Source organism: Rhizobium sp. K102 (genome assembly GCF_022385315.1).
In the GTDB taxonomy this organism is placed as follows: Bacteria; Pseudomonadota; Alphaproteobacteria; order Rhizobiales; family Rhizobiaceae; genus Rhizobium; species Rhizobium croatiense.
Genome location: NZ_CP092436.1, coordinates 3,015,280 through 3,241,105, shown reverse-complemented (window position 1 = coordinate 3,241,105; position 225,826 = coordinate 3,015,280). Strand labels below are relative to the sequence as shown.

At 62.1% G+C, this 225,826-nt stretch carries 213 protein-coding genes, 4 tRNA genes, 9 pseudogenes and 1 riboswitch (1 of these 227 cut by a window edge); of the genes and pseudogenes, 115 read left to right on the top strand and 111 right to left on the bottom strand.

The window, feature by feature from the left end:
* Together MHI61_RS21995 and MHI61_RS21990 are read right to left on the bottom strand one after the other, a co-directional pair.
* A protein-coding gene (locus MHI61_RS21995) for an MFS transporter (protein ID WP_239790514.1) crosses the window boundary here: on the bottom strand, nt 1-710 show its 5' portion. It extends 583 nt beyond the left edge of the window; only the first 710 of its 1,293 coding nucleotides appear in the window; the start codon lies at nt 708-710; the stop codon falls past the left edge of the window.
* Nucleotides 707-1,384, bottom strand: a complete 678-nt coding sequence (locus tag MHI61_RS21990) for a FadR/GntR family transcriptional regulator (protein WP_239790513.1) — start codon at nt 1,382-1,384, stop codon at nt 707-709. The genes MHI61_RS21995 and MHI61_RS21990 overlap by 4 nt, the downstream gene beginning before the upstream one ends.
* Nucleotides 1,385-1,888: 504 nt before the next feature.
* Here MHI61_RS21990 and MHI61_RS21985 point away from each other — a divergent pair.
* Nucleotides 1,889-2,701 (top strand): class II glutamine amidotransferase, encoded by an 813-nt coding sequence (locus tag MHI61_RS21985; protein ID WP_097606819.1) that lies wholly within the window; start codon nt 1,889-1,891, stop codon nt 2,699-2,701.
* 135 nt (nt 2,702-2,836) lie between these two features.
* Here the strand turns inward: MHI61_RS21985 and coaBC are convergent, their stop codons facing one another.
* Both coaBC and MHI61_RS21975 read right to left on the bottom strand, forming a co-directional pair.
* Nucleotides 2,837-4,045, bottom strand: a complete 1,209-nt coding sequence (coaBC, locus tag MHI61_RS21980) for a bifunctional phosphopantothenoylcysteine decarboxylase/phosphopantothenate--cysteine ligase CoaBC (protein ID WP_239790511.1) — start codon at nt 4,043-4,045, stop codon at nt 2,837-2,839.
* 99 nt (nt 4,046-4,144) lie between these two features.
* Nucleotides 4,145-5,026: a LysR family transcriptional regulator gene (locus MHI61_RS21975; protein WP_097667039.1), complete on the bottom strand. Its 882-nt coding sequence runs from the start codon at nt 5,024-5,026 to the stop codon at nt 4,145-4,147.
* A gap of 91 nt (nt 5,027-5,117) precedes the next feature.
* Here MHI61_RS21975 and MHI61_RS21970 point away from each other — a divergent pair, with 91 nt between their 5' ends.
* Nucleotides 5,118-6,368: an MFS transporter gene (locus MHI61_RS21970; RefSeq protein WP_239790510.1), complete on the top strand. Its 1,251-nt coding sequence runs from the start codon at nt 5,118-5,120 to the stop codon at nt 6,366-6,368.
* Entirely contained in the window at nt 6,365-6,751 is a 387-nt protein-coding gene (locus tag MHI61_RS21965; protein WP_239790509.1) for a VOC family protein, read from the top strand. The genes MHI61_RS21970 and MHI61_RS21965 overlap by 4 nt, the downstream gene beginning before the upstream one ends.
* Before the next feature lie 30 nt (nt 6,752-6,781).
* Here MHI61_RS21965 and MHI61_RS21960 read toward each other — a convergent pair whose 3' ends face one another.
* From MHI61_RS21960 to ubiE, 8 genes and pseudogenes are all read right to left on the bottom strand, one after another.
* The gene (locus MHI61_RS21960) at nt 6,782-8,443 is read right to left on the bottom strand and encodes a urocanate hydratase (RefSeq protein ID WP_239790508.1); all 1,662 of its coding nucleotides are present in this window, start codon (nt 8,441-8,443) and stop codon (nt 6,782-6,784) included.
* Nucleotides 8,444-8,677: 234 nt separating this feature from the next.
* Nucleotides 8,678-9,007 (bottom strand): TfoX/Sxy family protein, encoded by a 330-nt coding sequence (locus MHI61_RS21955; RefSeq protein ID WP_239790507.1) that lies wholly within the window; start codon nt 9,005-9,007, stop codon nt 8,678-8,680.
* 3 nt (nt 9,008-9,010) lie between these two features.
* Nucleotides 9,011-10,105, bottom strand: coding sequence for a DUF917 domain-containing protein (locus MHI61_RS21950; protein WP_239790506.1), 1,095 nt, complete (start codon nt 10,103-10,105; stop codon nt 9,011-9,013).
* Nucleotides 10,086-11,366 (bottom strand): Zn-dependent hydrolase, encoded by a 1,281-nt coding sequence (locus tag MHI61_RS21945; RefSeq protein ID WP_239790505.1) that lies wholly within the window; start codon nt 11,364-11,366, stop codon nt 10,086-10,088. The genes MHI61_RS21950 and MHI61_RS21945 overlap by 20 nt, the downstream gene beginning before the upstream one ends.
* The gene (locus tag MHI61_RS21940) at nt 11,363-12,742 is read right to left on the bottom strand and encodes an amidohydrolase family protein (protein ID WP_239790504.1); all 1,380 of its coding nucleotides are present in this window, start codon (nt 12,740-12,742) and stop codon (nt 11,363-11,365) included. The genes MHI61_RS21945 and MHI61_RS21940 overlap by 4 nt, the downstream gene beginning before the upstream one ends.
* A 145-nt stretch (nt 12,743-12,887) precedes the next feature.
* Entirely contained in the window at nt 12,888-14,456 is a 1,569-nt protein-coding gene (locus tag MHI61_RS21935; RefSeq protein WP_097667057.1) for an aromatic amino acid lyase, read from the bottom strand.
* Between the two features lie 203 nt (nt 14,457-14,659).
* A pseudogene (ubiB, locus tag MHI61_RS21930) lies at nt 14,660-16,235 on the bottom strand (2-polyprenylphenol 6-hydroxylase).
* 48 nt (nt 16,236-16,283) lie between these two features.
* Entirely contained in the window at nt 16,284-17,060 is a 777-nt protein-coding gene (gene ubiE / locus MHI61_RS21925) for a bifunctional demethylmenaquinone methyltransferase/2-methoxy-6-polyprenyl-1,4-benzoquinol methylase UbiE (RefSeq protein ID WP_239790503.1), read from the bottom strand.
* Nucleotides 17,061-17,210: 150 nt separating this feature from the next.
* On the opposite strand from ubiE, the gene mutM reads away from it, so the two are divergent.
* The 5 genes from mutM (at nt 17,211) to MHI61_RS21900 (ending at nt 23,031) form a co-directional block, all read left to right on the top strand.
* A complete protein-coding gene (gene mutM, locus MHI61_RS21920) occupies nt 17,211-18,101 on the top strand; it encodes a bifunctional DNA-formamidopyrimidine glycosylase/DNA-(apurinic or apyrimidinic site) lyase (protein ID WP_097606833.1) in 891 nt (296 codons plus the stop codon).
* Nucleotides 18,102-18,121: 20 nt separating this feature from the next.
* A complete protein-coding gene (locus MHI61_RS21915; protein ID WP_239790502.1) occupies nt 18,122-18,895 on the top strand; it encodes an enoyl-CoA hydratase in 774 nt (257 codons plus the stop codon).
* A gap of 191 nt (nt 18,896-19,086) precedes the next feature.
* Nucleotides 19,087-19,365: a 30S ribosomal protein S20 gene (gene rpsT / locus MHI61_RS21910; protein ID WP_064693542.1), complete on the top strand. Its 279-nt coding sequence runs from the start codon at nt 19,087-19,089 to the stop codon at nt 19,363-19,365.
* A gap of 839 nt (nt 19,366-20,204) precedes the next feature.
* On the top strand, nt 20,205-21,755 hold the full coding sequence (gene dnaA, locus MHI61_RS21905) for a chromosomal replication initiator protein DnaA (RefSeq protein WP_064681689.1): 1,551 nt from the start codon (nt 20,205-20,207) through the stop codon (nt 21,753-21,755).
* 163 nt (nt 21,756-21,918) lie between these two features.
* Entirely contained in the window at nt 21,919-23,031 is a 1,113-nt protein-coding gene (locus MHI61_RS21900) for a saccharopine dehydrogenase C-terminal domain-containing protein (RefSeq protein WP_239790501.1), read from the top strand.
* 134 nt (nt 23,032-23,165) lie between these two features.
* Here the strand turns inward: MHI61_RS21900 and hemW are convergent, their stop codons facing one another.
* From hemW to rph, 4 genes are read right to left on the bottom strand one after another with little or no spacing between them, the layout of a single operon-like run.
* Nucleotides 23,166-24,368: a radical SAM family heme chaperone HemW gene (gene hemW, locus MHI61_RS21895; protein WP_239790500.1), complete on the bottom strand. Its 1,203-nt coding sequence runs from the start codon at nt 24,366-24,368 to the stop codon at nt 23,166-23,168.
* Nucleotides 24,369-24,377: 9 nt separating this feature from the next.
* Nucleotides 24,378-25,022 (bottom strand): RdgB/HAM1 family non-canonical purine NTP pyrophosphatase, encoded by a 645-nt coding sequence (gene rdgB, locus MHI61_RS21890; RefSeq protein ID WP_239790499.1) that lies wholly within the window; start codon nt 25,020-25,022, stop codon nt 24,378-24,380.
* Nucleotides 25,023-25,448 carry a VOC family protein gene (locus MHI61_RS21885; RefSeq protein ID WP_239790498.1) on the bottom strand — a complete coding sequence of 142 codons (426 nt, stop codon included), beginning with the start codon at nt 25,446-25,448 and terminating at the stop codon, nt 25,023-25,025. It abuts the gene before it with no gap.
* Entirely contained in the window at nt 25,445-26,164 is a 720-nt protein-coding gene (gene rph, locus MHI61_RS21880) for a ribonuclease PH (RefSeq protein ID WP_010024267.1), read from the bottom strand. Before rph ends, MHI61_RS21885 begins: the two co-directional genes overlap by 4 nt.
* Before the next feature lie 126 nt (nt 26,165-26,290).
* Between rph and hrcA the strand changes: the two genes are divergently transcribed.
* Together hrcA and grpE are read left to right on the top strand one after the other, a co-directional pair.
* Nucleotides 26,291-27,379 carry a heat-inducible transcriptional repressor HrcA gene (hrcA, locus tag MHI61_RS21875; protein ID WP_222141321.1) on the top strand — a complete coding sequence of 363 codons (1,089 nt, stop codon included), beginning with the start codon at nt 26,291-26,293 and terminating at the stop codon, nt 27,377-27,379.
* Between the two features lie 110 nt (nt 27,380-27,489).
* On the top strand, nt 27,490-28,122 hold the full coding sequence (gene grpE / locus MHI61_RS21870; RefSeq protein ID WP_222141320.1) for a nucleotide exchange factor GrpE: 633 nt from the start codon (nt 27,490-27,492) through the stop codon (nt 28,120-28,122).
* A gap of 44 nt (nt 28,123-28,166) precedes the next feature.
* On the opposite strand, the gene MHI61_RS21865 is transcribed toward grpE, so the two are convergent.
* The gene (locus MHI61_RS21865) at nt 28,167-29,111 is read right to left on the bottom strand and encodes a nucleoside hydrolase (protein WP_239790497.1); all 945 of its coding nucleotides are present in this window, start codon (nt 29,109-29,111) and stop codon (nt 28,167-28,169) included.
* Between the two features lie 293 nt (nt 29,112-29,404).
* Between MHI61_RS21865 and MHI61_RS21860 the strand changes: the two genes are divergently transcribed.
* Together MHI61_RS21860 and MHI61_RS21855 are read left to right on the top strand one after the other, a co-directional pair.
* Nucleotides 29,405-29,830 carry an Hsp20 family protein gene (locus tag MHI61_RS21860; RefSeq protein ID WP_010032703.1) on the top strand — a complete coding sequence of 142 codons (426 nt, stop codon included), beginning with the start codon at nt 29,405-29,407 and terminating at the stop codon, nt 29,828-29,830.
* 47 nt (nt 29,831-29,877) lie between these two features.
* Nucleotides 29,878-30,135, top strand: coding sequence for a DUF1150 family protein (locus MHI61_RS21855; RefSeq protein WP_008524631.1), 258 nt, complete (start codon nt 29,878-29,880; stop codon nt 30,133-30,135).
* Nucleotides 30,136-30,286: 151 nt separating this feature from the next.
* On the opposite strand, the gene MHI61_RS21850 is transcribed toward MHI61_RS21855, so the two are convergent.
* The 16 genes and pseudogenes from MHI61_RS21850 to MHI61_RS21775 all read right to left on the bottom strand — a co-directional run bounded on the left by MHI61_RS21850 (nt 30,287) and on the right by MHI61_RS21775 (nt 44,506).
* The gene (locus tag MHI61_RS21850) at nt 30,287-30,988 is read right to left on the bottom strand and encodes a tRNA (guanosine(46)-N(7))-methyltransferase TrmB (RefSeq protein WP_239790496.1); all 702 of its coding nucleotides are present in this window, start codon (nt 30,986-30,988) and stop codon (nt 30,287-30,289) included.
* A pseudogene (gene metK, locus MHI61_RS21845) lies at nt 30,985-32,240 on the bottom strand (methionine adenosyltransferase). Before metK ends, MHI61_RS21850 begins: the two are co-directional and overlap by 4 nt.
* A 177-nt stretch (nt 32,241-32,417) precedes the next feature.
* Nucleotides 32,418-32,837, bottom strand: a complete 420-nt coding sequence (locus MHI61_RS21840) for a helix-turn-helix domain-containing protein (protein WP_038686469.1) — start codon at nt 32,835-32,837, stop codon at nt 32,418-32,420.
* Nucleotides 32,838-32,988: 151 nt separating this feature from the next.
* Nucleotides 32,989-34,593 carry an apolipoprotein N-acyltransferase gene (gene lnt / locus MHI61_RS21835; RefSeq protein WP_239790495.1) on the bottom strand — a complete coding sequence of 535 codons (1,605 nt, stop codon included), beginning with the start codon at nt 34,591-34,593 and terminating at the stop codon, nt 32,989-32,991.
* A gap of 232 nt (nt 34,594-34,825) precedes the next feature.
* Nucleotides 34,826-35,971 carry a hemolysin family protein gene (locus MHI61_RS21830; RefSeq protein ID WP_239790494.1) on the bottom strand — a complete coding sequence of 382 codons (1,146 nt, stop codon included), beginning with the start codon at nt 35,969-35,971 and terminating at the stop codon, nt 34,826-34,828.
* Entirely contained in the window at nt 35,968-36,483 is a 516-nt protein-coding gene (gene ybeY, locus MHI61_RS21825) for an rRNA maturation RNase YbeY (protein WP_239790492.1), read from the bottom strand. Before ybeY ends, MHI61_RS21830 begins: the two co-directional genes overlap by 4 nt.
* Nucleotides 36,483-37,535, bottom strand: coding sequence for a PhoH family protein (locus MHI61_RS21820; RefSeq protein WP_239790491.1), 1,053 nt, complete (start codon nt 37,533-37,535; stop codon nt 36,483-36,485). Before MHI61_RS21820 ends, ybeY begins: the two co-directional genes overlap by 1 nt.
* Nucleotides 37,536-37,553: 18 nt before the next feature.
* Entirely contained in the window at nt 37,554-38,963 is a 1,410-nt protein-coding gene (miaB, locus tag MHI61_RS21815) for a tRNA (N6-isopentenyl adenosine(37)-C2)-methylthiotransferase MiaB (protein ID WP_239790490.1), read from the bottom strand.
* 150 nt (nt 38,964-39,113) lie between these two features.
* The gene (locus MHI61_RS21810) at nt 39,114-39,911 is read right to left on the bottom strand and encodes a lysophospholipid acyltransferase family protein (protein WP_239790489.1); all 798 of its coding nucleotides are present in this window, start codon (nt 39,909-39,911) and stop codon (nt 39,114-39,116) included.
* Between the two features lie 27 nt (nt 39,912-39,938).
* Nucleotides 39,939-40,367 carry a Fur family transcriptional regulator gene (locus MHI61_RS21805; RefSeq protein ID WP_010028198.1) on the bottom strand — a complete coding sequence of 143 codons (429 nt, stop codon included), beginning with the start codon at nt 40,365-40,367 and terminating at the stop codon, nt 39,939-39,941.
* Nucleotides 40,368-40,449: 82 nt separating this feature from the next.
* Entirely contained in the window at nt 40,450-40,944 is a 495-nt protein-coding gene (locus MHI61_RS21800; protein WP_010028199.1) for an N-acetyltransferase, read from the bottom strand.
* A 1-nt stretch (nt 40,945) separates the two neighbouring features.
* Complete coding sequence (gene tsaB, locus MHI61_RS21795; protein ID WP_239790488.1) at nt 40,946-41,605, bottom strand: tRNA (adenosine(37)-N6)-threonylcarbamoyltransferase complex dimerization subunit type 1 TsaB; 660 nt, start codon at nt 41,603-41,605, stop codon at nt 40,946-40,948.
* 88 nt (nt 41,606-41,693) lie between these two features.
* Complete coding sequence (locus tag MHI61_RS21790) at nt 41,694-42,260, bottom strand: NifU family protein (RefSeq protein WP_064707761.1); 567 nt, start codon at nt 42,258-42,260, stop codon at nt 41,694-41,696.
* Between the two features lie 110 nt (nt 42,261-42,370).
* Nucleotides 42,371-42,862, bottom strand: a complete 492-nt coding sequence (locus MHI61_RS21785; protein ID WP_010027937.1) for a universal stress protein — start codon at nt 42,860-42,862, stop codon at nt 42,371-42,373.
* 84 nt (nt 42,863-42,946) lie between these two features.
* On the bottom strand, nt 42,947-44,011 hold the full coding sequence (trpS, locus tag MHI61_RS21780; protein ID WP_239790487.1) for a tryptophan--tRNA ligase: 1,065 nt from the start codon (nt 44,009-44,011) through the stop codon (nt 42,947-42,949).
* Between the two features lie 96 nt (nt 44,012-44,107).
* Nucleotides 44,108-44,506 carry a VOC family protein gene (locus tag MHI61_RS21775; RefSeq protein WP_239790486.1) on the bottom strand — a complete coding sequence of 133 codons (399 nt, stop codon included), beginning with the start codon at nt 44,504-44,506 and terminating at the stop codon, nt 44,108-44,110.
* Between the two features lie 187 nt (nt 44,507-44,693).
* Here MHI61_RS21775 and MHI61_RS21770 point away from each other — a divergent pair, with 187 nt between their 5' ends.
* Nucleotides 44,694-45,122, top strand: coding sequence for a D-Ala-D-Ala carboxypeptidase family metallohydrolase (locus MHI61_RS21770; RefSeq protein WP_239790485.1), 429 nt, complete (start codon nt 44,694-44,696; stop codon nt 45,120-45,122).
* A gap of 3 nt (nt 45,123-45,125) precedes the next feature.
* Here the strand turns inward: MHI61_RS21770 and murJ are convergent, their stop codons facing one another.
* The 4 genes from murJ to mutS form a co-directional block, all read right to left on the bottom strand.
* On the bottom strand, nt 45,126-46,706 hold the full coding sequence (gene murJ / locus MHI61_RS21765) for a murein biosynthesis integral membrane protein MurJ (protein ID WP_239790484.1): 1,581 nt from the start codon (nt 46,704-46,706) through the stop codon (nt 45,126-45,128).
* Nucleotides 46,703-49,609, bottom strand: coding sequence for a [protein-PII] uridylyltransferase (locus MHI61_RS21760; RefSeq protein WP_239790483.1), 2,907 nt, complete (start codon nt 49,607-49,609; stop codon nt 46,703-46,705). Before MHI61_RS21760 ends, murJ begins: the two co-directional genes overlap by 4 nt.
* Nucleotides 49,610-49,741: 132 nt before the next feature.
* On the bottom strand, nt 49,742-50,017 hold the full coding sequence (locus MHI61_RS21755; RefSeq protein WP_010031717.1) for a hypothetical protein: 276 nt from the start codon (nt 50,015-50,017) through the stop codon (nt 49,742-49,744).
* Nucleotides 50,018-50,028: 11 nt separating this feature from the next.
* The gene (mutS, locus tag MHI61_RS21750; RefSeq protein ID WP_239790482.1) at nt 50,029-52,755 is read right to left on the bottom strand and encodes a DNA mismatch repair protein MutS; all 2,727 of its coding nucleotides are present in this window, start codon (nt 52,753-52,755) and stop codon (nt 50,029-50,031) included.
* Nucleotides 52,756-52,868: 113 nt separating this feature from the next.
* On the opposite strand from mutS, the gene MHI61_RS21745 reads away from it, so the two are divergent.
* Nucleotides 52,869-55,154, top strand: a complete 2,286-nt coding sequence (locus tag MHI61_RS21745) for an NADP-dependent malic enzyme (protein WP_239790481.1) — start codon at nt 52,869-52,871, stop codon at nt 55,152-55,154.
* A gap of 245 nt (nt 55,155-55,399) precedes the next feature.
* Here the strand turns inward: MHI61_RS21745 and MHI61_RS21740 are convergent, their stop codons facing one another.
* The 5 genes from MHI61_RS21740 to MHI61_RS21720 form a co-directional block, all read right to left on the bottom strand.
* A complete protein-coding gene (locus MHI61_RS21740) occupies nt 55,400-56,278 on the bottom strand; it encodes a GNAT family N-acetyltransferase (RefSeq protein WP_183914148.1) in 879 nt (292 codons plus the stop codon).
* Between the two features lie 108 nt (nt 56,279-56,386).
* Nucleotides 56,387-58,663: a PAS domain-containing sensor histidine kinase gene (locus MHI61_RS21735; RefSeq protein ID WP_239790480.1), complete on the bottom strand. Its 2,277-nt coding sequence runs from the start codon at nt 58,661-58,663 to the stop codon at nt 56,387-56,389.
* A gap of 55 nt (nt 58,664-58,718) precedes the next feature.
* On the bottom strand, nt 58,719-59,222 hold the full coding sequence (lspA, locus tag MHI61_RS21730; protein WP_239790479.1) for a signal peptidase II: 504 nt from the start codon (nt 59,220-59,222) through the stop codon (nt 58,719-58,721).
* Complete coding sequence (locus MHI61_RS21725; RefSeq protein ID WP_239790478.1) at nt 59,219-60,079, bottom strand: RNA methyltransferase; 861 nt, start codon at nt 60,077-60,079, stop codon at nt 59,219-59,221. Before MHI61_RS21725 ends, lspA begins: the two co-directional genes overlap by 4 nt.
* Nucleotides 60,076-61,173 carry a class I SAM-dependent methyltransferase gene (locus MHI61_RS21720; protein WP_239790477.1) on the bottom strand — a complete coding sequence of 366 codons (1,098 nt, stop codon included), beginning with the start codon at nt 61,171-61,173 and terminating at the stop codon, nt 60,076-60,078. The genes MHI61_RS21725 and MHI61_RS21720 overlap by 4 nt, the downstream gene beginning before the upstream one ends.
* 227 nt (nt 61,174-61,400) lie before the next feature.
* On the opposite strand from MHI61_RS21720, the gene MHI61_RS21715 reads away from it, so the two are divergent.
* On the top strand, nt 61,401-61,856 hold the full coding sequence (locus MHI61_RS21715) for a carbon monoxide dehydrogenase subunit G (protein WP_239790476.1): 456 nt from the start codon (nt 61,401-61,403) through the stop codon (nt 61,854-61,856).
* A gap of 55 nt (nt 61,857-61,911) precedes the next feature.
* Complete coding sequence (locus MHI61_RS21710; protein ID WP_239790474.1) at nt 61,912-62,346, top strand: GNAT family N-acetyltransferase; 435 nt, start codon at nt 61,912-61,914, stop codon at nt 62,344-62,346.
* Nucleotides 62,347-62,362: 16 nt separating this feature from the next.
* Here the strand turns inward: MHI61_RS21710 and MHI61_RS21705 are convergent, their stop codons facing one another.
* The 3 genes from MHI61_RS21705 to sppA form a co-directional block, all read right to left on the bottom strand.
* A complete protein-coding gene (locus MHI61_RS21705; protein WP_097666393.1) occupies nt 62,363-62,695 on the bottom strand; it encodes a LapA family protein in 333 nt (110 codons plus the stop codon).
* A gap of 161 nt (nt 62,696-62,856) precedes the next feature.
* A complete protein-coding gene (locus MHI61_RS21700; protein WP_003544934.1) occupies nt 62,857-63,156 on the bottom strand; it encodes an integration host factor subunit beta in 300 nt (99 codons plus the stop codon).
* A gap of 29 nt (nt 63,157-63,185) precedes the next feature.
* The gene (gene sppA, locus MHI61_RS21695) at nt 63,186-64,136 is read right to left on the bottom strand and encodes a signal peptide peptidase SppA (protein WP_239792891.1); all 951 of its coding nucleotides are present in this window, start codon (nt 64,134-64,136) and stop codon (nt 63,186-63,188) included.
* A 224-nt stretch (nt 64,137-64,360) separates the two neighbouring features.
* On the opposite strand from sppA, the gene lptC reads away from it, so the two are divergent.
* From lptC to ptsN, 6 genes and pseudogenes are all read left to right on the top strand, one after another.
* The gene (lptC, locus tag MHI61_RS21690) at nt 64,361-65,026 is read left to right on the top strand and encodes an LPS export ABC transporter periplasmic protein LptC (protein WP_239790473.1); all 666 of its coding nucleotides are present in this window, start codon (nt 64,361-64,363) and stop codon (nt 65,024-65,026) included.
* A 15-nt stretch (nt 65,027-65,041) separates the two neighbouring features.
* Entirely contained in the window at nt 65,042-65,683 is a 642-nt protein-coding gene (locus MHI61_RS21685; protein WP_097606864.1) for an LptA/OstA family protein, read from the top strand.
* A gap of 85 nt (nt 65,684-65,768) precedes the next feature.
* Nucleotides 65,769-66,500: pseudogene (gene lptB, locus MHI61_RS21680) on the top strand (LPS export ABC transporter ATP-binding protein); the annotation flags it as partial.
* Between the two features lie 193 nt (nt 66,501-66,693).
* Nucleotides 66,694-68,253 (top strand): RNA polymerase factor sigma-54, encoded by a 1,560-nt coding sequence (gene rpoN, locus MHI61_RS21675; RefSeq protein WP_239790472.1) that lies wholly within the window; start codon nt 66,694-66,696, stop codon nt 68,251-68,253.
* 358 nt (nt 68,254-68,611) lie between these two features.
* Entirely contained in the window at nt 68,612-69,187 is a 576-nt protein-coding gene (raiA, locus tag MHI61_RS21670; protein WP_003570772.1) for a ribosome-associated translation inhibitor RaiA, read from the top strand.
* Between the two features lie 74 nt (nt 69,188-69,261).
* Nucleotides 69,262-69,726, top strand: a complete 465-nt coding sequence (gene ptsN, locus MHI61_RS21665; RefSeq protein WP_239790471.1) for a PTS IIA-like nitrogen regulatory protein PtsN — start codon at nt 69,262-69,264, stop codon at nt 69,724-69,726.
* Between the two features lie 75 nt (nt 69,727-69,801).
* On the opposite strand, the gene MHI61_RS21660 is transcribed toward ptsN, so the two are convergent.
* A complete protein-coding gene (locus MHI61_RS21660; RefSeq protein WP_239790470.1) occupies nt 69,802-72,141 on the bottom strand; it encodes a methyl-accepting chemotaxis protein in 2,340 nt (779 codons plus the stop codon).
* A gap of 413 nt (nt 72,142-72,554) precedes the next feature.
* Nucleotides 72,555-73,448: an AraC family transcriptional regulator gene (locus MHI61_RS21655; protein WP_239790469.1), complete on the bottom strand. Its 894-nt coding sequence runs from the start codon at nt 73,446-73,448 to the stop codon at nt 72,555-72,557.
* Nucleotides 73,449-73,576: 128 nt separating this feature from the next.
* Between MHI61_RS21655 and MHI61_RS21650 the strand changes: the two genes are divergently transcribed.
* Nucleotides 73,577-74,500 carry a hypothetical protein gene (locus MHI61_RS21650; RefSeq protein WP_239790468.1) on the top strand — a complete coding sequence of 308 codons (924 nt, stop codon included), beginning with the start codon at nt 73,577-73,579 and terminating at the stop codon, nt 74,498-74,500.
* A 166-nt stretch (nt 74,501-74,666) separates the two neighbouring features.
* On the opposite strand, the gene MHI61_RS21645 is transcribed toward MHI61_RS21650, so the two are convergent.
* Both MHI61_RS21645 and MHI61_RS21640 read right to left on the bottom strand, forming a co-directional pair.
* Nucleotides 74,667-75,566 carry a ribokinase gene (locus tag MHI61_RS21645; protein WP_239790467.1) on the bottom strand — a complete coding sequence of 300 codons (900 nt, stop codon included), beginning with the start codon at nt 75,564-75,566 and terminating at the stop codon, nt 74,667-74,669.
* Nucleotides 75,567-75,651: 85 nt separating this feature from the next.
* Nucleotides 75,652-76,869 carry a DNA recombination protein RmuC gene (locus tag MHI61_RS21640; protein WP_239790466.1) on the bottom strand — a complete coding sequence of 406 codons (1,218 nt, stop codon included), beginning with the start codon at nt 76,867-76,869 and terminating at the stop codon, nt 75,652-75,654.
* Between the two features lie 203 nt (nt 76,870-77,072).
* On the opposite strand from MHI61_RS21640, the gene MHI61_RS21635 reads away from it, so the two are divergent.
* From MHI61_RS21635 to truA, 6 genes are all read left to right on the top strand, one after another.
* The gene (locus tag MHI61_RS21635) at nt 77,073-78,569 is read left to right on the top strand and encodes a globin-coupled sensor protein (protein ID WP_239790465.1); all 1,497 of its coding nucleotides are present in this window, start codon (nt 77,073-77,075) and stop codon (nt 78,567-78,569) included.
* A gap of 98 nt (nt 78,570-78,667) precedes the next feature.
* Nucleotides 78,668-79,183 (top strand): peptide deformylase, encoded by a 516-nt coding sequence (def, locus tag MHI61_RS21630; RefSeq protein ID WP_097606966.1) that lies wholly within the window; start codon nt 78,668-78,670, stop codon nt 79,181-79,183.
* Between the two features lie 66 nt (nt 79,184-79,249).
* Entirely contained in the window at nt 79,250-79,534 is a 285-nt protein-coding gene (locus MHI61_RS21625) for a plasmid stabilization protein (protein ID WP_239790464.1), read from the top strand.
* The gene (locus MHI61_RS21620; protein ID WP_239790463.1) at nt 79,531-79,953 is read left to right on the top strand and encodes a type II toxin-antitoxin system VapC family toxin; all 423 of its coding nucleotides are present in this window, start codon (nt 79,531-79,533) and stop codon (nt 79,951-79,953) included. Before MHI61_RS21625 ends, MHI61_RS21620 begins: the two co-directional genes overlap by 4 nt.
* A 20-nt stretch (nt 79,954-79,973) precedes the next feature.
* A complete protein-coding gene (gene fmt / locus MHI61_RS21615) occupies nt 79,974-80,909 on the top strand; it encodes a methionyl-tRNA formyltransferase (protein WP_239790462.1) in 936 nt (311 codons plus the stop codon).
* Nucleotides 80,909-81,715 carry a tRNA pseudouridine(38-40) synthase TruA gene (truA, locus tag MHI61_RS21610; protein ID WP_239790461.1) on the top strand — a complete coding sequence of 269 codons (807 nt, stop codon included), beginning with the start codon at nt 80,909-80,911 and terminating at the stop codon, nt 81,713-81,715. Before fmt ends, truA begins: the two co-directional genes overlap by 1 nt.
* Before the next feature lie 17 nt (nt 81,716-81,732).
* Here truA and MHI61_RS21605 read toward each other — a convergent pair whose 3' ends face one another.
* The 3 genes from MHI61_RS21605 to dapD all read right to left on the bottom strand — a co-directional run bounded on the left by MHI61_RS21605 (nt 81,733) and on the right by dapD (nt 84,470).
* A complete protein-coding gene (locus MHI61_RS21605; RefSeq protein WP_097579544.1) occupies nt 81,733-82,329 on the bottom strand; it encodes a hypothetical protein in 597 nt (198 codons plus the stop codon).
* Complete coding sequence (dapE, locus tag MHI61_RS21600; protein WP_239790460.1) at nt 82,316-83,509, bottom strand: succinyl-diaminopimelate desuccinylase; 1,194 nt, start codon at nt 83,507-83,509, stop codon at nt 82,316-82,318. Before dapE ends, MHI61_RS21605 begins: the two co-directional genes overlap by 14 nt.
* Before the next feature lie 100 nt (nt 83,510-83,609).
* The gene (dapD, locus tag MHI61_RS21595; protein ID WP_239790459.1) at nt 83,610-84,470 is read right to left on the bottom strand and encodes a 2,3,4,5-tetrahydropyridine-2,6-dicarboxylate N-succinyltransferase; all 861 of its coding nucleotides are present in this window, start codon (nt 84,468-84,470) and stop codon (nt 83,610-83,612) included.
* Nucleotides 84,471-84,667: 197 nt separating this feature from the next.
* Between dapD and MHI61_RS21590 the strand changes: the two genes are divergently transcribed.
* The gene (locus MHI61_RS21590) at nt 84,668-85,528 is read left to right on the top strand and encodes an LOG family protein (protein ID WP_010031366.1); all 861 of its coding nucleotides are present in this window, start codon (nt 84,668-84,670) and stop codon (nt 85,526-85,528) included.
* A 158-nt stretch (nt 85,529-85,686) separates the two neighbouring features.
* Here MHI61_RS21590 and MHI61_RS21585 read toward each other — a convergent pair whose 3' ends face one another.
* Nucleotides 85,687-86,304 carry an EF-hand domain-containing protein gene (locus MHI61_RS21585; RefSeq protein ID WP_239790458.1) on the bottom strand — a complete coding sequence of 206 codons (618 nt, stop codon included), beginning with the start codon at nt 86,302-86,304 and terminating at the stop codon, nt 85,687-85,689.
* A 112-nt stretch (nt 86,305-86,416) separates the two neighbouring features.
* Entirely contained in the window at nt 86,417-87,133 is a 717-nt protein-coding gene (locus tag MHI61_RS21580) for a pyrimidine 5'-nucleotidase (protein WP_239790457.1), read from the bottom strand.
* A 189-nt stretch (nt 87,134-87,322) separates the two neighbouring features.
* Between MHI61_RS21580 and bchE the strand changes: the two genes are divergently transcribed.
* The 3 genes and pseudogenes from bchE to MHI61_RS21565 all read left to right on the top strand — a co-directional run bounded on the left by bchE (nt 87,323) and on the right by MHI61_RS21565 (nt 90,749).
* Nucleotides 87,323-88,852: a magnesium-protoporphyrin IX monomethyl ester anaerobic oxidative cyclase gene (gene bchE / locus MHI61_RS21575; RefSeq protein ID WP_239790456.1), complete on the top strand. Its 1,530-nt coding sequence runs from the start codon at nt 87,323-87,325 to the stop codon at nt 88,850-88,852.
* Nucleotides 88,853-88,907: 55 nt separating this feature from the next.
* Nucleotides 88,908-89,982: pseudogene (locus MHI61_RS21570) on the top strand (trifunctional transcriptional activator/DNA repair protein Ada/methylated-DNA--[protein]-cysteine S-methyltransferase).
* Nucleotides 89,979-90,749, top strand: a complete 771-nt coding sequence (locus MHI61_RS21565; protein WP_239790455.1) for an isocitrate lyase/phosphoenolpyruvate mutase family protein — start codon at nt 89,979-89,981, stop codon at nt 90,747-90,749. Before MHI61_RS21570 ends, MHI61_RS21565 begins: the two are co-directional and overlap by 4 nt.
* Nucleotides 90,750-90,808: 59 nt before the next feature.
* On the opposite strand, the gene MHI61_RS21560 is transcribed toward MHI61_RS21565, so the two are convergent.
* Both MHI61_RS21560 and MHI61_RS21555 read right to left on the bottom strand, forming a co-directional pair.
* Nucleotides 90,809-91,957: an alpha-hydroxy acid oxidase gene (locus MHI61_RS21560; RefSeq protein WP_239790454.1), complete on the bottom strand. Its 1,149-nt coding sequence runs from the start codon at nt 91,955-91,957 to the stop codon at nt 90,809-90,811.
* A gap of 386 nt (nt 91,958-92,343) precedes the next feature.
* Complete coding sequence (locus MHI61_RS21555; protein ID WP_239790453.1) at nt 92,344-93,282, bottom strand: acyl-CoA desaturase; 939 nt, start codon at nt 93,280-93,282, stop codon at nt 92,344-92,346.
* Between the two features lie 163 nt (nt 93,283-93,445).
* Here MHI61_RS21555 and MHI61_RS21550 point away from each other — a divergent pair, with 163 nt between their 5' ends.
* Nucleotides 93,446-93,811, top strand: a complete 366-nt coding sequence (locus MHI61_RS21550; RefSeq protein ID WP_239790452.1) for a metalloregulator ArsR/SmtB family transcription factor — start codon at nt 93,446-93,448, stop codon at nt 93,809-93,811.
* Nucleotides 93,812-93,903: 92 nt separating this feature from the next.
* Here the strand turns inward: MHI61_RS21550 and argB are convergent, their stop codons facing one another.
* Entirely contained in the window at nt 93,904-94,734 is an 831-nt protein-coding gene (gene argB / locus MHI61_RS21545) for an acetylglutamate kinase (RefSeq protein WP_239790451.1), read from the bottom strand.
* A 204-nt stretch (nt 94,735-94,938) separates the two neighbouring features.
* Here argB and MHI61_RS21540 point away from each other — a divergent pair, with 204 nt between their 5' ends.
* From MHI61_RS21540 to MHI61_RS21530, 3 genes are all read left to right on the top strand, one after another.
* A complete protein-coding gene (locus MHI61_RS21540) occupies nt 94,939-95,478 on the top strand; it encodes a sigma-70 family RNA polymerase sigma factor (protein ID WP_239792890.1) in 540 nt (179 codons plus the stop codon).
* Nucleotides 95,475-96,194, top strand: coding sequence for an anti-sigma factor (locus MHI61_RS21535; protein WP_239790450.1), 720 nt, complete (start codon nt 95,475-95,477; stop codon nt 96,192-96,194). Before MHI61_RS21540 ends, MHI61_RS21535 begins: the two co-directional genes overlap by 4 nt.
* A gap of 126 nt (nt 96,195-96,320) precedes the next feature.
* Nucleotides 96,321-96,875, top strand: a complete 555-nt coding sequence (locus MHI61_RS21530) for a fasciclin domain-containing protein (RefSeq protein ID WP_239790449.1) — start codon at nt 96,321-96,323, stop codon at nt 96,873-96,875.
* Between the two features lie 105 nt (nt 96,876-96,980).
* Here MHI61_RS21530 and MHI61_RS21525 read toward each other — a convergent pair whose 3' ends face one another.
* The 8 genes from MHI61_RS21525 to rpmH all read right to left on the bottom strand — a co-directional run bounded on the left by MHI61_RS21525 (nt 96,981) and on the right by rpmH (nt 102,710).
* Complete coding sequence (locus MHI61_RS21525) at nt 96,981-98,057, bottom strand: sensor histidine kinase (protein ID WP_239790448.1); 1,077 nt, start codon at nt 98,055-98,057, stop codon at nt 96,981-96,983.
* Between the two features lie 222 nt (nt 98,058-98,279).
* Nucleotides 98,280-98,555 carry a hypothetical protein gene (locus MHI61_RS21520; RefSeq protein ID WP_239792889.1) on the bottom strand — a complete coding sequence of 92 codons (276 nt, stop codon included), beginning with the start codon at nt 98,553-98,555 and terminating at the stop codon, nt 98,280-98,282.
* 209 nt (nt 98,556-98,764) lie between these two features.
* Complete coding sequence (locus MHI61_RS21515; RefSeq protein ID WP_239792888.1) at nt 98,765-98,989, bottom strand: hypothetical protein; 225 nt, start codon at nt 98,987-98,989, stop codon at nt 98,765-98,767.
* 129 nt (nt 98,990-99,118) lie between these two features.
* The gene (locus MHI61_RS21510; RefSeq protein WP_010026241.1) at nt 99,119-99,328 is read right to left on the bottom strand and encodes a cold-shock protein; all 210 of its coding nucleotides are present in this window, start codon (nt 99,326-99,328) and stop codon (nt 99,119-99,121) included.
* Nucleotides 99,329-99,568: 240 nt separating this feature from the next.
* On the bottom strand, nt 99,569-100,222 hold the full coding sequence (gene yihA / locus MHI61_RS21505; RefSeq protein ID WP_009991862.1) for a ribosome biogenesis GTP-binding protein YihA/YsxC: 654 nt from the start codon (nt 100,220-100,222) through the stop codon (nt 99,569-99,571).
* A gap of 140 nt (nt 100,223-100,362) precedes the next feature.
* A complete protein-coding gene (yidC, locus tag MHI61_RS21500) occupies nt 100,363-102,153 on the bottom strand; it encodes a membrane protein insertase YidC (RefSeq protein ID WP_239790447.1) in 1,791 nt (596 codons plus the stop codon).
* The gene (gene rnpA, locus MHI61_RS21495; RefSeq protein ID WP_183914228.1) at nt 102,153-102,554 is read right to left on the bottom strand and encodes a ribonuclease P protein component; all 402 of its coding nucleotides are present in this window, start codon (nt 102,552-102,554) and stop codon (nt 102,153-102,155) included. The genes yidC and rnpA overlap by 1 nt, the downstream gene beginning before the upstream one ends.
* Nucleotides 102,555-102,575: 21 nt before the next feature.
* Complete coding sequence (rpmH, locus tag MHI61_RS21490) at nt 102,576-102,710, bottom strand: 50S ribosomal protein L34 (protein WP_239790446.1); 135 nt, start codon at nt 102,708-102,710, stop codon at nt 102,576-102,578.
* Between the two features lie 420 nt (nt 102,711-103,130).
* Between rpmH and MHI61_RS21485 the strand changes: the two genes are divergently transcribed.
* From MHI61_RS21485 to MHI61_RS21470, 4 genes are all read left to right on the top strand, one after another.
* Nucleotides 103,131-105,131, top strand: a complete 2,001-nt coding sequence (locus MHI61_RS21485) for a methyl-accepting chemotaxis protein (RefSeq protein ID WP_239790445.1) — start codon at nt 103,131-103,133, stop codon at nt 105,129-105,131.
* Between the two features lie 211 nt (nt 105,132-105,342).
* Nucleotides 105,343-106,863, top strand: a complete 1,521-nt coding sequence (locus MHI61_RS21480; protein ID WP_239790444.1) for a HAMP domain-containing sensor histidine kinase — start codon at nt 105,343-105,345, stop codon at nt 106,861-106,863.
* A gap of 123 nt (nt 106,864-106,986) precedes the next feature.
* A tRNA-Arg gene (locus MHI61_RS21475) sits at nt 106,987-107,063 on the top strand.
* A 238-nt stretch (nt 107,064-107,301) separates the two neighbouring features.
* Nucleotides 107,302-107,916: a hypothetical protein gene (locus MHI61_RS21470; RefSeq protein WP_239790443.1), complete on the top strand. Its 615-nt coding sequence runs from the start codon at nt 107,302-107,304 to the stop codon at nt 107,914-107,916.
* A gap of 556 nt (nt 107,917-108,472) precedes the next feature.
* On the opposite strand, the gene MHI61_RS21465 is transcribed toward MHI61_RS21470, so the two are convergent.
* Nucleotides 108,473-108,994, bottom strand: coding sequence for a hypothetical protein (locus tag MHI61_RS21465; protein ID WP_239790442.1), 522 nt, complete (start codon nt 108,992-108,994; stop codon nt 108,473-108,475).
* Between the two features lie 203 nt (nt 108,995-109,197).
* Between MHI61_RS21465 and MHI61_RS21460 the strand changes: the two genes are divergently transcribed.
* A complete protein-coding gene (locus MHI61_RS21460; RefSeq protein ID WP_239790441.1) occupies nt 109,198-109,380 on the top strand; it encodes a hypothetical protein in 183 nt (60 codons plus the stop codon).
* A 28-nt stretch (nt 109,381-109,408) separates the two neighbouring features.
* Nucleotides 109,409-109,705: a hypothetical protein gene (locus MHI61_RS21455; RefSeq protein ID WP_239790440.1), complete on the top strand. Its 297-nt coding sequence runs from the start codon at nt 109,409-109,411 to the stop codon at nt 109,703-109,705.
* Nucleotides 109,706-109,827: 122 nt separating this feature from the next.
* Here the strand turns inward: MHI61_RS21455 and MHI61_RS21450 are convergent, their stop codons facing one another.
* Both MHI61_RS21450 and MHI61_RS21445 read right to left on the bottom strand, forming a co-directional pair.
* Complete coding sequence (locus tag MHI61_RS21450; protein WP_239790439.1) at nt 109,828-111,306, bottom strand: hypothetical protein; 1,479 nt, start codon at nt 111,304-111,306, stop codon at nt 109,828-109,830.
* 528 nt (nt 111,307-111,834) lie between these two features.
* A pseudogene (locus tag MHI61_RS21445) lies at nt 111,835-112,035 on the bottom strand (class I SAM-dependent methyltransferase); the annotation flags it as partial.
* A gap of 107 nt (nt 112,036-112,142) precedes the next feature.
* Between MHI61_RS21445 and MHI61_RS21440 the strand changes: the two are divergent.
* From MHI61_RS21440 to MHI61_RS21405, 8 genes are all read left to right on the top strand, one after another.
* On the top strand, nt 112,143-112,463 hold the full coding sequence (locus MHI61_RS21440; RefSeq protein ID WP_239790438.1) for a hypothetical protein: 321 nt from the start codon (nt 112,143-112,145) through the stop codon (nt 112,461-112,463).
* Between the two features lie 189 nt (nt 112,464-112,652).
* Complete coding sequence (locus tag MHI61_RS21435) at nt 112,653-113,024, top strand: cell surface protein (RefSeq protein ID WP_239790437.1); 372 nt, start codon at nt 112,653-112,655, stop codon at nt 113,022-113,024.
* A 153-nt stretch (nt 113,025-113,177) separates the two neighbouring features.
* Nucleotides 113,178-113,477, top strand: coding sequence for a hypothetical protein (locus tag MHI61_RS21430; protein ID WP_239790436.1), 300 nt, complete (start codon nt 113,178-113,180; stop codon nt 113,475-113,477).
* Nucleotides 113,478-113,743: 266 nt separating this feature from the next.
* Nucleotides 113,744-114,412: a methyltransferase domain-containing protein gene (locus MHI61_RS21425; protein WP_239790435.1), complete on the top strand. Its 669-nt coding sequence runs from the start codon at nt 113,744-113,746 to the stop codon at nt 114,410-114,412.
* A 277-nt stretch (nt 114,413-114,689) separates the two neighbouring features.
* Nucleotides 114,690-115,571 carry an aldo/keto reductase gene (locus MHI61_RS21420; RefSeq protein ID WP_239790434.1) on the top strand — a complete coding sequence of 294 codons (882 nt, stop codon included), beginning with the start codon at nt 114,690-114,692 and terminating at the stop codon, nt 115,569-115,571.
* Between the two features lie 597 nt (nt 115,572-116,168).
* Entirely contained in the window at nt 116,169-117,443 is a 1,275-nt protein-coding gene (locus tag MHI61_RS21415) for an alpha/beta hydrolase (RefSeq protein WP_239790433.1), read from the top strand.
* 84 nt (nt 117,444-117,527) lie between these two features.
* Complete coding sequence (locus MHI61_RS21410; protein ID WP_239790432.1) at nt 117,528-118,778, top strand: FAD-dependent oxidoreductase; 1,251 nt, start codon at nt 117,528-117,530, stop codon at nt 118,776-118,778.
* Nucleotides 118,779-118,823: 45 nt separating this feature from the next.
* Nucleotides 118,824-119,861, top strand: a complete 1,038-nt coding sequence (locus MHI61_RS21405) for a 4-hydroxyproline epimerase (protein WP_239790431.1) — start codon at nt 118,824-118,826, stop codon at nt 119,859-119,861.
* A gap of 91 nt (nt 119,862-119,952) precedes the next feature.
* Here MHI61_RS21405 and MHI61_RS21400 read toward each other — a convergent pair whose 3' ends face one another.
* Both MHI61_RS21400 and MHI61_RS21395 read right to left on the bottom strand, forming a co-directional pair.
* Nucleotides 119,953-121,011, bottom strand: a complete 1,059-nt coding sequence (locus MHI61_RS21400; RefSeq protein ID WP_239790430.1) for an LLM class flavin-dependent oxidoreductase — start codon at nt 121,009-121,011, stop codon at nt 119,953-119,955.
* Nucleotides 121,012-121,197: 186 nt separating this feature from the next.
* Complete coding sequence (locus MHI61_RS21395; RefSeq protein ID WP_239790429.1) at nt 121,198-122,244, bottom strand: LacI family DNA-binding transcriptional regulator; 1,047 nt, start codon at nt 122,242-122,244, stop codon at nt 121,198-121,200.
* 267 nt (nt 122,245-122,511) lie between these two features.
* Here MHI61_RS21395 and ugpC point away from each other — a divergent pair, with 267 nt between their 5' ends.
* From ugpC to MHI61_RS21340, 11 genes are all read left to right on the top strand, one after another.
* Nucleotides 122,512-123,576 (top strand): sn-glycerol-3-phosphate ABC transporter ATP-binding protein UgpC, encoded by a 1,065-nt coding sequence (ugpC, locus tag MHI61_RS21390; protein ID WP_239790428.1) that lies wholly within the window; start codon nt 122,512-122,514, stop codon nt 123,574-123,576.
* Nucleotides 123,577-123,636: 60 nt separating this feature from the next.
* A complete protein-coding gene (locus MHI61_RS21385; protein WP_239790427.1) occupies nt 123,637-124,872 on the top strand; it encodes an ABC transporter substrate-binding protein in 1,236 nt (411 codons plus the stop codon).
* 141 nt (nt 124,873-125,013) lie between these two features.
* Nucleotides 125,014-125,949, top strand: coding sequence for a sugar ABC transporter permease (locus tag MHI61_RS21380; protein ID WP_239790426.1), 936 nt, complete (start codon nt 125,014-125,016; stop codon nt 125,947-125,949).
* Between the two features lie 5 nt (nt 125,950-125,954).
* Nucleotides 125,955-126,809, top strand: coding sequence for a carbohydrate ABC transporter permease (locus MHI61_RS21375; RefSeq protein WP_239790425.1), 855 nt, complete (start codon nt 125,955-125,957; stop codon nt 126,807-126,809).
* Nucleotides 126,806-128,551, top strand: a complete 1,746-nt coding sequence (gene araD / locus MHI61_RS21370; protein ID WP_239790424.1) for an L-arabinonate dehydratase — start codon at nt 126,806-126,808, stop codon at nt 128,549-128,551. Before MHI61_RS21375 ends, araD begins: the two co-directional genes overlap by 4 nt.
* Nucleotides 128,552-128,561: 10 nt before the next feature.
* Complete coding sequence (locus MHI61_RS21365) at nt 128,562-129,365, top strand: aldolase/citrate lyase family protein (protein WP_239790423.1); 804 nt, start codon at nt 128,562-128,564, stop codon at nt 129,363-129,365.
* Between the two features lie 10 nt (nt 129,366-129,375).
* The gene (locus MHI61_RS21360) at nt 129,376-130,260 is read left to right on the top strand and encodes an SMP-30/gluconolactonase/LRE family protein (RefSeq protein WP_239790422.1); all 885 of its coding nucleotides are present in this window, start codon (nt 129,376-129,378) and stop codon (nt 130,258-130,260) included.
* 3 nt (nt 130,261-130,263) lie between these two features.
* A complete protein-coding gene (locus tag MHI61_RS21355; RefSeq protein WP_239790421.1) occupies nt 130,264-131,028 on the top strand; it encodes an SDR family oxidoreductase in 765 nt (254 codons plus the stop codon).
* A gap of 19 nt (nt 131,029-131,047) precedes the next feature.
* Nucleotides 131,048-133,063: an alpha-glucosidase gene (locus MHI61_RS21350; protein WP_275593077.1), complete on the top strand. Its 2,016-nt coding sequence runs from the start codon at nt 131,048-131,050 to the stop codon at nt 133,061-133,063.
* Nucleotides 133,064-133,065: 2 nt separating this feature from the next.
* Complete coding sequence (locus MHI61_RS21345) at nt 133,066-133,839, top strand: sulfite exporter TauE/SafE family protein (RefSeq protein WP_239790420.1); 774 nt, start codon at nt 133,066-133,068, stop codon at nt 133,837-133,839.
* The gene (locus MHI61_RS21340; RefSeq protein WP_239790419.1) at nt 133,836-135,305 is read left to right on the top strand and encodes an NAD-dependent succinate-semialdehyde dehydrogenase; all 1,470 of its coding nucleotides are present in this window, start codon (nt 133,836-133,838) and stop codon (nt 135,303-135,305) included. Before MHI61_RS21345 ends, MHI61_RS21340 begins: the two co-directional genes overlap by 4 nt.
* A 113-nt stretch (nt 135,306-135,418) precedes the next feature.
* Here MHI61_RS21340 and MHI61_RS21335 read toward each other — a convergent pair whose 3' ends face one another.
* Entirely contained in the window at nt 135,419-136,972 is a 1,554-nt protein-coding gene (locus MHI61_RS21335) for a winged helix-turn-helix domain-containing protein (protein ID WP_239790418.1), read from the bottom strand.
* A 119-nt stretch (nt 136,973-137,091) separates the two neighbouring features.
* On the opposite strand from MHI61_RS21335, the gene MHI61_RS21330 reads away from it, so the two are divergent.
* Nucleotides 137,092-137,526 carry a cupin domain-containing protein gene (locus tag MHI61_RS21330; protein ID WP_239790417.1) on the top strand — a complete coding sequence of 145 codons (435 nt, stop codon included), beginning with the start codon at nt 137,092-137,094 and terminating at the stop codon, nt 137,524-137,526.
* 114 nt (nt 137,527-137,640) lie between these two features.
* Complete coding sequence (locus tag MHI61_RS21325; RefSeq protein WP_239790416.1) at nt 137,641-138,123, top strand: RidA family protein; 483 nt, start codon at nt 137,641-137,643, stop codon at nt 138,121-138,123.
* Between the two features lie 237 nt (nt 138,124-138,360).
* Here MHI61_RS21325 and MHI61_RS21320 read toward each other — a convergent pair whose 3' ends face one another.
* Nucleotides 138,361-139,908, bottom strand: coding sequence for an EAL domain-containing protein (locus tag MHI61_RS21320; RefSeq protein ID WP_239790415.1), 1,548 nt, complete (start codon nt 139,906-139,908; stop codon nt 138,361-138,363).
* A 482-nt stretch (nt 139,909-140,390) separates the two neighbouring features.
* Between MHI61_RS21320 and MHI61_RS21315 the strand changes: the two genes are divergently transcribed.
* Both MHI61_RS21315 and MHI61_RS21310 read left to right on the top strand, forming a co-directional pair.
* Nucleotides 140,391-141,254: an alpha/beta hydrolase gene (locus MHI61_RS21315; RefSeq protein WP_239790414.1), complete on the top strand. Its 864-nt coding sequence runs from the start codon at nt 140,391-140,393 to the stop codon at nt 141,252-141,254.
* A 30-nt stretch (nt 141,255-141,284) separates the two neighbouring features.
* Complete coding sequence (locus tag MHI61_RS21310; protein WP_239790413.1) at nt 141,285-142,289, top strand: NADP-dependent oxidoreductase; 1,005 nt, start codon at nt 141,285-141,287, stop codon at nt 142,287-142,289.
* Nucleotides 142,290-142,317: 28 nt separating this feature from the next.
* On the opposite strand, the gene MHI61_RS21305 is transcribed toward MHI61_RS21310, so the two are convergent.
* From MHI61_RS21305 to MHI61_RS21290, 4 genes are all read right to left on the bottom strand, one after another.
* Nucleotides 142,318-142,899 (bottom strand): TetR/AcrR family transcriptional regulator, encoded by a 582-nt coding sequence (locus tag MHI61_RS21305; RefSeq protein ID WP_239790412.1) that lies wholly within the window; start codon nt 142,897-142,899, stop codon nt 142,318-142,320.
* Between the two features lie 264 nt (nt 142,900-143,163).
* Nucleotides 143,164-144,441 carry a DUF892 family protein gene (locus tag MHI61_RS21300; RefSeq protein ID WP_183844364.1) on the bottom strand — a complete coding sequence of 426 codons (1,278 nt, stop codon included), beginning with the start codon at nt 144,439-144,441 and terminating at the stop codon, nt 143,164-143,166.
* A gap of 365 nt (nt 144,442-144,806) precedes the next feature.
* Nucleotides 144,807-145,280, bottom strand: coding sequence for an RbsD/FucU domain-containing protein (locus tag MHI61_RS21295; RefSeq protein WP_239790411.1), 474 nt, complete (start codon nt 145,278-145,280; stop codon nt 144,807-144,809).
* Nucleotides 145,264-146,511, bottom strand: a complete 1,248-nt coding sequence (locus MHI61_RS21290) for an ROK family transcriptional regulator (RefSeq protein ID WP_239790410.1) — start codon at nt 146,509-146,511, stop codon at nt 145,264-145,266. The genes MHI61_RS21295 and MHI61_RS21290 overlap by 17 nt, the downstream gene beginning before the upstream one ends.
* A 324-nt stretch (nt 146,512-146,835) precedes the next feature.
* On the opposite strand from MHI61_RS21290, the gene MHI61_RS21285 reads away from it, so the two are divergent.
* The 7 genes from MHI61_RS21285 (at nt 146,836) to MHI61_RS21255 (ending at nt 153,699) form a co-directional block, all read left to right on the top strand.
* A complete protein-coding gene (locus tag MHI61_RS21285) occupies nt 146,836-147,855 on the top strand; it encodes a sugar ABC transporter substrate-binding protein (RefSeq protein WP_239790409.1) in 1,020 nt (339 codons plus the stop codon).
* A 152-nt stretch (nt 147,856-148,007) separates the two neighbouring features.
* Nucleotides 148,008-149,072, top strand: coding sequence for an ABC transporter permease (locus tag MHI61_RS21280; RefSeq protein WP_239790408.1), 1,065 nt, complete (start codon nt 148,008-148,010; stop codon nt 149,070-149,072).
* Nucleotides 149,073-149,074: 2 nt separating this feature from the next.
* On the top strand, nt 149,075-149,857 hold the full coding sequence (locus MHI61_RS21275) for an ATP-binding cassette domain-containing protein (protein ID WP_010030521.1): 783 nt from the start codon (nt 149,075-149,077) through the stop codon (nt 149,855-149,857).
* On the top strand, nt 149,854-150,486 hold the full coding sequence (locus MHI61_RS21270) for a nucleoside triphosphate hydrolase (protein ID WP_239790407.1): 633 nt from the start codon (nt 149,854-149,856) through the stop codon (nt 150,484-150,486). Before MHI61_RS21275 ends, MHI61_RS21270 begins: the two co-directional genes overlap by 4 nt.
* A gap of 81 nt (nt 150,487-150,567) precedes the next feature.
* Nucleotides 150,568-151,614, top strand: coding sequence for a dihydroorotase (gene pyrC / locus MHI61_RS21265; protein ID WP_239790406.1), 1,047 nt, complete (start codon nt 150,568-150,570; stop codon nt 151,612-151,614).
* 179 nt (nt 151,615-151,793) lie between these two features.
* Nucleotides 151,794-152,972, top strand: a complete 1,179-nt coding sequence (locus tag MHI61_RS21260) for a GGDEF domain-containing protein (protein WP_239790405.1) — start codon at nt 151,794-151,796, stop codon at nt 152,970-152,972.
* Nucleotides 152,973-153,162: 190 nt separating this feature from the next.
* On the top strand, nt 153,163-153,699 hold the full coding sequence (locus MHI61_RS21255) for a glyoxalase superfamily protein (RefSeq protein ID WP_239790404.1): 537 nt from the start codon (nt 153,163-153,165) through the stop codon (nt 153,697-153,699).
* Nucleotides 153,700-154,494: 795 nt separating this feature from the next.
* Here the strand turns inward: MHI61_RS21255 and MHI61_RS21250 are convergent.
* Nucleotides 154,495-154,992 carry an anthrone oxygenase family protein gene (locus MHI61_RS21250; protein ID WP_239790403.1) on the bottom strand — a complete coding sequence of 166 codons (498 nt, stop codon included), beginning with the start codon at nt 154,990-154,992 and terminating at the stop codon, nt 154,495-154,497.
* Nucleotides 154,980-155,804 (bottom strand): NmrA family NAD(P)-binding protein, encoded by an 825-nt coding sequence (locus MHI61_RS21245; RefSeq protein WP_239790402.1) that lies wholly within the window; start codon nt 155,802-155,804, stop codon nt 154,980-154,982. Before MHI61_RS21245 ends, MHI61_RS21250 begins: the two co-directional genes overlap by 13 nt.
* Nucleotides 155,805-155,905: 101 nt before the next feature.
* Between MHI61_RS21245 and MHI61_RS21240 the strand changes: the two genes are divergently transcribed.
* The 3 genes from MHI61_RS21240 to MHI61_RS21230 all read left to right on the top strand — a co-directional run bounded on the left by MHI61_RS21240 (nt 155,906) and on the right by MHI61_RS21230 (nt 158,312).
* Complete coding sequence (locus MHI61_RS21240) at nt 155,906-156,562, top strand: TetR/AcrR family transcriptional regulator (protein WP_239790401.1); 657 nt, start codon at nt 155,906-155,908, stop codon at nt 156,560-156,562.
* Between the two features lie 71 nt (nt 156,563-156,633).
* Complete coding sequence (locus MHI61_RS21235) at nt 156,634-157,323, top strand: orotate phosphoribosyltransferase (protein ID WP_239790400.1); 690 nt, start codon at nt 156,634-156,636, stop codon at nt 157,321-157,323.
* Between the two features lie 62 nt (nt 157,324-157,385).
* Nucleotides 157,386-158,312 (top strand): carbohydrate kinase, encoded by a 927-nt coding sequence (locus MHI61_RS21230; RefSeq protein ID WP_239790399.1) that lies wholly within the window; start codon nt 157,386-157,388, stop codon nt 158,310-158,312.
* 105 nt (nt 158,313-158,417) lie between these two features.
* On the opposite strand, the gene otsA is transcribed toward MHI61_RS21230, so the two are convergent.
* The 3 genes from otsA to MHI61_RS21215 form a co-directional block, all read right to left on the bottom strand.
* Complete coding sequence (gene otsA, locus MHI61_RS21225; RefSeq protein ID WP_222141733.1) at nt 158,418-159,842, bottom strand: alpha,alpha-trehalose-phosphate synthase (UDP-forming); 1,425 nt, start codon at nt 159,840-159,842, stop codon at nt 158,418-158,420.
* A 506-nt stretch (nt 159,843-160,348) separates the two neighbouring features.
* A complete protein-coding gene (gene pgi / locus MHI61_RS21220; protein ID WP_239790398.1) occupies nt 160,349-161,974 on the bottom strand; it encodes a glucose-6-phosphate isomerase in 1,626 nt (541 codons plus the stop codon).
* Nucleotides 161,975-162,112: 138 nt separating this feature from the next.
* A complete protein-coding gene (locus MHI61_RS21215) occupies nt 162,113-163,813 on the bottom strand; it encodes a long-chain fatty acid--CoA ligase (RefSeq protein ID WP_239790397.1) in 1,701 nt (566 codons plus the stop codon).
* 251 nt (nt 163,814-164,064) lie between these two features.
* Between MHI61_RS21215 and MHI61_RS21210 the strand changes: the two genes are divergently transcribed.
* Nucleotides 164,065-164,457: a PRC-barrel domain-containing protein gene (locus MHI61_RS21210; protein ID WP_038686634.1), complete on the top strand. Its 393-nt coding sequence runs from the start codon at nt 164,065-164,067 to the stop codon at nt 164,455-164,457.
* Between the two features lie 77 nt (nt 164,458-164,534).
* Here the strand turns inward: MHI61_RS21210 and MHI61_RS21205 are convergent, their stop codons facing one another.
* The 6 genes from MHI61_RS21205 to MHI61_RS21180 all read right to left on the bottom strand — a co-directional run bounded on the left by MHI61_RS21205 (nt 164,535) and on the right by MHI61_RS21180 (nt 169,248).
* Complete coding sequence (locus MHI61_RS21205) at nt 164,535-164,930, bottom strand: VOC family protein (protein ID WP_097606929.1); 396 nt, start codon at nt 164,928-164,930, stop codon at nt 164,535-164,537.
* Nucleotides 164,931-164,974: 44 nt separating this feature from the next.
* A complete protein-coding gene (locus tag MHI61_RS21200; RefSeq protein WP_097606930.1) occupies nt 164,975-165,724 on the bottom strand; it encodes an ABC transporter permease in 750 nt (249 codons plus the stop codon).
* Complete coding sequence (locus MHI61_RS21195) at nt 165,721-166,665, bottom strand: ABC transporter ATP-binding protein (protein ID WP_239790396.1); 945 nt, start codon at nt 166,663-166,665, stop codon at nt 165,721-165,723. The genes MHI61_RS21200 and MHI61_RS21195 overlap by 4 nt, the downstream gene beginning before the upstream one ends.
* Nucleotides 166,662-167,828 carry an ABC transporter permease subunit gene (locus MHI61_RS21190; RefSeq protein ID WP_239790395.1) on the bottom strand — a complete coding sequence of 389 codons (1,167 nt, stop codon included), beginning with the start codon at nt 167,826-167,828 and terminating at the stop codon, nt 166,662-166,664. Before MHI61_RS21190 ends, MHI61_RS21195 begins: the two co-directional genes overlap by 4 nt.
* Before the next feature lie 58 nt (nt 167,829-167,886).
* On the bottom strand, nt 167,887-168,795 hold the full coding sequence (locus tag MHI61_RS21185) for an ABC transporter substrate-binding protein (RefSeq protein ID WP_010027117.1): 909 nt from the start codon (nt 168,793-168,795) through the stop codon (nt 167,887-167,889).
* Between the two features lie 186 nt (nt 168,796-168,981).
* On the bottom strand, nt 168,982-169,248 hold the full coding sequence (locus MHI61_RS21180) for an acetyltransferase (RefSeq protein WP_239790394.1): 267 nt from the start codon (nt 169,246-169,248) through the stop codon (nt 168,982-168,984).
* On the opposite strand from MHI61_RS21180, the gene MHI61_RS21175 reads away from it, so the two are divergent.
* Nucleotides 169,216-170,445, top strand: a complete 1,230-nt coding sequence (locus MHI61_RS21175; RefSeq protein ID WP_239790393.1) for a LysR family transcriptional regulator — start codon at nt 169,216-169,218, stop codon at nt 170,443-170,445. The two genes, MHI61_RS21180 and MHI61_RS21175, sit on opposite strands and share 33 nt — an antisense overlap.
* A complete protein-coding gene (locus MHI61_RS21170; RefSeq protein WP_239790392.1) occupies nt 170,442-171,167 on the top strand; it encodes a copper homeostasis protein CutC in 726 nt (241 codons plus the stop codon). The genes MHI61_RS21175 and MHI61_RS21170 overlap by 4 nt, the downstream gene beginning before the upstream one ends.
* 316 nt (nt 171,168-171,483) lie before the next feature.
* Here MHI61_RS21170 and MHI61_RS21165 read toward each other — a convergent pair whose 3' ends face one another.
* The 7 genes from MHI61_RS21165 to MHI61_RS21135 all read right to left on the bottom strand — a co-directional run bounded on the left by MHI61_RS21165 (nt 171,484) and on the right by MHI61_RS21135 (nt 179,616).
* Nucleotides 171,484-172,503, bottom strand: coding sequence for a zinc-binding alcohol dehydrogenase family protein (locus MHI61_RS21165; protein WP_239790391.1), 1,020 nt, complete (start codon nt 172,501-172,503; stop codon nt 171,484-171,486).
* A 222-nt stretch (nt 172,504-172,725) separates the two neighbouring features.
* Entirely contained in the window at nt 172,726-173,700 is a 975-nt protein-coding gene (locus tag MHI61_RS21160) for an ABC transporter permease (protein WP_239790390.1), read from the bottom strand.
* 27 nt (nt 173,701-173,727) lie between these two features.
* Nucleotides 173,728-175,281: a sugar ABC transporter ATP-binding protein gene (locus tag MHI61_RS21155; RefSeq protein ID WP_239790389.1), complete on the bottom strand. Its 1,554-nt coding sequence runs from the start codon at nt 175,279-175,281 to the stop codon at nt 173,728-173,730.
* 117 nt (nt 175,282-175,398) lie between these two features.
* Entirely contained in the window at nt 175,399-176,388 is a 990-nt protein-coding gene (locus tag MHI61_RS21150) for an ABC transporter substrate-binding protein (protein WP_239790388.1), read from the bottom strand.
* Between the two features lie 208 nt (nt 176,389-176,596).
* Nucleotides 176,597-177,043, bottom strand: a complete 447-nt coding sequence (locus MHI61_RS21145; RefSeq protein ID WP_239790387.1) for an RbsD/FucU domain-containing protein — start codon at nt 177,041-177,043, stop codon at nt 176,597-176,599.
* 10 nt (nt 177,044-177,053) lie between these two features.
* The gene (locus MHI61_RS21140) at nt 177,054-178,073 is read right to left on the bottom strand and encodes an aldo/keto reductase (RefSeq protein WP_239790386.1); all 1,020 of its coding nucleotides are present in this window, start codon (nt 178,071-178,073) and stop codon (nt 177,054-177,056) included.
* 40 nt (nt 178,074-178,113) lie between these two features.
* Complete coding sequence (locus MHI61_RS21135; protein WP_239790385.1) at nt 178,114-179,616, bottom strand: altronate dehydratase family protein; 1,503 nt, start codon at nt 179,614-179,616, stop codon at nt 178,114-178,116.
* 265 nt (nt 179,617-179,881) lie between these two features.
* Between MHI61_RS21135 and MHI61_RS21130 the strand changes: the two are divergent.
* Both MHI61_RS21130 and MHI61_RS21125 read left to right on the top strand, forming a co-directional pair.
* A pseudogene (locus MHI61_RS21130) lies at nt 179,882-180,782 on the top strand (GntR family transcriptional regulator).
* 483 nt (nt 180,783-181,265) lie between these two features.
* A pseudogene (locus tag MHI61_RS21125) lies at nt 181,266-183,226 on the top strand (ABC transporter ATP-binding protein/permease).
* A 12-nt stretch (nt 183,227-183,238) separates the two neighbouring features.
* On the opposite strand, the gene MHI61_RS21120 reads toward MHI61_RS21125, so the two are convergent.
* From MHI61_RS21120 to MHI61_RS21105, 4 genes are all read right to left on the bottom strand, one after another.
* Nucleotides 183,239-184,729 (bottom strand): MDR family MFS transporter, encoded by a 1,491-nt coding sequence (locus tag MHI61_RS21120; RefSeq protein ID WP_239790384.1) that lies wholly within the window; start codon nt 184,727-184,729, stop codon nt 183,239-183,241.
* Nucleotides 184,730-184,957: 228 nt separating this feature from the next.
* Nucleotides 184,958-185,320, bottom strand: a complete 363-nt coding sequence (locus MHI61_RS21115) for a hypothetical protein (RefSeq protein ID WP_239790383.1) — start codon at nt 185,318-185,320, stop codon at nt 184,958-184,960.
* 227 nt (nt 185,321-185,547) lie between these two features.
* Nucleotides 185,548-186,360, bottom strand: a complete 813-nt coding sequence (locus MHI61_RS21110; RefSeq protein WP_222144788.1) for a hypothetical protein — start codon at nt 186,358-186,360, stop codon at nt 185,548-185,550.
* 141 nt (nt 186,361-186,501) lie between these two features.
* A tRNA-Ser gene (locus MHI61_RS21105) sits at nt 186,502-186,570 on the bottom strand.
* 176 nt (nt 186,571-186,746) lie between these two features.
* On the opposite strand from MHI61_RS21105, the gene MHI61_RS21100 reads away from it, so the two are divergent.
* From MHI61_RS21100 to MHI61_RS21030, 15 genes are all read left to right on the top strand, one after another.
* Nucleotides 186,747-188,030 carry a site-specific integrase gene (locus tag MHI61_RS21100; RefSeq protein ID WP_239790382.1) on the top strand — a complete coding sequence of 428 codons (1,284 nt, stop codon included), beginning with the start codon at nt 186,747-186,749 and terminating at the stop codon, nt 188,028-188,030.
* 251 nt (nt 188,031-188,281) lie between these two features.
* Nucleotides 188,282-188,530 carry a DNA-binding protein gene (locus MHI61_RS21095; protein WP_239790381.1) on the top strand — a complete coding sequence of 83 codons (249 nt, stop codon included), beginning with the start codon at nt 188,282-188,284 and terminating at the stop codon, nt 188,528-188,530.
* 310 nt (nt 188,531-188,840) lie between these two features.
* On the top strand, nt 188,841-189,464 hold the full coding sequence (locus MHI61_RS21090) for a hypothetical protein (RefSeq protein ID WP_239790380.1): 624 nt from the start codon (nt 188,841-188,843) through the stop codon (nt 189,462-189,464).
* Nucleotides 189,454-190,773 carry a hypothetical protein gene (locus MHI61_RS21085; RefSeq protein WP_239790379.1) on the top strand — a complete coding sequence of 440 codons (1,320 nt, stop codon included), beginning with the start codon at nt 189,454-189,456 and terminating at the stop codon, nt 190,771-190,773. Before MHI61_RS21090 ends, MHI61_RS21085 begins: the two co-directional genes overlap by 11 nt.
* Nucleotides 190,770-191,669 (top strand): toprim domain-containing protein, encoded by a 900-nt coding sequence (locus MHI61_RS21080; protein ID WP_239790378.1) that lies wholly within the window; start codon nt 190,770-190,772, stop codon nt 191,667-191,669. The genes MHI61_RS21085 and MHI61_RS21080 overlap by 4 nt, the downstream gene beginning before the upstream one ends.
* Complete coding sequence (locus MHI61_RS21075) at nt 191,666-192,817, top strand: AAA family ATPase (protein ID WP_239790377.1); 1,152 nt, start codon at nt 191,666-191,668, stop codon at nt 192,815-192,817. Before MHI61_RS21080 ends, MHI61_RS21075 begins: the two co-directional genes overlap by 4 nt.
* Nucleotides 192,818-193,073: 256 nt before the next feature.
* Nucleotides 193,074-193,268 carry a hypothetical protein gene (locus MHI61_RS21070; protein ID WP_239790376.1) on the top strand — a complete coding sequence of 65 codons (195 nt, stop codon included), beginning with the start codon at nt 193,074-193,076 and terminating at the stop codon, nt 193,266-193,268.
* A 113-nt stretch (nt 193,269-193,381) separates the two neighbouring features.
* Entirely contained in the window at nt 193,382-193,762 is a 381-nt protein-coding gene (locus MHI61_RS21065) for a hypothetical protein (protein WP_239790375.1), read from the top strand.
* A complete protein-coding gene (locus MHI61_RS21060; RefSeq protein ID WP_239790374.1) occupies nt 193,759-194,169 on the top strand; it encodes a transposase in 411 nt (136 codons plus the stop codon). Before MHI61_RS21065 ends, MHI61_RS21060 begins: the two co-directional genes overlap by 4 nt.
* Entirely contained in the window at nt 194,166-194,336 is a 171-nt protein-coding gene (locus tag MHI61_RS21055) for a hypothetical protein (protein ID WP_239790373.1), read from the top strand. Before MHI61_RS21060 ends, MHI61_RS21055 begins: the two co-directional genes overlap by 4 nt.
* Complete coding sequence (locus MHI61_RS21050; RefSeq protein WP_239790372.1) at nt 194,333-194,512, top strand: hypothetical protein; 180 nt, start codon at nt 194,333-194,335, stop codon at nt 194,510-194,512. Before MHI61_RS21055 ends, MHI61_RS21050 begins: the two co-directional genes overlap by 4 nt.
* 22 nt (nt 194,513-194,534) lie before the next feature.
* A complete protein-coding gene (locus MHI61_RS21045) occupies nt 194,535-195,047 on the top strand; it encodes a hypothetical protein (protein WP_239790371.1) in 513 nt (170 codons plus the stop codon).
* A gap of 683 nt (nt 195,048-195,730) precedes the next feature.
* Nucleotides 195,731-196,042, top strand: coding sequence for a hypothetical protein (locus MHI61_RS21040; protein WP_239790370.1), 312 nt, complete (start codon nt 195,731-195,733; stop codon nt 196,040-196,042).
* 102 nt (nt 196,043-196,144) lie between these two features.
* On the top strand, nt 196,145-196,552 hold the full coding sequence (locus MHI61_RS21035) for a hypothetical protein (RefSeq protein ID WP_239790369.1): 408 nt from the start codon (nt 196,145-196,147) through the stop codon (nt 196,550-196,552).
* A gap of 215 nt (nt 196,553-196,767) precedes the next feature.
* The gene (locus MHI61_RS21030; protein ID WP_239790368.1) at nt 196,768-196,974 is read left to right on the top strand and encodes a hypothetical protein; all 207 of its coding nucleotides are present in this window, start codon (nt 196,768-196,770) and stop codon (nt 196,972-196,974) included.
* A gap of 253 nt (nt 196,975-197,227) precedes the next feature.
* Here the strand turns inward: MHI61_RS21030 and MHI61_RS21025 are convergent, their stop codons facing one another.
* Nucleotides 197,228-197,581 (bottom strand): hypothetical protein, encoded by a 354-nt coding sequence (locus tag MHI61_RS21025; RefSeq protein WP_239790367.1) that lies wholly within the window; start codon nt 197,579-197,581, stop codon nt 197,228-197,230.
* A 311-nt stretch (nt 197,582-197,892) separates the two neighbouring features.
* On the opposite strand from MHI61_RS21025, the gene MHI61_RS21020 reads away from it, so the two are divergent.
* Nucleotides 197,893-198,177, top strand: a complete 285-nt coding sequence (locus tag MHI61_RS21020) for a CopG family transcriptional regulator (RefSeq protein ID WP_239790366.1) — start codon at nt 197,893-197,895, stop codon at nt 198,175-198,177.
* A gap of 559 nt (nt 198,178-198,736) precedes the next feature.
* Here the strand turns inward: MHI61_RS21020 and ligD are convergent.
* Nucleotides 198,737-199,789, bottom strand: a complete 1,053-nt coding sequence (ligD, locus tag MHI61_RS21015) for a non-homologous end-joining DNA ligase (RefSeq protein WP_239790365.1) — start codon at nt 199,787-199,789, stop codon at nt 198,737-198,739.
* On the bottom strand, nt 199,746-200,039 hold the full coding sequence (locus MHI61_RS21010; RefSeq protein ID WP_239792923.1) for a hypothetical protein: 294 nt from the start codon (nt 200,037-200,039) through the stop codon (nt 199,746-199,748). The genes ligD and MHI61_RS21010 overlap by 44 nt, the downstream gene beginning before the upstream one ends.
* 85 nt (nt 200,040-200,124) lie before the next feature.
* Here MHI61_RS21010 and MHI61_RS21005 point away from each other — a divergent pair, with 85 nt between their 5' ends.
* From MHI61_RS21005 to MHI61_RS20995, 3 genes are read left to right on the top strand one after another with little or no spacing between them, the layout of a single operon-like run.
* Entirely contained in the window at nt 200,125-200,439 is a 315-nt protein-coding gene (locus MHI61_RS21005) for a hypothetical protein (protein ID WP_239790364.1), read from the top strand.
* Complete coding sequence (locus MHI61_RS21000; RefSeq protein ID WP_239790363.1) at nt 200,436-200,660, top strand: hypothetical protein; 225 nt, start codon at nt 200,436-200,438, stop codon at nt 200,658-200,660. The genes MHI61_RS21005 and MHI61_RS21000 overlap by 4 nt, the downstream gene beginning before the upstream one ends.
* Nucleotides 200,657-201,034: a thermonuclease family protein gene (locus MHI61_RS20995; protein ID WP_239790362.1), complete on the top strand. Its 378-nt coding sequence runs from the start codon at nt 200,657-200,659 to the stop codon at nt 201,032-201,034. Before MHI61_RS21000 ends, MHI61_RS20995 begins: the two co-directional genes overlap by 4 nt.
* A gap of 55 nt (nt 201,035-201,089) precedes the next feature.
* On the opposite strand, the gene MHI61_RS20990 is transcribed toward MHI61_RS20995, so the two are convergent.
* From MHI61_RS20990 to MHI61_RS20980, 3 genes are all read right to left on the bottom strand, one after another.
* Nucleotides 201,090-201,644 carry a hypothetical protein gene (locus MHI61_RS20990; RefSeq protein ID WP_239790361.1) on the bottom strand — a complete coding sequence of 185 codons (555 nt, stop codon included), beginning with the start codon at nt 201,642-201,644 and terminating at the stop codon, nt 201,090-201,092.
* A 387-nt stretch (nt 201,645-202,031) separates the two neighbouring features.
* Nucleotides 202,032-202,931 carry a hypothetical protein gene (locus tag MHI61_RS20985; protein WP_239790360.1) on the bottom strand — a complete coding sequence of 300 codons (900 nt, stop codon included), beginning with the start codon at nt 202,929-202,931 and terminating at the stop codon, nt 202,032-202,034.
* Between the two features lie 283 nt (nt 202,932-203,214).
* Nucleotides 203,215-203,700, bottom strand: coding sequence for a hypothetical protein (locus MHI61_RS20980; protein ID WP_239790359.1), 486 nt, complete (start codon nt 203,698-203,700; stop codon nt 203,215-203,217).
* 162 nt (nt 203,701-203,862) lie between these two features.
* On the opposite strand from MHI61_RS20980, the gene MHI61_RS20975 reads away from it, so the two are divergent.
* The gene (locus tag MHI61_RS20975; RefSeq protein ID WP_239790358.1) at nt 203,863-204,180 is read left to right on the top strand and encodes a succinoglycan biosynthesis protein exoi; all 318 of its coding nucleotides are present in this window, start codon (nt 203,863-203,865) and stop codon (nt 204,178-204,180) included.
* A 170-nt stretch (nt 204,181-204,350) separates the two neighbouring features.
* On the opposite strand, the gene MHI61_RS20970 is transcribed toward MHI61_RS20975, so the two are convergent.
* Nucleotides 204,351-204,426: transfer RNA gene (locus MHI61_RS20970), tRNA-Thr, on the bottom strand.
* A gap of 121 nt (nt 204,427-204,547) precedes the next feature.
* Nucleotides 204,548-205,507, bottom strand: a complete 960-nt coding sequence (locus MHI61_RS20965) for a nitronate monooxygenase family protein (protein WP_239790357.1) — start codon at nt 205,505-205,507, stop codon at nt 204,548-204,550.
* Nucleotides 205,508-205,793: 286 nt separating this feature from the next.
* Here MHI61_RS20965 and MHI61_RS20960 point away from each other — a divergent pair, with 286 nt between their 5' ends.
* The gene (locus MHI61_RS20960; RefSeq protein ID WP_239790356.1) at nt 205,794-206,993 is read left to right on the top strand and encodes a regulator; all 1,200 of its coding nucleotides are present in this window, start codon (nt 205,794-205,796) and stop codon (nt 206,991-206,993) included.
* A 71-nt stretch (nt 206,994-207,064) separates the two neighbouring features.
* Here MHI61_RS20960 and ppk2 read toward each other — a convergent pair whose 3' ends face one another.
* Nucleotides 207,065-207,946 (bottom strand): polyphosphate kinase 2, encoded by an 882-nt coding sequence (gene ppk2, locus MHI61_RS20955; protein WP_239790355.1) that lies wholly within the window; start codon nt 207,944-207,946, stop codon nt 207,065-207,067.
* A 245-nt stretch (nt 207,947-208,191) separates the two neighbouring features.
* On the opposite strand from ppk2, the pseudogene phoR reads away from it, so the two are divergent.
* The 7 genes and pseudogenes from phoR (at nt 208,192) to phoB (ending at nt 216,156) form a co-directional block, all read left to right on the top strand.
* Nucleotides 208,192-209,413, top strand: a pseudogene (phoR, locus tag MHI61_RS20950) (phosphate regulon sensor histidine kinase PhoR).
* Between the two features lie 335 nt (nt 209,414-209,748).
* Nucleotides 209,749-210,784: pseudogene (locus tag MHI61_RS20945) on the top strand (substrate-binding domain-containing protein).
* Between the two features lie 166 nt (nt 210,785-210,950).
* Entirely contained in the window at nt 210,951-212,432 is a 1,482-nt protein-coding gene (gene pstC, locus MHI61_RS20940) for a phosphate ABC transporter permease subunit PstC (protein ID WP_239790354.1), read from the top strand.
* Nucleotides 212,429-213,748, top strand: coding sequence for a phosphate ABC transporter permease PstA (gene pstA, locus MHI61_RS20935; RefSeq protein WP_239790353.1), 1,320 nt, complete (start codon nt 212,429-212,431; stop codon nt 213,746-213,748). Before pstC ends, pstA begins: the two co-directional genes overlap by 4 nt.
* Before the next feature lie 15 nt (nt 213,749-213,763).
* Entirely contained in the window at nt 213,764-214,579 is an 816-nt protein-coding gene (gene pstB / locus MHI61_RS20930; RefSeq protein ID WP_239790352.1) for a phosphate ABC transporter ATP-binding protein PstB, read from the top strand.
* Between the two features lie 44 nt (nt 214,580-214,623).
* A complete protein-coding gene (gene phoU, locus MHI61_RS20925; RefSeq protein WP_096764942.1) occupies nt 214,624-215,337 on the top strand; it encodes a phosphate signaling complex protein PhoU in 714 nt (237 codons plus the stop codon).
* Nucleotides 215,338-215,472: 135 nt separating this feature from the next.
* A complete protein-coding gene (gene phoB, locus MHI61_RS20920; protein ID WP_004672768.1) occupies nt 215,473-216,156 on the top strand; it encodes a phosphate regulon transcriptional regulator PhoB in 684 nt (227 codons plus the stop codon).
* Between the two features lie 479 nt (nt 216,157-216,635).
* Here the strand turns inward: phoB and MHI61_RS20915 are convergent, their stop codons facing one another.
* Complete coding sequence (locus MHI61_RS20915) at nt 216,636-217,169, bottom strand: GcrA family cell cycle regulator (RefSeq protein ID WP_239790351.1); 534 nt, start codon at nt 217,167-217,169, stop codon at nt 216,636-216,638.
* Between the two features lie 424 nt (nt 217,170-217,593).
* Here MHI61_RS20915 and MHI61_RS20910 point away from each other — a divergent pair, with 424 nt between their 5' ends.
* From MHI61_RS20910 to MHI61_RS20895, 4 genes are all read left to right on the top strand, one after another.
* Nucleotides 217,594-218,793 (top strand): aspartate aminotransferase family protein, encoded by a 1,200-nt coding sequence (locus MHI61_RS20910; RefSeq protein WP_239792886.1) that lies wholly within the window; start codon nt 217,594-217,596, stop codon nt 218,791-218,793.
* A 37-nt stretch (nt 218,794-218,830) separates the two neighbouring features.
* Entirely contained in the window at nt 218,831-219,745 is a 915-nt protein-coding gene (argF, locus tag MHI61_RS20905) for an ornithine carbamoyltransferase (protein ID WP_239790350.1), read from the top strand.
* Nucleotides 219,746-219,834: 89 nt separating this feature from the next.
* Complete coding sequence (locus tag MHI61_RS20900) at nt 219,835-220,827, top strand: Hsp33 family molecular chaperone (protein WP_096764944.1); 993 nt, start codon at nt 219,835-219,837, stop codon at nt 220,825-220,827.
* 121 nt (nt 220,828-220,948) lie between these two features.
* Nucleotides 220,949-221,359 (top strand): hypothetical protein, encoded by a 411-nt coding sequence (locus MHI61_RS20895; RefSeq protein WP_239790349.1) that lies wholly within the window; start codon nt 220,949-220,951, stop codon nt 221,357-221,359.
* Between the two features lie 587 nt (nt 221,360-221,946).
* Here MHI61_RS20895 and apaG read toward each other — a convergent pair.
* Both apaG and MHI61_RS20885 read right to left on the bottom strand, forming a co-directional pair.
* Nucleotides 221,947-222,339 (bottom strand): Co2+/Mg2+ efflux protein ApaG, encoded by a 393-nt coding sequence (apaG, locus tag MHI61_RS20890; RefSeq protein WP_010029240.1) that lies wholly within the window; start codon nt 222,337-222,339, stop codon nt 221,947-221,949.
* A gap of 204 nt (nt 222,340-222,543) precedes the next feature.
* Nucleotides 222,544-223,728 (bottom strand): O-succinylhomoserine sulfhydrylase, encoded by a 1,185-nt coding sequence (locus MHI61_RS20885; RefSeq protein WP_239790348.1) that lies wholly within the window; start codon nt 223,726-223,728, stop codon nt 222,544-222,546.
* Between the two features lie 44 nt (nt 223,729-223,772).
* Nucleotides 223,773-223,851: riboswitch (SAM riboswitch) on the bottom strand.
* A gap of 72 nt (nt 223,852-223,923) precedes the next feature.
* Between MHI61_RS20885 and MHI61_RS20880 the strand changes: the two genes are divergently transcribed.
* Both MHI61_RS20880 and MHI61_RS20875 read left to right on the top strand, forming a co-directional pair.
* A complete protein-coding gene (locus MHI61_RS20880; protein ID WP_239790347.1) occupies nt 223,924-225,018 on the top strand; it encodes a 2'-deoxycytidine 5'-triphosphate deaminase in 1,095 nt (364 codons plus the stop codon).
* A 60-nt stretch (nt 225,019-225,078) separates the two neighbouring features.
* Nucleotides 225,079-225,152, top strand: a tRNA-Gly gene (locus MHI61_RS20875).
* A 19-nt stretch (nt 225,153-225,171) separates the two neighbouring features.
* On the opposite strand, the gene MHI61_RS20870 is transcribed toward MHI61_RS20875, so the two are convergent.
* Nucleotides 225,172-225,759 carry a TetR/AcrR family transcriptional regulator gene (locus MHI61_RS20870; protein WP_239790346.1) on the bottom strand — a complete coding sequence of 196 codons (588 nt, stop codon included), beginning with the start codon at nt 225,757-225,759 and terminating at the stop codon, nt 225,172-225,174.
* Nucleotides 225,760-225,826: the final 67 nt, after the last annotated feature.

Below are 225,826 nucleotides of genomic sequence, written 5' to 3'. Positions count from 1 at the left end.
TGCCAGAGGCCTTTGACGTGGGTTCCGTTTCGTCTTGCCTGTCCGCTGCTGCGCAGAACCTGCGGCAGCCAGATCAGGCCGACGGCGAGCGCCGGCAGCGCCCAGATGGCGAGCGCACCCGCAAGCGAGCCGCCGAGCGCGTGCTCGAGCGGCAGTGTCAGCCCGGCGGCACTTGCCGCACCCGCGCAGAGCGCCATCGTGTAGAAGCCGGTCATCAGGGCGGTGCGCGTGGCGAAATCCCGCTTGACCAACCCCGGCAGCAGCACGTTGCCGACGGCAATGCAGGCGCCGGCGAGCGCCGTGCCGATGAAGAGCAGCGGCACGGAGGAAAACCCGCGCAAAGCAGTGCCAAGGGCGAGGAGCAGGATAACGCCGAGCAGCGTACGCTCCGAACCGAAGCGCTGGGCAAGGCGCGGCGCCAGCGGCGAGAAGGCGCCGAGGCAAACAACCGGCAGCGTCGTCAGCAGGCTGGCGCCGAGCGCTGTGAGACCAAATTCCGAGCGGATTTCGGGCAGAAGCGCCGAGGCGCTTGAAAAGACCGGCCGCAGGTTGAAGGCGATCAGCACCAGGCTGGCGCCGAGCAGCAAACGATCTGCGGCACCGGCCAAAGGTGTCGCCTGCGGCGGCGGCAGGCTGCCGGCCTCGGCGTCGATCAGCAGTTCGTCGGCCGGGTCGAGAGTGGTGGTGATACCGTTGGAAGGCGCATTCATGACAGGATCATCCGGTCGAGGGCGGCGAGAACCGGCGCCATGAACCGGCGCACCGCCGCATCCGCCTTGTCGGGATCGCCGGTTTCGATCGCGTCGACGATATCGGCATGCGCCTGCATATCCGGTTCGGGAATATCCTTCCCTAGCGTCGCCGCGATGGTCTCGGCGATCGAGGCCGAGAAGAAATCGTAGATCTCGACCATCGCCCGATTGCCCGACGCGGCGATGACAGCCTTATGGAAGGCGAGGTCGCGCTCGATGAAGCCGGCCTTGTCGCCGCCCTCATAGGTGCCGCGCTCGGCAAGCAGCCGGCGAAGCTCCGTTACCGTCTCCGGCGTCTTGCGGATCGCCGTCAGCCGGGCGGCCTCGACGTCGAGCGCCAGGCGCGCCTCGAACTGGTCTCGCAGGCTGGCGCGCCGCGCCATCGTCAGCGGTCGGCCGGCATCGCTGGTGGACCGGACATAGGTGCCCGACCCCTGCCGCGTTTCGAGATAGCCCTGGGAGACAAGGACGCGTACCGCTTCGCGCACCGTGCCGCGGCTGACGGAGAGCATGGCCGACAGCGAGGCTTCATTCGGCAATTTCTCGCCGACCGCCCAGCGTTTGCTGAGGATGTCGCCGCGGATCGCCTCGATCGCCTCATCGGCGAGATTTGTCCTGCTGATCGTACGCATGGGCCTATTCATAAAGTCATCGGATGACTTTATGAATAATGGGCTTTCTCGTTCTCGTCAAAGCAAAATCCGGGCAATAAAAAGGGCCGCCTCGGCGACCCTTTCCATGAGTTTGGCCTCGAACTGGCCTGGACTGTCAAAGCAGCCCCAGGAAGGCAGGTTTTAGAGCGAGGGCTGCCTCGCTTTCATCACCTCTTCCATGCCCGTTACGAGGTCCGAAATCTCATTAGACATTGGATCACCTTCCTTTCGTTCTGTTGCTGATAGACCCAAGGTAGGCCGATTCTTTCGAGATGCAAGCAGAAATCCCCGTCTATGCCCGGCCTCTGCGGATCCGACCGTTCACAAAAAAACACAGAGCTTTGCTGAATTTGAAGGCGCCGGGCGCCACGAAACCGTCACCTTGCGCTTGCAAACCCGCCGCGCGTTAAGCTGTTATTAGCCTTGACGTTCGACAATTTCAGCATTCCCGCCGAAGCGGCGGCGGGTCCCGGAGCAAAAGCCATGTGTCGCTGGGCAGCCTATCGCGGAGACCCTCTCTATCTCGAGGAGCTGGTATCCTCGCCCGCCCATTCGCTGATCGAGCAGTCCCATTGCGCTACCCGCGCCAAGACGGCGACCAATGGTGATGGCTTCGGCATCGCCTGGTATGGCGACAGGCCCGAGCCCGGCCGCTACCGCGATATCCTGCCGGCATGGTCGGACTGCAATCTGAAGAGCCTGGCGCGGCAGATCCGTTCGCCGCTCTTTCTCGCCCATGTCCGCGCCGCCACGGGCGGCGGCACGCGCCGCGACAACTGCCACCCCTTCACCCATGACACCTGGTCCTTCATGCACAACGGCCAGATCTCCGGCTTCGAGCGCCTGCGCCGGCCGATGGAGGCGATGCTCGACGACGAGTTGTTTAATGTCCGCAGCGGCACGACCGATTCCGAACTGATGTTCCTGCTGGCGTTGCAATTTGGCCTGCGCGAGGCGCCGATCGCCGCGATGTCTGCTATGGTCGGTTTCGTCGAAAACCTGGCCGAAAACATCATCGGCTCGATCCTGCTGCGCTTTACCGCCGCCTTCTCCGACGGCAATACGCTCTATGCGATCCGCTACGCCACCGATCGCAAGGCGCCGACGCTCTATGCCTCGCCGGTCGGCGCCGGCTATTGCCTCGTCTCCGAGCCGCTGAACGACGATGTCGACGCCTGGGCGGAAATTCCCGATGGCAGCGCCGTCACTGTCGGCAAAAACGGCATCGACGTCGCGGATTTCCGGCCGGAAAATCGGAGCGTCGCCAAGTTGCAGCCTTTGGCCGTCTCCGCATAGTCGTCGTCGAAAATCGAAAGCGATTTTCTAAAGCGTGTCGCGATCTTTCAGATTCGCTTTTCACGCTTTAGGTCTTTGTTTTCACGCATGTCTTTATCGCAAAACCGCTGCACACTTTTGCGAGACATGCTCTAACTATCCGCGGAAACGCTCGGCGATCAGCGCCGCCAGCCTTTCGGCAACCTCTTCCTTCGCCAGGTCAGGCCACCGCTCGACACTGTCGTGACGGATGAGTCTGACGCTGTTGCGGCTGCCGCCCATGATGCCGGTCGCCGGAGAAACGTCGTTGGCGACGATCATGTCGGCGCCCTTGCGCTCGAGTTTCGCCCTCGCATTGCTCTCCACATCCTGCGTCTCGGCGGCAAAGCCGATCACCAGTTTCGGCCGCATCGTGTGATGGCCGACGGTTTTCAAAATGTCGGGGTTCTCGGTCAGCGCCAGCGTTGGAATGGATTCGCCCGGATGTTTCTTCAGCTTCTGATCGGCGGCCGAGGCGACGCGCCAGTCCGCCACCGCCGCCACCATCACGGCGATATCGGCCGGCAGCGCGGCCAGCACGGCATCGCGCATTTCCTCCGCCCGCTCGACATGAATGGTGTGGACGCCGACGGGGTCGGCGATCGTCACGGGCCCGGAGACGAGCGTCACCTCGGCGCCGAGCTTGGCAAGGGCTGCGGCGATCGCATGGCCCTGCCGGCCGGAGGAGCGGTTGGCGATGTAACGCACCGGATCGATCGGTTCATGCGTCGGTCCTGATGTGACGATCGCCTTGCGGCCCTTCAGCGGCTTTTCCCCGTCATCGAGCATGGTTTCGGCGGCAGCGACGATGTCAAGCGGCTCCGCCATCCGGCCGAGCCCGGCCTCGTGGCTTTCCGCCATCTCGCCGGCCATCGGCCCGACAAAGCGAACGCCATCGTCCCTCAGCCTTGCCGCATTGCGCCGGGTGGCCGGATGTGCCCACATTCTCGGGTTCATCGCCGGAGCCGCAAGCACCGGCCTCGCCGTTGCGAGCAGCACCGTCGAGGCGAGATCGTCGGCAAGCCCGTTCGCCATCTTCGCCATCAGGTCGGCGCTGGCGGGCGCAATCAGCACGAGATCGCAGTCGCGCGCCAGCCTGATATGGCCGACATCCTGTTCGTCCTGCCGTGAAAACAGATCGATGAAGACATGATCCGCGGCCAGGGCACCGACGGCAAGCGGCGTGACGAATTCCTGCGCGCCCCTGGTCATGATGGGACGGACGCTCGCACCGCGCTCACGCAGCCGGCGGATCAGATCCAGGCTCTTATAGGCGGCGATGCCGCCTGAGATGATGAGGAGGATGCGTTTGCCGCTGAGAGCCATGGCTTTCTACCCGTCGCCTTTTTTTGCCCGGCCTCGACCCTAAGCCTTTGGCGCAGAACATGCAATCGAGTACGGACGCTCCTGTTCTGCCTTGCGACGTCATTCATCACTGAGCAGGCTCATCAGGTTCTCTGTAACCGGCGAGCGATGCGTCCTCAGCATCGCCAGCGCCAGGCGCGCGATGGCCGGCGGTCCCTCGATCGGCGTGTAGACAACACCCTGAAGTTTGATCTGCGAGATCGACGCCGGCACGATCGACACGCCGAGATCGGCCGCCACCAGATTGACGACGGAGGAAATCTGCGGCGCCTCCTGCGCCACGGTGAGCTCGAATCCCGCCTTACGGCAGGCAAGCACGACATCGTCGTAAAGACTCAATCCGACGAGCCTGGGAAAGAGGATGAAAGGTTCGTCGGCCAGGGCCGCAAGCGGCAGGCTGCGATGCCGTGCCAGCCGGTGGCTGGCGGGCAGGGCGATCACCATCGGTTCATCTTCAAGCCGACGCAGCCGGATGCCGGCGGGGTCTTCGAGGCTCGGGCGCATGAAGGCGGCGTCCAACTCGCCGCGTTCCAGCTTCTGCATCAGCGCCAGCGTGTTCATCTCCGTCAGCGACAGCTGCACCTCCGGCCAGCGCGCTCGGAAGCGGCGGATCGTGGTGCTGACCACGGGATTGAAGGCGGAGGATGCGGTGAAGCCGAGCGACAGCCGACCGGTCTCGCCGCGATTGGCGCTTTGCGCGGCAAGCTTCGCCTTCTCCGCTGCCGCCAGGGCCGCTTTTGCCTCACCGAGAAACGCTGCACCTGCCGCCGTCAGCTCTGCGCCATGCGGCACGCGGTGGAACAGCGCCGCACCCACTTCCGTTTCCAGGTCGCGGATTTGTTGGCTGAGCGGTGGCTGCCCGATGCCAAGTTTGCCTGCGGCGCGGGTGAAATTGCGTTCCTCCGCCACCGCAAGGAAATATCTCAGGTGTCGCAGCTCCATGGCCATCTCCAAAACATATTGAAATCGTCGTTTCCATATATTGGACAAATGAAGGGACGCTGACTAGATCGGAGGCTGGAAGGATGGATCCATGCCGAAGCCAGCCTATGCAGCAAAGCGCTCTGAGGAAACCGCGATCCCGGGACGGAGGTCCTATCTGACCCGCGGCACCGGCGCCTATCGCCGCGCCAGCCTGGCCCTTTTCCTCTCCGGCTTTTCCACCTTCTCGCTGCTTTATTGCGTGCAGCCGCTGCTGCCGATCTTTTCGCAGGAATTTTCCGTCAGTCCGGCCGAAAGCTCGCTGTCGCTGTCGCTCTCCACCGGCTTCCTGGCAGTCGCCATCATCTGCGCCGCTGCCGTCTCGGAGGGCCTCGGCCGCCGCAGCCTGATGTCGATATCGCTGCTCGGTGCAGCCTTGCTGACGATCGCCACCGCCTTTGCCCCGAACTGGCATCTGCTGCTCGTCATCCGCGCCCTGCAGGGGCTGGCTCTCGGCGGCGTGCCTGCCGTCGCCATGGCCTATCTCGCCGAGGAAATCGATCCGCGCGGCCTTGGCGCCACCATGGGTCTCTATGTCGGCGGCACGGCCTTCGGCGGCATGTCCGGCCGCGTACTGACCGGCATCTTCGCCGAATATCTCAGCTGGCGGCCGGCGCTCTTTCTCATCGGCGCCATCGGCCTTGCCGCGGCGCTCGGCTTCATCGCCCTGCTGCCGCCATCGCGGAATTTCGTCCGCCGGCCGGGCTTCGATCCGCGCTTTCACGCCAAGGCCTGGCTCGGCCACCTCGCCAATCCGGTGCTGCCCTTCATCTTCGCCATTGCCTTCCTGGCGATGGGCTCCTTCGTGACCATCTACAATTACGCCGGCTTCCGTCTCGTGGCTCCGCCCTATGGCCTCAACCAGACCGAACTCGGCCTGATCTTCACCGTTTATCTCTTTGGCATCGGCGGCGCCTCGACCGGCGGCCTGATCGGAGATCGGATCGGGCACTTCTCTGTGCTGCTCTTCGGCCTCGCGCTGACCGCCGCCGGCACCGCGTTGACACTCTCCGTCGCGCTGCCATCGATGATCCTCGGCATTATCGTGCTGACGGCCGGTTTCTTCATGAGCCATTCCATCGCCAGCGGCCTCGTCGGCAGGCTCGCGCATGGCACCAAGGGCCACGCCTCGTCGCTCTATATGCTCGCCTATTACGTCGGCTCCAGCGTCATGGGGTCGGCGGGCGGCTGGTTCTGGGCAATCGACGGCTGGGCCGCCGTCGTCACCTTCACCCTTGTCATGCTGACGCTCGCCTTTATCTCCGCCTGTGCCGCGCAGCGTCTAGCAAGGGGAAAGGCATGATCCGCATAGACCATCTCGATCATCTCGTGCTGACCGTCGCCGATATCACAGCCACCTGCGATTTCTATTCCCACATCCTCGGCATGTCGGTCGAAACCTTCGCGGAGGGCCGCAAGGCACTGAAATTCGGCCGCCAGAAGATCAACCTGCATCGGGCCGGCCACGAATTCGAACCCAAGGCCAGACATCCAATCCCCGGCTCCGGCGACCTCTGCTTCATCGCCGAGACGCCGCTTGCCGACGTCAGCGCCCATTTGCGGGCGTCGGACATTGTGATCGAAGAGGGCCCGGTCGAGCGCACCGGCGCCACCGGACGGTTGCGTTCGGTTTATTTCCGAGATCCTGACAGCAATCTCATCGAGGTTTCGAATCTGATCGACTGACGCTCGATAGGCCGGTACCGGCTTGCGGGTTCAATCCAGACGGATATAGGGCACGTCCTTCTTCACCACCTCATCCAGCGCCTCTTCGTAGCCCGCGTCAGCATACCGCATGACGCCCAAGGCGGTGTCGTTGGTCAGCGCGTGGTCGAGCCGCTCGTCGGCGGCTTCGGTGCCGTCGGCGATGACGGTGACGCCGCAGCTCGTCATGTAGCCGGCATAGCCGCCGCCGCCGGAATGGACGACGACGAGATCGGCCATCGACGAGCAGAGCATCATCGCATCGATCAGCGGCCAGTCGGCGATCGCGTCGGAACCGTCCTTCATCCGCTCGGTCATGATATTGGGATGCGCCATGGCGCCGGCATCGAGATGGTCGCGGGAAAAGGCGACGGGACCTTTCAATTCGCCGCCTGCGACCAGCGCATTGACGCGCCGCGCCAGCATCGTGCGTTCGCCGTGGCCGAGCCAGGCGATGCGGGCCGGCAGCCCCTCGAAGGGAACGTGCTCGCGCGCCAACCGGATCCAGTTGGTGATGATCTTGTTGTCGGGGAAGAGTTCGAGCAGCAGGTCGTCGATGCGGGCGATATCGCTCTCCTCGCCCGACAGCGCCATCCAGCGGAAGGGGCCGATCGCCCGGGCAAAGAGCGGCCTCAGATAAGCTTCGGTGAAGATCGGAATGTCGAAGGCATTGCTGACACCGCCCTCTTTCGCCTGGGTGCGGATGAGGTTGCCGTTGTCGAAGACCTCGGAGCCGCGATTCTGGAAATCGAGCATCGCCGTGACATGCTCGACGATCGAAGCGCGGCTTGCCGCCATCAACTGCCCCTGGCCATCGTCGCGCAGTTCTCTCACCTGATCGAGGCTCATGCCCTTCGGCACGTAGCCATAGACCAGATCGTGCGCCGAGGTCTGGTCGGTGACGATGTCGGGCAAGATGCCGCGCCTTGCGATTTCGGGATAGACCTCCGCCGCATTGCCGACGAGGCCGACGGAGAGCGCCCGCCTGTCCTTCACCGCCGCATCGATCATCTCAAGGGCGGTATCGAGATCGGGCGCGATCTCCTGGAGATAACCGATCTGCTGGCGCTTGCGGGCGCGCTCCGGATCGATGTCGACGCAGAGGATCGCAGCACCCGCCATGCGGCCGGCGAGCGGCTGCGCTCCGCCCATGCCGCCGAGACCGGCCGTCAGCACGAAGCGGCCGGCGAGATCGCCGCCGAAGCGCCGCTCGGCAATGCGCATGAAGATCTCGTAAGTGCCCTGGATGACGCCCTGGCTGCCGATATATTGCCAGGCGCCCGCCGTCAGTCCGCCCCAGCAGATCAGGCCCTTGCGCTGCAGCTCGTAGAACACCTCGGCTTTCGCCCATTGCCCGACGATATTGCAGTTCGCCATGATGACGAGCGGCGCCTTGGCATGCGTCTTCACCAGCCCGATCGGCTTGCCGGACTGGATCAGCAGCGTCTGATCCTCCTCCATCTCGGTTAGCGCTTTGACGATGCCCTTATGCGCCGACCAACTGCGGGCCGCCTTGCCGAGCGCGGCATAGACGATCAGATTGTCGGGATCCTCGCCGACGGACAGAACGTTTTCGAGCAGCCGCAGCAGCGCTTCCTGCCGCCAGCCCTTGGCGCGCAGCTCCGGCCCGCCGGGAATCGGAAATTTCGGATGACGTGGATTGGCCTTCGGCATGGTTGTTTCCTCGCTTGGTCTCTGTTTTCCCTTCTCCCCGCCGGGGGTCCGAAGGACGGGTCGAGACCTGTGGCTCGACCCCGGTCGGTGGCCCGAAGGGTCGGATGAGGGGGCGGCACGGCAGGACCGATATGTTGCCCTTCGCTTGCGCTCAAGGCATTCGCGGCCCTGCCGCTCACCCCTCATCTGTCCTTCGGACATCTTCTCCCCGCTGGGGAGAAGGGGAGTCGCAGGTTATTTGCCTGGCAGCGATTCCACATAGGCGAGCGCGCCATCGAGCAAGCGCCGTCGCAGCGCATCGTCGCCGTAAACCTCGGCCGTCGCCCGCACCCAGCCCTGCATTATCCGTTCGCCGGACAGCATCTGGATCACGCCAGGCAGCGCCAGCGCCCAACCGTCATTGCCTTTGCCGAGGCGGATCAGCATGCCGTCATTGCGCGCACCGCAAAGCAGATTGCCGTTCAGCAGGAAGGCCCGGCCGCCGAACATGGATTTTTCGGTAAGCCCCCGCCAGTCGCCAAGTTCCTCGCGCAGCAGTTCTTCGAGGCCGGGATCGCGCGTCATGGCTCAGGCCTTCGTTTCCAGCGCATAGCGGGCGATTTCGATCCCCATCGCCTTTTCGACGACGGGATAGACGGTCGGATCGAGCACACTTGCCGACAGCGGAATGATATCCTTCGGCACATGCAGGATGAAGACCTGCATGCCTTCCCTGAGCTGACCGACACTGAGCGGCTCGCCCTCCGGTGACAGCGTGGTGATCACGGCGGGGAAGGTGGCAAGCCGGCCGCCATCGGCATCGTCCACGGCCATATATTCGTTCATCACATGCAGCGTCACCGCTTTTGCCCCCGAACCGACGATGACCGTGCCGATGTCGAAGGCTTCCCTGGTGTAGACGACGTCTTTTCGAGAGATGACGCCTTCGGCGAGAATATGCCCGCCCGTCGTTTTGCAGATCGCGTCGATGACGGACCCGCCGCGTTTCTCCGCCGCGATGATCGCCTCTCCGAGCGCAAGCGCCATTGAGATGCCGCCGAGTGCCGCATGGCTGCGGACATAGGAGGCTCTGAGCGGATTGCGGCAGCTGGCGATGAAGCCGCCGGATTGATCGGCGGCGGCGCGCAGCACCGGCGAGATCTTCGCCGTCGCCCCCTTCACCACCAGTTCGATATAGCGGTTTTCGGCGCGATTGCCGCCGACGGCGGTCTGGATCATCGGCTCGGGGGAGCCGGCCATGCCGATCGAGCCCATGTCGCCTGTGGGATGGGCGCGGATATCGCCGACCGCATCGACCACCTTGGTGCCGAGGATCGCCGAGGGCAGCCAGCCGTTCAGCGTCGAGGACTTGCCGTTCTGGCCGATGATCAGCCCGGAAAGCTTTTCGCCCAGCGCCTCCTGCAGGAGCTGCACGGCCTTCACATAATCGATGCCCTGCATTTCCCAGGGCGTCGTGGAGGCCGGCGCGCCGATGGCAGCAGCCGTCGCGATCCAGTCATCGGCCCGCAGCTCGTCGATCGAGACCAGCTCCGGCTTGCCGGCATTGACGGCCGCCAGCCCGAGCATGCGCCCGTGATCGGCCCAGCCGCCGCCGCCGGCGGCATAGACGGAGCCGCCCTTGACGGCGGCTTCGACGTCCTTCTCAACCAGTATGCGTCCCATCGGCCTTCTCCCGCTTCGAATCCTTATCCATCTCGCGCACCGCCTCGAACAGCACGGCGGCGCCGAGCGCGATGTCGTCATTGTCGGCCCACTCGTCGGCGCAATGGCTGCGGCCTGCCCGGCAGGGCACGAAGATCATGGCCGCCGGCGCCACCTTGGCGATCCAGGCCGTGTCGTGTCCGGCGCCCGAGGCCATGCGCCGATGTTTCGCGCCGACGCGCTCGCAGGCGGCCTCGAGCGTCGAAAGCAGCCCGGCATCGCCGGGCGTCGGCAGATTGTCGGATACCCGGTTCGGCGCCTCGATCCTCACGCCATAGGCGGTCGCCAGCTTTTCGACATGGCCTTCGAGCCAGCGGCAGAAAGCCTCCATGTCGGCGCGGATTTCCGCGCGCCCGTCAATCAGCAGCACGACCTTCGACGGCACGACATTGGCGGCATTCGGCTCGATCCTGAATTCGCCGACCGTCGCCGCAAAATGCCCCGGCGTTCGGGCAAGTTCGGCGGCGGCGTTGCGGATGTCGAGCACCAGCTGCGATGCCGCCACCAGCGCATCCGCCCGCCGGTCCATCGGCGTCGTGCCGGCATGGTCGGCTCGCCCCTCGACGGCAATTTCGATGCGGGTGATGCCGGCGATCGCGGTGACGATGCCGATATCCTTCCGTTCGGCTTCGAGCACCGGCCCCTGCTCGATATGCAGCTCGAGAAAGCCCGCAATATCCGGCCTCTTCTGCTGCGCCAGGACGGCAGGCTCGCCGCCCACCCGGGCAATACCCCCGGCAAGATCGAGATCGCCGCTGGCGCGCGAAAGCCAGGCCTCCGGCAGTTGCCCGGTCATGCCGCGGCTGCCGATGCAGGAGACGCCGAAGATGCTGACTTCTTCGGCGAGGAAATCGACCACCTCCAGATCGTGGTCGAGCTCGATGGTCTGGTCGCCGAGCGCCCGCGCCACCTCAAGCGCCGCGATCACGCCGGCAATGCCGTCGAAACGGCCGCCGTCCGGCACCGTGTCGGAATGCGAACCGAGCATGATCGTGCCGAGCCACGGCTTGCGGCCGGTGCGCCGGCCGATCAGATTGCCGGCCGCGTCGAACCGCGTTTCCAGTCCGGCCGCCTTCATCCGCGCTTCGAGATAGCTCCGGCCTTCGCGAAAGAGCGGCGAGAAGGCTCGCCGCGTCCAGGGATGCCCGGGCTCGGTGATCGCGGCCAGCGCCTCGATATCCTCAGCGATCCTGCTGGCATTGACGGGAAGATTGCGGCTCATGCACCGTCTCCCGCAATGATGTGGCGCGACGGCGGCCGGACGAACCGGCCGGTGCCGGGTTTGGCCAGCACTTTGCCGCCCTCGGCGATCTTTTCGCCGCGCAGGTAGGTGGCCGCCACCGTCCAGGGCAGGGCAATGCCGTTATAGGGGCTCCAGCCGACGACATTGTTGCCGCTTGCCGACGCATCATAGACGCTGTCCCGCGGTTCCAGCACGGTGATATCGGCATCTTTGTCCGGCGTCAGCGCCCCCTTGATATGGTCGAGCCGGAAATGCTTGGCCGGATTCTCCGCCATCAGCCTGGCCGCCCAAGTCAGCGGAATGCCGCGCTCGATGGCGCCTTTGACGAAAAGCGGCACCATCACCTCGAGGCCCGGCACGCCGGATGCGTTGGCGAGCATGTCGGGATTGGTCTTGCGGTTCTCCGACCAGCTGACGTGATCGGTCGAAACCAGCCAGACATCGCCGTCGGCCACCTTCCGCCAGAGCTTCTCCACCTCGGCGCGCGGCCGCAGCGGCGGATTGATCTTCGCCTTGCCGCCGAGGCGCTTGACGTCGTTCTCTTCGTCGAGCGTCAGATAATGGATGCAGCATTCGACCGTCGCCGCAAAGCCGTCACGCCGATAGGCGCGGGCGATATCGTAGCCGCGCCCGAGCGAGCAATGCACCACATGCGCGGGGCAGCCGGTGGCGGCACCCGTCTCGAAGATCGTGTGCATGGCCAGGAGTTCGGTGATCGGTGGCCGTGACAGGCCGTGCGCCCGCCAGTCGGTGATGCCGCGCACCTTCACTTGCTCGATATAGCTGCGCACCGCCTCGTCGTCTTCATTGTGCACGCCTGCTGTCAGCCCCGTCGGCGCGATGGCGGCAAAGCAGGCGTCGAGCAGGGCCGGGGGAATGCGCGGAAAACGCTTGGGATCGGTGCCGAACGTCGAGAATTTGAAGGCGGCGACGCCCGCCTCGACCATCTCGCCGATCCGCGCCGGGCCTTCCTCCGGATCGACGGTGCCGTAAAGCGCGAAGTCGACGCGCGCCTGCTGCCCGGCATGGTCGATCTTGCGTTTGACCGCCGCCGCCGAGCAAACGAGATCGCCCTCGTCATAGGGCATGTCGACGATCGTTGTCACGCCGCCGGCCGCTGCCGACCGCGTCGACCAGATGAAGTCTTCCTGGTTCTTCTGGGAAAGCGAATGCACCTGGGCGTCGATCGCGCCGGGCAGGATCAGCGCTCTGTCGAGCAGATGCCGCTCACGCGCCGCCGGCGGCACGCCGAGGCCGACCTCGGCGATCTTGCCGTCGCGGGCGGCGACATAGCCCTCGTCGAGAATGCGGTCCGGCAGCACCACCGTGCCCTGCAGAACGAGATCGAAGTCCATGCCGTTCCTCCTAGAATGAAGTCAGACCGTTGCCGGCCGGGGCAGGATGCCAAAGCGCGAGCTGCTTTCGCACGGCATTGATGCTCCGACTGGTTAATGTAGAACAGGATCCCAATTTTCAGGCCCTGGCCTGACATCATCCTGTTCAGCTGGCCAGCCGCTCCTCGATGGGTTCCGGCGAGCCGAGTGCGAAGAAGTCGTCGAAGGAGGCGATCGGCACCTGCTCGGTCAATTTTGCCAGAAAATCGTCCGATCCGAGCTCTTCCTCGATCGCCTCCACCTCGGCCGAAAGCGGCCGGTCGACGGTATAAAAAGCCGCGTGTTTGCGCACGACCTGATAAAGCATGCCGGCGACGCCCTTCGGTTCGTCTCCGAGAATGTCGATTGCCTGGGCCGACAGCAGCGCCTCGAGTGCCGCAAGCCGCTTCAGCGCCTGCATCTGCCGCTCGAAGCGCTCGATGACGAGCGGCAGGAAGGCCGCTTCGTCCTCCAGGCCGGCCGCCACGACCAGCGATTGCGCCGAAACGGGACCGGACATCGACAGGACGCGCGAGAAGATTTCGCCGGCAAGCTTGATGATCGGCCCGAAGCCGGTGGCGATCCGACCCGGCGGCACCAGATTGACCGGCAGGTCGCGCCGCTGGCCGTTGCCGAGAATGACGCAGCGGTTGAAGGCGTTGCGTGCCGCATGCGCCATGCACAGCGCCGCCGATTCGAGCAGGATGGTCACGTCGAGCGGCAGCGAACCGCCCGAGGTCATCACCCTGCCTTCCACCACCACGGGATTGTCGTCCGAGCGTCCGGTGGCGGCAAGGATCTTGTGGCCGGTCGACAGCAGGTTTTCGATGACGGCGCCGAACACCTGGGCGATCATGCGCAGGCTGAGCGGATCCTGCACATGCGTCGCGACCGGCCAGTTCCAGTCCTCCGACGCATTGCAGAGCCAGGCGCCGATCAGCGCCTCGCGCGCCGTGCCGACATGGCGGACGGCCTTCCAGGGATCGCGGGAGGCGCCGAGCGCGCCGGCCGCCATCATCGCCGTCGCCAGCAGGACGCGGATCGAGGCCGCCGCATTGCGTGTCGTTTCCGCCGCCGCGGCAAAGCTCACGGCATTGACGCTGAGCGAGGCGAGGCTGTCGCGCGGCGCCATCCGCACCGGTTCCAGCCCTGCCGCCCGGAAGGCGTCGGCTGCCTGCATCCGCTGGCCGCGATAGACCGCTTCGCCGACGCCGGTCAGCACCGCGCCGATCTGCCCCATCAGGCCGATATCGGCGCAGCCGATCGAGCCGGTGCGGCGCACGACCGGAATGAGATCGGCCTCCAGCATCCTGATATAGGCCTCGATCAGCTCCGGCGTGCAGCCGACCTGGCCGGTCAGCGCCGTATTGACGCGGATCGCCATGGCGTTGCGCACAACATTGCAGGAAAACGGCGTGCCGGTGCCGAAATGATGGGCGCGCACCAGGCCGAGATTGAAAGTGTCGAGTTCGTCGGCCGACCACTCCACATCCTTCATGGCGCCGACACCTGTAGTCGAGCCGTAGACCGGCATGCCCGAAGCAATCGCATCCTCGACGATCTCGCGGGCGATGGCGATGCGGGCCATGCCGGTTGCCGAAGCAGAAATCGCCGCCTTGCCCGCACCGATGGTCACCATCTCGGCAAAACCAAGCGGTCGTCCGGAAAGTTCGATGCCGGGGCGTTCGTGCTGCATGGGGCCAGATCTCCTAGAACAGGATGATTTTAGGCCGGTCCGGCCGAAAATCTGAATCCTGTTCTAAATTAAAGAGTCAGAGCATGATGTCGCCCGAAAACCGCTCACACTTTTCGGCATCATGCTCTAACGGTGAGACTAAGCGAGCCCTCCGTTATATGGGATATCCTAAATGCCGAACACAGCATGTTATCGGGAGGCGGTCAGCTCAGCATCCAGGCAATATAGAGAAGCGTCAATGCGATGACCCACAGCGCGAATTCTGGCCGAGCGGTTGTGCCGTGCTTCGGCCTTGCCGATCGCCTCGGCCGTCTCCTCGTCGAAACGCAGGCCGTGCTCGCTCATATGCAGGAGCTGATGGTGGAATTTTTCGGTCTTCGCCGCAATTTCCGGCACGGCTTCGGCAAGCTTGACCGCCGCCTTCAGCCCGTCCTTGAGATCGGTGGCGATCCGCTTCGGCCCGAGATTGTTGCGAATCCAGTCGCCGACGACGGGCTCGGAGGCCTTCCACATGTTGAAGCGCGGGTTGAGCATGCGTGACACGCCCTCGACGACGACCATGGTCTTCTGCAGCATCACCAGTTCCGGCCGGGTCGCCATGTCGAAGAGTTCGGTCACTTCGAAAAGCAGCGTCAAGAGCTTGCCCATCGAGATCGTCTCGGCCGGCTGTCCATGGATCGGCTCGCCGATCGCCCGGATTGCCTGGGCGAAGCTCTCGACATTGTGGTGGCCGGGCACATAGCCGGCCTCGAAATGCACCTCGGCGACGCGAATGTAATCGCGGGTGATGAAGCCGTAGAGGATTTCGGCGAGGAACCGCCGTTCCTTCTTGCCGAGCCGCCCGACAATGCCCATGTCGACGGCGACGATCATGCCACCGGCATCGACGAACAGATTGCCCGGATGCATGTCGGCATGGAAGAAGCCGTCGCGCAGCGTATGGCGCAGGAACGACTGGATCAGCGTGTCGGCGAGCAGGTTGAGATCGTGGCCGGCCGCGCGCAGCCCCTCGACGTCAGACATTCTCGTGCCGTCGATCCACTCCATGGTGATGACGTCGCGGCCCGTGCGCTCCCAGTCGACCTTCGGGACGCGGAAGCCGGGATCGCTGTCGGTGTTTTCGGCGATCTCCGAAAGCGCTGCCGCCTCCAGGCGAAGATCCATCTCCACCTTCGTCGTCTGTTCGAGCGTCTTCGTCACCTCGACCGGCCGCAACCGCCGGCTCGACGGCATGAAGCGCTCCTGCATATGGGCGACGAGGTACATGGCCTCGATGTCGTGCGCAAAACGCTGGCGCACGCCGGGTCGCACGATCTTGACGGCGACCTTCTTGCGGCCCTGCGATGTCTCGACTTCGGCCGGGTGCACCTGGGCGATCGAGGCGGCGGCGATCGGCTCGCCGAAGCTTGCATAGAGTTCGCCGATCGGCCGCCCGAGCGAGCCTTCGATATTCGCCTTTGCGGCAGCCGAGGGAAAGAAGGCCATCCGGTCCTGCAGCTGCGACAGGTCGTTGGCGAATTCGACGCCGACGACATCCGGCCGCGTCGCCAGGAACTGCCCGATCTTCACATAGGAAGGACCGAGCCGCTCGACCGCCTGCGCCAATCGGTCGCTGCGCTTCTGATGCTTTGCCTTGCTTCGCTCGAAAATCGTGACGAAGGATTTGGCGAGCGCGACCGAAGGCGGCAGGCCTTCGGAAGGAAGCGCCGAGACGACGCCCTCACGCACCAGCACCCAGCCGACGCGCCAAAGGCGGAAATAGGCTCCGAAAGTGCTCATGCAGGAATGCCCCGGTGACGGAGGTTCGTCTCTTTTTTCTTCATTCCCTCAGAGCTTCCAGCCGGAATGCAGCGCGGCGATGCCGCCGGTATAATTGGTGTAGCTGACGCGCGAAAAGCCGGCCTGGCGGATCATCGCCGCGAAATTCTCCTGGTTCGGGAATTTGCGGATCGATTCCACCAGATACTGGTAGGGTTCGGCATCGCCGGTGATCGCCTTGCCGAATTGCGGAATGGCGTTGAACGACCAGGCGTCATAGATCTTGTCGAGCAGCGGCATGTCGACTTCGGAAAATTCGAGCACCAGCAGCCGGCCGCCGCGCTTCAGCACGCGATAGGCCTCAGCCAGCGCAACATCGATCCGCGGCACGTTGCGGATGCCGAAGGCGATCGTATAGGCGTCGAAGCTGGCGGCCTCGAAGGGCAGCTCCTCGGCATTGGCCTCGACGAAGGTGAGATTGCCGGAAAGCTTCTTCTTTTCCGCCCGCTCGGCGCCGACGCCGAGCATCGAGCCGTTGATGTCGAGCACGGTCGCATGCGCCTGCCGGCCCGAAGCCTCGACGATGCGGAAGGCGATGTCGCCGGTGCCGCCGGCAACGTCGAGCACCTTGTAGCCCGGCTCCTTGCGCGGATTGAGCGCGGCGATCATCGCATCCTTCCAGACCCGGTGCATGCCCATCGACATGACATCGTTCATGATGTCGTAGCGTTTGGCGACCTTGTGGAACACCTGGTTGACCATGCCCTGCTTCTCGCCGCCGGGCACTTCGCGAAAGCCGTAGGAGGTCTCCATGCCGCCATCGGCGGAAGTGCGGCTTTCTGACATCAGGCTGCTCCGTTCCTTCAAGATTCGGACACGGCGGCCATAGCGAAAGACCGCGCGCGACGTTATCACTGGGCCGCGCTCTCCGCGGCTCACTGGCGCTATAGCGCACATCGTCCTCGGTTGAAACACGTTCGATATAGATGGGTTAAGATGCCGGAATTGCCAGAAGTCGAAACGGTCAAACGCGGGCTGGCGCCGGCGATGGAGGGGGCTCGCGTCGCAAGGCTGGAGCTGCGCCGCAGGGATCTGCGCTTCCCCTTTCCCGATGCCTTGGCGGACAGGGTTTCCGGCCGCACCATTATCGGGCTTGGCCGCCGCGCCAAATATCTGCTGGTCGATCTCGACGACGGCAATACGCTGATTTCCCATCTCGGCATGTCCGGTTCCTTCCGTATCGAGGAAGGTGCGGCCTCGGCGATGCCGGGCGAATTCCACCATGCCCGCACCAAGGACGAGAAGCACGATCACGTCGTCTTTCATCTCGAGGGCGCCGGCGGCCCGCGCCGCGTCGTCTATAACGACCCGCGCCGTTTCGGCTTCATGGATATGGTAAGACGTGCCGATCTTGCCGCCCACCCTTTCTTCCGCGATCTAGGCCCGGAGCCGACGGGAAACGATCTCGGCGCCGCCTATCTCGCCGACCGTTTCCGCGACAAGGCGCAGCCCTTGAAGAGCGCGCTTCTCGACCAGAAGAACATCGCCGGTCTCGGCAATATATATGTCTGCGAGGCGCTGTGGCGTTCGCATCTTTCGCCGATTCGCGCCGCCGGCACGCTGGTGACGCCGGGCGGCAAGCCGAAGGAAAAGCTCGGCCTGCTCGTCGCCTCGATCCGCGACGTCATCGCCGATGCGATCGCCGCCGGCGGATCGTCGCTGCGCGACCATATCCAGACGGACGGATCGCTCGGCTATTTCCAGCATTCCTTCTCCGTCTATGATCGCGAAGGTCAGGCTTGCGGCACGCCCGGCTGCGGCGGTACGGTCGCCCGTATCGTCCAGGCGGGGCGCTCCACCTTCTATTGCGCCGCCTGCCAGAAATAAGAGAGAACCGGGAGACCAGCATGGCTTACGAGACCCTGATCGTCGAAACCCGAGGCAATGTCGGCCTCGTCACGCTGAACCGACCGCAGGCGCTGAATGCATTGAATTCCACCGTCCTGAGGGAGCTGAAGGCAGCCTACGCCGGCTTCCATGCCGACGAGGCGATCGGCGCCATCGTCATCACCGGCTCCGAACGCGCCTTTGCCGCCGGCGCCGACATCAAGGAGATGCAGTCGCTCCAGTTCGCCGACATCTATAAGAGTGATTTCATCAGCGGCTGGGATGACATCGCCAAGGCGCGCAAGCCGGTCATCGCCGCAGTCAGCGGCTTTGCCCTCGGCGGCGGCTGCGAGCTTGCCATGATGTGCGATTTCATCATCGCCTCGGAGACGGCGAAGTTCGGCCAGCCGGAAATCACCCTCGGCGTCATCCCCGGCATGGGCGGCTCGCAACGGCTGACGCGCGCCGTCGGCAAGGCGAAGGCGATGGATCTTGTCCTGACAGGCCGGATGATGGATGCGGCGGAAGCCGAACGATCGGGACTCGTTTCGCGTGTAGTGGCGCCCGAGCGTCTTCTCGACGAGGCTCTTGCCGCGGCGGAAAAGATCGCCTCCCTTTCGCAGCCCTCGGTGATGATGGCCAAGGAGGCGGTCAACCGTGCCTTCGAGACGACGCTGGAGGAAGGGCTTCGCTTCGAGCGCCGCCTGTTTCACAGTCTCTTTGCCACCGATGATCAGAAAGAAGGCATGGCGGCCTTTGTCGAGAAGCGCAAACCTGCCTTTCAGCACCGTTGAATGCTTTTCGATGCTTCCGGCTGGAAAGCTTGAAAATCTGCGTTGACGTGGGCCGGCTTTAGGGTTATATGCCCGCCCACGGTTCGGAAAGCCGCTCTGGTTTTCCGCGATTGCTCCCGCATTGCTGGATTTTGTGGCCGCAGGGCCCGCGGTAATGGCGGAGTTTGTTCGAATTCTTGAGAGAGGCATCCATGGCCAATACAACTTCGGCGAAAAAAGCGACCCGCAAGATCGCCCGCCGTACCGACGTCAATAAGGCTCGTCGCTCGCGCGTTCGCACTTTCGTTCGCCAGGTCGAAGAGGCTATCGCATCCGGTGACGCCGACAAGGCGAAGGCCGCTTTCCTGGCCGCTCAGCCGGAGCTTGCCCGCGCCGCCAGCAAGGGCGTCCTGCACTCCAACACGGCATCGCGCAAGGTCTCTCGCTTGGCCGCTCGTGTGAAGGCTCTTTCGGTCACCGCGACCGCGTAATCTTCCGTTAACGACCTCCTCGTTATGATTAGCCCGGTAATTTTACCGGGCTTTTTCGATTCAGCTGATCGGCGTCTTCATGGTTAATCGCACGACTGTTTCGTGTCAACGCCATGACAGGAAAAGTCCTTAAAAAACAATGGCTTGCGCAAGGATGCTTTCGCGCTGGGCGACTCTGGCCTGCGCTCCGGGGACCCTGGGCGAGTCAAGAAGATTTTTATTTTTTTTCTTTCATTGCGTGTCAAAATAGCCCGAACGGGGAATCTCCTTGATTCAAAAGCGATTCTTTTTTGACGCTGGTGTGACGCCCGAAAAGGGCGGACGGAGTCAATGGCCGCATCTTAATTTTGCGTAAAATTCATCGTTGATCTTGCCATTTGATCCTGCCTAAATGGCTTCCAACAAAGGGCGCGGACATCACCTGCAGAGGCTCGGTCTTAACTGCCACGTCGGCAGGGCGATAAGTTTGTGCCATTTGTTACGGAGCCTTGCGCTTCCGTTTTTTCAAGCACTCGACGGATTTGAGCCGTAACGTGGCTGTTACGGGGCAGGGATGTTTTGTGCCTATGGCAACCACACGTTTAACGTGAGCTGCCGGATAGGGATAGTAATATTGCGTTCGGGCTGGTCGGCCGAAAACGAGGATCGACCGCCAGCCTGGCACGGAAGCCGATGAAGGTTGCCGCATGAACGCGGTACCTGCACCGGTGTTCTGCGCCATGTTTGAGTGAACCGGCAGGCGAGTGGCTTCATGAGGATGCCGCCAGCCCGTCAAAGGCGGGGAATGCTCGGACGGCTGTTTTAGCGGGGGCCGCCCGGTGGAATTGAAAGGCGGCATTATGCAGATGAATACGATGACGGCAGGCGGGCACGACAACGGGGATGCGGCACCGCAGGCGTTCGGCTCCATTCGCCTGGAAATGGGGGAAGCAAAGGCGGAAATGAAGCAGAGCATTTTGTTCGAGCGCGTCAGCGCGCGCTTGAAGGCCCAGGTCGGCCCTGATGTCTATGCCAGCTGGTTTGCCAGGTTGAAGCTGCATTCGGTATCGAAGAGCGTCGTTCGCCTGTCGGTTCCCACGACCTTCCTGAAGTCGTGGATCAACAATCGTTATCTCGATCTCATCACCGGTCTGTTCCAGGCCGAAGATCCGGAAATCTTGAAGATCGAAATCCTGGTGCGCACGGCGACGCGCAGCGGCATGAAGGCCGCCGACGAGGTGGTCCAGCCCGAGCCGGCTGCTCCCGCGCAGATGCGCCGCCAGCCAAGCGCCCAGCCGGCCGGCCAGGCCGTCCAGCAGGCGGTTTCGGCTGTTGCCGCCGCAAGGCCGGCGAGCTTTGGTTCGCCGCTCTTCGGTTCGCCGCTCGATAGCCGTTTCACCTTCGAAACCTTCGTGGAAGGCAGCTCCAACCGCGTCGCGCTTGCGGCTGCCAAGACGATTGCTGAGGCCGGTTCCGGCGCCGTGCGCTTCAATCCGCTCTTCGTCCATTCGACGGTCGGGCTCGGCAAGACCCACCTGCTGCAGGCGATCGCCAATGCGGCGGTGCAGAACCCGCGGGCTCTGCGCGTCGTCTATCTGACGGCGGAATATTTCATGTGGCGCTTCGCCACCGCGATCCGCGACAACGACGCGCTGACGCTGAAGGATTCGCTGCGCAACATCGACCTCTTGATCATCGACGACATGCAGTTCCTGCAGGGCAAGATGATCCAGCACGAATTCTGCCATCTCCTCAACATGCTGCTCGACAGCGCCAAGCAGGTGGTCGTGGCCGCCGACCGCGCGCCCTGGGAGCTGGAATCGCTCGATCCCCGCGTCCGCTCGCGCCTGCAGGGCGGTGTGGCGATCGAACTCGATGCGCCGGATTACGAAATGCGTCTCGAAATCCTCAAGCGCCGCCTTGCGGCCGCCCGCCTGGAGGATCCGTCGCTCGAAATTCCGGCCGACCTGCTCCAGCACGTCGCCCGCAACATCACGGCCAGCGGCCGCGAACTCGAAGGCGCCTTCAACCAGCTGATCTTCCGCCGCTCCTTCGAGCCGAACCTGTCGATCGAGCGCGTCGACGAACTGCTCGCCCATCTCGTCGGCTCCGGCGAGCCGCGCCGTGTGCGCATCGAGGATATCCAGCGCATCGTCGCCAGGCACTACAATGTCTCGCGCCAGGAACTGGTCTCCAATCGCCGCACCCGCGTCATCGTCAAGCCGCGCCAGATTGCCATGTATCTGTCCAAGACGCTGACGCCGCGCTCCTTCCCCGAGATCGGCCGCCGTTTCGGCGGGCGTGATCACACGACCGTGCTGCACGCCGTGCGCAAGATCGAGGAGCTGATATCGGGAGACACCAAGCTTTCGCATGAAATCGAGCTGCTGAAGCGGCTGATCAACGAATAAGTGGTGGATTTTCGAGGACATTCGACGGCCGGGAGCGATTCCGGCCGTTTTCCTTTATAAGCTTTTTATTCTATACCTCCGGCCATCCCGTGCACGTCCGATTTGGAGCGGCGCGCATCGGACAAAAATGAAAGCGCCGAAGCGGGCGCGTGGGAGGATATGCATGAGTTTCAAAAAGATTGCCGTTCTCGGCCTGGGCAAGGTCGGACGGCTGGCGGCGACGCTGTTGCATGAAGGCGGCTTCGAGGTGATCGGCATCGATGCGCAATTGCCGCTGGGCGATCTGCCGTTCAAGTGCCGCACCGGCGATATTTCCGACGCTCAGGTGATTGGCGAACTGCTCTCCACCGTCGAGGCGGTGCTCTCCTGCCTTCCTTACCATCTGAACATCGAACTGGCCCGCGCCGCCCATCTTGCCGGCATCCATTATTTCGATCTGACCGAAGACGTTCCCACAACCAATTTCATCATCGAACTGTCGAAGACGGCCCGCGGCCTGATGGCGCCGCAATGCGGCCTGGCGCCGGGTTTCGTCGGCATTGTCGGGGCAAGCCTTGCCGACGGCTTCGAGCGCTGCCGCTCGATCCGCATGCGCGTCGGCGCCCTGCCGCAGCATCCGACCGGCCTTCTCGGCTATGCCTTCAACTGGTCGCCGGAGGGCGTCGTCAACGAATATCTGAACGATTGCGAGGTCATCGAGGGCGGTGTGCGCAAGCTGGTCTCGCCGATGGAATGGCACGAGACCATCTATGTCGGCGGCGTCAAGCTCGAAGCCTTCACCACCTCGGGCGGTCTCGGCACGATGTGCGACACCATGCTCGGCAAGATCGACAATCTCGACTACAAGACCATGCGTTACCCCGGCCATATGGAGCTGATGAACTTCTTCTTCCATGAGCTTCTGATGCGCGACAAGCGCGCACTCGCCGGCGAGATCCTGACCAATGCCAAGCCGCCCGTCGAAGACGACGTCGTCTACGTCCACGTCGCCGCCGAGGGGACGGAGAATGGCAGCCTGCGCCGCAAGGAATTCGTGCGCGCCTATTATCCGATCGAGATTGCCGGCGCGCGCCGCACGGCGATCGCCTGGACGACGTCGGCCTCCGTCGTCGCCGTTATCGAGATGGTCCGTGACGGGCTGCTGCCGGCGACCGGCTTCCTGCATCAGGAGCATATTCCGCTGGAGATGTTCCTGAAGACGCCGACCGGCAGCCTGTTCAAGGCGGGCGCCACTACAGCGCCGCGCGTCTCTTCAGACGCGCAAAGGACGCTGTAGCACTTTGAATTGCTGCATAATTTTATCCTTAAATCGATTTCGATTTAAGGAATTATGCAGTAGCACAGGTGAAAATGGATTTCCGGCGCGGCGGTAAGGTCATCGCCGCGCTGGCAACAATCCGTTGTCTGATATCAGCAGGCGAGGTCGGCGACGACGGAATCAAGGATCAGCATGCCCGCCGGTGTGCAGCGCAGCCGTGAATTGCCGATCCGCTCGATGAATTTATGTTCGAGCAGAAACTCTTCCCGCTTCGGATCGAGCTCGCGGCCGGAAAGCTGCTGCCAACGGGCGAGATCGACACCTTCCCGGAGCCGCAGCCCCATCAGCAGCAATTCGTCGGACTGTTCCTCATAACCCAACCGCTCTTCGTCGAGAATGCCGTGGCCGTCGCGCTCGACCATGTCGAGCCAGGCTTCCGGCTTGCGCTCGGTCGCCGTCGCGATTTTTTCGCGGCCGCGCGTCAGCCGGCCGTGCGCGCCCGGCCCGATGCCGGCATAATCGCCGTAACGCCAGTAAGTCAGATTGTGCCGGCTTTCCGCACCCGGCCGGGCGTGGTTGGAAACCTCATAGGCGGGCATGCCCTCGCGCGCGGTGATCTCCTGCGTCGCCTCATAGAGCACGGCCGATTGCTCGCCATCCGGCACGATCAGCTTGCCTGCCTTGTGCAGGCCGTAGAAGGGCGTGCCTTCCTCGATGGTCAGCTGGTAGAGCGAAAGATGATCGACCGCATAGGCGATCGCCTGCTTCAGCTCCCTTTCCCAGTCCTCGACCGTCTGGTCCGGCCGGGCATAGATGAGATCGAAGGACATGCGCGGGAAAATGTCGCGCGCGAGCCGGATCGCCTTCAGCGCTTCGGCGACGTCATGCAGCCGGCCGAGAAATTTCAGGTCGCGGTCGTTCAGCGCCTGCACGCCGAGCGAGACGCGATTGACGCCGGCCGCTCGGTAGCCGCGGAAGCGCTCGGCCTCGACGCTCGAAGGATTGGCCTCCATGGTGATCTCGACACCATCAGGCACATGCCAGTGCCGGGCAATGCCGTCGAGAATGGCGGCAACCGTTTCCGGCTGCATCAGCGAGGGCGTGCCGCCGCCGAGGAAGATGCTCGTCACCGTCTTCGGCCCGCTCATCGCCCGAACCGCCGCCGTCTCCTTCAGGAAGGCGGCGGCAAAGCGCTCCTGATCCACTGGCTGGTGGCGCACATGGCTGTTGAAGTCGCAATAGGGACACTTCGCCGCGCAGAAGGGCCAATGGACATAGACGCCGAAGCCGGGCTCGCCGGTATCGGGCAGCAGCGCCGCATCGCGCGAGGAGCCTGGCGTATCGAAATTGTCCACGTGGTAACCTTATGCCTCCAGGCAGTTTTCGACGAAGAGTTTGAAGGCGCGCGCCCGGTGCGACAGCGCCTGCGGCTTGCCGATATTCCAGCCGTGTTTTTCCTCGCCGCTCATTTCGCCGAAGGTAACGCCGTAACCCTCCGGCTGGAAGACCGGATCGTAGCCGAAGCCCTGCGTGCCGCGCGGCGGCCAGACGACATTGCCTTCCACTTCGCCGCGGAAGAGTTCGGTATGCCCGTCCGGCCAGGCGAGGCAGAGCACGCTGACGAAACGCGCGGTGCGCTGTTCAGGCATCGTCGCGCCTGCATCCTGCAGCGCCTTTTCCACCTTCGCCATCGCCATGTCGAAATCGCGCGTGCCGTCGGCTCTTTCCGCCCAATTGGCGGTGTAGACGCCGGGATCGCCGCCGAGCGCGTCGACCACCAGGCCGGAATCGTCCGACAGCGCCGGCATGCCGGCGGCATTGGCCGAGGCGACCGCCTTGATCGTCGCATTTTCCTCGAAGCTGGTGCCGGTCTCGTCGGGCTCGACGAAATTCAGCTCGGCCGCCGATTTGGCGGTGAAGCCGAGCGGTCCGATCAGTTCCTGGATCTCGCGGATCTTGCCGGCATTGTGGCTGGCGACGACGATGGTCTTCGTTTCAAGCTTGCGCATTCAGATATCCTGTTCGATGCCCCAGATTTTGGCCTCCGCGCATTCCAGGCTGTTGCCGGCCGGATCGCGGAAATAGATCGAGCGGCCGCCGTTCGGCCAATGCACCTCGGATTCGATCGCCACCCCTGCCGCTTTCAGCCGTTCGGCCATCGCATCGATATTGCGGCCGGAGACCCGGAAGCAGGCATGGCCCTCGCCGCTCGTGCCGTGCGGCGGCACCTGCAGGGCATTTGGCGCCGGCGGCTTTACCGTTTCCTCGGGGTTGAAGATCAGCAGCACGCCGGGGCCGCAGCGGAAGAAGACATGCCGGTTGGCCGCACGGGTGATCTTTTCAAGTCCGAGAACGTCTTCGTAGAAGACCTCGGCCGCATCGAGATCCCGCGCATAGAGCGCCGTTTCCAGCATGCCTTCCAGCATGGGGTTCATCCCGCAATCGCCTGTTTCTGCAGGGCGACGAGTTCGCCGATGCCGTTCTTGGCAAGACCCATCAGCGAGGTGAATTCCTCTTCGGTAAACGGCGTGCCTTCGGCCGTGCCCTGGATCTCGACGATGCCGCCGGCGCCGGTCATGACGAAATTGGCGTCGGTCTCGGCCGAGGAATCCTCGAGGTAGTCGAGGTCGATCACCGCCTGGCTGGCGAAGACGCCGCAGGAGATGGCCGCGACATGATCCTTCAGGACCCGGTCGACCTTGATCATGTTGCGGCTTTCCATCCATTTCAGGCAATCGTAAAGCGCAATCCAGCCGCCGGTGATCGACGCGGTCCGCGTGCCGCCATCGGCCTGGATGACATCGCAATCGAGGGTGATCTGCCGTTCGCCGAGCGCCTGCAGATCGACGACGGCGCGCAGCGACCGGCCGATCAGCCGCTGGATTTCCTGGGTGCGGCCGCCCTGCTTGCCGGCGGCGGCCTCGCGTTTCATGCGTTCGCCGGTTGCTCGCGGCAGCATGCCGTATTCGGCCGTCACCCAGCCCTTGCCGGTATTGCGCAGCCACGGCGGCGTCTTGTCCTCGAGGCTTGCGGTGCAAAGCACATGCGTATCGCCGAACTTCACCAGGCAGGAGCCTTCCGCATGCTTGGAAAAGTTGCGCTCGAATGAGACCTTGCGCATCTGGTCGGTTTTTCTGCCTGAAGGCCGCATTCTTATCTCCTGGAGTTGCTGACCGCTTCTACGATTGGCGGCGCCTATTTGCAAATTCCCTTTTGCCACGCGGGCGAGTTTGACTATATTTTCGGGAAGCATCATCAGTTTGGGTTCGAGAGGTTCATGGGCACCAGGTCGACGTCGGTTTCGGATGCCGTTGCCGTGCTGGACGAGCGCTCCCGGGAAATCTTTCGCCGCATCGTCGAAGGGTATCTGGAAAGCGGCGAACCGCTCGGCTCGCGCAATCTGTCACGCCTCCTGCCGATGTCGCTGTCGCCGGCCTCGGTGCGCAACGTCATGAGCGATCTCGAAGAGCTCGGCCTGATCTATTCACCGCATGTCAGCGCCGGCCGGCTGCCGACCCAGATCGGCCTGCGCTTCTTCGTCGATGCCTTCATGCAGATCGGCGATCTCTCCGCCGAGGAGCGCGCCAATATCGACCGCCAGGTGCGGGCCGAAAGCGGCGGCAATCCGGTGGAATCGATGATGAACGAGGCAAGCCGCATGCTGTCGGGCATTTCCCGCGGCGCCGGCCTCGTCATCACCTCGAAAAGCGATCCGGTACTGAAGCATGTCGAGTTTATCCGGCTCGAGCCGACAAAGGCGCTCGCCGTGCTCGTCGGCGATCACGACCAGGTGGAAAACCGCATCATCGAGCTGCCGGCCGGCGTCACCTCCTCGCAACTGACGGAGGCGGCAAATTTCCTCAATGCGCACATGTCCGGCCAGACCCTGCCGGAGCTGCGCAAACAATTGAGCCGGCTCAAGGATGATGTCCGCCACGAGCTCGATGCGCTGTCGCGCGATCTCGTCGAGCGCGGCATCGCCGTCTGGGCCGGCAGCCCGGACGAGGGAAAGCCCGCCCAGCTGATCATTCGCGGCCGCGCCAACCTGCTCGAAGGGCTTGGCGGCGCCGAGGATCTCGATCGGCTGCGCATGTTGTTCGACGATCTCGAAAAGAAGGACAGCCTGATCGAGATCCTCAATCTGGCCGAAAGCGGCTCCGGCGTTCGCATCTTCATCGGCTCGGAAAACAAGCTCTTCTCGCTGTCCGGCTCGTCGCTGATCGTCGCGCCCTATCGCGACGAGGACGACCGGATCGTCGGCGCTGTCGGCGTCATCGGCCCGACGCGGCTCAATTATTCCCGCATCGTGCCGATGGTGGATTACACCGCCCAGCTCGTCTCTCGCCTTTCGCGCAATCCGCTTTGACGCCGCAACGCGCAAACTGCGGAATTTTCGCTTCTTTGTCACGCAGACTTGATTTTTTTCGGTCAAACCTCGATATCGGGCGCATCTGAAGACACCAACCGGAGACCGTCATGACCGATGAAACGACGAAAAACGGACCTGACGCAACTGCGGCCGATGCCGCAGCCGACGCCGCCGCCTACGTCGAGAACGATACAGTGCAGGAAGAGACCGCCCAGCCAGACCCGCTTGAGCTTTTGAAAGCCGAAAACAGCGAGCTGCGCGACCGCTATCTGCGCCTTGCCGCCGAGATGGACAATCTGCGCCGCCGCACCGAGCGCGAGGTCAAGGACGCCAAGTCCTATTCCGTCGCCGGTTTCGCCCGCGATATGCTTGCCGTCTCCGACAATCTGCGCCGGGCGCTGGATGCCATCTCTCCGGAGGCCAAGGCCACCGCCGATGCCGGCCTGACCACGCTGATCGAAGGTGTCGAGATGACCGAACGTGCCATGCTGTCGGCGCTTGAGCGCCATGGTGTGCGCAAGCTGGAGCCGGTCGGCCAAAAGTTCGATCCGAATTTCCATCAGGCGATGTTCGAGGTGCCGAACTCAGAGGTGCCGAACAACACGGTCGTCCAGGTCGTGCAGGCGGGCTTTACCATCGGCGAGCGCGTGCTGCGCCCGGCCATGGTCGGTGTCGCCAAGGGCGGCCCGAAACCGGCCGAAGCCGAGACCAATTCCGTCTTCGACGAGAAGGACGCCTGAGATAGCTTTCCTTCTCTCTTGTTGGAGGAGGAAAGCCAAAAAAATCAGATGCGGGCGAAGCGTTCGATCAAAAGATCGAAGAAACCGTCCGCATCGACATGGCGCATCACCCGCGCATTGCGCTTGCGCTCCGTCACCTGCCACCAGTCGACGACGGTCATGCCGACGGTGAGTTCGGATTGGACCTCGATCTCGACATTGCAGTCCCGGCCTTTGAAAAGCTCCGGCTTCAAGAGATAGGCGATCACGGTCGGGTCGTGCAGCGGCCCGCCGTCGGAGCCGTATTTCTCGATATCGAAGCGTTCGAAGAATTCCAGCATCTCGACCATCGCCTTTGCCGGCGCCGTGCCGATCTCGGCCATGCGCTTCACCCGGTCCTTGCGGGTCAGCAACTGGTGCGTCACGTCGAGCGGCATCATCACGATCGGCACGCCCGAGCGGAAGACGATGTCGGCGGCTTCCGGATCGACATAGATGTTGAATTCGGCCGCCGGCGTGATGTTGCCGCCCTCGAAGAAGCCGCCGCCCATCATCACCAGCTCGCGGATGCGGGGTGCGATGTCCGGCGCCTTCTGCAAGGCCATGCCGATATTGGTGAGCGGCCCGAGCGTGCAGAGCGTCACGGTTCCTTCCGGCTCGCGGCGCAGCGTCTCGATGATGAAGTCGACGGAATGGCCGGGCTGCAGCGCCATCGTCGGTTCGGCGAGCTCGGGGCCGTCGAGGCCGGTCTTGCCGTGCACGTGCTCCGCCGTCACCAGCTTGCGGGCGATCGGCCTGTCGGCGCCGGCGAAAACCTTCGTCTGCGGCCGGCCGCAGAGCTCGCAGACGATGCGCGCATTGCGGCTCGTCAGCGAAAGCGGCACGTTGCCGGCGACCGTCGTGATCCCCAGCACCTCCAGCTCATCGGGGCTGCCGAAGGCCAGCATGATGGCGGCAGCGTCGTCCTGGCCGGGATCCGTGTCGATGATGATTTTTCTTGCGCTTGCCATTGCGACCGTCCCGTCCTCGCCATGCCGGTTGCTGCGGCATGCACCACTTCTTCATTTCCCGTCACAAATCAGCACATTCGCACGGGCATGTTTTGATGCGAGGCGAGGGGCGCTTTGTCAAGCAAGCAGGCGGCCGCCGGCCATCTTAAACTTGAGAGGGCTTAAAATCGGGGCGGTGTCGCCGGCAGGCCGCCTGTGCCTTGCAGCGCCGGGGTCCTGTCCCCATATTAGCGGCATCCGGATGCTGCGCTTGAGGTCCGGGATGGTCGCTTGCATCAAGGACTTGAAAAGAGATGAGCCGCATTACCCCTTTCGCCAGCCCGCTGCTTCTGGGCTTCGATGCCATGGAAAAGACACTGGAGCGCATTTCCAAGGCGAGCGACGGATATCCGCCCTACAATATCGAACGCATCGCCGCCGACAGCGGCGCGCCGGAACGTCTGCGCATCACCCTTGCGGTGGCCGGCTTCAGCGAGGAAGAACTCGACGTCTCCACCGAGGAGAACCAGCTTGTGATCCGCGGCCGCCAGGTGGAGCAGGGCGAGCGGGATTATCTCTATCGCGGTATCGCCGCCCGCCAGTTCCAACGCACCTTCGTGCTTGCCGACGGCATGCAGGTGCTCGGCGCCGGCCTGAAGAACGGCCTGCTCTCCGTCGATCTAATTCGTCCGGAACCCGCGCGCATGGTCAAGAAAATTAACATTTCGGTTTCACAGTAGCACAACGGTTTGTCGAACCGTTGGTCCCTTCTTCCGGAGGAACAGGAATGTTGATGAAAGAAGCCACGTCTCACTTGACCAAATCCGAGCTTGCCCACATCGGCAACGGCGAGGTCGCCTACATCAGAAAAATGCGCACCGAAGAGGTCGCCAAGTGTTTCCCCGAAGCGCCGGATATCGATCCGAACGTCGATCTTTGGGCACTCTTCGGCGCCGACGGCACGCCGATCCTCCTGACGGACAACCGCTCCAGCACCTTCTTCAAGGCGGCCGAGGACGAACTGAAGACGGTCAGCCTGCACTGACCGTCGAATAGTGCCTGTCGCGTTGTTCTGCTCTTGCAGGGCACTATCGCTTATTCGATTTCGCTGCGGAGACTGCGCGTCAGGATAGGCTAATCGTCGTTGGTGTCGCACGGCACGCCCGTCACTATTGCCCTTTAGCCGCCGTCGAAGCTCAGATTTTCCGGAATGTCAGATAGGCCGAAGACCGGCCCTCGCGTCGTGCCTTGGCCTCGTAGCGCGTGCTCGGCCAGCCCTCGTAGGGCGTCAGCCAGTCGGCCGCATTGTCGGCGATCCAGTCGAAGCCGTTATGGTCGCGGCATTTGAGCAGCGTCCAGTTCACATAGGTGTCGATGTCCGAGGCAAAGCAGAACAGGCCGCCGGGCTTCAGCACGCGATGGAAGCGGTCGAGATTGGTCTTCGAGACGAAGCGGCGTTTCCAGTGCTTCCGCTTCGGCCAAGGGTCGGGATAGAGCAGGTCGATCTGGTCGAGCGACGCGTCCGGCAGCCAGTCGAGCAGCTGCGTCGCATCGTCGTTGTAGACGCGGATATTGCGCGCGCCCGTCTCGCCGATGCGCGACAACAGCTTCTGCATGGAATTGACGAAGGGCTCGACGCCGATGAAGCCGGTCGAAGGCCCTTCCACGGCGCGGTGCATCAGATGCTCGCCGCCGCCGAAACCGATTTCCAGGCGTACGTTTTTGACGGGGACCGGAAAGAGGGAGGTCAGCGGCTCCGGAGGAGCCGCCGAGAGGTCGACGAGGAATGCCGGGAGCAGGCTGCTTAACGTCTCGGCCTGCTGTTCGCGCAGGGCCTTGCCCTTGCGGCGACCGAAAAAGGCTTCGGTCGCCCGGCCCCGGCGCTCCATATCCGTCATGCAGCGGCCTTGGTCTTGACGGCTTCCTTCAGCGCCTTGACGAGGTCGGTGCGCTCCCAGGAGAACGAGCCGTCGCGGCCGGCCTTGCGGCCGAAATGGCCGTAAGCCGAAGTCTTGGCGTAGATCGGCTTGTTGAGGTCGAGGTGGCGGCGGATGCCCGACGGCGACAGATCCATATTCTCGCGGATCGCAGCTTCGACCTGGTCCTCGGAAACGCCCTTGCCGGTGCCATGCAGATCGACATAGATCGACAGCGGCTGGGCGACGCCGATCGCGTAGGAGAGCTGGATCGTGCAGCGGTCGGCAAGGCCGGCGGCCACGACGTTCTTGGCGAGATAGCGGGCGGCATAGGCGGCCGAACGGTCGACCTTGGTCGTGTCCTTGCCGGAGAATGCGCCGCCGCCATGCGGGGCGGCACCGCCATAGGTGTCGACGATGATCTTGCGGCCGGTAAGGCCTGCATCACCGTCCGGGCCGCCGATGACGAACTTGCCGGTCGGGTTGATGTACCACTTGCAATCATCGGCGATCTTCAGCTCGCCGAGCGCTTCGCGGATATAGGGTTCGACGACGGCGCGGACCTTGTTGGAGTTCCCAGCTCTCGTCGAGATGCTGGGTGGAAAGCACGATCGAGGTCGCTTCCGACGGTTTGCCGTCGAGGTAACGCACGGTCACCTGGCTCTTGGCGTCGGGGCCGAGCTTGGCGACTTCGCCATCACCCTTCTTGCGGGCGAACGCCAGCAGCTGCAGGATCTTGTGGGAATAATAGATCGGCGCCGGCATCAGGTCCGGCGTCTCGCGGCAGGCATAACCGAACATGATGCCCTGGTCGCCGGCGCCCTCGTCGCCCTGCTGGTCGGCGGCGCTGTCGACGCCCTGAGCGATGTCGGCCGACTGCGAGTGCAGCAGCACGTCGATCTTGGCCTTCTTCCAGTGGAAGCCGTCCTGCTCGTAGCCGATATCCTTGATCGCGCGGCGGGCGGCGGCCTTGAACTTCGAGGGATTGATGACGTCGTTGCCGTCCTTGTCCTTCTTCATCAGGCTCGGCGGCAGGCGGACTTCGCCGGCGATGACGACGCGGTTGGTCGTCGCCAGCGTTTCACAGGCAATGCGCACGCCCCACGGATTGACGCCGGTCTTGGCCGCTTCGCGGTAGACCAGGTCGACGATCTCGTCGGAGATGCGGTCACACACTTTGTCCGGGTGACCTTCGGCAACAGATTTCGCTGGTAAAGAGATAATTCGCGCGCATTCCGGGATTCCCCTCAAAGAATAAAAGCCTGCTAGTAGGTACTCAGTTCGAGCGCCGATGACAAGCGCAGAAGGACATAAATATATCTTTATATCTGCGGCTAAGTGACAAATTTTGCCCCAAAAACGCAAAAAAGCGGCCTTTCGGCCGCCTTCCATTGTGCGAAGGGAGCTGTGATCAGTCGGCGTCGGCTTCGGCCGCGAGCGCCTTGACCAGTTCCACGACCTTGCGGCGAACCTTGGGATCGGAAATCTTCACGAAGGCGCGGTTGAGTTGCAGGCCTTCGGAGGAGGAGAGGAAGTCGACGACATAATTCGAGCTGGAGGTTTCGGCCATGCCGCCGATGGCGCCGGAATGTTCGCCGGGTGCATCCTCGAAGAAGAAGGAGACCGGGACGTTCAAAATGCTCGAGATGTTCTGCAGACGGCTTGCGCCGACGCGGTTGGTGCCCTTTTCATATTTCTGGATCTGCTGAAAGGTGATGCCGAGGCTTTCGCCAAGCTTTTCCTGGCTCATGCCCAGCATCGTTCGGCGGAGGCGAATGCGGCTGCCAACATGGATGTCGATGGGATTCGGCTTTTTCTTGTTTTCTATCATGGTCGTGCCCTAGCTACGAATTTCAACCTGTGTCCAACCGGCATGCCCCTGATCCATCCCAAAACGCCACGTTGCAGTCGGTGGGAACCCACCTTCCAACATACGTTAGGAACGCCGATTGTCATCACTATGCAATTTTAGGGGTTTTTGGTCAATTCAACCCTAAAATAAAACCTCCGCGCGAGATCAGCGCAATCAAAATCAGCAGAGCCTCGGTCAACCAGAAGTATGTCTGGTGGGGGTATGTGGTTCCGAACCCGTCACTGAGGCTATCGACAGTTGCATCAATAAAGCCGGTTTCTCCAAGATCGAGGCCGGCGATTATTTCTCCATGGGCGTTCACCAGCGCCGAAATGCCGCTATTGGCATCGCGAATCAGCGGCAGGCCGGTCTCGACCGCTCGCACCCGCGCCTGCAGGAAATGCTGGTAGGGGCCGGGGGTCATGCCGAACCAGGCATCATTGGTGAGGTTGAGGAGGGCGTTGGCGTCTTTTATGTCGCCGGTCATTTCATCAGGAAAAATGATCTCGTAGCAGATCAGCGGATAAAGATTGAGGCCGCCGGGCAGCGCCAGCAGGTGCCGGCTTGCGGCAGCCGAAAACCCGCCCGGGATCTCGACGACGTTCTGAATGCCGAATTCGGTGAGCAGGTCTTCGAAGGGCAGATATTCGCCGAATGGCACCAGATGCACCTTGTCGGAAGCGGCAATGATCTGGCCGCGGCCGTCGATCACATAGATGGAATTATAGTAGCGCACCGGCGTGCCCGGCCCCATCTCCTCGGCGCGCACCGCGCCGGCGATCAGGATCTGGTCGTCGTCGAGCGTATCGGCGATCCGCGTCAGCGCATCCTGGTTGTCGGTGAGGATGAAGGGGATCGAAGTTTCCGGCCAGACGATGATATTGGGCTTGCGCCCGCCATTCCTCGGGGCCTCGGCCGAAAGCTTCAGATGCGTCTCGAAGATTGCATTGCGATCGGCGTCGTTGTCCATCTTCGCCGCCTGGTCGATGGTCGGCTGCACCAGCCGCACCACCGGCCGCTTGTCCTCGGGCAACGGTGCCGGCCGCGGCGCCAGATAGAGAGCGTAGGCGCCGTAGCCGAGATGGGCGGCAAACAGCAGGACGGCAAGCGCAATGCCGGTGCGTGCGCCCTGCCGGGTCCCGACAAGGGCGGGGGCGGAAAAGATGAAGACGGCAAGGGCGGTCACGCCCATCGCCCCGATCACATGCGCCGACTGCATCATCAGCGGAACCGGCATCAGGCCGTAGCCGATGGCGTTCCAGGGAAAACCGGTGAGGATGACGCTGCGAAGCCATTCCATCAGCCCGAAGCTGGCTGCAAGTGCGGCGATCCGCCCCATGCCGTCCGACCAGAAGATGCGGGCTAGCGCAACAGCCAGCCCGTAGAAGATCGCCAGACAGGCCGGCAGACCGAGGATGGCGAGCGGCAGCGCCCACGCGAATTCCTCCGAATCGACCAGCAGCGCGTGGCCGAGCCACCAGAGGCCGGCGACGAAATAGCCGAAGCCGAATAGCCAGCCGACCGCAAAAGTCGGCCACAGCCTGCCGATCAGGCCGCTTTCAGGAGAAGCCGCTGCCCCGTCGATCAGCCAGACGAGCAGTGTGAAGGACAGGAACATCGCCGCGAAAAAGCCGAAGGGTGGCAGCGCCAGAACGGCGAATGCCCCTGCGGCAACGGCCAGCAACGACCGTTTGAACCCCCAGACGAGGATAACCCTGTCCGCAAGCCGCTCCATGCGCACTCCCATCAAACCGCGAATCAACCCATCCGCAGTCTTTCAAAAAAGCGGCTCTTTGTCCTGTTAGAGCATGTCGCGCAGAAGTGTGCAGCGGTGTTGCGGCAACGACATGCGCAAAAACAAAGAGCTAATTAAAGCGCAACGAGCGAATCTGAAAGATCGCGACACGCTTTAATGGATATCGTCAGGAACTGTGCAGCGGGTCCTGACGATATGGTCAAGCAAGGGACTAGTTGGCGGTCGATTCGGCCGGCCGGTCATCGCCGGTCTCGGAGCCGGGCGTGATGTCGCCGGCCTCTTTGGCACGGCGGCGGATCGCGTGGCGCTTGCGGGTGATGCGCAGCCGTTTGATCCGGCGCGGATCTGCGTCGAGGATGTGGAACTCGAAATTCGGCAGAGCCTGGACGACCTCTCCGCGCACCGGAATGCGGCCGAGGGCCGAGAAGATCAGCCCGCCCAGCGTATCGACTTCGTCGACCTGCTCGCTGATGTCGAAATCCGGCCCGATCGCTGCGGCGATCTCTTCCAGTTCGACGCGGGCGTCGGCGATGAAGACGTCTTCGGCAACCCGCTTGAACATCACCTCTTCGTCGTCATGTTCGTCGTCGATGTCACCGACCACCATTTCGACGATGTCCTCATGCGAGGCGAGACCGTCGGTGCCGCCATATTCGTCGATGACCAGCGCCATCTGCGTGCGGTTCACCTGCATCCGGCGCAGCAGGTCTGAGGCCAGCATCGACGGCGGTACGAACAGGATCTTGCGGATGATGCCGGCCTCGGCCAGCGTCTTCTGCAGGTCGACGCGGGCGAGATCGAAATTCGGCTTGGCCGAACGCGTCGGCTTCTGGATATTCTCAGGCGCAACGTCGATCGCCGGCAGGGTAACGGCTGGTTTCGTCGGGCCGCGGCGCTTGTTGCGCGCCTGTTTGGCGACATAGGAGAGCAGGTCGCGGATATGCACCATGCCGCGCGGATCGTCGAGCGTATCGGCATAGACGGGCATGCGCGAGCGGCCGGATTCCTCGAACAGGATCATCAGCTCGCCGATGGTGATGTTCTGGTCGACGGCTTCGATATCGGCGCGCGGCACCATCACATCGGCGACGCGCACTTCGCGGAAGCGCAGGATATTATGCAGCATCGCCCGCTCGTCGGGCGAAAAGGCGTCGTCGCCGGCCGCGTCGGTCATCAGCGCGTCGGCCAGATCCTCGCGCAGCCGCGAGCCCTGCTGCGGGCGGAGAATGCGCGCGGCGCGCGACCAGAAGGATTGGGATCGGCCGGATGGCCGACTACTACTGCCCGCCTCGTCCGAAGAGGAGGATGACTCGGAGTCCTTGGCGTCTGTCGCCGGCTTCGTCGTAAAGTCGCTCATGGTTCCATTTTAAGGTCTTGACCCTCGTAAGGATCAGATAGGCCGAGCTGCGCCAAAATGCGAGTCTCCAGCCCCTCCATAATTTCGGCTTCGGTACTATTCATATGGTCGTAGCCGAGAAGATGCAAGAAACCGTGCACCAGAAGATGGGTCAGGTGGTCGTCGAAACTCTTTTCGAGATCATGGGCCTCCCGCTCCACCGTCTCCCGGGCGATGATGATGTCGCCGAGCATCGGGCCGGGCATTTTGCCCGGCTGAACCGGAAAGGCCGGAAAGGAGAGCACGTTGGTCGCCTTGTCCTTGCCGCGCCATTCGGCGTTGATGTCCTGGATCGAGGCGTCGTCGGTAAAAACCAGCGAAACCTCCGGCGGTATCGTCGGGAAGGGCTGCCTTTCGCTGTCGCGGAGATAGACCGCCGCTGCCCCGAGCACGCGGCCGCAAAAAGCCAGCAGCGTCTCCTCCTCGGGCCAGCCGATGTTCTCGATGCTGATCTGGATGTCGAGCTCGGCCATCAGTCCTGCCGGCTGACGTCTTCAGCGTCGACGGCATAGGTCGAATCATAGGCCCTGACGATGCGCCCGACCAGCGGATGACGCACGACGTCAGTATCCTTGAAGCGCACGATCGAGATGCCCTCGACGCCGTTCAGCAGCTGCAGCGCCTCGACCAGGCCGGATTTGACGCCGCGCGGCAGGTCGATCTGGCTCGGGTCGCCGGTGACGATCATCCGCGCATTCTCGCCGAGGCGCGTCAGGAACATCTTCATCTGCATCGACGTGGTGTTCTGCGCTTCGTCGAGGATGATCGCGGCATTGGCGAGCGTGCGGCCGCGCATGAAGGCGAGCGGTGCGATTTCGATGACGCCGGCGGTGATCGCCCGGTCGACCTTGTCGGCGGGGATCATGTCATAGAGCGCGTCATAGAGCGGGCGAAGGTAGGGATCGACCTTTTCCTTCATGTCGCCGGGCAGGAAGCCGAGGCGCTCACCGGCTTCGACGGCCGGACGCGACAGGATGATCTTTTCGACAGCGCCGCGCTCCAGCAGCTGGGCGGCATGGGCGACGGCGAGATAGGTCTTGCCGGTGCCGGCCGGGCCGACGCCGAAGACCAGTTCGGAGCGTTCCAGCGCCCTGATATAGGCGTCCTGCGTCGGCGTGCGGGCGATGATCGTCTTCTTGCGGGTGGAGACCTGCGCCATCGTCAGCTTGGCCTTGCGCTCCAACGTCGGCAGGCTGAGCTGGTCGTCGGCGGCGACCGCCATGCGGATTGCGCCCTCGACGTCGGATCGTTCCACGCTGCCGCCTTTCTGAAGCTTTTCATAGAGATAGTCGAGCGTGCGCCGTGCCTGGTTGGTGGTCACGACATCGCCCGATATGACGACGGAATTGCCCCGCGCCCGCGCATCGATGTTGAGCCGCTCCTCGAGCAGCTTGAGGTTCTGGTCGAATTGACCGAAGAGCTCGCTGGCGAACCGATTGTTCTCGAACGTCAGGACGAAGTGATTGGTGTCGCTCGGCGTGCGGGGGTGGCGCGGTGAAGAAGAAACCAATTCTTGTCCGTTCAAGCGGTCGGGCTCCTTGGGTTAGACCGCAGCCTCTGCGCGTTCGGCAAACAGGCTGTTCGTTCCGGTTCCGGTGATTCGCACTTTAATAATGTCACCGATTTGCGATGCTTTTGCATCAACATTCACGGATTGAAGCCAGGGAGAACGTCCGATTAGCTGGCCGGGCATGCGGCCGGGCTTTTCGAGCAGCAGATCGATCTCCTTGCCGACGCAGGATTCGGCAAATTCCTGCTGCTGCTTCAAAAGAAGCGCTTGCAGGCGTTCCAGCCGTTCTGCCTTGATTTCTTCCGGCACCTGGTCCTTCAGTTCCGCACCGGGTGTGCCCGGCCGTGTCGAGTATTTGAACGAGAAGGCCTGCGCGTAGCGCACCTCCTCTACAAGTCTCAGTGTATCCTCAAAATCCGCGTCTGTCTCCCCCGGAAAGCCGGTGATGAAATCACCCGACAGCGCGATGTCGGGCCGCACCGTGCGGATGCGTTCGATCAGCGTCAGATATTCGGCTGCCGTATGGCGCCGGTTCATCGCTTTCAGGATGCGGTCCGAGCCCGATTGCACCGGCAGGTGCAGATAGGGCATCAGCGCCCGCAAGTCGCGGTGCGCCTCGATCAGCCGGTCGTCCATGTCGCGCGGATGGCTGGTGGTATAACGCAGCCGCGCGAGGCCGGGGATCTCGGCAAGGCGGTAGAGCAGGTCGCCGAGGCTCCATGCCTCGCCCCGCGGCCCGGCGCCGTGCCAGGCATTGACGTTCTGGCCGAGCAGGGTGATCTCGCGCACGCCGGCTTCGACGAGCTTTTCGGCCTCCTCGACGATCTGGGAAACCGGCCGCGACACTTCCGAGCCGCGCGTATAAGGCACGACGCAGAAGGTGCAGAACTTGTCGCAGCCCTCCTGCACCGTCAGGAAGGCGGTGACGCCGCGGGCGCGGATCTTCCGGCTCTCGGCAATCGGCAGATGCTCGAACTTGTCCTCGATCGCATATTCGGTATCGACGACGCGCTGGCCCTGTTTGGCCCGCCGCAGCGCTTCCGGCAGCCGATGATAGGTCTGCGGACCGATGACGACGTCGACGGCCGGCGCCCGGCGCAGGATCTCCTCGCCTTCGGCCTGGGCGACGCAGCCGGCAACGCCGATCATCATCTCCCTTCCGTCCGCCGCCTTCTTCTTCTTCATCTCGCGCAGCCGGCCGAGCGCGGAATAGACCTTCTCGGCCGCCTTTTCGCGGATATGGCAGGTGTTGAGAAGGACGAGGTCGGCCTCTTCCATGTCCTCGGTCGGCTCGTAACCGTCGCGGGCGAGCGCATCGCTCATGCGCGTGGAATCATAGACGTTCATCTGGCAGCCATAGGTCTTGATGAAGACCTTGCGGCTGTTGGAGCCGTCGCGGAGTGTCTGCTCCGGGGCCTGAAGAAGGGCGCTGTCCTGTGTCATGGCGGCTATGTAGTGGTTTTTGCCGCCCGAGAAAATGAAAATCTTGTTTTAGCAGCCGCGCAGAACTGTGCAGCGACCTTGCGACAACGACGTTGCGAGAAAACCAGGAGCTAAAGCGCAAGGAGCGCCTCTGAAAGATCGCGACGCGCTTTAGGAAATTTCCCGCCCGCGCAGGCGGCTGTTCAAGAGGTTGCGGATGCGCGATGCGATCGTCGCGCTGACCTCCTTGCGGTTGGTGTCGGCGCGGTATTCCATCGCTTCGCCGAAACAAACCTCCGCGTCGAGGGCGCCGCATCTGACGATGTCGATCAGGTGCGGCAAGAGCTCGATATCACCCGGCCAGGCGGCGAGCGGCCTGTGATAGCGTCCCATCGGGATGCCGTGCACGCGGGTATAGGCGATCGCCACCGGCTGCACCACGACCGTCCCGGTCGGCGAGGCGGGCACGGCCATCGCGGCGGCGCCGAACAGCGAGGATTTCACCTCCAGCAGGCGGTTGCCGTCCGAGGTCGTGCCCTCCGGGAAGAGCACGATGATTTCGCCGTCGGCCATGCGCCCGGCGATCTCATTGGCCTGATGGCCGGTTTTGCGCCTCTCCTCGCGCACGACGAAGACGCTTTTCTGCAGCTTGGCAAGCGTGCCGAAGATCGGCCAGTCGGCCACCTCGATCTTGGCGATGAAGGCGACGTCGGCCACGGCCGACATCACCATGATATCCATCCAGGACGAATGGTTGGAGCAGAGCATCAGCGGCCGCCGGTCTTCCAGCCTGCCGGTGACGCGCACGCGGATGCCGAGGCAATAGCAGATGATGCGGTGCCAGACGCGCGGCAGCCGGCGGCGCAGCCGCCAGTCGAAACGCAGCGCCAGCAGCTGCAGCGGTATGAGCACGATGCTGACGGCAAGGACGACGGCCGCAGCCAAGGCGATGCGCAGCCATGCAATCAAAGGTGCTGCTCCCGGGCGCCCATTGCTTCAGAGATCGTCCTTCTTCAACGGAATGCCGTAGAGCTCCAGGCGATGGTCGACCAGCTGGAAGCCGTGTTCGCGGGCGATGCGCTCCTGCAGCGCCTCGATCTCCGGCGAGCGAAATTCGATGACCGTGCCGGTTTTCAGGTCGATCAGGTGGTCGTGATGCTCTTCCGGCACTGTTTCGTAGCGCGAGCGCCCGTCGCGGAAGTCGTGGCGGGCGATGATGCCGGCATCCTCGAACAGTTTGACGGTGCGATAGACGGTCGAGATCGAGATTTTTGCATCGACTTTCACCGAGCGGCGGTAGAGCTCTTCGACGTCGGGATGGTCTGCCGAATCTTCCAGGATACGCGCGATCACCCGGCGCTGCTCGGTCATGCGCATGCCGCGTTCGGCGCAAAGCTCCTCAAGGGTCTTGGCTACATCAGGCATGGCCCGCCTTCAAAATATTCGCGTTTCGACAACGCCCGCACGGTCATCGCGCCGGCCGGCCCGTCATCTCTCTGCCACGGAACTACCGAAGAACGCGCTTCATGACAAGCGCCGTGGAAAGGGCGCCGTTTTCCTGCTTGTAGTAGCCTTGGCGCTCGCCGACCTTCTCGAAGCCGAGCTTGCGGTAGAGGCCGAGGGCGGCGGTATTGCCGTTGTCGACCTCGAGAAACATGCTCTCGCCGCCGCGCGCCCGCGCCTCCCGCATCGCCGCCTGCATCAGCCGCCAGCCGAGCCCGGAACGGGCGACTTTGGCCTGCACGGCGACCGTCAGGATTTCCGCCTCGCCGGCGACCTGGCGGGCAAGAATGAAGCCGGGCAGCGGCTTTTTCAGGATGGCATTGGTCTGGCGCGCGACGAAGCCGAACACGGTCTCCTGCGACAGCAGGCTGTGGAACTCGCCGTCGCCCCAGGGCCTTGCGAAACGCTCGCCATGCAGGACGGCGACGTCGCGGCAATCCTCGCGCTCCATGGCGATGATCTCGAATTCCGGCTTCAGCGTCAGATAGGCTTCCAGCATGTCACACTCGTCGCGCAATCGCATATCCGGCCTGCGGTTTGGCATCCGGTCCGCGCAGATAAAGGGGCTTTGGCTTTCCGGCATCGGCGGCGGCAGCACCGAGGCGCGCCACTACCGAAATCGGAAACACGTTGGCATGGTCGCCGCCGGCGTCCGCCTTCAGGAGCGGCGTTGCCGAGCCAGTGATCTCGCCCTCGAAGCCGGCGGCGAAAGCCTGGGCATCGGCGACGCTTGCCGCCCGCGGCGCATCGAGCGGAGAACCATCCGCCGCAAAGGACTGGAGATAGATTTCGTCCCGCTTGGCGTCCATGGCCGCAAGCACCGCGCGGCCGGGCGTCCTCTCACGTTCTGCGGCCGCCATCACTTCGAGTGTGGTGACGCCGACGACGGGGATTTGCAGGGACAGCGCAAAACCGCGCGCTGCGGCAACGCCGACGCGGATACCGGTAAAGGAGCCGGGGCCAATGGTGACGGCGAGGCGGTCGACCTGGGAAAGCGTCATATCGGCCTGAGCCAGCGCACGGTCGACGATATCGATCAGATGTTCAGCATGCCCCTTGCCGATCATGTCCGATGCCTCCCCCAGCACCGTATTCCTGCCGCTGTCATAAACGGCGGCAGAGCAATCTACACCTGCCGTGTCGAGCGCCAGAACGATCATGCCATCAATTTCCGAATAAACTCTTGTCGCTAACCATAAACCCGTCCGGCCGAACGAGAGATGAACGGCCGGAACGAATTCGAGATTTTCAAGCGGCAATCACTTCCTGCACTTCGGGTACGAAATGGCGCAGCAGGTTCTGGACGCCGTGCTTCAGCGTCGCCGTCGAAGACGGGCAGCCGGAGCAGGAACCCTTCATGTTCAGATAGACCTTGCCGTCCTTGAAGCCGCGGAAGGTGATGTCGCCGCCGTCCTGGGCAACGGCCGGGCGCACGCGGGTCTCCAGAAGTTCCTTGATGGTCAGCACGATCGATTCGTCGCTTTCGTCGAAGAATTCGTCGCCGGCATCGGCGTCTTCGGAAAGGATGGAGGCATCGCCCATGACCGGCTTGCCGGACATGAAATGCTCCATGATCGAGCCAAGAATAGCCGGCTTAAGATGCTGCCATTCGGCATCGTCCTTGGAGACGGAAATGAAATCATAGCCGAAATAGACGCCGGTGACGCCAGGGATTTCGAACAGGCGAGCCGCGAGCGGCGAGGCCTCGGCCTCCTCGGCGCTGCGGAATTCGGCGGTGCCGTTTTCCATGACGACCTTGCCCGGCAGGAACTTCTGCGTGGCGGGATTCGGCGTGGCTTCGGTCTGAATGAACATCTGGCTCTCCATGCGGCGGGCCCAAGACCTCGACCGTCTTTTAGAATTCTTCAAAAGAAAATAGGCCCATTGCCTGATCTAATCAAGAGACTTGTACTCAAGAAATAGGCTCAGCAGAGGGCGTCGATTTCCTCGTTGGTCAGCGTATCCGGCAGCACTGTCACCGGAATCGGAAACGCCGCCGCACGGCCGGCGATCGACGAGACCAGCGGTCCCGGACCTTCCTTCGCCGAACCGGCGGCCAGAACGAGGATCGCCACATCGCGGTCGTCCTCAATCACCGCGTTGATCTGTTCGGCCGCACCGCCTTCGCGGATGACGATTTCCGGCTCGATGCCAATCGTCTCGCGCACGATCTGGGCGATCTTGGCGACGGTCGCCTCGGCCTCTTCACGGGCTTCCGCCCGCATGATCGCCTCGACGCCCAGCCATTGCTGGAAATCCCCGTCGGGAATGACGTAGAGCAGCACCAGCCCGCCATTGGAATTCTTCGCGCGCCGGCCGGCATAATGAACGGCGCGTTGGCATTCGGGTGTACCGTCGATCACCGCCATGAATTTGCGGCGATGACCTTCGAGCCGTGAGAGTCGCTTCGATACCATGGCGCGGACTCTGACACCCGAAGCGGAAAAATTGCAAGCTCAGTTTTCGCTCCTCTTCCCCAACCGGGAGAAGAGGAGATGTGCTTAATACAGGAAACCGATGACGTCCCGCAGCTGGTTCATCGTCACCTCGGCGCGAGCCCGGGCGCGTTCGCTGCCCTTGCGCAGGATCGCATCGATGTGGCTGGTATCGTCCATCAGCCGGCGCATTTCGCCGGTGATCGGCGCCAGCACCTGGATGGCGAGATCGACCAGCGCCGGCTTGAAGACCGAGAACTGCTGGCCGCCGAATTCGGCAAGCACTTCCGACTTCGACTTGTCGGCAAGCGCGGCATAGATCGCCACCAGATTGTCGGCTTCCGGCCGGCCCTGCAGCCCGTCGACCTCGCTCGGCAAGCCGTCCGGATCGGTCTTTGCCTTGCGGATCTTCTTCGAGATCGCATCCTCGTCATCCATCAGATTGATGCGCGACAGGTCAGAAGGATCCGATTTCGACATTTTCTTGGTGCCGTCGCGCAGCGACATGACGCGCGGTGCCGGTCCGCCGATCAGCGGCTCGACCATCGGGAAATAGGCATGCACCGGCTCGTCGCCGACGGTGATGTCGATGCCGTAGCCGGTCCTGCCGATATGCTCGGCATAATCGAGGTTGAACTTCATGGCAATGTCGCGGGCAAGCTCGAGATGCTGCTTCTGGTCCTCACCAACCGGCACATGGGTGGCGCGGTAGACGAGAATGTCGGCGGCCATCAGGCTCGGATAGGCGTAGAGGCCGAGCGAGGCCTGCTCGCGGTCCTTGCCGGCCTTGTCCTTGAACTGCGTCATGCGGTTCATCCAGCCGATGCGGGCGACACAGTTGAAGATCCAGGCGAGTTCGGCATGCTGCGGCACAGCCGACTGATTGAAGACGATATGTTTTTCCGGATCGATGCCGGCGGCGATGAAGGCGGCGGCGATCGAGCGCGTCTGGCCCGGCATGTCCTCGTGCACCAGCTGGGCAGTCAGCGCATGCATGTCGACGACGCAATAGATGCAGTCATTGCCTTCCTGCAGCGCCACGAAGCGGCGGATCGCGCCGAGATAATTGCCGAGATGCAGATTGCCGGTCGGCTGCACGCCGGAGAATACGAGTTTCTTGAATTCGCTCATGTCGTCCTCAATAGGCTGGTGGAGGGCCCCAAGGCTGTTCGCCTATGTTGCTAACGCCGCGGCTTATGCACGGGCAACCCGTCGCAATCAAGGGGTTCAGCCTGCGGCATGCTGGATCAGATCGAAGCTGTTGCCGTAGGGATCGGCAAAGACCGCCACGGTGCCGTAAACCTCATGCCTGGGCTGCTCCAGAAAGCGGACGCCGGCTGCAAGCATGGCGGTATGATCGCGGGCGAAATTGTCGGTCTTCAGGAAGAAGCCGACCCGGCCGCCCGTCTGATTGCCGATAGCCGCCCGCTGCGCGTCGTTCGCCGCCTGCGCCAGCAGAAAGGCGGCGCCGTCCCCGCCTCGCGGCTTCACCACCACCCAGCGCTTGCCCTCCGGCTGCGGCTCGTCCTGCAGGCAGTCGAAACCGAGCACATCGCAATAAAAGGCCTTGGCGCGATCGTAATCGTCGACGACCAGAGTGACGAGGAAAAGCGACTGCATCGTCATGTGATCTCCTGTGTTTGGACGTTTTTTTCATTTTGAGGCAGGCATTGCCCCGGTTTTAAGCCGAATTGATCAGGCCGTTTAGTTATAATTGAGTATAAAATTTCACAGAAAAGCTTTTATTGAACTGAAAATCCTCGACCGCGCAGGGGTGGCCGGATGGCCGCCGTTCCAACCGCTCGGAGGGACCATGCAGAACCCCGCTTTGCTCGCCATGGCAGGCCTTTTCGCCCTACAATCAGCAACCAGCGCCGTCGGTCAAGACAGCAAAAGGCCGACCATTCATCTGCCGAAACATGAGGCGCGCCTCGCTTATACGGTCCAGACCGTCAGCGTCCGTGCCGGCTGTTTTCCCGCGCGTCTTCGGGCAGTGCTGTCGCATATCGCCGCGAAAACCGGGCGCCGCCCGATGATCACCTCCGGCCTGAGGCCGCATCCCCGCCGTCATGGCTCCCTGCACGGCAAGTGCCTGGCTGCCGATATCAGGATGCCGGGCCTGTCGGAGCGCACCATCATCGCCGCCGCAAGCAGCGCACCGGGTATCGGCGGCATCGGCACCTATTGCAACGGCATCGTCCATGTCGATGTCGGGCCGCGGAGGCGGTGGGTCGATTGTTAGAGCTTATGCATCTTCTGCCGCCGCTGGCTTGCGGTTCAGATTGCGCCGGATCATGCCGAGATTCGCTCCGCCGATCAGGAAGGCGGCAGCGAAATAGACCAGCATGGAGATCGCAATCAAGAGCCCCAGCGTGCCGATCTTGGTGAGAAGCGGCGCGCCCGAGGCAAGCCAGGGCGCAAAATACTGCTTGAGGAAGACGATCGCCGCCCCCATGATTGCGGCAGCGACGATCAACAGGGCGGCGCGTTTTGCCAGCGCCCATTCCCATGTCAGATGCCCGCGGCGCAAAAGCGTGGTGAACAGCAGCACGGTGCTGATCCAGCCGGCGGTGGCTTCGGCGACCGCGATGCCGGGCGCGCCCATATAGGGGAAGAGCGTCAGCGCCGTGGCGCAGTTGGTCGCAACGGCGATCGCCGAGAAGCGCATCGGCGTCTTGGTGTCCTCGCGGGCATAGAAGCCGGGCTGCAGCGCCTTGATCAGCACGAAGGCGGGCAGGCCGATGCCGTAAATCGCCAGGATCGAGCCGACGACGAGGGTGTTTTCCTGATGGAAGGCGCCGCGTTCGTAGAGCACGCGGATGATCTCGTCGGACAGGATCCACAGCGCGAAGGCGGCGGGAATGGTCAGGAACAGCACGAATTCGATCGAGCGGTTCTGCAGGTTGCCGGCCTCGCGCAGGTGGCCGGCCTTCAAGGCGCGCGCCAGCTCCGGCAGCAGCACCACGCCGACTGCGACGCCGACGACGCCGAGCGGCAGCTGGTAGATGCGGTCGGCATATTGCAGCGCCGCAATCGCGCCGTCGCGGGAGGAGGCGATCGCCTGGCCGATCAGCTGGTTGATCTGGGTGATGCCGCCGGTGACGGCGGCCGGCACGGCCAGAATCAGCAGCCGCTTGACGTTCGGCGTCATCTTCGGGAAGCGCAGGCCGATGCTCATGCCGGCGGCAAGCACGCCGACATAGACGACGGCAAGCTGCAGCACGCCGGCCACAAGCACGCCCCAGGAAAGATACCAGGCGGTCGCTAGCGGATCGGCACCGGTATAGAGCGCATAGAACAGCGCCCCGATCATCACCACGTTCAAGAAGACGGGAGCGATGGCGGCGGCGAAGAAATGATGCAGCGAATTCAGCATGCCGCTCATCATCGCCGTCAGCGACATGCACATGAGATAGGGAAACATCACGGCCGCCATGCGGATCGTGATCGAGAATTTCTCGGGGTCGTCGGCGAAACCCGGCGCGATGATAAAACGCACCAGCAGCGGCATGGAGAGCTCCATCACGATGGTGATGAGGAGCAGCACCGAAAACAGGACGCCGAAGACTTCCTCCGAAAAGCGCTTAGCGCCATCCGTGCCGTTCGCCTCGATCTCCTTGGCAAAGAGCGGCACGAAGGCGGCGTTGAAGGCGCCCTCGGCAAATAGCCGGCGAAACAGGTTCGGGAAGCGGAAGGCGGCATAGAAGACGTCGGCCATCGGGCCGGTGCCGAGTGCGGCCGCCATCAGCGTTTCGCGGGCGAAGCCGAAGATCCGGCTGCCGAGGGTGGCGCCGCCGACGGTCGCGAATTTCTTGACGAGACTCATGCTGGGGAATCGGCTTTCTTTTCGGCTGGGGGCGATGTCCGGGCGGTGGCGGCAGGCGCGATGATGCCGGAAGGCATGCGCTCGCGCAGTTCGTCCTCCTCCTCGGCCATCACCGCCTTCATCCGGGCGGTGATGTTGGCGCGCTTGCTGTCGCCCGAGATTTTCTGGCCGACCAGATCGGTGACGTAGAAGGTGTCGATCACCTTCTCGCCGAAGGTGGTGATGCGGGCCGACTGGATGTCGAGCGACAGATCGGAGAGCACGGCGGTGATCTCCGACAAGAGACCGGGCCGGTCGAGGCATTCGACCTCGATGACGGTGAACTTGTTCGACAGGCTGTTGGTGATGTTGACCGACGGCGGAATGACGAAGGCCTTGCTTTTCTTGCGGTTGCGCGCGCGTGTGGCGATGACTTCGGGCAGGCGCTTGCGCCCGGACAGCACGTCCTCGATCATCCGTCCGATCGTGCCGGCGCGGCGCAGCTCGTCGGCATCGTCGGCAAACTCGCGGCTGACATGGATCGTATCAAGCGCCCGTCCGTCCGACGTCGTGAAGATCTGCGCGTCGACGATGTTGGCGCCGGCCGCTGCACACGCCCCGGCAATGACGGCGAGCAGGCGCGGATGGTCGGGCGACAGCACGGTGATCTCGGTGATGGCGTGGAAACTGTCGGTCCGCACCATGGTGGCGAGCGCCTGGCCCGCCTTGTCGGCCTGGCGGATGAAATGGGCATGACGGAGCTGGTCTTCCAGCGGCACGGAGAGCAGATAGGGCTGGTAATGCAGCTTGGTATAGGTGTTGCGGTCCTTCTGGCTCCATTCGGTGAGCGCAGCGCGCAGCGCCTCGGCGGCGGCATTGGCCCGCTCCTTGCGCGAGACCTCCGAGAAGCCGCCGGCCAAAAGCAGCTCGGTCTCGTAATAGAGCGTGCGCAGAAGCTGGCCCTTCCAGCCGTTCCAGACGCCAGGCCCGACGGCGCGGATATCGCAGATCGTCAGGATCAACAGCATTTTCAGCCGGTCGAGCGACTGCACCCGGTCGGCGAAATCGGTGATGGTCTTGCGGTCGGTGAGGTCGCGGGTCTGCGCTACCATCGACATGGTCAGATGTTCCTCGATCAGCCAGACGACGATTTCCGTCTGCTTCTGCGACAGGCCGAAACGGGCGCAGAGCTTGCGGGCGACGCGGGCGCCGGCGATCGAATGATCCTCCAGCCGGCCCTTGGCGATATCGTGGAGAAGAACGGCGACGTAGAGCGCCTCACGGTCTTCGATGTTCGAGATCAGCTTGTTGGCGAGCGGGTGCAGATCCTCCGAACGCGACTTGTCGATCTCGGAGAGAACGTCGACGGTGCGGATCAGATGTTCGTCGACCGTATAGTGGTGATACATGTTGAACTGCATCATCGCGACGATCTTGCCGAAATCGGGAATGAAACGGCCGAGCACGCCGGCCTCGTTCATCCGGCGCAGGATCAGCGCCGGGTCGCGTTTCGATGTCAGGATCGACATGAACAGGCGGTTCGCCTCGTCGTTTTCCCGTAAGCTGTTGTCGATCAGGGCAAGCGAACGGGTGACGCGTTTCAGCGCATCGGGATGAAATTCCAGCCCATTGATGTCGGCGACGTGGAAGAGCCGCAGGATGCTGACCGGATCGCGCTTGAACACCTCCGCGTCGGCGAGTGCGATGCGGCCGCGGTCTTCGACGAATTCGACGCTGCCGGCGATCTTGCGGGTGCGATGGGTGAAACGGCTGATGACGCCGGTAAGGCCGGGGATCGACTTGGCCTGCTGGTCTTCGAGCGCGGCGCACAGGATGCGGGTCAAATCGCCGACATCCTTGGCGACGAGGAAATAATGTTTCATGAAGCGCTCGACGGCCGAAAGGCCGGGGCGGGTGTGATAGCCGAAGGCTTCGGCGATCTCGCGCTGGATGTCGAAGGACAGCCGTTCCTCGGCCTTGCCAGTCAGGAAGTGCATATGGCAGCGCACCGCCCAAAGGAAGTCGTCGGCCTTCTCAAGCAGGCGGTATTCGTGCTTTGACAGGACGCCGAGCTTGACCAGCTCTGCCTGGTCGCGCACGTGATAATAATATTTCGAGATCCAAAACAGCGTGTGCAGGTCGCGAAGCCCGCCCTTGCCTTCCTTGACGTTCGGTTCGACGAGATAACGTGTGTCGCCGGCCTTGCGGTGGCGTTCGTCGCGCTCGGCAAGCTTGGCGGCGATGAATTCCGGGCCGGTGCCGGTGACAATTTCCTTGTCGAAGCGGGTTTCGAGCTCCGTTTCCAGCCGCTGCAACCCGCAGATAAAGCGCATCTCCAGAATGGCGGTGCGGATTGTCATGTCGGACTTGGAAAGCGCGATGCATTCCTCCACCGTGCGGGTGGCGTAGCCGACCTTGAAGCCCATGTCCCAGAGCACGTAGAGCATGAATTCGACTGCCTTGTGCGTCTCTTCCGCCGGCCGCGGCAGGAAGAGGAAGAGCAGGTCGATATCGGAGCCGGGCGCCAGCGTGTCGCGGCCATAGCCGCCGACGGCGGTGACGGCGAACTTGTCCTTCTGCTGCGGAAAGATATGGGCGGTGGCGAAATTGTAGAGGACGGTGATGATCTGGTCCTGCAGCCAGGAAATCCGGTAGGCGCAGTTGAGCCCGCTGCCGTCGGCGGCTAGCGCCGCGCGCGCCTTCTGCCGGCCCTCGGTGCTTGCCTTTTTCAGCGCGGCGAGGAGATCGGTACGCATGACATCGGGCCGGTTCCGGTTGGCTTCGGCAACGGCGTCGCACTGCTTCTGCAGCAGCTCGGTGTCAAGGATCGTGGAGAAATCGAGGTCGCGCATTGCTTTCGCCGGAGTGGCGTCCTGTTCATGCCGGGCCGCCGGTTCGCGGCCTGCCGCTTGTTTCGTCTGCATGCGCTATAGCCTCTTTGCCCGGCGATTGACACAGGTCCTCATACTGCAAGACCCTTTAAATTTGGCGAAATGGTGTTGGCCGGCGGCAGGGTCGGGACGCCTTGGCGCAAGCAGCGGCTTTCGGCAAAAGCCTCAGTCGGCCGCCTGCGCTCTCAGCGCGTAGAGCACCTGCCGTGTCTCGCCCAGGATCTCTTCTAGCGTCTGCCTGTCGCATTCGCGATAACCCGCCTTGGCGATCGCAGTTGCGAGCTCCGAGATCATAGCGCAACTGCGGGTGATTTTCAGCAGGCCGATCGGCGAGGTCCAGCCGCGCGCATTGCGGTCCTGGTCGGCGCGCCGCATCGTGTCGAACATGGAGCAGATCAGTGAGAGGCGCTCGGTTTCGCGAACCAGCTTTTCCATGAACATCGGCCGCGCTCCTATTTCAGCTTCTTTTTGAGATCGTAAAGCGCATCCATCGCCTCGCGCGGCGTCATGTCGTCGAGGCTCATCGCCTTCAACGCCTCCTCGACCTTGGACGGGCCACGGGCCGCGTCCTCGCGGCGCACCGCCACCTGGAAGAGCGGCAGGTCGTCGATCAGCTGGCTCGCCGGGTTTTTGCGGTCGGCATCCTCGAGGCGGGTGAGCACGTCGCGGGCGCGCGCCACGACCGAGGCCGGAAGCCCGGCGAGGCGGGCGACTTGGATGCCGTAGGAGCGGTCAGCCGCACCGGGTCCGACCTCATGCAGGAAGATGACGTCGCCGTCCCATTCCTTGACGCGCATCGTGGCGTTCGATAGCCGGCCAAGTTTCTCCGACAGCACGGTCAGCTCGTGGAAATGCGTGGCGAAGAGGCCGCGGCAGCGATTGGCCTCGTGCAGGTGCTCGACGGCCGCCCACGCGATCGACAAGCCGTCGAATGTCGCGGTGCCGCGGCCGATCTCGTCGAGGATGACCAGCGAACGGTCGCTCGCCTGATTGAGGATCGCTGCCGTCTCCACCATCTCGACCATGAAGGTCGAGCGCCCGCGCGCCAGGTCGTCGGAGGCGCCGACGCGCGAGAACAGCCGGTCGACGATGCCGATATGGGCTGATGTCGCCGGCACGAAGGAGCCCATCTGCGCCAGGATCGCGATCAGCGCATTCTGGCGCAGGAAGGTCGATTTGCCGCCCATGTTCGGGCCGGTCAGCAGCCAGATGGCGCCGTCCTTGGCGCCGTCCTTCGGCGAAAGATCGCAATGGTTGGCGACGAAGGGGCCGCCCGCCTGCCGCCGCAGCGCCTGCTCGACAACAGGATGACGGCCGCCCTCGATGGCAAGCATTTTCGAGCCGTCGACCTGCGGCCGGCAATAAACCTGTTCTTCGGCGAGCAGCGCCAGGCCGGCGGCGACGTCGATCACCGCCAGCGCGCGGGCGCCCGATTTGATCGCCTCGGCTTCAGCCACGACGGCCGCCGTCATCCTGTCGAAGGCTTCGAATTCGATCGAAAGCGCCCGGTCGGCGGCGTTGGCGATGCGGCTTTCGAGATCGGCAAGTTCGGTCGTGGTGAAGCGCATCGCGCTCGCCATCGTCTGGCGGTGGATGAAGCGGGCCTTGGCTTCGGCTGTATCGGTCATCGGGCCGGCATTGCCGGCGGTGACCTCGATGAAATAGCCGAGAATATTGTTGTGCTTGATCTTCAGCGACCGGATGCCGGTTTCCTCGGCATATTGCAACTGCAGCCCGGCGATGACGCGACGCGACTGGTCGCGCAGCGCCCGGACCTCGTCGAGCTCGGCGCTGGCGCCGTCGCGCAGGAAGCCGCCGTCGCGCTTCAGCAGCGGCAGTTCGTCGGCGAGCGTTTCGGCAAGCAGCGTTTCCAGGCTCGCGGGAAGCGCTTTCAGCCCGGACAGCGCCTCGCCGAGCTCTTCCGGCAGCATGGCGTTTGCGAGCATGGCGGCAACGCCGCCCGCCGCCTGAAGGCCTCGGCGGATGGCCGCAAGATCACGCGGGCCGCCGCGGTCGAGCGCCAGGCGGGAGAGCGCCCGCGGCATGTCGGGCACATATTTCAGCGTGTCGCGCAGCTTGTCGCAGAGCGACGGTTCATCGATCAAAAAGCCGATCGAATCAAGCCGGGCATTGATGCGGGCGGGGTCGGTGAGCGGCGACATCAGCCGCTCGGCCAGAAGCCTGGCGCCGCCGCCGGTGACGGTGCGGTCGATCGCCTTCAGGAGCGAACCGTTGCGATCGCCCGACAGCGTGCGGGCAAGTTCGAGATTGGCGCGGGTGGCCGGATCGATGAAAAGCGTCGAGGCGGCACTTTCCCGCTCGGGCTGCCCAAGCGGCGGACGCTCGGCGATCTGCGTCTTCTCGACATAGGCGACGGCGGCTGCGGCCGCCGCGAGCTCGGCGCGCGAGAAGCTGCCGAAGCCGTCCAGCGTCGAAACCCCGAAATAGCGGGCGATCCGGCCTTCGGCGCTGGCGCTGTCGAAGAGAACCGCCGGCTGCGGCACCGCCGTTCGGCCGAGCACGTCAAAGACGGGTTTCAGCTCGGCATCGTGGAAGATCGTATCGGGCAGGATGAGCTCGCGCGGATCAATGCGCAGGATGTCGGCGAGCAGCCGCGAACTCTCCGTCTCCGCCAGCCGGAAGACGCCGGTGGAAATGTCGATCCAGGCAAGCGCCAGCGCCGGTTCGGCCCCGCCGCGAATGCGGGCGAGCGCCATCAGATAATTGGATTCCGAGGGCGAAAGCAGCTTTTCCTCGGTGATCGTGCCCGGCGTGACCAGGCGGACGACGTCACGCTTGACGACGGATTTGCCGCCGCGTTTCTTTGCTTCGGCCGGATCCTCGACCTGCTCGCAGACGGCGACGCGGAAGCCGAGCGAAATCAGCTTCTGCAGATAATCGTCGGCGGCATGCACGGGAACGCCGCACATCGGGATATCCTGGCCCATATGCTGGCCACGCTTCGTCAGCGTGATGCCGAGCGCGCGCGAAGCCTCCAGCGCATCCTCGAAGAACAGCTCGTAGAAGTCGCCCATGCGATAGAAGAGCAGCGAACCCGGATTGTTCGCCTTGATCTCGATATATTGCTCCATCATCGGCGTCGCCGAGGCACGGCTTTCCGCCGTGGCAAGCTCGGCAGCCGAAAAGGCTTCATTTCCTGTGTCTATTCGTGCGTTCACGGAGGTGCAGTTTTTCCCAAAAAAACAGGTGCCAACCCTATCCGCGCGCCGCTATAGATGACAACAGCATTTGAGGAAGAGCAAAGCGTCGCCCACAGGACGTTGGAGGATTTATGCCCGATATCGATAAGAAGGACCGGCCGGCGACATCAGTGACCGACCAGGAGGCGCTCGATTTTCATGCCATGGGCCGGCCCGGCAAGCTGGAGATCAACCCGACAAAGCCGATGGCAACGCAGCGCGACCTGTCGCTCGCCTATTCGCCCGGTGTCGCCGTCCCCGTCAAGGCGATCGCTGCCGATCCGCAGACGGCCTATGATTACACGGCGCGCGGCAACATGGTTGCGGTCATTTCCAACGGCACGGCGATCCTCGGTCTCGGCAACCTCGGCGCGCTCGCCTCGAAGCCGGTCATGGAAGGCAAGTCGGTGCTGTTCAAGCGCTTCGCCGACGTCGATTCCATCGACCTCGAGATCGATACGGAAAATGTCGACGAGTTCATCAACTGCGTGCGCTTCCTCGGCCCCTCGTTCGGTGGCATCAACCTCGAGGATATTAAGGCGCCGGATTGCTTCGTCATCGAAAGCCGGCTGCGCGAGCTGATGGACATTCCGGTCTTCCATGACGACCAGCACGGCACGGCGATCATCGCCGCCGCCGGCCTGATCAATGCGCTGGAACTGACCGGCCGCGACTTGAAGACGACCAAGCTCGTCTGCAACGGCGCGGGAGCGGCGGCGATCGCCTGCGTCGAGCTGGTCAAGGCGATGGGTTTTGCCCCTGAAAACATCATCCTTTGCGACACCAAGGGCGTCATCTACCAGGGGCGCACCGAGGGTATGAACCAGTGGAAATCGGCGCATGCGGCAAAGACCGACGCCCGCACGCTGGAAGAAGCGATGAAAGGGGCCGACGTCATTTTCGGCCTGTCGCAGAAGGGCGCCTTCTCGGCCAAGATGATCCGTTCGATGGCGGATCGGCCGATCATCTTCGCCATGGCCAATCCCGATCCCGAAATCACCCCGGAAGAGGTGGCCCGCATCCGCGACGACGCCATCATGGCGACGGGCCGCTCGGACTATCCGAACCAGGTCAACAACGTCCTCGGCTTCCCCTATATCTTCCGCGGCGCCCTCGACGTGCGGGCATCGACGATCAACGACGCGATGAAGATCGCCGCCGTCAGGGCGCTCGCCAATCTGGCCCGCGAGGACGTGCCCGATGATGTGGTCGCCGCCTATCAGGGCAACCGGCCGCGTTTCGGCGCGCAATATATCATCCCGGTTCCGTTCGATCCGCGGCTGATCTCGGCCATCCCGGTCGCGGTCGCGCAGGCCGCGATCGAAAGCGGCGTTGCCCGCAAAGTCATCACCGACATGGCTGGTTATGCCCGCGAGCTTTCGGCCCGCCGCGATCCGATCGCCTCGACGCTCGCCAGCCTCTACGAGCGCGTGCGCCGCCGGCCGAAGCGGATTGTCTTTGCCGAAGCCGAGGAAGAGCAGGTCCTGCGCGCAGCACTGTCCTATGCCAACCAGCAACTCGGCACGGCGCTCCTGCTTGGCCGCGAGGACTTGATCCGGGCGACGGCGGAGCGCGCCGGCATCGATCTCAACCGCCCCGGCCTCGAGATCGTCAATGCCCGTATCTCCACCCGCGTCGAAGCCTATATCGATTACCTCTATGCTAGGCTGCAGCGGAAGGGTTATCTCCACCGCGATGCGCAGCGGCTGATTCACAACGACCGCAACCATTTTGCCGCCACCATGGTGGCGCTCGGCGACGCCGACGGCATGGTGACGGGCATCACGCGCAACTATTCGACCGCGCTCGAGGATGTGCGCCGCTGCATCGACGAAAAGCCCGGCCACCGCGTCATCGGCGTGTCGCTGGCGCTCTGCCGCGGCCGCACCGTCTTCGTTGCCGATACCGCGGTGCACGACATGCCGAGCGCCGAAGAGCTTGCCGATATCGCCGAAGAGTCCGCCGGCCTCGCACGGCGCATGGGTTATCCGCCGCGTGTCGCGTTGCTCGCCTATTCCACCTTCGGCCATCCCTCCGGCGAACGTTCCCAGCGGGTGCGCGAGGCGGTGAAGATCCTCGACAAGCGCCGCGTCGATTTCGAATATGACGGTGAGATGGCGGCCGATGTCGCGCTGAACCGTAAGGTGATGGAGCAATATCCGTTCTGCCGGCTCTCCGGCCCCGCCAACGTGCTGGTCATGCCGGCCTTCCACTCGGCCTCGATCTCGACCAAGATGCTGCAGGAACTCGGCGGTTCGACGGTGATCGGCCCGATCCTCGTCGGCCTCGACAAAGCCGTGCAGATCACCTCGATGGGCGCCAAGGACAGCGATATCGTCAACATGGCGGCGATCGCTGCCTACGGGGCGGGTTCGTAAGGCTTATCCGCATACGGGCATCCGGCCGAGAGATCGGCGGACCAGCCCCTCAACCGCCTGCCGCCACCAATCGGGGTCGAGACCAGCGGCTCGACCCCGGCAAGGGTTAGGGTGGCAGCCGCGGCGCAAGCCTTACGAGAGGTTCGTGTCGCCGATCCCGGCGTCACAGCGCGCCGAAGCGAGGATCATCGGCATCATGAAGCGACGACCTCGGCCAAAGCCCGCCCCTATTGCTCAAATTGCGATCAGCTCGCGAAGCGGCCGGCGTCGGCGCCGTAATAGTTCAGGTAGCGGTCGGAAATGCTGGAGATCGGCAGCACGATCAGCACGTCGGTCGTGTTGAAAGCATGATCGATGACGGCGCTGGAGCCGACCATCGCGCCGAGGCGCAGATAACCCTTGATGAGCGGCGGCAGGGCCATCAGCGCCCGCTTCGGGTTAACCGCCTCGACCGGCATCAGGTCCATGTTGCGGGCGAGATGCGGCAGCGCGCCGACGGCCCATTCATCCTTCGCCAGCACATTATGGTAGAGGAAGGACAGGGCCAGCGCATGGCTTTCGAGATAGACGCCGGGGAAAGAGGCGCAGCCGAACATGGCGCTCATGCCGTGCTTCAGCGCATAGGCCCAGTTGCCCTGCCATAGAAGCTCGACGGTGCGCTTGGTGCGGTATTCCGGCAGCACGCAGGAACGGCCGAGCTCCATGAAGCGCTTGTCCGGATGCTTGGCGAGAAGTCCCTCGATCTCGAATTCGGAAGCCGAGTAAAAACCGCCATTGGCCATGGCGACATCCTGGCGCAACAGCCGATAGGTGCCGACGATCTGGTCTTCAGAATCGCCCTCGATCGCACGGTCGAGCACAAGAAGATGATCGCAGAAGGCATCATAGGCGTCGACATCACGCTGGCGGCGCATGGCGTCCAGCGGCAGCTGTGCTTTCATTTCGTCGACGAAGACGCGGTAGCGCACCGCCTGGGCGGCGTCGATCTCGCGGGCCGTGCGGGCAAGGCGCGTTTCCAGGTTGCCGATGCGGCCGAGGATGTCGCCGTCCTTCTGGGCAGCAGCCGTCGACGGCCGTGCAGCCTCGGCTGTGACGTCACGATTGAGAATGTCGATGGAGGACATGGCGATTCTCCGGTTGCCGGCTTCTCGACGCCATAAAACACTTCTGTACGACAGGAAAGTGACATATTGCATTTCCCGGGGCAAGACGCGTGCCGGTCCCCACAGGCTCTATCGCGCCTCTGCCCGGCGGGCGGAAAGCGCGGCGACCGCCTGAACTTCGGTCAGCAGCCGCAGCGGGTCGACCGGCTTCACCATGACCCGGTTGGCGCCATTGAGCAAGACCTGGCGGCGTGATTCGTCGCTCTTGTCGGCGGTCAGCACGATCACCGGCACGGGCGCAATATCGAGCCGCCGTTCGTGGCCGCGCAGCCGTCCCAGCATGTCGATGCCATTGCCGCCCGGCATCGATAGATCGCTGATGATGATGTCGGGGCGGGCATCGGCCTCGCCGAGGGCGCAATCGAGCAGGGTCTCGAAATCTTCGACATGGCGCACCTTGTGGCCGCCTTTTTCCAGGACGACGCGCACCAGCATGGCGTTGATCGGATCGTCCTCCCCGAGCAGGATGCTGAGCCCGCTCGCCGCCACCCTCGCCTCCGCCACCGAAAGCCCGAAGCCCGGCTGGTTGTCATTCAGCGCGTCGCGCTTTTCCATGCCGCGCATGCGCCCGCGCAGCACATCGATCAGCGACTGTTCGCGCAGCGGCCGGATGAGCCAGGCATCGAACAGGTCGAGCGGATGGGCGCTGCGCTCTTCCGGATTGACGAGCAGAACCTTACGCAGGCCGAGCGCGGCGATTTCGGCGCGATCGGCAAGGTGGGCGGAAAATTCCGCCGACATGCGGTGGTCGACGATGATATCGGTCGGCCGGCCGCCGCCATTGGCCATGCCGAGCAGCTTTTCCCGCGCCGTCTCGCCGTCACCGACGAGATGGCAGATGCCGCCGAGAGCGGTGATGGTCTCGGCGATGGCGGTGCGCGCCGCCCCTGCCGGCGCCAACAGCACGACGCTGTTGCCGGCAAGCAGCGTGTTTCGCCGGTCAGGCCGCTCGCCGCCGATATCGACGGGAAAGCGGATGGTGAATTCGCTGCCGAGGCCCTTTTCGCTGGCAACCGTCAATGCGCCGCCGAATTCGCGCATGATGCGCGCCGAGATCGCAAGGCCGAGCCCAGTGCCGCTGCTCTTGTCGGCGACGGTGCCGCCCTGCTCGAACTCGCCGAAGACGCGCGCCTGCTCCTCCGCCGTCATGCCGGGACCGCTATCGGCCACGGTGATCAACAGGTTGCCGGCGTCAAACGAGACGCGGATGAAGACGCCGCCGACCTGAGTGAACTTCACGGCGTTGCCGATGACGTTGAACAGAACCTGGCGCAGCCGCGCCGGATCGAAGCTCATCTGCTCCGGCACGTCGGATGACACGGTTGCGCCGATCTCGATACCCTTTTCATGCGCCCGGTGGGCGAGCATCTCGACGACGCTCTCGAGCAGCTTGCGCAGCGATTCGGAGCGCGGGTGCAGCTCGAAGCGGCCGACTTCGATGGTGGAGAAATCGAGCAGATCTTCGACGAGCTGTGTCAGCGCGTGGCCGGATTGGCGGATATTCGCCAGATAATTCTGCTGTTCCTGCGTCAGCCGCGTCTCCGCGAGCAGATGCGTCATGCCGAGGATGCCGGAAAGTGGTGTGCGCACTTCGTGGCTGACGGTGGCGAGCAGCCTGGATTTGGCGGCGCTATTATATTCGGCCTTCTGGCGGGCCTCCTCGCGGCTCTGCGCAATCAGCCGCTCTTCGGTGACGTCGCGGGCAACGCTCTGCAGCAGCAGGCGGCCGTTCGCCGGATCGCGGGTGACGACGTCGCGCCAGACGAAAATGCGCTGGCCTTCCGGTGTCGAGATTTCGACGTCGTAGCAATGCGGGATCGGACCGGGGCGGAAGGCGAGGCCGATCTCCTCGCAGCTGCGTCCTTCCGGATGCAGCCGTCCGGTCAGACGGCGAAACGTATCGTTGGCGGAGACGATGCGCCGGTCCATGGTGCGGCCGACCGTGATGTCGCCGAGCACGTCGTGCACGTCGGCGAACAGCTTTGCGCCGTCGTTGCGCGCCGGCAGGGATTGGCGGCCGGGCGTGTTTGCCCCCCGCCGGCGGATCGTTAGGACGAGGTAGCCGGCAAGCACCGCCAGGCCGAGAACGACAAGCCCGCCTGGCAGCAGCAGCGGATGGCCGGCATGGGCAAGCAGCATGAGGCTCGTTGCGGCAAGCAGGCCGGCGCCACTCAGCCAGTAGAACAGCAGGCGCCGTGTCGGGGCGGGCGCCTGGCGCCGATTGGCTTTCGCAGGTGCCCCCGCATGTGGTCGCGGCGAGGGTTGCCCCATCCGCTCCTGCGGCTTGGCGGCGGGTCCGCCGAAGGCGGCGGACAATCTTTCCTGCAACTGTCCCAGGTTGTGCATGCTATATGGCTAACATGAGGCCCCTTCCGAATGCCTTCAGGAATTCGATAAGATTTTAGCGGCCGGCCTTTTTCGGCAGCAGCAACTCGTCGAGAATGACGCAGGCCGCGCCGATGGTGATGAAACTGTCGGCGAGATTGAAGACCGCGAAGGACCAGCTTTCGGTGTAAAAGAGGATGTAGTCGATCACATGCCCGTAGGCGAAGCGGTCGACCAGATTGCCGATCGCGCCGGCGATGATCAGCGCGTAACCGAGATGGGCGAGCCAGCGATCCTTGGCGGTGCGGTACCACAGCCAAATGACGAAGGCGACAATGATGAGCCGCATGCCGACGATGAACCAGCCGTCCATGCCCGACAGCATCGAAAAGGCGACGCCGAGATTATAGGTGCGGTAGAGCGCCAGCATCGGAAGAACCGGCACGGCTTCTTGCAGCGGCAGGTAATGGTCGACGGCGATCTTGACGATCTGGTCGATGAGAACGGCGGCGACGATGAAGAAGAGGATCGGCGCTGGGCGCGCAAAGAGCGCGGGACGTGCACGCGTCGGTTCGGTCATTTGCCCTCGGCAAGTGAGAGGAGATGGCGGCGCGCCTCGAAAAGCATGACGGCGGTGGCGACGGCGAGGTTCAAGGAATCGGCGCGGCCCTGTTGCGGAATGCGGGCAAGCGCGTCGGCCTCTTTGGCCAGTTGCTCGGGCAGGCCGGATTGCTCGTTGCCCATCAAGAGCACGATAGGCTTCTTCCGGTAGTCGATCGTGCGGTAATCGACCGCGCCGGCAAGATGGGTGGCGACAATGGAAACGCCGGCCGATTTCCGCCAGGCGAGGAATTCCTCCGACGTTGCGCGTGCGACCGGCACGGCAAAGACCGAGCCCATGGTGGCGCGCACGGTCTCGAGCGAAAAGGGATCGGTTGCCTCTCCGACCAGAATGACGCCGGAAGCCCCGGCCGCATCCGCTGTGCGGATGATCGTGCCGAGATTGCCGGGGTCGCGCACGCGGTCGAGCGCCACCCAGGTCTCGCCCTCCTCGGGCCGGATGTCTTTGAGCGGTTTCCAGCGCTGGTCGAAGATGCCGACGACCATCTGCGGGTTGTCGCGGCGGGTGATCGAGCCGATCACCTTTTCGCTGACTTCGAGCACCAGCCCGCCGGAGGCGACGGTCTTGGCCGCCATCTGCTCGACCAGCGGCTTGCCCTTGGCGGCCTTGGCGTAGACCAGCGTGCGGATCGTCCAGCCGAGTTCGATCGCATCGATGACGAGCTTCAGCCCTTCGGCCAGGAAAGTCCCGCTTTCCTCCCGCGACTTCTTGTTCATCAGCGCCTTGATGTCCTTGATGATCGGATTGGCGAGCGAGGTGACTTCCTTCACCTGGCCGACCCTGCGCGGTCCCTGATCGTGGAAGTCCTTGGTCATTTCGGCACCCAGCGGGAAAAGAGGGAGGTGGAAAGGGCGCGGCCGGGCGTTTTGCCATCGAGACCCGCCTCGCGGATCACCAGCTCGCCGGATTCGACGGCGCCGCCCGCACCCCGCATCGTCTCGCGCATCAGCTCGTGGATCGAATAGAAGCTGGCGCGGATCGAATAGGCCGTCAGCACCAGGCCGGCCGCCCGCGGCGACAGGATCTCGCGGCAAACATCGAGCATCAACGGCAGGTGCTCGAAGAGATGCCAGACTTCGCCATTGGGGCCGCGGCCGAATTTCGGCGGATCGGTGAGGATGATGTCGTACTGGCTGCCGCGGCGCTCCTCGCGCAGGATGAATTTCATCGCATCCTCGCAGATCCAGCGGATCGGCAGCTTCTCCATGCGCCCAAGCGCCTGGTTTTCGCGCGCCCAGCCGATCGCCTTCTTCGACGCGTCGACATGCGTGACCTCGGCGCCGGCTGCGGCGGCGACAAGCGAGGCGACACCGGTATAGCCGAAGAGGTTCAATACTTTCAGCGGCCGGCCGGCCCTTTCGACCTGATCCTTCATCCAGCTCCAGTGGACGATCTGCTCGGGGAAGACGCCGACATGGCGGAACGAGGTGAAGCGGCCGAGGAAATCGACGCCGAGCAGATTGAGCGGCCAGGTCTCGCCGAGTGCGGCCTTCGGGAAGCGCCAGCGGCCGGTGCCTTCTTCATCGGTATCGCCGGTGAAGACGGCGTCAACCTTCTCCCAGATTTGCGGCGCCAGCGAAGGCCGCCATAGCGCCTGGGCCTCCGGGCGGATGATGCGATAGGGGCCGTATTGCTCCAGCTTTTGGCCGTCGCCGCTGTCGATCAGGTGGAAATCGCCGGCGCCGAGCGATTCGAGAATGACAGGCACGCGTTCCGCCGGCCGCTCGCCGCTGCGCGTCGTCAGCGGACGCGCAGCTGCGACCGGCACTGCGCTTTCGCGCAGCGTCTCGCGGCTGGCCGCCGACCGCGCGACCGGCTTCGGTGACCGTCCGGCCCGATCGTCCCTGCGGCTTTCACCGGAGGGACCTGACGTTTTCTTCTGGCCCGGCCGGCGTTCTTTCTGTTTCAACGTGCTCTTCCGCGTCTGTATCGGGGTATGTTGACGGGGGCTGCGTCCTCTGCCGCACCCTTTGAATTATGCAGTAACCCAGAAAACCGTGCCGGATCAACTGCGCGTCGGCACTTCTCGGATGCCGGTGCACGCAGCCAACTATCACGGCATAGCCATTCCTCTCCGCCTTGGCAAAAGGCTTCCCCGCTGGGATAAGGTGAGCGAATCGGAGATGGGGCTATCGAATGGATTTCACCGGCGAAGAACGCATCGCGGCGCCGCGGGACTTGGTCTGGGCGGCGCTCAACGATCCGGAGATCATGCGCGGCTGCATTCCCGGCTGCCAGAGCATCGAGCGGCTGTCGCCCGACACCTTCGAGGCGACGATCAGGGTCAAGTTCAGCCTGTTGTCGGCCACCTTTCATGGGCTGCTGACGCTTGCCAATGTCGATGCGCCGAAAAGCTATACGCTGTCGGCCGAAGGCAAGGGCGGTCTTACCGGCTTTGCCAGGGGAGCCGCCGATGTCGTGCTCGAAGAGCGGGGCGGCGAGACGATCCTGCATTACCGGGCGAGGGCCGAACTCGGCGGCAAGCTCGCCCAGCTCGGCGCCCGCCTGCTCGATTCGACCTCGCAGAGGCTGGCCGAAGGCTTCTTTTCGGATTTCAATGCTGCCGTCGTCGCAAAAATGGCCGCCGATTGAGCGCCGAAGGCGTTGGTGGCTTGGCGCGGGCAGGAGCTTGGTTTAATCCCTCATCATGACATGGACCATCAGGCCGCCGCGGGCGGAAGACCAGGGCATGCTTGCGGAAATCTATCTTTCCGTGCGCCGCCAGACATTCGTCTGGGTCGATCCCGGCAAATTCCATCACGAGGATTTCGCCGCCCATACCAATGGCGAGACCATCCTCGTCTGCGAGCATGCCGGTGGCGGGCTTGCCGGCTTCCTGTCGCTCTGGCCGGAAGACGATTTCATTCACATGCTTTACATCAGACCGGAATTCCAGCGCCTTGGCGCAGGCACGGCGCTGCTACAGGCGCTGCCGGAATGGCCGCAACATAAATACCGGCTGAAATGCCTGGTGAACAATCGGCGGGCGAAAGCCTTCTACCTTTCCCACGGCTTCGTGGTGACCGGCAACGGCGCGTCGCCGGAGGGTGACTATGAGGAGCTGAGCTTCTGTCCGATTTGACGCGCCGGCAACACTCTTACCGCGACGGCAGCTGGCCGGCGATATCCTCGGCGCGTGTCCTGTGGCGGTCGGCCTCACCCTGCCAGCGAATGGCTTCCTTGGCCTCGGTGCGTGCCCGCTTGCGGTGTTTGCCCTGGCTGAACCAGGTGGCGGCCGAGCCGATCAGCATGCCTGAAATCAGCGCGATGAACAGGAAGACGAAGAAGGGGGCGGAGACCGCAAGCACCTGATCGTCAGGCCGGAACGGATTGAAGGCGAGCGTGACGCTCTGCCGGTTGGCAACGCAGAAGACGATGAGAATGACGCCAAGCGGCAGCAGAATCAAGAGGTTGACGATCTTCTTGGCCATTGGGGTCTCCATGCGTCGGACGGCGCCGCTCTCTTCGAATGGCGCGTTGCATCTACGGATCGGCCCGAAAATCGATTCCGATTTTCGGGCCGATCCGCTAGCAGAATAGGAAAACCGAGTTCAAGTTCAAGTGCGGTTTCGCCGCAGGCCGGCTGCGCCGCTCAATCCTCTTCGTCGGCCTGGCCGGGATTGAGCCGCTCGCGCAGTTCCTTGCCGGTCTTGAAGAAGGGAACCCACTTCTCCTCGACGAAAACGGTATCGCCGGTGCGCGGATTGCGGCCGGAGCGGGAGGGGCGGTTCTTGACCGAAAACGCGCCGAAGCCGCGCAATTCGACGCGGTTGCCCGCAGCCAGTGCATCGGTGATCTCGTCGAGAACCGCGTTGACGATATTTTCGACGTCGCGATGATAGAGATGCGGGTTGCGTGCCGCAACAATCTGCACCAATTCGGACTTGATCACAGTCGCCCCCTTAAATTATTGATTTCTTATCAATCGCGGCCAACCTGCCAAACTGAAAGCAGCCCGTCAAGAAGCAACTTTGGGGGCAGGATTCCATTGATATCCTGGCCTTTGACGAGATCATCATAACCGAGGATCGTAATCAGCCGCGAAACAGCCCCTGCGAGCAGAAACGGCGTGTTGCTCTTCTTGTCCCAGTCCACCAACGGCAGATCGGCGTCGACCCCGCGCGATTTAAGATAGGCACGGATTTCGGGCTCGCCGCCGATCGTGTCGACGAGTTTCGCCTTGAGCGCCTGCCGGCCGGTATAGATCGTGCCGTCGGCAAGCTTCAGCACCTCCTCGCGCGGAAGCTTGCGCCGGTCGGCCACAAGGTCGACAAACCAGTTGTAGCTATCGAGCACCATGTTACGGATCATCGCTTTGGCTTCCTCGCTCGCCTCGTGGAAGGGCGAGGGCTCGGCCTTCAGAGGCGAGGACTTGATCTCCTGCAGCGACACGCCGATCTTGTCGAGCAGCGGCTGGATCTGCGGATACTGAAAGATGACGCCGATCGAGCCGGTGATCGAGCTGTCGCCGGCAACGATCGTATCGCCGGCAGTGGCAATCATGTAGCCGGCCGAGGCTGCAAGCGTGCGCACGTCCGAGACGACGGGCTTCTTGGCCGATATGGCACGGATCGCCTTGAAGATTTTTTCGCCGCCATAGGTCGTGCCGCCGGGCGAAGAGATCGAAATCACTGCTGCCTTCACCTGATCGCTGGTCTCGACCTTCTTCAGCCGCTCCAGAAGCTCGTCATCGTCGACGATCAGCCCGGATATCGTCACATGGGCAATATGCGGCCGCTCGGTTCCGGCACCGCCGAAGGCGAAGCCGTAGAAGGCCAGACCAAGCGCCACGACGAGGGCCACCGCGACGATGCGCCAGAAGCCGAGCTTGCGGCGCAGCCGCCGGCGATCGGCGATGATCGAACTGTCCATGAGATACCTCCAGCGCTGGGCCGGCGTCGGCAGGGCGCCGATCGATCCGGTGAAATAGGTGGCAGCGGTGCGTACGAATGCCACTTTTTGATGTTTTTCCGTTTTGTTGCTTGTTGCAGAAAAAATTCCATATTGGCAAGCCAATGTAATAATGCGAAACGAACTGTGATTGGCGGCCGGCTTTGTTATAAGGCGCGGCAATCACCGCAGATGGAACGAGACCTATGCTCGATACCCTGAAGAACAACGGAAATGCCGCTTATGCGGGCTCCGGCAGGAGCGCCTATGGCGATGCGTTGTTCCATTCCGCCCGCGTGCGGCGGCTGAAGATCCTGCTGCCGGTGGCCGCCCTCATCGTCGCCGCTGGCCTCGCGGCGGTGGCGTTGGTCAGCATCTACTTGCCCGAAAACGTCAAGTTCGAAGGCGCCAAGATCGAGAACGGCAAGGTCGTGATGGAAAAGCCGGCGATCGCGGGCCGCAATTCCGACGGCATCAACTATTCGATGCTCGCCGAACGGGCGTTGCAGGATATCCGCAATCCCGATCTCATCACGCTCGAGACCATCAAGGCGGCCGTGCCGATGAATGACGGCCTGATCGCCCGCGTCGTCGCCTCGACCGCCGATTACAACCGCGCCACCGACAATCTGCATATGACGGCCCCCTTCACCCTGGTGCTGAGCAGTGGCCTCAACGCGAAATTCCAGTCCGCCCAGCTCGACATCAAGGGCGGCAACATGCGCAGCGACGACCCCGTCACCATCACCAAGGACAATGCCTCCATTGTTGCGAAGACGCTTGAGATAACAGATAAGGGGCGGGTGATCACATTCGAGGGGAATGTTCGCATGAATGTCGATCCATCCACCATCCATAAACAGGGCACCTAACCAGCCGGGTCATCCATGACAAAAGATTGTCGCATTTCAGCTTGCAAGACGGGCGTAGCATTCATTGCCGGCGCGTTTGCCCTTATCCTGACGGCCTCGGGCGCCGGCGCGCAGCAGGCGACTGCCTCGATGTCGGGCATGAAGCTTTCCAACGACCAGCCGATCCAGATCGAAAGCGACAAGCTCGAGATCCATGACCAGGAGCACACCGCCCTCTTCACCGGCAACGTCAAGGTCGTCCAGGGGACGACGACGATGCAGTCCGGCAAGATGACCGTCTATTATAAGGACAAGGCGGCAAAGCCGGGCGCCGATGGGGCTCAGCCCGCCGCCCAGCCGGAAAAGTCTGCCTCGCTCGCATCGGGAAGTGCGGATATCGACAAGATCCTGGTGACCGACAAGGTCCTGCTGACCTCGGGCACGCAGACGGCGACTGCCGATGACGGCAATTTCGACATGGCCTCGCAGACATTCACCCTGACGGCGGATCAGGGCAATAAGGTTATTCTGTCGGACGGGCCGAACGTCTTTACAGGCTGCAAACTGACCGTTCACATGCAAACCGGCCAGGCGGAGCTTGAAAGCTGCGGCGGGCGTGTCCAGATTCAGCTCGATCCGAAATCGCAGCCGAATGCGCAGCAGCAGAAGCAGAACTGAGAAGCCGGCCTCCCACGTGAAATTAACATCGCTATCCACCATGTTCGGCCAGCCCGAGCCACAAGCTGCGGGTGCCGCCGACAAGAGTCGCTATCAGGGAACGCTGATCGCCCGTGGTCTGACGAAGACCTATGCGACGCGTCGCGTTGTCAACGGCGTTTCGCTGGTGGTGCGCCGTGGCGAGGCCGTCGGCCTGCTCGGTCCGAACGGTGCGGGCAAGACGACCTGTTTTTACATGATCACCGGCCTTGTGCCGGTGGATGAAGGCACCATCGAAATCGACGGCAACGACGTCACGACCATGCCGATGTACCGCCGCTCCCGCCTCGGCGTCGGTTACCTGCCGCAGGAAGCCTCGATCTTTCGCGGGCTGACGGTGGAAGAAAATATCCGCGCCGTCCTCGAAGTGCATGTCAAGGACAAGGCCGAGCGCGAGCAGAAGCTGAACGAGCTGCTGGAGGAATTTCATATCCAGAAGCTCAGAAAGAGTGCCGCCGTCGCTCTTTCCGGCGGCGAGCGCCGCCGTCTCGAAATCGCCCGTGCGCTGGCGACCGACCCGACCTTCATGCTGCTCGACGAGCCCTTTGCCGGTGTCGACCCGATCTCGGTCGCCGACATCCAGAACCTCGTCCACCATCTGACCGCGCGCGGCATCGGTGTTCTCATCACCGACCATAATGTGCGCGAGACGCTCGGTCTCATCGACCGCGCCTACATCATTCATGCCGGCGAAGTGCTGACCCATGGCCGGGCGAACGACATCGTCAACAATCCGGAAGTGCGCCGGCTCTATCTCGGCGACAATTTCAGCCTCTGACGCTGGATCAGGCGGTTTTTCGACCAATCGGAATCCGTCATGCTCCCGTCGGCGCGGAAATTCACCTTGCCGCTTAGTTCCGCTTGACCAAATGAGATAAAAAAGCAATTTTTGGGCCAACTTGGTTTCCGTGGCCTGAGGCGTTAACTGGACGCGGTTTCCCGGAGGAATTGAGGGGAGTTTCGCGTCCGTCATGGCACTGTCCGCCAATCTTTTCCTGCGCCAGAGCCAGTCCCTGGTGATGACACCGCAACTGATGCAATCCATCCAGTTGCTGCAGATGACGCATTTCGAGCTCAGCCAGTTCATCGCCCAGGAAGTGGAAAAGAACCCGCTGCTCGAATTCCCGTCAAACGACGGCGAGGCGGGCGACGAACGTGGTGCCGGTGAGGACGAGCAGTTTGGCCAGCCACCGGAGGATGCCGGGTCGGACGACGGCGCCGACAATCGCGCCGAGGCGCTCTCCAGCGACTGGTACGACAATGGCGGCAGCGAAAGCACCGGCCGGCTGAACGACGAGCTCGACGCCAATTATACCAATGTCTTTCCCGATGACGGCGCCCCGCAGCGCCTCGATGCGCCGGAGCTTGTCGGCCAGTGGAAGTCGATGCCGGGCAGCGCCGAGGGCGCCGATTATGATCTCGACGATTTCGTCGCCGGCCAGCTGTCGCTGCGCGACCACCTCGCGCAGCAGATCCCCTTCATCCTGCCCGATATGACCGACCGGCTGATCGCGCAGAATTTCGTCGATCAGCTCGATGATGCCGGTTATCTGCAGACCGATCTCTTCGAGACCGGCGAGCGGCTCGGCACGAGCCTCGAACAGGTCGAACACGTGCTTGCCGCCCTGCAGACGCTCGATCCACCGGGGGTTTTCGCCCGCAGCCTCGCCGAATGCCTGGCGATCCAGCTCAGGCAGAAGGACCGCTACGACCCTGCCATGCAGGCGCTGGTCGACAATCTCGAACTGCTGGCGCGGCGCGATTTCGCCACGCTGAAGCGGCTCTGCGGCGTCGACGAGGAAGACCTTCTCGACATGCTCGGTGAGATCCGCCAGCTCAATCCGAAACCCGGCAGCGGTTTCGAGGTGGGTGTTTCCGAAGCGATCATGCCCGATGTCGTCGTCAGGCCGTCGGCAGAGGGCGGCTGGCTGGTCGAGCTCAATCCGGATACGCTGCCGCGCGTGCTCGTCAACCAGTCCTATTTTTCGCGCGTGACCAGGAACGGTGAGGATCATGCCTTCCTGTCCGAGTGCCTGCAGAGCGCCAACTGGCTGACGCGCAGCTTGGACCAGCGGGCGAAAACCATCATGAAGGTGGCAAGTGAGATCGTCCGCCAGCAGGATGCCTTCCTGCTCAACGGCGTCGACCACCTGCGGCCGCTGAACCTGAAGACGGTCGCCGAGGCGATCAAGATGCACGAATCCACCGTCAGCCGCGTCACCTCGAACAAATACATGCTGACGCCGCGCGGCCTCTTCGAGCTCAAATATTTCTTCACCGTGTCGATCAGCGCCGTCGAAGGCGGCGACAGCCATTCGGCCGAGGCCGTGCGTCACAAGATCCGCGCCCTCATCATGCAGGAGAGCCCGGACGCAGTACTCTCCGATGACGATATAGTCGATATGCTGAAGAAGGGCGGCATCGATCTCGCCCGCCGCACGGTGGCGAAATACCGGGAAGCGATGAACATAGCCTCCTCGGTCCAGCGCCGCCGCGAGAAACGGGCCCTCGCCAAGGTCGCGGGCTTCTGACGCGGGTCTCATCCAGGCGCCGGGTTCGACCGCATAGGGCGGTACAGCTTAAGCGCGAAGCGTCGAACGCCCTCGAAGCGGTGATCGTCGGGAGCGCTTGTCGGCAAGGAATCCTCCGCACGTTTCCCGTGCATCGCCGCAGGCCGTTTTCCGCCCTATTGACTTTTTGGTAAGCTCTGGCTAGAAGCCCGCCGCAATCGACGCCGTGAGCGCCTTTTGAAGTTATCCCCATCATCCCAAGGGCACCGAGGACCCGCAGGCCTACGCCGATCTTGCTTGAGATTGCGCGAAGTGCTTGGATGAACCTGAGGCTTGGCGTAAACTGATACCCGCAAACTACCATAAGAAGGGAAACTCCATGAGTGTGCGTGTATCCGGGAAACATATGGAAATTGGTGAATCCTTCCGTCAAAAGATCGAGGACCAAATTGGTATGGCCATCACGAAATACTTCGACGGGGGGTATTCCGGCCAGGTGACCGTCGAAAAGGCGAGTTCTCGTTTCTCGGCAGACTGCAAGCTTCATCTCGACAGCGGAGTGGTGCTGCATGCCGCCGGCGAAGCAACCGATCCCCAGCTTGCCTTCGACGCCGCTTCCGAGCGCATCGAGAAGCGTTTGCGCCGCTACAAACGCAAGCTGAAGGACCATCATGCCGGAAACCACCTGAATGGTTTTGCAGAAGTCTCCTACACGGTCATGGACTCCGTTCCTGATCACGAGGATGAAATTCCCGACGATTTCGCCCCGGCGATCGTCGCTGAAAGCACAAAGCAGCTGAAGACCATGTCGGTCGCCACCGCCGTGATGGCGCTCGACATGACCGACGAGCCGCTTCTCCTGTTCCGCAGCCCCGGCAAGGAACATCTGAACATTGTTTACCGTCGCCACGACGGAAATATTGGCTGGATCGATTCGGCCAATATCAAAGGCTGAGATCAGGGCGGTGAGCGGCGGTATCGCCGCCGCTCCCCAGCATCATCTGATCCCGGCGACAGAAGGAAAAAGAAATGGCATTGGCAGATTTGCTCCATCAGGATGCGATCATTCCCGCCCTCAGAGTAAATTCCAAGAAACAGTTGCTTCAGGAATTGGCGGCACGAGCCGCAAGGATCACCGGGCTCTCCGAACGGGAGATCTTCGATGTCATCCTGCAGCGCGAACGCCTGGGCTCGACCGGCGTCGGCAACGGTATCGCCATTCCCCACGGCAAGCTGGTGAACATTCATTCGATCGTCGGCCTCTTCGCCCGGCTGGAGCAGCCGGTCGATTTCGAAGCGCTGGACGACCAGCCGGTCGATCTCGTCTTCCTGCTGCTGGCGCCGGAAGGCGCGGGCGCCGATCATCTCAAGGCGCTGTCGCGCATCGCCCGCGTCCTGCGTGATCACGATCTGGTGGCAAAGCTGCGCGCCACCGATTCCGCCTCGGCGATCTACGCCTTCCTCAACGAAGAGCAGACCTCGAACGCGGCCTGAACCGCTTCTATTCCCGATAAAAAAGGCGCCTGATTTTGCAGGCGCCTTTTTTCATCATAGGACGGAACGGAACGATCAGAACTCTTCCCAGCTGTCTTGCGCCAGGGCGGCGGAACCGCGCGACGGCGCGGCCGGACGGCGGGCTGCCGGGGCGGCGGCCCGAGCTGAAGCGGCTGGGGCAGCCGGCGCCCGCATCTGCTGAGCGACGGCGGTGAGCTGAGCGGCGTTGCCCGAGCCGGAGACCCGGAAGCGTGTGGCGAGCGCCTTCAGCGTCTGCGCCTCGTCGTTGAGCGCCACGCTGGCGGCGGTCGCTTCCTCGACCATCGCCGCGTTCTGCTGCGTCACCTGGTCCATCTGGTTCATGGCCTGGTTGATTTCCTTCAGCCCCACGGCCTGTTCGCTCGCCGAGGCCGAGATCTGCCGGATGAGGTCGTTGATGCCCATCACCTGTTCGGCGATCTTGTGCAGCGTGCCGCCGGCACGCCCGACGAGATCGACGCCCTCCTTGACCTGGACGGCCGAGGTGTTGATCAGCGTCTTGATCTCCTTGGCGGCGTTGGCCGAGCGCTGGGCGAGCTCGCGCACTTCCTGGGCGACCACTGCAAAACCCTTGCCGGCCTCACCGGCGCGCGCCGCCTCGACGCCGGCATTCAGCGCCAGCAGATTGGTCTGGAAGGCGATTTCGTCGATGACGCCGATGATCCGCGAGACCTCCGTCGAAGACTGTTCGATCCCCTGCATCGAGGCGATTGCCTTCTGCACCACCTCGCCGGACCTTTCGGCATCCTGGCAGGCGAGGCTGACGTTGTCGGCCGCCGTGCGTGCATTCTCGGCGCTGGAATCGACCTGAGCGGTGAGCTCGTTGAGCGCGGCCGCCGTCTCTTCCAGGCTTGCCGCCTGCTGTTCGGTGCGCTTGGCGAGATCGGAGGCGCTGTTGCTGATCTCGCCGGTGCCCGAGCCGATATTGGCGACGCTGAGGGTCATGGTGTTGATGGTCTCTTCGAGGCTTGCAAGCGCCGCGTTGAAATCCTGCTTCAACTTGCCGTATTCACCGGGGAAGTCGTCGGTGATGCGGTGGCCGAGATTGCCGCGCGACAGCTCGGAAAGGCCGGCGCCGACGATCGAGACGATGCGGCGTTGCTGCGACACCGATTCCTGGCGTTCCGATTCCGACCGGCCGCGCTCGGCCTCCGCCGCCTGCCGCTCTCTGGCGGCCTCGTCTTCGAGACGCCTGGCATCGGCGAGCGCAAAACGGAAGCCTTCGAGCGCCTTGGCGACCGAACCGACCTCGTCGCTGCGATCCTGGGCTGCGACCGGCTCCTCATAGTGGCCGTCGCTCAGCGCCTTGACGCTGGCGACCAGCCCGCCGAGTGGCCGCTGCACGAGCGAACGGACGGCGAAATAGAGCGCCAGCATGACCGCGCCGAGCACGATCAACCCGTTGATGATCATCATGTAGGTCTGGTCTTTGACCGGCGCATTGATCGCGGTGTGCGGGACATCGACGAGCACGACCCAGGTGGCGTTGACGCCGGGAACGGCGAAGGGATAGACGACGCGATCGAAGGGATCGAGGCCGTCATAGGTCAGGTTCCTGACGAGGCCGGGCTCTTTGTTCGACAGCGCCGCCTTGACCACGTCGGCGCCTTCGCCGTCATATTGCTTGGTCATCAGGTCAGGGATTGGCGCGACAATCCAGTTGCCGGCCTGCGACAGCAGCGTCACGCGGCCGGAGCCGAAAGGATGCAGCGCCTGCAGCTTGTCGGTGAGCGACTTCAGCGAAATGTCGACGCCGGCGAGACCGATCATCTTGCCGCCGGCCGTGACGGGATAGGCGATCGAGGTCAGGAGCGTCGGGACATCCGTTCCCTCAGCGAGGTACGGCGTGGTGATCGCGCCCTTGCCGCTGTCGGCAGCAAGCTTCCACCATTCGGCGGTATAATCATTGTCGAAGGTCGAGTACTGGACGCCGCCATCCTTGGTCTTCGACCAGTAGGGCGTGAAGGCGCCGTTCTTGTTCGTGCCTTCGTCATTATTGTTGGCGATCTCGGTGGTCTTGCCGTCGAGCGCCCCGAGCTGCTCGCAGAACCAGCTGCCGAAGGCGAAGGCGTTCTGCTCAAGATTGGCTTTCAGCACATTGATCATGCCCTTGCGGTCGAGCGATTTGCCCTCATGGCCGCGGCCGATCACGCCCGACATGGTGCGTGCGGCACTGGCGAGTTCGCCGACATTGGCGGCGATTTCGTTGGCGATCGATTTTGCCTCGAGATTGGCCTGATCCATCGTCAGCGTCTGGACGCGATCCCGTGTCTGGCCGATGAGGAAAAAGTTCGAGACGATGAGAACAAGCGCGATGGCGATGCCGGTGATGACGAGAAGTTTCGCCGCAAGCGATTTCATGCGAAAAATAAACATGGGGTCCTCGGGCAAGGATACGCCGAACGGGCATTCTCCGGCGCAGGAGCGAAGGCATCGCCCCGTCATGGGGCAGCCGCCTGCAGCGGCGCGCGTCTTTTAAGACGCCACGCGACGCTGCAGCACTTTGAACTGGCGGCCGGCTGCAAGAAATAAGGGCGCCGGCGACCACGAGGAAGATCGCCGGAAATACCTTAAATTTGAATGAAACTCGAATGGTCGAGACAAGGAAAACCGCAGAAATTCCCTCAAAACTAATGGGTTTTCTCGGCGACTTCGCAAAGAGACTGAAACTATATTCTGTCCGCGACGTCCTTGCTTGACGGGATCGATGGCTGCGCTCCCGATTTGAGGCATGCGAGCGAACCGGCGACCGCGGCCTCCGCTCGCGATCTACACGTCGAGCTTGTCGGCTACCCGTTGAGCATCAGATCGGAATGGCGGAGCGTGCTGGGGTTGGAGCCGAATGCCGCCCTGAAGCGCTTTGCGAAATGGGCCCTCGATGCATAGCCCACCGCGATGGCGGCGGCTTGCGCGCTCTCGCGCTGCGCCATCAAATGCCGCGCCGCCAGCATCCTTTCGCGCCGCAACAGTTTGGCGAAAGAGATACCTTCCTCCGCTAGTCGCCGGCGCATGGTGGATTCCGACAGGCCAATCATCCTCGCAACTTCGGGCGCCCGCCAGTCACGGGAGAGGTCGCTGGCGATCAGCGCAAGCACGCGCCCCGTAATCGACACGTCGAACATGGGACGCGCTGCCGGATCGCCATGGAGGAGCGCGAGAAGTTCGGTCAGCCGCGAGCGCCGCACCGAGGATTGCGCGGGGCCATCGGCGATCGCCGAGGCGGCATGAATCACGGCATCGACCAGATGTGGCGTCAGCTCGACCTGAAGGGGCTCGACGGCAGCCCTGCGGCGGTTGGCAAGCGTCGACGGAACGCTGGCCTCGAGCAGGACCGAAGCGTCCGGCACCTCGAGGATCAGCGACTGATAGAAGCCGTGGCTCGCGTCCGGCAGGTTGAGGATGTCCATCTTCGTCTTTGCCGGCAGGACAAACAGCGAGCCGGCGCAAAGCGCAGAGCCGTTCATGCCGCGCCAGACTTCCTTGGCGCCGGAGACGACAACGCCCAAGATCGGATGCGGAAGTTCGATGGCGATCAGGCGTTCCTTGGCCAGGGCACAATAGGAAAACAGGTTCTCGCCATGCGCGAGGCTGCCCCCGGTGCCCGCCGCTCGAAACCGTGCCAATCCCTCCAGCAGCGCGGAAGAGAGCGCTTGTTGTGATGCCTTCCCGATGTCCATGCGCATGACTTTATCCGATGGGCATGGCTGCGAAAATGAAGGATTGACCGAAACGGGTTCATCTCCGGTCGAAGCGGGCGCGATGAGGCGCGGCTTTCCCTCAATTCTCGCCACTCCGCAACAGGAGTGAGCTTATGGGACGGATGATTTCCAGGAAGATGCTGCGGGCCACGGCGGCGGCGATCTTTGTAGCGACCAGCACCCTGACCAATGCCTCCGCCGAGGAGACGGCGAAGGTCATCACTGTTATCGATGGGTTTCAGTCACCCGAGAGCGTCCTGACCGTCGGCGATCGCCGCTTCGTCTCGAATATCGGGAGGGCGCTCGATCCCATGGCGAAGGACGGCGACGGCTTCATCTCCGAGGTTTTCGCCGACGGCAAGATCGTGACGCTGCGAGCTTTCCCGCCCGCCGGCGAGACGCTCGATGCGCCGAAGGGCATGGCTGCGGTTGGCGGCCGGCTCTATGTCGCCGATATCGACCGCGTGGTCGGTTTCGACCTGACGAGCGGGGCGCGCGTCTTCGAGCAACGCCTTCCGGGAGAAGAGCCAGCGCTCGCGAACGATCTCGTCGCGACCGCGGACGGGCAATTGCTGCTGACCGATAGCCTGCGCAACGCCGTCTATCGGCTCGACCCGAAGGCCGGCAGCATCGCGGAGCTCGCCAGCGGCATTCCCGGCGCCAACGGGATCATCGTCGAGCCGCAAAGCGGGCGCGTTCTCGTGGCGGGAATCGGCAAGAATTTCGGCGGCGGCGATATTTTCGCCATCGACGAGAGCGGCAAAGCAAGCCGCCTCGAACAGTCGCCGCATGGCCTGTTCGACGGACTGGCGACGCTGCCGGATGGCCGCCTGGCGGTCTCGGATTGGAAGGCGGTCGATCGCCCGGTTCCTGGAGCGCTGATCCTCTTCTTGGTCGATGACGCTCCGACCGGCGAAATCCGGTTGGAGCGGGACATTCATGGCCCTGCCGATTTCACCGTCGATGGCGCGGCCGGCACGCTCTGGATACCGGCGACGCGCGACAATCAGGTCGTGATTGTCCGCCCGGGTGGCTAGCTCGGGCACGCACTGATCTTCTGGTGCCTGAACACGCGCTATGCCGGCACGGTCGTCAGCCTCGGTCCGTGGCGGCCGCCGGTCGGCGGGCACGTCGGCAAGGATAACCGCAGAAATTCCCTCAAAACTAATGGGTTTTCTCGGCGGCTTCGCAAAGAGACTGAAACTATATTCTGTCCGCGACGTCCTTGCTTGACGGGATCGATGGCTGCGCCCCCGATTTGAGGCATGCGAGCGAACCGGCGACGGCCGCCCGGCGCAACGCCGTGGGAAAATCGAGGCCGTCGTCGAGGCTTGCGGCGAAATAACCGCAGAAGGTGTCTCCCGCGCCCACCGTATCGACCGGTTCGATTTTCAGGCCTTGCGCCCTGGAAATGACCCCGTCGCGGATGGCGATGACGCCATCGCCACCGAGTGTGACGATCAGCGTCTGGCCGGTCTCCTGATGCAGGCGGTGAAGGGCTGCCTCGCGTGCCTCGGCGTCCATGCCATCCTGCCCGGCGAGCCGCTCGAACTCGGTTTCGTTGGCGATGACGATATCGGCCAGGCGGCCGAGACGCGGCGCATCGGGGATCAGCGGCGCGAGGTTGAGGATGCTGGTGATGCCCTTGGCGCGGGCAGCCGACAGCGCGTGTTCGACGGCATCGACCGGCACTTCGAGCTGCAGCATCAGGATATCGCCTTCGTTCATCCTGCCGACCGCCGCCTCGGCATCGGCAGCCGTCACCAGGCCGTTGGCGCCGGGGACCACAGCGATCATGTTCTCGCCATCGCCGCCGACGAGGATCAGCGCCGTGCCTGTGGGACCGTCGACATGCTTGACCAGGGAGAGGTCGGTTCCGGCATCATCGAGCAGGGCGAGCGCATCCGCGGCAAAACCATCCTTGCCGACGCCGCCGGCCATATGCACATAGCGACCGGCGCGGCGGGCTGCCAGCGCCTGATTGGCACCCTTGCCGCCGGCGGCCGTGGCAAATCCGTTGCCGGCCACCGTCTCGCCGGGCTTCGGCAGGCGCGCGGTCGTGGCGATGAGATCCATGTTGATGGACCCGAAAACTGTGATCATGAGGATGTCCCGTCTTTTGGAACACGCGGGCGACGTGATGTTCCAACTCTTGTATGAAATGCGGGGCAGACACTGCCCGAAGCGGTCACTCCTCGTCAACCACCCGAAGCTTGAGAAGACCGGTGCGGCTTTCCACCGATTTGGCCGGAGTCTCGTCGTCCGGCCTGATATCGCCGCCCGCCTCGAATTCCAGCGCTTCGATCTTGGCGCCGCGCCTGGTGAGCTTGTCGGCCGATGTAACGACCATGTCGATATCCTTCTGCGCCATGGCGAAATGGCCCTGCAGCTTGCGCACCCGCTCGTCGAGACGGCCGAGATCGTCCATCAGCAGCGCCACCTCGCCCTGAATCAGATGCGCCTGCGCCCGCATGCGCTGGTCCTTCAGCACCGCCTGGATAACCTGGATCGACAGCATCAGCAGCGACGGCGAGACGATGACGATGCGCACCCGGTGCGCCTTCTGCACCACCGGCTCGAAATTCTCGTGGAGCTCGGCAAATATCGATTCGGACGGCACGAAGAGAAAGGCGGTATCCTGGGTTTCTCCCTGGATCAGGTATTTCTCGGCAATATCCCGGATATGGATCTCCATGTCGCGGCGGAACTGCTGGCCGGCGAGCTTGGCGGCCTCGGGGCTGCCGGCGTCGCGAATGGCGTTCCACGCTTCGAGCGGGAATTTCGCGTCGATGACGAGCGGCGGAGCGCCGTTGGGCATGCGGATCGTGCAGTCCGGCCGCGAGCCGTTGGACAGCGTCTGCTGGAAGGCGTAGGCGCCCATCGGCAGGCCGTCGGCAACGATCGTCTCCATCCGCGACTGGCCGAAGGCGCCGCGCGTCTGCTTGTTGGAAAGTATCGCCTGCAGCCCGACGACGTCCTTGGCGAGCGTCTGGATATTGTTCTGCGCCGCATCGATGACCGCCAGCCGCTCCTGCAGCCGCTGCAGGTTCTCATGCGTCGATTTGGTCTGCTCGGTGATCGTCGAGTTCATGCGCTGCGACATGCCGTCGAGACGTTGGCTGATCGTCTGGTTGAGTTCGCTTTGCCGCGCGCCGAAGACCTCGGTCATCGCCGCGATCCGACCCTGCATCTCCGCCTGGATCTTCAAAAGCTCGGCCATGCGCATCGCACTTTCCCGGGCGCGCAGATCCGCCTCCTCCGCCTGTTCGCGGCGAAGGCCGGCGGCGCGCAGAAAAAGGACGATCACCAGCAGGATGAGGACTGCAAGAACGCCGCCGGCCAGCGCCAGCATGGCCGGGCTGATCGAGGCGACGGAAGCTGCGAGCGATTCGGAAGTGGCGGTCATGGCGCAACCATAACAGAACATATGGCAAGATATAGATCAAAACGTGAACGAAATCGGCGATCCTCAATATCTTCCAAGGCCGCCGCGCCTTGCCGGCCAACGCGGAAAATCGCGGCCGGATTTAACGATTGCTCAACCATATTCGCCAAAAGCTGTGGCGCAGAATTCCCTCCCGCGCCGTCGCGCCAAATACAGAGATACCCATGACATCCCAGCAGACCGACAGCGCGCTCAAACAGCGTCTCGATTTCATCGAACTGGACGAGGCGTCGCGCAAGTCGATGCGGGAGCTGCGCCCTGTGATTGCCGAGCTGATCGGCGGCGCCCTCGATAAATTCTACGCCAAGATCGCCAGGACTCCCGCTGTCTCGAGCTTCTTTACGGACAAGAGCCATGTCGGCCATGCCAAGAAGCGGCAGCAGGATCATTGGGCCAATCTTGCAGGCGGTACGTTTGACGAAAGCTATGTCGAAGGCGTGACTGCCGTCGGCCGCACGCATGCCCGCATCGGGCTGGAGCCGCGCTGGTATATCGGCGGCTATGCGATTGTCATGTCCGAGCTCGTCAAGGGCATCATGGAGAAGCAGTGGCCTTCGGTTTTCGCGCGCCAGCAGGGCAAGCAGCTGGCCGAGAAGCTGTCCGCCGTCATCAAATCGGGCATGCTCGACATGGATTATTCCATCTCGGTCTATCTCGAGACGCTGGAAGCCAAGCGCCGCGCGTTGGAAGAGCAGCGCGCCAAGGCGCAATCCGACCAGGCCATCGCGCTGGAGCAGCTGCGCCGCGGCCTGGAGGCACTGTCGAACGGCGATCTCGAAGCCACTCTGCCCTCCGACCTACCGGGTGATTTCAGGCAGATGGCCGAGGATTACAACCGCGCCGTCAGCGCTCTTCGCCAATCCTTCGCATCCGTGCGCGACACGTCGGGCCAGATCATGAGCGGCGCTGACGTCATTTCCAATGCGACCAACGACCTGGCGCTGCGCACCGCCCAGCAGGCAGCCGGCGTCGAGGAAAGCTCGGCGGCCCTGCAACAGCTTTCCGTCAGCGTCGGCCAGACCGCCGCCAATGCCGAGAAGGCTTCCGGCGCGGTGCGTGAGACACAGCAGAAGGCGAAGAATTCAGGGGAACTCGTCACCAGCGCCGTCTCGGCGATGGCCGGCATCGAAAAATCCTCGACCGAAATCTCCAAGATCATCGGCGTCATCGACGAGATCGCCTTCCAGACCAATCTTCTGGCGCTGAACGCCGGCGTCGAAGCGGCGCGCGCCGGTGATGCCGGCAAGGGTTTTGCCGTCGTCGCCCAGGAAGTCCGCCAGCTCGCCCAGCGCACGGCTGAAGCCGCCAAGGAGATCAAGAACCTGATCTCGCAGAGCTCGACCCAGGTCAATCAAGGTGTGGGCATCGTCTCCAGCACCGGCGAGGCGCTGAACGACATGATCAGCCGCATCGACATCATCAACCGCTTCGTCGCCGATATTGCCGCCGCCGCCCGCGATCAGGCGACCGGCGTCAACGAGGTCAGCGTGGCGATCCGCAGCATGGGCGAAATCACCCAGCAGAATTCCGGCATGGTCGAGCGCACCTCGGCGGAAACCCGCCGCCTTACCGATGAGGTGGGGAAGCTGATCGAGCTGCTGCAGCACTTCCGCGCCCGGCCGGAAGGCCGCGCCGTCACGGCTGCCCGCCGTGCGGCTTGACGCGAATATGGCAAAATTCCGGGCGGGGACGCAAAAAAGCGTCTTCCCCGCTCGGCGGATAATTCCATAGTGAGAAAAGATGGGTTATGGGAACGCCCATGACCATCAAGCCACTCATCATTCTTCCCGATCCCATTCTCCGCCAGCTGTCCCAGCCGATCGAGCGGGTGGACGCCGACCTGCAACGCCTTGCCGACGACATGCTTGAAACCATGTATGACGCGCCGGGCATCGGCCTTGCTGCCATCCAGATCGGCGTGCCGCGCCGCATGCTGGTGATCGATGTGTCGCGCGAGGGCGAAGAAAAGCAGCCGCAGGTCTTCATCAACCCCGAGATCGTCAAATCCTCCGACGAACGCTCGGTCTATGAGGAAGGCTGCCTGTCGATTCCCGATTATTATGCTGAGGTCGAGCGCCCGGCTGTCGTCTCGGTCAAATATCTCGACCGCAACGGCAAGGAACAGATGGTGGAAGCCGACGGCCTGCTCGCCACCTGCCTGCAGCACGAGATCGACCATCTGAACGGCGTGCTGTTCATCGATTATATCTCGCGGCTGAAGCGGGAAATGGTGATCAAGAAGTTCACCAAGGCGGCGAAATCCAAGGCGCTCTGAGCGTTGCGTTGAAAAATGCGCCAGCGAGGCACTATGATATCACCGATATCATGATGGAGGTGCTGCATGGGTCATTTTCTGATCAGAAATATCTCCGAAGCAATGAAACGAGACATTGCGGAAGCGGCTCAGCAGAGCGGAAACAGTCTTTCCGACGAGGCCAAGGAGCTTTTGCGGGAGGTGCTTCAAAGAAAAAACGCAGCAAAACCCGAAACCGGCTCGGCCTATGCAACGATACGCGCCGCTTTCGAAAGAGAAGATGCAGTAGACGACGAATTCGCTGCGATCATGGAAGAAATCGAGGCCGCGCGTAAAAAGGACTTTGGCCGGCCGTTCGAGGATCTTGAATGATCGTACTTGATACGAATGTGGTTTCCGAATTCGCCCGGTCGTTGCCGAATGAAAACGTGAAAGCCTGGATGTTGCGGCAGGACAGCGCGAGAATCTGGCTGTGCACCGTCGGCTTGATGGAGCAGATTTATGCAGCCGAAAGAGTTCTCCTGAAGACGGGATCGGATCGCTTCTTTCGTGCCATCGAGAATTTGGTGAAAGGCCAATTCCGTGAGCGTATCGTTGGTTGGGATTTGCAAGCGGCCATGGCAACCGGCCGCCTGAGGGCGAAGCGCGAAAGCATAGGGCGGCCGATTTCGGTCCAGGACGCAATGATCGCCGCCATCTGCCTTGCAAACGGCGCCACGCTCGCCACCCGCAACACCCGAGATTTCGAGGGGCTTGATCTCAAGCTCGTAAACCCGTTTGAAGACGGTTGATCCTCAATTGGCGAGATAGAATGTCTCTTAGCATCATTTTCATGGGAACGCCGGAGTTCTCGGTTCCGACCCTGCGCCTGCTCGTCGATGCCGGCCACAGGATCGTCGCCGTCTATACGCAGCCGCCGCGGCCGGGCGGCCGGCGCGGGCTCGATCTGCAGAAATCGCCGGTGCATCAGGCGGCCGAGCTGCTCGGTCTCCCGGTCTTCACGCCGGTCAATTTCAAGGATGCGGAGGAGCGCGAGAGGTTTGCCGCGTTCAAGGCCGATGTCGCCGTCGTCGTCGCCTACGGGCTGCTGCTGCCGGAGGCGGTTTTGAACGGCACCCGCGACGGCTGCTATAACGGCCACGCCTCGCTGTTGCCACGCTGGCGGGGTGCTGCGCCCATCCAGCGGGCGATCATGGCCGGCGATGAAAAGACCGGCATGATGGTGATGAAAATGGACAAGGGTCTCGATACCGGCGCCGTCGCCCTGACCCGCGAGGTCGAGATCGGCCCGAACATGACGGCTGGCGAACTGCACGACCGGCTGATGCAGGTCGGCGCCAAGGCGATGGCGGAGGCCATGGTGAAGTTGGAGATGAACGACCTGCCGCTGACGCCGCAGCGGCAAGACGGCGTGCTTTATGCCGCCAAGATCGACAAGGCCGAGTCGCGCATCGATTTCGCCAGGGAGGCGCGGGATGTGCACAACCATATCCGCGGCCTGGCGCCGTTTCCTGGTGCCTGGTTCGAAGTCGAAATCGGCGGCAGGCCGGAGCGGGTGAAGGTGCTTGGCTCGGAGCTGGCTGAGGGGCAGAGCGCTGCCGGGCAGCTGCTGACCGACGACCTTGTCGTCGCTTGTGCTTCCGGCGCAGTGCGGTTGACCAGGCTGCAGAAGGCAGGCGGCAAGCCGCTTGCCACGGCGGATTTCCTCCGCGGTACGCCGCTTGCCGCCGGCACGAGGCTTTCCTGATGCCGCGTTTCCGCATGACCGTCGAATATGACGGCGGCCCCTATGTCGGCTGGCAGCGGCAGGAGAACGGTCCTTCGGTGCAGGGTGCGGTCGAAGCTGCGGTGCTGTCGCTGACCGGCGAGACCGTTTCGGTCCGCGGCGCCGGCCGCACCGATTCCGGCGTCCACGCCATGGGACAGGTAATCCATGCCGATCTTTCGAAGAAATGGTCGCCCTATCAGCTGCAGAATGCGCTGAACGCGCATCTGAGGCTTGCCGGCGAGCGCGTCTCCATTCTCGACGTCGAGGCGGTTCCCGACTTCTTCGATGCCCGCTTCTCGGCGCTCAGGCGCCATTATCTCTACCGTATCGTCAGCCGCCGGGCGCCGCTGGCGCTCGACGCCGGCAAGGCCTGGTGGGTGCCGAAGACACTCGACCACGAGGTCATGCACGCCGCCGCCCAGCGGCTGGTCGGTAGGCACGATTTCTCCACTTTCCGCTCCGCCCATTGCCAGGCAAACAGCCCGGTGCGCACGCTCGACCGGCTCGATGTGACGCGCAGCGGCGCGCTGATTGAGATCCGCGCCACCGCGCAGAGCTTCCTCCACAACCAGATCCGTTCCTTCGCCGGCACGCTGAAGCTCGCCGGCGAGGGCAAGTGGACGCCCGACGATGTCGAGGCGGCACTCGAAGCGCGCAACCGCAAGGCCTGCGGTCCGGTGGCGCCGCCCGACGGGCTCTATTTCCTGCAGGTGGATTATCCCGAGGTGATCACCGACCGCCGCAGGCCGGTCACTGACACCGATGACGGTGACGATCTGTCCTAAAGCCTCCGCGAGGCTGCTCAGACGGGATAGATGCCGAGGAAGTGCTGCAGATATTCCGAAAGAATCATCGACGGCACCAGCAGCACCAGCGTCAGCGCTCCGACCATCAGCGCGTGATCATGGCAGATCATCCTGAGGATGCGCGCCAGCGCGAAGACCTGCGCCAGCATGAAGGCGAGCAGCAACAGCGAGACGAGGCCGACCGTGCCGGGCAGGAAGAACACCAGCGCCAGCAGCAGGCCGTTGATATAGGAGAGCGGCACGCCGAGCCAATTGACGCTGACGACGACGGGGGCAAAGCGCTCGCCCATGCGAAAGGCCAGCAGCAGCAGCCCGGCAAAGACCAGCGGCACGAACCAGTTGGCGACCTCGACGAGGCCGAGCCTGACAAAAAAGGCAAAATTGACATCGGCTTCCGGCGGCAGCGACCGCAGGAAGGCCTGTCGCCACCAGAGCCAGGAAATGCCCATCGGCGGCAGGCACCAGGCCATCGCCCAGAACGAGCGGTTGACGCCACGCTCCGACAGATCGAGGAAGCGGAAGCCGCGCGGATCCATCCGGATCAGCAGCCACAGGCCGGCCAGATAATACTGGACTTCCTTAAGACCCGGCATGGGCGAACCAGCGGTCGATGAAAGTCTCGTAGATCGCCGTCAGCGTCTCCAGATCGGCAACGGCGACACGTTCGTCGACCATGTGCATCGTCTGACCGACCAGGCCGAACTCGACGACCGGGCAATAGTCCTTGATGAAGCGGGCATCCGACGTGCCGCCGGTGGTCGAAAGCGCTGGCGACCGGCCGGTGACGCTTTCGACGGCCGAAGATAGCGAGGCGATCAAAGCATTGTTGCGGGTGAGGAAGACGTGGCTCGGCCGGTCGGCCCAGACGATATCGTATTTCACCGGCTCCCGGCCCGGACGCAGCTGGCCGTTGCCGGCGGCGGCATCGAGCCGCCGCAGGATTTCCGCACGCAACGTGTCGACGGTCCAGCTGTCGTTGAAGCGGATGTTGAAGCTTGCCGATGCCTTTGCCGGAATGACGTTCGTGGCAGGATTGCCGACATCGACGGTCGTCACTTCGAGGTTCGACGGCTGGAAATCATCGGTACCGCCGTCGAAAGGCGGATCCATCAGCGCCTGCGTCAGCTGGACGATGCCGCGCACCGGATTGTCGGCAAGATGCGGATAGGCGGCATGGCCCTGCACGCCGTGCACGGTGATCCTGCCCGATAGCGAGCCGCGACGGCCGATCTTGATCATGTCGCCGAGCCTGTCGGGATTTGTCGGTTCGCCGACCAGGCAGGCGTCCCAGCGCTGGCCGCGCTCCGTGGCCCATTGCAGCAGCTTGACGGTGCCGTTGATCGCCGGGCCTTCTTCGTCGCCGGTGATCAGCAAGGAAATCGAGCCGGCCGGCGCGCCGTTCTTCTCGATATGGCGGGCGACGGCGGCGACGAAACAGGCAATGCCACCCTTCATGTCGACGGCGCCGCGGCCGAAGAGCTCGCCCTTTGATATCTCGGCGGCAAAGGGCGGGTGCGTCCAGGCGGCTTCGTCGCCGACCGGCACGACATCCGTGTGACCGGCAAACATCAGATGCGGGCCGTCGCCGCCGAGGCGGGCATAGAGGTTCTCGATATCGGCTGTGCCCTCTTCGCGTGCCGTCACCTTGTCGACCGTAAAGCCGAGCGGCGCGAGCATGGCGTCGAGCGCCGTGAGCGCGCCGCCTTCGGCGGGCGTCACGGACGGGCAGCGAATCAGCGTCTGGAGATTGGCGACGGGGTCGGTAGCGGTCATGGCGTCGAACTATCCGGCGGGAATGGCAAAGACATGGCAAGGCGGAGCCGCCTCGCGTAAAAAGACGCCGTCTGTTTAACGGATCAATGTGCCGGTGTCATCAATCTCTGAGCAGCTCGTTGATGCCGGTCTTGGAGCGGGTCTGTTCGTCGACGCGCTTGACGATGACGGCGCAGTAGAGATGCGGCGCCGGCTGGCCGTTTGCCATCGTCGCATTGGCCGAGGCCATCGAACCGGCGACGACGACGGAATAGGGCGGCACTTCGCCGTACGTGACCTCACCGGTGGCGCGGTCGACGATCTTGGTCGACTTGCCGATATAGACGCCCATGCCGAGCACGGAACCTTCACGGATGATGCAGCCCTCGACCACTTCGGAGCGGGCGCCGATGAAGCAATTGTCCTCGATGATCGTCGGGCCGGCCTGCATCGGCTCCAGCACGCCGCCGATGCCGACGCCGCCGGAGAGATGCACATGTTTGCCGATCTGTGCGCAGGAGCCGACCGTCGCCCAGGTATCGACCATCGTGCCCTCGCCGACATAGGCGCCGAGATTGACGAAGGAGGGCATCAGGATGGCGTTCGGCGCGATATAGGCCGAGCGGCGCACGACGCAGTTGGGAACGGCGCGGAAGCCCGCGGCGCGGAACTGGTTCTCGCCCCAGTTTTCGAATTTCGAGGGAACCTTATCCCACCAGGTGGAATTGCCCGAGCCGCCCTTGACCACCTCCATGTCGTTGAGGCGGAAGGACAGGAGCACCGCCTTCTTGAGCCACTGATTGACCGTCCAAATGCCGTCGGTGCCGCGTTCGGCCACGCGGACCTTGCCGCCGTCAAGCAGATCGAGCGCCGCGTCCACCGCATCGCGGACCTCGCCCTTCGTCGACATGTTCACATTGTCGCGATTGTCGAAGGCGGTTTCGATGGTTTTTTCGAGGGATGCGAGGTCGGTGGCGCTCATGAGAATTCCTTAAACTTCGATCTCTATCGTGGGAGACGCCGAAGTCTCCTGAAATGCGATCGGTGTGGGTATATCCTGCTCTATAGCATGCACCCCGTAGAACGGAATGATTTTTCCGACAAGATCATATCTGGTTTCAAGGCGTTATAGCGACATATCCGGCAGTTGATGCTGCCAATACTGAAAGGCATTTCGACATGGCGAAGGGACGAAACGGCGGTTCTAGGCGCAAGGATGGCGTATGGGACCCGCTGAAAAGCAGTTCGACCGACAGGCAGCGGGCGCAGGCCGTGCCGAAGACGCCGCAGACGATGTCGCCTGCCTATCGCCTTGCCTATGTCGACGAGGATTTCCTTTGCCGCGAGGAGCTGCGGCCGATCCGCCTGCAGCTGGAACTGCTGAAGACCGAGATGATGCTGACGGAACGCGGCATCCGCTCGACCGTCGTCATGTTCGGCGGCGCCCGCATTCCCGCCCCCGGCCAGAGCGCCTGGGCGGCGCGCAACGACATCCAGCGCGTCAATCTGGAGGCGGCGTCCGTCTATTATGACGAGGCCCGCAAATTCGCCCGGCTCTGCTCGAAATATTCGGCCAGCTTCGATTTCCAGGAATATGTCATTGTCACCGGCGGCGGTCCCGGCGTCATGGAGGCGGGCAATCGCGGCGCGGCCGACGAGGGCGCACCCTCGATCGGCCTCAACATCGTGCTGCCGCATGAGCAGGCGCCGAACGCCTATGTGACGCCGGAGCTCAGCTTCAACTTCCACTATTTCGCCATTCGCAAAATGCATTTCATGGTGCGCGCCAAGGCGATCGCGGTCTTTCCGGGTGGGTTCGGAACGCTCGACGAATTCTTCGAATGCCTAACGCTGATCCAGACAGGCCGCATGGAGCGGCTGCCGCTGATCCTGTTCGGCGAGGCTTTCTGGCGAAGCATCATCAATTTCGAGGCATTGGCCGAATTCGGCACGATTGCGCCTGATGACGTCAAGCTGATCAGTTTCGTCGACACGGCCGACGCCGCATGGAAGATCGTCCAGGACTTCTACGAGCACTAATGCATGTCGCCCGGAAGTGTGCCGCGGTTCCGGGATAACGACATGCATAAAATGAAAAAGTTAAAGAGCGTCGCATGAATCTGGTTTCATCCGACGCCCTTTAACATGGCTCTTTCCCTGCCGGAGCGGGAAAAGCGGGGGCAATGGTTCGTCCAGGCTTACAGGAGCGGCCGGTCCGGCATGTCATCGATCGAGATGACGCCGTCCTTGTTGCGGTCCATGCGGGTGAACAGCTTGTCGAAGGCGGCGACCGCTTCCTGTTTGGAAATCTGACCGTTCTCGTCGGTGTCGACCCGGCGCATCATCATCGAGGCGCGCATGAAGGTGCCGCCATGGCGCATCCAGCGATGGCCGTCATGCCCGTCGCGGGGCGGCCGCCCGGCCTCGTTATCCGGCATGTCGGGCGCCGCGTTCGCGTCCCTTTCGCCGCCGGCCTCCTGCTTGTGCTGATCCTTCATCGCCTGCAGCTGGGTCTGCCGGTACTGGCGGATTTCCCCTGGAGTCAGCGAGCCGTCATTGTTGGTGTCGATCGCGGCGAAGATCTTGTCGAGGCCGCTGGTCGCTTCCTCCTTGGAGACCTTGCCATCCTTGTTCGCGTCGAACTCTTTGAGCATGCGGACATAGGTGATTTCGAGGAAGGCGTCGCGGCCCGGACCGTCCATGCCGGCATGATGCGGACGCGGCCCGTTGCCGGGTGCGGCAAAGCTTGCCCCGGCGGCTCCGCCGAAAATGAGGACGGAGGAGAGCGCTGCCACTATCAGCTTGTTGCGGTACATCGTGTTTCCCTTTCGTAAGGCGTCCCTTGACGAAAGAGGCTATGGCAGCGGGCCAGAAAGACCCAGTTAAACATCGGTAAGCTGGGTGAAACTTTGGTAAGATGACTGGCGTCTAGCCGGCGGATCTGGTCACCTTGCCGAGAAATGCAGCAAGGTCGTCGGTGACGAAATCGATGTGATCCTCGTCGCCGCTCGTCCTTTCCCACCACTCGACGACCGTCTCTTCCAGATTGCGCGGCACGAGCAGCACGGTCTGCATGCCGAGCGCCTTCGGCACCGTCAGATTGCGCGGCAGATCCTCGAACATCGCCGCCTTGCCGGTGTCGACGCGCTTCAGCGCCGCAAACTTGTCATAGGTCGCCTGCGCCGGTTTGGGCACGTAATCGGCGGCGACGATGTCGAAGATATCGTCGAAATGCTCGAGGATGCCGAGCGCTCCTGCCGTCATCTCGGCGTGCTTGACGCTGCCGTTGGTGAAGATGAATTTGCGCCCCGGCAGCGCCTTGATCGCCTGCCCGAGTTCCGGCTGCGGCGTAAGCGCCGAATAGTCGATGGCATGCGCTTTTTCGAGGAAGTCGTTCGGATCGATGCCGTGATGAATCATCAGGCCCTGCAGCGTCGTGCCGTGCTCGAGATAATATTGCTTCTGCAGCTTGCGCGCCTCTTCCCGCTCCATTTGTAAGAGCGCGGCGACATAGGCGGTCATGTTCCTGTCGATCTGAGCGAAGAGATTGACATGATGCGGATAGAGCGTGTTGTCGAGGTCGAAAACCCAGTCGGTAACGTGGTCGAAATCGGCTTTGTCGGGGGTGCGGTCGATCTTTGTCATGGCGGTCTTATGGCATGGCTGCCGTGGGAAACCAAAGGGCTTTTGATCGAGTCGCCGCTTTCCCGTCGCCTTCTTAAAAATGCCGCCAGATTTTCACAACTTTAAAGAGATTCTGGCTGAATATCGCCATTGATCGCTGGTGACTTTCTGCCCTGCGTCAGACAGGGGGACCCGAAAGGGTAAAGTCGCATGAAGATCGTTCTGATCAATCCGCCGCATACCGCGATCGGCAGCCGTATTCCCGATGATCACCTTCCACCGCTCGGCCTTCTCTCGGTCGCAGGCCCGCTGATCGATGACGGTCATGATGTCAGCCTCGTCGATGCAGAGTTCGGACCAATGACGATTGCGGAAATCATCGACCAGATCACGGCAAACGGCCCTGATCTGGTGCTGATCGGCCATTCCGGCTCGACTTCGGCCCATCCTACTGCCCGCGCGATCGCCGAAGCGGTCAAGCGCAGCGATTCCGCCATCCGCATTGTCTATGGCGGCGTGTTTCCCACTTACCATTGGCGAGAGGTGCTGGCCGAGACCGAGGCATTCGACATTCTCGTGCGAGGGGAGGGCGAGGAAACGATGCGGCGCCTCGCCGCTGTCCTGGCCGCCAAACGTCCGCTTGATGCCATTGCCGGCATCGCCTATCGCGACAGCCGCGGCGAAGTCCAGGCAAGCCAGCCGGCGCAGGCGATCGCCGATCTCGATGCCTATCGCATCGGCTGGGAACTGATCGACCATGCCAGCTACAGCTATTGGGGTGGCAAGCGGGCGGTCGTTATGCAGTTCTCGCGTGGCTGTCCGCATCTGTGCAATTATTGCGGCCAGCGCGGCTTCTGGACTCGATGGCGCCACCGCTCGCCGGAACTGTTTGCCCGCGAGATCGCCAGGCTTTATCGCGAACAGGGAGTCGAACTCATCAATCTTGCCGATGAGAACCCGACCTCGTCGCGCAAGGCCTGGCTGGCGTTCCTCGAAGCGATGATCGCCGAGAATGTGCCGGTGCAGATCGTCGGCTCGACGCGCGCGGATGATATCGTCCGTGACGCCGATATCCTGCATCTCTATCGCAAGGCCGGCATCGTGCGCTGGCTGCTCGGAATGGAAAACACCGATGAGGCAACCCTGGCGCTGATCAAGAAGGGCGGAGCCAAAACAACCGACAGGGAGGCGATCCGGCTCCTGCGCCAGCACGATATCCTCTCGATGGCGACCTGGGTCGTCGGTTTCGAAGAGGAAAAGCTCAGCGATCTCTGGCGCGGCTTCCGGCAATTGCTCTCCTACGATCCCGACCAGATCCAGGCGCTCTACGTCACCCCGCATCGCTGGACACCCTTCTTCCGTATCGCCCGCGACCGGCAGGTGATCGAGACCGATATCCGCAAATGGGATTACAAACATCAGGTCTTGAAGATGCGGCACCTCCACCCGTTCGTGTTGGTCGCCTGCGTCAAGCTCATCGAGGTTGCGGTCCAGGCGCGGCCGAAGGCGCTGATGCGCATCCTCTTCCATCGCGACCACGAGCAGCGCCATTCCATGCGCTGGTACACCCAGATGGGCCGCCGCGTCTGGTTTCATGAGGTTCTCGAATTTCTTTTCCGCTGCCGCCACCTGAAGAATGGCCCGACGCTCGAGAATTTCTGGGGCGCGCCGCAGGATGCCGAAGAGGAGTCGATGCTGCGCCCGCAGCGGCATATCAAAAGCCTCGACGCGGCGGAATAAAATAGACGCCCGATTTTCGGCGGACGCAGCCGGTGCGGGATGCTAGAAAGCGGACATGCTGTTCGAACGCCCCGACGACGATACGCTCTATGACGCCCTGATCGCGCGCAGTGCCGATTATGAGGGTCAGGCCTATGTCTGCGTGAAAACGACTGGCGTCTTCTGCCGTCTGACCTGCCCGGCTCGCAAGCCGAAGCGGGAAAACACCCTGTTCTTCGAGACGATCGCCGCCTGCATGCATTCCGGCTTTCGCCCCTGCCGGCGCTGCAAGCCGCTGGAGCAGCCGGGCCGGGAGCCGATCGTCGACGCCTTGCTGGCCCGGCTCGAGGACGAGCCGGAGGTCCGCTGGAGCGAAGACGAGCTCGTGCGCCGCGGCCATGATCCCTCGACCGTGCGCCGCGCCTTCAAGCGGGCGCTCGGCATGACCTTCCACGATATCGTCCGTTACCGCCGGCTCGGCGAGGCGGCCAGACAGCTCGCCGCCGGAGCGCGCGTCATCGATGCGCAGATCGACGCCGGCTATGAGTTCTCCGAGCGGCTTTCGCTCGGCTTTCCAGCGGCTCGTCGGCAAGGCGCCGGCACTTTCGCAGAACCGCGAACTGCTCTTTGCCGGTTGGTTCGACACGCCGCTCGGGCCGATGATCGCGGTTGCCGACAAGACGCATCTGCATCTTCTCGAATTTCACGATCGCAAGGCGCTGCCGGCCGAGCTCGAAGCGCTGCAGAAACGCGTCCGCTCCTCGGTCGCGATCGGCCGCACCCCTGTCATCGATCAGATCGAGGCGGAGATCCGGGATTATTGCGAGGGCCGGCTCAGCGTCTTCAGGACGCCGTTGGCGCTGGGCGGCACGCCCTTCGAAAAACATGTCTGGGCAAAGCTGATGGAGATTCCGATCGGTCAGACGCGCGCCTATGGCGATCTCGCCAGGGAGATGCAAAGGCCGGAGGTGGTGCGCGCCGTCGGCCGCGCCAATGGCGCCAACCAGCTGGCCATCATCGTGCCCTGCCATCGTGTCCTCGGCTCGGACGGGTCGCTGACCGGCTACGGCGGCGGGCTCTGGCGCAAGCAATGGCTGCTGCGCCATGAAGAGAAGATCCGCACGCAAGCAAAGACGGAGGAGACAGCATGAACCAGACTGAAAAGGCCAGAGCATTTGGCGCGCTTCACCAGAAGGGTAATCCGATCGTCCTCTACAACATCTGGGATGCCGGCACGGCGAAGGCGGTGGCGGAAGCCGGCGCCAAGGCGCTCGCGACGGGAAGCTGGTCAGTCGCCGCAGCCAACGGGTATGCCGATGGCGAGAAGTTGCCGATGTCGGTGCTTGTCGAGACGGCGAAATCCATCGCCGATTTTGTCGACCTCCCGTTTTCGGTCGATTTCGAAGGCGCCTATTCGGCGGAGCCCGAGGGGGCGGCGGCCAACGTCGCCAGGCTGGTCGAGGTCGGCGCCGTCGGCATCAATTTCGAAGATCGGGTCGTTGCCGGCGAGGGGCTCTACCCCGTCGAGAGCCAGGCGGCCCGCATCCGCGCCATTCGCGCCATGGCCGACGGCAAGGACATCCCCTTCTTCATCAACGCCCGCACCGACCTCTTCCTGGCCGAGAGCGATCTTGCAAAACATGCCGATCTGGTGGACGAGGCGATCGAGCGGGGCAGGGCCTATGCGGCCGCCGGCGGCAACGGCTTCTTCGTGCCCGGCCTGATCGATCCGGATCTGATCGAAAAGATCTGCGCGGCATCGTCGCTGCCGGTCAATGTCATGATGCGAGCGGGCGCCCCCGATGTGAAAACGCTGGCACGGCTCGGCGTCGGCCGCATCAGCTATGGGCCAGGGCCTTACCGGTCGATGATGGAAAAGCTGAAACAGGAGGCGGCGGCGATTTACAGCCTGCTCTGAGATGTTTGCGGGCCGCATTCGCATGAAAGGCTGCGGCCCGAAAATGACATCCCGTTCGCTCAGGACCGGAAGCGCAGATTGCGCCGCGTCAGCTGGTCGACCGAGGTGCAGCCCATCAGCTTCATGCCGCGTTCGATCTCGGTGCGCATCGTCTCCAGCGCCCGTTCGACGCCGGGCTGTCCGGCCGCGGCAAGCGGGAAGAGATAGTAGCGGCCGAGGCCGACAGCCTTCGCCCCCAGCGACAGCGCTTTAAGAACATGCGTTCCCCGCTGCACGCCGCCATCCATCATCACGTCGATCCGGTCGCCCACGGCGTCGACGATCTCGGCGAGCTGATCGAATGCGCTGCGCGAGCCGTCGAGCTGGCGCCCGCCGTGATTGGACAGCACGATGCCGGTGCAGCCGATTTCGACCGCGCGTTTGGCGTCTTCGACCGACATGATACCCTTCAGGCAGAATTGACCGCCCCAGGCGCGTACCATCTCCGCCACGTCGTCCCACGACATAGAGGGGTCGAGCATCTCGGTGAAGTAGCGGCTGATCGACAGCGCGCCACCATCCATCTTGACGTGGTTTTCCAGTTGCGGCAGCCGGAAGCGCTCATGCGTCAACCAGTCGATCGCCCAGGAGGGCTTGATGGCGAACTGGGTCATGCCGGCAAGATTGAGCTTGAAGGGAATGGCAAAACCGGTGCGCTTGTCGCGCTCGCGGTTGCCGCCGGTAATGCTGTCGACCGTCAGCATCATTGCCTGCACGCCGGCATTTTTCGCCCGCGCCATCATCTCGTGGTTGAGACCGCGGTCCTTGTGGAAGTAGAACTGATAGACCTGCGGTCCGGCGCTGATCTGCCGGGCTTCCTCCAGGCTGATCGTGCCGAGCGAGGAGACGCCGAACATCGTGCCGTGTTTGGCTGCCGCCGCCGCGACCGCCCGCTCCCCCTGATGGTGAAACAGCCGCTGCAGCGCCGTCGGCGAACAATAGACCGGCATCGCCAGCTTCTGCCCCATGACGGTCACCGACATATCGATGTCGGCCACCCCGCGCAAAACGTTGGGCACCAGGTCGCAAGCCTCGAAGGCCGCGGTATTGCGACGATACGTTACCTCGTCATCGGCCGCACCGTCGATATAATCGAAGATCGGCCCGGGAAGCCGTCGTTTGGCCATGCGCCGGAAATCGTGAAAATTATAGCAGTCTGTAAGGCGCATCTGTTTGCTCGACCCGTTAAGTTTTCGGGCCGCAACCTAAAGCACGATTCGAAACCTTGCCAAGGCTTGATCGTGCAATTTGCGACCTGTTGGATACGATATCGCTGCTTGGGTGGGTCTGCAGGCGGACGATGATCTGCGGCGGCCTCCGACGTGTCTCATGCAGAGGCTGTGCCGTCTCACCCCGGCGGCGCCTCGGCGCGGCATTCTCCGACCTCCCTCATCCTGAGGTGCGTAGCCCACAGGGCGAAGCCTCGAAGGACACGCCGCAGCGATGCTCCTTGCATGCATCGACCGCCAGCGCACCCGCCCCGCCCTTCGAGGCCCTTCCGGGACGCCTCAGGGTGAGGCTCTCTTGAACGCCACGCCATATTCTGCGGTACCGCTCAATGCTGTGCGACAGGATGAGCCCCACCAGCTTCTTCGGAGATTTCAATGCGCTTCAGGCCCTTCCTCGGCACGATCGTGTGCGGGAGCTTGATCGCCGAAGCAAGGCCAAGTCCTGCCAGCAGCCGGATGAAATGCCAGCCGAGGTCCAGCTGTCCCGGCTCGATGCCGAGCCGGGCCAATTCCGGAAAGGCATGATGGTTGCCGTGGAAGCTCTCGCCGAAGGTCACCAGCCCGAAACGCGGCAAATTATATCCCTGCACCGCGACGTCATCGACGCTCCAGCCTTGATGGCCGTTGCGATGGGCGAAATGGCCGACCAGCCAGTGCCCGGTCAGCGACACCGAGATCCGCACGGCAATCCCCCAGACCAGCCACGGCAACCCACCGAGAGTGAAGAGCAGGAGCCCCAAGGGAATTTGCTGCGCCACCCATGTCGCCTCCAGGAGGCGATAGAAGCGGTCGTCCCGCTCACGCTCTTCAAGGACGAAACGCGGCGGCCGGTCGAGCGCGACGGCGCAATGCATCTGCCAGAAGGCGTCGACGAAGAACGATCGCCGATGGGCATAGAGGTCATGGCAGTCTCGTTGCCGCTGCGCCCAGTCGCGAATGTCGTGGGCATAGATCATGCCGAAGGGACCGGCCATGCCGACCAGCGTGCCGAGATGGACGAGCAAATGCTCGAGCCAGATCGGAGCGCTGAATGAACGGTGAATCAGCAGCCGGTGCATGCCGACCGAATGACCAAGGCAGATCGTGATGGCGGTCAATAGAACAAAGACGGTAACAGCGCTCCAGCTGAAGGTCAGCGGTCCGCCCACGATGGCAATCATGGTCATGGTGGTGATCCAGATCGACTTTGCGGGCATCCAGACCACGCGGCCCTTCACGGGATCACTGCCGTTGTCGATCATGCGTCCGGTCGAAATGCTGCGCATGGCAAAACTCCTCCCATCGGGCCTATTCTCCGGTTGAACAGCGCCCGCCAATCCATTAATTAAGCAATTACCTAATTACCTTGCGCCAATGAAAATAATTAGGCAATACGTTAATTGCTTAATTATCCGCGACGCTTTGGTGCCGCAGGCATGGAGACGGAACTTGGAAGATGAGACTTTCGACGACATTATAGAGGGCAGCTCGGTCGGCGCCGCCCAGCGGGTGTTCCACGCGCTCTCCAGCGCGCCGCGGCGGAAGATCCTTGCTTACCTCTCGGCATCGGGGCTGACCGCCGGCGAGATCGCCGACCGCTTCAGCATGTCGAAGCCTGCGGTTTCGCAGCATCTTTCCATCCTGGAAACCGCAGGGCTGATCCGACGGGAGAAACAGGGCCAGTTCGTGCACTATTCCCTGATCGAGAACAATCTCGTCAATACGCTCAACGGCTTCGTGCAGGAGGTCTGCCCGGTCGGTCGGCCGATCAGGAAGGAAAGCCAGGCGCGTGCGCGCCGGAAAGAACTGCCCTGATTAGGAATTTGCGGCATCTCCCGGCCGGGGAAACCGGGAAATATTCCGCGGGAGAGGACGCGCCCTTCGTGCGGTGAAGAGCGCAGCCTCGATCAGGGAACGATCAGTGTTCCAATGCCGTGCTCGGTGAAGATCTCGAGCAGGACGGAATGGGCGGTCTTCCCGTTCAGGATGACGACGCCCTGGACGCCGGCCTTGATCGCGTCGATGCAGGTCTCGACCTTCGGGATCATGCCGCCGGAGATCGTGCCGTCGGCGATCAGCGCATGCGCTTCGGCGACGGAAAGCTCCTTGATCATCTGGCCGTTCTTGTCGAGAACGCCGGGCACGTCGGTCAAAAAGAGCAGGCGGGTGGCGTTCAGCGCCCCGGCAATGGCGCCGGCGAAGGTGTCGGCGTTGATATTATAGGTCGCGCCGTCGCGCCCGGGGGCGACCGGGGCGATGACCGGGATCATTTCGGAGCGGGCAAGCAAATCGAGCAGCGTGCGGTCGACCTCGACCACCTCGCCGACGAAACCGAGATCGAGCACGCGCTCGATGTTGGAATCCGGATCCTTGATGGTCTTGCGCGCTTTTTCGGCGAAGACCATGTTGCCGTCCTTGCCGCAAAGGCCGATCGCCCATTCGCCGGTCTGGTTGATGAGCGCGACGATTTCCTTGTTGATCGAGCCGGCGAGCACCATCTCGACGATCTCGACCGTCTTCTGGTCGGTGACGCGCAGCCCGCCTTCGAATTTCAATTCAATGCCCATCTTGTTCAGCATGGCGCCGATCTGCGGACCGCCGCCGTGAACGACGATCGGGTTGACGCCCGACTGCTTCAGAAGCGCGATATCACTGGCAAAGGCCTTGCCGAGTTCGGGATTGCCCATGGCGTGACCGCCGTATTTCACGACGATCGTCTTGTTTTCATAACGCTGCATGAAGGGCAGCGCCTGGGCGAGAAGACGTGCCTGGATTTCGCTTTCGGAACTCGTTCATGGGGGACCCCGCAGGAATTGATCGCGGCCTTTTATCGCAACTTTTCGACAGAGGGAATAATCCAGAACGCAATAGTTTTTCGTATGTGGCACGGAGGCCGAGAGTTCGGCTCGGCCGTACGGCACAAGCAGGATATGAGGAACGGCATGCAAGGCGATGAGATCAAGAACCTGATCGGCCGCGTCGCGCTCGGCGACCGCACGGCATTCGCTGCCCTCTACAACCAGACCGCACCGAAACTTTTGGCAATCTGCCTGCGTATCTTGAAGGACCGCGGGGAAGCCGAGGAAGCGCTACAGGACGTCTATATCAGCATCTGGCAACGCGCCCGCAGCTTCCAGGCGGCCTCGGGCTCATCCTCAGCCTGGCTTTCGGCAATTGCCCGCAACCGGTCGATCGATCTGCTGCGCGCGCGCAAGCCCATCGCCGACGAACTCGACAGCGCTTACGATCTTGCCGATTCCGCGCCCGACCCGGAAAGGCAGACAGTGACGAAGGATGAAGGAAGGCGGATTGACACCTGCATGGAAGAGTTGGAAGCTGATCGTGCGGTCGCGGTGAAACGGGCTTATGTCGAAGGGCTGAGCTATCAGGAACTGTCCGATCAGTTCGGAGTTCCGCTGAACACGATGCGGACCTGGCTCAGGCGCAGCCTCTTGAAACTGAGAGAGTGCATGGAACGATGACATCGCCCGACAAAAGCAAGGGAGACCGCTCCCGAGACGAAGTTCTCGCCGGCGAGTACGTGTTGGGCGTCCTGTCGCTGCAGGACCGCCGGGTGGTGGAAGAGCGCATGCGCCACGATCGCACATTTGCGGCGATCGTCAGCCGTTGGGAAGCCAATCTCTCCGCCTTCAACGACGAATATGACGGCGTCGCGCCGAACCGCGAAACCTTCAAGCAGATCGAATCCCGGCTGTTCGGCGATGCCGGCAAGCCCACATCCTTCTCGCAGGGACTGTGGAATTCTGCGGTTTTCTGGCGCTCGCTGGCCTTCGCCTGCATCGTCGTCGCCGTCAGCGCCGTCATCTTCGCCTCCGGCGTTGTGCCGCAGCCACAGGGGCCGACACCGCTGGTTGCCGAACTTGCGGGTCAAAACAGCACGATCAATCTCCGCGCGTCCTACGAGCTGCAAAGCGGCCGGCTGAAGATCGTGCCGGTCGCTGCCGGCAAGCCGGAGGAGAAATCGCTGGAACTCTGGCTCGTGCCGGGCAGCGGCTTGGCGAAATCGCTCGGCGTCTTCCAGCCCGGCGAAAGCGGTGAGCTCGTCATTCCCGCCGAACTGCGCAACCATGTCACGGATGGCGCAACCCTTGCCGTCAGCCTCGAACCCTTCGGCGGCTCGCCAACCGGACAGGCGACCGGCCCGATTGTCGCAAGCGGCACGGTGCACCGGCCATAAACAGGCGCCGGCCGCAAATCATTTTCTCCTGTCTGAAACTCTTCGGCGCGGACCTCCGTAGTTCGACATGTCCGGACGACGCTCAGGCATAAAGCCCCGCGGATGGTGTCCGGTGAGGAGAAAATCATGATCAAGTCCCTAGTGCGCGGTTTCGCGCTCGCCACCGTCCTTTCCGCTGCCGCCTTTGCCGCCGCCAAGAACCCGGTGGTTGGCGGCGCGGCGATGTTCGACAGCAAGAACATCATCGAAAATGCCATGAATTCCAAGGATCACACGACGCTGGTTGCTGCCGTCAAGGCCGCCGGCCTCGTCGGCACACTCGAGGGCAAAGGCCCCTTCACCGTCTTTGCGCCGACCAATGAAGCTTTCGCCGCCCTGCCGAAAGGCACGGTCGAGACACTGTTGAAAGCGGAAAACAAGGTGACGCTTACCAAGGTCCTGACCTGCCACGTCGTGGCCGCCGATGCGATGGCCAAGACCGTAGCCAAGATGATCAAGGCGGATGGCGGCGCACACGACATCAAGACCATCGGCGGTTGCGTGATCAAAGCCCGGGAAAATATGGGCAAGATCACCCTGACCGATGAGAACGGCGATGTCGCGCATGTGACGATCGCCGACGTCAAACAGTCGAACGGCGTCATCCACGTCGTTGACAAGGTGTTACTGCCGAAGATGTAAGTGTGTGTATCGGCAGAGGGCGCGCTCTTCGGGCGCGCCCCAAACCAACTGCGAACGGTGCCAGCGTCTAGAGTTTCCGTGAATGGGGCGCCGCCACTGACACGGCTATTGGGCCGCTTCGACTCTGGGGAAAACGAGCGAGACACTCATGCCAGTGCCGGGGGAAGAACTTACTTCGATCTCGGCGCGGGCGTTCTGTTTCAGGGATTGGATGATCATTGCGCTCAGTTTTCCGGGGTTCGGCCAGGCTGCATCCTGAGGAAGACCGACCCCATTATCGGCGACGGTGATCCTGCATCCGGTGTCGCTGACGACACAGCGCAGAGTGATCTCTCCGCTATCCCGCCCTACGAAGGCATGCTTGAACGTATTGGTCAGGAGCTCGTTGATGACGAGTCCGGCAGGCATCGCCACGTTCACGGAAACCGGCCAGGTGTCCACCTTCATGTCGAGCCGGATGCCTTCCACAGCGTGGGCGGCCATGACCGACGCGGCGATCTGGCTCACATAGCTGCCGAGATCGATCATCGCGCCCTTCTCTTCGTCCGACAGTGCGCGATAGAGGAGAGCCAAGGCTTCAATCCGCCCCGCAAGACGTGCAAACCGCTCGCTTTCCTCGTTCTTTTGAGCATTACGCGCTTCCATTCGGATCAGCGCCGTTATCATCTGCAGATTGTTCTTCACGCGATGCTGAAGTTCTCGAAGAAGGACATCCTTCTCGGCCAGCAGCTCGCTGAAGCTCTGGCCACCCGTCACCTCATTGCGGGCAGCAAAGGCGACCAGACGAAAAAGCGGGATGTCATCATCGTTGACGATCGTGTTCGACCACACGTCGATAATCATATTGCTTTCGGGTTCTGCCCCGAGCGAGAAGGCGCCAATATATTCCTCCGCCGTGGTCACAGCGGCTGTAAGCGTTGCCTCGCCGGAGACTGCAGTGCAATTCACCTCGATGTCCGACCAGCGCTTTCCCTCCACCTGTGTGGCGGTGAGCGCGGTCAGCCGTTCGAATTCGAGGTTGACGTAAATTAGCTTCTCACGGGTGCCGAGCTCTGAGACCGCCACTGCAAACGGAACATGGTCGAGAAAGTGTCGAAACCGGTCGTCGTCGAGGGCTTCGGCAAGATGGGGCAGGTTGCCGACGCCTTCCGGCGAAAGGGCTTCGTCTTTTCTGTCAGTCATGAATGATTTCTCGCGGGCGTCGCTGCTCTTCAACAGTATGAGATCAAGCGTTGCTGCAAAAACTGCGATGGCGCAAGCACAATCGATGTCGCAGGTCTAAACAGCCGGTGTCCAAATGCGGCAGCTGGCGGGATCTCGAAGCTGCCGTGAACGCGACGGTCGACATGACTGTCGGCAGGCCTCTGTTCGCCGCAAGGTCATGCGTCAGCGTCAGTCGCGAGCTTACGCCCGGTCATAGGTGAATGAGGTTAGCAGCGTGGTGACAAAATTGCTGGCCCTTTCTTTAACCAGAAGTTCGGTCCACTCATCCGTCCCGCGCAGCCGCAAATCCGTATAAATACTGTCCACGGCGGCCTCTTCTATGCGCTTGATATGGGACTTGAACGACGCCTCGCCGCCGCCATGATACATATCTCGGATAACCATGCGCAAAATCTCCTGGATAGCGATCTGCCATGCTGTATTGATCGACTGAAGTTCCTTCGCATCCTCTGCCATTGCGGCGTCCTTTGGTATGAGTGAACTGTCAGCACGGCTCTGCCCGTGCCTGTCGACGCCCTTTGAGCCCGCGAATGCTTCCTTTTGAAAGTGGCGTCGGGAGAGGGCGATGCGGCGCGGTTCGTGCACGAGAACATATTCGGCGCAGCTCGGCATGCCGCGTCTCCGGGCCACCTGCATCGGGCTAGGCCGCGACCTTTTGCCGGTGATCAGCAGGCTTTGGCGCGTTTCGCAAGAAGAGCAGACGTCGCCGAGGCGCGATCGTCGCGTTGCTTCGCAAGCCGTGCTTCCCGCAACCGCAAGGTCTTTGCCTGTTGCGACTGGACGCGGGATTCCAGCTCATCCATCGCTTTATTCTTCGCGAAAAACTGGGACTGGACGTTGCCGAAGGCGATCTCTGCCCGCTGGCGAGATTTGCTGTATGTTTCTGTCATTTCTTTTCCGATATTGAAGGCTCGACTGCGAGCGAAAACAAAAAGGCCAGGCAGATTGCCCGGCCTTGAATAAATCGGTGCTTCCGGCAGTGCCAGTACATCCGTGGTCAAAGGGAAGCAGATACCGATTTAAGCCTTCTGGAGATTGCAAGCGGACATCTTGCCCGACTTGTGGTCTCGCTCGAGATCGAAGCCGATCTTCTGGCCTTCGACGAGTTCGCGCATTCCGGCGCGCTCGACGGCGGAGATATGAACGAAGGCGTCAGTGCCGCCGTTGTCCGGCTGAATGAAGCCGAAGCCCTTGGTGGAGTTGAACCATTTAACTGTGCCAGTGGTCATGATGAACCCTTTCATAGCAATATTGAAGAACCGCAGCGCAAAGGCGATGCGGATGGTGGTAACGATTTTTGGAAGGAAGTTCGTTGAGGCGCGGTGCCAATCGCGCGATAACCAAGCCAGCAAGCAAAATTCGATAAGCACTATATAGGTCACGTAATCCGGCTCGTCAACTTTTAGTTTTCCGTTTGACCGGGAAATAAACTTTTAGCTGTTTCGGTGAGTACAATAGAGGTCGGGTCATTATTTCCAGTTTGCGATCCCGACAGTTTCGGCGATCGCCTGGCGTAGATCGTCGAGCCCGTCGCCCTTCTCGGACGAGGTGGAAAGCACGAAGGGATAGGCGGCCGGGCGTTTGCGGATCTTGTCGGCCGTTTCGGCCAGCAGCTTCGGCACGGCCGGCGCCTTGATCTTGTCGGTCTTGGTCAGCACCAGCTGATAGGAGACGGCGGCCTTGTCGAGCAGGGTGAGCACGTCCTCGTCATTCTTCTTGATGCCGTGGCGGCTGTCGATCAGCACGTAGACGCGCTTCAGCGTCGCGCGGCCGCGCAGGTAATCGAAGACAAGTTTGGTCCACTTGTCGACCTGCTCCTTCGGCGCCTGCGCGTAACCATAACCCGGCATGTCGACGATCGCCATCGGCGGCAGGTCGCCGCCTTCCCCGGAATAGCCGTCCGGGACGAAATAGTTGAGCTCCTGCGTGCGTCCCGGCGTGTTCGAGGTGCGCGCCAGGCCCTTCTGGCCGACCAGCGCATTGATCAGCGACGATTTGCCGACATTCGAGCGGCCGGCAAAGGCCACTTCCGACGGTCCCTCCGGCGGCAGGAAGGTGAGCGACGGGACACCGCGGATGAAGATCCAGGGGTGGCCGAAGAGCGGCTTTTCGGTTTCGGGCATGCGGGCTCGGCAATCTCCGGGTTCGGTCTTCTGTCGGCTTCGTGGTTTTACGGACGGATGTCAAGCGTTCAGGCGGCCCGCGTCGCGCTTCGCGAACCGGTCGGAAATCAAAAGCCCCGCCGGAGCGGGGCTTGAGAGCATCATTTCGATGGCGCCGTTTTTCGTCGAAACAGGCCCTTGAGATTGTCGAAGAGTTCGATCCTGACGCCATGGCGCCTCATGATCACCGACTGCTGCAACACCGAGAGCGTGTTGTTCCAGGCCCAGTAGATGACGAGGCCGGCCGGGAAGCTTGCCAGCATGAAGGTGAATACCAGCGGCATCCAGTTGAAGATCATCGCCTGCGTCGGATCGGGCGGCGTCGGGTTCATGCGCATCTGCACGAACATGGTGACGCCCATGATCAGCGGCCAGACGCCGAGATGCAGCAGTGCCGGCGCTTCGAAGGGCAGCAGGCCGAACAGATTGACGATCGTCGTCGGATCCGGCGCCGAAAGGTCCTGAATCCAGCCGAAGAACGGTGCGTGCCGCATCTCGATGGTGATGTAGATCACCTTGTAGAGCGAGAAGAAGATCGGGATCTGCAGCGCCACCGGCCAGCAGCCGGCGATCGGGTTGATCTTCTCTTCCTTGTAGAGCTGCATCATCGCCTGCTGCAGCCCCATGCGGTCGTCGCCGAATTTCGTCTTCAGCTCTTCCATCTTCGGCTGCACGCGCTTCATGTTCGCCATCGACGCATATTGCTTGCTGGCGAGCGGGAAGAACACCAGCTTGACGACGATGGTCGTGCACAGGATCGCCACGCCGAAATTGCCGAAGAAGCGGAAGAAGAAGTCCATCAGCTTGAACATCGGCTTGGTGATGAAATAGAACCAGCCCCAGTCGATCAGGCGGTCGAACTTCGGGATCGAATAGGACGCTTCGTAGCCGTCGATGACGGGCACTTCCTTGGCGCCGGCGAAGACGAGGTTCTTGACCTCGACCGACTGGCCCGGCGCGACGGTGAAGGCATCGTCCTTGTAGTCGGCCTGATAGCGCGGCTGGCCGTCGGCGAAATGCGAGAAGCGCGCTTCATAGGCCGACGTCTGCGGCGGAACGATCGTCGCCGCCCAGTATTTGTCGGTGATGCCGAGCCAGCCGCCGGTGGACTTGGCGGGCTGCACGGCTTCCTCCTCGACGGCGCTGTATTTGGTTTCGATGAGGCCGTCCTCGCCGATGACGCCGATGAAGCCTTCATGGAGAACGTAGACCGACGGCGTCGTCGGCTTGTTGTAGCGCGTGACCCGGCCGTAGGAGGAAAGCGAGGCGGGCGCCTGGCCGGCATTCTCGATCTTGTCAGTGACGCTGAACATATAGCGGTCGTCGACGGAGATGGTGCGGGTAAAGGTCAGGCCCTTGTCATTGGTGTAGGAGAGCGTCACCGGCGTCTTTTCGGTGAGCTTGGCGCCCTCAGGTGCCGTCCAGAGCGTCGTCGGACCCGGAACTGCGCCCGTCGCGTCGCTGCCGATATAGCCGAGTTCGGTGAAATAGCCGTCCTTGGTTTCCGCCGGGCTGAACAGCGTGATGATCGGGCTCGAGTCGTCGACGGTCTCGTGATAGCCCTTGAGCTTCAGATCGTCGAGGCGGGCGCCGGCAAGGTTGATCGAGCCGGAAAGCGCAGGAGTATCGATGGCAACGCGCGGCGTTTTGGCGAGCGCCTGCTCGAGCGTCGCCGTCGCGGCCGCCTGGCCGGAAGGTGCCGAACCGCTCGTCTGGGCCGGGGCCTGGCCGCCTGCGGGCTGCTGCACCTGCTCGGTCTGCTGCTGCGCCTTCTGGGCTTCCTGTGCCTTGCGCTGGGCCTCGATGCGCGGATTCATATAGAGAAACTGCCAGCCGAGGACGATCAGCACCGAGAGAGCGATCGCAATGAAGTAATTGCGGTTGTTTTCCATCATACGTTCCTGGGGCGTCCGTCTCCGGAGCGCCGATGTTTCGGCCTGGTTTCCACGCGAAGCTTCAGCTCCGCGGCCAATTCCTGGAAGGACGCCTTAAGCACGTCCCTGCGCGCGACAACCACATAGTCGTGTCCGGGCTGCATTGCAAACCCCGCATGAAGCCGCACCGCCTCTTTCAGGCGGCGGCGCATGCGGTTCCGTTCGACCGCGTTGCCATGTTTTTTGGTGACTGTAAAACCGACGCGGGCTTGGCTGTCGGGTTCCCTCCGGTCGAGAACTTCGAGGAGGAAGAGGCCGCCGCGGCGTTTTTCGCCTTCGCGGACAGCAAGAAACTGCGGGCGGCTTTTCAGCCGCCCGACAGTGTATTTCTGTTCTTTGGTCGTCAATTCGCCCGCCATCTCTTCTCGGGCAACCCGGCCTTAAGCCGAAAGACGCTTGCGGCCCTGCGCGCGGCGGGCAGCGATGACCTTGCGGCCACCCTTCGTGAACATGCGCGCACGGAAGCCGTGGCGACGCTTGCGAACAAGCTTGGATGGTTGGTAGGTACGCTTCATTTATTTAAACACCGCGGAGTGCGGCCCTTCTTGAATTTGCATAATGCAAGGAGCGTTGTTTTTCGAACGGGCGGGCCATGAAAGGCTTGAATGACCGGACGTGCGGCGGCTTATACGGATGAAGCCCGGCAAAGTCAATTATACCCGAGAATTTCACTTGCGCGGCCGGCGCCGACGGCGGTTTTCGCATTGTGGTGTTAATAAATCCGCTCCGCTCCGAAAAGTTGTACTTCGCTCCCAGATCAGCTCGATCCCCTGAGTTTTCAATAGTTTGAAGCCGCATGGGATGACTGGATCGGCAATATTTCCTGCGCAAATCGTAAATACTGGAAATCTAACTTTAATCAATTTCGCCGATATTCAGTGCATCGGCTGAGGGAGTTGCTTTCCAGGCTGTGGTGTAGCTCAGGAGGCATTGCATTGAAGATCCGCGGGAAAATTAATCTGCTGGTGTGCGTGATGGGCGCGGTGGCGCTTCTGATCGGCGCAACGGCACTGTCCGCCATGCATGAATACAGCCGCAACCTCACGGCGTACGAGCACGCCGCCGCCCGCGCCTATGCCGGCGAACGCCTCAATCGTTTCGTCACGGCCGTCGTCATGGAATCACGCGGTATTTACGCGGCCAAGTCGATCAAGGATACGCCGAACTTCGCCAAGGGCTTGATGGCCGGCCTCGACGAAATCGACAAGGTCATCGCCGGCTGGGCGCCGCTCGTGCCCGAGGCCGAAAAGGAGAGTTTCGCCAAGCTGGTCGCGCGCGCCGCCGAATTCCGCACCTTCCGCACGGAAACGGCCCGCCTCGGCACCGAGGTCGGCCCCGAGGCCGCCAGCGCCCAGGGCAACAACGAGGCGAATCGCGCCAACCGCAAGGCATTTCAGGCCGAGATCGACGTGGTCGTCGCCATCGACAAGGCAGCGCTTCAGGCCGTCAGTGATGAGATCGAGAGCTTTCGTTCCTGGGTGCTGATGCTCGTCCTCGGGATTACCGGCATCGGTATCGCGGTCGGCATCGGCATGGGCTTTTATATCGGCACCAGCCATCTCAGCCGTCCGATCAAGCGCGTCACCCATGCGATCAAGGAGGTCGCCGACGGCAATTTCGAGGCCGAGGTTCCTTTTGCCGGCCGCAAGGACGAAATCGGCGAGATGGCCGCCGCGGTCGCGGTCTTCAAGGAGAACGGCCTTGCCGTCAAGCGCCTGAACGCCCAGGAAGCGGCGATGCGCGCCAAGAGCGACGATCTGCAGTCCAGCATGTCGGTCGTCGTCGCCGCGGCTGCGGCAGGCGATTTCAGCCACCGCATCGACAAGGATTATCAGGACGAGAATCTCAACCAGTTCGCCGGCAACATCAACACGCTGCTGTCGAGCGTCGATGCCGGCATCGGCGAGACCCGCCGCGTCATCGCAAGCCTTGCCGAAGGTGATCTCACCCAGACGATGAACGGCAGCTTCCAGGGCGCCTTCGCCGAGCTGCAGCAGAATGTCAACAACAGCTTCGTCACCCTGCAGGCGACGATGCGCGAAGTGCGCGAGACGACGGAAGCGATGAACGGCAACACCGCCGAGCTGCGCAATGCCAGCGACGACCTGTCGAAGCGCACCGAGCAGCAGGCGGCCGCCCTCGAACAGACCTCCGCCGCGCTCGATCAGATCACGGCCGTCGTCCAGAACTCCACCGAGCGGGCGCATGAAGCGACCGTCATGGTGTCCGAAGCCAAGGAAAATGCCGGCCGCTCCGGCGTGGTCGTGCGCAATGCCGTCGAGGCCATGGGCCGCATCGAGCAGGCCTCGCGCGAGATCAGCCAGATCATCAACGTCATTGACGAGATCGCCTTCCAGACCAATCTTCTGGCGCTGAATGCCGGTGTCGAAGCGGCGCGCGCCGGTGAGGCCGGCAAGGGTTTTGCCGTGGTCGCCCAGGAAGTGCGCGAACTTGCCCAGCGCTCGGCAACGGCCGCCAAGGACATCAAGGCGCTGATCACCAAGTCGGGCGACGAGGTGCAGGTCGGCGTCAAGCTCGTCCAGGCGACCGGCGAGGCGCTTTCGGAAATCGGCACCCGCGTCATCGCCATCAACGATCATATCCATTCGATCGCCACCGCCGCAGTCGAGCAGTCGACCGGCCTCAAGGAGGTCAACACCGCCGTCAACCAGATGGATCAGGTGACGCAGCAGAACGCCGCGATGGTGGAGGAAACGTCCGCCGCCACCCACAGGCTTTCGGCCGAAGCCAACGGGCTGGTGCACCTCATCGCCCGCTTCAAGCTGTCGGATGGGGCAGCACCCGTGGCGCTCGTCCGCAACGAGCCGCACCGGCAGCCGGTCGCTTCCCCCGCCCGCCGGGCGATCGCCAAGGTCGCTCGCGCCTTCGGTGGCGGCAATGCGGCCGCAGCCGAACAGAGCTGGGAAGAGTTCTGATCTCCGACCCCTCACGCGTCTTCGTGCGCCGCCTCCGGGCGGCGTTTTCTTTGTGACGACGTGACGCTGGTCGCAAAGATTTGAAAGCGGAGCCTGTTGGTCTAATATAAGGCTCCAGAGCATGATGCCGAAAAGTGTAAGCGGTTTTCGGACGACATCATGCTCTAGCGGATGAGGGCGGCCGCATGCCGCTGATCGGGCGAGACTTCGCATGCCGGTTCGAAACCAGGGCAACGATCCTTCGGCAGACATCCCGGCGGCCGGCGAGGCCGCCAAGGGACGGTGCCCGTCTGTCGGCATGTTCGGCGGATTGTCCGGTAAGCTGCTCTGGCTCACCGTCTTCTTCATCATGCTCGCCGAAATCCTGATCTTCTTTCCCTCGGTCGCCAGCATGCGCATGCGCTGGCTGCAGGACAGGCTGAACACGGCCGCCGCCGCCGCCATCGTCATCGATGGGCTGCAGCCGATCGAGCTGCCGCGTGCGCTGCAGAAGGAGACGCTCGAGGCGACCGGCACCAAGGCGATCGTGCTGCGCAAGGAAGGCACCTCACGGCTCCTGGCGACAACAGACATGCCGGCCTCGGTCGACGAATCCTATGATCTGACCGACGTACCGCCGCTGACGTCTATCCGCGACGCGCTCGACACCCTGATCTTCGGCGGCAGCCGCATTATCCGTGTCTATGGTCCTGTGGGCGAAACCAAGGTCGGCGTCGAGGTGGTGATGAAGGACCGGCCGTTGCGCACGGCGATGTTCGCCTATTCCCGCAACGTGCTGCTGCTGTCGGTGCTGATCTCGCTGTTCACGGCGACGCTGATCTTCTTTGCGATCAACCGTCTCCTTATCGGCCCGATCCGCCGGCTGACCGGCAGCATGCAGCAATTCTCCTCCGATCCCGAAAACCCGGCCCATATCTATATCGGCGACGGCGGCCGCGACGAGCTGGCGGTGGCCGGCCGCAATCTCACCTCGATGCAGATGGAGCTGCAGAAGACGCTGAAGCAGCAGAAGAACCTGGCAGCGCTCGGGCTTGCCGTTTCCAAGATCAATCACGACATGCGCAATATCCTGGCTTCCGCGCAGCTGATGTCGGACCGGCTGGTCGATGTCGATGATCCGATGGTCAAGAGCTTCGCGCCGAAGCTGCTGCGCACCATCGACCGGGCGGTCGGTTATACCACCGAGGTGCTGTCCTACGGCAAGGCGAGCGAATCCGCCCCGCGCCGCCGCCATGTCCGGCTGCTGGAGCTGACCCAGGATGTCAAGGACATGCTGGCGATCGACCCGCAAAGCGGCATCGAATTCATCGAGCAGTTCGCTGCCGATCTCGAGGTCGATGCCGATGGTGAACAGCTCTTCCGGGTCATTCACAACCTCTCGCGCAACGCCCTGCAGGCGCTGACCGCGCCGGGCGAGGGCGGCCCGGGCGCTGTCAGGCGCATCACCGTTTCCGCCCAGCGCGTCGGCAGCGTCGTCAGCATCACGGTGGACGATACCGGCCCCGGCATGCCGTTGAAGGCGCGCCAGAACCTGTTTGCCGCCTTCCGTGGCTCGGCCCGTTCCGGCGGCACCGGCCTCGGTCTCACCATTGCCCGCGAGCTGGTGCTTGCCCATGGCGGCACCATCGCGCTTGTGGAAAAACCAACGGTCGGCACCCAGTTCCGCATCGAAATCCCCGATCGCCCGGTCTCGCTGGATGATTACCGCAACCGGACGCACAGCGAGAAGTGAAGGAATTTCGCCCGCCGCGACCGCAATCAGGCAAACGCGCGATTTTTTCAGAAATGCTCTTGCATTGTCCGAAAGGACCCTTTAGAGGATCGCCCACGCAAGCGGCACCGCCGCTTCTGCCACGCACCCGTAGCTCAGCTGGATAGAGCACCAGACTACGAATCTGGGGGTCAGGAGTTCGAATCTCTTCGGGTGCGCCATTCCTTTTCATGTCGAGTGCCTCGCTATTTTGCCTTTTTGGCCATTAAGTTGCCTTTGGGGCGGGGGTGCTGACTTTTCCGAACGATTTCAGCATAATCAGACCGAAAATCGGTTTCGCAGATGTTGGAATTGTCGCGACGCGATTAAATTCCTGAAATCAACCGCGCGACTCTGGCGAGCGGATTGCCGAATGGCGGCTGGCGAACGGAACCTGTAAACGCATAGGTTTGAAAGCTGATGACAGAAATATCCGTTCCATATGGTCGAATGGGGTTCCGCCCTGAAGGTGGTGCCGAATACGATCTCGAAATCACGTCGACACGCCTGGGGCTTGAGACAGTGGTTCCCTATCGCGGCGGCACGCTCGGGCTAAACCTGATGATACAGGCAGCACCTTTGCCAGATGGTAACAAGGGGCCACGCTTTTATACAAACGAGATAGACCTGCCGTCATCGACCTTTGCATCTCGCGACGCTGCGATGCTGGACGGCTTCCGCATTTCGCACGATTACGAAGAGACCGGCGACGACACATTTCCGGCCCTACTTTATGTCACAGAGACGGCTTCTCACGATAGCGTGGATCAACTCGATCTCAGCCTGAACCATCTTGGCGGCGGTCGTTACAGGGTGCGCGCGTCTGGCAAGACTGAATTTTTTGCAGCTTTTGAGATCGATACGGTCGTCACTTTGGAACTGATCACGCTGAGGCACGACTATGGCCGCGTCGAGCCTGAAGTTGAAGAGGCGTTGGACAAGTTCGTTGATCGCAGCGCCGTCGATGTCGGTTGGGAACTAGAATTTAAAGAGCCGGACCGCTATCGCCTTGATGCGCGCTTTCGACATACGTGAGTGAGCAACAACAATGCGATCCTAGAAAATATGACGAGTAAAATAGCTTGGCAAAAAACGTTTTACTGTAACCGGTGAAATTTAGAGGGTGGCCGAAGGATTTCCTATCAGTTTCCCTCGGGTCTTTCCCACGATGCACCGTCGCAGATGTGGCCGGGCGGGCAGTGGCGTCGCATATCCCAACCTGTTTACGCTGACCTTCGTTGGCAACCATGAAGGTGCTCCACCGACCGGCGAGTGGAAGCGATGCACTCCGGAAAGGTGCCGGAAGGTAGGCCGTGCGGCTCGATCCCAATCTCGGTTTTGGACCTGGACAGCTCTTCATAGCCATGCAGCTCAGCGAGGCGCTGCTCCAGAAGCGGGACCATCGCTGATATGGCGTCACCGCCCGCCACCAACTGCTTCGGCGGGGTTCTCCAGGTCGGCAAGCTTCACAGGGACTTCCGGGGCGGCAGTCGAATATAGCTGCGGGTTTCATCGTCGCCTGTCCAAAGATCCTCTCCGGCCGACATGGGCGAAAGGCACGGATGTCCTGCGCAGATGCATGCGGAGGCTCTTAGAACTCCTGAACGAATTCACACGCTAGCAAGGTTTTGCCTGGCAAGGCATCGCCTTGGCGCGCAACGATGGAGACCTTTCCCGGGCCGGCCATTCCCGGTTCCGGCTGCAGATCCGCCGGCAGCTCGCGCGAATAACCCTTGGTGGATGTGCCAAGCAGATCCGAGGTCTCCGGCTTCAAACCATATTTTGCGGCCAGAGCGTCGGCACGCTCGCCCTCGACCAAAATTCCGAACGCGTTATTCGCAAAGAAGACCTCGGTCGATTTGAAGCCGTCGCGCCCTATCTGGTTCGGGAGTTTGTAGATCGCCGCACCCAAGGATGACGTGTCCGGCTTGGCCAGAGCTTCAACGGCATCATAGATCTCCATTGCTGAGGTCATCGTATAGGGTGGTTTGCAGAGGGCAGCATCAAAGAACTTTTCCTTGGCTGGGCCGGCCATAACGTGTTCGGCGGGTAATGTCGCAAAAGCGACACACACAGAGAAGGCGGCGGAGCGAATGATTTTCGTGTTGTGCATGGAATACTCCTGACAGGGCGGCTGTAGCAAACTCGCGTGTTGCGCGTTTCGAATGCGTAGGGGATTCGAAGTCGTTTTGCTACCCGAAGTTTAATCTCTCGGCTCCACTCTCCACTTCCGTCTGGCCGTGCTGATGAGTAGGATGAGCGGCGTCGGGCGCGGAGACGCGATATCGCAGCGCCCTTTCGAAGGCAGGAGAGCCAATGATCGCAGCCTATATCGACGAAATCATCATGTTTTGCGCCGGCCTATGGATGTCCTCCGTCGGCTTTGGTTATTTGCCGTTTCCCGGCAATCCGGCCAGCCGGCCGCCGGTGGTTCGTCACTTCAAGTGGATGGGTCCCTTGCTGCTCGCCATCGCCGTCGTTCTGGCGGCCGTCTCATAGGCCCGCGTGCTCACGCTGAGGTGAAGCAATGAACAACATGTTGGCGTGCCCGTCGTGCGCATTGGACAAAACAGAATCGATCGTCCACCGCGGTTCGTACATTCTTCGCTGCGCTGCCTGCGGCGAAACGATCGTCGCGACATCATTCATGGCGATGCTCAACTCGGATCATGAGTGTTCAGCCTTCATAGATCTCGGTCCCGGAAAACATCCTCCGCCAGAGATGCTCGTCGCGCGTGAACCGTTCCGGCAGATCGCAACGGCAATCAGCGCTGCGGCAAGTGACGGAACGCTGATACGACTGATCCTTGAAGCGAAGGATTGAAGCCCGGTGTCGTTCACCCATTTATTTTGTCATCGGCGGCCGACCCAGCTACTGAGATGAAGGGCATCACCGAGGCGCGGCCGATGATGCCTCTCGCAACGCAGACGATACAGATGGCGCCCTCATGGGCGTAACCGGACGAGAATTTTGACCCCGGGAACCTTCAACTGTTCCGCCAGCGCTTCCAAATCTTTCCTATCCGTTCCCGCCAGAACGATGCGACCATCCATGATCGGCTCCCTCATCCACGCCTCCATGACGACCTTGTCGCTGATCAGCATCTGTGCTTGTCGTCCCAATACCGTCTGCGTGAAATCGCGGAATTTGGCAGCACTTTCCGGGGTGAGCACGATATTCAGGCCATGGTCGTAGGACACGGGGGACAGGGTTACCTCCGCACTCTTCACCTCAAGCGAGACGGGTGCAATCGCCTTGGCCGCGTCATTGTCTGCAGCAACGGTCGTATCTTGCGATGCCGTCGGTGGGGCAGGCGGTGTCGAAAGCTCATCCAGGAAGCCCGGTCCGGCCTTGACCGATGGCAGCGGCTCGATATGCAAATCGGGCGTTTGCAAGTCCTTTGCCGTCAGCACAGCGGCAAGCTGCAAGTTGGCCGGCATATCCTCGCGTTGGATGTGGGTGTATGTGCGCAACGTCGTCCCCCCTGCCTCAACGGTTACGATCTCCGACGCTTCGAGCGTCGAACCATCGTTCAGGGACACCACGAGCTCGACGTTGCGGCTCTTGCTGGCGCGTTTGACGGAAGCCAGTTGATCGGCGGTCAGGTTCTTTGCCCGCTCGGCAAAGCCGTTCATCAGCTTTGCGATCGCCGCCTGCTGCGACTGGCTGAATGCTGCGGTATCAGCTTCCTCCAACAGTGAAAGGGTTGCTGTGCGTGCGGTTGCGTCAATCGATTCCAGAGTCCAGGTCGACGTCACCGGGACACTGACGCCGCCATAATCTTCGTCTTGCGAGGTCGCCGAGGCCTGGCCAATCTCCATGGTCTCTGCCTGATAGGACTGCCCTGTGGCAAGCAGTTGCGCCTCCGGCACCAAGGCGGCAACAATCTGAAGAGGGTTTGTCTCCAGCTTGGCGATGATGTCATAGAGCCCGCGTTCCCCCACCGCGGGGTTTCCACCCTGTCCATTGGCCGCCATCTCCCGCATATGCGCCACAATCTGATCGACACCGGAGAGACCGCGCGGGTTGCCGTTCAGGTCGGTTTCGAGTTCGAGCGCGGTGATGCCATAGGCCGTGAGGGAGTTCCGATAGAGTAGGTTCATCTGGTAGCTATCGGCAAGGCCCGCAATGTCTTCCGGCAAGTCGGCGCTGAGGGACCAGCGGACCCCCATGCCGTCTTCATCCCGCGACAGGACGGTCATAGCCTGGCGAAACGCGCCGCGCGCCGTCACCGGCGGGGCGCCTGGTTTGTCGAACCAGAACGACATATCGGTTTCGGTCGCTTTTTGAACGCGGTAGCTGCGCTCGACGCCGGTCGCTGGCGCGTAGCCGGGGATCGTGACGCCGCCGGCGGACCATGTCGGATGGGAGAGTGTGAGGCACAGGCAAAACCAGACAAATCTCTTCCAGTGCGGTGATGTCATGGGGGCGGGGCCTCTGATTGAAGGTTGTCGGGTGCCGTCCATCTGTCGGCAGGCGAGCATAATTGCATATGAAGAGAACGGGTAGGGTCGTTGCCGCAACAATCGTTTTGCGCGCAACTGCTTCAGGTTTTAAAGGCTCAGCTTCTTTCTTCGGGTTTCTATCAACCCCCGAATTCTCTTTTCCACGACGCGCGCTGCAAATGAGATAGAGATAGGAGCATTCGTCCTTATTGCCCCCATCCTATCCCGGCCACGACACGATAGAATTTGGCGTTGCAAAGCCCGTGGTTTACCAGTTAGCCGTGGCGGGCAGCAGCAGGGCTGCGCATCCCAACCGGTTCGCGCTGACGTTTGTCGGTGACCATGAAGGTGCGCCGCCCGCCGCCGAGTGGAAGCGATGCACGGCGGAAAGGTGCCGGAAATGGTCCGAGACCGACCGCAAGATTGCCGCGACAAACGCGGGCGCGTCGGCAGGAAGAAAAAAATCCCACTTCGGGATTCCGTGCTCTATAGATTCCGGTGCGGAGGTTACGGTCGAAGTTCCTTTGCCACGATTGGGAATTCCGTCTCCCAACCCCCGATCTTCCCAGCCGTAGTCGGGCGAAGCAGAAGGCCGAAAGCTTCATAAAGCCAATAAAGCGGGGGAATTCGGTCCTCGAGCGCGTGCACCTGTGTCGACACATATTCGCCGACGAAGGCGACATCCATGCCGAGTTCCTTCAATGTCCCCCGCAATCTCCGAATGGGATGCCTCCGCGACAGCCTAGTTTCACGCAACCTTCCTGATGTATCCGCAGGTCTGATAATCTCGCGAGGCGCTTCAGCCGGAGGAATGCATGACGGTGGGAATTTTTCGGGCTCTGGCTGCCCTGGCGATGGTGACGGGCCTTGCCGGCTGCATCGACCATGCCAATGATCCCGTTCTCCTGGCGGTCGGCGTGCCGGTCAATCCGCCTTATGTTGCGCACGGCCTTTGCATGACCGACGGCAACGCCATGTACGACGAGGCGAGGAAGCAGTATCAGCTGCGCGCCCAGCTGACCGGCTACGCCGGGGCCGATGAGCTGGAAGCCGAAACCACGGCGCGTGCCGCCGCCCATCGGCAATATGTCGCCTGCCTCTCCGGCCAGGGCTACCGGACATTATACGCGAATTGAGAACAGAGAATCGTATTTCCGCTCCGGTGCCGTTGGCGCCTTTCCTTTGATCGCGTATTTCACGATTTTTCCCGATAAGGTCACGCCGGATAGCGTGCAATCACGAGTTTTGGAAGTCGCGCATGATGGCGGAACTCCGCCGGTCGCAAAGGCATTTTCGCAGGGTAAATCCGCGAAGGAGGGTTTATCATGAAGATATTCATTCTTGTCCCTTTGAACACCGCCATTGGCACCCTTGTCGCCCTGTCGGCGATCGTTCCGTCTGAGGCCGCACCCGTTCCCACACTTCGGCCGGCCATCGTCTCGGAGGCGAAAGCAGTGCAATATAAGGCACATGCCGGCACCTGGCACGGCTATCGAGGCTTTGCCACGGAACATCCCGGCACCCGCCGCCATTCCGATGGTTATTGGTATCCGCGGGCCGCCTTCGGCGTCGAAGCCGGCACGACCGGTGCGATCATCCGCCAGCCCGTCAACAGGCCGGTGGCTCCGACAATGTGCAACCCTACGTTTTCTGGATCGATCGGTCCCGGCAGCATGCCCTGCGATAACGGCTATTGAGCCGGCAAAGGAAAGAGGCGGCGACGAGCCGCCTTTTTCTCGCTCGGGGCGCCGCTCACATGTTCGTGACCCGTGTTGCGGTGCGGTAGTATGTGACAGATCCGCTTCCTAACTTCTCGGCGTAAATTCCTGAATCCTCCCAAGGAGACGATCATGATCACGACATTCAAGAGCGGCCTGGCGGCCGCGGCCCTCGGCGCAATGCTCGGTCTTTCCTCGTTCTCGGCCGAAGCGGCTCCCCTCGAGTCAAGTGCGACGGAGCAGGGCGCGGTCAAGCAGCCGGTTGCCCAGGAAGAAACCCAGGTGCAGCACGACAGGCGCACCACCGGTTCGATCGGCGAGCGCGGCCCTGGTACCATGGCTTCACCCTATATGATGAACCCGAAGAAGCCGCTGAACATGGATTGCAAGCTCGGCTTCAACCCGACAAGCAGCTCCAGCTGCAACTATTGAGGCCTCGCCATCAGGCTGAGGGGCGGCTTCCGGGCCGCCCCTTTCCATGTGGACGGTGGCCGAAGCGGCGCCAGCTTTTGCGCGATCGCCCGCCATGTCAATGATGGCAAAAAGCCATGGATGCGGAAACATGCCGGACGCCGGTGGAAAAAAATCGCCGCAAACGCCGGCTCACACAGGCGATTGACGTCTCTGCCTTGGAATTGCCATGCTGGCCGCGATGGTCGCATTGATACTCAATTGAATTTCAGACAGGTGGAACAGTCATGACCGCAAAGGCTGCATGCTCCGATTTCCTGCATTTTTTCCGCTCCTGGATCAGCAACCCGCTTCGGGTGGCGGCCATCGCGCCGTCGGGGGATTCCCTGGCCAGGATCATGACCAGCGAAATTGCGGCGCTCGATGGGCCGATCATTGAGCTCGGCCCGGGCACCGGCGTGTTCACCCGGGCGCTGCTCGCCCGCGGCGTCAGCGAGGCGGATCTCACCCTGATCGAATATGGGCCTGAATTTATCAATGCGCTACAGGCGCGATTCCCGGCGGCGCGCGTCTTGCAGATGGATGCCGCCCACCTAGCCCAGGCCGATATTTTCGAGGACGAACCGGTCGGCGCCGTCATCAGCGGCCTGCCGCTTCTGTCCATGTCGCCGCGCAAGATCGCCTCGATCCTTGCCGGCGTCTTCGCCTATATGCGGCCGGGCGGGGCGATCTATCAGTTCACCTACGGCCCGCGCTGTCCGGTGCCGCGGCCGATCCTCGACCGCCTCGGCCTGAAGGCCGTGCGCATCGGCGGCACGGTGCGCAACCTGCCGCCGGCCTCGGTCTACCGGATTTCCCGCCGCAAGCCGCTGGAGCTTTCCCGCGAGCGCCTGCGATACCGCGACAGCGACGCCGAAATCGACGTCGTCGCCTTTTCCGGCGAAACCGGCGCCTGAACAGCAGGCGTTAACATAGGAGCGCCGGCATCCGCTCCGGCGTCGCTTTGACGCCATGTCTCCGGCGCCATCCCTGTTATGTCAGTGGCACCATCCTATATCTCAAGCGTCGCGGTGGCTGCTTCCCGATGCCGCGGCGACGGGCGGCTCAGCGGCATCGCCAGAGCGGGCAGACATTCGCGTTTCAAACGCCGCCGCCACCAGCCGCGGCGACCGGGGCGGCTTTCGGCCGTCCCGCAGACTTCAAACCATTTCATTGACCAAGAGAGGAAAGATCATGGCCAGTTGCAACGCAGCCAAGTCAGTCACCTTCAGGATCGGCGGCGAGATCGAGGTCAATCGTCTCGGTTTCGGCGCCATGCGCGTCACCGGCAAGGGCATCTGGGGCGAGCCCGAAGATCACGCCGAATCCATCCGCACCCTGAAGCGCCTGCCGGCGCTTGGCGTCAATTTCATCGATACGGCCGATTCCTACGGCCCCGACGTCTCCGAATGGCTGATCAAGGAGGCGCTGCATCCCTATGGCGGCAAGTCCGTCGTCGCCACCAAGGGCGGCCTGACCCGCCACGGCCCCGACATCTGGCTGCCGGTGGGCCGTCCCGAATATCTGATCCAGCAGGCGCATAAGAGCCTGCGCAATCTCGGGGTCGAGCAGATCGATCTCTGGCAGCTTCACCGCATCGATCCGAAATTGCCGGCCAGGGAACAGTTCGATGCGATCAGATCGCTGCTCGACGCCGGCCTCATCCGCCATGCCGGCTTGAGCGAGGTCTCCGTCGCCGAAATCGAGGCGGCCTCGAAGCACTTCAAGGTCGCCACCGTCCAGAACCGCTATAATCTCGTCGATCGCACCAGCGAGGATGTGCTCGATTATTGCGCCAAGCACAATATCGGCTTCATCCCCTGGTATCCGCTCGCAGCCGGCGATCTCGCCAAGCCCGGCTCGCTGCTCGATACGATCGCCAGGAAGCACAATGCCGCGCCGAGCCAGATCGCACTCGCCTGGGTGCTGAAGCGCAGCCCGGTGATGCTGCCGATCCCCGGCACCTCGAAGGTCAAGCATCTGGAAGAAAATGTCGCGGCCGTCGACATCACCCTGTCGGACGAGGAGTTTTCGGCGCTGGATGCCGAAGGCCGGAGGGTGTTCAAGGCGGCTTGAGCGGGCGACGGCAGCCGATGGCAGTGCCCAGCCCAGACCCCTCCCCAACCCCTCCCCACAAGGGGGAGGGGCTAGGATGCCGCACCGCTTCAACGTCCATCATGCTAATCTGAAGAACGGGAACAGCCGGTAAGACTTTACTTTTGGTCGCCGCCGGGTGCTGCGGCTTAGCCCCTCCCCCTTGTGGGGAGGGGTCTTGGGCTGGCCGAGCCATCGGCGATCAACGAGGCCTCATTTTTCAGCAGAATTTGACCATTTGGTCAAACATGCCGCAAAATGAGGCGTTGATCTGTTATTTTAAGGGCGAGCATTGCGCTGGATGCATTGCTGCATTGCGGTATTTTCGCTATTCCCGATCAAATGAATGGGTTATCACTATCTTCGTAAGCAGCGCACTCCTCCTCCCAGCGCTCTTACATCGGACTGACAACACTCCTCCTCCCAGTTGTCAGTCAGGATCAAGAGCCTGGCGCACCTCCTCCCGCGCCAGGCTCTTTTCTTTTCCCGAAGTTTTCACCGCGGTTTGACTCGGCAGGCGTCGACGGACTATTTGAACGGGCGCCCCTGTCCGGTGCGCGCACCGGTTGGAGTTTGATCATGATCGGCAGATGGCGCGCCCCGCATGCGGCCCTGACAGGTCTTCTGGTAGCGCTGGTGCTCGCCGGCTGCGGCGGCAGACCGGTCGGCGTCATGCAGGCGGCCGGCACGGTGCCGCCTGGGACCTCGAAGGTCGATCTGCTGGTGGCGACGACGCGGGCTGCCGATGACAATCCCGCCGTGCTTTTCTCCGGCGAACGCGGCACCGGGCTCACGGTCAATGCCGTCGATGTCTCCATTCCGCCGGATGCCAATCGCAAGGTCGGCCAGGTGCAATGGCCAAAGCGGCTGCCGGCCGACCCCTTACGCGATTTCGTTACCGTGTCGGTCGATCCGCTCGAGGGCGAGCGGGCGGGCGAGACCTGGCTGAAAACCCATATGCCGAAAAGCCGCCGTGTGCTCGTCTTCGTGCACGGCTTCAACAATCGGTACGAGGACGCCGTCTACCGCTTCGCCCAGATCGTCCATGATTCCCATGCCGACGTCGCCCCCGTCGTCTTCACTTGGCCCTCACGCGCCAGCATCTTCGATTACAATTACGACAAGGAAAGCACCAACTATTCCCGCGACGCGCTGGAGGAGCTGCTGACCCGAACCGCCGCCAATCCTGCCGTCAGCGATGTCACCATCATGGCGCATTCGATGGGCACCTGGCTCACCGTCGAAGCGCTCCGGCAGATGGCGATCCGCAACGGCCACGTGGCCTCCAAGATCAACAATGTCATTCTCGCTTCGCCCGATCTCGATGTCGACGTCTTCGGCCGCCAGTTCGCAAGCCTCGGCCAGGACAGGCCGCATTTCACCATCTTCGTCTCGCAGGACGACCGGGCGCTCGCCTTGTCGCGGCGCATCTCCGGCAATATCGATCGCCTCGGCCAGATCGACCCCTCGGCCGAGCCCTATCGCAGCAAGCTCGAAGCGGCCGGCATCACCGTTCTCGATCTCACCAAGCTCAAGGGCGGCGACCGGCTGAACCACGGCAAATTCGCCGAAAGCCCCGAAGTGGTGAAGCTGATCGGCGACCGGCTGATTGCCGGCCAGACAATCACCGATTCCAATGTCGGCCTCGGCGAGGCCGTCGGCGCCGTGGCGATGGGCGCTGCCCAGACCGCCGGAAGTGCCGTCGGCGTCGCCGTCAGCACCCCGATCGCCATCTTCGATCCGCGCACCCGGCGCAATTACGACGCCCAGCTGAAGCGTCTCGGCCAGTCGGTGGACAATACCGTCGGTTCGGTCGGCGACAGCGTCGGCGCCGGCCTGCCCGCAAGCCAGTAAAAATTTCGTAGGCAATCGCCGCTGATCTGATATATCAGGCTGACGAAGCGGCGGTCTTGTCTGCCGTGCGGTTGGGTTGATGGCATGGCTGAAGAGACGAAGAAGAGGGTTGTTGTCGTCGGCGCGGGGGTGATCGGCGCCTCCATTGCTTTCGACTTGCAGCGACGTGGCCTTCAAGTGACGCTGGTCGACAAAGGCGAGCCCGGACGCGGCACCTCCTTCGGCAATATGGCGAGCATCGCGCTCGATTTTGCTGCCGGTTCCGGTCCTTCGACCTGGAAGAAAATGCCCGGCTGGCTACTCGATCCCGAAGGCCCGGTCTGGCTGCGGCCCTCCTATGCGGCAAAGATGCTGCCCTGGTTTCTGCGTTTCCTCGCCGCCGGCCGCCCGTCGCGCCTCAGAGAAATCGAAGATGCCGGCATGAGCCTGTCGCAGCGCGCGCTCGGCGATCTCAGGGAGATGCTGCAGGCGATCGGCGCCTCCGACCTGATGACGGAGGAGGGGTGTCTGGCCATCTACGAGACGGAAGCGGAATTCGCCGCCGACCGCGGCCACCTCGCCATGATGCAGCGTTACGGCCTCGAATTCGAAGTCTTGAGCAACGGCGCCATCCAATATTATGAGCCGGCTCTTTCGCCTGTCATCGCCAAGGCCGTGCTGCTGCCCGACAACAAGTCGATCCGCGATCCCTATAGACTGGTGGTAAAACTGGCCGAGGCGGCCAAGGCCGCGGGCGCGGCCGTTGTCTCCGGCGCCGTTAGGAACATCGAGCGCAAGGGCGATGGCGCCGTCGTCGTCCTCTTCGACGATGACCGCCGTCTCGAGGCCGATTCCGTCGTGCTCGCCGCCGGCGTCCACACCCGTTTTCTGGCCGAAAAGCTCGCCGAGCCGATCCCGCTCGAAACCGAGCGCGGCTATCACACGCAGATCATGAAGCCGGGCATATCCATGCGCTATTCGGTGATCTGGCCGGCGCGCGCCTTCATGGTGACGCCGACGGCCGGCGGCATCCGCGTCGGCGGCAATGTCGAACTCGCCGGTCTCGATGCCGCGCCGGACTTCCGCCGTCCGCGGGTGCTGGTGCGCCACGCCCAGCGTGCGCTGCCCGGGCTGAAACTCGGGGAGGCGACGGACTGGATGGGCCATCGCCCGGCGCTGCCCGATACGATCCCGATCATTTCGCCGTCGTCGAAAATGCCGGGTGTTTTCTATGCAACCGGCCACGGCCATCTCGGCCTGACCTATGCCGCGACGACAGCGCGGCTGATCGGCGATATGGTGACCGGCATTGAGCCGCCGGTCGACCTGACCCCGTTCCGCATCGACCGATACTAAGGCAAGAGAATCTTCAACAGTTACGTCTGAACTGGAGTTTTCGATATGAGATGGAAGCGCACGATCCAGCTGCTGGATGTCCATGCCGAAGGCGAGATCGGTCGCGTCGCGATCGGCGGCGTGCCGAAGATCCCGGGCGATACCATCGCCGCCCAGCTGCATTGGCTGAACACCGATCCGAAGGGCGACGAGCTGCGCCGCTTCCTCTGCCTGGAGCCGCGCGGCGCCCCGATCGGCTCGGTCAATCTGCTGCTGCCGGCGCGCCACCCGGAAGCGGACGCCGCCTTCATCATCCTGCAGCCCGACCAGGCGCATGCGAGCTCCGGCTCGAACTCGATCTGCGTGACGACCGCCTTACTGGAGTCGGGCATCGTCGAGATGCAGGAGCCCGAAACGGTCGTAACGCTCGAGACCGCAGCCGGTCTCGTCAAGGCGACGGCGACCTGCCGCGACGGCCGCTGCGAAAAGGTCAAGCTCACCATGGTGCCCTCCTTCGTGCATGAGCTCGATGTCGAGATCGACACGCCGCATTGGGGCAGGATCAAAGCCGATCTCTGCTATGGCGGCATCTTCTATGCGCTGGTCGATGTCGGCCAGATCAATCTGACGATCGAAAAGGCCAATGCCGCCGGCCTCGTCCAGGCCGGCATGATCCTCAAGGAGCTGATCAACCGAGACATCAAGGTCGTCCATCCCCAAATCCCGGCAATCTCAGGCGTCGCCTATGTCATGTTTCGCGATACCGAGGCCGACGGCACGGTGCGCACCTGCACCACCATGTGGCCGGGCCGGGCCGACCGCTCGCCCTGCGGCACCGGCAATTCCGCCAATCTCGCCGCGCTCCATGCCCGCGACAAGGCGAAGGTCGGCGACGTCTTCACCTCGAAATCGATCATCGGCTCGCAGTTCGAGGTCGGCCTGCAGGCGGTGACCGAGGTCGCCGGCCGCCCGGCCGTCATCCCCACCATCACCGGCCGCGGCTTTACCTTCGGCCTCACCCAGGTGGCGCTCGATCCCTTCGACCCGCATCCCGGCGGCTTCGCGCTGACGGATGTCTGGGGGCCGTCGGCGGGGGAGATTTAGGCCAGGGAAGGGTGGCGTCTTGTTCCAAAGCGCGCCGGATCACATCTTCGATTTGCCTCTCACCGAGGCGAGCAAGTTTCGATAGGTCTCGTCACAGCGGCCCATGATCCAGCCGTGGCAAAACAAGACGTGCGAAAAGATCGGCCTCGGTGGTATGCGGGTAGCCCGAAAGAATGAAAGCTTCGATTCCCTCCGCGCGATACGCCTGCAGTTTGGCCAGAACCTGGTCGGGATCGCCGACGATCGCAGCACCGCAGCCGGAGCGGGCGCGGCCGATACCTGTCCAGAGGTTGTCCTCGACATAACCCTCGCTGCCGGCCTGGTCGCGCAGTTCGGTTTGGCGCCTGACGCCGACGGACTGGCTGTCGAGCGATTTCGCCCGGATGGCTGCACCCGTGGCGTCATCGAGTTTCGACAGCAGCCGGTCGGCGGCAAGTCGTGCCTCATATTCGGTTTCGCGGACGACGACATGCACGCGGTAGCCGAAGCGGAGCGCGCGGCCACGCGCCTGTGCCCGGCTGCGAAGATCGGCAATCGTCTCACGGACGGCTTCCATCCGGTCTGGCCACATCAGATAGATGTCGGCACCTGCTGCCGCTGCTTCGCGAGCATCCTCGGATAGACCGCCGAAATAGAATTGCGGGCAGCGTCCCGACAGCGGAGCGATCCGCGGCGGATCGACCTTCAGCTTCCAGAAGGTCCCGTCGTGATCGAGTTGCTTTCCATCAAGCAGCGTGCGCAGGATCGACATGGCCTCGATGGTGCGGGCATAGCGCGGGCCGCTCGCAAGGGTTTCTCCAGGCATCTCGCTGGAGATGATGTTGACCGAGAGGCGGCCATGAGCGATGCGGTCGATGGTGGCGATCTGGCGGGCCAGCTGCGCTGGCCAGTTTTCGCCAATGCGAACTGCCATCAGGAGTTTGATCCGGCGCGTGAGCGTTGCCATCGCCGAAGCAAAAGCTGTCGTATCAATGCCGAGCGCATAGCCGGACGGAAGCAGAATATTGTCGAAGCCGCCGCTTTCAGCCTGCAGGACGATATCGCGACAGTGTTCGAAGCTCGATAGTAGCCGTGGATCGGGAGAGCCGAGGAATTCGTAGTCGTCGTCGCACAGAGCGGAAAACCAGCTGACTTCGCAGGCGGTGGTCATATGTGGGTATCTCCGGTCTCGTCGGCGCAATCTCGCGCGGCATTTCTCTATCGGCCCGGTTTCTGGCGCAAGTGTCTCTGGTAGCAGCCCCTGCCTGTCGAAGGAAGGAACGGCGCTTTTGTCCTTCTCCTGTTTCGTAGTTCAATTTTCGAAGCGGGGGTTGCCGCGTGCGGCAGATTGTCCTCGTCAACTGCTTTGCCGATGAAGCAGCGTGAAACGAGTATCGATGACCGTAGGCCTTCTTTCGCCGCTATCGGCTATGCGCTCAAGGATCAGGCGCGCAGCCTCCGTGCCGATCAGATCTCCCGGCGGACGGATGGTGGTGAGCGAGGGATTTGAGGCGGCGCTGAAGCTGAGATCGCCGAAGCCGATCACCGAAAGCTGTCCGGGGATGTTGATTCCGAGCCGCTGGCATTCGAAGATTACGCCGAGCGCCATATGATCGTTGGAGCAGGCAATGCCATCCACCTGTGGAAATTTCCGCATGGTTTCGCCAAGAAGCATGGCGCCTACTTCGGCGCTCGACGGTGCCGGATGCTGGATGATTTCGACGGTAGCACCCGAGGTTTTGCGGGCTTCCTCTACAAATCCCTCGGCGCGGTGCGCCGCTCTTTTGTCTTCCTGCAGTCGGGCGCCGAGAAAGACGAGATTGCGGCGATTTCGTTGAACAAGGTGCGCGGCCATCGAGTGGCCGACCTGTTGGTGGTGGAAACCGACGGCCATCTCGATAGGCTCTGAGCCGAGTTCCCAGATTTCGACCACCGGCACACTGCTTTCGCGCAGGAGCCTCCTGGTCGCATCGCTGTGGCTAAGCCCCGTCAGCACGATCGCCGCCGGCGCCCAGGACAAGGCCATTCGTACGAGGTTCTCCTCCTCGCGCTCGCTGTATTCGGTGTGGCCGAGCAGCACCTGCAGCCGCTCCTTGCCCAGTTCGGCCTGCATGGTTGCAACTGTTTCGGCAAAGAAGGCATTGCGTACCGATGGCACGATGATGCTGACGGCGCGCGAAGAGGCGGCGGCGAGCCCTCCGGCCATCAGGTTCGGGACATAGTTGAGAGCCTCGATCGATTTTGCGATCGCCTCGCTGGCCGACGCCGATACGGCGTCCGGTTTGCGCAGATAGAGCGAGACGGTCGACGGCGAGACCTCGGCCCGAGCCGCGACATCCATCATCGTCACCCGCTGCATCTTGCGGCGTTTTCGGGTCGGCTTCGCGGAGCGTTGAGTATCCACTATTTATCCCGTCGATATAGTAGCGCTATTATTTCATTGCATAATAACCCATAGGCTTGCGTTGAACAATTGCCATTGACGGGAATTGCGCCCATTTGCCTGATAAAACTCGATAAGTCGGCAAATTTTCCTTGCCGGGTCTGGCTTGTCCGAATTCACCCGCGGCAATTTTCAACGGGGAGGCTTGCAAAAGAAAATCGTAGCGCTATTATTGCTGCGGGAAATGAAGATGGGCACGGGACACGGTTCCGTCTCCGGGAGGTTTGAATGGCGGGAGTGAGCCTGCGGGCGCTGGACAAGAGTTATGGTGCCCTTCGCATCGTCAAGGGCATCGATCTTGAGATCGCCGACGGCGAGTTCGTGGTCTTCGTTGGTCCGTCGGGCTGCGGCAAATCCACGACCCTGCGCATGGTTGCCGGGCTGGAGGCGATCACCGGCGGCGAGGTCAGGATCGGCGACCGTGTGGTCAACCGGCTGGCGCCGCGTGAACGGGATATCGCCATGGTCTTTCAGGACTATGCGCTCTATCCGCACAAGACGGTTCGGGAGAATATGGGTTTCAGCCTGAAGGTGCGCGGGATCAACGCCGGAGAAGCTGCGGTGCGGGTGGACGAGGCCGCCAACATGCTCGGCATTTCCCATTTGCTCGATCGCCGGCCTGGCCAGTTGTCCGGCGGCCAGCGTCAGCGCGTCGCCATGGGTCGCGCCATCGTCCGCCGTCCGCAGGTCTTTCTTTTCGACGAGCCGCTGTCCAATCTGGATGCAAAATTGCGCGGTCAGGTCCGCACCGAAATCAAGAAGCTGCATCAGGCAATCGGCACGACAATCATCTACGTCACCCATGACCAGGTCGAGGCGATGACGCTGGCCGACCGGATCGTCATCCTGCGCGGCGGTGAGATCGAGCAGGTCGGAACGCCGGACGAGGTCTACAACCGCCCGGCCAGCGTCTTCGTCGGCGGCTTTGTCGGATCGCCCGCGATGAATTTTGCCAAGGCAAGGGCCGATGGCGGCCATCTGGTCTTTGCCAACGGAGACCGCCTGCCGCTGTCGGCAACCCAGGTCCCCGCGGTCGATGGCCGCGAATTCGTCGTCGGGATCCGTCCGGAGCATTTCGCGGCAAACGCGTCGGAGGTCGCCCTGACCTGTCACGTTCAGGTCGTCGAGCCGCTCGGCTCCGATACGCTCGTCCACTTCGCCGTCGGCAACGAAATCCTGACGGCCCGAATGCCGCCGGAGACGCGGGTCAAGGCCGGCGAAACGCTGAAGATCGGCGTGGATCCCGCGAAAATCCATCTTTTTGACGCCGCGACGGAGCGCGCCGTCCATTGACGACCCTGCGCGGTGGAGGATGCCAAGATCGCGCGACCAAACATCAAACGGGAGGAAATCATGACTTTTTCGAAATCAATCGGGGCATTGTTCTGCGGCGCGATGCTGGCTTTCGCGATGCCGGCTTCGGCCGAGACGGCGCTGAACATCTACATCTCCAGCCAGCACCAGCCGGACGTCTGGCGCAAGGCGCTCGACAAGTATGAAGCCGCCAATCCGGATGTGAAGGTCAAGATCGAGACCGGCGGCAACACGTCCGAAGCCCAGGCGCAGTATCTGAACACGGTGATGTCGGCCAAGGACACCTCTCTCGACGTTCTGATCCTCGACGTCATTCGCCCGGCGCAATTTGCAGCTGCCGGCTGGACCAGCGATTTCCCCGGCAAGGACATGTCCTCCTATCTGCCGGCCTATGCGAGCGCCAACACCGTCGATGGCAAGGTGATCGCGCTGCCGGCCTTCGCGGATTCGCAGTTTCTCTACTATCGCAAGGACCTTCTGGAAAAATACGGTATCGAGCCGCCCAAGACCTGGGATGAGCTGAAAGTTGCCGCCAAGAAGATCGCCGAAGGCGAAGGAAATGCCGATCTCCAGGGTCTGTCCTTCCAGGGCAAGGCGATCGAAGGCGCGGTCTGCACCTTCCTGCTGCCGTACTGGAGTCAGGGCAAGACGCTGACCGATAACGGTCGCCTGACCTTCGATCGCGACGCGGCGATCAAATCGCTCAGTCTCTGGAAGGCTTTTGCCGACGACGGCGTTGCCAAGAAGAACATTGCCGAAGTCGGCACCGACGACACGCGGAAGGAATTCCAGGCTGGCAACGTCATCTTCGCCGTCAACTGGTCCTATGCCTGGGCGCAGGCGCAGGGCAAGGACTCCGCGGTTGCCGGCAAGGTCGGCGTTGCCCGTCTGCCGGCCATGACCGGCGGCGAGCAGGCAACCTGCCTCGGCGGCTGGGAATGGGGCGTTTCCGCCTATTCGCAGCATCAGGACGAAGCGAAGAAGCTGGTCGAATACCTGTCATCTGAAGAAGTTTCGAAGTTCATGGCAATCAACGGCTCGCTGCTGCCGACCTATGCCGGTCTCTACCAGGACGCCGAGGTGACGAAGAGTGCGCCGTGGTTTGCCGATGCACTGCAGGTGGTCGAGACCGCCAAGCCGCGCCCGGTGACGCCGCGCTACAACGAAGTGAGTGAAGTCATCCGCACCACGGTCAACGCCGTTCTCGCCGGCGTGACCACGCCGGAAGACGGTGCCGATCAGATCGGCGCACGCTTGAAACGCATTCTGCGGTGAGGAGCCCGTAACTCCTTGCGCAATCCCCTCCCTTTCCTCCGGGGAGGGGAAACCTCCTCAAGGCGGACGAGCAGCATCCGGTTGCAACGGACGAGGCATCGGCCTTGCCCTTCAAACCTCTCAACGTTTCGGAACGAGACCATGGCGACGACAACCACACTCAAGGCGACGGATACGCGTGAGCATCAGCCAGCGGTCTGGACTCGGTGGCTCGATCTCAGCGACCGTGCCCTTGCCGTTTTGCTCCTCGCGCCGGCCGGCCTTCTTCTGGCATTGATCATCGTCTATCCGGTTTGTCGGCTCATCTATACGAGCTTCCTCAACCTATCGCTCACCTCGGGCCTGCCGGCGGAATTCGCCGGGCTGGAAAACTACCGCCTGATGATCGACGATCCGGTATTCTGGGAAACCACCTGGAATACGATCTTGATCACACTGATCACCGTGCCGGGCGCGCTTTTGCTGGGGCTTGCACTTGCGTTGCTCGCCAACCTGCCCTTCCGGACGCAGTGGCCCGTCCGGCTGTCGCTGCTTATTCCCTGGGCGTTGCCGCTTTCCTTTGCCGGTTTGATCTTTGCGTGGTTTTTCCACTCGGAATATGGCGTCGTCAACGATGTGCTGAACCGCTTCGGGTTCGAGGGGATCATCTGGTTCAACTCGCCGGACTGGGCCTTCGCCGCCATCTGTCTGACGATCATCTGGAAGACGTCGTCCTTCATGGCGCTGATCATCCTGGCCGGTCTGCAGACCATTCCGCGCTCGCTTTACGAGGCGGCGGACGTGGACGGCGCCGGACGGTTGCGCCAGTTCTTCGAAATCACCCTGCCGCTGCTGAAGCCTTCGATCGTCGTGGCGCTGATCTTCCGCACCATCACCGCGCTGCAGACCTTCGACATCCCCTACATGATGACGGGCGGCGGGCCGGGCACATCCACCGCGACGCTTGCCATGTACATCCACCAGAACACCGTGTCCTTCCTCGATCTCGGCTATGGATCGGCGCTCGCCGTCGTGATGTTCGCGCTGTCGATGTGCGTGACCGCCGTCTATCTCCGCATGATCCGGACCAAGGAGTAACATTCATGAGAACGACGACAGCCCCCGGTTCGGCGTCCTTCCTGTCCGGCAGGCCGCTGCGTGTCATCGCTGCCGGCATCCTTCTGGTGAACGGCATGTTCCCGGCGCTCTGGATCCTGTTTACATCGCTGAAGACCGAAGCCGAGCTGACGGCAAAGCCCATTACCTGGATCCCGCATGCTCCGACCGTTCAGAACTATGTGCAGGCCTTCTCCGACCAGCCGCTGCACATCTTCCTGTTCAACAGCTTCATGGTGGCGCTGCTGTCGACCGCACTGACGCTGTTCGTCGCGGTGCTGGCGGCCTATGCGCTCGCCCGGCTCAATCTGACCTATCGCGGGCTGATCCTGTCGCTGATCATCGCCGTCTCGACATTCCCGCTGGTGACGCTGCTGGTGCCGTTGTTCGAAATCATGCGGGCGCTCAATCTCCTCAACAGCTGGACGGCGCTGATCCTGCCCTACACGGTGCTGAGCCTGCCGGTCTGCACGCTGATGCTGGTCTCCTTCTTCGAAGGCATTCCCCGCGATCTGGAAAATGCCGCGATGATCGACGGCTGCACCCGTATGGGCGCGCTGTTCAAGGTGGTGGTGCCGCTTTGCGCGCCTGGTGTCTTCACTGCCGGCATCCTCGCCTTCGTCAATGCCTGGGATGAATTCCTGCTGGCCCTGTCCTTCAACTCCAACCCGTCATTGCGCACGCTGCCGGTTGGCATCCAGCTTTATCAGGGCGAATTCGCCTTTCCCTGGCCGGTGATCTCGGCAGCGCTGGTCGCCGGCATCGTGCCGGTCGCCATCCTCATCGTCATCTTCCAGGAGCGCGTCGTCTCCGGCCTGACGGCGGGGGGCATCAAGGGATGAACGAGGTGAAGAAGAGACGCGATCTTTCGGAACTGCGCAGCCAGCGCTGGTTCGCCTCGGACGATATGCGCGGTTTTGCCCACCGACAGCGCACGCAGCAGATGGGCATGCGCCGCGACGAGTTCATGGGGCGGCCGGTGATCGGCATCATCAACACCTGGAGCGAGATGAGCCCCTGCCATGCACATTTGCGCGATCGTGCCGAGGCGGTGAAGCGCGGCGTCTGGCAGGCGGGCGGCTATCCGGTCGAAATGCCGGCGCTCTCGGTCGGAGAGGTCATGGTGAAGCCGACCACCATGCTCTACCGCAATTTTCTCGCCATGGAGTGCGAGGAACTGCTGCGCTCGCATCCGGTCGATGGGGCCGTGCTGCTCGGCGGCTGCGACAAGTCTACCCCGGCCCTGCTTATGGGCGCGATTTCGATGGATATTCCGGCGATCTACTGCCCGGCAGGTCCGATGTCGAACGGGCAATGGCGTGGCATGAAGACGGGCGCCGGCACACATACCAAGAAATATTGGGACGAACTGCGCGCCGGCAACATCACCCAGTCGGACTGGATCGACCTCGAAAGCCGTATGACGCGCTCGGCCGGCACCTGCAACACCATCGGCACCGCCTCGACGATGACATCGATCGTCGACGCCATGGGGCTGACGCTGCCGGGCGCCTCTTCCATCCCCGCCACCGATTCCGGTCATCCGCGCATGGCATCGGCCTGTGGTGTCCGGATCGTCGAGATGGTCTGGGAAGACCTGAAACCCTCCGATATCCTGGACAGAGCGAGCTTTCTCAACGGCCTGGTTGCCTACATGGCGCTCGGCGGCTCCACCAATGCGGCCGTCCATCTGATCGCCATGGCGCGCCGCGCCGGTGTCGATCTATCGCTCGACGATATGGCGGCGATGGCCGGCCAGGTGCCGGTGGCGGTCAACGTCTTTCCATCGGGCGAGTACCTGATGGAGGACTTCTATTTCGCCGGCGGTCTTCTGGCGCTTCTCAACAAGTTTTCACGTCACCTCGATCTGACGCGACCGACGGTCAACGGCCAAACGCTTGGCGACAATATCGCTGCGGCGGACTGCTGGAACGACGACGTCATTCGCGGCGAGGACAATCCGGTGGTGCCGCTGTCGCGCGGCAAGACGCTGGAAGTTCTGCGCGGCAACCTGGCCCCGAACGGCGCCGTCATGAAGTCCTCCGCAGCCAGCCCGAAATTCCTGAAGCATGTCGGCCCCGCCATCGTCTTCGACAATCCGGGCGTCATGAACACGATGCTCGACGATCCCGATCTCGATATCACCGAGGACACGGTGATCGTGCTGCGCAATGCCGGCCCGGTGGGTGCACCGGGCATGCCGGAATGGGGCAATCTGCCGATACCCAAGAAGCTTCTGAAGCAGGGTGTGCGCGACATGGTGCGCATCTGCGACGGCCGGATGAGCGGTACGCATTACGGCACCTGCATCCTGCACGTCTCTCCCGAGGCCGCTGTGGGCGGACCGCTGGCGCTCCTGAAGACTGGCGACGTCGTCGAACTCGACGTGACCGCCGGGACCATCAACATGCGGGTCGATGAGGCGGAAATGGTCCGCCGCCGCGCGGCATGGAGACCGGCCCCGCCGATCTACCAGCGATCCTTCGCAGCCCTTTACCAGCAGCATGTCAGCCAGGCCGATCAGGGCTGCGATTTCGATTTCTTAAGCGGAACGGCCGTGGTGCCCGATCCGGCGATCTACTGAGGAGACGACCATGAGCCTGACCAATCGCTTCAAGGCATGGCTTGCCGAAAAGGACCGGCCAGCACCGCTCGGCACCTGGCTGATGGCCGCGGCTCCGGCAACGGCCGAGGCGCTCGGCTATTCCGGCTTCGATTTTCTCGTCGTCGATATGGAGCATGTGCCGGTCGAGGTTTCGGACGTCGCGGACATTCTGCGCGCCATCGGCTGCACGCCGGCCGAGGCCGTGGTGCGCCTTGCCTGGAACGATCAGGTGCTCGTCAAGCGCGTGCTCGATGCTGGCGCGCGCACGGTCATGCTGCCCTTCGTGCAGACCGCCGAGGAGGCCCGCGCGGCGGCGTCCTACACCCGCTATCCGCCACAGGGCATTCGCGGCGTCGCCGCCGTCCATCGTGGCTCGAAATTCGGCACGATCCCGGACTATCTGAAGCGGGCGAATGGTGAAGTCTGCACCATCGTACAGCTCGAAACCCCGGAGGCGATCGAGCGGCTGCCGCAGATCTCCGCCGTCGCAGGTATCGACGCGCTGTTCGTTGGTCCGGGCGATCTTTCGGCCGCCATGGGCCATATCGGCAATATCGCCCATCCGGAGGTCCAGGCGCTGATCGAAAAGGCGGCCAAGGACGCACATGCCGCCGGCAAACCGATCGGCATCGTCGGCCCCAATCCCGACATGGTGAAACGCTTCCTCGGCTATGGCTACGACTTCGCGGCAATTGCATCCGATATCGCCATGATGACCGGCCGCGCCAATGACTGGCTCGGCGTCTTGAAAGGGCAGGCGGCCCCTGTCGCGGCACCAGCCGCTGCCTATTGAGGATACGTCCGTGCGCACCGGCTTCGACCTCGTTCTCGACGCAAAAACGTCGCTCGGCGAATGCCCTCTGTGGTCGGTTGCCGAGCAGGTGCTCTATTTTGTCGATATCAAGCGCTGCCGCATCCATCGTTTCGACCCGCCGACGGGTGGCCTGACGACGCTTGAGCTTTCGGAAGAAGTCGGCTGCATCGGCCTCGCCGCAGGGGGCGGTTTCGTGGCGGGGTTGCGGTCGGGAATCTGGCGGCTGGATACCGACGGCAGGCCGGTTCGCAAGCTCGCCGACAATCCTGAGGACCAGACGATCAGCCGCTTCAATGACGGCATGGTCGATCCGATGGGCCGGTTCGTTGCCGGAACGGTGGATGAAAGCCGCGAAAAGGGAATTGCCGGACTTTACCGGTACGACCGTAACGGATTGGCGCGACTGGCCGATGGTCTCTTGACCTCGAATGGCGTCGCTTTCTCACCGGACGGACGCCGACTTTATCACGCCGATACGCTGCGCTACACGCTCTACGCCTATGATTACGCGCCGGAAACCGGCACCGCATCCAACCGGCGGGTCTTTGCCCGGTTCGGCGGCGAAACGGACAAGGGCCGCCCGGATGGCGGCGCTGTCGACCTCGATGGCTGCTATTGGACGGCCCTGTTCGAGGGCGGCCGGGTGCAGCGCTACAGCCCGGACGGCGCGCTGCTGGCCGAATATCCTGTTCCCGTCAGATGCCCGACAATGGTCAGCTTCGGCGGTGCGGACATGCGCATGCTCTTTTGCACCAGCGCCAGCGTCGGCCGCTCCGAGGCAGAGCTTGAAGCATTCCCGCTGTCCGGCGGACTCTTTGCCATGCGCACCGATGTCGCCGGGCTGCAAAAACCTTTTTTCAATCCGGAAGTCTGATCCATGCCATCCACCTATGACACTGTTCGCTATGCATCGCTTGAGGGCCGCGCTGTGCTGATCACCGGCGGCGCGTCGGGGATCGGCGCGGAAATGGTCAGGGCTTTTACGGCGCAGGGCGCAAATGTCTTCTTCATCGATATCGACGCGGTCGAAGGGACAAAGCTCGCCGCCGAAACCGGTGCTGCCTTTTCGCTATGCGATATCACCGATATTGCGGCGCTGCGGATTGCCATCGCCGAGATCGAGCAGGCGTGTGGCGGCATCGCTACCCTGGTCAACAATGCCGGCAAGGATGATCGTCATGCGATGAGCGATGTCGAGCCGGATAGCTGGCGCAGGGCGCTGTCGCTCAATCTCGATCACCAGTTCTTCGCCACCCAGGCGGTCAGCTCGCGCATGGCGGAAAAGGGGACGGGATCGATCATCATGCTCGGCTCGATTTCCTGGATGCGCGGGCGTCCGGGCATGGTCGGCTATACGACCGCGAAGGCCGCGATCAACGGCATGACAAAGACGCTTGCCCGCGAACTCGGCCCTTCCGGAATCCGCGTCAATTGCATCGTGCCCGGCGCTGTTGTCACCGAGCGGCAGCTGAAGCTGTGGACCTCGCCGGAGCAGAACCAGCAGTTCATCGAACTGCAGGCGCTGAAATTCAGGCTGGATGCAAGCCATGTGGCGCGCATGGCGCTGTTTCTCGGCTCCGACGAAAGCGGCGGCTGTACGGGCGCCAATTTCGTCGTCGATGCCGGCCTGACCCAGAACTGACCGACAACCGACCAAGACGATGCAAGATCTGAAAGACATGGCGATGAAACTCGAAAAGACGGAAACCGGATTTACCGTGTCCATCAATGGCCGGACGATCCTCGATCACAGCACGAGTGCGCCTTGCATCTTTGCCGGCATCGGCGAGGAGCGCATGGATATGTATCGCGGCAACTTCGAGATTGAGGACTATGTTATTGAGCGCGGCCGACTGGCGCATGCCGAGATCGACGGAAACCGGATTGCCCTGTCGGAACGGTCGGGCCAGAAGCCACGGCTGGTGTTGACGATCGAGAACGGGGCGATCGAATTTGAAGCGTCCGATCCCCTCATCAACCGCCTCTGGATCCGAATTCCTGCCGATCACGATGAGCATGTCTGGGGCGGGGGCGAGCAGATGTCCTATTTCGATATGCGCGGCCGCCGCTTTCCGCTCTGGACGTCCGAGCCCGGCGTTGGCCGTGACCAGACCAGCGAGATCACGTTCAAATCGAACGTCAAGGACAGGGCGGGCGGGGACTATTTCAACACCAACTACCCGCAGCCGACCTATGTTTCCTCGGCGCTTTACGCCATGCATGTGGAGACGTCAGCCTATTCCGTCTTCGATTTCCGCCGCAAGGCCTTTCACGAGATCGAGGTCTGGGCGATCCCGGAGCGGATCGAGTTTTTTGCCGCTCCGACATTCGTCGAACTGGTCGAGGTGCTGTCGGACCGCTTTGGCCGCCAACCGCCGCTTCCCGAATGGGTGTACAACGGCGCGATCATCGGTCTGAAGGATGGGGAAAATTCTTTCCGGCGCCTGCAGTTGATGCGCGACGCGGGTGTCGAGGTGTCTGCTCTGTGGTGTGAGGACTGGGTCGGCCTGCGTAAAACCTCTTTCGGCGCGCGTCTTTTCTGGGACTGGCAAGTCAACGCGGAGCGTTATCCGGGCCTGCGCCGGAGGATCGCCGAACTCAAGGATGACGGCATCCGGTTCCTGGGCTACGTCAACCCCTATCTCTGTGTCGATGGACCCTTGTTCGAGATCGCCGAAAAAGCCGGCTATTTTGCAACGGATGCAGCCGGCAGGACCGCACTCGTTGATTTCGGCGAGTTCGATTGCGGCGTCGTGGATTTCACCAATCCGGCCGCGGCGGAATGGTTTGCCGAGGACATCATCGGCAAGAAGATGCTTGACTACGGCCTCTCCGGCTGGATGGCCGATTTCGGCGAATATCTGCCGATCGATGTCCATCTCTCAAACGGCATCGATGCCAAGCTGATGCACAATCAGTGGCCGACGCTCTGGGCCGAGGTCAACGCCAAGGCCGTTGCCAGCCGCAGCCAGACCGGCGAGGCGCTGTTCTTCATGCGCGCCGGCTTCACCGGCGTCCAGAAACATTGCCCGTTGCTGTGGGGCGGCGATCAGTCGGTGGATTTCTCCCGTCATGACGGGTTGGTCACGGTTATCTGTGCGGCATTGTCTTCCGGCCTGCTCGGCAATGCCTATCATCACTCCGACATCGGCGGCTACACCAGTCTCTTCGGCAATGTCCGCACGCCGGAGCTTTTGATGCGCTGGGCCGAAATGGCTGCATTCACGCCTGTCATGCGCAGCCACGAGGGAAATCGTCCGCGCGAAAACGTCCAGATCGATCAGAATCCGCAGGTGCTGTCGCATTTCGCCCGGATGACGCGGATCTACAAGCATCTTGCTCCCTACCTCAAATCCCTGTCCGGCGAGGCGGTTGCGCGGGGGCTGCCGGTGCAGCGGCCGCTCTTCCTGCATTACCAGGACGATCGCGAGACCTACGCGATCCAGGACAGCTACCTCTACGGCCCTGACATGCTGGTCGCGCCGATCTGGGAGGCGGCGCAGGCAGATCGTGTCGTCTATCTGCCGCAGGGCGAGCGGTGGGTTCACGCGTGGACCGGCGAAACCTTTGCCGGCGGCGAGAAGGTGCAGATCGCCGCGCCGCTGGGCCAGCCGCCCGTCTTCTATCGTGCCGGTTGCGCCAATGAAGCGCTGTTTTCCGGTCTTCGAGGCCTGTGACCGTGAGTGTTGCCGATCTTGCGGGGCTTCTGGTGCTGGCGGGTCTTGCCGCCTACATGCAGACCCTGACGGGTTTTGCCCTCGGCCTGATCATGATGGGCGGCATCGGGCTTTCCGGGCTGATGCCGCTGCCGGAGGCCGCGGTGCTCGTCGGCTGCATGGTGCTCGTCAATGCGGCGCAGGTCCTGGCACGCGGCTGGCGCGATATCGCCTGGGCGGAATTCTGGCCGATCGTCATCTTCAGCCTTGTTGCCCTTGCTGCTGGATACTGGCTGCTGGGCTTCATGGTTTCGAGATCCATCGATTGGCTGAAACTTGTGCTGGGTATCGTCATCATTGCCTCCAGCCTGCAGCTTGCGCTGAAGCCACAGCCGCTGGCGGTGCGGTCATCGACGGCTTCCTTCGGGTTTTTCGGTGCGGTTGCCGGCCTGATGGGCGGCCTTTTTTCCACCGCCGGTCCGCCGCTGGTCTATCATCTCTACCGGCAGCCGCTGCCGGCCGTCAGCATCCGCGAAACGCTGGTAGCGGTCTTTGCCGTCAATGCCGTCATTCGGCTGTCCATGGTCGCGGCTGCCGGCGAGATACCGCACAGCGGCTTCTGGTGGGGGCTGCTCTGCATTCCGGCCGTGATGATCATGACCTTGGTTGCGAAAAGGTGGCCGCCGCCCCTGACCGTCCTGTCCATTCGTCGCATCGCCTTCGGCCTGCTTTTCTTGTCCGGCCTGTCGCTGGCCGTTCCCGCTCTTTTGAAGATCATAGGAGATCATGCATCATGACCGAGCATCGCACGCTTGCCCTCAATGACCCCACGCTTCTCATAGATAAGGCTTTTGTCGACGGCGCGTGGATCGCCGCACCCGACGGCAAGTCATTCGCGGTCACCGATCCCTTCGACGGGGCGCTGATTGCCAATGTACCGGATCTCGGCCAGGCGGTTGTCGCCGAAGCGATCGATGCCGCAGCGGCCGCCCAGAAGCTCTGGGCAAGGCGGACGGCCAAGGAACGGGCGCAGGTGCTCAAGCGCTGGTACGATCTCATCATCGAAAATGCCGACGATCTGGCGCTGATCCTGACGACCGAGCAGGGCAAGCCGCTGGCGGAGGCGAAAGGTGAGGTCATTTCCAATGCCGCCTATCTCGAATGGTTCGCGGAGGAGGCAAAGCGCATCGACGGCGATATCATTCCCGGTCCCAATGCCGGCCAGCGCATCATGGTCCTGAAGCAACCGGTGGGCGTCTGCGCGGCGATCACGCCGTGGAATTTTCCGAACGGCATGATCACCCGCAAGGCAGGACCGGCCCTTGCTGCCGGCTGCAGCATGATCTTGAAGCCTGCTTCGCAGACGCCGCTATCGGCGCTGGCGCTTGCCCTTCTGGCCGAGCGCGCCGGCGTGCCGAAGGGGGTGTTCTCGGTCGTGACAGGGGAGGCCAAGCCAATCGGTCTTGAGTTCTGCCACAATCCGAAAATTGCCAAGATCACCTTTACCGGTTCGACCGGGGTCGGCCGATGGCTGATGAAGGAGGCGGCCGACGGCATCAAGCGCCTGTCGCTGGAGCTGGGGGGCAACGCGCCCTTCATCGTATTCGACGACGCGGACCTCGATGCCGCCGTCGAAGGCGCGATGATCTCCAAGTTCCGCAATGCCGGCCAGACCTGCGTCTGCGCCAACCGCATCTACGTACAGGAGAGCGTCGCTGCGGCTTTCACCGAAAAGCTTCTTGCCAAGGTTTCGGGACTTTCGCTCGGTCGCGGTACCGACGCCGGCGTCAGCCAAGGGCCGTTGATCGATGAGAAGGCTGTGGCGAAAATGGAAGAGCATGTCGCCGATGTGGTCGCAAGAGGCGGGGTCGTGCTTTCCGGCGGCAAACGCAGCGCGCTCGGGGGCACGTTCTTCGAGCCGACGGTCGTCACCGGCGTGACGCAGGCAATGAAGGTGGCAAAGGAGGAAACCTTTGCGCCGCTGGCGCCAATCATTTCATTCAAGGACGAGGACGACGTCATCGCCATGGCCAATGATAGCGAATTCGGCCTTGCCTCCTATTTTTACGCAAAGGACATGGCCCGCATTTGGCGTGTCGCGGAAGCGCTCGAGGCTGGCATGGTGGGCGTCAACACCGGCATGATCGCCAACGAAATGGCGCCCTTTGGCGGCATCAAACAGTCCGGTACCGGGCGCGAAGGATCGAAATACGGGATTGAGGGCTTTTTAGAGTTGAAGTATGTGGCCCTCGGGGGGATCTGACGATTCCAATCTGGGGATGTTGTGGGCACTTCTCTTGTTGCATCTGAGCACACATGCCCTTGAATCGGCAAGTTGGTGTCGGCTCTCAATCAGAGCCGACATACCTCGGCCCATCAACGAGCTGCAGAGTCGTTTGATCGTTCCGCTGCTTGCAACAACTCGTTGAGGCGGGTCGCCCATTCCTTATTGCCCTCTCGGAACGGTCCAAGCGCATCGCCGGCAGATTCCGGAAGACCGTTGGCCGCAGTGGCGAAGCGGCGAGCCTGCTGGATATTCCCCACGGCCATGTGGCAGCAGGCCTGAATGCGCATGAGCGCCGGCCAGTCGGGCCGCGCCTTTAATGCCGTGTGCCCGACGTCGAGCGCGCCCTCGACATCGTCCGAAAAGAACCGTGCGAGCATCAGGAGACTGAACCAGACCCCATTCTGCGGATCATGCGGATTGAGTTCGAGGCCACGAGACAAAGGCTTTCGTGCGCCGGCCGCATCACCGGAAAAGAGCCGGGCCATGCCAAGGACGAGATGCCCCAGGGCGAAGCTCGAACCGAGCTCGATCGACCGTTCCGCGGCGAGGATCGCCTGGTCGGCTCTGCCCGTATAGGCCGACACGATCGCCAGCGCATAATGCGAGTACGGGTTTCTCGCGTCGAGATAGATCGCCCGCAGGGCGGCAGTTAACCCTTCCTGACCATCCGCGGCGGGATCGTTCGTCCAGCCATAGGCGATGAGGCCGGCGTTGACCCGCGCCCGCCAGATCTGCGCCTCCGGAAGCATGGGGTCGAGCTCGGCGGCCTCGCGGAAAAATCGTCTTGCCAGAAGATGGGTTGGCTGTGAAACCTTGTGGAAATTGAATGTGCCTTGCCGGACAAGGTCCCAGGCCGTGATGTTGCCGGTGTGGGGAGCAACCGCAAGCCCGTGGCGCAACAGCAGCTCCGGTTCGACCGCCGCGGCGATCCGCTCGGCGATGGCGTCTTGCACCGCGAATATCTCGGCCAGCTGAAGGTCGTAATGCTCCGACCAGACCGTCGCGCCTTTGGAAGCGTCGGCGAGGTGCACCGATATCCGGATCCCTTCGCTGGTATACCGGATAGCCCCGTCCACCAAAAAATTGACACCGAGTTCGAGCCCGACGGCGCGCGGATCCCTGGAGCCATTCCATCTTGCGAAACTCGCTCCGCGTGACGCGACGCGCAGCCATCTGAACCGGGTGAGCGCGACGATCAGGTCGTCGGCGATACCGTCGGCCAAATATTGTCGCTCGGTATCACCGCCCAGATTTTCAAACGGCAGGACTGCAATCCCGGGGTTGGGTTCGGCTCGCGCATGCCACCCGCTGCCGGTTGCCTCGCTTGCGCTCTCCACCCGGCCGGAAAACCTGTAGCCGACCCGTGGGACGGTGACGATCCATTCGCTGCCGTCGGATGCCGGGCCGAGCAGCTTGCGAAGCGCAGCAATCTGAACGGAAAGATTACTTTCCTCGACGGCCAATCCCGGCCAAACGGCATCCATCAGAGCCGATTTGGCGACGACGCCCCCTTGTGCCGCAAGCAGAGTGGCAAGCAGCGAAGCGCCGCGGGCGCCAATGGCGACAGGCCGATCGTCACGAAGCAGGCATCCGTTCTCGGCGATGAACTCGAAGTGGCCGAATGCAAGGTGCTGAGTGTTCATGGCCAGCTATGATACGCCGGTTTCGGAGTTTTTCGGAATTTTTCGGCATCGCTTCAGGACTTGCGGCCCGCTGAGCGCGCAGAGTCTGTTTCATCGCCGCCACGAAAATGGTGAGAGCCATGAAGAACGAAGCAGCCCAGCCGAAAAATACTTCTGCAGTAACCGCAAAAGTCATGAGTGGCGGCGACAGCCATATCGCCAAGCAGGGATCTGTCTACCGATCGGGCGTCTCGGCTGAGAGCGTCGGATCGACCATGCTGTGGCTCGGGAGGATTTCGCTGCCGGCAGGCAGGCGAACCAGCGCCCATCGCCATGAGGGGCACGAGACCGCCCTTCTCATGACCGCCGGCCAGGAGATCGAAATCTGGTCTGGGCCGGAGCTCGAACGCTGCGAAACGGTGCGCCCCGGCGATTACCTGTTCATTCCTGCCGGCGTTCCACACGTGGCCGTCAATCGCAGCGTGGAAGACGCCGAGTTCCTCGGTGCCCGCAACGACCCGGGGGCGAACGAGAGCGTCGTTCTCATGCCGGAGCTAGACGACATCGTGCCCTGAAGCGCGTCGCGATCCTCGGATTGCTCGCCGCGCCTTAAGTCCCGTTTTTTTCGCATATCGCTATCCAAAACCACTGGCCGCTTTAACGCGATCTAATCACATGTGAGGTGCATCATGGCCATCATCGAACAGCGCCTGGCCGAAATGGGTCTGCAATTGCCCGAACCTTTGAAGGTTCGCGACGGCCTGAAATTGCCCTTTGCCTGGGTTCGGGTGCGCGGCACCCGCGCTTATATTTCGGGTCATGTCGCCTGCAACCCGGATGGGACTTTGGCAAAACCGCTTGGCAAGGTGGGAGCCGAAGTTTCGCCGGAGCAGGGTTACGCATCGGCGCGGCTCGTTGCCTTGGCCCACCTCGCAAGCCTCAAACGCGCCGTCGGAGAGCTCGATCGGGTGACGGCCTGGCTGCGCGTTTTCGCCATGGTGAACGTTGCGCCTGATTTCAATGAGACGCCGCTGGTTACAAACGGCTATTCCGATCTGATACTGGAGCTCTACGGTCCCGACGCCGGCGCCCACGCCCGCTCATCCATCGGCATGGCCATCCCATTGAATGCGCCGGTAAACTGCGAAGCGGAAGTCGAAATTGACGGTTGATCGCTAATAGACAAAGGGATCGACCTCGGCCTGGCTGCTCCCTGGGATAGATCAGCCTTGAGCAGGATGATGTTGGCATAAAGCTTAGGCTCGCTGGTCTGGATCAGCGCATGGGCGGCCGGTAGACCGAAGAGCCGCGTGAGGCACAGCTATCAGCCCGAGGGCATCTGCACAATTCGCAAAGCGCTTGATTGGAAGCGCCAACTCTCCTTCCGCCCGACGGAACGGATCGTCCCGTCAACGACGCTGCAGAATCCTGCTGTCGACCTGATGTGCGGTGATCTCCTCAATCGGCGCAGGTCTGCCCAGCAGATATCCCTGGCCGAAGTCACAGCCGAGATCCTGAAGCCGCTGAAGTTGGCTCTCCTCTTCGATGCCTTCGGCCGTTATCCTCACGCCCAGTCCGGTGCCGAGAGCGACGATGGCCTTGATCACCTTGTCCTGCTTGTCATTGGTCTCGAACGAAGCGACAAAACTCCTATCGATCTTGATCTTGTCGAACGGGTAGCTGGACAGCTGCGAGAGGCTGGAAAAGCCCGTTCCGAAATCGTCGAGAGCAATCCTGACCCCCGCATTCACGAGATCGTCGAGGACAATCCGTGCCGTGACGGCGTCCTGGATGATTGCGCTCTCCGTCACCTCAAGCTCGACCCTGTGCGCGGGCAGCCCGACATCGCCCAATATCTTGAGAATTCTGAGGCCGAGCAACCGGTCGCTCAGTTGGATCGGAGAAAGATTGAAGGACAGGACGAGCTCGCTTGGCCAGGAAAGCGCATCGGTGCAGGCGCTGCGAAGCAGTTGGTCCGTCAATTCGACGATCAGGCCGGCTTCCTCCGCCACTGGAATAAATTCGCTCGGCGGGATGAATTCGCCGGACGCCGTTTTCCAGCGCGCCAGCGCCTCGAAGCCGATAATCTTGTTCGCCTTCAGGTCCACGAGCGGTTGATAATAGGGAACGATCTCAGCCTTCCGGATGGCCGCGCGCAGATCCCCTTCTATTCTGACCCGTTTCGCCAGCTCTTCCTGCATCGACGGCACGAAGGGCTTCACCAGATTGCGCCCCTGCTTTTTCGCCACATACATCGCACAGTCCGAATGCCGGATGACCTGACCGAGCTCATCGCCGTCCTCCGGATAAAGTGCGAAGCCGACGCTGGCGCCGAGGTCGACGGCGACACCATTGAATGTGAACGGCTTGCCGATCGCGCTGACGATGCGGTTCCCCAATGCGACAAGATCGGGATTTCCGATGCGCCGCGCCAGAACCACAAACTCGTCTCCACCAAGGCGGAACACATGCTCGCGGGGAAAGAGCGAGGAGAGTCGCTGAGCAACGGTCTTCAGCACCGCATCACCGTGATCGTGCCCCAGGAGATCATTGACCTTCTTGAAGCCGTCGAGATCGATGCTGAACACGGCATAGGTTTCCTGTGCCCTTTGATCGACCATCGCCCGCGCGCATATGGAATCCAGAAATCTGCGGTTCGGCAGCTCGGTCAGCGTATCGTGACAGGCAATCCAATCGACGTTCTTTTCGGCCTGCAGCCTGCGATGAACCTCCCGCGAAAGATCCCGGATCCTCAGCGCGGAATAGACGACTCCCAAAAACCCGGAGACATTCAATGCAAGCAGCGCATGGTCCAGGGGATAGCCGTGATACCGTTCGATGAACCCATCCAGCCTCTCGTGCCAATCGAAGAACCAGGACAGGCAGAAAAGAAGCAGGAAGATCGAGAGCCAGCCCAATATCTCCATCTGGGGTCTGGTTGGTCGGATGCGAGGCATATGAACAGGCTCCCGTTGTGTGAAGAGCCATCATGGCCAGGTCGCAGGACCGCATCGTCCTTGGCGGTATCGAAGACCGCCACAAATCATTCGGGCGGAATTGAAAGGCCGGCTTGCGGTCGCCGATCAAGCGCGCAGCCAAGTTCGAAAGACTATTGTGAGCGTCGAAGGTTAACGGTGAGTTGCCCTGACCAGGAGTGCTGGGGTTTCGCTGCGCACAACGGATAGCTTTGCCGCAAATCGGATGAAGCGTCGGTTCGGAAATATCGCTTGACAACTTTGATGATGAGTATCATTAATCATCTATGATGATAGTTATCATTAAAATGACCGATGACAATTGGGGCCGCACCGGCGATTCAAAGGCTAAGGGCAACGGCGAGGATTGGGGGCGAGGCGCACCGGGAAACGGGTGTTCTCCCCGAACATCAGTCGGCATCGGCAAGGCTCTCAAGCGTGCTGGTGATATGATGGAGTGAATGATGAAAACGTCTCTCAGATACCTTCGGTCGGCGACCTGCTACGCTGAGGCGCCCAATCTCTGGATCAATGTTGGGGGAACCCCTTTCGTCTATCGCGACCTTGGCCCCCAAGGTGGCGTTCCGATCATTCTTCTCAATCATTGGGGCGCGGTGGTGGACAATTTCGATCCCAGTCTTGTCGATGGTCTCGCCGCCAAACATCACGTCATTGCAACAAATTACCGAGGTATTGGCGCCTCAGGCGGAACGGCCCCTCTGACAATCGACGAAATGGCGCGCGACGCTATCGCGTTGATCCGGGCGCTTGGCTTTCAAAAGGTCGATCTGCTCGGCTTTTCCCTTGGGGGATTTGTGGCCCAGGACATCGCCCTAAAGGCGCCGGACCTTGTGCGTAAACTCATCTTGACCGGAACCGGCCCAGCGGGCGGCACTGGAATCGAGAAGGTCGGAGCCGTGTCCTGGCCACTGATCATCAAAGCCTTGCTGACGCTACGCGACCCAAAAACCTATCTGTTTTTTACGTCGACGGAAAATGGCCGCCGAGCCGCGAAAGCCTTTCTGAATCGCCTCAAACAACGCCAGGCCGGAAGGGACAAAGGCCCCACCCCGAGGGCTTTCCTGCGGCAACTCAACGCGATCAAGGCTTGGGGGCGACAGGCGCCCCAGGATCTCGGCCGCATCAATATCCCGGTCCTGATCGCCAACGGCGACAATGACATCATGGTCCCGACAATAAGCAGCACCGATATGGCCCGGCGCATTCCGGGCGCGGAACTGGTGATCTACCAGGACGCCGGGCATGGCGGGATTTTCCAGAACCACGCCGATTTCGTGCCGAAGGCTTTATCGTTCCTTGGCGCCTGACGGAACAGACTTCGAATTGGAGAAAGCCTTATGAAGGCATTTGTCGTCGATAAATACAAGAAGATGGGCGCTCTGCGCCTGGCCAACCTGCCGGAACCGGAATTGCAGGACAATGATGTCCTCGTGCGGATTCAGGCCGCCGCCGTGAACCAGCTGGACTCCAAGCTCCGGGACGGAGAGTTCAAGCTTATTCTTCCATATCGTCCGCCCTTTGCCCTCGGCCACGACGTGGCCGGAACTGTTGTCAAAGCCGGATCCCGGGTCAGCCGGTTCAAGATTGGCGATGAGGTTTATGCGCGGCCACGCGATCATCGGGTCGGCACATTCGCCGAATTCATTGCCATCGATGAAGCCGATGCGGCGCTGAAGCCGAGCAACCTCAGCATGAGCGAAGCGGCCTCCATCCCGCTGGTGGGGCTGACCGCCTGGCAGGCGCTGGTCGAAGTGGGTAAGGTGAAGCCAGGCCAAAAGGTCTTCATTCAGGCCGGTTCCGGCGGAGTCGGGACGTTCGCCATTCAGCTTGCCAAACATCTGGGCGCGACGGTTGCGACGACGACGAGCGCTAAAAATGCCGAGCTGGCGAGAAGTCTCGGGGCGGATGTGGTAGTCGACTACAAGACTCAGGATTTCGAGAAGCTCTTGTCGGGTTACGATCTGGTGCTGAACAGCCAGGATCCGAAGACGCTTGAAAAATCTCTGGGCGTGCTGAAGCCGGGTGGCCGGCTGATTTCCATTTCCGGTCCGCCCGATCCCGCATTCGCCAGCGAGCTCGGCCTGAACCTGTTCCTGAAGCTGGTCCTGCGGCTGCTCAGCCGAGGAGTTCGCAAAAAGGCCAAGCGTCTCGGCGTCGCTTATACATTCCTGTTCATGCGCGCAGAGGGGCGGCAGCTGGGTGAGATTGCCAACCTGATCGAACAAGGCGTGATCCGGCCGGTCGTCGACAAGGTGTTTCCGTTTGAAAAGACCGGAGATGCGCTGGCCTATGTCGAGACCGGGCGCGCCAAGGGCAAGGTGGTCATCGCAGTCGCGAATTGACCTACGTCGCGCCGGCGCATGCGTGGCCCTATCGTTCCCGCACCCGATTCTGAATGGCGTCGCGGCAATCCGCCCGGCAGGCCTCGAGCAGTTCGTCCGCCAGCGGGGAATCGTCCGGGCAGGCCCTTGAAAGCACGATGGCGCCGACGGCCTGAGCGAGGATGGCGATGGCTTGCGCCCGCCCGCCGGCGCCGGAAGCGTGATGTTGCGCGATGCCGTCCTCCAGCGCGCGCACGAGCTTGTCTATTCCTTCAGCAAAAATGGCCTTCGTTTCTTCAGGCTGGCGAGCGGCATCGCAACCGAGCGCTGCGGCCGTGCATCCCTGGCCGCGTCCATCCCGGTGTTCGCGCGCGAGATAAAGTTCCATGACGGCGAGGACGTCATGACCGGCATAGCGCTTCAAGGTCTCGCTCAAACCATTCTCGGTCGACTCCGCGATCAACTCCTCCTTGGAGCGGAAGTGATTGTAGAAGCCGCCATGGGTAAGCCCCGCGCGCTCCATCAACTCCGCCACCCCGACGCCATCGAACCCGCGCTCGCGAAACAGCTCTGACGCGGTGGCGATAATCCGCCCGTAGTTTTCCTGCTTCTTTTCCTTGGTGATCCGCACGTCACGGTCCTTTCGACGGCCATTTCCAGCTATGATGGCGGCCGCCATTATAGCTTACATATTGATGATATGTATCATTAATTATGGACGGTCAACGAAGGCATCCCTTGTGACAGTGACGCACTTCATGCAGATGGCACCGCGCGTTTTTTTAGGCGCGGCGCCCTGCAGCAACTTTGAATGCGGGAAAAGGCGCCCCTCGGCATCGGGCTCAGATCGTTGCCTCGCTGTAGGTGGCCGCCAAGCGTTCCCCGCTCCGCACGGCTAAACTGTCAGAAGGACGCTACTTGGCATTCTCGCCGCCGACATCAGGGGTTGGGCAACCTGATCCAGCAACTGTCCCGCATTCTGCTCTTCACCCAGCGACAATGTTAGCAACTGCGCGACCGCCGGCTGCGCAAGTTGAAGTGCCATATTGCGAGCGGTGGTGTAAGCGGCAATCTCGTAGTGCTCGACCCGCAACGCCGCTCCAATCAAAGCCAGATCAGCGGGAGCGTCTTCCTTTTTCTTGCCTTCCGCCATCACTTCCTCGCCTTCCTCAACCAGGCCGGCCATGCCCTTGCATGGCTTTGCGCGAGCCGTGGTGCCAAGGATGCGCAGACATTCGTTCAAACGCTCGACCTGCGCCTCCGTCTCGGCAAGATGGTTGCGCAGCAAGGTCTGGAGCTGCTGCGTGCGCGCGGCTTTCTGCATTTTGGGAAGCGCCTTCAAAAGCTGCTTTTCCGCATGCAGCAGGTCACGGAGCTCATCCACAAGGACCTCCTGAATCGCTTCCGCTCCTTCAGGGGGAGCACTTTGAGCGCGAATTGCCGTTCCCCCGTTTTCAACGCCCGGGAGATCCTGGAAGGCCGGCGCCTCCACGAATTCCCAGGGGCCTCCTTCATTCCATGGACCGCGGGTGTCAACCTCACCTAAATCCCCTTGACCCGTGGAATCGTTGAAGAACTGATCGACCAGTCCTGCAGTCGGCGCAATCCTGCCGACGCTCAGCGAGGGCTTGCCCATGCTTTCGAGGGCGAGGGCGAAAGCACGCATGTGGGTGATCTCTCTGGTCATCAGGAACTGCAGCGCATCCTTGGTCCCCGGATCGCGGCAGAAGTCGATCAGGCGTTCGTAGACGATCTTGGCGCGGGCCTCCGCGGCTATATTGCTTCGCAGATCCACATCCAGCTCGCCTGTTATTTTCAGATAATCGGCCGTCCAGGGGTTTCCCATCGAATTGAAAAGGTTCACGCCACCGCCGCCTGCAATGGCGATCAGCGGGTCAGCTTCCGCCTCCTCTCTGACTGACTTCAGCGGCTTGAGGTGCATCCTCGCAAGAGTCCCGACGATCTCGAGGTGGCTGAGTTCTTCGGTTCCGATGTCCATCAGGAGGTCCTTCCGACCGGGATCCTCACAATTCAAACCTTGAATGGAGTATTGCATGGCCGCCGCAAGTTCACCGTTTGCGCCACCGAACTGTTCAAGCAGCATATTGCCGAATTTCGGATCAGGTTCGTCAACGCGAACGGTATACATGAGCTTCTTTACATGGTGATACATTGGCATCCTCCTGGTTGGATGCCGGCTAACCGACTCATCGCAGGAATGTTCCCGTCTGTGGTGCTGCTGGCGCATCGGATTGAATTCAACATCAGCCCACACCGGTCGGTGCTGCTTCGCAGGCAAGGCATTGCCTGTGCGGAGGTACTCCTCAATAAGGAGCCCATTACATGGTCGCCTCCTCAACGAGATCATCGATACTCGCGCAGCCAATCGGGTGTGGGGATGCGGATGGCCGCGGCTGGCCGGATCGGCAGCTTGAGCATCTCCGGCGTGCCGGGATCAGCAGGGTTTCGAGCGCCACGCGCCTACTCAGACGCGCAGCGAAGGCTATCGCGGCTTGAACGGCGGGACCAGACCCTTGGCTAGTAAACGAAAGGATCCACCTCGGCCGCCTGCGTGCCAGGCTCTTTCGGATAGATCACGCCCTTGCGCAGGATGATGTTGGCATAGAGCCTGGGCTCGCTGGTCTGGATCAGCGCATGGGCGGCCCGCACCCGGCCGTAGAAATCCTGGCCGACGAGCGGCACCACCTGCCGGTGCGGTTCGTGGCGGGCGCAGCAGTCGATCATCTCCTCATGCACCGGGTCCAGCTTGTCGCGCTCGGCCTTGACGGTCGAGCGGAAGATCGCCTCGGGCACGAAATCGTCGATCGGCAGCACGCTGAGCACGGCGTTGAGCACCGGAATGAGGCGGTGGCCGTCGAGCCGGATCAGCCGGCGGGCATGTTCGACACCGGGATAATTGCCGTCGACGATGGCGATCTCGTCGCCGTGGCCCATCGCCCGAAGCGCGAAAAGCAACTCCGGGCTCAACAGCGGATCAAGTCCCTTCAGCATGGTCTACCTCCTTGAAGAGTACGTTCTGGTCGGTGAGGTAACGCGCAAAGATCGGCAGGCTGGCGCCGCCGATGGCGCGGGCCTGCGCGCCGACCGCGCCCTCGATGATCTCCGGCATGACGACGCCCTGCAGGTCGAGCTTGGCGGCTTCGTCGATCGTCGCCTGCACGACGCGGCTGCGCACCCAATGGGGAAAGCCGCCGTCGATGACGGCAGCGCTGAAATCGACGATCGAGGCAGCCGCGACGATCGCCTGGGCCAGCGCCTTGGCGCTATCCTGGATCCAGATCTCCATCGGCTCGCCGAAATCCACCCAGTCGTCGGCGGAATACCAGAGCGGCTCGGGATCGATGCTGCGTTCGCGCAGCATGTTTTCCAATACGAAGATCGAGGCGATTTCGAGCAGCTGCTTGGTTTCGCCGTTCCTGTCGCGCACGGGCAGTGGCCCGATGGCGCCCGCCGTGCCGGTACGGCCGGAAAAGATCGCCGAATTCAGGACGATGCCGCCGCCGATGAAGGAGCCGATGAAGAAATAGACGAAATCGGGATAGGAGGGGCCGACGCCGAAGACGAGCTCGGCGCCGCAGGCGCTGGTCGCATCGTTCTGCAGGAAGACGGGGTGGGAAACGCGCGCCGCGATATCGGCCTGCAGGTCGACATCCCGCCAGACCTCCATGGCGCCCGGCGGCGCGCCCACCTCTTCTGCCCAGTTCCACAGCTCGAACGGGGCGGCGATGCCGAGGCCGGCAATGCGGCCGCGCTGCTTGTCGTCGAGCCGGCTTTCGATCTCCTCGATGCCTGTCGTGACGAAGGCGAGGATTTCGTGCGGCAGCGGATAGGCATAGGTCTGGTGCAGCTGCATGCGGATGCGGCCGACGAAATCCATCAGCACCAGATCGGCGCTGCGCCGGCCTATCTTCAGGCCGAAGGAATAGACGGCGTCGGGGTTGAGACGCATCGGGATCGACGGCTGGCCGACCCGGCCGCGCACCGGCGCCCCGCGCGACAGCAGCCCTTCTTTTTCCAGCACCCGCATGATGACGGAGACGGTCTGCGCCGACAGCCCGCTGCGGCGCGCGATATCGGCCTTCGACAGCGCGCCGTAGAGGCGCACCAGCGACAGCACGAGCCGTTCGTTATAGGCGCGCACCCTGACCTGGTTCGCGCCCCCGGCCGGATTGAGAATGGGCGGCGGGACCGGTGTGTGTTCCGGTCCATCCAAAGACGACATGGCCGCTCCTCCCGAGCGTTGGCCTCTTGCATGTTCCCCGGATCGGAAGCGATCCAGGAGGTTTACGCAGCAGCTGAAAGCGGTACGGCGGCCTTCTCTGCGTTTGAAAAGGCGCGGTACCGTACATCTTAATGCGATTGAGCATGCCACATCGAATTAATAATTCAATTGGATTTATTTATTGACAAGCCGATTTCTTTCGCTCTTAATTGCCCTCGTCAAGGGCACGAGGCGGCTTCGGAAGCAGCAGCGACCGAAGCGAAGTGTCACATCTCGAAAATTCCGGCCCGCACGGGCGGCGCCGGCAAACTCTGGGAGGAGTTCATGAAGAAATCAGTTCTCGCTTTCGGCGCGCTCGCAGTCGGCGTCGCCTTTTCCGCGCCGGCCATGGCCGCCGACGTTTCCGCCTGCCTCATCACCAAGACCGACACCAATCCCTTCTTCGTCAAGATGAAGGAAGGTGCGACGGCCAAGGCCAAGGAACTCGGCGTTTCGCTGAAGTCCTATGCCGGCAAGGTCGACGGTGACAGCGAAAGCCAGGTTGCGGCGATCGAAAGCTGCATCGCCGATGGCGCCAAGGGCATTCTGCTGACCGCCTCGGACACCAAGGGCATTGTCTCTTCGGTCAAGAAGGCGCGTGATGCCGGCGTGCTGGTCATCGCGCTCGACACGCCGCTCGAGCCGGCCGATGCCGCCGACGCCACCTTCGCCACCGACAACCTGCTCGCCGGCAAGCTGATCGGCCAGTGGGCCAAGGAAACGCTCGGCGACAAGGCCAAGGACGCCAAGGTCGGCTTCCTCGACCTGACGCCGTCGCAGCCGACGGTCGACGTCCTGCGCGACCAGGGCTTCATGATGGGCTTCGGCATCGACCCGAAGAACCCGGACAAGATCGGCGACGAAGACGACAAGCGCATCGTCGGCCATGACGTGACCAACGGCAACGAGGAAGGCGGCCGCAAGGCCATGGAAAACCTTCTGCAGAAGGATCCTGGCATCAACGTCATCCACACGATCAACGAGCCGGCCGCTGTCGGCGCCTATCAGGCGCTGAAGGCTGTCGGCATGGAAAAGAACGTGCTGATCGTCTCGGTTGACGGCGGCTGCCCCGGCGTCAAGTCGGTCCAGGAAGGTGTCATCGGCGCCACCTCGCAGCAATACCCGCTGCTGATGGCGTCGCTCGGCATCGAGGCGATCAAGAAGTTCGCCGACTCCGGTGAGAAGCCGAAGCCGACGGAAGGCAAGTCCTTCTTCGACACCGGCGTCTCGCTCGTCACCGACAAGCCGGTTTCCGGCGTCAAGTCGATCGACACCAAGGAAGGCACGGACAAGTGCTGGGGCTAAGCCCGCGCTTTTGAATCGGAAAACGGCCGGGGCTTGATCCCCGGCCGTTTTGGACGGACGATGTGCCGTTACTCCACCGGCTAAGCAACGAACGGATGAACAGGAGTGACGGCCTCCGCGCGGGTTCGGCGCGCGGATGCGGAGGAGGAACCATGACCGGAGCACAGGAATTCGAACGCGTTCTCGACGGCAGCGACAAGAACGTCGCCTCCTTCGAGCACCAGAGCGTCCCGCTGATCAAGCGCGCCCAGCATTTTCTGCACTCGACGCCGGCCGCCGTGCCGCTGATCGTGCTGGTGCTGGCGATCATCATCTTCGGGGCAACGATCGGCGGACGCTTCTTCTCGTCCTACACCCTGACACTGATCCTGCAGCAGATCGCCATCGTCGGCATTCTGGGTGCCGCCCAGACGCTGGTCATCCTGACGGCCGGCATCGATCTTTCGATCGGCGTCATCATGGTGATCTCGGCCGTCATCATGGGCAATGTCGCCATCACCTATGGCATCCCGACGCCGATCGCGGTCGCAGCCGGCATGCTTGTCGGCGGTCTCTGCGGCTTGCTGAACGGCTTCCTCGTCGCCTTCATGAAGCTGCCGCCGTTCATCGTCACGCTCGGCACCTGGAATATCGTCATGGCGACGAATTTCATCTATTCCGCCAATGAGACGATCCGCGACGCCGATGTCGACGCACAGGCGCCGCTACTGCATCTTTTCGCCATGAGCTTCAGGCTCGGAACCGCTGTGCTCACCCTCGGCGTCATCGCCATGGTGTTGCTCGTCCTGCTGCTCTGGTATGTGCTTAATCACACCGCCTGGGGCCGGCATGTCTATGCGGTGGGCGACGATCCCGAGGCGGCCAAGCTCTCCGGCATCCAGACCAAGAAGGTGCTGCTCACCGTCTACACCATATCGGGCGTCATCGCCGCCTTCGCCGCCTGGGTTTCGATCGGCCGCAATGGCTCGATCTCCCCGTCTTCGGCCGTCACCGATTATAACCTCCAGGCGATCACCGCGACCGTGATCGGCGGCATCTCGCTCTTCGGCGGCCGCGGCTCCATTCTCGGCACCCTGTTCGGGGCCATGATCGTCGGCGTCGTGTCGATGGGCCTCAACATGCTCGGCGCCGATCCGCAATGGAAAGTCCTGTTGACGGGCGTGCTGATCATCGCCGCCGTCGCTATCGATCAGTGGATCAGAAAGGTTTCGGTGTGATCATGACTGTCGAACCCATTCTCACCGCCCGCGGTCTCGTCAAGCGCTATGGACGCGTGACCGCGCTCGACAATGCCGATTTCGACCTCTACCCGGGTGAAATCCTCGCCGTCATCGGCGATAACGGCGCCGGCAAGTCCTCGCTGATCAAGGCGATTTCAGGCGCCGTCACACCCGACGAGGGAGTGATCACGCTCGAAGGCCGGCAGGTGCATTTCCGCTCGCCGATGGAAGCGCGTGAGGCCGGCATCGAGACTGTCTACCAGAACCTCGCTCTGTCGCCGGCGCTCTCCATCGCCGACAACATGTTCCTCGGCCGAGAGATCCGCAAGAAAGGCCCGCTCGGCTCGCTGTTCCGCATGCTCGACCGGCCGGCGATGGAAAAGCTGGCGCGCAACAAGCTTTCCGAACTCGGGCTGATGACCATCCAGAACATCAATCAGGCGGTGGAGACACTCTCCGGCGGTCAGCGCCAGGGTGTCGCCGTCGCCCGCGCCGCCGCCTTCGGCTCGAAGGTCATCATCATGGATGAGCCGACCGCGGCTCTCGGCGTCAAGGAAAGCCGCAAGGTGCTGGAACTGATCCTCGATGTGCGCGCCCGTGGCCTGCCGATCGTGCTGATCTCGCACAACATGCCGCATGTCTTCGAAGTGGCCGACCGGATCCATATTCACCGCCTCGGCCGACGCCTGACGGTGATCAATCCGAAGGAATACACCATGTCGGACGCCGTCGCCTTCATGACCGGCGCCAAGGCGGTGCCGACGGAGCCCGTTGCTGCATGAGTGCACGCATCGACGAAATCGCCGGCGAGGTTCTTGGCCGCGCCGGCGATGCCAGACGGTTCCTGATCGGCATTGCCGGGCCGCCGGGTTCGGGCAAATCGACCATGGCCGACAATCTGGCGGCGGCGCTGAAAGCCAAGGGCGAAAGTGCTGCGGTCCTGCCGATGGACGGCTTCCACATGGACAATGCCATCCTGATCGAACGCGGCCTGCTGGCCCGCAAGGGCATTCCCGAGACCTTCGACGTCCGCGGTTTCCTCGATATCATCGCAGCCGTGAAACGGGCCGACCAGGAGGTGCTGGCGCCGGTTTTCGATCGCGCGCGCGAACTCGCCATCGCCTCGGCCTCGCCGATCGATCCCAAGGACCGGTTCATCATCGTCGAAGGCAATTATCTGCTCTTCACCCAGGGCAAATGGGCCGAACTCGACGGCATCTTCGATTTCACCATCATGCTGGCGCCGCCGATCGAGGTGCTCGAGGAGCGCCTCTGGGAACGCTGGCGCGGCTATAATCTCAGCGAAGAAGCGGCCAGCGCCAAGGTCTACGGCAACGACCTGCCAAACGGAAGGCTGATCCTCGAAAACCGCCGCCCGGCCGATGTGACGCTGGAGATCGCGCTGGCGTAATGCCGCGGCGCATGAATCGATTTCAATGCGGCCCGCTTTAGTGCTATCGAGGCCGCAGACGCATCGCTTCGGAGGCCTGCCATGCAATCGATCACCATCCGCCGTCCTGACGACTGGCACCTGCATCTGCGCGACGGCGCCATGCTGGAAGGCGTGATCGCCGATACGAGCCGCACCTTCGCCCGCGCCATCATCATGCCCAATCTGGTGCCGCCTGTTGTCACCACATCGGATGCAGCGGCCTATCGCGAGCGCATCCTCAAGGCCCTGCCGGACGGCCATCGCTTCCAGCCGCTGATGACGCTTTACCTCACCGAGCACACCAGCCCCGACGATGTCGGAGCCGGCGCCGAAAGCGGCCTCGTCACCGCCGTCAAGCTTTATCCGGCCGGCGCCACCACCAATTCGCATGGTGGCGTGCGCGACATGGAAAAGGCGATGCCGGTGCTGGAGCGCATGGCGAAGATTGGCCTGCCGCTTTGCGTCCACGGCGAGGTGACGACGCCTGACGTCGATATTTTCGATCGCGAGGCCGTCTTCATCGACACCGTGCTCGATCCGCTGCGCCGGCGCCTGCCGGAGCTGAAGGTGACGATGGAGCATGTGACGACATCGGATGGCATCGATTACATCAAGGCCGCCAAGGGCAATCTCGCCGGCTCGATTACCACCCACCATCTGATCATCAACCGCAACGCCATCCTGGTCGGCGGCATCCGGCCGCATTATTACTGCCTGCCGGTCGCAAAGCGCGAAAACCACCGCCTGGCTTTGCGCGCCGCCGCCGTCAGCGGCGACGCCCGCTTCTTCCTCGGCACGGATTCCGCGCCGCATGTCGATCCCCTGAAGGAATGCGCCTGCGGCTGCGCCGGCATCTATACCTCGATCAATACGATGAGCTGCCTCGCCCATGTCTTCGAAGAGGAGGGCGCGCTGGACAAGCTCGAAGCCTTCGCGTCGCTGAACGGCCCGGCCTGGTATCGGCTTCAGCCAAACGAGGAGCGCATCACCCTCTCAAGGCAGGCCGAGCCGGTCGTCTTTCCCGCCAGGATTGAAACGGGCGCCGGACCGGTGACCGTCTTCGACCCGATGTTTCCTCTGCATTGGCAGGTGATGCCTGAGGCGTAAGCGCTCAGATTTTCAATTTTAAATCGAAAATTCATTTTAAATTTCGGCGCGAGGTTAAACGCGTAACATTTGCATTGTGCAATGCATCATTTGTTAACGGATGTATAAGACAGTCCTCGTCGCGGACCCCATGAGCTGCCAATATTCCGGCGCGGCAACAGCTGCGGAGACTGAAGAGCATGACGCTTGACTATAACTCCCTCCTGCTGGCGCTCGGTGTTTCCGCGGCATGCCTTGCCGTGACCCTGATGGGAAGCTGGCTGGTCCGCCGGGCCGAAACCGTGCTGCTGACCGCCACCATCGGCCTCGTCCTCGTCGTCGTCGGCATCTTCGTCTACAGCGCCTATGTGAACACGCCGGAGAAATGGCTTGGCATCGCCAGCTTTGGCCTTTTCCACGCCGGTTTCGCCACCATCTGGGGCGCCGGCAAGCAGTTCCTCACCAGTCGGCTGTCGATTCCGGCCATTGCCATCCGCGCGCTGGCCGCGACGATCTTTTCCGTCGTGCCGATGCTGGCGGGTTATGACGGCCTGGCCTTCATCGCCGATAATCTTGCCATCGCCCTCCTGCTCTTTGCCACCGCACGGCAATATTGGCTCGCCCGCGCCGAGGCGCCGGCGCCGATCCTCGGCATCGCCGCACTCTATACGCTGACGGCGATCTCTTTCGTGCTCTGTGCGGGCGTGCTGATCTCCGACGGTAAGCTGGTGCTCGGCGCAGCACCCAACAATTGGGCCGAAGATCTGAGCCTCGCCGTCTGCATCGCCGGCATGACCGGGATCGGCGCCCTGTCGCTGGCGCTGCATCAATGGCGGCTTGCCGCGCGCCATCGTCTCGAGGCGATCACCGATCCGCTGACGGGCCTGCTCAACCGCCGCGCCATCTTCGACCAATACGGCACGCGCCCCATGGGTTCGACCACCGCCGTCATCGTGTTCGATATCGACCATTTCAAATCCGTCAACGACCGCTTCGGCCATGCCGCCGGCGACCGCGTGCTCACGGTCTTCGCCGAGCAACTCCAGGCCAGTTGCCACGCCGGCGACACCGCCGCCCGGCTCGGCGGCGAAGAGTTCGCGCTGGTGCTGAAAGAGATCATGCCCGGCCGGGCCGAACTGACCGCCGAGCGCATCCGCAGGGCATTCGAGGCGCGCGAGATCGATATCGACGGTCAGATGCTGAAATGCACGGTCAGCATCGGCGTCGCGCCCGGCCGCGCGCAGATGCTGGATTTCGACACCATGCTGAGTGCTGCCGACAAGGCGCTCTATGCTGCCAAGCGCGGCGGCCGCAATCGCGTCGAGCTTGCTGCTTACCTCAGAGCGGTTCCGGCCGAGGTGGCGCGCACGGCGTCTTGATTCCGGATGCATCCTCTCATAACCTCGCCTTCGGCCGGATGCGGCCAGCCGCCCCGCGACGTTTCGGCGTTATGGTGAATGCATCCCGATACCATCCTTCACGTCCCTTGCCGTTTGGCGATCGATGGCGAACGGGTCAGCAGACGCGGGCACTGATCTTCCTGTTTGCCGCCAACGGAAGGATGACATCATGCGCGATTTTCGCGATGCCAAGCTCATGGCAAAGACATTACGGCAGGCCCTTGCCGACCGCGACATTTCCCTCACCCACAGTGAAACCCTCGAAATCGTCGCCCGGCAATTCGGGCTCGAGCAATGGAATATCCTCTCGGCGAAGATCGATGCGGCGGATGCCGCCCGCTCCGCGGTCGGCATCGAGCCGCCGACGCCGATCTTCCGTATCTTCTCCGTGGAAAAGGCCATGGAGTTCTATTGCGGCTTTCTCGGCTTCCATCTCGATTGGGAGCACCGCTTCGGCGAGAATTTCCCGCTCTATTGCCAGGTCTCGCGCGACGGCATGACGCTGCACCTGAGCGAACATTCCGGCGACGCCAGCCCCGGCGCCAAGGCCTTCGTCCGCGTCGCCAATGTCCGGGCCTACCACGCCGAACTCGCCGGCAAGGATTATCGCTACTTGAAGCCCGGCGTGGAGGAAGCGCCCTGGGGGCTGGAGATGACCGTCACCGACCCCTTCAGCAACCGCATCGCTTTTTGCGAGCAGAGATAGGCGGAGCGCTGACAAGGCCAGCCTCTTTGTCATATGCGCGGTCTCCACCCTCACCAAGTCAGTTTAGGCCGTGACTGGCATTGTCTGGTTTCGCCAGCGGATGGCGTCGACACGGCGTCTGCGCTGCGAACGGGTTTCTCCTGCCCACCCCACCCTCCGTCATGCTCGGCCTTGAGCCGAGCATCCACACCGCACCCATCAGCAATCGCATGGATCCCAGGCTCAGGGCCTGGGATGACGGAGAGTGTGGTTGGCATTCTCGCCAAACGCGGCCGTCAGCGTACAGAGACACACAAACAACGGGCTCTTCATTGCCGGCGCTTGCATCCGGGTATTTTAAACCTACAGTTACAACATCGGTGCCTGGCCCGGCCTGAGGGCTGATCGCTTGAGGCCAATTGTGACGGCGATTTTTCAAATCGGAATAACTCCCAGACGGCGGCAGGCACAAAATGAAATATGTTTCGGTCTTGGTTTCAGCGCTTCTGTCGATCTTTTTCGGATGGTTATTCTATGAAAGATACTGGAGGTTTCGAGATTGCATATATCAAGCATCATCCAGTTGCCTCACACCAGACGGTGAAAACCTGACGGAAGGCGGCTCCCTATGGGGCGCTTTTGCGGGGTTGTTCCTGTTGCTCGCCATGATATCGGCCTGGCGTAATTTCCGACGCCGGAATACGGGCAGATAAGCGGACGACGGCGGACGCGAAACCGCGGCACCCTCTGATGGTCCTCGGTGCGATCCGCAGGATCGCCTCGAAGGACACGCCGCAGCGCTGCTCCTTGCATGCCTCAAACCAGCATCAGCGCCCTGACGAAGGCGACCGAGGCAAGCAGCGAGGCCACGGTCCGCACATGGTTCCACCACGTCCAGTCCCTGAGATAGGTCGTCCAGAGCTCGGCCGCTTGCGGACCGTTGCCGCTCACCTTCTCCAGCGCATTGTTCATCGGCACGTTGAAGACGATGGTCGAGACGAAAGAAGCCAGGAGATAGAGGGCGGCGCCGGTCAGCATCAGCGCCGATACCCCGCCGCGCCAGTTGATCACCGCCAGCACTGATATGACGAGGCAGAGGATCGCCGTCGGCACGAAGAGCGCCATGAAGGGCGAGCGGACGATCGTTACATTGATGGAGTTCATCGCGGCAATGCCCTGTTCCGCCGGGATCCTGGAAAAGGCGGTCATGATGAAGGTCGAGAAGGCGAAGAAGATGCCGGCGACGAGACCGCTGCCGATCGCCGCGGCCACGAGGGAGATGATGAGAATGATCTGCACGGTCAGAGGCTCCATATTCCGGTTGCCGCGGTCCGGCGGGCATATTCGCTGAAATCGGTGGCGGGGCGGTCAAGAATTTCGGCGACACCGCCCGCGGTGCCGGAGTTGCGCCCATCGAGTACCTGGCCGAAGAGCTCCTCCAGAAGATCGTTCAGGCCCTGCGGCAGGCCGGCAGCCGCAAGCCCGCCGGTGAAATCTGCCATCGACACCTGCTCATATTCGATCGGCCGCCCAGTGGCCGCGGCGATTTCGGCGACCGCCTGGCGGAATGTCAGCGCTCGCGGGCCGGTCAGTTCGTAAACCTTGTTGCGGTGGCCGGGATCGGTCAAAGCGGCGACCGCCGCATCGGCGATGTCGTCGACATCGATGAAAGGTTCCCCGATCTCGCCCGCCGGCAATTGCAGCCGGCCGCCAATGATCTGCTCGACAAAGGCGCCCTCGCTGAAATTTTGGCAGAACCACGAGGCACGCAGGATGGTGGTGTTAATGCCGGAAGCTTTCAGCGCCGCCTCGCTCCGCTGCGCGCCTTCTTCTCCGCGGCCAGAAAGCAGCACGATATGGTCGAGGCTGCATTCCACAGCGACCTTCGCAAGCGCTTCGATCGCTTCCGCCGCCCAGGCGACGGCAAGGTCCGGCTGGAAGGCGACATAGGCGCTCGATGCCCCCTCAAGCGCGCCGTGCCAGGTCGACCTGTCCTCCCAGTCGAAGGGCCGTGCGCTTGAGCGTGATGCCGCACGAATGGTGAGGCCGCGCCCTTCCAGGCGCTTGATGATGCGGCCGCCGGTCTTTCCCGATCCCCCGACGAGGACGATTTCGGAAGTCTGCATGTCGAAACTCCTCCCAAACTTTGCAAACAAGAGAAACTCTCTTATTTGCTAAATGAGATAATCTCTCTTATTTTGTTTGTCAATGTGGAAAAGGAGAGAGCATGTCGGAACAGCCGGTCGCAACGCGCAGACGCCAGCAGGAGGCTACCGGCCAGCTGCGCCGCATTCCCAGCCAGCAGCGCGGCCGCGAGCGCTTCGAAAAGATCCTCACTGTGGCCGCCGAGCTGATCGAAAGCCATGGCAGCGACGGCTTGAAGATGAGCGAGATCGTCGAAAAGGCCGGTCTCTCCTTCGGTGCCCTCTACCAGTATTTTCCGGACAAGACCTCAATCATCCGCACATTGGCTGAGCGCTTCAACGAAGAGGGCAGGCGGTGCGTTGAAGAGGAACTGGCGAAGGTGACCGACGCTGCGGCCCTGCAGGGCGCACTCGCCAATATCGTCGACGAATATTACGCCTTCTTCCGCCGCGAGCCCGTCATGCGCGACATCTGGCATGCGACCCATACCGACAAGCTGCTGCAACAGATCGATGCCGAGGATATGGAATTCCATGCCCAGGCATTTCTCGCGGTGCTTATCCGCCTATGGCCGGATCGCGACCGGAAGGAGCTTCTCGCGATCGCCCGGCTGACGATGCAGCTGCTTGCCGCCGCCGTGCGTTATGCCGTTTCGCTGGATGCGGAGGAGGGCGCTCAGGCAGTCGCTCTCTTCAAGAAGATGCAGATCGTTGATATCGGCCGCCTGCTGCAGCAATAGCCCGCCTTTCGTCTGGAAACGGCGGGCTCTTGCTGCTATTCCCGCAGGGATCCAAGCCGAAGGAGAGCCGCATGATCCAGACCACATTTCCCGACCGCGACGCGATGGCCGAATTGCTGGCCAAGATGCTCTGGGAGATCAAGGCGGTCCATTTCAATGCCGCTCAGCCCTATAAACTCTCCTCCGGTATGGCGAGCCCGGTCTATATCGATTGTCGCAAGCTGCTCTCCTACCCGCGCATCCGTTCGACGGTGATGGATTTCGCCGCCAGCACGCTGATGCGCGACGCCGGTTTCGAGCAGTTCGATTGCATCGCCGGCGGCGAGACCGCCGGCATTCCCTTCGCCGCCCTGCTCGCCGACCGCCTCGGCCTGCCGATGATCTATGTCCGCAAGCAGCCGAAGGGGCATGGCCGCAATGCCCAGATCGAAGGCAACATGCCGGAAGGTTCACGTGTGCTCGTCATCGAGGACCTGACGACGGCCGGCGGCAGCATGTTCAAGTTCATCGATGCGGTCCGCGCCGCCGGCGGCATCGTCGATCACGGCATCGCGCTGTTCTTCTACGACATCTTCGGCCAGCAGCGCTTTACCGACGGCAAGGTCCGGCTGCATCATATCGCCACCTGGCGCAATGTTCTGGCGGTCGCCAGGGCGCAGAAGCTGTTCGACGACAAGACGCTCGAAGAAGTCGAGGCCTTCCTCGATGCGCCGCTCGCCTGGTCGGGAAGGAATGGTGGCGTCAGTGAGCTTTCGCTCTAGCCTTTTGACAAAAGCTCGCTTAATCGATTGAAGAACGCGTAAGTCCTGTTGGGAGGAATCCGATGATTTTGTGTTGCGGCGAAGCCTTGATCGACATGCTGCCGAGGGACACGACCCTTGGCGAAAAGGGCTTTGCCCCCTATGCCGGCGGCGCGATCTTCAACACCGCGATCGCGCTCGGCCGCCTCGGCATACCGACGGCCTTCTTCACCGGCATTGCCGACGACATGATGGGTGAAATCCTGCTTGCGACGCTGAAGGCCGCCAATGTCGACTACAGCCCCTGCGCCATCACGCAGCGCCCGTCGACGATCGCCTTCGTCAAGCTCGTCAACGGCCAGGCGACCTATGCCTTCTACGACGAGGGTACGGCCGGCCGGATGATCACCGAGGCCGACCTGCCCGTCCTCGGCGATGATTGCGAAGCACTGCATTTCGGCGCGATCAGCCTGATCCCGAGCCCCTGCGGTGAGACCTACGAGGCGCTGCTCGACCGCGAAGCCGAACAGCGCGTCATCTCGCTCGATCCCAACATCCGCCCCGGCTTCATCAAGGACAAGCCGGCGCATATGGCCCGCATTGAGCGCATGGCCGCCAAATCCGACATCGTCAAATTCTCCGATGAGGATCTCGACTGGTTCGGCCTTTCGGGCGACCACGACGCGCTCGCCGCCCACTGGCTCGCCCACGGCGCCAAGCTCGTCGTCATCACCAAGGGCGCCGAAGGCGCCTCCGGCTATACAAGGGATCGCAAGGTGACGGTGCCGAGCGAGCGCGTCGCGGTCGTCGATACGGTCGGCGCCGGCGACACTTTCGATGCCGGTGTGCTCGCCTCGCTGAAGAGGGATGGCCTGCTGACCAAGGCGCAGGTCGCCTCGCTCGACGAACAGGCGGTGCGCAACGCCCTGACGCTCGGCGCCAAAGCCGCCGCCGTCACCGTCTCCCGCGCCGGCGCCAACCCGCCCTGGGCGCATGAGATCGGGCTTTAAGCTCAGGCTCTCGATTCCCCCTTCTCCCCGAGGGGGAGAAGGGATATGCCGCAAGGTCTCGACGCCCCATTTCTCGTGCCAACCTGCACTGTTTTGCCGGAGGTTTCACACCTCGCGCGGTCGCGCCCCCTCAGCCCGCTCCGGCCGGAGCTCGGAAGCAACCACCAGGTCCCGCAGGAAGTTCTCGCACCAGAGCGAGACGTCGTGTGAGAGCAGATGCTCCATCATCATGCTCCAGCGCTCGCGGCGCTCCTCGAGCGACATGGCGAGGCCCTTGGCGATGGCATTGGCGGTGCCTTCGACGTCGTAGGGATTGACCAGCAGCGCGCCCTTCAACTCGCGTGCGGCGCCGGCGAAGCGTGATAGCACCAAGACACCCGGGCGATCCGGATCCTGGGCGGCGACATATTCCTTGGCGACGAGGTTCATGCCGTCGCGCAACGGCGTGACCAGCCCGATCGTCGCCAGCCGGAAAAGCCCGGCGAGCACATTGCGGCTGATCGATCGGTTGACATAGCGGATTGGCACCCAGTCGACCGTTCCGATGGCGCCGTTGACGCGGCCGGCCTGTTCGGCGACCATCTTCTGCATCTGCTCGTATTCGGGAACTTCCGATCGCGATTTCGGCGTGATCTGCAGGAAAGTCACCTTGTTCTGGTAGGCGGGATTGCTGGTGATGAAACGCTCGAACGCTTCCAGCCGCTGAATGATGCCCTTCGAATAATCGAGACGATCGACGCCGATGATCATGTCGCGGCCTTCGATGCTGCGCCGGGTCTTCTGGACCATGACGTTGTCGGCGGCTTTTTTGGCGAATTCGGCGAAGGCTGCGGTCTCGATGCCGATCGGATAGGCGCCGGCCTTGAATATCCGCCCGTGTGAATCGAACAATCCGTTGCCGAGGTCGTCGCCAATGCCCTCGCGGCGCAGATAGCCGGCGAAATTCTGCAAATCATAGTCCGTCTGGAAGCCGACGAGATCGTAATGCGAGAGCCCACGCATTATTTCCTCGTGGACCGGCATGGTGACGAGGATGTCGGCCGGCGGCCAGGGAATGTGCAGAAAGAAGCCGATCCGGTTCTTCAGTCCCATCTGGCGCAGTTCCGCCGCCAGCGGGATGAGGTGATAATCGTGAACCCAGATAATATCATCAGGCTCGATCAACGGCGCCAGTCGGTGCGCAAAGAAGCGGTTGACGCGGAAATAACCGGCCATTTCCTTCCGGCCATATTCGGCGAGATCCAGGCGGTAGTGGCAGATCGGCCAGAGAACGCGGTTTGCAAAGCCGCGATAATATTCCTCGACGTCGGTGTCGGTGAGGTCGGTCAGGGCATAGGTGATGTTGCCCTTCTGCTGCAGCGACAGCGCGCCCGGTTCCCTGTCGCCGCTCGATTCTCCCGACCATCCCATCCAGATGCCGCCGCGCTCCTGCAGGGCCGCCTGCAGCGCGACGGCCAGCCCGCCGGCAGCAGCACCCCCGTCCTTGCTCGGCACGGGAACACGATTGGAAACGACGATAAGACGGCTCATAAGCTTCCTTCAGTTGAGATGAGGCGTGAAAACGCGATGTGACGAGCGTCCTGGAGAACCTCCTGAATCTGACGGGGGCGATGCCGGGCAGGCACCGACATCGAACGACGCATCCGGACGAGGGGCCGCCGCATAGGCCGGCGGGAACAATGGAACGAAGCGTCGTTCCGGGCTTGATAGGCCATGTCGTCGGAAATACCCATTGCACAGAATTTGCTTGAATCTAGGGCGATTCCAACAGAATGGAAGAATTCTTTCTACAATTTTCCATTAGAAGAACGTTTCATCCGGTTCCGCACGATGAACCCATCGCGCGGCAGGGGCCCGATCAGAGCCCGCCGATGTCCGTTTTGGCAATGATGATGTTGGCGCCGATCGCGGCGTCGGCCGGTCAATGGGCGCGCCGGTCGCAGCCCACCGGCTCTAGCCACACAGATCGCCGGAGGACGGGCAGGGACAGTTGCCCGGCCTCACGGATTAAGGGTCGGCGCGCCGCCCCTCGATCGCTATTTTGCGAGTTTCGCCAGCGCCGCGACCAGCCCTTGCGTCGAGGAATCATGGCCTGCCGCGCTCTCCTTGCCCTCGACGACAGGCAGCAAGCCCGTCGCCAGTTCCTTGCCGAGCTCGACGCCCCACTGGTCGAAGGAGTTGATGCGGAAGAGCACGCCTTCGACGAAGACGCGGTGTTCGTAAAGCGCGATCAAGCGGCCAAGCGCGTAAGGGGTCAGCTTGTCGTAAACGAAGGTGATCGACGGCCGGTTGCCCTGGAAGACACGGTGCGGGGCGATGAAATCGGCCTTCTTGTCGTCCATGCCCTTGTCGGTCAGCTGCTTCCTGGCTTCCGTGAAGGTGCGCCCCTTCATCAGCGCTTCCGACTGGGCGAGAACGTTGGAGATCAGCAGCTGGTGCTGATGACGCAGCTCCGGCTCGAAGGCGTTGGCGGCGATCATGAATTCGGCCGGGATGATGCTCGTGCCCTGATGGATGAGCTGGTAGAAGGCGTGCTGGCCGTTGGTGCCGGGTTCGCCCCAGACGACCGGCCCGGAGTTGCCCTCGACCGGCGTACCGTCGACGGTGACGCCCTTGCCGTTCGATTCCATGTCGAGCTGCTGCAGATAGGCGGGAAAGCGCGACAGGCGCTGGTCGTAGGGCAGGATGGCGCGGGTGGGATAACCAAGCACATTGCGGTGGTAGAAGCCGATCAGGCCGAGCAGCATCGGCAGGTTTTCGGTAACCGGTGTCTTACGGAAGTGGTTGTCGACGGCATGGGCGCCGTCAAGGAATTTGCCGAAATTCCCAGGTCCGATGGCGATCATCAGCGGCAGGCCAATCGCCGACCAGATGGAATAGCGACCGCCGACCCAATCCCAGAAGCCGAAGACGCGGGTGCTGTCGATGCCGAAGGCGGCGACCTTGTCGAGCGCGGTCGAGACGGCGGCGAAGTGATGCTGCACGGCCGCTTCGCCGAGCGCCTTGGCGATAAAATTGCGTGCCGTCTGCGCATTGGTCATCGTTTCGACGGTGGTGAAGGTCTTCGAAGCGACGATGAAAAGCGTCGTCTCCGGCTGCAGCAGCTTCAGGATATCGGCGATATGAGCGCCGTCGATGTTGGAGACGAAATGGGCGCGCGGGCCGTCATGGAAGGGGGCAAGCGCCAGCGTCGCCATGACGGGGCCGAGGTCCGAGCCGCCGATGCCGATATTGACGACGTCGGTGATCGCCTTGCCGGTGGCGCCCTTCAGCGCGCCGGAGCGGATCTCGTCGGCGAATTTGCCCATGGCGGCAAGCACCGCGTTGACATCGGGCATGACATCCTTGCCGTCGACCAGAACAGGCGTGTTGGAGCGGTTGCGCAAGGCCGTGTGCAAAACGGCGCGCTCCTCGGTGAAATTGATCGCCTTGCCGGAGAACATCTCATCGCGCTTCTTCTCGACACCGCCTTCTTCGGCGAGCTTGACCAACAGCTTCAGGATGTCGTCATTCACCGCCGTTTTGGAAAAATCCATCAGGAGATCGTCAAGCGCGACGGAGAAGCGCGAAAAGCGCTGCGCATCGGCGGCGAAGGCGGCCCGGAGATCGGTCGCCTTGGTGGTGGCGGCCGTGCTTTTCAGCTGTTCGACGATGGCGTTCATGGGGAGGCTCCTTGGAGGCGGAAAGGGTTGCGGAAACTATTCGCTTTATCGGCCCCAAATCAAGTTCGGCCGCCGCTCCAATATGAAAAAAGCCACCCGCGGCAAGCGGATGGCCTTAAATTTCATGAGCTTGTCAAATTAGCCGCGCAGGTCCTTGCGCAAAATCTTGCCGACCGGCGACTTCGGCAGTTCGGTGCGGAATTCGATGAAGCGCGGGCGCTTGTAGTTGGTGAGATTGGCGATGCAATGGGCCTTCACCTCGGCTTCCGTCAGGTTTGGGTCCTTCCTGACCACGAAGAGTTTGACCGCCTCGCCCGAATGCCCGTCCGGCACGCCGACCGCCGCGGCTTCGAGAATGCCGGCATGCATGGCGGCGACTTCCTCGATCTCGTTCGGATAGACGTTGAAGCCGGAAACCAGGATCATGTCCTTCTTGCGGTCGACGATCTTGGTATAGCCGCGCTCGTCCATGAAGCCCATGTCGCCCGAGCGGAAATAGCCGTCGGCCGTCATCACCCGCGCCGTTTCCTCCGGCTTCTGCCAATAACCGGCCATCACTTGCGGCCCGCGGATGCAGATCTCGCCGATTTCGCCGAGCGGCAGCGAATTGCCCTCCTCGTCGCGGATATCGAGGTCGGTGGAGGGCATCGGCAGACCGATCGAGCCGGTAAACTCGATCGAATCGAAGCGGTTGGCGGTGGCAACAGGCGATGTCTCGGAAAGGCCGTAACCCTCAGTAATTGCCGTGCCGGTCATCTTCAGCCAGCGTTCGGCGACCGGGCGCTGCACGGCCATGCCGCCGCCGAGCGACATGATCAGCGGGGAGAAATCAAGCTTGGCGAAATCGGCGTTGTTCATCAGCGCGTTGAACAGCGTGTTGAGGCCGGGAAAGATATGCACATCAGACTTTCCGAATTCCTTGACGAGGCCGGGAATGTCGCGCGGATTGGCGATCAGGATATTGTGGGCGCCGAGCGAAATGCCCATCAGCGAATTCACCGTCAGCGCGAAGATGTGGTAGAGTGGCAGGGCGCAGAGGAAATTCAGCACTTCGGGCTGTTTCTTGCGCTCGAAGGCCGATCGCAGCCAGAGCGATAGCTGCAGCTTGTTGGCGAGCAGGTTTTGATGGGTGAGCACCGCGCCCTTGGCAACGCCTGTTGTGCCGCCGGTATATTGCAGGAAGGCGACGTCGCCGCCGGTAAGCGCCACCGGCTGAAGGCTCTTTTTCGCGCCTTCGCGCAGCACTTGGCTGAAGCTCTTGTGCTGCGGGATCGACCAGGAGGGAACGAGCTTCTTCACCTTGCGCACGACGAAATTGACGATCAGCCCCTTGGGGCCAAGCATCTCCCCAAGCGAGGTGACGACGACGTGGCGCAGATCGGTCTTGTTCAGGACCTGCTCGACCGTACGGGCGAAATTCTCCAGGACGAAGATCGCCTTGGCGCCGGAATCGCGCAGCTGGTGTTCGAGTTCACGCGGCGTATAGAGCGGGTTGACGTTGACGACGACGAATCCGGCTCTAAGGATGGCATAGGTCGCGACCGGGTTCTGTAAGACGTTCGGCATCATCACCGCGACGCGGTCGCCCTTGTCGAGCCCGATGCCCTGCAGCCAGGCGGCGACCTTGCGCGTCTGGTCGTCCAGCTCGCGGTAGCTCATCGCCTTGCCCATGCTGGAAAAAACCGTGCGATCGGCATAACGGGCGCAGGATTTTTCCAAGAGTTCAGCAAGCGAGGCATATTCCAGCGGCGGCAGTTCGGCCGGAACCATATCGGGATAGGTGGCAAGCCAGGGCTTGTCGGCTTTTGCTCCGTTCGGATGGACGGAAATGCTGGTCATCGTATCTCTCTCTCCCTTGCGGCCGCCGCGCCGGCCGACCCGCTGTCGGCTGGCCTGCAATTGACCGGAAGCATCCTCCATCTTCCTGTCCGGCAGCTTATGCCATTGCCTGAACGGTTCAAGCTGAATGACGCTATACTAACCTTGACGTAAACGTCAACATTTGCGGATGGCTCGACCGGGAACTTTGAGTCCGCCGTGACGTTGATTCTGCATACTCACCATGAGGAAACACCAAAGGAGGTGCACAAATGTTGAACGAGGAAACCGACGCCACCCGCCGCGACCCGAATGTGAAGGATACGCCTTCGCTGATCGCCAGCGACCGCGTCGAAGGCACCCGCGTCTACGGCGCCGACGGCAGGCATATCGGCTCGATCGAACGCCTGATCATCGGCAAGCTCGATGGCCGCGTCGCCTATGCGGTGCTGAGCTTCGGCGGCTTCCTGGGCATCGGTGACGATCACTATCCGCTCCCCTGGGAAAAGCTGAACTACGACACCCAGCTGGACGGCTATCGCATCGACCTGACCAAGGAGCAGATCGAAGGCGCCCCGAGCTATTCGGACGATGACGACACCTGGTACAACGATAATGGCCGCCGGGTCTATGACTACTATGGCGTGCCGCCTTACTGGATGTAATCTCGTCCGATAGGCCGAACTGGAAGGGCCCCGTTGGAAACGGGGCCTTTTTGGTGTGGTATTGGTGATGGCGGGTTCTAAAGAAACCGCCCGTGGCGCTGCAGCACTTCGATCTTGTAGCCGTCGGGATCGTTGACGAAAAAGAACAGGCCGAAGAGCCTGCCGTCGCGATTGAGCTCGACCAGCTCACCCGGTTTCAGCCCGAGTTTCAGCATGCGCTCACGTTCGACCGCCACCTCGTGGACCGAGACGGCGAGATGGCCATAGGCATTGCCGAGAGCGTAGGGCTCGGTCCGGCCCTTGTTGACCGTCATCTCCAGTTCGAAGCCGGTCTCTGCATTGCTGAGATAGATCAGCGTGAAGGTTTCGAAATCGACACGGTCGGCGACCGAGAGGCCGAAGGCTTTGCTGTAGAATTCGACCGAACGCGCCTCGTCGAGAACACGGATCATGGAGTGGATCATCTTCGCCAATTCTGCCTCCCATTTTTTCGGTCACGCCTGTGGTAGCGGTCCCCTTACGCCGCGCGCAAGCCGATTCTTCGCGTGATCGCCGCTTCGACGAGGCCCATGGCGTCATAGATCAGCACCGCCATCAGGCCGACGATCAGCCCGCCCTGCAGGATGAAGGCGGTATTGTCCGATATCAGCCCGGCGATGATCACTTCGCCGAGACCCTTTGCCGCCACCGTCGAGCCGATCGTCGCCGTGCCGATATTGATGACGGTCGCGACCTTCAGCCCTTCGAGGATCAGCGGCAGGGCCAGCGGCAGCTCGACCCGCAACAGCCGCTGCGTGGCGCTCATGCCCATGCCGTCGGCGGCGTCGAGCACCTGCGGCGACACCTGCTTGAGACCGGCGACGGTGTTTTCGAAGATCGGCAAGAGGCCATAAAGAAAGAGCGCGATCAGCGTCGGCATGGCGCCGAAGCCGGTGGCGGGAACGGCCAGCGCCAGCACCGCGACCGGCGGAAAGGTCTGCCCGGCATTGGCAATCGCCCGCGACAGCGGCAGGAAGTCGGCGCCGCTGTCGCGGGTGACGAAGATGCCGCCGAGAACGGCGAGCACGGCGCTGCAGGCGATCGAGCCGATGACGAGCTGCAGATGCCCGAGCGCAAGCGAGGCAAGGCTGTTCTGCGTATAGACGGCAGGCGCATTGTTGCTGGTCAGCGGCGTCAGCAGGAAGGAAAGCCACTCGGTCCTGAACAGCAGGATCAAGAGCAGGGCGAGCGCCGCCAGGCGGAAGAGATTGGCGACGAGAAGTTTCATGCCTTGCGGCCCAGTTCGAGCAGCCGGCTCATCGAGATCGATCCGACAGGGGCCTTCTCGCCATCCTGCACGGCCGCCTCGTCGACCCCCTGCCAGATCATTTCGGCCAGCGCGTCGCGGAGACTCAGCGACTGCGGCAGGGCATAGGCGAGCCCGCTCTTGGCCGGCTCCATGCTCTCCTTCAGCGGCAGCAGCGACATCAGCTTCAGCGCCCGGTCGGAGGTGCCGGTCAGTTGCTGAACGAAGGGATCGGCGGGTTCGGTGAGGATCTTTTCTGGCGTCGAGCATTGCAGCAAGCGGCCTTGGCTCATCACCGCGATCCGATTGCCGAGATGGAAGGCCTCGTCCATGTCGTGGGTGACGAGGATGATGGTCGTGCCGAACTGTTTCTGGATCGCCAGAAGGTCGTCCTGCGCCTTGCCGCGGATGACGGGATCGAGGGCGCCGAAAGGCTCGTCCATCAACAGCAGTTCCGGTTCGGCCGCCAGCGCCCGGGCGACGCCGACGCGCTGTTGCTGGCCGCCGGAAAGCTGGTGCGGATATTTGTCGGCGAAAGTCGCCGGATCGAGGTTGAACAGTCCGAGCAGCTCTTCGACGCGCGCTGCGATGCGCGTCGAATCCCATTCGAGCAGCTGCGGCACGGTGGCGATATTCTGCGCCACGGTCCGATGCGGAAACAGCCCGTGCCCCTGGATCGCGTAGCCGATCCGGCGGCGAAGCTCCGTCACCTCGACGTCCATGACATTCTGGCCGCCGACGAAGATCTCGCCTTCGGTGATCGGCACCAGCCGGTTGACCATCCGCATCAGTGTCGATTTGCCGGAGCCCGACGTGCCGACGACGACGGTGATCGAGCCCTTTTCGACCTGCATCGAGACATTGTCGACGACGGTGGCAGCACCATAGCGCTTGGTGACGTTGCGGATTTCGATCATGCTCATGCGGCAGGCCCCCGGATGCTGTCGATGACCGCATCGAGGATGACGGCCGATGAGAAGGCGAGGAAGACGGTCGGCACGGCGCCGAGCAGGACGAGGTCCATCGCCGTCTGGCCGAGCCCCTGGAAGATGAAGATGCCGAAGCCGCCGCCGCCGATCAGCGCGGCGATCGTCACCATGCCGATCGCCTGCACCAGCACGATGCGGATTCCGGTGAGAATAACCGGAAAGGCGAGCGGCATGTCGATACCAACAAGGATCTGCCGGCGTGTCAGCCCCATTCCGGCTGCGGCGTCGCGCACCGAGGGGTCGACGCCCTGCAGGCCGACGACGGTATTGGCGACGATCGGCAGCAGTGAATAGAGCACCAGTGCGATCAGCGCCGGCGCCGTGCCGATGCCGCGGATACCGGCAGCGGCCGCCAGCGGCACATGGGTGGCGAGATAGCCGAGCGGCAGCATCAAGAGGCCGAAGAGCGCCAGGCTCGGGATCGTCTGGATGAGGCTCAGGCCCTGCAGCACCACGGCCCGCAGCCTGGGCACCCAGAAGCAGAGGATGCCGAGTGGCAGGCCGAGAACGATGGCGATGGCGAGCGAGCCGAGGGCCAGCAGCAGATGCGAAATCGCTTCCGTCTCGAATTGCGGCGCCCGCGTCGAAAATTCCTTCATGATCGACAGGCTGTCGAGCAGGCCGGAGGCGAGCGAGATGAAGAGCAGCGCCGTATAGGCCGCAAGCGCCGCCACTCGCATCCATGGCGCCAGCCTTATCTTGACCAGCGCATCGGAGATGACGAGCCCGATCACGGCGAACAGCACCCAGAAGCCGCCACCGGGCGTCATGCGCGCCACGGTACTGCCGGGCGGCGTCGCCGCGCTCGAGACGAGACCGATCGCAACGACCAGCGCCGCAAGGCAGAGTGTCGCGATGACAAGCCGCGCCAAGGCGTTGCGGAGAAACAGCGTCGCCAAGGCCGTGAGAATGAGGAGGGCGGTCAGGATGACGACGGAAGGCTGGGGAAGCAGCTGAGCCAGCAGCATCGGCTTGCCGGCGGCGATGCGGTTCGCCTTGACGTAGATGAAGGGCATCAGTGCGGTGGCCGCAATGCCGCCGGCCGCCAGAACCACGCCGAGCCGGTCCAGCCTGCGGACCGCTGAGGTTTCGTCCATCGATCCAACCTTATGGGGAAAGGACGCTCCGCCCGCTGCCGGGCGGAGCGGGCGATGATTACTTCAGGAAGCCTTTTTCCTTGAGATAGGCCTCGGCGACGGACTTTGCCGGCTCGCCGTCGACCTGGATCTTGGCGTTGAGCTTGCGCAGCTCGTCGGCGCTGAGGCTCTTGAAGATCGGCGAGAGGATTTCCTCGATCTTCGGATTGGCCTTCAACACCGCTTCGCGGATGATGGCGGTCGGCGCATAGACCTGCTGCACGCCCTTGTCGTCTTCGAGAACGGTCAGTTCGGCCGCTTCGATCGCGCCATCGGTGCCGTAGACCATGGCGGTGTTGACGCCGTTCGTCTGGTCGGCGGCCGCCTTGATCGTCGCCGCCGTGTCACCGCCGGAGAGAACGACCATCTGGTCAGGCTTCAGCTGGAAGCCGTAGGTCGTCTGGAAGGCGGGAAGCGCGCCGGCCGAGTTGACGAATTCGGAAGACGCGGCAAGCTTGGCGGTGCCGCCGCCGGCAACCCATTTGCCGAAATCGGACATGGTCTTCAGCTTGTTCGGCTCGGCGACATCGTTGCGCACGGCAAGCGCCCAGGTGTTGTTGGCGGGTGACGGCGTCAGCCAGACGATCTTGTTGGCGTCGTAGTCGAGCTTCTTCGCCAGCTCATAACCCTGATCGTTGTTCTTCCAGGCGGCGTCATCGGCCTTGTTGAAGAAGAAGCCGGCATTGCCGGTATATTCCGGGTAGATGTCGATTTCGCCGGCGGTGATCGCCTTGCGCACGACCGGTGTGGCGCCGAGCGCGATGCGGTCCTGCGTCTTGATGCCGTTGGCTTCGAGCGCCAGTGCGATGACATTGCCGAGCAGCGTGCCTTCCGTGTCGATTTTCGACGAGACGACGACGTCTGCGGCCTGAACCGCACCCGCCGCAAAGGCGGAGAGCGAGACGGCAAGTGCGAGTTTCTTCAGCATGGAATATCCCCTATTTTAACACCGTTGACGTGGCGCAACCCCCCGGTAGGAGGCGTATGCGCAGGAAATCCGCCGGCGAAGGCGCCAAGGCCGCCATCATGCCGGAATTGCGTGCGTCATGGAAATAGCGTGCACGCTCGAAAAATCGATGCAAGCCCCCTCCAGTATTTGCGTTCGCGCCCGTGATTATGGCGGCGAACGCGGCGCGGCGCGCGGAAAGCCATTCCCTTTTCCAGGGTCGGCGCGACTTGTTTTTGTTCCCTTGCGTGTTTCCGCGATGCTTCCGGTGCTCTTCTGCGGATAACCGCCGCCCGGATTTTTACGACGGCGACGATAGCCCGGCTCTGTCGAGGCAGGGATATCTTTTTTCGCGAACACATCATATCGTCCGGTTTTTAAAGCGCTTTCCGGAGCCAGCCTTTGCATCTCGGCGCCCTGTTCATAATCGGCCACGTTCTGACCTCGGCTTCGGTCCGCGAGACCGCGCGCCGCTTCCAGTTGTCACCCTCCACCGTGTCCGCGGCCATCCGCAATGCCGAGACCGAACTGGCGATGAAGCTGACGGAACGCGCTTCCGGCGAGCTGGTGACGTTGATCGCAGGCGGCGGCGTGCTCGAAGGCCTGGAGCCGATCACGGTCGCGATCGGCGAACTCTGCCAATTCGCCGGCCAAGTCGGCGCCGGCGGGATCGACGAGGCCTGGGCCGCCCGCATTCCCGTCAAGATCGTCGCGATCGAACGGTTCCTGGAAGTCGCCGACCAGGGCAGCATCAACCGCGCTGCCCGCCGCCTTCATCTCGGTCAGCCGCAGCTTTCGCTCCAGCTTGCCAATCTTGAGAAATTTCTCGGCTGTCGGCTGTTCGAGCGGCAGGCACAAGGCTCTACTCTAACGGAGGAGGGCAGGCGGGCCTACCAGATTTTCATGGCGATCAGCCAGGCATGGAACGATCTGAAATCGGCAGCCGACGAACGCTACCGGCGCACCGCCCGGTCGCTGCGCATCGGCTCGATCATCCCGACCGGATCGGAAAGCTGGGTGGCGCGCTGCCTCGGGCTGTTGGTCTCCGAATGGAATGCGCGCCGCAGCAACAATGCGATCTCGCTGATCTCGATGACCGCCGACGATCTGCGCGAGGCGCTGAAGAGCGGCCGCATCGACGTGGCGATCCTGGATTCGGTCTTCGGTCTGGAAGACTTCCGCCATTGTGAACTGCTGCAGACCGATATGGTGGTGATCGCGCCGCTGCACAGCACGGAAACGACGGTCGCCGATCTCGTCGCCCGTCATGCGATCTGCATGCCGAGCCCGCGCACTGGCCTTGGCCATGCGGCCATGGCCTTCAGCGCCGAGCGCGCTCCCGACCGACGCCTGCGCAGCCGCGATATCACCGCGGCGGATTCGCTGCCCGTGATCGTCGACCTCGTCGCCAATCACGGTTACGTTTCCTTCCTCGGCCGCGTCAGCGCCATGCCGATCGCCGGCAAGGTGCGCATCGTCGATCTCGACGAGCACCTGCCGATGTCCTATCACGTCGCCTTCAACCACCGCAAAGCCGCCGCCGATGCTTGCGCCGTCATCATCGCGGCGGCGGCAAGAATAACGTCGGAAGCCGTCGCGAAAGCCGACGCAGTCAGGGAGAGCGCAGCATGACGATCCTGCTGGAAGTCTGCGTCGACAGCGTCGAGGGCCTTGCCGCCGCGATCGAAGGCGGCGCCGGCCGCATCGAGCTCTGCTCGGCGCTGGCGCTCGGCGGCCTGACGCCGCTGCCGAGCCTGATGCGGATCGCCGCCCGGGCGCCGATCCCCGTTTACGCGATGATCCGCCCGCACGCCGGTCCCTTCATCTTCGGCCGCACCGACGAGGAAGCGATGCTGCTCGATATCGACGCCGTGCGGGCCTCAGGCCTCGCCGGCGTCGTCATCGGCGCCAACCGGCCGGACGGCAGGCTCGACATGCCGTTGATCAACCGCCTGAAGGCGCATGCTTCAGGCCTCGGCTCGACGCTGCATCGGGCCTTCGATCTAGTGCCGGATGCCGAAGAGGCGTTGGAACAGGCGGTCGAGCTCGGCTGCGAACGCATTCTGACCTCGGGCTGCGCGCTGAAGGCCGCCGATGGCATCGAAACCCTGAAACGCCTGTCGGCAAAGGCCGCCGGCCGCATTTCCATCATGCCCGGCAGCGGCATCCGCCCCACCAATGTCAGCGCGATCTTGCAGGCAACCGGCGCCCGCGAGGTGCATGGGTCCTGCAGCTCGCCGGTCGACAGCGTCGATCCACGTGCGGTCGCCTTTGGTTTCGAGGCGAAGAGCAGCAATAGGACGGATGTCGCGGTGGTCAGGGAGATGTGCAGTGCGATCGAGGCTGCGGGTTAGCGGTTTCGCAGTTCCGGACGGAAACCATATTGCGCTTTTGAAACGCGATTGCAGTGCTTGCCGCATGGGTCCTCGGGTCAAGCCCGAGGACGACGGAGTGTGGGGGAGCGCGTGCGGCAAGGACCGCAAATGCGTGTGGTTTTATTGGAATTACCGTCTTTGCTTAAGCGATCCGCACACAAAACCGCCCCGCATTTGCTGGAATTCCTCCGAACGTCCCGCCTCTTGCCGCATAGGTTTCCCCACTCTCCGTCATACTCGGGCTTGACCCGAGTATCCACGCCGAGCACTCCACGCGCATCTTAGGCGTTGTATCCTAGCCCCCAACCCGGATCACTGCTTTGATCAGCCCGCTCTTCTCGTGCGCCCAGAGGGCGAGATCGCGCGGCGCATCGGCAAGCGTCGTGCGATGGGTGATTAGTTTATCCACCGGCACCAGTCCCTTGGCGATCGAAGCCGCCACATGTTCGAAATCGGCGCGGGTGGCGTTGCGGCTGCCGATCAGCATCATTTCCCGCTTGTGGAATTCCGGGTCGGAGAAGCGGATATCGTCCTTGACGACGCTGACCAGCACCAGCGCGCCGCCATGGGCGACGAAGGAGAAGGCTTTCTCCATCGACGGCCCGTAACCGGTCGCGTCGAAGACCACGTCGAAACCGTCGCCATCGGTTTTTTCCCGCACGGCCTCGGCTGTCCCTTCGTTGGCGACGATGCCGGAGGTGAAGCCGAAGCGTTCGGCCGCCATCTGCAGCCGTTCGGCACTGGTATCAAGTAGCGTCACCTCGTGACCGGCGATGCGCGAGAAGATCGCCGTCCCGAGCCCGATCGGCCCGGCGCCGATGACGAGTGACCGCGCGCCGGCGCCGGCCAGCGAGCGGCGCACCGCATGGGCACCGATCGCCAGGAACTCGACTGTCGCCACAGCCTCCAGGCTGAGCCCCTCGGCGGGATAGAGATTGCCTGCGGGAACCGAGATCTCCTCGCAAAAGGCGCCGTCCGTATGGACGCCGAGCACCTTGATGTTGGTGCAGCAGTTCGGCTTGCCCTGGCGGCAGGCGATGCATTGGCCGCATGAGAGGTAGGGATTGACGATGACCGGCGTGCCGGCCGTCAAATCCACGCCGTCGCCGGCTTCGAGCACCGTCGCGGAGATTTCATGTCCCATCACCCGGGGATATTCGAGGAAAGGGTGTTTGCCCTCGAAGATATGATAATCCGTGCCGCAGATGCCGACATGGCTGACGGCAAGCCGCACCCAGCCGGGCGCCGGTGCGGCGGGTGATGGCCGTTCGACGACCTCGAGCACGCCGGGCTCCCGGCAAACAACTGCTTTCATGACGGGTCTCGCATTCTTCGTTTTTTACTCTGTGTCATACCGCTGCTGTTCTGTTCGTGTGGGTAGCTGCCCCTCACCCTAACCCTCTCCCGTAAACGGGGCGAGGGGACTTGCCCTGCGCGACGTCAATGGGCACGGAGAGGTTGGCGGCGTTTGCCCTTCTCCCCGCGAGCGGGGAGAAGGTGGCGGCAGCCGGATGAGGGGCGCTCTCCTGCTCGCCTCTCAACTGCTCTTGCGGCGGCGCAGCTGGTCGAAGAAGACGATCACGATGATCAGCAGACCGGTGATGATGCGCTGCCAGAAGGAGTTGACGTTCAGAAGGTTGGCGCCGTTGTTGATGGTGGCGAGGATGAAGGCGCCGATCAGCGGGCCGTGCACCGAGCCGACCGCACCGAACAGGCTGGTGCCGCCGATGACCGAGGAGGCGATCGCCTGCAGCTCCCAGCCGTCGGCCTGAGTCGCATTGCCGATGGCGATGCGCGAGGCGAGCAGCACGCCGACGAAAGCGGCGAAGCCGGCCGAGAGAATATAGGCAAGATAGATCATGCCCTTGACGTTGACGCCGGAAAGGCGCGCCGCTTCGGCATTCGAGCCGACGGCGAACAGATAGCGGCCCCAGCGGCTCAGATGCAGGAAGACGAAGGAGGGTACCGCCACCAGGATAACCATCCAGAACAGGCTTGGGATGCCGAGGAAATCGGCGCGGGCGAAATTGCTGAAGCTTTCGTCGGTGATGCTGATCGTCGAACCGTTGGTGATCAGCAGGCCGATGCCGCGCAGCGACGTCAGGGTCGCCAGCGTGATGATGAAGGGCGGCAGGCCCATATGGACGATGCCGAAGCCGTGGAAGGCGCCGATCGCGACGCCCATGGCGAGCGTCAGCAGGATCGCTGCCCAGAGCGGCACGCCCGCCTGCAACAGCCAGGCGATGATGACGGTGCAGAAGCCGACGATCGCGCCGACTGACAGGTCGATGCCGGCGGTGATGATGACGAAGGTCTGGCCGAGCGCCAGGATGGCCGTCATCGCGCCTTGACGCAGCAGGTTGGAGATGTTGAGCGGCGTCCAGAAGCTGGGGGTGACGAAGCCGAGCACGATCCAGAGGAAGATCAGCAGCCCGATCAGGGTCAGGCCGAACAGGATGTTCATTTTCCGGCGTGGCGGCGGCGCGACGATTTCGGTGGGGGTGGCAGTCATGAATTTTCTCCCTCTTATTCTTCTGGCTCAGACGCCGATCGCTTCGCTGAGCACTTGTTCATGGGTCGCCGCGTGGAAATCATGGCTGGCGACGAGCCGACCGCCGCGGAAGACGTACAGCCGGTCGGCCAGTTCGTAGACTTCGGGCAGGTAGGAGGAAATCAGGATGATGCCGGCCCCTTCCTTCAGAAGCTTGGCAAACAGCCGGTAGATTTCCGCTTTGGTGCCGACGTCGACGCCGACGGTCGGCTCGTCGAAGATGAACAGCCTTGCGCCGTGGCTCAGCCACTTGCCGATGACGATCTTCTGCTGATTGCCGCCGGACATGCTCGAGGCCGGCACGCGCCGGCTCGGCGTCTTGATGCTGAGATCGCGGATCTGCCTGTCGGCATTGGCCGATTCGCGCGCATGACTGATCACCGGCCCTTGGCTGAGGCGCCCGAAGACCGGCAGGTTGATGTTGAGGCCGATCGGCAGGTTGAGGCAAAGCCCCTGGTCGCGACGGCTTTCCGGCGCCAATGCAATGCCGAGCTCCATCGCCGTGCGTTCGTTGCGGATATCGACACGTTTGCCCATCCAGTGGATTTCACCGGAGCTGATCGGCTGGCGACCGTAGAGCCCGAGCGCAAATTCGCTGCGGCCGGCGCCGATCAGCCCGTAGAGTCCGACGATCTGTCCGGCTTTGACGCTGAGCGACACGTCCTCGAAACCCGGACCCGAAAGACCCTTGACCTCGACGATCGTCTCGCCGAAGCCGATCTCTTCCTTGTGGTAGATCTGCTCGATCGAGCGGTTGATCATCAAAGCGATCAGCTCGGCATCGTTCGTCTCGCCGATCAGCCGCGTGCCGACATGCGTGCCGTCGCGCAGCACCGAGACACGGTCGGCGAGTTCGAACACTTCCTCCATGCGGTGGCTGATATAGACGATGGTAACGCCTTCGCCCTGCAGCCGGCGGATCAGCTTGAAGAGCTGCGCCGACTCCTGGCGCGTCAGATAGGCCGTGGGTTCGTCGAAGATCAGGAACTGCGTGCCGCGCATCGCCGCCCGCGCCGTCGCCACCAGCTGCTGCTGGCCGATCGTCAGCGAGCTCAGGAGCGCGCCCGCCGGCAGGCCGAAGCCGAGATCGTCGAGCACGGCCTGCGCCATCTTCTCCATCTGCTTCTTGCGCATCAGGCCGTAGCGGTTGACCTCGTCGCCGAGGAAGAGGTTGGCGGCGACCGTCAGGTGCGGGCAGAGCACGACTTCCTGGTGCACGGCGTTGATGCCGCGGGCAATCGCCTCGTTCGGCGTCGACAGCCCGACGGGATGGCCGCACCACAGCACCTCGCCGGCCGTGCGGGTGATGACGCCGGTGAGCAATTTGATGAGGGTGGATTTGCCGGCGCCGTTTTCGCCGACGATGGCGTGGATTTCACCGGCGAGAAAGGTCAGCGTCGCCGGCTTCAGCGCCTGCACATGACCGTAGTTCTTCTGCAGGCCTTTGAGTTCGAGGATAGGCGACCCCGTGGGGATTCGATTGGCTTCTTTCAGCGTGGCGCTGTCATCGTGGCGATGACTGACCTCTTCCAGTCCGATCATGGACCTCTCCTCCTCTTGTCGCGTCTGCTCCATCCCTGCTGAACCATACCATGGCCCCTGATAACCTGGATAGAAAAGGCCGCGCCGGTTTTTGAGCCGGCGCGGCCGCTTGTCGTCTTACTTGATCTTCGGGTTCAGGAGCGCGTCGATCTTCGGATCGGCCATGTTCGCCTTGGTGACGAGGTTGGCGCCGGTATCGACATTTTCCGGAACCTTTTCGCCCTTGGAGACGGCAAGCGCGGTCTTGATGCCGTCATAGCCCATGCGATAGGGGTCCTGAACGACGAGGCCGGCGATCGCGCCATCCTTGAGGAAGCCGACCGTCTTGTCGTCGCTGTCGAAGCCGATGACCTTGATCTTGTCGCCGAGCTTGTTTTCGGCGATCGCCTGGCCAACGCCCTGCGCCAGGATGAGGTTCGAGGCGAAGACACCGACGAGGTTCGGATTGGCTGTGATCAGGTCGGTCATCATGTTGAGGCCGGTCGTTGCCTGGCCGTCGCCGTACTTGTCGGCGATGACCTTCAGGCCGGGATACTTGGTCTTGATCTGATCCAGGAAGCCTTCGCGGCGCTGTTCCAGCGAGCCGACGCCGGGAAGATTGGTGAGGATGACGATATCGCCTTCCTCCTTGCCGGTCATCTCCTTGATGGCGGCGGCAAGACCATCGGCGGCGATGCGGCCGCCCTGGACGTTGTCGGTCGTCAGGAACGACTTGAACGCCTTGGAGTCGGCACCTGAGTCGATGCCGATGATCGGAACCGACTTGGCGGCTTCATCGATCGGCTTGCCGAGCGCCTTGAATTCCGTCGGCGAGATGACGATGGCGGCCGGCTTGCCGGCAACGGCGTTCTCAAGAATGCTGATCTGGCCGTTGATGTCGGATTCGGCCTGGGCGCCGAGTTCCGGCACGTTGACGCTGAGATCCTTGCCGGCCTTGCGGGCGCCGGCCAGAACGATCTGCCAATAGAAGGATGTCGTGTCCTTGACGATGATCGGGATCGTCACATCGGCGGCAAAGGACGTGACCGGCATCGCCGTGGCGATGACGGCGGCGCCTGCCAGCGCGGTAAAGGCGCGGCGGGACAGAAGGGATTTCACGATGCTCATAAGGGTTCTCCTCTCAGGATGCGTTCTCCTCCAATAAACCGGACCGCTGAACGCTGGCGGATGGTTTTTATCGATAAAAAACATTTGCAGGGAGAAGCTAGCCGAGGCGCAAGCAAATTGCAAGTGCGTCAATCGGGCTTTTTTGCTTCCGTAAACTCCCTACAAATAGCTGATTTCATTTCAATACAACCATAACCTAAAATAGGTGTCAGGCGAGATCGACCTCGTGCGGATGCACGACGCCCTTTTTCAGAATCAGGTTGCCATACAGCCGGAATTCCGTCGTCGCGACGATATAGGCGGCCTCGCGGGCCATCGCATAGAAGGCGAAGCGCTCCACCGGCACGATGGAAAAATCCCCGGCGCGCCTGGAGACGATCTCTTGGAACTCGGCGCAGACCTCGGGCACGGCCCGGGGATCGCCGACCACCTCCATCCGCCATGCGGTCTCCGGCACGAACGTGTCGAGCGGCATATGGGTCAGGATGGCCTCGGCCATGTCAGTGGCGCTGACGCCGTCGGCGCGGATGACCGGCGGGCCCATCGAGCCCGAGGGAAAATTGGCGTCCGCTATAACGATATCGTCGCCATGGCCCATGGTCTTCAGCGCATGGAGCAGGTCGGGACTGAGCAGCGGATGAATACCCTTGAGCATGGCGTCTCCTTCAGACTCTCACCGCATCGGCGCCGAGTGGCGGCGCGACCAGCGTATAGGGTTCAAATTCGCCGTAGATGCTATCGGGCAGCGGCGGCTCGACGGTCTCCATGTTGCGTGTCAGGCTCGAAGGCTTCGCCGTGCCGATCAGCACCGAGGCGACGATCGGATCGCGCAGCGGAAACTGCATGGCGGCAGCCGCCAGCGGCGCCCCATGACGCTTGGCGATCGCCTCCATGGCGCCGACCTTGGCAAGCACGTCCTCGCTTGCAGGCATATAGTCGAAATGCGAGCCGGGCACAGGGCCGGTGGCGAGAATACCGGAATTGAAGACGCCGCCGATCACGAGCGAGGTGCCCTTCTGCCGGCAGAGCGGCAGCAATTCGGCGACCGCCGAACGGTCGAGCAGCGTATAGCGGCCGGCAAGCAGGATGCAGTCGAGATCGGCATGGCGCATCACGTCGAGGCAGACGGGCACTTCGTTGACGCCGAGGCCGAAGGCGGAGATCGCGCCGGAAGATTTCAGCTCTTCCAGCGCCTTCACGCCGGAATCGAGCAGCTGCTTCTGGTAGACCGCGTTCTTTGCCGCACCATGCGTATAGACGCCGATATCGTGCACATAGAGAATGTCGATGCGGTTGAGGCCGAGGCGTGCATAGCTGAACTCGACCGAGCGCATGATGCCGTCATAGGAATAGTCGTAATCGGCATCGAAGGAGAGCGGGTCGACATAGCTATAATCCGGCACCGTTCCCGTCGGCACCGGCCGCAGCAGCCGGCCGACCTTGGTGGAGAGCACGTAGGACTGATCCGGCTGATCGCGCAGGAAATCGCCGACCCGCCGTTCCGCAAGGCCGAGCCCGTACCAGGGGGCGACATCGAAATAGCGGATGCCGCTGTCCCAGGCTGCCTGCAGGGTTTCCATCGCCTGCTCGCGCGGGCAGGCCCGGTAGAGACCGCCCAAGGGCGCCGCCCCATAGCTGATTTCGGTCACTTCGAGCTTGGTCCTGCCGATCCGTCTCGTCTTCATCACGCCTCCTCGCCAAGCTTTCGGGATTTTCTATTTCAGATCAGAGCGTTGCGCCGAGATGCCAGGGCACGAATTCATTGTCGCCGTAGCCGAAGAGTTCGCTCTTCGTCCTTTTGCCGGAGGCCGTATCGATGATCAGGTCGAAGATCTCGCGGCCCTTGCCGCTGATCGTCGCATCGCCGGTGGCGATCGTGCCGCAATCGATGTCCATGTCTTCTTCCATCGCCGCATAGAGCGCCGAATTGCTGGAGAGCTTCAGCGACGGCGCCGGCCGGCAGCCGAAGCAGCTGCCGCGGCCGGTGGTGAAGGCGATCATATTCGCCCCGCCGGCCACCTGGCCGGTCGCCGAGACCGGGTCGTAGCCGGGTGTGTCCATGAAGACGAGGCCGGGGGCGGTGACCCGCTCGGCATAACCATAGACCGCCGTCAGCGGCGAGCGCCCGCCCTTGGCGACGGCGCCGAGCGATTTTTCCAGGATGGTGGTCAGGCCGCCGCGCTTATTGCCGGGCGAGGGATTGTTGTCGAGCGAGGCGCCGTGCAGCGCCACATAATTCTCCCACCAGGCGATCTTCTCGTCGAGTTTTTTCGCCACGTCGTCGCTGACGGCGCGGCTGCGCAGCAGATGTTCCGCACCATAGATTTCCGAGGTTTCCGACAGGATCGCCGTGCCGCCGGCCGCCGCCAGCAGATCGGCCGCCACGCCGAGCGCCGGATTGGCGGTGATGCCGGAAAAGCCGTCCGAGCCGCCGCATTGCAGGCCGATGATGATCTCGCCGATCAGGATCGGCACGCGTTTTTCGCGGCCGACATCGGCGGCGATTTCGCGCAGCACGCCCATGGCGCGCTCGACCGCCCGGCGCGAGCCGCCGGCGTCCTGGATGTTGAAATGCCGCTTCGAGGCGCCCGCACCACTCTGGCCGTACAGCGTCAGCTGGTTGACCTCGCAGCCGAGGCCGATCATCAGCACGCCGCCGAAATTCACATGCCTGGTATAGCCGGCGAGCGTCCGGTGCAGCACGTTCATGCCGTCGCCGGTCGAGCTCATGCCGCAGCCCTGGTCGTGCACGATCGGCACGAATCCGTCGATGCCGTCATAATGCGGCAGGATCGTCCGGTTCGCCTCGTCGGCGATCGCCCGGCAGACCGTGGTGGAACAGTTCACGCTGGCGATGATGCCGATGTAGTTGCGCGTCGCTGCCCGCCCGTCGGCCCGGCGATAGCCCATGAAGGTGCGCGCCTTGTCTTCGCTGGTCGCTGCTTCGGGCGCCGAATTGGCGGTAGCGGCAAGCCGGTCGTTTTCGAAATGCAGATTGTGGCTGTGCACATGGTCGCCGGCCTTGACCTCGGCCGTGGTGCGGCCGATCGCCTGGCCGTATTTCACGACAGGAGACCCGAGCGGGATATCCGCGATCGCCACCTTGTGGCCGGGATCGATTTTCTGAGAGGCCACGATACCGGCAACCGTCGAACCCGGCGCGATGGCGGCCGTCGCGACCGCGACATTGTCGCCGGCCGACAGGATGATCCAAGGCTGTTTGTCCAAACTCTTCTCCCTAGAGCACGATGCCGAAAAGTGTGAGCTGTTTTCGGGAGCGCCCGCCGCACGGCAAATGCACATTGATTTTGTTTTTTATCTACAATAAACATTTACGAGTCAACGGGAATATTGATCCTGTGGACGAGGGAGGCGATGCGCCGCAGGCGGCCGGAAATAAGCTAAAGGTCGTTTGGACAAGCCCCGGCCCGATCCCGTCCTGCTTGAGGGCAGGGACGGCGGTTGCGACACGCGGGCGGAAAGCGGGGGTCAGATGGCAAGGCAGAACACGGTCTTCAAGGAAGCCTATAACAGGTATGCCGCGGCCCTGCGCACGGATACCGCACTCCCGTCCGAGCCGGAGATCGCCGCCCAGCTCGGCGTCAGCCGCTCCACGGCGCGTGCCATCCTGACGCGCCTGAGCGAGGAAGGCATCATCCGCTGGAACAAGCGCCAGAAGATCGTGCTGCGCCAGCCGACCGACCGTGATCTCTTTCCCTCCGAAGAGACCGAACTCGCTGCACGACATCATAGAGCGCAGCTTCATGCAGCGCATCCTTGCCGATGATGCCGCGCCCGGCATGCAGATCAATGAATTGGAGCTTGCCCGCGAGATCGGCACCGGCACCACAAGCGTGCGCGAATTCCTGATCCGCTTCTCCCGCTTCGGCCTTATCGAGAAGCGGCCGAACAGCCACTGGACGCTGAAAGGCTTCACCCGCGAATTCGCGCTCGAACTCGCCGATGTGCGCGAGATGTTCGAGCTGCATTCGGCCGCCGAATTCGGCCGGCTTCCCCGCGACAACCAGGCCTGGACCGATCTTGCCGCCATCCGCGACGAACACCACGCCATGCTCGCCGACATCAACCAGCGCTTCAAGGATTTCTCCGTCCTCGACGAGCGTTTCCACCTCTTGATCCACCGCGCCTCGAAGAACCGCTTCATCGCCGATTTCTACGATGCGATCGCCATCGTCTTTCACTATCACTACCAGTGGAACAAGACGGCCGCCCGCGAGCGCAATGAGCGCGCTATCCACGAACATCTGGATTATATCGCGGCACTCGAATCCGGAAATCAGGCGGCGATCGAAAAAGCCTGCCGCGTTCACCTGCGCTCCGCCCGCCAGACCCTGCTGCAATCCCTGCCGCAGATCGCGACGGAAAGCGCGTGAAGGGCGTAAGAGAAGGGCGACAAAAGTCGTGCCTGCAGCCCCCTCATCCGACCCTTCGGGCACCTTCTCCCCGCTGGGGAGAAGAGGGAGCAGGCTTTGCCGACACTGCCCAAACGAACCGCCTGCCTAAAAGCACTCCGTCAAATGGAGTCGATGGCAATGCGGCATTCTCCCCTCTTCTCCCCAGCGGGGAGAAGGTGGCCCGAAGGGTCGGATGAGGGGGCTACACGGCACAACACCAACGACGGCTGACCTCCCCAGGCCGTGAATCGTCCGTTGGTTTTGCACATTTATAAATCCATCACGCTATGTCGGCAAAACTCCGGGTTGCTCCGACTGCTGCTCCACGCCGTTGAAAAAACATCCGCGATACGCATGGCCGACGCCCGTGCGGCTGCTGCGCCTCGTCCCCTTGAGACCTGCGATGCCGCGTCCGGCATCGGCCTCATGAAACCTTTCGAATTGTAAGCCGTTGTCTGGCTTATGACCGACGCTAAACTCAACCCGAAATCGGTCGACGGCACCGAGGAGCACGGTGCCGAGAAGTCGCGCCCGAGGAGGCATCGACTGTCGAGGCCGCGCCGCCGCCAGATCCCATCGAACCCAGTCCGGAGCTCACGCCCGAGGAGGCCGAGCAGGCGCGCAAGCGATATTTGCTGAAACGTTTCTGGATCAGCGCCCGCCATTTCTGGGGCAGCAGTGGCGACAGGCTTGCCTGGCCGTGTTCGATCGGCCTGCTGGTGATGATCTGCATGAATGTCGGTTTCCAATATGGGATCAATCGCTGGAACCGCGGGATCTTCGACGCCATCGAGCGGCACGATGCGGCCACCGTCTATTATCTGAGCGCCGTCTTCGTGCCGCTCGTGCTCGGAAGCGTCGCCCTTGTCACCGCCCAAGTCTTCGTGCGCATGATGATCCAGCGCCGCTGGCGCTCCTGGCTGACGGCGGCGGTGATCGCGCGCTGGCTCGCCAATGGCCGTTATTATCAGCTGAACCTGATCGGCGGCGATCACAAGAATCCCGAGGCGCGCATCTCGGAGGATTTGCGCATTGCCACCGAAGCGCCGGTGGATTTCATCGCCGGCGTCATTGCCGCATTCCTGTCGGCCTCGACCTTCATCGTCGTGCTGTGGACGATCGGCGGAGCGCTCGAGCTGCCGGTCGCAGGGGCGACTATCACCATTCCCGGCTTTCTCGTCGTCACTGCGGTTATCTATGCCGTGATCACGTCAACCGTGATCGCGATCATCGGCCGTCACTTCGTAAAGGTCTCCGAGGTCAAGAACCAGGTGGAGGCCGAGCTCCGCTACACGCTGACCCGTGTGCGCGAAAATGGCGAGAGCATCGCCTTGCTCGGCGGCGAGGAGGAGGAGCGCAGCGATCTCGACAAGACGTTTTCCAACGTGCTCAGGCAATGGGCGCTGCTTGCGCGCCAGCACATGCGCACGACCTTCGTGTCGCACGGGTCGATGCTGATTGCGCCCGTCGTGCCGCTCCTGCTCTGCGCGCCGAAGTTTCTTGCCGGCGGCATGACGCTCGGCGAGGTCATGCAGGCGGCTTCCGCCTTCGCCATCGTTCAGCACGCCTTCGGCTGGCTGGTCGACAACTACCCGCGTCTTGCCGACTGGAACGCCTGTGCGCGGCGCATCGCCTCGCTGATGACGTCGCTCGACGGCCTCGAGCGCGCCGAACAGAACGATGCCCTGAGACGCATAAAGCACAGCGAAACCCAAGGCAATGCGATCCTCAATCTGAACGATCTCTCCGTGTCGCTCGACGACGGCACCGCCGTGGTCAAGGAGACCCATGTCGAGATCGTGCCGGGCGAGCGGGTGCTGGTGGCCGGAGAATCCGGCTCGGGCAAGAGCACGCTGGTGCGCGCCATCGCCGGTCTCTGGCCGTGGGGCCACGGCAGCGTCGATTTCCACGCCGACCGGCGCTTGTTCATGTTGCCGCAGCGGCCCTATATCCCGTCCGGCACGCTTCGCCGCGCCGTCGCCTATCCCCGCGCCGCCGACAGCTGGACGCCGGAGGAGATCACCGCGGCGTTTACCAAGGTGGGGTTGGACTATCTCAACGAAAAGCTCGAGGAAGAGGCGCCATGGGATCAGATCCTGTCCGGCGGCGAAAAGCAGCGGCTCGCCTTTGCCCGGCTGCTGCTGCACAATCCCGATATCATCGTGCTCGACGAAGCCACCTCGGCGCTCGATGAAAAGAGCCAGGACAGGATGATGGAGATGGTGATCGACGAAATGCCGACGGTGACCATCATCAGCGTCGCCCATCGCGCCGAGCTCGAAGCCTTCCATAGCCGCAAGATCACCCTGGAACGGCGCGAGGGCGGCGCGAAGCTCGTCAGCGATATCGATCTTGGCCCGCGCAAGGGAAGGCGCAACCTGATCCTGCGTGTTCTCGACAGCCGCCGCTCGGCGCTGCCGTGACGATCGCAGCGGTTAATGCGAGGCCGCTTGGCTGGCCACCGCCGGCTCTTCGCGTCTGCGGCCATGACCGACCGGGATTAGCCAGGTGGTGAAGAAGGTCAGCACCGCGACGACGACCACGCCCCAGAAGCTCCAGTGCAGGGCCGCATTGAAGACGCCGCGGATCGCCGGATCGGCGGCGAGCGCCGAGAGCCCGGTCGGCTGGTTCAGCGCATTGTGCAGGGCCGCCGCCGTCTCGCCGCTCGCATGGTGGTTGATGCCGGCGTTGAGGATGGCGCCGAGCACGGTGGCGCCGAGCGTATTGCCGAGGCTGCGGGCGAAGATGATCGAGGCGGTGGCGCTGCCGCGCATCGACCATTCGACGCTGTCCTGCACCAGCACGATGCTGGTCAGGCTGATCAGGCCCATGCCGAAGCCCATGAAGAAGGAGCCGGCGCCGGCCAGAACCGGCGAGCTTTCCGGCGTCAGGAACAGCAGGAAACAGGCGCCGAACGGAAACATCAGGCTGCCGACGCGCAGCGTCCGGCGAATGCCGAAGGCCTTGTAGAAGCGGCCGGAGAGAATGACGGCCAAGGGCCAGCCGACGATCAGCATGGTCAGCGTGAAGCCGGCAACGATCGGCGAGCGGCCGAGCACGCCCTGCACATAGATCGGCAGGATGGTGGAAAGCCCGATCAGCGCCATGCCGGCAAGCAGCGTCGCCGCATTGCTGGTGGCGATCAGCCGGCGGCTCCAGAGGGCGATCGAAATGATCGGCTCCGGCGCCCGCTTCTCCTGGGCGAGGAAGAGCAGCCCCGCGACGACGAAGACGGCGAAAAGCGACAGCAGGATTGAAGCGCCCGCATCGGTTTCCGTCAGCATGACGAGCAGGGCGACGATCGAGACCGAAAACAGCACCGACCCGAGATAATCGATCCTTGCCTGCTTGTGCGCAACGTCCTCCTTCAGGAAGACCATGAAGGCGACGATCGAGACAATGCCGATCGGCAGGTTGATCCAGAAGATCCAGGCCCAGGAGATATTGTCGACGATGATGCCGCCGACAAGCGGCCCGACGACGGCGGACGTCGCCCAGACGGTCGCCATCGCGCCTTGCACCCGGCCGCGCTCCTCGAGCTTGAAGAGATCGCCGATGATCGTCATCGTCACCGGCTGGATGGCGCCCGCACCCAGCCCCTGCAGCAGCCGGAACAGCACCAGCGACATCATCGACCAGGCAAAGCCGCAGAGCGCCGAGCCGGCGAGGAAGATGATAATGCCGCCGATCAGCACCGGCTTGCGCCCGAACATATCCGAAAGCTTGCCGTAGATGACTGTTGTTGTCGACTGCGCCAGCAGAAAGGCCGAAAACACCCAGCTGTAATAGGAAAATCCGCCGAGCTGGCCGACGATGCGCGGCATCGCGGTCGCCACGATCGTCGCCTCGATGGCGACCATGAATGTTGCGACCATGATGGTCGCGACGACAAGCACGCGGTTCGAGCGGTGCGCTGCATTCGACATGACGATCCTCTTCGGGTGCTCCGCGGACGCCGGAATAACGGCAGGCTGGCTGAGATGTGGGGCGATGCGCCATGTGCGGAGGGATGCAGTCGTTCTACGACCTGAAAGCCAGTCGGTAAAGCAATTCTCGCGGCAGCCATCGTTTTTGCGCGACGTCAGCCGAAATGAAGGCCCGGCGCGATCGCGGCCAGGCCCTCATTCTATCGGAAGGCGGACGCTCGCCCCTCCTCACTGCTGGCATGCCTCGCTGAGTGAGTTGGTACCGGCCGTGCAGCCCGGCACCTGCTGAAGGTCCGGATTGACGCCGCCGGGATTGATCGTGCTGCGATCGCGATTGAGATCGACGCCGCCAGAGCCGTTGGTGCTGGTGCTGCCGGTCGTACCGGGATCGGTGCCGACAGAGCCGCTGCCGGCCGACCCCGTGCCGACGGATCCGGTACCGGCCGAACCCGTTCCCGAGCTCCCCGAGCCGCCAATAACAGGCGCCACCGAAAGCCGCCCACTGGAATTCGCACCCTCTGCCGTCTGCGCCAGCGTCGAGCCGGCGAGACCGATGGAAAGAAGCGATATGGCGATGAGTTTGCAGGACATGATGTTCTCCATGCTTGTTGTCTCAAGGGGAGAACCAGTTCGGGAGCGGCAGGTTCCTGCCGGAATTGCGGGTTCTCGGCTGCCTTGGAAGATGCTAACTGACCGCCAGCAATAGCAGCTACGCCGGATTTCCCGCACCTGGCGTCATTGATTCGCCTCGGGGGAATCTGGTCGGTGAGGCAGGGACGCTGGACGAGGCGCTAGAAGCCTTCGCTGACGGCTTCCTGTCAAAATGAGCTTTGCTCATGCTCACCTTTGCGGGCGAGTTCCTCGGTAGCCTGATCGTGTAGATGGTTCAAAATGTCGTAGATGTGCCCTACCGGGCAACCGAAGATCTTGCGCTCTGATTTCTTCCACGAGGACTGAATCGCCACTATCCAGTATTTGTTCGGCCGCTCGGTGTTGAAGCCGAAAATAGGTCCGCCGCTCATACCCTGCAGGCTCTCCAAGTCGGTGTGACTATCGATCTTTGCCATAAACCGGGGAAAAAGCGTGGTCTGCTCTTCCGATTCGAATTTCTTCAGTCTTAACATGGTCATACCGACCGTGGCGTTCCCCGAGGGCGAAACTCGTTCCGACGTCAGTTCGGCGGGGAGACCCAGCAAAAAGAAGACATCGAGATCAGCCGGCTCGTTAAGCGAGGCTTCGTATGTGAGCGGAACGATATTATGCTTCTCGATCAATCGGGCCTGGTGTTCATGAAGGAACAGGACACCGAAGTCCAAGCCTTGCTCATCATTGTGAAAATGGAGGCGGGGCGAATCCTTGAGATCATAAGGGACGCCGTAGTCGCTAAGCTTCGTCTCGCCAAACGTGTCAAGTAACTGACAACCGAGACCGTCGATATCCGAGTGATTCACCGCCTCATCGAGATATTCGACCACGTGCCCGGCCGTAAGGATGCCGGATATATCCCCGATGCGTATTAACAGCCCCGAAGCTGCAAAAAAGCGGTCAGGCCCCGTATCACCCTTCAGTCGAGAATTGACGCTTATCGCTACGAAGTGGCGAGCTAAAAATGTTTGAGCATCAATTGTCATATGGCTCTCGCGTCTCCGTGAACCGGCAGCGCATTCATGGGCTAGTTCACGCCATTGGCAGTAATAAGGTCGCACGCCCGGCCGCGCCGGTAAATCGACCCAACAAATGCCCCACGAGAAAATTTCACATATTGAGAAAAATGGTGCCGCTTACGTGACTCGAACACGTGACCCCATCATTACGAATAACGTGACAGCCCAAAAATCGGCCTGACATCGCCTAACGCGGTCTTAGTAGAAAAGGGCAAATAGTGGATCAGATGCAATGCGTTAGCATATAAGAATTTAACATTAGCTAACACTGGCAATCGCCTCTATAATTTTCCCCGGAGTTTCCCCCGCCGGGCGGTTCCGGTTCCGGGATAGAAAAATTAAGGGGTCCAAAAATGGGGAAGGCGAAGTCAGCATTCACGGCGAAATGGGTTGAGGCCGTCGCGGCAACCGATAAGCGACAGGAAATCCCCGACCCCTCCCTGAGGGGGTTCTATTTGATCGTGCAACCGCTTCCGGGCGGGGCTAAGAGCTGGGCGCTGCGACACCGGGGCAAGCCGAAGTATACGATAGGCCCTGTGGGGGCCTGGCCGCTCAAAGATGCCCGAAAAGAGGCCGGCCGGATTATGCGCGCCTATGACGAAGGTCGTGATCCGCGCGCCGAGAAGAAAGAGTTGCTCTCCGACGACAATCTGATTGAGAACGTGCTCGCCCAATTTGTGAAGCGGCACGTCAAGCGCAAGAACCGCGACAGCACGGCACAGGCGCAACAGCGCTACATCGACAAGGAACTGATACCACGTTGGAAGGGGAAGCACGTTGCGGCGATCCGAAGGCGAGATATCGTCACCATGCTGGACGACGTTGTCGAAAGCGGCCGACCTCAGGCGGCGGTACGCCTGCTAGCGCTCACGCGCAAGTTCTTTAATTGGGCGGTCGGCACCGGCTGGCTGGACGCCTCGCCCTGTGTCGGCGTTCCAGTTCCGGCCCCGCTGGTCAAGCGCAAGCGCGTGCTATCCGATACCGAGTTGCGGCTGGTCTGGAAGGGTGCCGAGGCAATCGGCTGGCCGTTTGGCCCAATGGTGCAACTGCTCATGCTAACTGGGCAGCGCCGCGAGGAGGTCGCCGCCGCAAGCTGGTCGGAATTCGATTTGACCGGCACGGAGCCATTCTGGACGATCCCAGCGGGAAGGGCGAAGAACGGCAATGAGCAACAGGTCGCTTTAGCACCGACGACCCTCTCCATTTTGAACAACCTGCCTAGCATCCAGGGCGGGGGAGATTTTATCCTTTCGACCAACGGCAACACCAGCATTTCAGGATATTCACGGGGCAAGCGACGTCTCGACGAGAAAATCATGGAGATCGCCCGGGACGAGGCCAGGGAAAGGGGTGATGATCCCGAGGAAGTGAAGCTGGAGCCTTTCACGTTACATGATCTGAGGCGCACCCTTGCCACGCGGCTAGGTGACCTTGGTGTTGCACCGCACACGGTGGAGGCGATCCTCAATCACGCCCGCGTCGGCATTGCCGCGACCTACAATCATGCACGCTATGAAAAGGAAAAGCGCGAAGCCCTGATCCTGTGGGAAAGGCATATCAAGACGATTATCGCCGTCGAACCGGGTTCGAACGTCATTTCGTTCGGCAAGTTTACCTTGCGGGAGACCGGCGAATAGAATCGCTTAATTCGCTTGTGATCAGGCATGTTGGTGAGTCGTACGCGCAAGTTTTGCTTGTCAAAAAGTGAGGCGCTCACTGTATACCGCAAGTTTTACTTGCAGGTAAATAATCTTATTGGATGTAAATACTGTTTGCATTGAGCGCCGATGTTGTCGTTTGATGGTAGTTGATTTGGTTCGGTAGCGGCCTTGAGGTCGCCTGGGAGTGCCAAGCCGAAGAAGCTCCAAACGACAAAGGAGGCACGCTCATGGGGAAGCGATATCTGACCCAGCCGCAACTCAGGGAGCGCTACGGCGGCGTCTCCGACATGACGATCTGGAGGTGGATCAGGGCCGGTCGCATTCCAGAACCGGCGTTGTTCGCCAACCGCAAATATTTCGCCGAGGACGAGCTTGATGAGGCTGATCGCCGGGCGAAGACCGAGTACCGGCGCGCGCAGGCAGAACCGTCGAAGCACGTGCCGCCGCAGCTCAAGAGAGCGCCGGGTGACTCATGAAGCAACAAACACGGCGAAGGCCGCACGTTGCTGTAGCGCGCGGCCCCCACTCAACTGTCTTACCAAAGCAGCGGTTGGACATGGAGAAGCCTACTCTCACCCAATTTGAAATTCAATCCGCACTCGATCTTGCCCGCCATTTGGCGAATTGCGGCGCTCGCCCAGTTTTGGAAGCGCTTCGAGCCGTCGAACGGGGCGAGTCGGTAGGCTCTGTCCTTCGCGATTTTGCCCGCCTGCCATCTGGCTGCGATCGGCCGCGACTCTCCGGTGCCGCCGAGATAGTCGCCATGAGCGACGAGGGAAGGCGGCAATGACCGAGAAAATCGACCTCTCCTGGATAAGCCGCGACCCCGATTTACAGATGCGCGAGGCGGGGATCGATCCGGCCGTCGTCGCTGATTACGCCGAGGCAATGGACGCCGGGGCGGAGTTCCCGCCTGTGATCCTGTTCTTCGATGGGGAAGGATACTGGCCCGGCGACGGCTTCCATCGGATCGAGGCAAGCAGGACCCTCGGCAGAGAAACAATCAATGCCGAGGTTCGTGACGGCGGCAAGCGCGAGGCAATGCTCCTAGCCGTCGGTGCCAACGCGAACCACGGTCTCAGGCGCACCGGTGCGGACAAGCGGCGCTCGGTGCTCGCGATGCTGCGGGACCCGGAGTGGTCGAAGTGGTCCGACCGGGAGATCGGCAAGCGATGCGCGGTCGATCACAAGACCGTCGGCAAGGTGAGATCTGAGCTAACCGGGGATTTCCTCACTGAGCGGACATACACCACCCGGCACGGCACCGTTGCCACGATGACGGTCCAGCAAGCCGAACCTGCGCCAAGGGGCGGCTCCATGGTCGACCGAATGCTTTCGACGGCCACGACCGAAGCGCTGATAGCCGAGTGCCGCCGGCGCGGGCTGGAGGTTTCCGGCCATGCGGATTGAATATGCGACCATCGGAGCACTAGCTGATGAAATCGGCTGCCGCCGTGAAGACCTGATTGCCCTCAGTCCCGACAACGATCCGTTCTACGTCCAGCGGCCGAGTCGTGCGGCGGAGGCGGAGTGGTTCGCAAGCTTGTGGCAGTCCTTGAGCTTTCAGGTTGGGAGCCATCTGCGACGACTGCATTACAGCATCATCTCTCAGCAGCAGCCGGTCCTGAAACCAAATGGTGCGCATTATCTCAACACTGAAAATGACTGGAAGACCCTCCTTTCGGCTTCGCTGTCGGCGCGCTACCTGCGCCTTATCCCGGACGGAGCGCTCGCCGATCACCGGAATGATCCGCCGATTATCAATGCGTCCAATTCTGGAACTCAACAGCCTTGGGTGCGTGTAGCCGGTGGATACCAGGCGGACTTGACCTATCACACCCCAACCAATGAGGTTTGGCCGCCGTGTATCCTTGGTGGCGATCTCACTGTCGCTCAGCCCTACCTTGTGGAGATTTGGGTCGAGAAATCCACGCAGAACGATATCCTCGACCCGTTGGCACGGCGGCTCGAATTCAACCTCGTTTCCGGCACCGGCGAGACATCGGAGATATTGGCGCGGCAAGCGGTGGAGCGAGCTATCTCAGATGGCAGGCCGATGCGAATTCTCTACGTATCGGACTTCGACCCCGGTGGTCGCTCCATGCCGGTCGCCCTTGCAAGAAAGATTGAATTCTGGATTCGCGAAGCAGACCTCGACCTGGACGTGACGCTAGACCCCGTCGTTTTGACGCCCGAGCAATGTGAACAATACCGGCTCCCCCGCACACCATTGAAGAAGACCGAACGCCGGGCGGCGAAGTTCGAGAAGCGGTTCGGTGAAGGCGCGACCGAGCTGGACGCGCTGGAGGCGCTGCACCCCGGCGAACTGGCAAGGATCGTTGAAAACGAGGTCTGCCGCTACATCGACACGACCCTTTCCTCCCGCGTTTTTGACGTGAGCTGGCGTCATCGGCGGGAGATACAGCGGGTCGAAGAGAAGGTCCTGAAGAATTACGACATCGCCGAAATTCAGCGTCGCTATGACGAGTTGAAGGCATCCTTTAACGCCGGAGCCGAGGCGCTGGAGGAGGAGACGCGAGAACTTTGGCCGCAGATAGCGGAAGAGCTGCAAGCTAGCATCCCAGCCTTCGACCCAGAGGACATGCCGCAGCCGCGCCCTGCTTCGCCTCCTGATGAGCCTCTGTTCGATAGCCGCCGCCCCTATCTAGACCAGATCGACGCCTACCGCCGTTGGCAAGGACGGGGAGGCCCCAAATGAGCCTTCACGATCTTGCGAAGCGGCTGGGTGGCGAACTCGGTCGCAACGGCTTTGTACTCTGTGCCGGCCCCGGCCATTCGCCAAAAGATCGGTCCCTTTCGGTCTGGCTAGACCCCGACGGCAAGCTCCGCATCTATTCGTTTGCCGGAGACGATTGGGCGCTGTGCATGGACGACGTGCGCGCACGCCTCGGCCTGCCCGCGTGGGAACCGGGAAAGGGGCGGAAAACTGCGCCGGCTTTCCGAGTCTCAAAGCGGCCATCCGATGGCCATGACGAAGCATTCCGCATCGCGCTTGTGCGTCGCCTCTGGCGCGAAGCAGAGGACCCGCGAGCGCCGCCGGTCTCCGCCTACCTCCGCCACAGGGGCTTGCCGCCGCTGTCCGACGATCAGCTGCCGGTCTTTCGGTATCATCCACATTGCCCGTTCAGCGGCGAGCGCGTGCCGGCGTTGATCGCCCGTTTCTCGCCAATCGAAAATGATCCCAGCCTTCAGGTCGAGCCGACCGCGATTTTTCGCATCCGCCTCGATCACTATGACGGTGACCGGCGCAAGCTGGCGCTCGGGCCATCGAGCGGGCAGGTGGTTAAGCTCTTCGCGGACATAAGCCTCGGCGGAGTTGGGATTACAGAAGGCGTTGAGAAAGGGCTTGCGCTTGCCGCGAGCGGCTGGCGGCCGATCTGGGTGACCTGCGGTACGGCAACGATGCGGACCTTCCCGCTTTTGCCCTGGATGGATGCCTTGACGGTTTTCGCCGACCGTGACGAGCCCGGCCGCAATGCGGCGCTTGCCGCCGCCGCCCGCTGGCATGATGCCGGCCGCGAAGCCCGTATCCTCCAGCCGCCGCCGGGACACAAAGATTGGGATCAATGGTTCCGTGGAGGTGGTCAGTCATGAACCACCGCACCATCATCGATCTCGAACGCGAAGCCGAAGAGGTGCACGATCCGCTCGAACCGGAATTCGTTTCGGCATTCGGAGATGCGGTTCCTGCCAGGGAGTTTCTCGACAGCGGCTCCTTCTTCCCGATGCGTAGCGTTACGGGATTGAGCGGCGACGGCGGCGTCGGAAAGACTTTGCTAGCCTTGCAGCTTGCGGTCGCGACAGCCTCCGCCGACCTGCAATGGCTCGGCTTCGATATTCTGCGTCATGGACGGGTCCTATTCCTGAGCGCCGAAGATGACCGCGATGAGGTGCACATCCGGCTCGCCGGCATCTGCGAAGGAGAAGGGATCGACCTGCACAGCCTGGACGAGACCCTGGCGTTCCTCCATTGCGCTGGTCATGACGTGGTGCTGGCGACCGAGGAGAAGGGACGCGCAAAGCCAACCGAGACGTTCTCCCGGCTCCGTAAGGCATGTGAGAGGGTGCGGCCAACGCTTCTGATCCTCGACCCGCTTGCCAACCTGTTCCAGGTCAACGAGATAAACCGCAACGCCGCGATTGCCTGCATCGGTCTCCTGCGAGGGCTGGCAATTGATTTCGAAATGCACGTGCTGCTTTTGGCGCATCCCTCTTTATCGGGGATGAGCAACGGCTCAGGCATGTCCGGCTCTACCGGCTGGAATAATGCCATGAGGTCGCGGCTTTATCTGACCACCAAGCGCAACTCGAACGGTGGCGATGACGAACAAGAAATCGATCCCGACGCGCGCTATCTAACGCCGAAGAAATCCAACTACTCGAAGCTAAGTGAGGCAATCCCGCTCCGCTGGGAAGATGGTCGCTTCGTGCGCGCCGAGGAGGAACGGCCGTTCGATGGTGTTACCGTCCAGCATCTCGAACAGGTCCGCACCGCGTTTCGGAATAGCGAGTTCCGCTATGACCACCGTGCCAGTGATTGGGGCGGCTACCTCATCGCTGAGATCATCGACGTCGATATCGGTAGGGGAAAGCTGCTTCGCGATCTCACGGCAACGCAGAAGGCCGGAAGGCGGAAGGTGTGTTCAATCATCTCAGCGTGGATGCGCAGCGACCAGATCAGCATCGTCGAGCGCAAAGACGGCCGCACCGGACGAGATACGAAGTTCTTTAGGGCTGGATGAAATGGGCTTCCACACTCTTCCACAGTCTTCATTTTCACGGACGACCGCCACGCGGGTAGGTGTCCACCACACTCTTCTCTCCCTCTATAGAGGGAGAGTGTGGAACACCGTGACCCGCCGCTTATCGGAGAGTGTGGATACGTTCAGGCGTGGCAGAACGAGGGGCGGCATGGCCACGGATGGTTCCCTTGTTATCAAAAGCCGCTTTTGCGGACAGCGGCGGTGAACAATGGGTACAAAGTCCTCCAGAGAGCGCATGCGCCTCTACAGGCAACGGAAACGGGCCGGCCGCCGCGTGATCATGCTTGAGATCGATGAGGTCGAGACTGCCACTATGCTGGAGGAACTGCATTTCCTGCATCCCCTGGACGCGGACGATGACGAAGCATTGGAGCGGGCGCTTTGTAAGATGATCCAGGTACTTTGCCGCGCGTTGGCCGGTGACGTGTAACGGCCCGCCATGCCGCGGTTTGCTACAGTCGGTAAATGACTGGATCGAAGACATGCTTCATAGTGAAGTCGGTGGCGATCAGCGGTAGCGCGCTCCATGAGGCTGGGCACGCTTTGGCGGCGCTCGACCATGGGATTGGCGTGCTCTATGTCAACCGGAGCGAGGTGGGCCTCCAGTCTCCAGGTGACCTTCTTGAACGCGGACGTCACCACGGCGCAATTGCAATTGCCTACGCGATTACTGCGTTAGCCGGCCATGCGGCAGCGCCAGAAACCGGACTATCGGCATCGGATGAACTGCTTCTGGAGCATGCATTTTTCTTGGGCTCCTGGTCCGATCCTCGCGCCGCGATGCTTAGCGCGTTTTCGACCCTCGCGGAGGATTTCGTGATCGGCCATCGCGAGCAGATCGAAAATCTAGCCACAATCCTTGATCTAGGTCGCACTATGTCGGGCTCCGAGGTCGTGGAAATTTTCGGGTGCATGGGGCAATGAGCGAGACGGACGCGGACCAGCACCTCGCCATGATAGCGGCGCGCGCGGAGGAGATCCGAACTGGGCTTGATGGCAACTTCACGAAAGAGCAGCTTCAGCGGCCGGTGAGCAGGCGTACGGTTCACGCACTCGTCGCGGCCATCACAGCCGCCACAGCCGTGAAGCTGAAGGCGCTATCGGCCCGGATCGAAGCACTTGAGGAAGGTGGAATTCGATATTTGGGGAATTATCAGCGCGCGTCCTCTTACGCGAAAGGCGATGCCATCACGCATTCCGGAAGCCTCTGGATCGCACTAAAGGCTGTCCCAGAAGGCTCGGCCCCCGGCCGCGATCCAGCCTGCTGGCAACTGGCTTCAAAAGGCGACAGACCGGTGAAACGCACCACGGCGGGATCGACCCCGGCATGATGATCATCGATCTACCTCCTCGAATAGCCGACGCAGTCGAAAGAGCTTGGGAGCTTGCTGCCGAGCACCTGCAAAGGCCCCTCACGGATAAGGAAGCTGCGATCATCGTTGCGGCGGTATATCGGTATTTTGATGAGCCCGATGCGCCAACGACGAGACTTCAGTGAAGCCGACCGCCTTTCACCTGAGCGCGCCGCTGGTGCCGCGGCAGGACCGCTTTGCGACCCCATTTCGGATCTGGCTACCGACAATGCTCAATGGTGACAAGCAGGGCAACATGCTAAAGAAGCAACACATTTCTCCTCGCGGCTGTGACGGCTTCAATTTTTTCACAGTGGAATGAAAATAGAGACGGATCTGAAATAATGACCTTGCAGCGCAGCTATCCAGTAGCCCTTGCGATCCTGGTGTTCTTCATTTGCGGCCCAGTGTGGGCCCAATCAGCTACGGAACATCACGTCTGGCAAAACAAGCGCAAATTCGAGCCTTATAGCCGCACCGCCGAGTCGATCACCGGTGCAATACGGCTCTCCGGAAATCCGAATTTCGCCAGCCGCGGTAGCAAGATGACGATCACATTCGAGAACGGCAAAGATGTCGAACTGGGCTCGGTGGGCGCATCGTGGCGCGAGTGGGACGAGACCGACGACAAGATGACGACTGCGGAGGTCTTCAAAATATCGCGGGATCCGGGCGCTCTCAAAAACGGCAACACGCTCTGCGGTAAATCTGGCTCGGCCCGATACATCGTTTTTCTCGAAAAATTGTCGTTCGGAAATACTCCACTGCTTGGGATGGCGGTTTTTGGATCGAAGAAAGCTCCGCACAACATCAATAGCCAAGGTCTCTGCGGTACGTTCAACTATTCCACCGACTGAAGCCGGGGTCTGCGGCAATACGCTTCGTGGGCATATGCCCGAAGGAACGCGGGAGCTCGAATAAATTGCCCGCAAGGCGCGAACCAGACCTTGCCTTAGGCCCCGGGGGGCAGGTCGGACCTTAATAGACAAAGAAGCCAGGCCCGCGTGCAATCTCACTCCCGGATTTTTTTCGCCGGCAGAAAACATCGGCAAGAGTTTTTCCCGTCCGTAGATGGAAATGGCTAAAAAGACCCCCGGACGACCTCCGCATAACCCTAGCCCAATGGACCGACGTGTCGTTATCCTGTTGGCTTCAAGGGGAGTGCGACAGTCGGAAATTTGCTACGTCCTCGGCATCAGCGAGAAGACGCTGCGACGGGCCTACGGAGCGGAGTTACGCCGAGGCGCATCGAAGTTCGAATGCGCGCTCGCTCTGCGGCTTTTCGACCTCGCCGGCGGCAACGGCGCTGTTGCTGTCAGGGCGCTCCAGTTCGTCTTGCGATCTCGTTTTGGTTGGACGAAGTTCGCGCCGCCGCCGCCTCGCTGACAATGAACGCATCAGGATAGGCGGCGTGCTGGCCAAGGTAGCGATAAAGACCGTCATCGCGAGTGGTTCAGCTTGACCTGCATCCGCGCTTCAGCAAACTTACATCTAAAGCGTGCGTGAGGGGGTGGGCATGGGTAACAGGCGATCAGTTCTGGTGGGTGCTTTTCTGCTGATGGGAACGGCATCTCAATCGTTCGCAGCCTCAGCGCCAAAGGGCGAGTGTCCGAACCTGTGGAAGATGTACGGCCTCTTTATGCGGGCATCCTTGCAATGCAACTTCCCGGAATCAAACGCAATTCGTAAGACCATGGCGCGCATTAAAGCGACGTGCGCGAGCACTCGCGAACAAGAGGCCAGAAAGTATGTGAGCGTTGGATTTGCTGAGTTTGACAAGGAACTGAAACGAGACGGCCATCCAAAGGCGTGCGGAGCGATGTACACCTTTATGGACGCTGTCGGTCAGTGAGAGGGCTCAGCCACCCGACGGAAACCTTCCACTGTTTTGGAAGAAAGGTTTTGATCAGATCGGGATTAACCTATTCAGCTTGAATGCACAGATGAGGCAACCATGATCGATCCTAAACAAAGAGCCGCAGAACTGGAAAAGGCGTCCGTTGACTCCGCGCGAGAAGGCCTGAAAGCCCTGCTTCTGCTCAATGGTGGCGCTTGCATTGCGCTTTTGGCGTTTATCGCAAACCTCGCCGGGAACGACAAAATCGATTGGGGAACATACTTCGTCGTAAAGGCAGCTATGCGCTCGCTCGCCTGGTTTGCGGTCGGAGCTGGCCTTTCCGTGCTTACTTGGTTCTTCGCCTATTATTCGAACCAGAGCTACGCGACATCGATCATTCAAGGCAAAGAGCGCGCATGGTCCGTTGGTTCGCTCTTGGCTAATATCGGAGCTTTCCTCGCCCTTCTCTCACTCATGTCTTTTGCTCTAGGAGTTTTTTCAATTTGGGGGTCCGCGTCGCGGTGAAGCTGCTCGTGGCTAGAAGACAAACCTTTTGGGTGTCTTGAAGACTGCCACATTACGGATGCGCTTTGTCGACCGTCCGCTGTCTATCTCTGCCCCGAATGCAACCGCTGGGTCCGGCCGAACAGTGATTATCGCGGCCCTGGTTTCAAACACATGACCGCCTCGCTAGCCTTTAGCTATTCCGCAAGGGGGAAGCGCAAACGATTGGAGAAACGATGACCCGTCATGGAATCAGCTGGGATGACCTAGGGTATTTGGAAGTGGGCGATGATGGACGCCTGTATTGGAAGGGTGAAGCAGTCATCGTTGAGAAACGTCTAAAGCTCGAGCGTTACCAAATCTGGCTTGCGATACTAGCGACGATCGGGTCGCTCCTGTCAGGCGTCTATCCTTTTCTGGATCATTGGCATTTGCTGGGTTGACCAGGAGGTTGCCCGGTCAGTCTTTAGATCGGGGAGCTGCCCCCTGCGGCAGGGGCGGATGCAAGAGCGTTTAGTTTACAAGAAACCGTCGCCGGCATGATCCTTGAGGCGATCGGCGCAGCGCAAAAAAAGGGTTCCGTCGTCAGGCCGAGACGGCCACAGCGAGCGTTCCGATAGGGAACGCCCGCCAATCGCTGTCGATATCGGCCTAACCCGTGCGTAGGGCACAGCGAAGTCCCAGCAGTATCGGCTGCTACTCTCCCGTTTGGGGGTTTCTCGCATACCGTTCGCCGGTTTGGGGGTTTCTTGCCCCTTCGCCTTGAGCTTTCCCCGAGCCTGTCGGACCACTCTCCTTCGATCCAGGCACTTCGGCTACGTCTTGTGGCCCCCCCAAAAAATCACCGCTAACGTTGCCGGTGCCGACGCGACCGTCATGCTGGTCATTGGAGGCGGGCGCTACTGCGCTCTGCCCGTTTTGTTGATAGCTCTGCCCGTTCTGCTGATAACCGGCTTGGTTCTCGTGGCCCTTCAATTTATTGGCAGCTGCGTATTCGGGGGGGTCTTGGATTGTCTTCTTGGCGGGAGGCGTCTTAGATTTATCGGTCATGTCGATCTCCATTGTTGGGCCGTTGGATTGGTAAGGCAGACACCCACAAACCTATCAGACCGACGACTTAAAGACTACTATAAGATTTATTGGTAGTATTTTACCGTCTTAGGTTGTAGCAGATAATGCCGACAGTTCCGTGCATCAGGGGCCTTTTTCGAGCGAGGAGCGGGCCGGCTTTGCGTATCCTACAACTTTTGACGGCTCAGACCCAAAGGTTGGTCGTGCTAATCCGGTTTACCAAGGGAGAGCCGTGCCCTGGCAAACCTGTCACATCGACCGCCGGCACGACGAAAGGCCCGCACCATACCATGCTCGACACCGCCGCCCTCCTCGAAGATGCCGCCGATCGGATCGCCGATATCTCGCGCGCTGATCTGCAGATCATGCTTCGCCGGGCCGCCCTGCGGCTGCGCAATGCCGGCGCCCTTTCAATGGACGAAGATGTTGAGGAAACTTTGCGCGACCTGTCCGGCGAGTTCGGCATGACGCGCAATGATACGGTCAGGTTCATCGTCCGGGAGTGGATGGAGAAGAACACCTATCTGCCGGTGCACGAGCTGGACGAGGATGGCGATGTTGACGGGACAGCATAAATATCGATGTGACGAACCCGACGATTAGCGGGAAAATAAATCATCCCGGAAATTATAATAGCTGCAGTTGTTCATCGAATAGAGCTCCAAACCAGGACCTAGTTCGTTCCGTGAAAGTTCCCATTCGAACGTGTCGTCACTATCAAGGCCGGTAATCAACGCCATCTTGGCCAGTTCCATGAAGGGGACTGGGGAAAGGCGACGCCGTACACGGTTGCTTCCTTGCGCGGGTATTTGCCTTTGATAACCCTCGTGATTTCCAAATCGACCCGTATCATCCGTGTCGGAATGTTGGTATCCGCCGGTAGCAAACCCGATTCTCCGATCGACAGCGACTTCACACGAGCCTCAACCACGACCTTCGCCTTAGCCAGCAATTCGTTCTGGGGAGGACATTTAGGCGTAGCGGCCGCCGGCTCGACGCCAATAACTGCCAGGAGCCAAATTGCCTTGAAGCAGAGGTGCATAACTGTGTTCAGAAATCGCTCGTCGCATCGTTGTATCCTTTCGCACAGCGATGCCTATGTCGCCTCGATTGTGTGGGGCTGAACGCGGTTCCTCATTCCAACTGATAAACCGCGGCGTTATCCTGCACCTCTCGCAACCCCTTGTATGAGGGGTGGCGTAGCTTGCCGTCATGCGTCCAGCCTCGATATTCGATCTCGGCAACCAGCTTCGGTTTGATCCAGACAAGGTTCTTGCGGCCGCCGGAATATTTGACGGCCGGTTTGGTCGCCTTGATCCTGTCCATCGTTGCGCGAAGCCTCATCGCCTCGTCTGCCTTGAAGCCCGTTCCCACATGTCCGACGTAAATCAGGTCGTCACCCTTTCGAGCAGCCAGGAGGAGCGCGCCGATATTCCCGAACGCCGCGCTGGAGCGCTGATAGCCGACGATTGCGAAGCCGTCGCTCTGGATGCATTTGATCTTCAGCCAATCGCCGTTCTTGCCGCTGCGATAGGTGCTGTTCCGATCTTTCGCGATGATGCCCTCAAGCCCATGCTCGCAGGCGATGCGCAGAAGCGTTTCGCCATCCGCTTCAATCTCCTCGGAGAGGCGAATGGCCTCCTCCCCGCCGGGCGGCACTACCCCCTCGAGGAGATGGCGCCGGGCGGTGAGCTCTGTCCCGGTGAGGTCGTGGCCGTCGAGATAGAGGACATCGAAGACCATGCAGACGGATTCCCACGATGTCCGTTTTCCGCCCTTCCCGCCGAGCGACTGCTGGAGCCTACCGAAGTCCGACCGGCCCAGCTCATCGAACACGACGGCTTCGCCATCCAATATCGCCGTCGAGACAGAAAGGCGCTTTGCAGCCGCCAGGATCGCGGGGAAGCGGGCCGTCCAGTCGTGCCCACCCCGCGTCAGGATGCGAACGCCCTTGGGCTCGATGTGTACAGCCAAGCGGTACCCGTCCCATTTAACCTCGAACGCCCACTGCCGGCCTTTCGGCGGCCGCGGCTTGAGGAGCGCCAGGCACGGATCGATGCGCGCCGGCATAGGGTCGAGGGTGAGCTGATGCTGCGCCGGATCACGCTTCTTACGCGGGCGGCTGCGGAGCGGTGCGTCAGCGTCACCAAGCAGCGGCTGGGAAGGCTTGCGAGGCGGCATTGTCATGCCCGCAGTTCATCAGCAACAACTTAAAAAGCAACTGACCAAGATTGATTATTGACTCCACGGCGACCGAGAACATAATAGGAACATCGGCGAGGCGGCCGCCAATCTGAAAACTTGAGTATGGAGCACGGATATGCGCGAGCAGCCGATCGGCGAAGCCATGGTTGATGATGAAATTGCCGAGGTGCTTGCCTATCACAAAGGCAATGCACAAGCCGCAATAGGAACTCTCCTGGGTGACATTCGCCACCTTCGCTGGCAACTCGTACTGACAGAAGGCGCAATGGGCCGAGGCATGACGCGGGGGTGGCGGCCGAGATACGACCGAGACTGATATGCTTGATCGTCTTCAAACAAAAGCCGTTGCCTTCGAAATAGCGTTTAACGACTGGTGGCGGTCGCAACCGGGTTCTTTCCGAGACGGCATTAGCCCATCGGCTGCACGTGCCTGCTTTCGCGCAGGATATACCGCCGGCAAGCACGTTTCCGAGCGCCGTTTCGTCTTCAGGGCGGGCCGCATGCGCATCACTGTCTGGGCAACTGGTCCTACGGCAGCGAAGGCGAAAGCCGAAATGGAAGCTGATTTTCGGGCAGCAAAGAAGGGGTGGCCCAAACCGAAGGCTGGCTGGCAGCTCCAGGAGATCAAATGAGTATCAAAAACCACTCAAGCGCACCCGGCGCGAATGTACATTTCGAGCACTATTGCGAGGAAGTCGGCTGCAAGACGTGGGGCGGATTCGGTCACAGCCCATCAAAGGCGATCCCCGTCCGCTGGTGGTGCTGGGAACACTTCCCCTACAAAAGCTATGAGCAGGAACAGGCGCTGAGGAGGAAGCTCGAGGCGGCCGAGCGCGGGGACGTTGACCGATGATCGCCGGATTGATCCTATGCGCATCACTGACGGCCGTCGACGGCGACACGGTAAAATGCGATGGGCAGAATATGCGACTGCTGGGGGAAGGCGTTCCGTTCATCTCGGGCATCGACACGCCGGAGATCGGATCGCACGCGAAGTGCATCAAGGAACGGAAGCTGGCGCTGATCGCCAAGGGGAGGCTGAAAGAGCTTTTGGCGGAAAAGGGATTGCGGGTGATGTTCAGCGGCGCGATAGACCGTACGCCGTCGCACCGGCCCCTCGTAAACATCTACCGAACGAATGGTGAAGAGATAGGCAAAAAGCTGCTGCAGGAGGGCTTTGCCAGGACATGGAGCCCGAGGCGGCCCCACGATTGGTGCAGCGGATAGCGTCCAACGACGGTACGGCAGTTTGTATTGAGCGTGAACTTTGTCGCGATCGTAGTCATGCAACAAGGCCAATGTTACCCATCGCGACCCGCGTCGGACGAAGCTTTACGTTAATAATTGCGAGCGTCCGGTTGCTGCCAAGCGGCTCGCCAAGAAGACGATCGGTTGTTACCGTCAGCTTGCTTACAAGCGCATCGTCCTGCATCAAGCAGTACACCATGTCATTGGCAAGAAGTCCGCGACCTCGGAGCTCTTTCGCTTCTGCTTTCGTCGGAATTCTCAGCCCATCGAAGAGCGTTTTCATCCTATTGTCGATATCGCCCTGATTTGTAATGAGCTGGCCAGGCGGCTGTGCGCGCAAGAGAAGGACATCTAGTTCGGCCTGGGTGAATAGTCCCTTCGAGACGATGGATATGAATGGTTGCCCATCCACTTCATCACGAGCGGTCAGATCTCCTTTTACCGGCACGGCTTGCAGCCATTTCGTGGAATGAACCAATGGTTCATGCTGCCACAGGTTCTGCATCTGAGGGTGTATCGCCAACCTAATCTTGTGAATATCCTCAATATCGCAGCGGCGGCGCGGTCGAAGGTCGCCATCAAAAATCAATCGAAACTCCATCAGAGGAACCCATCTCTTGCATGATCATTGAACAGATAGGGGCGGCGCACATAATGTTCTATCGTCGCCGGTGGTGAGCTGCTCGTAACGTCGACTTATCAACCAAAACTGCCACTCGGGCTAAGCCAACGCAAAGGGGACGGGTCGGCTAAGTCGCCATGTTGACGCATTGCTACACAAGATTATTTCCAGAACAGCGTGCTGACGTACCTCCCGCGCGGCAAGGGCGCCGCCGCCCGGAAGGCTGTCATATTGTTGCTCCAGGCGCTTTTCGGATGGTCGCCGTATTTGCCGCCGCCTCGCTGAGAATGAACGTGCGTCAGGATAGGCGTCGCGTCGGCCCATGGTAGCGATAAAAACCGTTATCGATGCGGATTACCCCAAGAGCTTGATGCCGGCCGATAGTAGAGACATTGCTCCCTCGGCTGTTAGGTTTCCTGCGGCTCCAACCATTGCTTTGCGAGCGTCCGCAAGCAAAGAACTGAGGCGGCTGCGTTCGGGGCTAGGTTTTTTCCCCTCCAGCTCAATGGCGTTTAGAGCTTCCACAAGCAAAGGGGTCTCGGCTCCCGCTTTCCCAAGCTCGGGCAGTGACGACCGAATCTGCTTTGTCAGCTCCAATATCTGTTCAACATCGTTCGATCTTGCGACGATGTCGCCGGCGGTATTTTCCGCTCCCATGATGCCGTTAAACGATCCAATGGAATTGATGTTGTAGGTGATGCTGCCGGTAAGCGCTTTGGTTCGTTCGGTGGTATCGAAACTAAAGCCTTCACCTTTTATGCCGGCCTTTTCCAGGGATAGCGCCCAGTCAAGAATTGCGTTTCTGACAGCTTCAACCACTCCGTGCAACTGAGTTGTAGAAAGGTGGACCGACATTCGTCCCAACTCGACATCAGATCCCTGATTAAGTGACCTGATCACTGAAGGCGGCAGGTGCATCTCTGCGAAGCCCGCGGAGCTTTTTGCGATAAGATCTTCAACTGAGGGAAGAGATTGTCGGAGATTAACTGCTGCGAGCGTCTCGTTTTGCTTATCGGACGATAGGATAATTGGAATCCAGCCATTGTAAGGGTTGAACGCCTGTGGTCGTCCTCGGAGTTTTCGGTAAGGCGGCAAGTCATTGTTTGGGTAGCCGTTAAGTTCATGCTCGACCCAGCCTTCGACCGCACCAAGATTTAGCTTGGCTGCCGCAACCTTGACCTTTCTCAAAATCGTTGTGACCGGGACGCCAGCGTTTAGCGCGTCCCTTTGTATTTCTTCCACAAGTCCCGACATCGAATCAGACCTCCCGAATCCGGACACCTAACCACGGCTCGCATCTCTAGCGCTACACACCGTCGCTGACATTCCACAGCTGGGCTACTGGATTGGTGGGGCTCTTTCTAATTGTCATGTTTCTGGGGTGGTTGTTCTAACCGCCAACGCGCAAAACAATCTGACGCAGCCGGCCGGTTCGGATGGTCACGATATCTGCCGCCCTGACCCAAATGTGAGCAGGAAGGATATATGCAGCCGGGATGATGACGCCGGCTGCATACGGTGCTCACAGTTCTGCCGCTTAAATTTCGTCGGAGACTTCGTTCCACACCTGCTGCACTCCTTCGATATACCAGCAAAGCTGATCGTAAGATGGCCAGCGTCTTGCATCGCCGGTTAGCTGTTCAGCCAATTCTTCCCTTAAATAGCCGTCGCCATCTTCATATATGGCTTCGCAAAGCGCTCGGAAAAGTGCGCCAGCATCCGGGGCCATCGCCTCGGCATCGAGTTCGGCCAGTTGGGCGACCCTTTCCAGCTGGTCGTACTCGGCGGTTTCCATCGCCCATTTGCGCCCCTCTTCGATCCATCCGGGGCGCTGCACTTCCTCAATCTTCTGCTTCGATGCCCTAAGGCGCTCAATGACGGTATTCATGTCGTTATCTCCTATGCTCATCGTTGATTTCAGTTGAAGTTCAAAGGCGCGCCGGGCGATTGCCGACCAATTCTCGTTGGTCGCGTCCATGCGCATCTTCAGTTCATCAGGGAGTGATATGTTCAACGTTGCCATGCCAAGGGAGTCCTATGCGCATAAATGTTTATGCCGCTTTATTATGCGCATAAATTTCTGACAGACGCAAGTGATGCGCATTGCCCGATACTAATTCTTTTGTTCAGCTTTCCCCCGTGTGCGGACGCGGCTACAATTCGTAGCACGTGGGGAGATGAGGCCATGCGTCCGGGTTATCGCGATCCGCAGAAGCGATCGGTGCTTCTCAAGTTTCCGGGCTTAGTGATCGGCGCGGTCGCGTTTGGTGCGGCCGGCGGTTGGACCGCGAGCGACTTGCTGGCCTCATGGAGCGCTTCTGGCGGCTCTGGGCAAGCGTGCAGAATCAAGGGCAATGTCTCCATCGACACGGGCGAGCGTATCTTCCACGTGCCGGGGCAGAAATACTATGCACAGACCAAGATCAGCCCACAGTACGGCGAACGTTGGTTCTGCTCGGAGTTCGAAGCCTGGGCGGCCGGCTGGCGAAAATCGAAATCGTAATGCTTTCTTCCCGCCGCGCGCCGCCGGCGGGGCGCGGGCATGCCGGGGAGGATGCCACAGAGGCGGGGAAAACGGAAAGCCGATTTTCCCCCAGATTTTCCCCCAAGGGCGCGCGCAAAGGGAAACGTTCCGTACCTGAAACGATATCTTATTAATTTTCTTGAGGTTTTTGGTGCCGCTTACGTGACTCGAACACGTGACCCCATCATTACGAATGATGTGCTCTACCGACTGAGCTAAAGCGGCATTTGGCGGCCGAAGCGTGCGGCCTGCGATTTGCATGGCGCTGATACAGGCATTGTCCGAAGATTTCAAGCACCCTGTCATGCCTTTGGCAAAAAAGAGGGCAGGCTGTGGAAGACCGCCCTCAGAGTGCCAGCCGGGTGCGGGAGGCCCTGTATTCGGCCTCCAGCCGGTCGACGAGTTTGGCCACCGGCTCGACGGCCTTGACGGCGCCGATGCCCTGGCCGCTGCCCCAGATGTCTTTCCAGGCCTTGGCGCCGCCGGTTGCCTGTTCGAAATCCATCTTCGACGGGTCGGCGACGGGCAGGTTGTCGGGGTCCATGCCGGCGGCGACGATCGAGGGCTTGAGGTAGTTGCCGTGCACGCCGGTGAAATAGTTGGAATAGACGATGTCGGCGGCCGCGCCCTCGACGATCGCCTGCTTGTAGGCGTCTGCGGCGCGCGCTTCTTGCGTGGCGATGAAGGGCGAGCCGATATAGGCCATGTCGGCCCCCATCGCTTCTGCGGCGAGGATGGCGCCGCCGGTCGAAATCGCGCCGGCAAGCAGCAGCGGCCCGTCGAACCATTCGCGGATTTCCTGGATTAGCGCAAAGGGCGACAGCGTGCCGGCATGGCCGCCGGCGCCCGATGCCACCGCGATCAGCCCGTCGGCACCCTTGCGGATCGCCGAATGGGCGTGGCGATTGTTGATAATATCGTGCAACACGATGCCGCCATAGGAATGCACGGCGGCATTGACCTCGGGCACGGCGCCGAGCGAGGAGATGACAACAGGCACCTTGTATTTGACGCAGAGCGAGAGATCATGCTCCAGCCGCTTGTTCGACATGTGGACGATCTGGTTGACGGCAAAGGGGGCCGCCGGCCGCTCCGGATGGGTGGCGTCGTGGCGGGCAAGCTCCTCGGTGATCTCGGCCAGCCATTCGTCCAGCTGGCTTTCCGGCCGGGCGTTCAGCGCCGGAAAGGCGCCGACAACGCCTGCCTTGCATTGCGCCAGCGTCAGCGCCGGATGCGAAATGATAAAGAGCGGCGAGCCGATCACCGGCAGTCTGAGTTTGTCCTTGAGGATCGGGGGCAGGGCCATGGTTCACCGCTCGCATTGACGTTTACGAAAACGTCAATCTCATAACAGAGAAGAAAAGCCGATAAAAGAGCGGCTGCCATGCCTTCGTCGATTTCCGCCCGATATATCAGGCCCACAAAATGGATAGGGAAGCTTCGCACGCCGGGGAAAGCTGGCGAATATCGCCTGAGATCAACGGCGGGCGATGCTGCAAGGCTTGCGGTTTGCCGCACTTGCCGCTACCGAATTTTGATGGAGAACGGCGGGGATTGCGGTCCGACGCCGGGTTCAAGGTGAAGGACGTAATGTGAGCGGATTAGAAACGGCCATCAGAACAGCGCTCGAAAATGCCGATCGCGACAATCCGGAAGTTCGAGCGAGGATCTACCAGTCGGCCCGCCAGGCGCTGGAAGCCGGCCTGCGCAAGCAGGATATTACCGATGCCGACGCCGTCGCCCATCACCGCCACCGCCTGGAAACCACCATCCACGCCATTGAAGGCGAGGAGCGCGAACGGCTCCACCCCCGCCAAAACCCGCCTGAAGTGCCGGTGCCGCCCGTCGTCGAAATGCCGGCGCCCCCAATACACAGGGGTGATGTCGCCGATATCGACAGCCTGATCGAAAGTCCGGTGGCTGCAGGTGAGGCTGGCCCTCCCGAGGTGGTCATGCACCGGGGCGACGATTCGAGCCTTGATAATGTCCATGCGGCCAATGCCGATCATCTCGCGGCCGCCCCGATCGGCGAGGAGCGGCTGACGCGTGGCGAGCGTGCGACCAGCATGGATTTCCGCCCGGAACGGGCGGCCGGCCGCCGCAAGCCGCGCAAATTCTTTTCGAGGCTTCTCGTCTGGTGCGTCTTGCTTGCCTTCATTGGCATCGGCGCCTGGTGGGCTTATACCTCGGGCCTGCTTTTGACGGCGGCCGAACGCGACACCAGCGTCGCCAATCCGCCGGCGAGCACCCAGCCCGAGGATTTCACCGGCAATGACGACAGCGCCGGCGATGCCGCCACCCACACCGATCAGCCGGTCACGATCGATCCGCAGAACAGTTTTTCGGCCGACTGGATCCCAGTGTTCAAGCCTGAGGAGGCCGACAAGATCAAAAGCGGCCCGCGGGCCCGCACCGAAAACATCACCGAGAATGACGGTCCCGCCGTGCGCCTGATTTCCGAAAGCGGCGCGGCTGACGGCAATATCTCCGTCAGCGTTCCGGCCTCGGTGCTGCAGCAGCTTGCCGGCAAATCCTCGACCATCGCGCTGACGCTGCAATCGACCACCGACGAGCCGACGCAGGTGACGGTCGAATGCAATTTCCAATCGCTCGGCAACTGCGCCCGCCATCGCTTCAGCGTCACCCGCGAAAAGTCGGATGCGCTGCTGCAGGTGAAGTTCGACCGCTCGCTCGCCCCGAATTCGCCGGGCACGCTGACGATCAACAGCGATCTCGACGGCAAGGCGCGCGGCATCAACCTCTTCGCCATCCGCATCCTGCCGGGGCAGTGACCGGCTTCTTACGGCGCCGCGTCTGAAAAGACGCGCGGCGCTGTCCGGCAATTATGTGGGCGGCAGACGACTTATTTCAGGAAGCCGGAGCCGGAGCCGATGATCTCTTCGTCGACCTCGCCGATCGCCGCCTTGTCCTTGCCCTCATAGTCCATCCTGTTCAGCATGTGACGGATGAGCTGCAGGCGTGCACGCCGCTTGTCGTTGGCGCGGATGACGGTCCATGGCGCGAAATCCGTGTGGGTTTCCTTCAGCATCCGATCGCGCTTTTCGCTGTAATCGCCCCATTTCGTCAGCGCCGCGATGTCCATCGACGACAGCTTCCAGACCTTCAGAGGATCGTGCCTGCGATCGTGGAACCGCTTGAGCTGCATCTCCCGGCCGATATCGAGGTAGAATTTGAACAGGAAGATGCCCTCATGGGCGATGATCTTTTCGAGCTGCGGCGCCTGTTTGAGGAAGCTCTCATATTGCTGCGGCGTGCAGAAACCCATGACCGGCTCGACCCCGGCGCGATTGTACCAGGAGCGGTCGAACAGTACGAATTCGCCCGATGTTGGAAACTGCGCGACGTAGCGCTGGAAATACCATTGCCCCTGCTCGCGTTCGGTCGGCTTGGTCAGAGCAACGACGCGTGCAAGGCGAGGGTTCATATGCGCCGAGGAAGCCGAAATCGCGCCGCCCTTGCCGGCAGCGTCCCGGCCCTCGAACAGCGCCATCACCCGTTTGCCTGATGCCTGCAGCCAGAACTGCACCTTGATGAGTTCCACCTGCAGCTTTTCCAGCTGTTCAAGATAGTCCTCCTCGCTCAGTTTCTTCTTGTAGGGAAATTCGCCGGATTCCAGCGCATGGTCCTCCACCCAGTCCGGCAGGACCGGGTCGTCGACGTCGAAGATGCGCTTCTTGCCGCGGATAGTGAGTTCCACGGCCCTGCTTTCGACATCCTCGCTCATATGCTCCTCCAGCGCTGATGGTTTACCCTCCCCGCAGGCGAACATATTTAACCTTGAAAATCAAATCTTTCGCTTGCGGCCCGTGATTTTTTCTCAAGCTTCCGCTGCGGCCTTTCGTTTAAGCGGCGCCAACCGAAAACTTCTGTCATGAATTGCCGCTATCAGGCACAGTTCCAATATAAAGAAAAACGAATCGACGCCGCGAGGCCCACTTGCCAGACGAAATCCCGTGGAGAAAAAGCCTGTTGGCGCGCATTCGGCGCGAACGGCCGGTGCTACTTGCGGCCATCCTCAGCGCCTTGATTGCTCTTGCCGCCGGCATGAACAAGTGGGTCGTGCTCGTACTCCTGCTCGTCTTGAGCTTGACCGCGCTGTTCAACGAGGCGCCGGTGCTCAAGCCGGAACCGGCCGAGCCGGAGGAGACGGAGCCGGAAGCGCCGCCGAGCCGCCTGCCTGATATTTCCGCCACGCTTGCCGGCCTCGATATTCCCGTGATGGTGCTGTCCGAAGACGCCTCGGTGCTCTTCCAGAACCGCGCCGCCGAAAAGGCCTTCGGCGAAGTGGCGCTCGGCGCTCATATATCGGCCCGGCTGCGCTCGCCCGGCGTGCTCGACATGGTGCGCGAAACCATCGCAACCAATGCGCCGAACCAGATCGAGCATTCCGAGCGGCTGCCATCCGAGCGCGTCTATATCGTCCGCAGCGCGCCGGTCGAATTCAAGGCCGACGGCCAGCGCGAGCGGTTTTTCATCCTCTCCTTCCGCGATATATCGGAGGTTCGCCGCATCGACCGCATGCGCTCGGATTTCGTCGCCAATGCCAGCCACGAACTGCGCACGCCGCTCGCCTCGCTGCGCGGCTTCATCGAGACCATTCAGGGGCCGGCGAAGAACGATCAGAAGGCGCAGGCGCAGTTCCTGGGCATCATGTTCGATCAGACGACACGCATGAGCCGGCTGGTCGACGACCTCTTGTCGCTCTCGCGGCTTGAACTGAAATCGCATATCGCCCCGGATGAGAAGGTCGATCTGGTGCCGCTGCTCGGCCATGTCCGCGAACTCGCTGGTGCCGCTGGCCAGAGACGTCGGCGTCGATATCAACCTGCATCTGCCCGACGGCAAGGTCGAGGTGCTGGGAGACCGCGACGAGCTCGTCCAGGTCTTCGAAAACCTGATGGAAAATGCCTGTAAATACGGCCAGGAAGGCAAGGTCGTCGACGTCCGGCTGAAGAATGCAGCCGGCGGGCCCGTCGAGGTCAGCATCATCGACAAGGGGCCGGGCATCCCGGCCGAGCACGTGCCGCGTCTGACGGAACGCTTCTACCGCGTCAGCATCGAGGACAGTCGCTCGAAAAAAGGCACCGGCCTCGGCCTCGCCATCGTCAAACACATCCTCACCCGCCACCGAGCGCGGCTGATCGTCAAATCCGAAGTCGGCAAGGGCACCGATTTTACCGTACGGTTCTGACGGGGAGAGGGGACGTGCCATACGAGACAGCTGAGTTAAGTCCCCTCTCCCCGTAAAACGGGTGCGGGTTAGGGCCTCCAATTTGGGATGCGTCGGCAGTTTCTGCAACGAGAGGTAGATTGAAGGTTCCGACTTTGCCGGTTCTCAACATTCGTACCTCGGTGCTTTTGAGAATTACGTTTTCTTTCAATAATTTAGTCTGTCACAAATGTTTCACGGATTTGACATAAAAGGACGGGGCTTACAGCGCTAAGAGAGTCCCGCCGATGAAAAAAGGCATGCGAGGGCCTCTCTAGAGGCCGCACTCACACAAGCCCAATACCCGGGAGATTCTAATGAACACCTTCAAGCTCACCGTTGCCGCGCTCGCCGCAACCGCAGCTTTCGCTGGCGCTGCCGTCGCCCGTGACCAGATCCAGATTGCTGGTTCGTCCACCGTCCTGCCTTACGCAAAGATCGTTGCCGAGTTCCTTCGGCGAGACCTTCACCAACTTCAAGACCCCGGTCGTCGAATCCGGCGGTACGGGCGCTGGTCTGAAGGAATTCTGCAAGGGCGTCGGCGAAGACACGATCGACATTGCCAACGCTTCGCGTGCGATCAACAAGAACGAAGCCGAAGCCTGCAAGGCTGCCGGCGTGACCGACATCCAGGAAGTCAAGATCGGTTATGACGGCATCGTCTTCGCGACCGACTCTTCCAACCCCGATGTCGCCTACGTTCCCGCCGACATCTACAAGGCCCTCGCAGCCCAGGTCGTCGTCGACGGCAAGCTCGTCGCCAACCCCTACAAGAAGTGGTCGGAAGTCAACCCGAAGCTCCCGGCTGTTGACATCGCCGCCTATATCCCGGGCGAAAAGCACGGCACCCGCGAAGTCTTCGAACAGAACGTTCTCGCCGCCGGCTGCAAGGCTTCGGGCGCAACCGACGTCATCGCCAAGGCAATCTCCGACAAGGCTGCCCAGGGCAAGGCTTGCGTCGCAGTGCGCAAGGACGGCGCTGCCGTTGACATCGACGGCGACTATCCGGAAACCCTGGCACGCATCGCCGCCAACAAGACCGGCGTCGGCGTATTCGGCCTTTCCTTCTATGAAAACAACGCCGACAAGCTCAAGGTCGCAACCGTGAACGGTATCGTTCCGTCCACCGAAACGATCGCCAACGGCACCTATCCGGTTTCCCGCCCGCTGTTCTTCTACGTCAAGAAGGCACATCTCGGCGCCGTTCCGGGCCTGAAGGAATACGTCAACTTCTTCGTATCCGACCAGATGATCGGCCCCGAAGGCCCGCTGGCCGAATACGGCCTCGTTGCCGCTCCGGATGCCGAGCGCGAAGCGATCCGCAAGGCTGTCGAAGCCGGCAAGTCCATGTAATAACTTTGCCGGCGCGGTGCCTCTGAGCCCGCGCCGGCATTGCTTTATGCCCCTGCGTGCCGGCATGTCCGGTGCAGGGTTGAATTCCTTCTCCATGATTGGAAGCCGAAGGCAGGCTGATGAAGCCGCCGGCTTTTTGGGGGCCATGGGCCTGGGGACGTAACGAATGAGCACATCCGTCATACTTCTGTGCCTTGTGGTGATCGGCGCCGCCGCCTATCTGGTCGCGCGCAGCCGTGCCTCAGCACTTGCCGGGGGCAGATCCTCCGCACTGCATTCACGGCCGGCCTATTACGGCGCTTATGCGGCGATCTGGGCCGTTCTTCCTGCCCTCATCGTTCTCTGCGTCTGGCTCTCCGTCAGCCCCGGCATCATCCAGTCCTCCGTTCGCGGTGCTTTCCCTGACGAGGTCAAGGCCCAGGCCACGGTCGAGCAGGATCTGAGCTATTCGATGGTGGCGACGGTCGCCCGCGGCCTGACGATGCTGACTTCGGATGAAACCGCGGCGGTCGCAAACGATCCGGCCGCACTCCAGGCCAAGCTCAGCGAGAAGGGCGTGCCGCTCGCCGGCCAGCCGCAGCCTTACATGGTCACCGCCGCCAAGACGCTCAACGCCATGAGCCTGACGAGCCGCATGGCCATGACTGCGATCGTCTTCGTTCTGGCCGTCGCCGGCGCCTTCTACGCGCTGCGCTCCATCGCGCCCCGCTTCCGCGCCCGTAACCGCGTCGAGCGCGTCATGCTCTGGGCGCTGCTGCTCGCCTCCTCGATCGCCATTCTGACAACGATCGGCATCGTGTTGTCGATGCTGTCGGAGGCCACGCGCTTCTTTGCCGCCGTTCCGGCCGGCGAGTTCTTCTTCGGCACCGTCTGGGATCCGCGCTTTGCCGGCGCTGGCAGCTCGTCCTTCGGCCAGTTCGGCCTGATACCGCTGCTGCTCGGCACGCTCTATATCGGTCTGGTGGCCATGCTGGTCGCCGTGCCGGTCGGGCTTTTCGCCGCCATCTACATGGCCGAATACGCCTCGCCGAAGGTGCGCGGCGTCTCCAAGCCGCTTCTCGAAGTGCTGGCCGGCATTCCGACGATCGTCTACGGCTTCTTCGCGCTCGTCACCGTCGGTCCGTTCCTGCGCGATTTCTCCACTCAGATCAGCGGCCTGCTTTCCGGCAACTACAGCAACTTCATCCAGGCGCAGAGTGTTCTGACCGCCGGTATCGTCATGGGCATCATGCTGATCCCCTACGTGTCCTCGCTGTCGGACGATATCATCACCGCCGTGCCGCGAGCGCTGCGCGACGGTTCGCTCGGTCTCGGCGCCACGCGCTCCGAAACCATCAAGAAGGTGGTCCTGCCTGCAGCCCTTCCCGGCATCGTCGGCGCACTGCTGATGACTGCCTCGCGCGCCATCGGCGAAACCATGATCGTCGTGCTGGCCGCCGGTGTTGCCGCCCGCATCCAGATCAATCCTTTCGAGCCGATGACGACGGTGACCGTCAAGATCGTCAACCAGCTCACAGGCGACCTTGAGTTCACCTCGCCGCAGACGCTGGTAGCCTTTGCCCTCGGCATCACCCTGTTCTGCATCACGCTTTGCCTCAATATCTACGCGCTCTACATCGTGCGCAAATACCGGGAGCAGTACGAATGACGGATATTGTTTCTCCCACGGCCGGCACCGTTTCCAAGGCGCCAGCGCGCCGCGATATCGGCATCAAGCGTCGCTACGCCGCCGAGCGCCGGTTCCAGGTCTATGGCATCGCCGCCATCACCTTCGGTCTCGTCTTCCTGTTCATCCTGCTGTGGACGGTGATCGGCAAAGGCTACACTGCCTTCCAGCAGACGGCGATCACCCTGCCGATCGAATTCGCCGAGAAGACGATCGATCCTGATAACAAGCGTGCGAGCGATCCTTCGGTGCTGGTCGCCGCCAATTACCCGGTTCTGCTGCGCGACGCGATCGTCAAGCAGCTGAACATCAATGCTTCGAGCAAACCTGACGTGCGCGAGGCGACCGCCATGCTCTCCAAGAGCGCGCCGATCCAGCTGCGCGATATGGTCGTCGCCGATCCCTCGCTCATCGGCAAGACGGTCAATGTCTCGCTGCTCGCCGACGCCAATATCGACAGCGCCAACAAGGGCCAGATCGATCTCTCCGTCGATGAGAAGAACCGCAAGGTCAACGACAAGCAGGTGACCTGGATGAACCAGCTGAAGGCGAGCGGCGCTCTTCAGAAAGAGTTCAACACCGGCCTGTTCGTCAACGGCAACTCCAGCCGTCCGGAGGCCGCCGGCCTTGGCGTCGCCCTCATCGGCTCGCTCTACCTGATGCTGATCGTGCTGGCGCTTTCCCTGCCGATCGGCGTTGCCGCCTCGATCTACCTCGAGGAGTTCGCGCCGAAGAACAAGCTGACGGACCTGATCGAGGTCAACATCAACAACCTCGCTGCCGTTCCCTCGATCGTCTACGGTCTGCTCGGCCTTTCCGTCTTCATCAACTTCATCGGCCTGCCGCGTTCGGCCTCGCTGGTCGGCGGCCTGGTGCTGACGCTGATGACCCTGCCGACGATCATCATCGCCACCCGCGCGGCACTGCGCGCCGTGCCGCCGTCGATCCGCGCCGCAGCGCTCGGTCTCGGCGCCTCGAAGATGCAGATGGTGTTCCACCACGTCCTGCCGCTTGCCATGCCCGGCATCCTCACCGGCACGATCATCGGCCTGGCGCATGCGCTCGGCGAAACCGCGCCGCTGCTCCTGATCGGCATGGTCGCCTTCGTCGCCAACGCGCCGACCACGCCGCTCGAACCCTCGACGGCCCTGCCGGTGCAGGTCTATATGTGGGCGAACGAGGCCGAACGTGCCTTCGTGGAGCGTACTTCGGGTGCCATCATCGTCCTGCTCCTGTTCCTGATCGTCATGAACATGGGCGCCATCCTCTTGCGTCGTCGCTTCGAGCGCCGCTGGTAAACGGAGTTAAACATCATGAACATGTTGACGGAAGCTGCAGTTGAAAAGGCGCTGGATCAGAAGATGAGCAACGTCCCGTATAAGATGATCGGACAGGATGTCTCGGTTTACTACGGCGAGAAGCGCGCGCTTTTCGATGTGAACCTGAACATCCGCGAAAACACCGTAACTGCCCTGATCGGCCCTTCGGGCTGCGGCAAGTCGACCTTTCTGCGAAGCCTCAACCGCATGAACGACACGATCGAGGGCTGCCGCGTCACCGGCAAGATCACGCTTGATACAGACGATATCTATGATCCCGACATCGACGTCGTCGAGCTGCGCGCGCGCGTCGGCATGGTGTTCCAGAAGCCGAACCCGTTCCCGAAGACGATCTACGAAAACGTCTCCTACGGCCCGCGCATCCATGGCCTGGCCAAGTCGAAGGCCGATCTCGACCAGATCGTCGAGACAAGCCTGCAGCGCGCCGGCCTCTGGAACGAGGTCAAGGACCGCGTGCACGAGTCCGGCACCGGCCTCTCCGGCGGCCAGCAGCAGCGCCTGTGCATTGCCCGTGCCGTCGCCGTCAGCCCTGAGGTCATCCTGATGGACGAGCCCTGCTCGGCGCTCGACCCGATCGCCACCGCCAAGGTCGAGGAGCTGATCCACGAGCTGCGCGAGAACTACACGATCGTCATCGTCACCCACTCCATGCAGCAGGCGGCGCGCGTGTCGCAGCGCACGGCCATGTTCCACCTCGGCAACCTCGTCGAGGAGAACGACACCGACAAGATGTTCACCAACCCGGACGATCCGCGCACCCAGGACTACATCATGGGTCGCTTCGGCTGATTGCGGCAGTCCGAAGCCTTCCCGTTATTCGAGGACAAAGCCCCATGGCATCGACACATATTTATTCTGCCTATGATGATGATCTCAAGTTCCTCTCCAGGCGGATTTCCGAAATGGGCGGCCTAGCCGAGCAGATGGTCGCCGAATCCGTTCGCGCCCTGGTCAACGGCGACACCGCGCTGGCGCAGAAGGTCATCTCCGACGATGTGATCCTCGATCACACCGAACGCGAAATCGGCGACAAGGCGATTGTCACCATCGCCCGCCGCCAGCCGATGGCCTCGGACCTGCGCGAAATCATGGGTTCGATCCGCATCGCCGCCGATCTTGAACGCGTCGGCGACCTCGGCAAGAACACCGCCAAGCGCGTCATCGCCGTGCAGAGCACCGGCGTTCCGCGCAAGCTCGCCCGCGGTCTCGAGCATCTGTCCGAGCTGGCGCTCGTCCAGCTCAAGGAAGTGCTCGACGTCTATACGACGCGCGCCGCCGACAAGGCGACCGCCATCCGCGAGCGCGACAACGAGATCGACGCGATGTACACGTCGCTGTTCCGCGAACTCCTGACCTATATGATGGAAGATCCGCGCAACATCACGAGCTGCACGCATCTTCTCTTCTGCGCCAAGAACATCGAGCGCATCGGCGATCACGCCACCAATATCGCCGAGACGATCTACTACATGGCAACCGGCGCCCAGCCGGAAGGCGACCGTCCAAAGGACGACAGCGCCAACACCGTCGGTGCCGCCACGGAATAACCGTGCCGGACCAGCCCATCGCGTGCGCGCCCGTCCGGGCGCGCAAAGAGGTCGCAGCCAATTTCTGATTTTGCGCGGGATCCCTTGCTTAAATCACCCCCGGTTTAAGGATCGTGCGCGAGGAGACGGACACGCATGATCCCGAGAGTTGCAGTTGTTGAAGACGAGGAAGCCCTCAGCGTGCTTCTCCGTTATAATCTCGAAGCGGAAGGCTTCGAAGTCGATACCATCCTGCGCGGCGACGAGGCCGAAATCAGGCTTCAGGAGCGAACGCCCGATCTTCTCATCCTCGACTGGATGCTGCCCGGCGTCTCCGGCATCGAACTCTGCCGGCGCCTGCGCATGCGGCCGGAAACCGAACGGCTGCCGATCATCATGCTGACGGCGCGCGGCGAGGAGAGCGAGCGCGTCCGCGGTCTGTCCACCGGCGCCGACGATTACGTCGTCAAGCCGTTCTCGACCCCCGAGCTCGTTGCCCGCGTCAAGGCCATGCTGCGCCGCGCCCGCCCGGAGGTGCTGTCCTCGGTGCTGAAATGCGGCGATATCGAGCTCGACCGCGAAACCCACCGCGTCCATCGCAAGAGCCGCGAAGTCCGCCTCGGCCCGACCGAATTCCGCCTCTTGGAATTCCTGATGTCGTCGCCGGGCCGAGTCTTTTCCCGCTCGCAATTGCTCGACGGCGTCTGGGGCCACGATATCTATGTCGACGAACGCACCGTCGACGTCCATGTCGGCCGCCTGCGCAAGGCGCTGAACTTCTCCAACATGCAGGATGTCATCCGCACCGTCCGCGGCGCCGGTTATTCGATGGAAGCCTGAGGGCGCCGTCTGGTTGGTCCGGGCGTCGGAGCCGCGTAACGCAAAACGCGGCCGACAGATCACTGCACGGTGCGGTTCCTGCCGCTCGCGTCCCCCACACTCCGTCGTCCTCGGGCTTGACCCGAGGACCCATACGAGTGGGGCACTTCGTTTCCATGAACGAGCGGCATGCGCGCGGCATGGATACTCGGGTCAAGCCCGAGTATGACGGAGAACGGGGACAGCGGCCGGCAAGAGGCGCGACGTCTGGCGGAATTCCAGCAAGATTGCGCGGGTGGTTTGCGTGGGAACGCGGAAATAGAGAGGGCACTCCAAGAAACCCAACACGCACTTGGCGGTTCTTACCGCATGCGTTCCCCCACACTCCGTCGTCCTCGGGCTTGCCCGAGGACCCATGACCGCAAGCACCGCGTTCGCGTCACCCAATCAAAAAACGGGCCTTCCAGCCCGTTTTCGCATTTCCAGCAATGGTTGTCCGCTCAGCTGACCCGCGCTGCCGCCCGGCGCCGTTCGTTGACCGGCTGATAGGCAAGCTTCTGGTGATAGCTGCAATAGGGCGAATTATCCGGGAATTCGCAGCCGCAGAAGTGGAAGTCGTCCTTCAGCGGATCGCCGACCGGCCATTTGCAGGTGCGTTCGGTCAGTTCCGTCAGGCCGAGGCGGCGGGAAATCGGCACGACCACATTGCCCTTCGGAACATATTCCATTTCCTCGACGGCATCGATCTCGATCTCTTCCTTCAGCATCGTTGCGCCCTGCTGGCGGGTCACGGTGCGGGTGGTGATCCGGGAGGCGTAGTTCGGCGCGCGCGGCGCCGATGTCTGGCGCTTCGGCGTGCGCGCCGCGGTGGCTGTGCCGCCGGCCTTGGCGCGGCCCGGCAGGCTCAGCCGGTGCACCTTGCCGATAACGGCGTTTCGGCTCACGCCGCCAAGTTGTGCCGCGATCTGGCTGGCGCTCAGCCCTTCGGACCACAGCTTCTTGAGTTTCTCGACCCGCTCGTCTGTCCAGTTCATGCCCTGTCTCCACCTTTTGCGTTGGTGATGGCAGAATCCCTCACCGTTGTCCCGGAAGCCTCCGAAACAAGAAACGCTTGATCAATTTTGGTGACTAGTTCCGCCGCATGCAGTCTAGTAATTGAACTTTAACCTAGTGTGAGGCTGACTCCGTGACAAGAGTCGCGGGAATCCGGATGAATCGAATTCCGAGTTTTCCCCAACTTGCTGCCTCTGCGTGTCATTTCTGCAATAATGCCTGTTGAAGGCTGATAATGCCGCTGTACAAGCTTGCTGCATCCGCTAAGGGCGCAGTTTTGTTGACATTGCAGCGCGAAAAGGAAATAGTACCGATCGCCGCCGAAAGGCGGCATTTTTGATTTTTCGGGCCCGGTTTTCTTAGCCGGAGTCCGTGCTTGACAACACTGATCGGGAGACCCGCGCCATGGCCGAAGCCGCGCCGCTTTATGACACCTATTCTCGTGCCCCGCTGCGGTTCGAGCGAGGGCAGGGCGTATGGCTGATCACCGAAAGCGGCGAGCGCTATCTCGATTTCGGCGCCGGCGTCGCCGTCACCTCCGTCGGCCATGGCAATCCCCATGTGGTCGCCGCCTTGAAGGAGCAGGCCGACAAGGTCTGGCACCTCTCCAACATCTATGAGATCCCCGGCCAGGAGCGCCTGGCCAAACGGCTGACGGAGGCCACCTTCGCCGACAAGGTGTTCTTCACCAATTCCGGTGCCGAGGCGCTCGAATGCGCGATCAAGACGGCGCGCCGCTATCAGTTTTCCAAGGGCCATCCCGAGCGCTTCCATATCATCACCTTCGAAGGCGCCTTCCATGGACGCACGCTTGCGACGATCGCCGCCGGCGGCCAGGAGAAATATCTCGAAGGCTTCGGCCCCAAGACGCCGGGTTTCGATCAGGTGCCGTTCGGCGACATCGAGGCGGTGCGCGCCGCCACCACCGATGCGACGGCGGCAATCCTCATCGAGCCGGTGCAAGGCGAGGGCGGCGTGCGCCCCGCCACAGCTGAGTTCATGAAGGCGCTGCGCCAGATCTGCGACGAGAAAGGCCTGCTGCTGATCCTCGACGAGGTCCAGACCGGGGTTGGCCGCACCGGCAAGCTCTTCGCCCATGAATGGTCGGGCATCACGCCCGACATCATGGCTGTCGCCAAGGGCATCGGCGGCGGCTTCCCGCTCGGCGCCTGCCTTGCCACATCAGAGGCCGCCTCCGGCATGAAGGTCGGCACCCATGGTTCGACCTATGGCGGCAATCCGCTGGCCATGGCCGTCGGCGGCGCCGTACTCGATGTTATCCTCGCGGACGGCTTCCTGGAACATGTGCGCGACGTCGCGCTGGTCTTCCGTCAGGGGCTGGCCTCGCTGAAGGACCGTTATCCCGATGTGATCGAGGATATCAGGGGCGAGGGCCTGCTGCTCGGCGTCAAGGCGGCCGTTCCCTCGGCCGAACTGCTGCAGGCGATCCGCGCCGCGCATCTGCTCGGCGTGCCGGCCGGCGACAACGTCATTCGCCTTCTTCCGCCGCTCGTCGTCACCGCCGAGGAAGCCCGCGAGGGTCTCGCCCGCCTCGAGCGCGCCGCCGAGAGCATCCGCGCCTCCAAGGTCAAGAAGACGGCTTGAAGGGATTGCCGCCTTCGGGCGCACGACAGGTAAGAACATGGCTCCTAAACATTTCCTCGATCTTTCGGCCGTCACATCGGCCGACCTCAGAACCATCATGAACGATGCGCTTTCCCGCAAGCAGGCCTTCAAGGCCGGCCAGGGCGACAAGCCGCTCGGCGGCAAGATGCTGGCGATGATCTTCGAGAAGCCGTCGACGCGCACCCGCGTCTCCTTCGACGTCGGCATGCGCCAGCTCGGCGGCGAAACGCTGTTTTTGTCCGGCACCGAAATGCAGCTCGGCCGCGCCGAGACGATCGGCGACACCGCCAAGGTGCTGTCGCGCTATGTCGATGCGATCATGATCCGCACCACCGAGCACTCGCGCCTGCTGGAGCTTGCCGAGCATGCGACCGTGCCCGTGATCAACGCGCTGACGGATGACACCCATCCCTGCCAGATCATGGCCGACATCATGACCTTCGAGGAGCATCGCGGCCCGATCAAGGGCAAGACCATCGCCTGGACCGGCGACGGCAACAATGTGCTGCATTCGCTGGTCGAGGGGGCCGCGCGTTTCGGCTACCGCATGAACATGGCCGTACCCCTTGGTTCGGAGCCCAAGGATCACTATCTGAACTGGGCCCGCAATGAGGGCGCCGAAATCATGCTCTGCCATGATGCCGACCGCGCGGTCGAAGGCGTCGATTGCGTGGTGACCGATACCTGGGTCTCCATGAATCAGGAACATCGGGCCCGGGGTCATAACGTCTTTCAGCCTTATCAGGTCAATGCGGCCTTGATGGCCAAGGCCGGTAGCGATGCATTGTTCATGCATTGCCTGCCTGCCCATCGCGGCGAGGAAGTGACGGATGAGGTGATCGACGGCCCGCAATCCGTGGTCTTCGATGAAGCGGAAAACCGTCTTCACGCGCAGAAGTCGATTCTTGCTTGGTGCCTGGGCGCGATCTGAACCATAATCGGACGCCGCGCGCGAACAACGCGCGGCCGCGCGAGCGAAGGGCACACTTGCTCATCGCTTGAAAACTAGGAGTGAAAGCCATGGCAGAAGCTGCAGCCGCCCTCGGCCAGTTCGATTTCGCCGGCGATGACCATGTCGTCCCTTTCCAGGTGGAGGGTCTGGATGTGCGCGGCCGCGCCGTCCAGCTCGGCCCGATGCTCGATGCGATCCTCGAGCGCCATCATTATCCCGCGCCCGTCGCCCGGCTGCTTGCCGAAGTCGTCGTGCTGACGGTGCTGCTCGGCACCTCGCTGAAGTTCGACGGCAAGTTCACCGTGCAGACCAAGGGCGATGGCCCGGTCGATCTCCTCGTCGCCGATTTCTCGACGCCGGAAAATGTCCGCGCCTATGCCCGTTTCGATCAGGCGCTGCTTGCCAAGGCGGTTGAAGCGGGCGAAACCGAGCCGGAACAGCTGCTCGGCAAGGGGGTGCTCGCCTTCACCATCGACCAGGGCAAGTTCGCGCAGCCCTATCAGGGCATTGTCGCGCTTGACGGCACCTCGCTCGAGGAGATTGCCGGTGTCTATTTCCGCCAGTCGGAACAGATCCCGACGCGCGTGCGCCTTGCCGCGGCCGAGCTCTTCGATCGCGACGATGCCGGCAAGCCGCGCCATCGCTGGCGGGCCGGCGGCCTCGTCGCCCAATTCCTGCCCGAAGCGCCTGAGCGCATGCGCCACCCGGATCTCCACGGCGGCGATGGCGATAACGGCGACCGCCCGCATGGCGAGGACGACGCCTGGGTCGAAGCCCGCTCACTGGTCGAGACGATCGACGCCGACGAGTTGACCGACCCGCTTGTCGGCACCGAGCGGCTCTTGTTCCGGCTGTTCCACGAACGCGGCGTGCGCGTCTACGAACCGCGCGCCGTCTTCGATCGCTGCAGCTGTTCGCGCGACAAGATCAAGGGCGTGCTGAAGGGCTTTTCGGCCGAGGAGATCGAGGAAAGCCAGGAAAACGGCGAGATCGCCGTGACCTGCGAATTCTGCTCGACCACCTACCGGTTCGAGCCGACCGAGCTTCAGCCGGCTGAGTAGGATCGATTGAGGACACGTCGAACAAATACAAAAGATTAGCGATGATCCCAGCACAGTGACTCGACTTTCGGTAGTCACTGTGCACCTATTATCCAACTGGCTCTTTGGGGATGGGGCCTTCATGCGCTTTTTGTATTTCGTACTCGCATTCATGGCTGCGATGCCACGAATTGGCTTGGCTGATGACGAGACAATCCAATGGAAAGAGGTCGGGGGCTGGAGCGTGGCTGTCGACCCGACTTTAGACAATGGCTGTTTTGTTCTGACTTCCTTTGATGACGACACCATTTTTCGTCTTGGCTTCAATTTCCGAAAAAAGGACAACCCTCTTTACATTCTGCTCGGAAATCCAAACTGGAAATCCTTAGAGAAAGGTAAGCATTATCCCATCGAACTCTCGTTCGACCAGTCTAAACGGACGGTTGATGCGAGAGGTCTGGATCTCGCTGGCCTCAAATCATTATGGATTGATTTCAAGGATCCCGATTTGGTTGAGGAGTTCGCTGGCAAACTGAGTTTCCGCGAGCTTTAGAGGAAAGCAGATTGTTGCCCTCGGTCTGAAAGATTCCGCCCGGGCAGCGGATGAGTTGCTCGCCTGCCAAAAGGCGGTAAACGATGCGGTCGCAAAACAGCCGGCGCCGCCACAATCAAAAGATCCGTTCGAAGCAAAGCCGGGCACCCAGGCCTCGGATCCTTTTGACCTTTAGCAGATTGATGACTGGGCAAGCCCGAGGATCCACGACCGCGGGTACGGCGTCCATGTCGGTACTGACTGGAAGGCTGCATCCGGCCGCAGGCGGCCGCATCCACGCGCAGTGCTTGCCGCATGGGTCCTCGGGTCAAGCCCGAGGACGACGGAGAGTGGGAAGAAACGAGCGGCAAGAGGCGATACGTCTCGGAATTCCAGCAAAATGCGCAAGCGAATTTGCGTGAGAAGCACGTAAAGCAAACCCCACTTCCAACAAAACCGCTGCGCACTTTTGCTGAAGTTGTTCCCGGCCTCTCGCCTCTTGCCGGCCGTTGTCCCCACGCTCCGTCGTCCTCGGGCTTGACCCGAGACTCATGCGGCAAGCACGGCGTTCGTGTTCGCACTGACGAAGCGACCGCGAACCTGCGCGCTCAATTGAGCACGCGCAGCAGCCCAGGTGAATCCAGCGAGAAGGCGGGGATGTCGACGTCGAACAGTTCGCCTTCGTCCGTTTCCATCTGGTAATGGCCGAACATCAGCCCGGAGGGCGTGTCGAGCGGGCAGCCGGAGGAATATTCGTAGGTGTCGCCGGGGCTGAGCCGCGGCTGTTCGCCGACGACGCCGGGGCCGGTCACCTCGTCCACCACGCCGTTCTGGTCGGTGATGTTCCAGTAGCGGTTGATGAGGCGAACGGCGACGCCGGAATTGTTGCTGATGACAATCCGGTAGCCCCAGACATAGCGATCGTCTTCCGGATCGGATTGCTCCTCCAGATAGAATGGTTCGACGACGACTTCGATATCTCTAGTGAGGGCGCGATACATGCCTTGCACCTTAGTCAAGATATGTTACCCGTATCTTATAAGAAGGCCCTATCCGTCAAGAAACGGAACGTTGATCGGTGATGAAACAGCCGTGATCGCATGGTTTTCGATCGTTAAGCCTAATTGTCAGTATTATTTTATTTGGCAGAGCCGGTGCGCCGATCCCGCGGCCGAACCCGGAGGCTCGGCCGCCAATGATGTCGATCAGGCCGAGGCCTTGGCAAGCGCCTTGGCGAAATCCTCGATCAGGTCGTCCGTATCCTCGATGCCGGCCGAAAGACGAACGGTGCCCGGCGAGATGCCGAGTTCGGCGCGCGCCTCTTCCGTCAGGTTCTTGTGGGTCGTCGTCGCCGGATGGGTGATCAGGCTCTTGCTGTCGCCGAGATTGTTGGAGATCTTGATGATATCGAGCGCGTTCTGCAGCGCGAAGGCCGCGTCCTTGCCGCCCTTCAGTTCGAAGGCGACAAGCGTCGAGCCGCCGGTCATCTGCCTGGCGATGATGTCGGCCTGCGGGTGGTCCTTGCGGCCGGGATAGATAACCTTGGCGACCTTGTTCTGCTCGGCCAGGAAATCGGCGATCTTTGCGGCATTCTGCGTCTGCTGACGCACGCGCAGCGGCAGCGTCTCGATGCCCTTCAGCAGCGTCCAGGCGTTGAACGGCGACATGGCCGGGCCGGTATGGCGGAAATAGTCGTGCAGGTTCTCGTCGATCCAGGCCTTGTCGGCCAGCACCACGCCGCCGAGGCACCGGCCCTGGCCGTCGATATGTTTGGTGGCGGAATAGACGACGATATGGGCGCCGAGTTCCAACGGCTTCTGGAAGAGCGGCGTGGCGAAGACGTTGTCGACCACTACCTTGGCGCCGACCTGGTTGGCGAGTTTTGCCACGCCGGCGATATCGACGATCTCGAGCGTCGGGTTGGTCGGGCTTTCCAGGAAGAACACCTTGGTGTTCGGCCGGATTGCCTCTTCCCAATTCTTGAGGTCGCGGCCGTCGACCAGCGTGCATTCGATGCCGTATTTCGGCGCCAGCGTTTCCACCACCCAGCGGCAAGAACCGAAGAGGGCGCGCGCGGCAACGATATGGTCGCCCGCCTTGACCTGGCAGAGGATCGCGGCGCTGACGGCGGCCATGCCGGAGGCGGTGGCGCGGGCATCTTCGGCACCTTCGAGCATGCACATGCGCTTTTCGAACATGTCGTTGGTCGGGCTGCCGTAGCGGGCGTAGATGTAGCCGTCCGTCTCGCCCTTGAACCGGGCCTCGGCGGCTTCCGACGTGTCATAGACGAAGCCCTGCGTGAGATAGATTGCCTCGGACGTTTCGCCATATTGCGAACGCAGCGTGCCGCCATGGACGAGTTGGGTTGCCGGGCGCCAGGTCTTGCTCATGCCATCACCTTCAAATAACAAAAAAACCGGCCGCAAAAGCAGACCGGTTTCATAACCCGGTCTTTTTAGCCACTTGTTTAACGTGGCTGCAAGCCGACCGGCCAAATCACCACGGGATAAATCTGCAATACTGCTGTTAGCTGCTTGCGTCAATTCCCCGTATTTGGTTTTGTCGGCGCAAAAGATGGATGGGGCATGATGGCTCGCAAAACTGGAATTCTGGCGGACCGCGCGATCGCAGCGCTGTTTGAAACGGGGCGTCTTAACTCCGAGCGGGAGCTGGACCGCGATCAGATCCAGCCGGCAAGTCTGGACCTGCGCTTGGGGTCCAAGGCCTTTCGCGTCCGCGCCTCCTTCATGCCCGGTCCCTCGCATCTCGTGTCGGACAAGCTCGACCGCCTCAGCCTGCACGTGATCGATCTGTCCCAGGGCGCGGTGCTCGAAACCGGCTGTGTCTACATCGTGCCGCTGATGGAGAGCTTGGCGCTGCCGGCCGATATGTCGGCCTCGGCCAATCCGAAGAGCTCGACCGGCAGGCTCGATATCTTCACCCGCGTCATCACCGATTACGCCCAGGAATTCGACAAGATTCCACCAGGCTATTCCGGCCCGCTCTATCTCGAAATCAGCCCGCGCACCTTTCCGATCGTCGTGCGCCGCGGCTCGCGCCTGTCGCAGATCCGCTTCCGCGTCGGCCAGTCCATGCTCGGCGAACCGGAACTCTTGAAGCTGCACGAAAGCGAGACGCTCGTCGCCAGCAAGCAGCCGAACGTATCGGGCGGCGGCATCGCGCTGTCGATCGATCTCAGCGGCGACAAGGACGGCCTGATCGGCTATCGCGGCAAGCACCACACCGCCGTCGTCGATGTCGACGAGAAGGACCAGCACGACATCTTCGATTTCTGGGAGCCGCTCTATAGCCGTGGCCGCAACGAACTGATCCTCGATCCCGACGAATTCTATATCCTCGTCTCGCGCGAGGCCGTGCATGTGCCGCCGGATTATGCCGCCGAAATGACCCCGTTCGATCCGCTGGTCGGCGAATTCCGCGTCCACTACGCCGGCTTCTTCGATCCGGGCTTCGGCCATGCGCCTGCCGGCGGGCGCGGCAGCCGCGCCGTGCTCGAAGTGCGCAGCCACGAAGTGCCCTTCATCCTCGAGGACGGCCAGATTGTCGGCCGCCTCGTCTACGAACACATGCAGGAAAAGCCGGCGAGCCTCTACGGCTCCGGCCTCGGCTCCAACTACCAGGCCCAGGGCCTCAAACTCTCGAAACACTTCCGCATCTGAGGCGCAGCACTCGAGGGCGACTTGACAGCAGCCCCCATCTGTTGGAAATCTCAACCCGTCGCGGGTGTAGCTCAATGGTAGAGCAGCAGCTTCCCAAGCTGAATACGAGGGTTCGATTCCCTTCACCCGCTCCAGCCCCTCGTCACAGAAATCTCATTCTTCGTCCGTGTCGCCCGCGATGCGCTTGACCGCATCGGCGGCGGTTTCCAGCAGTCGCTCCGACATGGCCTCATCGGTCATGATGCGAGAGATGGTTACGGCGCCGACCATGAGGGACAGCACGATCATGGCTTTCTCGTACTGTTTTGTGCCGTCCGATGCCGGGATCAATTCGTCGAGGATCCGAAGATGCGCTTCAATGCCATCCTGGAACGGAGCGCGCACCTCTTCGCTCTGGCGCGCCGCATCGGATCCGAGCGCAGCCAGGGGGCAGCCGTCGCCTTTCTCTTCCTGGTGCCCGGTCGACAGATACATGCCGACAACCGCGCCGAAGGGATCGCTGCTTCCGGCGGCAACTCTCGACCACCGGCGAATTGCACTCTCCATCGCTCGGCCGGACGCCAGCGCCGCAAGATCGTCTTTCGATCGGAACTGTTTGTAAAATCCGCCTTGGGTGAGGCCGGCACCTTTCATCAGATCTTTCAGTCCGATGCCGTCGAAACCATGCTCCCGGAAGAGCCGGCTTGCGACATTGATCACCGTTTCGCGGTTGGCCTCGGCCTGGGCACGGCTGACTCTCATAGCGACCTCCAATTAGATTTCATTTGACATCTATACCAGTTTTAGAGTTAGATCGCAATCTAAATGA

Excerpts from the sequence above, each read along its gene's own strand:
- MHI61_RS21990 (WP_239790513.1), bottom strand. The coding sequence starts at position 1,384 with ATGCGTACGATCAGCAGGACAAATCTCGCCGATGAGGCGATCGAGGCG.
- MHI61_RS21985 (WP_097606819.1), top strand. The coding sequence starts at position 1,889 with ATGTGTCGCTGGGCAGCCTATCGCGGAGACCCTCTCTATCTCGAGGAG.
- coaBC (WP_239790511.1), bottom strand. The coding sequence starts at position 4,045 with ATGGCTCTCAGCGGCAAACGCATCCTCCTCATCATCTCAGGCGGCATC.
- MHI61_RS21975 (WP_097667039.1), bottom strand. The coding sequence starts at position 5,026 with ATGGAGCTGCGACACCTGAGATATTTCCTTGCGGTGGCGGAGGAACGC.
- MHI61_RS21970 (WP_239790510.1), top strand. The coding sequence starts at position 5,118 with ATGCCGAAGCCAGCCTATGCAGCAAAGCGCTCTGAGGAAACCGCGATC.
- MHI61_RS21965 (WP_239790509.1), top strand. The coding sequence starts at position 6,365 with ATGATCCGCATAGACCATCTCGATCATCTCGTGCTGACCGTCGCCGAT.
- MHI61_RS21960 (WP_239790508.1), bottom strand. The coding sequence starts at position 8,443 with ATGCCGAAGGCCAATCCACGTCATCCGAAATTTCCGATTCCCGGCGGG.
- MHI61_RS21955 (WP_239790507.1), bottom strand. The coding sequence starts at position 9,007 with ATGACGCGCGATCCCGGCCTCGAAGAACTGCTGCGCGAGGAACTTGGC.
- MHI61_RS21950 (WP_239790506.1), bottom strand. The coding sequence starts at position 10,105 with ATGGGACGCATACTGGTTGAGAAGGACGTCGAAGCCGCCGTCAAGGGC.
- MHI61_RS21945 (WP_239790505.1), bottom strand. The coding sequence starts at position 11,366 with ATGAGCCGCAATCTTCCCGTCAATGCCAGCAGGATCGCTGAGGATATC.
- MHI61_RS21940 (WP_239790504.1), bottom strand. The coding sequence starts at position 12,742 with ATGGACTTCGATCTCGTTCTGCAGGGCACGGTGGTGCTGCCGGACCGC.
- MHI61_RS21935 (WP_097667057.1), bottom strand. The coding sequence starts at position 14,456 with ATGCAGCACGAACGCCCCGGCATCGAACTTTCCGGACGACCGCTTGGT.
- ubiE (WP_239790503.1), bottom strand. The coding sequence starts at position 17,060 with ATGTCAGAAAGCCGCACTTCCGCCGATGGCGGCATGGAGACCTCCTAC.
- mutM (WP_097606833.1), top strand. The coding sequence starts at position 17,211 with ATGCCGGAATTGCCAGAAGTCGAAACGGTCAAACGCGGGCTGGCGCCG.
- MHI61_RS21915 (WP_239790502.1), top strand. The coding sequence starts at position 18,122 with ATGGCTTACGAGACCCTGATCGTCGAAACCCGAGGCAATGTCGGCCTC.
- rpsT (WP_064693542.1), top strand. The coding sequence starts at position 19,087 with ATGGCCAATACAACTTCGGCGAAAAAAGCGACCCGCAAGATCGCCCGC.
- dnaA (WP_064681689.1), top strand. The coding sequence starts at position 20,205 with ATGCAGATGAATACGATGACGGCAGGCGGGCACGACAACGGGGATGCG.
- MHI61_RS21900 (WP_239790501.1), top strand. The coding sequence starts at position 21,919 with ATGAGTTTCAAAAAGATTGCCGTTCTCGGCCTGGGCAAGGTCGGACGG.
- rdgB (WP_239790499.1), bottom strand. The coding sequence starts at position 25,022 with ATGCGCAAGCTTGAAACGAAGACCATCGTCGTCGCCAGCCACAATGCC.
- MHI61_RS21885 (WP_239790498.1), bottom strand. The coding sequence starts at position 25,448 with ATGAACCCCATGCTGGAAGGCATGCTGGAAACGGCGCTCTATGCGCGG.
- rph (WP_010024267.1), bottom strand. The coding sequence starts at position 26,164 with ATGCGGCCTTCAGGCAGAAAAACCGACCAGATGCGCAAGGTCTCATTC.
- hrcA (WP_222141321.1), top strand. The coding sequence starts at position 26,291 with ATGGGCACCAGGTCGACGTCGGTTTCGGATGCCGTTGCCGTGCTGGAC.
- grpE (WP_222141320.1), top strand. The coding sequence starts at position 27,490 with ATGACCGATGAAACGACGAAAAACGGACCTGACGCAACTGCGGCCGAT.
- MHI61_RS21865 (WP_239790497.1), bottom strand. The coding sequence starts at position 29,111 with ATGGCAAGCGCAAGAAAAATCATCATCGACACGGATCCCGGCCAGGAC.
- MHI61_RS21860 (WP_010032703.1), top strand. The coding sequence starts at position 29,405 with ATGAGCCGCATTACCCCTTTCGCCAGCCCGCTGCTTCTGGGCTTCGAT.
- MHI61_RS21855 (WP_008524631.1), top strand. The coding sequence starts at position 29,878 with ATGTTGATGAAAGAAGCCACGTCTCACTTGACCAAATCCGAGCTTGCC.
- MHI61_RS21850 (WP_239790496.1), bottom strand. The coding sequence starts at position 30,988 with ATGACGGATATGGAGCGCCGGGGCCGGGCGACCGAAGCCTTTTTCGGT.
- MHI61_RS21840 (WP_038686469.1), bottom strand. The coding sequence starts at position 32,837 with ATGATAGAAAACAAGAAAAAGCCGAATCCCATCGACATCCATGTTGGC.
- lnt (WP_239790495.1), bottom strand. The coding sequence starts at position 34,593 with ATGGAGCGGCTTGCGGACAGGGTTATCCTCGTCTGGGGGTTCAAACGG.
- MHI61_RS21830 (WP_239790494.1), bottom strand. The coding sequence starts at position 35,971 with ATGAGCGACTTTACGACGAAGCCGGCGACAGACGCCAAGGACTCCGAG.
- ybeY (WP_239790492.1), bottom strand. The coding sequence starts at position 36,483 with ATGGCCGAGCTCGACATCCAGATCAGCATCGAGAACATCGGCTGGCCC.
- miaB (WP_239790490.1), bottom strand. The coding sequence starts at position 38,963 with ATGACACAGGACAGCGCCCTTCTTCAGGCCCCGGAGCAGACACTCCGC.
- MHI61_RS21805 (WP_010028198.1), bottom strand. The coding sequence starts at position 40,367 with ATGCCTGATGTAGCCAAGACCCTTGAGGAGCTTTGCGCCGAACGCGGC.
- MHI61_RS21800 (WP_010028199.1), bottom strand. The coding sequence starts at position 40,944 with ATGCTGGAAGCCTATCTGACGCTGAAGCCGGAATTCGAGATCATCGCC.
- tsaB (WP_239790488.1), bottom strand. The coding sequence starts at position 41,605 with ATGATCGTTCTGGCGCTCGACACGGCAGGTGTAGATTGCTCTGCCGCC.
- MHI61_RS21790 (WP_064707761.1), bottom strand. The coding sequence starts at position 42,260 with ATGTTCATTCAGACCGAAGCCACGCCGAATCCCGCCACGCAGAAGTTC.
- MHI61_RS21785 (WP_010027937.1), bottom strand. The coding sequence starts at position 42,862 with ATGGTATCGAAGCGACTCTCACGGCTCGAAGGTCATCGCCGCAAATTC.
- trpS (WP_239790487.1), bottom strand. The coding sequence starts at position 44,011 with ATGAGCGAATTCAAGAAACTCGTATTCTCCGGCGTGCAGCCGACCGGC.
- MHI61_RS21775 (WP_239790486.1), bottom strand. The coding sequence starts at position 44,506 with ATGACGATGCAGTCGCTTTTCCTCGTCACTCTGGTCGTCGACGATTAC.
- MHI61_RS21770 (WP_239790485.1), top strand. The coding sequence starts at position 44,694 with ATGCAGAACCCCGCTTTGCTCGCCATGGCAGGCCTTTTCGCCCTACAA.
- murJ (WP_239790484.1), bottom strand. The coding sequence starts at position 46,706 with ATGAGTCTCGTCAAGAAATTCGCGACCGTCGGCGGCGCCACCCTCGGC.
- MHI61_RS21760 (WP_239790483.1), bottom strand. The coding sequence starts at position 49,609 with ATGCAGACGAAACAAGCGGCAGGCCGCGAACCGGCGGCCCGGCATGAA.
- MHI61_RS21755 (WP_010031717.1), bottom strand. The coding sequence starts at position 50,017 with ATGTTCATGGAAAAGCTGGTTCGCGAAACCGAGCGCCTCTCACTGATC.
- MHI61_RS21745 (WP_239790481.1), top strand. The coding sequence starts at position 52,869 with ATGCCCGATATCGATAAGAAGGACCGGCCGGCGACATCAGTGACCGAC.
- MHI61_RS21740 (WP_183914148.1), bottom strand. The coding sequence starts at position 56,278 with ATGTCCTCCATCGACATTCTCAATCGTGACGTCACAGCCGAGGCTGCA.
- MHI61_RS21735 (WP_239790480.1), bottom strand. The coding sequence starts at position 58,663 with ATGCACAACCTGGGACAGTTGCAGGAAAGATTGTCCGCCGCCTTCGGC.
- lspA (WP_239790479.1), bottom strand. The coding sequence starts at position 59,222 with ATGACCGAACCGACGCGTGCACGTCCCGCGCTCTTTGCGCGCCCAGCG.
- MHI61_RS21725 (WP_239790478.1), bottom strand. The coding sequence starts at position 60,079 with ATGACCAAGGACTTCCACGATCAGGGACCGCGCAGGGTCGGCCAGGTG.
- MHI61_RS21715 (WP_239790476.1), top strand. The coding sequence starts at position 61,401 with ATGGATTTCACCGGCGAAGAACGCATCGCGGCGCCGCGGGACTTGGTC.
- MHI61_RS21710 (WP_239790474.1), top strand. The coding sequence starts at position 61,912 with ATGACATGGACCATCAGGCCGCCGCGGGCGGAAGACCAGGGCATGCTT.
- MHI61_RS21705 (WP_097666393.1), bottom strand. The coding sequence starts at position 62,695 with ATGGCCAAGAAGATCGTCAACCTCTTGATTCTGCTGCCGCTTGGCGTC.
- sppA (WP_239792891.1), bottom strand. The coding sequence starts at position 64,136 with ATGGACAGTTCGATCATCGCCGATCGCCGGCGGCTGCGCCGCAAGCTC.
- lptC (WP_239790473.1), top strand. The coding sequence starts at position 64,361 with ATGCTCGATACCCTGAAGAACAACGGAAATGCCGCTTATGCGGGCTCC.
- MHI61_RS21685 (WP_097606864.1), top strand. The coding sequence starts at position 65,042 with ATGACAAAAGATTGTCGCATTTCAGCTTGCAAGACGGGCGTAGCATTC.
- rpoN (WP_239790472.1), top strand. The coding sequence starts at position 66,694 with ATGGCACTGTCCGCCAATCTTTTCCTGCGCCAGAGCCAGTCCCTGGTG.
- raiA (WP_003570772.1), top strand. The coding sequence starts at position 68,612 with ATGAGTGTGCGTGTATCCGGGAAACATATGGAAATTGGTGAATCCTTC.
- ptsN (WP_239790471.1), top strand. The coding sequence starts at position 69,262 with ATGGCATTGGCAGATTTGCTCCATCAGGATGCGATCATTCCCGCCCTC.
- MHI61_RS21660 (WP_239790470.1), bottom strand. The coding sequence starts at position 72,141 with ATGTTTATTTTTCGCATGAAATCGCTTGCGGCGAAACTTCTCGTCATC.
- MHI61_RS21655 (WP_239790469.1), bottom strand. The coding sequence starts at position 73,448 with ATGCGCATGGACATCGGGAAGGCATCACAACAAGCGCTCTCTTCCGCG.
- MHI61_RS21650 (WP_239790468.1), top strand. The coding sequence starts at position 73,577 with ATGGGACGGATGATTTCCAGGAAGATGCTGCGGGCCACGGCGGCGGCG.
- MHI61_RS21645 (WP_239790467.1), bottom strand. The coding sequence starts at position 75,566 with ATGATCACAGTTTTCGGGTCCATCAACATGGATCTCATCGCCACGACC.
- MHI61_RS21640 (WP_239790466.1), bottom strand. The coding sequence starts at position 76,869 with ATGACCGCCACTTCCGAATCGCTCGCAGCTTCCGTCGCCTCGATCAGC.
- MHI61_RS21635 (WP_239790465.1), top strand. The coding sequence starts at position 77,073 with ATGACATCCCAGCAGACCGACAGCGCGCTCAAACAGCGTCTCGATTTC.
- def (WP_097606966.1), top strand. The coding sequence starts at position 78,668 with ATGACCATCAAGCCACTCATCATTCTTCCCGATCCCATTCTCCGCCAG.
- MHI61_RS21625 (WP_239790464.1), top strand. The coding sequence starts at position 79,250 with ATGGGTCATTTTCTGATCAGAAATATCTCCGAAGCAATGAAACGAGAC.
- MHI61_RS21620 (WP_239790463.1), top strand. The coding sequence starts at position 79,531 with ATGATCGTACTTGATACGAATGTGGTTTCCGAATTCGCCCGGTCGTTG.
- fmt (WP_239790462.1), top strand. The coding sequence starts at position 79,974 with ATGTCTCTTAGCATCATTTTCATGGGAACGCCGGAGTTCTCGGTTCCG.
- truA (WP_239790461.1), top strand. The coding sequence starts at position 80,909 with ATGCCGCGTTTCCGCATGACCGTCGAATATGACGGCGGCCCCTATGTC.
- MHI61_RS21605 (WP_097579544.1), bottom strand. The coding sequence starts at position 82,329 with ATGCCGGGTCTTAAGGAAGTCCAGTATTATCTGGCCGGCCTGTGGCTG.
- dapE (WP_239790460.1), bottom strand. The coding sequence starts at position 83,509 with ATGACCGCTACCGACCCCGTCGCCAATCTCCAGACGCTGATTCGCTGC.
- dapD (WP_239790459.1), bottom strand. The coding sequence starts at position 84,470 with ATGAGCGCCACCGACCTCGCATCCCTCGAAAAAACCATCGAAACCGCC.
- MHI61_RS21590 (WP_010031366.1), top strand. The coding sequence starts at position 84,668 with ATGGCGAAGGGACGAAACGGCGGTTCTAGGCGCAAGGATGGCGTATGG.
- MHI61_RS21585 (WP_239790458.1), bottom strand. The coding sequence starts at position 86,304 with ATGTACCGCAACAAGCTGATAGTGGCAGCGCTCTCCTCCGTCCTCATT.
- MHI61_RS21580 (WP_239790457.1), bottom strand. The coding sequence starts at position 87,133 with ATGACAAAGATCGACCGCACCCCCGACAAAGCCGATTTCGACCACGTT.
- bchE (WP_239790456.1), top strand. The coding sequence starts at position 87,323 with ATGAAGATCGTTCTGATCAATCCGCCGCATACCGCGATCGGCAGCCGT.
- MHI61_RS21565 (WP_239790455.1), top strand. The coding sequence starts at position 89,979 with ATGAACCAGACTGAAAAGGCCAGAGCATTTGGCGCGCTTCACCAGAAG.
- MHI61_RS21560 (WP_239790454.1), bottom strand. The coding sequence starts at position 91,957 with ATGCGCCTTACAGACTGCTATAATTTTCACGATTTCCGGCGCATGGCC.
- MHI61_RS21555 (WP_239790453.1), bottom strand. The coding sequence starts at position 93,282 with ATGCGCAGCATTTCGACCGGACGCATGATCGACAACGGCAGTGATCCC.
- argB (WP_239790451.1), bottom strand. The coding sequence starts at position 94,734 with ATGCAGCGTTATGAAAACAAGACGATCGTCGTGAAATACGGCGGTCAC.
- MHI61_RS21540 (WP_239792890.1), top strand. The coding sequence starts at position 94,939 with ATGCAAGGCGATGAGATCAAGAACCTGATCGGCCGCGTCGCGCTCGGC.
- MHI61_RS21535 (WP_239790450.1), top strand. The coding sequence starts at position 95,475 with ATGACATCGCCCGACAAAAGCAAGGGAGACCGCTCCCGAGACGAAGTT.
- MHI61_RS21530 (WP_239790449.1), top strand. The coding sequence starts at position 96,321 with ATGATCAAGTCCCTAGTGCGCGGTTTCGCGCTCGCCACCGTCCTTTCC.
- MHI61_RS21525 (WP_239790448.1), bottom strand. The coding sequence starts at position 98,057 with ATGACTGACAGAAAAGACGAAGCCCTTTCGCCGGAAGGCGTCGGCAAC.
- MHI61_RS21520 (WP_239792889.1), bottom strand. The coding sequence starts at position 98,555 with ATGGCAGAGGATGCGAAGGAACTTCAGTCGATCAATACAGCATGGCAG.
- MHI61_RS21515 (WP_239792888.1), bottom strand. The coding sequence starts at position 98,989 with ATGACAGAAACATACAGCAAATCTCGCCAGCGGGCAGAGATCGCCTTC.
- MHI61_RS21510 (WP_010026241.1), bottom strand. The coding sequence starts at position 99,328 with ATGACCACTGGCACAGTTAAATGGTTCAACTCCACCAAGGGCTTCGGC.
- yihA (WP_009991862.1), bottom strand. The coding sequence starts at position 100,222 with ATGCCCGAAACCGAAAAGCCGCTCTTCGGCCACCCCTGGATCTTCATC.
- yidC (WP_239790447.1), bottom strand. The coding sequence starts at position 102,153 with ATGGAAAACAACCGCAATTACTTCATTGCGATCGCTCTCTCGGTGCTG.
- rnpA (WP_183914228.1), bottom strand. The coding sequence starts at position 102,554 with ATGGCGGGCGAATTGACGACCAAAGAACAGAAATACACTGTCGGGCGG.
- rpmH (WP_239790446.1), bottom strand. The coding sequence starts at position 102,710 with ATGAAGCGTACCTACCAACCATCCAAGCTTGTTCGCAAGCGTCGCCAC.
- MHI61_RS21480 (WP_239790444.1), top strand. The coding sequence starts at position 105,343 with ATGCCGGTTCGAAACCAGGGCAACGATCCTTCGGCAGACATCCCGGCG.
- MHI61_RS21470 (WP_239790443.1), top strand. The coding sequence starts at position 107,302 with ATGACAGAAATATCCGTTCCATATGGTCGAATGGGGTTCCGCCCTGAA.
- MHI61_RS21465 (WP_239790442.1), bottom strand. The coding sequence starts at position 108,994 with ATGCACAACACGAAAATCATTCGCTCCGCCGCCTTCTCTGTGTGTGTC.
- MHI61_RS21460 (WP_239790441.1), top strand. The coding sequence starts at position 109,198 with ATGATCGCAGCCTATATCGACGAAATCATCATGTTTTGCGCCGGCCTA.
- MHI61_RS21455 (WP_239790440.1), top strand. The coding sequence starts at position 109,409 with ATGAACAACATGTTGGCGTGCCCGTCGTGCGCATTGGACAAAACAGAA.
- MHI61_RS21450 (WP_239790439.1), bottom strand. The coding sequence starts at position 111,306 with ATGACATCACCGCACTGGAAGAGATTTGTCTGGTTTTGCCTGTGCCTC.
- MHI61_RS21440 (WP_239790438.1), top strand. The coding sequence starts at position 112,143 with ATGACGGTGGGAATTTTTCGGGCTCTGGCTGCCCTGGCGATGGTGACG.
- MHI61_RS21435 (WP_239790437.1), top strand. The coding sequence starts at position 112,653 with ATGAAGATATTCATTCTTGTCCCTTTGAACACCGCCATTGGCACCCTT.
- MHI61_RS21430 (WP_239790436.1), top strand. The coding sequence starts at position 113,178 with ATGATCACGACATTCAAGAGCGGCCTGGCGGCCGCGGCCCTCGGCGCA.
- MHI61_RS21425 (WP_239790435.1), top strand. The coding sequence starts at position 113,744 with ATGACCGCAAAGGCTGCATGCTCCGATTTCCTGCATTTTTTCCGCTCC.
- MHI61_RS21420 (WP_239790434.1), top strand. The coding sequence starts at position 114,690 with ATGGCCAGTTGCAACGCAGCCAAGTCAGTCACCTTCAGGATCGGCGGC.
- MHI61_RS21415 (WP_239790433.1), top strand. The coding sequence starts at position 116,169 with ATGATCGGCAGATGGCGCGCCCCGCATGCGGCCCTGACAGGTCTTCTG.
- MHI61_RS21410 (WP_239790432.1), top strand. The coding sequence starts at position 117,528 with ATGGCTGAAGAGACGAAGAAGAGGGTTGTTGTCGTCGGCGCGGGGGTG.
- MHI61_RS21405 (WP_239790431.1), top strand. The coding sequence starts at position 118,824 with ATGAGATGGAAGCGCACGATCCAGCTGCTGGATGTCCATGCCGAAGGC.
- MHI61_RS21400 (WP_239790430.1), bottom strand. The coding sequence starts at position 121,011 with ATGACCACCGCCTGCGAAGTCAGCTGGTTTTCCGCTCTGTGCGACGAC.
- ugpC (WP_239790428.1), top strand. The coding sequence starts at position 122,512 with ATGGCGGGAGTGAGCCTGCGGGCGCTGGACAAGAGTTATGGTGCCCTT.
- MHI61_RS21385 (WP_239790427.1), top strand. The coding sequence starts at position 123,637 with ATGACTTTTTCGAAATCAATCGGGGCATTGTTCTGCGGCGCGATGCTG.
- MHI61_RS21380 (WP_239790426.1), top strand. The coding sequence starts at position 125,014 with ATGGCGACGACAACCACACTCAAGGCGACGGATACGCGTGAGCATCAG.
- MHI61_RS21375 (WP_239790425.1), top strand. The coding sequence starts at position 125,955 with ATGAGAACGACGACAGCCCCCGGTTCGGCGTCCTTCCTGTCCGGCAGG.
- araD (WP_239790424.1), top strand. The coding sequence starts at position 126,806 with ATGAACGAGGTGAAGAAGAGACGCGATCTTTCGGAACTGCGCAGCCAG.
- MHI61_RS21365 (WP_239790423.1), top strand. The coding sequence starts at position 128,562 with ATGAGCCTGACCAATCGCTTCAAGGCATGGCTTGCCGAAAAGGACCGG.
- MHI61_RS21355 (WP_239790421.1), top strand. The coding sequence starts at position 130,264 with ATGCCATCCACCTATGACACTGTTCGCTATGCATCGCTTGAGGGCCGC.
- MHI61_RS21350 (WP_275593077.1), top strand. The coding sequence starts at position 131,048 with ATGCAAGATCTGAAAGACATGGCGATGAAACTCGAAAAGACGGAAACC.
- MHI61_RS21340 (WP_239790419.1), top strand. The coding sequence starts at position 133,836 with ATGACCGAGCATCGCACGCTTGCCCTCAATGACCCCACGCTTCTCATA.
- MHI61_RS21335 (WP_239790418.1), bottom strand. The coding sequence starts at position 136,972 with ATGAACACTCAGCACCTTGCATTCGGCCACTTCGAGTTCATCGCCGAG.
- MHI61_RS21330 (WP_239790417.1), top strand. The coding sequence starts at position 137,092 with ATGAAGAACGAAGCAGCCCAGCCGAAAAATACTTCTGCAGTAACCGCA.
- MHI61_RS21325 (WP_239790416.1), top strand. The coding sequence starts at position 137,641 with ATGGCCATCATCGAACAGCGCCTGGCCGAAATGGGTCTGCAATTGCCC.
- MHI61_RS21320 (WP_239790415.1), bottom strand. The coding sequence starts at position 139,908 with ATGCCTCGCATCCGACCAACCAGACCCCAGATGGAGATATTGGGCTGG.
- MHI61_RS21315 (WP_239790414.1), top strand. The coding sequence starts at position 140,391 with ATGAAAACGTCTCTCAGATACCTTCGGTCGGCGACCTGCTACGCTGAG.
- MHI61_RS21310 (WP_239790413.1), top strand. The coding sequence starts at position 141,285 with ATGAAGGCATTTGTCGTCGATAAATACAAGAAGATGGGCGCTCTGCGC.
- MHI61_RS21300 (WP_183844364.1), bottom strand. The coding sequence starts at position 144,441 with ATGTATCACCATGTAAAGAAGCTCATGTATACCGTTCGCGTTGACGAA.
- MHI61_RS21295 (WP_239790411.1), bottom strand. The coding sequence starts at position 145,280 with ATGCTGAAGGGACTTGATCCGCTGTTGAGCCCGGAGTTGCTTTTCGCG.
- MHI61_RS21290 (WP_239790410.1), bottom strand. The coding sequence starts at position 146,511 with ATGTCGTCTTTGGATGGACCGGAACACACACCGGTCCCGCCGCCCATT.
- MHI61_RS21285 (WP_239790409.1), top strand. The coding sequence starts at position 146,836 with ATGAAGAAATCAGTTCTCGCTTTCGGCGCGCTCGCAGTCGGCGTCGCC.
- MHI61_RS21280 (WP_239790408.1), top strand. The coding sequence starts at position 148,008 with ATGACCGGAGCACAGGAATTCGAACGCGTTCTCGACGGCAGCGACAAG.
- MHI61_RS21275 (WP_010030521.1), top strand. The coding sequence starts at position 149,075 with ATGACTGTCGAACCCATTCTCACCGCCCGCGGTCTCGTCAAGCGCTAT.
- MHI61_RS21270 (WP_239790407.1), top strand. The coding sequence starts at position 149,854 with ATGAGTGCACGCATCGACGAAATCGCCGGCGAGGTTCTTGGCCGCGCC.
- pyrC (WP_239790406.1), top strand. The coding sequence starts at position 150,568 with ATGCAATCGATCACCATCCGCCGTCCTGACGACTGGCACCTGCATCTG.
- MHI61_RS21260 (WP_239790405.1), top strand. The coding sequence starts at position 151,794 with ATGACGCTTGACTATAACTCCCTCCTGCTGGCGCTCGGTGTTTCCGCG.
- MHI61_RS21255 (WP_239790404.1), top strand. The coding sequence starts at position 153,163 with ATGCGCGATTTTCGCGATGCCAAGCTCATGGCAAAGACATTACGGCAG.
- MHI61_RS21250 (WP_239790403.1), bottom strand. The coding sequence starts at position 154,992 with ATGGAGCCTCTGACCGTGCAGATCATTCTCATCATCTCCCTCGTGGCC.
- MHI61_RS21245 (WP_239790402.1), bottom strand. The coding sequence starts at position 155,804 with ATGCAGACTTCCGAAATCGTCCTCGTCGGGGGATCGGGAAAGACCGGC.
- MHI61_RS21240 (WP_239790401.1), top strand. The coding sequence starts at position 155,906 with ATGTCGGAACAGCCGGTCGCAACGCGCAGACGCCAGCAGGAGGCTACC.
- MHI61_RS21235 (WP_239790400.1), top strand. The coding sequence starts at position 156,634 with ATGATCCAGACCACATTTCCCGACCGCGACGCGATGGCCGAATTGCTG.
- MHI61_RS21230 (WP_239790399.1), top strand. The coding sequence starts at position 157,386 with ATGATTTTGTGTTGCGGCGAAGCCTTGATCGACATGCTGCCGAGGGAC.
- otsA (WP_222141733.1), bottom strand. The coding sequence starts at position 159,842 with ATGAGCCGTCTTATCGTCGTTTCCAATCGTGTTCCCGTGCCGAGCAAG.
- pgi (WP_239790398.1), bottom strand. The coding sequence starts at position 161,974 with ATGAACGCCATCGTCGAACAGCTGAAAAGCACGGCCGCCACCACCAAG.
- MHI61_RS21215 (WP_239790397.1), bottom strand. The coding sequence starts at position 163,813 with ATGACCAGCATTTCCGTCCATCCGAACGGAGCAAAAGCCGACAAGCCC.
- MHI61_RS21210 (WP_038686634.1), top strand. The coding sequence starts at position 164,065 with ATGTTGAACGAGGAAACCGACGCCACCCGCCGCGACCCGAATGTGAAG.
- MHI61_RS21200 (WP_097606930.1), bottom strand. The coding sequence starts at position 165,724 with ATGAAACTTCTCGTCGCCAATCTCTTCCGCCTGGCGGCGCTCGCCCTG.
- MHI61_RS21195 (WP_239790396.1), bottom strand. The coding sequence starts at position 166,665 with ATGAGCATGATCGAAATCCGCAACGTCACCAAGCGCTATGGTGCTGCC.
- MHI61_RS21190 (WP_239790395.1), bottom strand. The coding sequence starts at position 167,828 with ATGGACGAAACCTCAGCGGTCCGCAGGCTGGACCGGCTCGGCGTGGTT.
- MHI61_RS21185 (WP_010027117.1), bottom strand. The coding sequence starts at position 168,795 with ATGCTGAAGAAACTCGCACTTGCCGTCTCGCTCTCCGCCTTTGCGGCG.
- MHI61_RS21170 (WP_239790392.1), top strand. The coding sequence starts at position 170,442 with ATGACGATCCTGCTGGAAGTCTGCGTCGACAGCGTCGAGGGCCTTGCC.
- MHI61_RS21165 (WP_239790391.1), bottom strand. The coding sequence starts at position 172,503 with ATGAAAGCAGTTGTTTGCCGGGAGCCCGGCGTGCTCGAGGTCGTCGAA.
- MHI61_RS21160 (WP_239790390.1), bottom strand. The coding sequence starts at position 173,700 with ATGACTGCCACCCCCACCGAAATCGTCGCGCCGCCGCCACGCCGGAAA.
- MHI61_RS21155 (WP_239790389.1), bottom strand. The coding sequence starts at position 175,281 with ATGATCGGACTGGAAGAGGTCAGTCATCGCCACGATGACAGCGCCACG.
- MHI61_RS21150 (WP_239790388.1), bottom strand. The coding sequence starts at position 176,388 with ATGAGCATCGTGAAATCCCTTCTGTCCCGCCGCGCCTTTACCGCGCTG.
- MHI61_RS21145 (WP_239790387.1), bottom strand. The coding sequence starts at position 177,043 with ATGCTCAAGGGTATTCATCCGCTGCTCAGTCCCGACCTGCTCCATGCG.
- MHI61_RS21140 (WP_239790386.1), bottom strand. The coding sequence starts at position 178,073 with ATGAAGACGAGACGGATCGGCAGGACCAAGCTCGAAGTGACCGAAATC.
- MHI61_RS21120 (WP_239790384.1), bottom strand. The coding sequence starts at position 184,729 with ATGTCGAATGCAGCGCACCGCTCGAACCGCGTGCTTGTCGTCGCGACC.
- MHI61_RS21115 (WP_239790383.1), bottom strand. The coding sequence starts at position 185,320 with ATGTCCTGCAAACTCATCGCCATATCGCTTCTTTCCATCGGTCTCGCC.
- MHI61_RS21110 (WP_222144788.1), bottom strand. The coding sequence starts at position 186,360 with ATGACAATTGATGCTCAAACATTTTTAGCTCGCCACTTCGTAGCGATA.
- MHI61_RS21100 (WP_239790382.1), top strand. The coding sequence starts at position 186,747 with ATGGGGAAGGCGAAGTCAGCATTCACGGCGAAATGGGTTGAGGCCGTC.
- MHI61_RS21095 (WP_239790381.1), top strand. The coding sequence starts at position 188,282 with ATGGGGAAGCGATATCTGACCCAGCCGCAACTCAGGGAGCGCTACGGC.
- MHI61_RS21090 (WP_239790380.1), top strand. The coding sequence starts at position 188,841 with ATGACCGAGAAAATCGACCTCTCCTGGATAAGCCGCGACCCCGATTTA.
- MHI61_RS21085 (WP_239790379.1), top strand. The coding sequence starts at position 189,454 with ATGCGGATTGAATATGCGACCATCGGAGCACTAGCTGATGAAATCGGC.
- MHI61_RS21080 (WP_239790378.1), top strand. The coding sequence starts at position 190,770 with ATGAGCCTTCACGATCTTGCGAAGCGGCTGGGTGGCGAACTCGGTCGC.
- MHI61_RS21075 (WP_239790377.1), top strand. The coding sequence starts at position 191,666 with ATGAACCACCGCACCATCATCGATCTCGAACGCGAAGCCGAAGAGGTG.
- MHI61_RS21070 (WP_239790376.1), top strand. The coding sequence starts at position 193,074 with ATGCGCCTCTACAGGCAACGGAAACGGGCCGGCCGCCGCGTGATCATG.
- MHI61_RS21060 (WP_239790374.1), top strand. The coding sequence starts at position 193,759 with ATGAGCGAGACGGACGCGGACCAGCACCTCGCCATGATAGCGGCGCGC.
- MHI61_RS21055 (WP_239790373.1), top strand. The coding sequence starts at position 194,166 with ATGATGATCATCGATCTACCTCCTCGAATAGCCGACGCAGTCGAAAGA.
- MHI61_RS21045 (WP_239790371.1), top strand. The coding sequence starts at position 194,535 with ATGACCTTGCAGCGCAGCTATCCAGTAGCCCTTGCGATCCTGGTGTTC.
- MHI61_RS21035 (WP_239790369.1), top strand. The coding sequence starts at position 196,145 with ATGATCGATCCTAAACAAAGAGCCGCAGAACTGGAAAAGGCGTCCGTT.
- MHI61_RS21030 (WP_239790368.1), top strand. The coding sequence starts at position 196,768 with ATGACCCGTCATGGAATCAGCTGGGATGACCTAGGGTATTTGGAAGTG.
- MHI61_RS21025 (WP_239790367.1), bottom strand. The coding sequence starts at position 197,581 with ATGACCGATAAATCTAAGACGCCTCCCGCCAAGAAGACAATCCAAGAC.
- MHI61_RS21020 (WP_239790366.1), top strand. The coding sequence starts at position 197,893 with ATGCTCGACACCGCCGCCCTCCTCGAAGATGCCGCCGATCGGATCGCC.
- ligD (WP_239790365.1), bottom strand. The coding sequence starts at position 199,789 with ATGACAATGCCGCCTCGCAAGCCTTCCCAGCCGCTGCTTGGTGACGCT.
- MHI61_RS21005 (WP_239790364.1), top strand. The coding sequence starts at position 200,125 with ATGCTTGATCGTCTTCAAACAAAAGCCGTTGCCTTCGAAATAGCGTTT.
- MHI61_RS21000 (WP_239790363.1), top strand. The coding sequence starts at position 200,436 with ATGAGTATCAAAAACCACTCAAGCGCACCCGGCGCGAATGTACATTTC.
- MHI61_RS20995 (WP_239790362.1), top strand. The coding sequence starts at position 200,657 with ATGATCGCCGGATTGATCCTATGCGCATCACTGACGGCCGTCGACGGC.
- MHI61_RS20985 (WP_239790360.1), bottom strand. The coding sequence starts at position 202,931 with ATGTCGGGACTTGTGGAAGAAATACAAAGGGACGCGCTAAACGCTGGC.
- MHI61_RS20980 (WP_239790359.1), bottom strand. The coding sequence starts at position 203,700 with ATGGCAACGTTGAACATATCACTCCCTGATGAACTGAAGATGCGCATG.
- MHI61_RS20975 (WP_239790358.1), top strand. The coding sequence starts at position 203,863 with ATGCGTCCGGGTTATCGCGATCCGCAGAAGCGATCGGTGCTTCTCAAG.
- MHI61_RS20965 (WP_239790357.1), bottom strand. The coding sequence starts at position 205,507 with ATGGCCCTGCCCCCGATCCTCAAGGACAAACTCAGACTGCCGGTGATC.
- ppk2 (WP_239790355.1), bottom strand. The coding sequence starts at position 207,946 with ATGAGCGAGGATGTCGAAAGCAGGGCCGTGGAACTCACTATCCGCGGC.
- pstC (WP_239790354.1), top strand. The coding sequence starts at position 210,951 with ATGAGCACATCCGTCATACTTCTGTGCCTTGTGGTGATCGGCGCCGCC.
- pstA (WP_239790353.1), top strand. The coding sequence starts at position 212,429 with ATGACGGATATTGTTTCTCCCACGGCCGGCACCGTTTCCAAGGCGCCA.
- pstB (WP_239790352.1), top strand. The coding sequence starts at position 213,764 with ATGAACATGTTGACGGAAGCTGCAGTTGAAAAGGCGCTGGATCAGAAG.
- phoU (WP_096764942.1), top strand. The coding sequence starts at position 214,624 with ATGGCATCGACACATATTTATTCTGCCTATGATGATGATCTCAAGTTC.
- phoB (WP_004672768.1), top strand. The coding sequence starts at position 215,473 with ATGATCCCGAGAGTTGCAGTTGTTGAAGACGAGGAAGCCCTCAGCGTG.
- MHI61_RS20915 (WP_239790351.1), bottom strand. The coding sequence starts at position 217,169 with ATGAACTGGACAGACGAGCGGGTCGAGAAACTCAAGAAGCTGTGGTCC.
- MHI61_RS20910 (WP_239792886.1), top strand. The coding sequence starts at position 217,594 with ATGGCCGAAGCCGCGCCGCTTTATGACACCTATTCTCGTGCCCCGCTG.
- argF (WP_239790350.1), top strand. The coding sequence starts at position 218,831 with ATGGCTCCTAAACATTTCCTCGATCTTTCGGCCGTCACATCGGCCGAC.
- MHI61_RS20900 (WP_096764944.1), top strand. The coding sequence starts at position 219,835 with ATGGCAGAAGCTGCAGCCGCCCTCGGCCAGTTCGATTTCGCCGGCGAT.
- MHI61_RS20895 (WP_239790349.1), top strand. The coding sequence starts at position 220,949 with ATGCGCTTTTTGTATTTCGTACTCGCATTCATGGCTGCGATGCCACGA.
- apaG (WP_010029240.1), bottom strand. The coding sequence starts at position 222,339 with ATGTATCGCGCCCTCACTAGAGATATCGAAGTCGTCGTCGAACCATTC.
- MHI61_RS20885 (WP_239790348.1), bottom strand. The coding sequence starts at position 223,728 with ATGAGCAAGACCTGGCGCCCGGCAACCCAACTCGTCCATGGCGGCACG.
- MHI61_RS20880 (WP_239790347.1), top strand. The coding sequence starts at position 223,924 with ATGATGGCTCGCAAAACTGGAATTCTGGCGGACCGCGCGATCGCAGCG.
- MHI61_RS20870 (WP_239790346.1), bottom strand. The coding sequence starts at position 225,759 with ATGAGAGTCAGCCGTGCCCAGGCCGAGGCCAACCGCGAAACGGTGATC.